This window comes from Streptomyces sp. cmx-4-9, from assembly GCF_046548835.1.
GTDB lineage: Bacteria > Actinomycetota > Actinomycetes > Streptomycetales > Streptomycetaceae > Streptomyces.
Genome location: NZ_JAEBEE010000007.1, coordinates 112844 through 343529 on the forward strand (window position 1 = coordinate 112844; position 230686 = coordinate 343529).

The window sequence follows — 230686 nt, forward strand, 5'->3', positions numbered from 1 at the left end:
GTTGGGCAGCTCCAGGCGGCGGCGCGGCTCGGGGAAGCCGGTGCGGAAGCCGGTGTACCCGAGCACGTGGCGGCGCAGTGCGGGAGCGGCCCGCCGGCGTACCGATCCCATCCGCAGCCTCCCTGGACGCAGCGCGTGCGTACGGCGGCAGATGATGTCAGCGGGCGGGCGGCGGCGGCCAGACCGCTTCCGGCCAGGCCGGAAGCGGTCGGGGGCCGGGTCAAGGTCAGCCGGCGGCGGAGCCCTCCGCCTGGTTCGGGACCGCGCCGCCGAAGCGGCGGTCGCGCTGGGCGTACTCCAGGCAGGCCGCCCACAGGTCGCGGCGGTCGAAGTCGGGCCACAGCACGTCCTGGAAGACCATCTCGGCGTACGCGCTCTGCCAGAGCAGGTAGTTCGAGGTGCGCTGCTCGCCGCTGGGCCGCAGGAAGAGGTCCACGTCCGGCATGTCCGGGTAGTACATGTACTTCGCGAGGGTCTTCTCGTTGACCTTCGACGGGTCGAGCCGGCCGGCCGCCACGTCGCGCGCGATGGCCTGCGCCGCGTCGGCGATCTCCGCGCGGCCGCCGTAGTTCACGCAGAAGTACAGGGTCATGGCGTCGTTGTCGACGGTCTGCTCCTGCGCGACCTGGAGCTCCTGGACGACCGACTTCCACATCTTCGGCATGCGGCCGACCCAGCGGATGCGGATGCCCAGCTCGTTCATCTCGTCGCGGCGGCGCCGGATGACGTCGCGGTTGAAGTTCATGAGGAAGCGGACCTCGTCGGGCGAGCGCTTCCAGTTCTCCGTCGAGAAGGCGTAGAGGGAGAGGTTCTTGACGCCCATCTCCAGGCAGCCCTTGAGCACGTCCAGGACGACGCCCTCGCCGACCTTGTGGCCCTCGGTGCGCGGCAGTCCGCGCTCCTTGGCCCAGCGGCCGTTGCCGTCCATGACCACGGCGACGTGGTTCGGGACAAGCTCGCCGGGGATCCTCGGCGGGCGCTCACCGGACGGGTGCGGCTCGGGAACCTTGTACTCGCGGCGAGAGCGTCCCAGAATCCCGCGTCGTGCCATGTGCCCAGCTCCTATTTCTCGACGTAACGCAGGGAGCGTAGCCCGCGCTCCAGATGCCAGTGCAAATAGGCGGAGACGAGCCCGCTGCCCTCCCGCACGTGACGCGCCTCGCACGCGTCGGCGTGGGTCCAGTCGCCCGTCAGCAGGGCGCTGAGCAGGGCGATGGCCTCCGATGAGGGTACGACGCTGCCGGCGACCCGGCAGTCCCCGCACACCACCCCGCCCGCGGCCACGGAGAAGTGCCGGTTGGGGCCGTGCATGCCGCATTTCGCGCAGTCGTCGAAGCTCGGCGCGTAGCCGTTGACGGCGAGGGAGCGCAGCAGGAAGGCGTCGAGGATCAGGTGCGGCTCGTGCTCGCCGCGGGAGAGCGTCCGCAGGGCCCCGACGAGCAGCAGGTACTGCTGCACGGAGGGCTCGCCCTCGTTCTCGGTGAACCGCTCGGCGGTCTCCAGCATGGCGGTGCCCGCGGTGTAGCGGGCGTAGTCGGTGGCGATGCCGTTGCCGTACGGGGCGATGATCTCGGTCTGGGTGCAGAGCGGGAGGCTGCGGCCGACGAGATCGCTGCCGCGGGAGAAGAACTGCACGTCGGCGTGGGAGAAGGGTTCCAGTCCGGCGCCGAACTTGGACTTCGTACGCCGGACCCCGCGGGCCACGGCCCGTACCCGGCCGTGGCCCCGGGTCAGCAGCGTGATGATGCGGTCCGCCTCACCCAGCTTCTGGGTGCGCAGCACGATGCCGTCGTCGCGGAACAGACTCATGCGCCCATTGTCACCCGCCCGGCGGTGGTGGCGGCGACGGCGTCCGCCCCCGCCCGGACGGGGGTCCGGGCGGGGGCGTGCGTCCCCGGGCGGGGTCAGCGGGCGGAACCTCCCCCTCCGCCCGCGGGCGCTCCACCCGCGGGCCCGCCGTCCTCGACGGGGCCGCCGGCGGCCGCACCACCGGACGCCGGGCCGTCCTCCACCGTGGAGCGCCCCGGTCCGGGGCCCGCCACGGGGGCCGCCGCCTGGGCGGGCACCGCCACCGCGACCGCTGCGGCGGCCTCGGCCGGCAGGGCGGCGCGGCCGTGGGCCTCGTCCTTGGCCAGGCCGTTGAAGACGAGGTTGAGGACGATGGCGCTCGTGGCGCCGAGGGTGACACCGCTGTTGAGCAGCGAGGCCAGGTCCGCGTCCATGTGCGTGGTGAAGAAGGCCGGGACGGTCGCCGGGAGCAGGGCGAAGGCCAGGGAGACGCCCACGATCAGCGCGTTCTTCTCCTCCTTGAGCTCCACCTTGCCCAGGGTCTGGATGCCGGCCAGGGCGACCATGGCGAACATCACGGTCGCGGCGCCGCCGAGCACCCCGTGCGGTACGGCGGCGACGATCGCGGCGGCCTTGGGCAGCAGACCCAGGACGATCATGAACACACCTGCGGCGACGACCACGAACCGGCTCTTGACCTTCGTCATCCGCACCAGGCCGACGTTCTCGGCGAAGGCGACGTAGGGGAAGGAGTTGAGGACGCCGCCGAGGGCGGTCGCGGCGCCGTCGGCGCGCAGGGCGCGGGCCACGGTCTCACTGTCGATGTCCTTCTCGACGATCTCGCCGACGGCGTAGGTGTCGCCGGTCGTCTCGACCATGGTGATCAGCATCACGATGAGCATCAGGACGATGGGGAACCACTCGAACTTCGGGACCCCGAAGTGGAAGGGCGTGGTGACGCCGATCCAGCCCGAGTCACCCACGTCGCCGAACTTCGCGTCGCCCAGGAGGAAGGCCACGAGGGTGCCGCCGACCAGGCCGAGGAGGATCGAGATGCTGGAGAGGAAGGGCTTGCCGATCTTCATCAGGACCAGGATGAAGAGCATCGTGCCGCCAGCGTAGGCGAAGTGCCGCGGGGCGCCGAAGTCGGGGCTGCCGAGGCCGCCGGCCGCGTCGTTGAGGCCGACGGGGATCAGGACGATGCCGAGGACCGTGATGACCGTGCCGGTGACGACCGGCGGGAACAGCCGCATGACGGCCCGGAACGCGCGGGCGGGCAGCCAGGCGAAGGCGAAGGTCGCGAGGCCGGCGGTGATGACCGCCCCGTAGATGACCAGCAGGGCGGCGGTTCCGCCGCCGGCCCCGAGGCCTATCGCGATCATCGGCGAGACGGCGGTGAAGGTGACGCCCTGGATCAGCGGGAGGCGCGCGCCGACCCGGCCGATGCCCCAGGCCTGGATGATCGAGGCGATGCCGCAGGTGAAGAGGTCCGCGTTGATCAGGTAGACCAACTGCTCGGGGCTGAGTTTCAGTGCGTTGCCGACGATGATCGGGACGATCACCGCACCGGCGTAGAAGGCGAGTACGTGCTGGAAGCCGTACAGCGCGAGCTTGGGGAGGGGGAGCACCTCGTCGACCGGGTGGGTGCTCTGCTCTCCGTTGCCGGAGAGCCGGGCGGCGACACGTGCCATCTCTGCCTGGCCCTTCAAAGAGGTAGGTGACTGAGAGGAGATCGGGAGGCCCCCTGGCCGGAGTGGGTCGCGAACCCGTTGATCCGTCAGGGTGGCCGGTTGCCACGGGGGGGGGTCACGTGGAGCGGAGCCCCGCTGTGTGCGGGCGGCGTCTCGTCGTGTGACCGGAATTGAACGCCTGTGGGCGGCCTCACAGATATCGTCGACCTCTACAAACTGTTGACGCTGCGCGATCTTCGATCTGTAGGTTTCTCCCCTGGCCGGGCCCTGCGCGCCGGGGTATGCAGCGGACCCTCCGGGGGACCGCCCTGCGCCCCCGCACTCGCGAACCCCTCCCCCAACTCCCCACGCCCTGCCCCGCCCTGCGCTTCGGATCCGCAAACACGGCGCCCCGGACGTGAGCGTCCGAGGGGCGGGACAGCCAGGGCCCACCACCGCCCCAGACACCGTCCTCAGCCCGTCCGGACGGTACGGATCCGGCCGCACGAGGCCGGATCGTTACGTCCCGCAGGGTGGTTTCGGTCGGCTCGGGGCCCGGCCCACGCAAGGAGACGGGCCCGGCGGAGGGTTCCGCCGGGCCCGTTCGGCCGGAAGGCCGGATCGCTCGGAGTCGCTCAGGGGGCGCGGACCGCCGACAGCAGCCGGTGCACCTCGTCCGTGCCGATCCGCAGCGCCGCGCCCACCGTGGCGAGCACCTCCCGCTCGGCCGGGGTGTACGGGCCGTCCGCGAGCGCGATGCGGGCGCCCTGGAGCAGGATCGACTCCCGGCCGGGGCCGGCCAGGTGCGGGGCCAGCGGTTCCAGGGCCTCGTGCAGCTCTATCGACAGGGCGGCCCCGCAGCACTCCGGGACGTCGTACAGGCCGAGCCGGCCCTCCTCGGTGGACAGCGCCTCCACGAGGGCTTCCAGCTGGCCCTCGGAGCAGTCCTGGAAGCCCACGGCCCGTACGGCGCACACGGCGGCCTCCAGGGCCGTGCGCGAGGCCGTCCCGCCCGCGGCGAGCACGGCCAGGGTCACGGTGTGCACGGCGTCGCGCAGCAGCGCCGTGAAGCGGGTCGTGGTGAGGTGGTCCAGCACCTCGGTGTCGAAGCGCTCCCGGCAGCCCTGGCACTCGACGACCGGCCCGGCCTGTCCGCGCGGCAGCAGCGGCACCCCGAGGACGGTGAAGCGGCGGCGCCCGGTCCGCCTGCGGTAGTTGCGGTCACCACCGCAGTCGGGGCAGAAGAACTCCCCGTCACCCACGGTGCTCCAGGTGGTACGGATGCCCCAGACCGTCAGCTTCCGGCCGTCCCCACCCCGAACTGGCAGCACGTCGCACCTCCGTAACCTTCCGGCAACATCGCCGGGTTGGCGTGATGTTAGCCACATCGGTGAGGATGCGTCAGTCGTGTGACAAGACAACATCCCCCGGGACCCGGACTTGGCCGAACTGCGCCCCCGCCTCCGGCCCCGGAAACGGCGGGGCCCCGCTCCCGCGCACGCCGCGGGAGCGGGGTCCCGTACGGGGTCCCTACGGGTGTCAGCGGCCCGCGCGGTTGACGGCGGAGATGACCGCCTTCAGGGAGGCTCGGGTGGTGTTGGCGTCGATGCCGATGCCCCACAGGACCCGGCCGTCGATCGCGCACTCGATGTACGAGGCGGCCACGGCGGAGGCGCCCTCGCTCATGGTGTGCTCGGTGTAGTCCAGCAGGCGGGCGTCGACGCCGATGCCGGCCAGTGCGTCGAAGAAGGCCGAGATCGGACCGTTGCCGGTGCCGTCCAGCACGGTGTCCACGCCGTCCACGACCGCCTCGACGGTCAGCGTGTCGGTGCCGTCCTTGTCGGTGGTGGTCTGGCCGGAGCGCAGCTGGATGCGGCCCCACGGGTTCTCGGGGTTGGGCAGGTACTCGTCCGCGAAGGCGTCCCAGATGGCCTTCGGCGTGACCTCGCCGCCCTCGGCGTCGGTCTTGGCCTGGATGATCCGGGAGAACTCGATCTGCATGCGGCGCGGCAGGTCCAGCTTGTGGTCGTTCTTCAGGACGTAGGCGATGCCGCCCTTGCCGGACTGCGAGTTGACCCGGATGACCGCCTCGTAGGAGCGGCCCACGTCCTTGGGGTCGATGGGCAGGTAGGGGACCGCCCATTCGATGTCGTCCACGGTCTTGCCGGCGGCGGCCGCGTCGGCCTCCATGGCGTCGAAGCCCTTCTTGATGGCGTCCTGGTGGGAGCCGGAGAAGGCGGTGTAGACCAGGTCGCCCGCGTAGGGGTGGCGCGGGTGGACCTCCATCTGGTTGCAGTACTCGCTGGTGCGGCGGATCTCGTCGATCTGCGAGAAGTCGATCTGCGGGTCGATGCCCTGGGAGAACAGGTTCATGCCCAGGGTGATCAGGTCGACGTTGCCGGTGCGCTCGCCCTGCCCGAACAGGCAGCCCTCGATGCGGTCGGCGCCGGCCATCAGGGCCAGCTCGGCGGCGGCGACGGCGGTGCCGCGGTCATTGTGCGGGTGCACGGAGATGCAGACGTTCGCGCGGCGGGTCAGGTTGCGGGCCATCCACTCGAAGCGGTCCGCGTGGGTGGAGGGGGTCGAGCGCTCCACGGTGGCGGGCAGGTTCAGGATGATCTCCCGGCCCTCGGCCGGCTGCCAGACGTCGCAGACGGCCTCGCAGACCTCCAGGGCGAAGTCCAGCTCGGTGTCGGTGAAGATCTCCGGGCTGTACTGGTAGCCGAAGACGGTCTCGGGGCCCAGCAGCTTGTCGGCGTACTCCATGACCAGGCGGGTGCCGTCCACGGCGATCTGCTTGATCTGCTCCTTCGAGCCGCGGAAGACCACGCGGCGGAAGGTGGGGGCGGTCGCGTTGTACAGGTGGACGGTGGCGCGCCGGGCGCCGACCAGGGACTCCACGGTCCGCTCGATCAGGTCCTCGCGGGCCTGGGTCAGTACGGAGATGGTGACGTCGTCCGGGATGGCGCCCTCTTCGATGATCGAGCGCACGAAGGCGAAGTCGGTCTCGCCGGAGGAGGGGAATCCGACCTCGATCTCCTTGTAGCCCATGCGCACCAGCAGGTCGAACATCTCGCGCTTGCGGGCGGGGGTCATCGGGTCGATCAGCGACTGGTTGCCGTCGCGCAGGTCGGTGGACAGCCAGCGGGGGGCCTTGGTGACACGGGCGTCCGGCCAGGTGCGGTCCGGGATGTCCACCTGCTCGTACCGGCCGTACTTGTGGATCGGCATCCCGGAGGGCTGCTGGGTGTGGGTCGCGTTCGTGATGGGCGTGGGGCGACCGACAAAAGGCTGCTGGCTCATGGCGTTGGGCTCCTCGCGTGTCCGCGTAGTTCGCTGGGACGGCCGACGGCGGTAGTGGAAACCGCAACACCGAACTCCGCGGGGAGGGGGTCGGCCTACGACTACAGACCCTCGCCGCGGCAGCTAAGGAGAAGCAGCCCGAAACGCATGATGGACCGAGCCTAGCCGAGCCGCGCCGTGACGCGAGGACCTGTTTCAGTATGCAAGACCCGCCTGTCTGCTTTGCACCCTATGTGAGCTACGACTCTTTTGACCTTGCCAGGTCGGTTCGATCCGTCAACGCAGGGTCACCTCTTTCAGACAAGTGAATGAATCGTCGTCGCATCTGGTGACAAGGGAGTGACGCACTGCCACATTGCGGGACATGGATGCCTCCTTCACCCACCGCCGCCCGGTCTTCTGCACCGTCGTGCCGCCCCACCTCCTCGACCGGATCGCCCGGTCCTCCGACCCCCGGCGCGCCGACCTCGCCCAGCGCACCCTGGAGCGCGACTCCCTGCTCCGCACGCGCCGCCGCGTCAGCGCGGTCCGGGGACTCCTCCCCGCGCCGGGGGCCCCGGTCTCCGACGAGCCGAACCGGACCATCCACGACGCGGAGCACGGCACCGCGCTGCCCGGCGCGACGGTGCGCACGGAGGGCGGACCCGCCGGCCGGGACGCCACCGTCAACCGCGCCTACGCAGGACTCGGGGCGACCTTCGAGCTGTTCCTGAAGGGCTTCGGCCGGCGCTCGATCGACGATGCCGGACTGGCCCTGGACGCGACCGTGCACTACGGCCGGGAGTACAACAACGCCTTCTGGGACGGCCGGCAGATGGTCTTCGGCGACGGGGACGGGGAGCTCTTCCTCGACTTCACGGTGTCGCTCGACGTCATCGGCCACGAACTGGCCCACGGGGTCACCCAGTACACGGCGAACCTCGACTACTACCAGCAGTCCGGCGCGCTCAACGAATCCATGTCGGACGTCTTCGGCTCGCTGATCAAGCAGTTCTCACTGGGGCAGACGGCGCAGGAGGCGGACTGGCTGATCGGGGCCGGGCTGCTGGGGCCCGCGGTGAGCGGGGTCGCGCTGCGCTCGATGAAGGCCCCGGGGACCGCGTACGACGACGACGAGCTGGGCAAGGACCCGCAGCCCGCGACGATGGACGGGTACGTGCGGACCTCGCGCGACAACGGCGGGGTGCACATCAATTCCGGCATCCCCAACCACGCCTTCTACCTGGCGGCGACCGAACTGGGCGGCAAGGCCTGGGAACGCGCGGGCCAGGTTTGGTACGACGCCCTGACCGGCGGGGAGCTGGCCCCGGACGCCGACTTCGCGGACTTCGCCCGGGTGTCGGCGGCGGCCGCCGCGGCCCGGTACGGGGACGGCGGCGCCGAGCACCAGGCCCTGCAGAAGGCCTGGTCCGCGGTGGGCGTCCCGCTGGCGGGGTAGGACCCTCCCCATGCGCATCCAGGTGGTGAGGACGGGCGGCTTCGCGGGCATCGAGCGCCGGGCCGAGGTGGACACCTCGGACCTGCCCGACCGGGACGAGTGGCGGGCCCTGGCCCTGCGGGCCCTGGAACCGGGTCCGCCGGGCCCCGGGGCGGACGGGGTGCGGGACGGGTTCTCGTACCGGATCACCGTGGACGGGCGGACCGTGTCCTGCCGCGATCCGCACCTCTCGGACGCCCAGCGGGCGCTGGTCTCCCGCGTGCTCAAGGAGGGCGCCTGAGCAGGCTCCCGCCGCGGGTCCCGAAACCAGGTGCCCGGTCCGGCCCGTTTTGCTTGGATGGCCGGATGACCGAGCACTTGATCGACATGACGCTGCCCGCCCTGGAGCGGTACTACGACACGGCGCCCCGGGTGGGCGGGGCGCGGGCCGAGGACTTCGGCCCGCTGACCTTGTTCGTGCAGGAGGGCGAGGGCTGGCCCTACTACGCGCGGCCCGCGCTCGGCGGCTCCGCGGCGACCGCGGAGGACGTGCAGCGGGTCCGGGCCCGGCAGCGGGAACTGGAGGTGCCCGAGGCCTTCGAGTGGGTGGCCGAGACCAGCCCCGGGTTCCGGGCCGCGGCCGAGGCGGCGGGCCTGCACGTGCACGCCCACCCGCTGATGGTCCTGGACCCCTCGGCCGAGGCACTGCCCCCGCACCCGGAGGTCCGCCTGATCGAGGCGGACGACCCGCTGCTCACGGCGGCCGTCACGGTTCCCGCCCTGGCCTTCGCGGACCCCGGTACGGCACTGGGCGAGGCCGGCGCGGCCGAACTGGCCGCGGCGTCCGTCGATCCGCAGGCGCGGGCCCGGGCGGGCCAGGTGTCGGCGATGCTGGCGTCCGGCCGGACCGTGATGGCGGCGGCCGTCCGCGACGGCGTGGTGCTGTGCTCGGGCCAGTACAACCCGGTCGGCGAGGTCGGCGAGGTGGTGGGCGTCGGCACGCTGCCCGCGGCCCGGCGCCGGGGCCTGGCCCTCGCGGTGACGGCGGCCCTGGTCGCGCAGGCCCGCGCACGGGGGGTGCGCACGGTCTTCCTCTCCGCGGGCGACGAGGACGTGGCCCGGGTCTACGCCCGGGCCGGCTTCCGCCGGGTGGCGACGGCGCTGATCGCGGAACCGCCGCAGGGCTGAGGCGGGCGAGGCAGGCCGGGCCGGCCCGCGCGCTTTTGCAGGAACGGCAAAGAAGTTTGCCCGCCCGCGGGACCCGGCGGAGCATCGGCGGCACAGGCACCGACGAGGAAGAGGACGCCGTGACCGAGCACGCGCACACCCCCGGCACGCAGCCCGCCGGCGGCGAGGAGTTCTGGGACGACCGCTACCGCGGGAGCGACCGGGTATGGAGCGGCAACCCGAACGCCGTCCTGGTCCGGGAGGTCGAGGGGACGCCCCCCGGCCGGGCCCTGGACCTGGGCTGCGGCGAGGGGGCCGACGCGGTGTGGCTGGCCCGGCAGGGCTGGCAGGTCACCGGGGCCGACATCTCCGGCGTGGCCCTGCAACGGGCGGCCGGGCACGCCGCCGAGGCGGGGGTCGCCGACCGCGTGGAGTGGCAGCGGCACGACTTCGCCGCATCCTTCCCCACGGGGCGCTTCGACCTGGTCTCGGCCTGCTTCCTGCACACCTACGGGGAGTTCCCGCGTCCCCGGGTGCTGCGCGCGGCCGCCGCGGCCGTGGCCCCGGGCGGGATCCTCCTGGTGGCCGGCCACGCGGGAAGCCCCTCGTGGGACCCGGACGCCCACCCGGGCCTGGTGCTCCCCACCCCCGACGAGGTCCTGGAGCAGCTGCAGCTGGCCGGAGACGACTGGGAGGTCCTCGTGGTGGAGGAGCACGTGCGGCCGGCGCAGGCCCCCGACGGCACCTGCGGCAGCCGCCCCGACAACCTGGTCAAGCTGCGGCGCCTGCGCTAGGCCGTCTCTTCCGGACCTGTCCGCTCCCGGGGCCGGGCGGGAGCCCGGCCCCGGCAGCGGGTCAGAACCCGAGCTTGCGCAGCTGCTTGGGGTCCCGCTGCCAGTCCTTGGCGACCTTCACGTGCAGGTCGAGGAAGACGGGGGTCCCGAGCAGCGCCTCGATGTGCTTGCGCGACTTCATCCCGACCTCCTTCAGGCGGGCGCCCTTCGGGCCGATGATGATGCCCTTCTGGCTCGGCCGCTCGATGTAGACGTTGGCGTGGATGTCGAGCAGCGGCCGGTCGGCGGGCCGGTTCTCGCGCGGGATCATCTCCTCGACGACCACGGCGATGGAGTGCGGGAGCTCGTCCCGTACGCCCTCCAGGGCCGCCTCGCGGATCAGTTCCGCGACCATCACCATCTCGGGCTCGTCGGTGAGGTCGCCCTCCGGGTACAGCGGCGGGCTCTCGGGCAGCATCGGCGCGATCAGGTCGGCCAACAGCTGGACCTGGGTGTCGCCGACCGCGGAGACGGGCACGATCTCGGCCCACTCGAAGCCCAGCTCCTCGGCGAGCTGGTGCACGGCGATGAGCTGCTCGCCCACCGTCTTGGACTCGACCAGGTCGGTCTTGGTGATGATGGCGATCTTGGGGGTCTTCTTGATCCCCGCAAGCTCCTTGGCGATGAACTTGTCGCCGGGGCCGAGCTTCTGGTCGGCGGGCAGGCAGAAGCCGATGACGTCGACTTCCGACCAGGTCGCGCGCACCACGTCGTTGAGGCGCTCGCCGAGCAGGGTGCGCGGCTTGTGCAAGCCGGGCGTGTCGACGAGGACGAGCTGGGCGTCGGGGCGGTGCACGATGCCGCGGACGGTGTGGCGGGTGGTCTGCGGCCGGTTGGAGGTGATCGCGACCTTGGTACCCACGAGTGCGTTGGTGAGGGTCGACTTGCCCGCATTGGGGCGGCCGACGAAGCAGGCGAAGCCCGCGCGGTGCGGGCTGGTGGACTCGGGGGAACGATCGCTCATACGGGCCATTCTCCCCGATGCCGCTCCCAGCGCCGACCAGGCCGCCGCCGCGAGCACCGACAGGCCGGCCGGCCACGCGGCGAGGAAGGGGTGGCGGGCGTAGTCCGCACTGCCCTGGGCCGTGGTTCCCTCGGCCCGGGCGCGGACCGTCACCCGGGCCGTCTCCAGCTCGGGCGCCCCTTCCCAGCGGGTGCTGAGCCGGACCTCCTGGCCCGGCAGCAGTTCGGCGGGCAGCCCGGTGAGCCGGCGGCCGGGCAGCGCGCGGCCGAGGGTTGCGGAGGCGGTGAGCTCCGCGCTCGGCCGCAGGGTGACGTTGCCGAGGTTGTGGAGGGTGTAGGAGACCTCCGCTCCGGTGTCCCGGCGGCTGACCGTGACCCCGCGGACGGCGAGGGCGGGCGCGGTGGGGCCGCTCACCCGCAGGTACAGCCGGGCGGCGACGGCCTGCTGTACGCCGATCCCCCGCTCGGCGGCGGCTGCGGGCCGTTCCTCCAGGGCCACCACGGCGCCGGGGTGGTCCCCGGGTTCGGCCCGGTCGGGGACGGTGACGGTGAAGGGGACGCTGACCGACCCGCCGGCCGGCACGGTGACCCGGTCCCGGGCGAGCCGCGTCCAGGCGCCGACGGTGCGGCGCGGCTCGTCGGGGCCGCGCACGGCGAAGCCGCCGTCGCGGGCGGTGGGGTGGGCATCGGCGGCGTACAGCCGGAAGGTGCGGGCCCGGGCGGTGCGGTTGGCGACGGTCACGGAGTCGGCGACGGCCCGGCCGGGGGCTGCGGCCAGGTGGAAGGAGGGCCGCTGCCGGGCCGCGCCGGCGGCGGGCAGTACGGACCACTGGCCGTTGTCGGCGGCGGCGGCCGTCCCGGCGCAGGCCGGCCCCGCGAGGACGGCCGCCACGGCGAGCAGCAGCGCCGCCGCGGAGCGGACCGGCGCGGTGCGGCCGGCGCCCGCCGCACCGCGCGGCGGCAGCAGCCGGGCCGGCAGCCGGGCCCTCACGACAGGGTCAGGGTGAGCAGCGCCGTGTACCCGCCCGGCGGGGTGTACGGCGGGACCTGGAGGGAGACGTTCGCATCGACCGTGAAGGTGCCGCCGGTCAGCGGGGCGTCCGGGGTTGAGGCCAGGACCGCGCCGTCGGGGCCGACGGCGCCCGCGCTGCCGGGCGTACAGGGGCTGGGGCTGCCCGGGGCCGCGGTGCACGCGGGGGTCCAGGACAGCGACGCGCCGGGGATGCGGACCCCTCCGGGGCCGGTGAAGTCGGTGACCCTGCCGGTCAGGGACCAGCCGGCCGGGCCGCCGCGGGCGTCCTTGACGGTGACGGTGGCGATCCGGCCGGGGGCGGCGCCGCCGTCGCCGTACGGGACGGCGCCCAGGGAGACGTCCTCGCCGGTCTGGGTCATGGCCAGGGCGCCCGGCTCGACGACCGCGCTGAGCTGCTGGGTGCCCGGCTGCGGCGGGGCGGCCTCGACGACCGTGTAGGCGGCCGGGCCCGAGCCCAGGCGGGCCGACCAGGCGGCGCCTTCGTACGCCACCACGGCGGTGGTGCTCCGGTCCGTGACCGGCAGCTGCGCCCGGACCCCGCCGTGCGCGTCGGCGGTGGCGGCTGCCCGGTCGGCGGTCTCCGCGGCCCCGGCCCGGCCGGCGACCGTCACCACCGCACCGGGGGCGAAGCCGGCGCCGGTGACCTCGACGCGGGCGCCCGGCGTCCCCTGGGCGGCGCCGAGGGCGACGCTGCGCAGGTTGGCCGCCGGCAGGGGGGTCGCGGTGAGCCGCGCCGAGACGGGCGGGGCGCCGGCCTCGGCGGGCGTGCAGACCGTGTCCTCTACCGTGGGCCCGCCGGTGTGCAGGGTGTAGCCGCCGGGGGCGAGCGTGGTCTCACCGGGCGCGGTGACGGTGAAGGTGCCCGTCATGGTGACCGCGGGGAGCTGTCCGCCCTCGCCGACCGGTTCGTTGCGCCGGGTCCCGACGACGGTGACCTCGCCGCTCTGCGCCCCGGCCAGCAGGACCCGGCCGGTCGGGGTGAGCACGTCGGCGGGCAGTTCGCCGGCGCGCGGGTTCACGGCGGGGGTGGCGGCGAGCCGGTAGGTCACGGTGACGGTGTCGCCGACGCGGGGTGCGGGGTCGGCCACCGTGATCCGGGCGGTGCTGGTCCCGTCGGCGGGCGGGAGCCCGGCTTCCTGGGGCGGCAGGCACTGCGTGCGGAAGTCCACCGGTCCGGGCGGCCGGCCGGGGGGCTCCGCGCCGTCGGCCGAGGCCGGCGGACTCAGGGCGCCCCCGGTCGCGGCGGCGAGCACGGCCAGGCCCACGGCGGCCTGCCACCTGCGGTTGCGCACCCCTGCTGCCACTGCCCGCCCCCTGGTCACCTCACGCCGACAGGGGGCCATTCACGAGCCGACGGCGGGAGAAGTCAAGGCACGGACCCGGCACCGTCTGATGGGCCATCAGAAGCTGTCAGGGTAGGCGCATCGCCTCCTCGCCGACCCCTCGCCCACCCCTCTCCCGCGCCGACGGCCGCGCCGTCGGCCGCGCCGTCGGCGGAGGCCTCGCGGAAGGTGCGCCGGTAGGCCGTGGGGCTCACCCCCAGGGCCGCCTGCACGTGCTTGCGCAGGGACTGGGCCGTGCCGAAGCCCGCCTCGCGCGCCACCTGTTCCATCGGCAGCTCCGTGCGCTCCAGCAGCCGCCGGGCGCGCTCCACCCGCTGCCCGACGATCCACTGGCCCGGGCTGGTCCCGGACTCCTCGCGGAAGCGCCGGGTGAAGGTCCGTACGGACACGGCTTCCTGGCGCGCCAGGTCGGTCAGGCGCAGCGGCTCGTGCAGCCGGTCCAGTACCCAGGCCCGGGCGGCCGTGGTGCTGGCCAGCTGCGGCTCGGGCACCGGCCGGTCGATGAACTGGGCCTGGCCGCCCTCCCGGTGCGGGGGTACGACGGTCCGCCGGGCCACCTCGTTGGCCACGGCCGCGCCGTGGTCGCGGCGCACGATGTGCAGGCACAGGTCGATGCCCGCGGCGACCCCGGCCGAGGTGAGGACGTCGCCGTCGTCGGTGTAGAGCACGCCGGGGTCCACCCGCACGGCCGGGAAGAGCTGCTGGAAGTGGTCGGCGGACGCCCAGTGCGTGGTGGCCCGACGCCCGTCGAGGTATCCCGCGGCGGCCAGCACGTAGCCGCCGGTGCAGATGGACACGAGCCGGGTGCCGGGCCGGATGTGGGCGAGGGCGGCGGCGAGCTCCGCGCTCAGCCGGCCCTCCTCGTAGGCCGGACCCAGTTCGTACGAGGCCGGCACCACGACCGTGTCGGCGGTGGCCAGCAGTTCCGGTCCGTGCTCGACGTGGACGGCGAAGTCGGCGTCCGTACGCACCGGTCCGGGAGCGAGCCCGCAGGTCAGGATCGTGTACAGCGGCCGCCCGGCCCGGTCCGCGGCCCGGCCGAAGATCCGGTGCGGAATGCCGAGCTCGAAGGGCAGCAGCCCGGCGAGGGCCAGCACGACGACGCGGTGCGGCCGGGCGGGCTCCGCCGCAGGCGGGGACGGGCGCGTGGGCTCCATGGCCCGATCGTAGCGAAGCATGACAGTCAGGCCACTGTCGTCGGGGGCCTTGCGGGCCGGAATCTGACCGCGTGACCCAGACTGCCTCCGGCCCCCTCGCCGCCTCCCCTGCCCCGCAGCCCCCGCGCCGGGGCACACGTGTCCACCGCGCCTGGTCCGTGGCGGTGGTGACGTTCGTGACGATCATCGGCGCCGCGGCCTTCGCCTCCCTGCCGGGCCTGCTCATCGAGCCCCTGCACGAGGAGTTCGACTGGTCGCGCGCCACCATCGGCTTCGCGGTCTCGGTGAATCTGGCGCTGTACGGGCTCACCGCGCCCTTCGCCGCCGCGCTGATGGACCGGTTCGGCATCCGCCGGGTGGTGGCGCTGGCCCTGCTCGTCATCGCCGGGGGCTCGGTGGCCACGGTGTGGATGACCGCGCCCTGGCAGCTGGTGCTGTTCTGGGGCGTCCTGGTGGGTCTGGGCAGTGGCTCGATGGCCCTGGCCTTCGCGGCGACGGTGACCAACCGCTGGTTCACCGCCCGGCGGGGGCTGGTCACCGGCATCCTCACGGCGGCCGGGGCCTCCGGCCAGCTGGTCTTCCTGCCGCTGCTGTCCTGGCTGGTGGAGCACCACGGCTGGCGTCCGGCGGCCGTCACCGTCTCGCTGGCCGCCCTGGCCGTGGCCCCCTTCGTCTGGCTGCTGCTGCGCGACCACCCGGCGGACCTGGGCCTCGCCCCCTACGGCGGCGCGTACGCGCCGAAGCCCGGCCCCGTCCCCGGGGCGGCGCGGCGGGCGGTGGCCGTGCTGGTCAAAGCGGCGCGCACCGGCCCGTTCTGGCTGCTGGCGGGCACCTTCGCCATCTGCGGCGCCTCCACGAACGGGCTGGTCAAGACCCACTTCGTCCCGGCGGCCCACGACCACGGCATGCCGGTGACGGCTGCCGCCGGCCTGCTGGCGGTGATCGGGGTGTTCGACGTGGTGGGCACGATCGCGTCCGGCTGGTTCACGGACCGCTTCGACGCCCGGCGGCTGCTGGCCGTGTACTACGCACTGCGCGGGGTCTCGCTGCTGTTCCTGCCCGTGCTGCTGGCTCCGTCGGTGCATCCGCCGATGGTCTTCTTCATCGTCTTCTACGGCCTGGACTGGGTCGCGACCGTGCCGCCGACCATCGCCCTGTGCCGCGAGCACTACGGCGAGGACAGCGCCATCGTCTTCGGCTGGGTGCTGGCGTCGCACCAGGTGGGCGCGGCGCTGGTGGCCTTCCTGGGCGGCGCGGCCCGGGACGCCTTCGGCTCCTACGACGTGGTCTGGTACGCCTCGGGTGCGCTGTGCGCGATGGCGGCCCTGATGGCGGTGGTCATCCGCCGCCGTCCGGCTCCGGCCGCGGGCCCCCTCCCGGCCGGGGCGTAGGGCGGCGGCCGGCCGTCAGCCCGCCGGGGTCGTGGACTTGAGGGTGCCGTCGGGGCCCGCGAGGAGGACCGGGGTGTCCGGGCCGCCGAGATCGCGCACGGCGGCACGGTCGGCCTCCGCGGGGGCGTCGGCCGCGCTGACGACGGCGGCGGCCTCCAGGGACTGCGCCCCGCTCGCCACGGCCATCGCGACCGCCGTCTGCAAGGCACTGAGCTGCAACGAGTCGAGCGCGACCGTCCCGGCGACGTACGTCCGGCCGGTCTCGTCCCGGACCGCCGCCCCCTCGGGCACGCCGTTGCGGGCCCGGGCGCTGCGCGCCAGCGTGATGATCTTGCTGTCCTCGGGGTCGATCCCGGTGGTGTCGGTCATGGCGAAAGCATAGGGAGCGCTCCGGCGGCGCCGTGCAACGACCCCGCCGGAGCCCGGTTCACGCCCGGTCGAGCCGCAGCCGCTCCGCCTTCGGCAGGCCCGCCACGACCAGGTCGTAGGAGTCCTCCACCAGTTCCCGCACGAGCGCGTCAGGCAGGGCGTCCGGTCCGCCCGCGGTCACGGTGTTCCAGTGCCGCTTGTTCATGTGGTAGCCGGGCACGATCGCCGCGTGCTGCTCGCGCAGCCGTACGGCCTGCTCCGGCTCGCACTTGAGGTTGACCTTCAGCGGTTCGCCGTCCAGCGCGCTGAGCGCGAACACCTTCCCCAGCACCTTGAACACGGAGGTCTGGGGCGTGAAGGGGAACTCCTCGACCGCCGCGTTGAATCCCAGGCACAGGGACCGCAGTGCGTCCGGGGTCATGCGCCCTCCCCGCCCACGGCCTCCGCCGGGGCCACCGGCTCCACGAGGACCGTCACGATCTTGTTCCGCCGGCCCGCGGGCGATTCCGCGGTCAGCCGCAGCGGCCGCCCGTCCGGCAGGTCCACCACGGCCGAGGCGCCGGCGATCGGCACCCGGCCGAGCGCCTTCGCCAGCAGCCCGCCCACCGTCTCCACGTCCTCGTCGTCGAAGGCCTCGACCTTGAACAGCTCGCCGAGGTCGGTGATGTCCAGACGGGCCGTCACCCGGTAGCGGTCCTCGCCGAGCTCCTCGACCGGCGGCAGCTCCCGGTCGTACTCGTCGGTGATCTCGCCGACGATCTCCTCCAGGATGTCCTCGATCGTGACGATGCCGGCCGTGCCGCCGTACTCGTCGATGACGACCGCCACGTGGTTGCGCACCTGCTGCATCTCCCGCAGCAGGTCGCCCGCGTTCTTGGTGTCGGGCACGAAGACCGCCGGCCGCATCACCGTGGAGACCAGGTCGGACTCCGCCTCCCGGCTGACGTGGGTCTTGCGGACCAGGTCCTTCAGGTAGACCATCCCGACGATGTCGTCCTCGTTCTCCCCGGTCACCGGGGTGCGCGAGAAGCCCGACCGCAGGGCGAGGGTGGTCGCCTGGCGGATCGTCTTGTAGCGCTCGATGCAGACAAGGTCGGTGCGGGGCACCATCACCTCGCGCACCAGGGTGTCGCCGAGTTCGAAGACCTGGTGCACCATGCGGCGCTCGTCGTCCTCGATCAGCGACTCCTTCTCCGCCAGGTCCACCATCGCGCGCAGCTCGGCCTCGGAGGCGAACGGCCCCTTGCGGAAGCCCTTTCCGGGCGTGAGTGCGTTGCCGATGAGGATCAGCAGCTGGGGGACGGGCCCCATGACCCGGGCCAGCGGGACCAGGACGTACGCGGCGGCAGTCGCCGTGTTCAGCGGGTGCTGGCGGCCGATGGTGCGGGGGGAGACCCCGACGGCGACGAAGGAGACCAGGACCATGACGGCGATGGCGACCAGGAGCGCCGTCCAGGTGTCGCCGAACTCGTCGAGGCAGACGTAGGTGACCAGCACCCCGGCCGCCATCTCGCAGGTGATCCGCAGGAGCAGGGCCACATTGAGGTAGCGGGTGGGGTCCCCGGCCACCTGGGCGAGCTTCTCGCTGCCGCGGCGGCCCTCCCGTACGGCCTGCTCCGCGCGGAAGGCGGAGATGCGGGCGAGCCCGGACTCGGCGCAGGCCGCGAACCAGGCGACCACCACCAGCAGGACGGCGCCGGTGATCAGCTGCGGGGCGTTCACGAGACGGTCGGGGCCGGGGACGGGCCGGTGATGCCGCGCTCACCGCGCCAGCCGTCGACGATGGCCGCCTGGAGCCCGAACATCTCCGCCTTCTCGTCGGGCTCCTCGTGGTCGTACCCGAGCAGGTGCAGCACCCCGTGGACGGTCAGGAGCTGGAGCTCCTCGTCCATGGAGTGCTGCGTGGGGGCGTCCTCGCCCTGCTTCCTGGCCACCTCGGGGCAGAGCACGATGTCGCCGAGGAGCCCCTGCGGGGGCTCCTCGTCGTCCTTCGTCGGCGGGCGCAGCTCGTCCATCGGGAAGGACATGACGTCGGTGGGTCCGGGCAGGTCCATCCACTGGATGTGGAGCTGCTCCATCGCCCCCTCGTCGATCACGATGACGGAGAGCTCCGAGAGCGGGTGGATCCGCATCCGGGTGAGCGCGTAGCGGGCGATGTCGAGGATCGCCTGCTCGTCGACCTCGGTTCCGGACTCGTTGTTGACGTCGATCGACATGGTGCGCTGGGGTCTACTTCCGCTGGTGGCCTTCGGGGGCCTGCTGGCTGTCGTCGTACTTCTCGTACGCGTCGACGATACGGCCGACCAGCTTGTGGCGGACGACATCCTCGGACGTGAGCCGCGAGAAGTGGATGTCGGGCACCCCTTCCAGGATGCGCTGGACCTCGCGCAGTCCGCTCTTCGCGCCGCCCGGCAGGTCGATTTGCGTGACGTCACCGGTGACGACGATCTTCGAGTCGAAGCCGAGCCGGGTCAGGAACATCTTCATCTGCTCGGCGGTGGTGTTCTGGGCCTCGTCCAGTACGACGAACGCCTCGTTGAGGGTCCGGCCGCGCATGTACGCCAGGGGCGCCACCTCGATGGTCCCGGCGGCCATGAGCCGGGGGATCGAGTCCGGGTCGAGCATGTCGTGCAGGGCGTCGTAGAGCGGGCGCAGGTACGGGTCGATCTTGTCGAAGAGGGTGCCGGGCAGGAACCCGAGCCGTTCCCCCGCTTCGACGGCGGGCCGGGTCAGGATGATCCGGCTGACCTGCTTGGACTGCAGGGCCTGGACCGCCTTGGCCATGGCGAGGTACGTCTTGCCGGTACCGGCGGGGCCGATGCCGAAGACGATCGTGTTCTTGTCGATCGCGTCGACGTACCGCTTCTGGTTGAGGGTCTTGGGCCTGATGGTGCGGCCGCGACTGGAGAGGATGTTTTGCGTGAGCACCTCGGCGGGCGTCTCCTCGACGCCGCCCCCCTTGCCGTTGCCGCTCGCCTTGAGCATGGCGATCGAGCGTTCCACTGCGTCCTCCGTCATCGGCTGCCCGGTGCGGAGCACCAGCATCATCTCGTCGAACAGGCGCTGGATCAGTGCGACTTCCGCCGCCGCACCGATCGCGCTGACCTGATTGCCCCGAACATGGATGTCAGCCTCCGGGAAGGCCTTCTCGATCACGCGCAACAGGGCGTCACCCGAGCCGAGGACCGTCACCATCGGATGGGTGGCGGGGACGGTGAAGTGGGCTCGCGCCTGCCCCGGCGCCGGGGTGTGGGCTGTAGGTGTCTGCGTCATGGGCCGGCACTGTGGCCTGCACATACCTCCCGCTGAGGGGCCGCGCCGATCGACGACCGCCGGACTACCAAGCCTACGTCTCCGTCCCGGCTTCCCCGAGGGGTTTTCCCTCCCGTTCCGTGCCCCGCACCCTACGCGGAGTGGCGGAAGCCGATCGTCGGCACCGCCCGGCGGCGCGCGGCCGGGGTCGAACCCTGCGGGATCAGGGCGTCGAGGAATCCGTAGCGCCCGCGCAGCGCCTCGGGCGCGGCCCGCCACCAGTGGGCCACCTCGGGCCAGCCGGGGGCCGACAGAGAGCCGCCGAACTCCTGGACCGACAGGGCCGCCGTCAGCCCGGCGAAGGCCAGCCGGTCGGCGAGCGGCCATCCGGCGAGCGTGCCGGTGACGAAGCCCGCCACGTACACGTCCCCCGCGCCGGTGGGGTCCAGGGCGTCCACCGCGATCCCGGGGACATGGGCCGTCTCGCCGGTGCGCCCGTCCACCGCGTACGAGCCCTCCGCGCCCATGGTCACCACGGCGACCGGCACCTTCTCGGCCAGCTGCCGGGCCGCGGCCCGCGGGCAGTCCGTCCGGGTGTAGCGCATCGCCTCCCCCGCGTTCGGCAGGAAGGCCTCGCAGTGCTCCAGGTCCGCCAGGCCGTCCAGGTCCCAGCGGCCGCTCTCGTCCCAGCCCACGTCGGCGAAGACCCGCGCCCCGCGCCGCGCCGCCTCCGCCACCCACGGCTCGCCCCGGCCGGGTCCGAGGGAGGCCACGGCCGCCCGGGTGCGCGGCGGGCACTGCGGGAAGGGGCCGGGGCCGGCCGGCGGCGGGGCCTCGTGGCCGTGCGAGACCATGGTGCGCTCGCCCTCGTAGGCCATGGAGACCGTGACGGGGCTGTGCCAGCCGGGGACGGTCCGCGACATGGACAGGTCGATGCCCTCGCCCTGTTCGAGGGCGTCCCAGCAGTACTCGCCGTAGTGGTCGTCCCCGAAGGCGGCGGCGAGCGAGGTGCGCAGGCCGAGCCGGGCGAGGGCGGTGGCCATGTTGGCCACGCCCCCCGGGGAGGAGCCCATGCCGCGCGCCCAGGACTCCGTGCCGCGCACCGGGGCCGAGTCAAGGCCCGTGAAGATGATGTCGAGGAAGACCGTTCCGGTCAGGAAGACGTCGCAGCCCGGTTCCTGGGGGTCGCGCAGCGGACCGAGCGGATCCACTGCTGCGTCGCGGCTGGTGAGGCTGTCCCGACTGGTCACGGTGTACTCCCCGGATTCTTTGCGCGTGCGGCCGATGCCTTGAAGGTTCGTTTCTGCATCAGGGTTTTCCAGGCAAAGCTGGCAGCCTTGCCCGACCCGGACTTGTCCAAAACCTAGTGTGTCGCAGATCACTTCGGGAAGGCTCTTCCGTCAACTCCGCCCGCCTGATGGACCCGGGCCCCGCCCGCTCCGGCGACACCCCACGCACCCTCAGGACCATCCGTGCCCGTCCGCACCCCGGCGGCCCGCCGGATCCGCGGACGGGTCCGCGGGGACGCCCGCTAGCGGCGCTTGGGCAGGGGGATCCGGGCGAGGTCCTCGGCCACGGTGAGCCCGCCCTCGAAGCCCGCCGCGCGCGCCTGGCGCGCGAACTGCGCGGGGTCCGGGTACCGCTGGGAGAAGTGCGTCAGCACCAGGTGCCGTACGCCCGCGTCCCGCGCGACCCGGCCCGCCTGGCCGGCGGTCAGGTGTCCGTGGTCGCGGGCCAGTTGTTCGTCCTCGTCCAGGAACGTGGACTCGATCACCAGCAGGTCGCAGCCCTCGGCGAGCGCGTCCACGCCGGGGCAGAGCCGGGTGTCCATGACGAAGGCGAACCGCTGGCCGCGCCGGACTTCGCTGACCTCGTCGAGGGTGACCCCGCGCAGGACGCCCTCGCGCAGGAGCGCGGCGACGTCCGGCCCCTTGATGCCGTGCTGCGCGAGCAGTTCGGGCAGCATCCTGCGCCCGTCGGGCTCGGTGAGCCGGTAGCCGAAGGACTCCACCGGGTGCGAGAGCAGCCGGGCCTCCAGGGTGTACGGGTCCCCCTGCACGAGGGGCCCGTCCCCGGCCACCGGCTCCTCGCGCAGGGCGACGGTCTCCCGGTAGGCGGTGGCGTGGCGCAGCCGGTCGAAGAACTTCTGCCCGGACGCCGGGTAGTGCGCGGTGACGGGGTGCGGGACCCGGTCGAGGTTGATCCGCTGGATCACCCCGGCGAGGCCGAGGCTGTGGTCACCGTGGAAGTGCGTGATGCAGATCCGGTTGATGTCGTGGGCGGCCACCCCGGCGCGCAGCATCTGCCGCTGGGTGCCCTCGCCGGGGTCGAAGAGGATGCCCTCGCCGTCCCAGCGCAGCAGGTAGCCGTTGTGGTTGCGGTGGCGGGTGGGCACCTGGCTGGCGGTGCCCAGCACCACGAACTCGCGTACGGACACGTGCTATCCCGGGGGCCACTGGAGGCCGCGGCCGCCGAGGACGTGCGCGTGGGCGTGGAAGACGGTCTGGCCGGCGCCGGCCCCGATGTTGAAGACGATCCGGTACCCGTGCTCGGTGATCCCCTCGTCGAGGGCGACCTGGCCGGCCTCGCGCAGCACGTCGGCGGCGATGCCCGGTTCGGCGGCGGCCAGCGAGGCGGCGTCGGGGTGGTGCACCTTGGGGATCACGAGCACGTGTGTGGGTGCCTGCGGGTTGATGTCGCGGAAGGCCACGGTCGTGGCGGACTCGCGGACCACGGCCGCCGGGACCTCCCCCGCGACGATCTTGCAGAACAGGCAGTCGGCCTGCGGTTCCCCGGCCATGGCTTCGCCTCCGTGTCGGTGATCGGTCCGGGCATCGTATCCCCGGGTCCGATCATGCGGGCTCCCCGGCCCGGCCGGGAGGGGCGGTCTAGGACCAGCGTCCGGTGCGGGCCAGCAGGACCGCCACGGCCGCGGTACCCGCCGTGGAGGTGCGCAGGACGGACGGGCCGAGCCGGCAGGGGCGGGCTCCGGCGGCCGCGAAGGCGGCCAGCTCGTCCGGGGAGACCCCGCCCTCGGGGCCGACCACCAGCACGATGGAGCCGGTGGCCGGGAGCTCTGCGGTGGCCAGCGCGCCCGAGGGGGCCTCGCGGTCCTCGTGGAGGACGACCGCCAGGTCGGCTCCGGCCAGCAGCGCCGCCGCCTGCTTGGTGGTGACGGGCTCCGCCACCTCGGGGAAGCGGACGCGGCGGGACTGCTTGCCCGCCTCCCGGGCGGTGGCCCGCCACTTGGCGAGGGACTTCGCCCCGCGCTCGCCGCGCCACTGCGTGATGCACCGCGAGGCCTGCCAGGGCACGATCGCGTCCACGCCCGTCTCGGTCATGGTCTCGACGGCCACCTCGCCCCGGTCCCCCTTGGGCAGGGCCTGGAGCACGGTGATCCGTACCGGCGGCTCGGCCTCCCGCCCGGTCGCGGACACCGTCACCGTCAGCCGGTCCTTGCCCTCGGCCGCCTTCACGACCGCGTCGGCCCAGCCGCCCCGTCCGTCGGTCAGGACCAGTGCCTCGCCCGGTTTCAGCCGCTTCACGGACACCGCGTGCCGGCCCTCGGGGCCCTCCAGGACGCATTCGGGTCCGGTGGGGACCTCTTCGACCACGAACACGGGGGCGGTCATGACGTACTCCTCATCTGCACCATCTGCAACGCACTCTGCGCCTGCGCCAGTTCGGCGGCCAGGACTTCGACGAGCTCCCCCGCCGGCAGCGCCCGCACCAGCCGGTGCCCCTGGCCCGCCCACAGGGCCATGCCCTGCGGGTCCCCGGCCGCGGCGGCCGCCTTGCGCAGCCCGGAGGTCATGTGGTGGATCTGCGGGTAGGCCGCCGGGGCGTACGGCCCGTGCTCCCGCATGAAGCGGTTCACCAGGCCGCGCGCCGGCCGCCCGGAGAAGGCCCGGGTCAGTTCCGTCCGCACGAACAGCGGGTCCGTCAGCGCCTTCTTGTGCAGCGGGTGGGCCCCGGACTCCGGGCAGGGCAGGAAGGCCGTGCCGAGCTGCGCCGCCTCCGCGCCCGCCGCGAGCAGCGCTGCGATCTGCGAGCCCCGCACCAGTCCGCCCGCGGCCACGATCGGCAGGGCGGCCGCCTCGCGGACCTGGGCCACCAGGGCGAGCAGTCCCACCGCTGCCGTGCCGTCGGCCTGCGGGTCGTCGCGGTGGGTGCCTTGGTGGCCGCCCGCCTCCACGCCCTGGACGCAGAGGCAGTCGGCGCCCGCGGCCTGGGCGGCTTGGGCCTCCTCGACGGAGGTCACGGTGACGACGGTGTACGTACCGGCCTTGCGCAGGGCGGCCAGGACCTCGGGCGCGGGGCAGCCGAAGGTGAAGGAGACGACCGGGACCGGGTCTTCGAGAAGGATGGCGAGTTTGGCCTCGTAGCCGTCGTCACCGGTGCCCGTGGTGTCCTCTTCGGCCAGGGAGACGGCGTACCAGCTCGCCTCGCCCGCCAGCTGCCCCCGGTACGCCTCCACGGCGGCCGGGTCCACGTATCCCGTCTGCGGCATGAAGAGGTTGACGCCGAAGGGGCGCCGGGTGAGCGCGCGCAGGTGCGTGATCTCCTGGTACATGCCGTCCGCGGTCTTGTAGCCGCCGGCCAGGAAGCCCAGCCCGCCCGCCTCGCACACGGCGGCGGCGAGCGGCGGGCACGAGGCGCCGCCCGCCATGGGAGCCTGCACGATCGGGTACGGGGAGAGACCGTTCAGTGCGGTGGACATGGTCTGCATCGTGCCATGTCCCGCTCATCGCGCCGAATCACGGCATTCGCCTGGCATAGTCCGCTTCCCCGCCGCCCCGGGACCGGCCGCACCGGCTCCGGGGCCCATGCGCCGAGCCCGGCCCCGGAGCATCCCGGGGCCGGGCTCGTACGTCAGGGGGCGGGCCGGTCAGCGGCCGTTGAAGGCGTCCTTCAGGCGGCTGAACAGACCCTGCTGCCCGGGCGCGAACTGGCCCGTGGGCCGCTCCTCGCCGCGCAGCTTCGCCAGCTGGCGCAGCAGTTCCTCCTGCTGTGCGTCCAGCTTGCTCGGGGTGGTGACCTCGACGTGCACGATGAGGTCGCCGCGTCCCCCGCCGCGCAGGTGGGTGACGCCGCGTCCGTGCAGCGGGATCGCCTGGCCGGACTGGGTGCCGGGCCGGATGTCGATCTCCTCCAGCCCGTCCAGCGTCTCCAGCGGGCACTTGGTGCCCAGCGAGGCGGCCGTCATCGGGATCGTGACCGTGCAGTGCAGGTCGTCCCCGCGCCGCTGGAAGGTCGGGTGCGGCAGTTCGTGGATCTCCACGTACAGGTCGCCGGCGGGGCCGCCGCCGGGGCCGACCTCGCCTTCGCCCGCGAGCTGGATGCGGGTGCCGTTCTCGACACCGGCCGGGATCTTGACCGTGAGGCTGCGGCGGGAGCGGACCCGTCCGTCGCCCGCGCACTCGGGGCACGGGGTCGGGACCACGGTGCCGAAGCCCTGGCACTGCGGGCAGGGGCGCGAGGTCATGACCTGGCCCAGGAAGGACCGGGTGACCTGCGACACCTCACCGCGACCGCGGCACATGTCACATGTCTGCGCGGAGGTACCGGGCGCGGCCCCCTCGCCGGAGCAGGTGGTGCAGATCACGGCCGTGTCGACCTGGATGTCCTTGGTGGTCCCGAAGGCCGCCTCGTCCAGCTCCAGGTCGAGGCGGATCATGGCGTCCTGGCCGCGGCGGGTCCGCGAGCGCGGGCCGCGCTGCTGGCTCTGGCCGAAGAAGGCGTCCATGATGTCGGAGAAGTTGCCGAAGCCGCCCGCTCCGAAGCCGCCGGCCCCGCCACCGCCGCCCGAGGAGGACAGCGGGTCCCCGCCGAGGTCGTAGACCTGCTTCTTCTGCGGGTCCGAGAGCACCTCGTAGGCCGCGTTGATCTCCTTGAAGCGCTCCTGCGTCTTCGGGTCCGGATTGACGTCCGGGTGGAGTTCGCGGGCGAGGCGACGGAAGGCCTTCTTGATCTCGTCCTGCGATGCGTCGCGGCGCACGCCGAGAACGGCGTAGTAGTCCGTGGCCACTTACGACTCCGCCAGGATCTGTCCGACGTAACGTGCCACTGCGCGTACCGCTCCCATCGTTCCGGGGTAGTCCATGCGGGTCGGTCCGACCACGCCGAGTTTGGCGACTGCTTCGCCGCCCGAACCGTAACCGACCGAGACGACCGACGTGGAGTTCAGCCCCTCGTAGGCGTTCTCATGCCCGATCCGTACGGCCATTCCCGACTCGTTGGCCTCGCCCAGCAGCTTGAGGAGCACGACCTGCTCCTCCAGCGCTTCGAGCACCGGCCTGATCGTCAGGGGAAAATCGTGTCCGAAGCGGGTGAGATTGGCGGTTCCGCCGATCATCAGCCGTTCCTCGGCTTCCTCGACCAGGGTTTCGAGGAGCGTGGCGAGCACGGTGGAGACCGTGCCGCGGTCCTCGGCCTCGAAGGACTCGGGCAGGTCCTGGACGAGCGGGGGGACGTCGGTGAAGCGGCGGCCGACCACCCTGCTGTTGAGCCGGGCCCGCAGGTCGGCGAGGGAGGCCTCGCCGAAGGGGCTCGGGCAGTCGATCAGCCGCTGCTCGACGCGTCCCGTGTCCGTGATCAGTACGAGCATCAGGCGGGCGGGAGCGAGCGCGAGCAGCTCCACGTGCCGGACGGTCGAACGGGTCAGGCTCGGGTACTGGACGACGGCGACCTGGCGGGTGAGCTGCGCCAGCAGCCGCACCGTACGGCCGACCACGTCGTCGAGGTCGACGGCGCCGTCCAGGAAGTTCTGGATGGCCCGGCGCTCGGGCGACGACAGGGGCTTGACCCCCGCCAGCCGGTCGACGAAGAGGCGGTAGCCCTTGTCGGTGGGGATGCGGCCGGCGCTGGTGTGGGGCTGGGCGATGTAGCCCTCCTCCTCCAGCACGGCCATGTCGTTGCGCACGGTGGCGGGTGAGACGCCGAGCCGGTGCCGCTCGGTGAGCGCCTTGGAGCCGACCGGCTCCTCCGTCCCGACGTAGTCCTGGACGATGGCGCGCAGCACTTCGAGTCTGCGTTCACTGAGCATCGCGCACACCTCCAGCTGTGGTCCGTTGCCGAGTTCGTAGCCTGCTGTCTGGCACTCTGAGCATTCGAGTGCCAGAGAACCCCCGCTCAGTGTACGGCCGGGTGGCAAGACCCTGGCAAGGGCGGCCCGCCACGGTAGCGTCGCGGCATGGACGTGCGATGGGAAGAGCAGGGCTGGGAAGAGCTGTCCGGGCGGTCCGGCCGCAGGCGGCTCCCGGTGTGGGATTGCACGGCGGGACTGGTGGTGGGGGACGATTCGGTGCTCCTGATCGACCCCGGGTCCTGTGTCCGCGAAGGGGTGGAACTGCGGGAGCAGGCGGAGCGGCTCACCGGCCGCCGGGTGACCCATATCGCATTCACACACGGACATTTCGACCATGTGCTGGGGGCGGCCGCCTTCGCCGGCGCCGAGGTGTTCGGTGCGGTGGGCCTCGACGGGGTGCTCGCCCGGGACGTCGACGAACTGCGGGAGGGCGCGGTGCGGCAGGGGCTGGCCGAGGACGAGGCCGCCGAGGCGGCGGACGCGCTGGTGCTGCCGCGCCATCCGGTCAGCGGCGAGTGGACGCTGGACCTCGGCGGGGTGCAGGTGCTGCTGGCGAACGTGGGGCCCGGCCACACCGGGCACGACCTGGCCGTCTTCGTGCCGGGCGACCGCGAGGTGGTCTTCTGCGGGGACCTGGTGGAGGAGTCCGGTGCGCCCCAGGCGGGCCCGGACGCCGTTCCGGGGCAGTGGCCCGCCGCCCTGGACCGGCTGCTGTCGCTGGGCGGGGAGGACGCGCTGTACGTACCGGGTCACGGAGCGGTGGTCGATGCGGCCTTCGTCCGTGGGCAACGCGCCACACTGGCCGCTCGTTTCGGCGTGTCGCAGGCGTGACGGCGACCGCTCTCCTACTGTCGGCCGGATGCGCGAGTACTCCCCCGACCTGACCCCCCAGTGGAAGCGCCCGAAGGCCGTGCCGGAGGTGGCGGCGGAAGCCGACCTGGTGGTCGAGGTCGCCGGTACGGACTTCTGCGGGGCGGTGGTGTCCTGCGAGGCCGGCACGGTCACCCTGGAGGACCGTTTCGGCAAGCGCCGGGTCTTCCCGATGGAGCCCTGCGGTTTCCTGCTGGACGGGGCCGCGGTCACCCTGGTCCGCCCGTCGCGGGCGCCGGCGGCCCCGGCGCGCACCGCGTCCGGGTCGATCGCCGTCCCGGGAGCGCGGGCGCGGGTGGCCCGCGCGGGCCGCATCTACGTGGAGGGCCGGCACGACGCCGAGCTGGTGGAGCGGGTGTGGGGCGACGACCTGCGGATCGAGGGCGTGGTGGTGGAGTACCTGGAGGGCATCGACGACCTCCCGGCCGTGGTGGCCGAGTTCGGGCCCGCGCCGGACGCCCGCCTGGGGGTGCTGGTGGACCACCTGGTGCCGGGCTCCAAGGAGTCCCGGATCGCCGCGTCGGTGACCTCGCCCGACGTCCTGATCGTGGGGCACCCGTATGTGGACGTCTGGCAGGCGGTGAAGCCCTCCGCGCTGGGCATCGCGGCCTGGCCGGTCGTCCCGCGCGGCCAGGACTGGAAGACGGGCATCTGCCGGGCCCTGGGCTGGCCGGAGAACACCGGGGCCGCCTGGCAGCACATCCTGTCCCGGGTGGGCTCGTACCGGGACCTGGAGCCCACCCTGCTGGGCGCGGTGGAACACCTCATCGACCACGTCACCGCGCCCTAGTGCGGTGACCGGACACGTCCCGTCCGCGGGGCTGCGGCGGCCTCCGGGTCACGATTGCGGCGAAACCCCTCGCGGGGGAATCTCCGTTCATATGATGTGCCTCCTTTGAGTGACTTTCCGGTGGGGGCACCTATGTACGGCAACGACAGCAGCAGCGACGGTTCGAGAAGCCGCAGACGTCCCGGGGACCGGATCCGGCGGGCCCTGACCGCCCTCCTGGTGGCCGGCGCAGCCGTCGCCTGCGGTCCGGGCGCGACCGAGGGGCCCGCGGTGTCCGCCCCGCCTGCGATCACCTCGGCGGCCCCGACGACGGCCCCGCCGGCGCCCACGCCGTCCCCGACCCCGCCGCCCTCGCCGACGCCCACGGCCGCCCCCACGAAGGCCCCGGCCCCGGCCCCGCCGGCCGCCACCACCGCCCCGGCCTCCGGGGCCGGCCAGAAGGCGCCTGCCGCCCCCACGACCCGGGCGGCGGCCAAACCCGCGCCCCAGCCCACGACCAAGGCCCCGGCGCCTTCGGCCCCGCCCGCGGCAGCGGACTGCGAGATCGTCTCGAACGCGGGGAACTGCTACAACGCGGGCCAGTTCTGCCGCAAGGCCGACATCGGCCGCTCCACACACGCCGGGAACGGCCGGATGATCCACTGCCGCCAGGACGGCAGCCAGGCGCGCTGGGGCTACTAGCGCCCAGCCGGCGGCTGCATGCAGCTACGCACGGCTGCCTGTGGCCATGGCTGCGGCCGCCTGCGGTGGTCCGCGACCTAGTCGACCAGGTCGCGGACCACCGCGTCGGCCAGGAGGCGGCCGCGGAGCGTCAGGACGGCGCGGCCCTCCCCGTACGGACCCGGCTCCAGCAGGCCGTCCGCGAGGGCGCGCCCGGCGGCGGCGAGACCGGCCGGGGCGAGCAGCGACAGCGGGCAGCCGTCCACCAGCCGCAGCTCCAGCAGGATCCGCTCGACCCGGCGGTCCTCCGCCGACAGCAGCTCGCGTCCGGCGCCCGGGGAGCGGCCCTCCGCCAGGGCGGCCGCGTACGCACCGGGGTGCTTCACGTTCCACCAGCGCACCCCGCCCACGTGCGAGTGCGCGCCCGGGCCCGCGCCCCACCAGTCGGCCCCGCGCCAGTACAGCTCGTTGTGCAGGCAGCGCCCGGCGTCCGAGGCGGCCCAGTTCGAGACCTCGTACCAGGAGTAGCCGGCCCGCGCCATGACCTCGTCCGCGATCAGGTACCGGTCGGCGTGCACGTCGTCGTCGGTCATCGGGACCTCGCCGCGGCGGATCCGGCGGGCCAGCTGGGTGCCCTCCTCCACGATCAGCGCGTAGGCGGAGACGTGGTCGGGCCCGGCCCCCAGGGCCGCGGCCAGGGAGTCCCGCCAGTCCTGGTCGGTCTCCCCCGGCGTGCCGTAGATCAGGTCCAGGTTGACGTGCTCGAAGCCCGCCGCCCGCGCCTCCGCGACGCAGGCCTCGGGGCGCCCCGGGGTGTGCGTGCGGTCGAGGACCTTCAGGACGTGCTGCTTGGCACTCTGCATGCCGAAGGAGACCCGGTTGAAGCCGCCCGCCCGCAGTTCGGCCAGGTACCGCGGGTCCACCGACTCCGGGTTGGCCTCGGTGGTGATCTCGGCGTCCGCGGCCAGGCCGAACTCGTCCCGGATCACCGCGAGCATCCGTACGAGGTCGCCGGCCGGCAGCAGCGTCGGGGTGCCGCCGCCGACGAAGACGGTGCGGACGGGCCGGGGGTCGTCGCCGAGCACCTTGCGGGCGAGGCGGACCTCGTCGGCCAGGGTGTCGGCGTAGTTCTCCCGCGAGGCGAGCACGCCGCCGCTGCCGCGCAGCTCGGTCGCGGTGTAGGTGTTGAAGTCGCAGTACCCGCAGCGGGTGGCGCAGTACGGAACGTGCAGGTAGAACCCGAGCGGCCGGTCCCCGGCACCCGCCAGGGCGTGCGACGGCAGCGAGCCGTCTTCGGGCATGGGTTCACCGTCGGGCAGTGCGGAAGGCATGCACCCATTGTCCCGCACTGCCCGAAGGTCGTTGACGGCGCGGCGCCGCCGGCCGGCTACGCCTCGCGGGAACCCTCGTACATCTCGTCGATGAGGTGCTTGAACTCGCGCTCGACGGCCGGGCGCTTCAGCTTGAGGCTCGGGGTGAGGTCGCCGTGCTCGACGTCGAGGTCCCGCGGCAGGATCCGGAACTTCTTGACCGTCTGCCAGCGCTGCAGGCCCTCGTTGAGGGTCTGGACGTAGGTCTCGACCATGCGGGCGGTCTCCGGTGCGGCGAGCACCTCCTGGTAGGTCCTGCCCTCCAGGCCGTTCTCCGCCGCCCAGACGAGGAGCGCCTGCTCGTCGAGGGCGATCAGTGCCGAGCAGAAGTTCCGGTCGGCGCCGTGCACCACGATGCTGGAGACGTACGGGCAGATCGCCTTGAACTGGCCCTCGACCTCCGCCGGGGCGACGTACTTGCCGCCCGAGGTCTTGATCAGGTCCTTCTTGCGGTCGGTGATGCGCAGGTAGCCGTCCGCCGAGAGCTCGCCGATGTCGCCGGTGTGCAGCCAGCCGTCGGACTCCAGCACCTCGGAGGTCTTGTCCGGCAGCCTGTGGTAGCCCTGCATGATGCCGGGGCTGCGCAGCATGACCTCGCCGTCGTCGGCGATGCGGACCTCGGTGCCGGGGAGCGGCTTGCCGACGGTGCCGGTGCGGTAGGCCTCGCCCGGGTTGACGAAGGAGGCCGCGCTGGACTCCGTCAGGCCGTAGCCCTCCAGGATGTGGATGCCGGCGCCGGCGAAGAAGTAGCCGATCTCGGGGGCCAGGGCGGCGGAGCCGGAGACGGCGGCGCGGAACCTGCCGCCGAAGGCCTCGCGGATCTTGGCGTAGACGAGCGCGTCGGCGATCTTGTGCTTGGTGGTGAGGCCGAAGGGGGCGGTGGCCTGGCCGGTACGGCGGAAGTTGTCCTGGGTGACCTTGGCGTACTCGCGGGCGACGCCCACCGACCACTGGAAGATCTTGTACTTGGCTCCGCCGCCTGCCTTCGCCTTGGCGGCCACGCCGTTGTAGACCTTCTCGAAGATGCGCGGGACGGCCGCCATGTAGGTCGGCTGCACGATCGGCAGGTTGGTGATGATCTTGTCGATCCGGCCGTCGACGGCGGTGACGTGCCCGACCTCGATCTGTCCGGAGGTCAGCACCTTGCCGAAGACGTGTGCCAGCGGCAGCCACAGGTACTGGACGTCGTCCTTGGTCATCAGGCCGGTGGCGACGGTGGCCTTGGCCATGTACGACCAGTTGTCGTGCGGCAGCCGCACGCCCTTGGGGCGCCCGGTGGTGCCGGAGGTGTAGATGAGGGTGGCGAGCTGGTCGGCGGTGATGGCCGCGATGCGCTCCTTGACCGCCTCGGGGTGCTCGGCCAGGTACGCCTTGCCGCGCTCCTCCAGGTCGGCGAGGGAGAGCACCCAGCCCTCCGGGTCGCCCTCGGCGGCGACGGCGCCGGCCGCGTCGATGACCACCACATGCCGGAGGTTCGGCAGGTCGGCCCGGCGCTCGCGCGCCTTCGCCAGCTGCACGGCGTCCTCGGCGATCAGCAGCCGGCTCTCGGAGTCCGCGAGGATGTACGCCGACTCCTCCGCGTTGGTGCTGGGGTAGATCGTGGTGACCGCGCCGCCCGCGCACATCACACCGAGGTCGGCGAGGATCCACTCGACACGGGTGTTGGAGGCCAGCGCGACCCGGTCCTCGGCCTGGAGGCCGAGGTCGGCGAGTCCGGCGGCGATGGCGAAAACCCGCTCGGCCGCCTGGCCCCAGCTGAGCGACTTCCAGTCGTCGGGGGCGCCCGGACCACCGGCCGAGGGCACCGGGAACCGGTAGGCCTCGCTGTCCGGCGTGGCGGCGACGCGCTCAAGGAAGAGGGCCGCCACGGTGGGCGGACGGTTCTCGATCATGGTCTGTGTGTCGCTCACGACATCCTCCGGACCGGTCCACGCGGCAGGGCGTGGGCGTGGGGCGCTGGGGGCGCTTGGGACTGGCGGGTTTGCAGCCGCCAGTTTTTTAAACTGGCGAGTAACCATCGAGCGTGATCAGACTAAAGGCCGACCGGCCGGTGCGTAAGAGGCCGCGAGCAGCCGGTTCATAACGAAAGAGGCCCCCGCGCTGACGCGTGGGGGCCTGATTCCGTTCCGTGTCCGGACGGGGTCGGTCCGTGGACCGGTCCGGGCGGGCTACTTCTTCTTGCCGCCGGACTCGTCGCTGGACAGGACCGCGATGAAGGCCTCCTGCGGGACCTCGACGGAGCCGACCATCTTCATCCGCTTCTTGCCTTCCTTCTGCTTCTCCAGCAGCTTCCGCTTACGGGAGATGTCACCGCCGTAGCACTTGGCGAGGACGTCCTTGCGGATGGCGCGGATGGTCTCGCGGGCGATGACCCGGGAGCCGATCGCGGCCTGGATCGGCACCTCGAAGGCCTGCCGCGGGATGAGCTCGCGCAGCTTCGCGACGAGGCGCACGCCGTAGGCGTAGGCGGCGTCCTTGTGCGTGACGGCCGAGAAGGCGTCGACCTTGTCGCCGTGCAGCAGGATGTCGACCTTGACGAGGCTGCCGGACTGCTCGCCCGTGGGCTCGTAGTCGAGGGAGGCGTAGCCGCGGGTCTTGGACTTCAGCTGGTCGAAGAAGTCGAAGACGATCTCCGCGAGCGGCAGGGTGTAGCGGATCTCGACGCGGTCCTCGGAGAGGTAGTCCATGCCGAGGAGGGTGCCGCGGCGCTGCTGGCACAGCTCCATGATCGCGCCGATGAACTCGGTGGGCGCGAGCACGGTGGCCCGCACGACCGGCTCGAACACGTCCGAGATCTTGCCCTCGGGGAACTCGCTCGGGTTGGTGACGGTGACTTCCTTGCCGTCCTCCATGACCACCCGGTAGACCACGTTGGGCGCGGTGGCGATCAGGTCGAGGCCGAACTCGCGCTCCAGGCGCTCGCGGACCACGTCCAGGTGCAGCAGGCCGAGGAAGCCCACGCGGAAGCCGAAGCCGAGGGCCGCCGAGGTCTCCGGCTCGTACACCAGCGCGGCGTCGTTGAGCTGGAGCTTGTCCAGGGCCTCACGCAGGTCCGGGTAGTCGGAGCCGTCGAGCGGGTACAGGCCGGAGAAGACCATCGGCCGCGGGTCCTTGTAGCCGCCCAGGGCCTCGGTCGCACCGTTGTGCAGGCTGGTGATGGTGTCACCGACCTTCGACTGCCGGACGTCCTTCACGCCGGTGATGATGTAGCCCACTTCGCCGACGCCGATGCCGTCGGAGGGGGTCATCTCCGGAGAGGAGACACCGATCTCCAGCAGCTCGTGGGTGGCGCCGGTCGACATCATCCGGATGCGCTCGCGCTTGCTCAGCTGCCCGTCGACCACACGGACGTAGGTGACGACGCCGCGGTACGAGTCGTAGACCGAGTCGAAGATCATGGCGCGGGCCGGGGCGTCCTTGACGCCGACCGGGGCCGGGACCGTGGCGACGACCTTGTCCAGCAGGGCCTCGACACCCAGGCCGGTCTTCGCCGAGACGCGCAGCACGTCCTCGGGCTGGCAGCCGATGAGGTTCGCCAGCTCCTCGGCGAACTTCTCCGGCTGGGCGGCCGGCAGGTCGATCTTGTTCAGGACGGGGACGATCGCGAGGTCGTTCTCCATCGCCAGGTACAGGTTGGCGAGGGTCTGCGCCTCGATGCCCTGGGCGGCGTCCACCAGGAGCACGGTGCCTTCGCAGGCCGCGAGGGAACGCGAGACCTCGTAGGTGAAGTCGACGTGCCCGGGGGTGTCGATCATGTTGAGGATGTGGGTGCTGCCCTTGCCCTCGCCCTCCGTGGGCGCCCAGGGCAGACGGACCGCCTGGGACTTGATCGTGATGCCGCGCTCACGCTCGATGTCCATGCGGTCGAGGTACTGGGCGCGCATCTGCCGCTGGTCGACCACACCGGTGATCTGGAGCATCCGGTCGGCAAGGGTCGACTTGCCGTGGTCGATGTGCGCGATGATGCAGAAGTTGCGGATCAGCGCCGAGTCGGTACGGCTCGGCTCGGGCACGTGGCTGGGGATCGCGGGCACGCAGTGTCCTGATTCTCGGGTCGCAGTCGGAAGCGTCTTGCGGAGCGTCGGTCTCAGCGAAAGTCCGGCTCCCGTCGCTTTCGGCGGCGCGATGCGGATCTGTACGCAGACTCCCATGGTCCCATGGACGGGGCAGTGCGCTCGGTTTGGGCCGTCCGGAGCGTGCCTGGTAGCCTGGGCAGCTGTGTCTCGTATGCCCTCTCAGCTGTCGAGGCACGATCCGAAGCAAGAAACTCTGAACCTGAAAAGGCTCTTTCGTGGCGAACATCAAGTCCCAGATCAAGCGGAACAAGACGAACGAGAAGGCGCGCCTGCGCAACAAGGCCGTCAAGTCCTCGCTCAAGACCGCGATCCGCAAGGCCCGTGAGGCCGTCGTCGCCGGTGACGTCGAGAAGGCCACCACGGCTTCGCGTGACGCCGCGCGTGCGCTCGACAAGGCCGTCTCGAAGGGTGTCATCCACAAGAACGCCGCCGCCAACAAGAAGTCGGCGCTGGCCTCCAAGGTTGCCTCCCTTCAGGGCTGAGCTCCCTGATGTGATCGCCGGGCAGGACCCAGCGGGCCCTCTCTCCCGCTCCTGACCGGCACCCCGCGCCGCACACGAAGCGTTCGCCACGCGGGTGCGGCGCACACCGAGCAGTGACCGAAGGCCCCGGGCCTCCGTCCTTCCCCAGGACGAAAGCCCGGGGCCTTCGCGCTGCCCCCGCCCGCCGGGCCGGGCCGGGCCGGGCCGGAACAGCCAGGCCCGCGGCTCGGACCCGGCGCCGGGGCTGCCCGACACGAGCCGCGACAGAGCCGTACGGGCCGAGGCGGTGCGGCCGGACGGGCCGAGGCGGCCCATGCGGCAGGGCCGGGGCCGGGGCGCCGGGCCACGGCCGAGACCGCCGGTACGTCAGGCGGCACGGGCCGAGGCAGCCGAGGCGGTAGGGGCCGGGGCCGAGGTGGCCGGTGCGTCAGGCCGTACGGGCCGAGGCGGCCGAGGTGGCAGGGCCGGGGCGGCAGGCCGTACGGGCCGGGGCGGCCGAGGCGGCAGGCCGTACGGGCCGGGGCGGCAGGCCGTACGGGCGGGGCGGCCGGGCTGCCTGGCCGGCGGGTCGCAGCGTCCGGGCCTGGGGTTCGGTGGGACCGGTGCTGGGCGTGCCGGGTACGGGCCGCGGCGAGGCCGACTGGGCCGAGATCGCCGGTGCGGCAACACCGAACGGGCCGAAGCGCGTACGCCGGACTGGCCTAGGTTGCCGGGGCGGCCGAGCCGGACGGGCCGGAGCAGCCAGGCTGAACGGGCCGGAGCGGCAGGGCCTGACGGGCCGGGCCTGCCGGGCTCAACGGGTCGGAGCAGTCGGGCTGGAGCAGTCGGGCCGAACGGGCCGAAGCAGCCGAGCCGGACGAGCCGAAGCGGCCGGGCTGCCTGGCCGGCGGGCCGGCGGGCCGGCGGGCCGGCGGGTCGGACTGCAGCGGGTGGGGCCACGGCCGGGGGCTGAGGGGGCCGGGAGCGGCAGCAGGCCGGGCCCGGCGGGTCGGGCACACGGCCACGGACCCGCACGCAAGCCGCACCCCAGAGCCCGCCGCGGCTCAACCGGCGAGCGGGCCGGTGGGGGCAGGGGTCAGCGGCCGCCGGGGCGGGCTGCGCGGGCCACGGCCACCACGGCCTTCTCCAGGGCGTACTCGGGGTCGTCCCCGCCGCCCTTGACCCCCGCATCGGCCGCGGCCACGGCGCGCAGGGCGTCCGCGACCCCGTCCGCCGACCAGCCGCGCATCTGCTGGCGCACCCGGTCGATCTTCCACGGCGGCATGCCCAGCTCCCGGGCCAGGTCGCCGGGGCGGGCCCCGCGCGGGGCGGAGGCCAGTTTGCCGATGGCCCGTACCGCCTGGGCCAGCGCGCTGGTGATCAGCACCGGGGCCACTCCGGTGGACAGCGACCAGCGCAGGGCTTCGAGGGCCTCGGCCGCGCGGCCCTCCACGGCCCGGTCGGCGACCGTGAAGCTGGAGGCCTCCGCCCGACCCGTGTAGTAACGGCCCACCACGGCCTCGTCGATGGTGCCCTCGACGTCCGCGCACAACTGCGCCGCCGCACTGGCCAGCTCGCGCAGGTCGCTGCCGATCGCATCCACGAGGGTCTGGCCGGCCTCGGGCGTGGCCGACCGGCCCAGCGCGCGGAACTCCCCCCGCACGAAAGCCAGTCGGTCCGCCGCCTTGGTCATCTTCGGGCAGGCGATCTCCCGCGCGCCTGCCTTGCGGGCCGCGTCCAGCAGGCCCTTCCCCTTGACCCCGCCCGCGTGGAGCAGGACGAGGGAGATCTCCTCGAAGGGTGCCGCGAGGTACGCCTTGACTTCCTTGACCGTATCCGCGGAGAGGTCGTGCGCATTGCGCACGACCAGGACCTTGCGCTCGGAGAAGAGCGAAGGGCTGGTGAGCTCGGCGAGCGTGCCGGGCTGGAGCTGCTCGGAGGCGAGGTCGCGCACGTCGGTGTCGGCATCGGCGGCGCGGGCGGCCGCCACCACTTCCCGTACGACGCGGTCGAGCAGCAGGTCCTCCTGCCCCACCGCGAGGGTGAGCGGGGCGAGCGGATCGTCGGTGGAGTTCTTCCTGGTGGCCATCGCCTCCAGCATCCCATGCCGCACCGACAGTCCCCCGCGCTCCGGTCCTCCCCGCCGGATCCCCCAGAATGGTCCGGTGAACGTGCGACATGTACTCGTCCTGCCCGACCGCGACGCCGCCGAGGAGGTGGCGCAGGAGGCGGTGGACCGCTTCGGGCTCCCTGAGGAACCGCAGTTGGTGCGCGATGCCCTGGCCGGCGAGGACGACGCCGAGGACGCCCAGTGGCTGGTCGTGGTGGAGGACCCGCAGGAGAAGCTCGACGCCGCGGTGCTGGACGGCCTCGCCGCCGCGCACGAGGGCTGGCTCGAAGCCCCGTAGGCCCCGTAGGCCCCGTAGGCCCCGTAGGCCCCGGCGCAGGAACCCGGCCGGGGCCGGGTTCCGAGCCGCGGCCCGGGCCCCCGACCGGATCTGGCCCAGGGCGTCTCTTTCGGATCGTGTCGGCTCCGCTCGGGTCGTCCGGTGCGGTGCCTCGCACGGCGGAGGGGCTCCCGTGTACGGGACGTAATCGGGAGCCCCGACAACGCGGCGAGGTGCCGTGCCGGGCCGGCCGGGCCTCGACACGATCCGGAAGAGGGGGCCTACGCCTTGTGCACGATCTGGACGTCCAGCGCCACTTCCACGCTCGAACCGATCGCCGCGATCCCGTGCGCCAGCACCGACTGCCAGTTCAAGGTGAAGTCCTCGCGCTGCAGTTCGGCGGTCGCCCGGCAGGCCGCCCGGGGCTCGCCCTCCATGCCGGTGCCCAGCCCCAGGTACTCGGTGTCCAGGGTCACCGAGCGGCTGACGCCGTGGAGGGTGAGGGCGCCCGCGACGGCCCAGCGGCTGCCGCTGCGGTGGATGAACCGCTCGCTGTAGAACTCCACCGTCGGATGCCGGGCGGCGTCCAGGAAGTCGGCGGACCGCAGGTGGTCGTCCCGCAGCCGCGAACCGGTGTCGATGCTCGCCGCATCGATGATCACGTGCATGGAGGAGTCCTCCATGCGCTCGGCTATCCGCACCGCCCCGGCGAAGGTGCCGAACCGCCCACGGATCTTCGCGAAGCCGATGTGCCGGGCGGAGAACGCGATGGAGCAGTGGGCCGGGTCGAGCTCCCAGTGGCCCGGCTGGGGCAGCAGCGGCGGCTCCACCGCATCGAGGATGATCTCGCCCGTGCCCGGCTGCGCCGGGTCCCCCACGAGCGTCGCCCCGTGGAACGGCGCGTACCCCTCGGCCGTGACGGTGAGCCGGTACTCGCCCTCCGGTACGGCTGCCGTGAACCCGCCGTACGGGTCGGTCTCCCCGCTGACGATCCGGCGGCCGATCGGATCGGTCACCTCGAACGTCGCCAGCCTGACCGGCTGGTGGACGGTGTCGAGGACCCGGCAGCTGAGCAGCCGCGCCGTCGGCGGCAGCGTCAGGGTCGCGGATGTGTGCGGGCTGGAACTTCCGTTGGAATCCAGCCCCCGTCGGCGACTGAACATGACTGGTGCACCCCCGTGCTGTGTGGTCGTGTGCCGCTGTGGCGACGACGAATTCGATCATGCTGTCGGGTTGCGGGCAAACAGAGTGGTCGCGCCCGGTATGCCCGGGACGGGTCCGTCGCCGCCTGGCTGGAACTGCTCGCAGTCGCGGACCGGTTCCGGTGACGGCGACCGCACCGTCGGTGTCGGTCCTCAGTACGGTCGCTCCCAACGCCCGCAGCTGTGCGAGCGTACCGGGTGCGGGGTGCCCGTAGCGGTTTCCGGCACCGACCGGGACGATCGCGAGGCGTGGCCGGATCCTTTCGTACAGGGTGGGCTCCTGATGGGCGGAGCCGTGGTGGGCGACCTTCACCACGTCCACCGGCTCCCAGTGCGGGTACGCACGCAAGAGGGCTTGCTGCGCGGCGGGTTCGAGGTCGCCGAGGAGCAGCAGGGTCAGGCCCGCGGTGCGCACGAGGAGGGCGACGCTCGCGTCGTTGGGCCCCTCCGGCGGGGGCCCCTCCGGCGGGGGCCACAGCACCTGCCAGTCCACCGGTCCGGCCCGGCGCCGCTCTCCCTGTGCGGCCGCCACGACGGGAACCCCGGCGGCCCGCGCGGTCCGCCGCACGAACGCGGCCTGTGCGGCGGGCTCCTCGAACCCGGTGGTCTGAATCACACCCACGCTCCGGCCGCGCAGCACCCCGGTCAGGCCCGCCACGTGGTCGGCGTGGAAGTGCGTCAGCAGGAGCAGCGGCACCCGGCGTACGCCCAGCGCCCGCAGGCAGGCGTCCACCGGCCCGGGTTCCGGCCCGGTGTCCACCACCACGGCGGTGCCGGGGCCGAGGGCGAGGACGCCTGCGTCCCCCTGGCCCACGGCGCACTGGACGTAGCTCCAGTCGGGCGGGGGCCAGCCGGTGGCCGTACGGGTCAGCTGCGGCGGCCGCAGCACGGCCAGGAGCAGCAGCAGGGCCAGGCAGCAGACCACCCACCGCCGCCGTGCGAGGCGGGTCCCGAGGGCTACGAGGACCAGCGTGGCCGCGGCCAGCAGCGCCCCGCCCACGGCTCCGCCCGGCCAGGGCAGCTCGGCGCCCGGCAGCCGCGCCCCGGCCCGGGCCACGGCGGCGATCCACCCGGCGGGCACCCCCGCACACCAGGCGAGCAGTTTCGCGGCCGGCATCCACAGCGGGGCCGCCGCGAGCGAGGCGAAGCCCAGCACGGTCGCGGGGGCGGCCGCCAGTTCGGCCAGCAGGTTGCAGGGCACCGCCACCAGGCTGATCCGGGACGAGAGCGCGGCGACCACGGGCGCGCACACCGCCTGGGCGGCAGCGGCGGCTCCGAGCGCCTCGGCGAACCGGGGCCGCATCCCGCGTCGGCGCAGGGCCCCGCTCCACCGCGGAGCCAGGGTGAGCAGGGCGCCGGTGGCCAGGACGGAGAGCAGGAAGCCGGGGCTGCGGGCCAGCCACGGGTCGTGGAGCACCAGCAGCAGGACGGCGGCGGCCAGTGCGGGGACCAGGGACCTGCGGCGTCCGGTGGCGAGGGCCAGCAGGGTGACCGCCCCGCAGGCGGCGGCCCGCAGGACGCTGGGCTCGGGCCGGCACACCACCACGAACGCCAGCGTCAGCGCGGCCCCGCACAGGGCGGTCGACCGGAGGGAGAGGCCCAGGCGCGGTGCGAGCCCGCCCCGCTCGGCCTGCTGGGCGCGGGCCGGGGCCCCGATGAGCAGGAAGAGCACCACGGTCAGGTTGGACCCGGACACGGCCAGCAGGTGGAGCAGGTCGGTGGCCCGGAAGGCCTCGTGCAGGTCGGGCGGGACCCTGGAGGTGTCTCCGACGACCAGCCCCGGCAACAGGGCCCCGGCATCCGGTGCGAGGCCCGCGGTGGCCTCCCGCAGCCCGGCCCGCAGCCGCCCGGCCAGGCGCTGCTCCAGGCCGGGGCCCCCGGTCACCCTCGGCGGCGTGTCCGCGGCCGGGCGCAGCAGCGCCACGGCCCGTTCCCCGGCCCGGCCCGGGCTCAGCCGGGCGACGGCGGACACCCGCGTCGAGGGCAGCAGCCGGGCCCAGTCCTGCTGCCCGGCCAGCACCCGCACGGGAGTGGCGACCCGGGTCCGTGTGCCGTCGGGCCCGGTCACGCCGGTGACCAGGGCGTCCAGCGCCACCACGGGCGGCCCGGCCCCCTTCGCGGTGACCCGCGGATCGGAGGCGACGGTGAACTCCGCGAGCACGCGGGCGTGTTCGGCCGCCAGTCCCACGACCGGCCCGGCCCGCGCCTCGGCCCGCTGGAGTCCCGCGACCCCGGCTCCGGCCGCCGCGCACAGCAGGGCGGCCGCGGCGGCGGCCCCGATCCGCCGGTGCAGGCCGGGCCACCGCCACCCGGCCAGGAGCAGCAGCCCCGCCCCGGCCGCCCCGAGGGCCGCCCCGGCGGCGCTCCAGCGGGCCGGCGCGTCCAGGGCGAGGGCGGCCGCCGCCCAGGCGGCCGCGGCGGGCACGGCGAGCCGCAGGTCCACCGGCCCCGGGCGTTCGGGCCCGGTCACGGCCGCACCCGGGTGCGCAGGTCGGCGAAGCGCCGTTCGCCGATGCCGTCGACCTGGCGGAGCTCCTCCACGGAACGGAAACCACCGCGGGCGGTGCGGAAGTCCACGATGTGCTGCGCCAGGACCGGCCCCACCCCCGGCAGCCCGTCCAGTTGCTCGACCGTGGCCGAGCCCAGACTGATCGGGCCCGGCTGCGGGCCGGCGGCGGGGGCCGCCGCACCCGGCGGGGTCTGCGCCGGGACGCCCACCAGCACCTGTTCGCCGTCCGTCAGCACCCGGGCCCGGTTCAGCCCGGTGGTGTCGGTGCCCGGCCGCACTCCCCCGGCGGCGGCCAGCGCGTCCTCCACCCGGGAGCCGGCGGGCAGCCGTCGCACCCCCGGGTCGCGGACCTTGCCGCCGACGTCGACCACGATCCGCGCCGGGGGCCCCTGCGCCGTGCCGGGCAGCGCGGCCGTCCCGTCGGATGCGGGCCCCGGCGGCGGGGCGCCGGCCGGCGCGGGTCCGGGGGCGACCACGGCGGGCGCGGTGACGGCCTCCGGCCGGGCCGTCCAATAGTGCTGCGCGGCGAAGCCGAGGCCGACGAGCAGGACCACCGCCACGGCGCCCACGGCGCGCGCCTCGACGCCGCAGCGGGCCTGGAGCCACAGCGGCAGCCGATCCCGCACGGCGGAAGCCCAGGCACCCGCGGGGACCGGCCCAGGCGCCTCCGCGGTCGCAGCACCGGTCACCCCGACGGGCACCGCCGCCCGCCCCGCAGGCGCCTCCCCCACATCGACAGCCGGCCCTGCCGCCGGGCCGGCGGGCCCCGTCGTCCGGCCGGCCACCTCCCGATCTGCCGGCTCCCGGCCGGCCACCTCCCGACCTGCCGGCTCCCGGCCGGCCACATCCCGGTCTGCCACCTCACGGTCGACCCGCGCCACCCCCGCCGCCGGCCCCAGGGGCCCCACGGGGCCCACGGGCTGCACCGTCCGCGGCGGGCTGCTGCCGCCCAGCAGGGCCTCGGCTCTGCGGCGCAGCGCGGCCGGTTCCGGATGCGCGGTCCTGCGGGCGCCGGCGCGGTGGCGCAGGCGGCGCTCGAAGGGCCGGGGACGGCCGGGGCCGCTGGTGGCTCCCGAGGTGCGGAAGAGGTGCGGGCTGCGTGCGTGAAGAGTCATGCCCCGACGGTAGGGGCACCTCGCGAAATCCGTTCGGAGCCGCCGATTCCGGTGGATGACAGGCCCGTTGTGGACAACCCGGCCACTCGTTCCGGTGACTCTGCGCGTCGGGGATGCGGTGATCGCGGACCGCAGACCTCCGGCCGCCGGTCGCCGCCGCCGATGCCTGATCGCTGTTGCTGATCCGTGATCAGCGCGGTGCCACGACCGCCGCCAGCAGTCCCGGTCCGGTGTGCGCGCCGATCACCGCGCCGACCTCGCTGACGTGCAGCTCGACCAGGCCGGGCAGGCGTTCGCGGAGCCGCTGGGCGAGCTTCTCGGCCCGCTCGGGAGCCGCCAGGTGGTGCACCGCCACGTCCACCGGCCCCGATCCGGCCCGCTCGACCGCCAGCTCTTCGAGGCGGGCGATGGCCTTGGAGGCCGTACGCACCTTCTCCAGCATCTCGATCCGCCCTCCCTCCAGCGTCAGCAGGGGCTTGACGGCCAGTGCCGAGCCGAGGAGGGCCTGCGCGGCGCCGATCCGGCCGCCCCGGCGGAGGTAGTCGAGGGTGTCGACGTAGAAGTAGGCGGACATGTCCACGGCCCGCTTCTCCGCGGCGGCCACGGCCTCGGCGGCGGTACCGCCCGCCTCGGCCGCCTCGGCGGCGGCGAGGGCGCAGAAGCCGAGGGCCATCGCGACCATGCCGGTGTCCACGACGTGCACCGGGACGGTGGCCGTCCTGGCGGCGACGACCGCTGAGTCGTAGGTCCCGGAGAACTCGGCGGACAGGTGCAGGCTGACGATGTCGGTCGCCCCGGCCTCCGCCGCGGCCCGGTAGGCCCGGACGAACTCCTCGGGGCCGGGGCGCGAGGTGGTGACCGAGCGGCGCTTCTGCAGCGCGACGGCGAGGCTGCGCGCCGAGATCTCGGAGCCTTCCACCAGGGCCTCGCCGCCCACCACCACGGTGAGCGGGACGGAGCTGATTCCGTGCCGCGCCAGGGCCGGTTGTGGCAGGTAGGCCGTGGAATCGGTGACGATCGCGACATGGCGGGACATGAGCCGGAGGTTACCGCCAGTGGGGCCCGGACGGCAGCCCGGGGCCTATCACCAGGGCCGATGTCCGCTCCGGCGCCGCGGGCGCCCAGGCCGCGGCCGCCCTCAGGTGGTGCTCTCCGGGCGGCGCGTCTTGTGCCAGGGGTAGGCGGGCGCCGGGGCCGCCGGGTCGAGCGCCGCCTGCCGGGGGCCCGCGGCCCGTGCGTCGGGCGCCTGCGCGGCCGTCGGCCCCTGGCCGGCAGCCGTTCCGGCATGCGCACCGGGCCCGGCCCCCTGTGCGGCGTCCCAGGCTGCGGCCGCAGCCGCCAGGTCGTCCACCGATTCCCGCGACCAGTCCCGCAGCGCACCGGACTCGACTTCGATCTGGGCCGACAGGGAGGCCAGGTCGTCGTCGGCGAAGCGCCGGGCCCGGTCCCGGGCCGCCCACCGCAGCGAGTCCGCGGCCTGCGTGATCCTCGCCGTGCGCTCCCGCAGGTCGGGGAGGCTGTCGGCGATCCGCCGGCGGTCCGGCTCCTGCTCCAGGTGCTTCAGCTCGTCGTCCAGTTCGTGCCCGTGCGCGCTCAGCCGCTCGAAGAGCTGTACGGACTCCTTCAGCGAAGCGTCCGTCCGGACCCCCTGGTGCAGCGCGTGCTGCGTGGTCCTCATGGAGGTCCGCAGGTCGATGCGCAGCTGCGCGAGCGCGCCCGCGACCCCGACCTGGCCGAGGCTCTTGGCCCGCAGGGCGGTGTCCTCCACGGTACGGCGGGCCTGCGTGATCGTGCGGTCCACGCCGCGCTTGGCCGCCCCCACCACCTTGACGGTCGCGTACACGCCCAGCCCCAGGAAGGTGAAAAGCACCATCAGCGCGAAGATGATCAACGCGGCCTCCATGAGTGTCCCTTCCCCGGTCCGCAGACAGCTGTCCTTGTGTTCCCTTCCACCGTAAACGCACCGGGCAGGCCGGGGGTTCCGATCGAACCCCCAACCTGCCCGTACGGGATGTCCCTCATGCCCCGCCCGCCACGGCGGGGAGGGGGCGCCTCAGATGACGATGTTGACCAGCTTCGGTGCGCGCACGATCACCTTGCGGATCTCCGCACCGCCCAGGGCCGCGACCACGCCCGCGTCGGCCGTCGCCAGCTGCTCCAGCTCCGCGTCGGAGATCGTCGGCGGCACCTCCAGGCGCGCCTTGACCTTGCCCTTGACCTGCACCACGCACGTCACGGTCTCGTCGACGACGTACGCCGGGTCAGCCACCGGGAAGTCCTGGTGCACCACCGAGTCCTCGTGCCCCAGCCGGTGCCACAGCTCCTCGGCGATGTGCGGGGCCAGCGGGGCCACCAGCAGCACCAGCCGCTCCGCGACGGAGCGCTCCAGCGGGCGGCCCGCCTTCGTCAGGAAGTTGTTCAGCTCGGTGATCTTGGCGATGGCGGTGTTGAAGCGCAGCCCCGCCAGGTCTCCGCCCGCGCCGTCGATCGCCTTGTGCAGGGCGCGCAGGGTGTCCTCGGCGGGCTCGCCGTCGACGACGGTGACCTTGCCGGTCTCCTCGTCCACGATGTTGCGCCACAGGCGCTGCAGCAGCCGGTACTGGCCGACGACCGCGCGGGTGTCCCAGGGACGGGAGACGTCCAGCGGGCCCATCGCCATCTCGTACAGGCGCAGGGTGTCGGCGCCGTACTCCTCGCAGATCTCGTCCGGCGTGACGGCGTTCTTCAGGGACTTGCCCATCTTGCCGTGCTCGCGCTTGACGGGCTCGCCCTGGTGGAAGTAGCCGCCGTCGCGCTCCTCGACCTCGGCCGCCGGCACGTACACGCCGCGCGCGTCGGTGTAGGCGTACGCCTGGATCATGCCCTGGTTGAAGAGCTTGTGGAACGGCTCGGCGGAGGAGACGTGGCCCAGGTCGAACAGCACCTTGGACCAGAACCGGGCGTACAGCAGGTGCAGCACGGCGTGCTCGGCGCCGCCGACGTACAGGTCCACGCCGCCGTGCGGTGCGTTCTCGCTCGGTCCCATCCAGTACTGCTCGATCGCCGGGTCGACCAGTGCCCGGGAGTTGTGGGGGTCCAGGTAGCGCAGTTCGTACCAGCAGGAACCCGCCCAGTTGGGCATGGTGTTGGTCTCACGGCGGTAGCGCTTGACGCCGTCGCCCAGGTCCAGCTCGACGTTGACCCAGTCCTCGTTGCGCGACAGCGGGGTCTCGGGCTTCGATGCGGCGTCGTCCGGCGCGAAGGTGCGCGGGCTGTAGTCCTCGACCTCCGGCAGCTCCAGCGGCAGCATCGACTCGGGCAGCGGGTGCGCGACGCCGTCCTCGCCGTAGACGATCGGGAAGGGCTCGCCCCAGTAGCGCTGCCGGCTGAACAGCCAGTCGCGCAGACGGAAGTTGACCGTTCCCTCGCCGATGCCGCGGGCGGCCAGCCACTCGGTGACGGCGGCCTTGGCCTCGACGACGCCCAGCCCGTCCAGGGAGATGCCCTCGCCCGCGGAGTCGACCAGCTTCGCGTCGTACGAGACGAACGCGTCGTCCCACTCGGCCGGGTCGGTGCCGCGGCCGTCGGTGGGCTCCACGACGCAGCGCATCGGCAGCTCGAAGGCGCGCGCGAAGGCGAAGTCGCGGCTGTCGTGTGCGGGAACGGCCATGATCGCGCCGGTGCCGTAGCCCATCAGCACGTAGTCGGCGATGAAGACGGGGACCGGCTCACCGCTGACCGGGTTGGTCGCGTACGCGCCGGTGAAGACGCCGGTCTTGTCCTTGGCATCGGCCTGCCGCTCGACGTCCGACTTGGAGGCGGCCTGCTTGCGGTACTCGTTCACGGCCTCGGCCGGGGTGGCGTGGCCGCCGGTCCACACGGGGTGGGTGCCCTCGGGCCACTGCGCGGGGACGATCGAGGAGACCAGCTCGTGCTCGGGCGCCAGCACCATGTAGGTGGCGCCGAACAGGGTGTCCGGGCGGGTGGTGAAGACGGTGATCGCACCGCTGCCGCCGACCGCGAAGTCGACGCGGGCGCCCTCGCTGCGGCCGATCCAGTTGCGCTGCTGCAGCTTGATGGCCTCGGGCCAGTCCAGCGCGTCCAGGTCGTCCAGCAGCCGATCGGCGTACGCGGTGATCCGCATGTTCCACTGGCTCAGCTTGGACTTGAAGACCGGGAAGTTGCCGCGCTCGGAGCGTCCGTCGGCGGTGACCTCCTCGTTGGCCAGGACGGTGCCCAGCCCGGGGCACCAGTTCACGGGCGCGTCGGAGGCGTAGGCCAGCCGGAACCCGTTCAGCACCTCGGCGCGCGCGGCGGGGTCCAGGGCGCCCCAGGCGCGGCCGCCGGGCACCTCACGGGAGCCGTCCTCGAAGGCGGCGACCAGCTCGGCGATCGGGCGGGCCCGGCCGGCCCCGGTGTCGTACCAGGAGTTGTAGATCTGCAGGAAGATCCACTGGGTCCACTTGTAGTACTCGGGGTCGATCGTCGCGAACGACCGGCGCTTGTCGTGGCCGAGGCCCAGGCGGCGCAGCTGGACCTTCATGTTCTCGATGTTCGCCTCGGTGGACACCCGCGGGTGCGTGCCGGTCTGCACGGCGTACTGCTCGGCGGGCAGGCCGAAGGCGTCGAAGCCCAGGGTGTGCAGGACATTGTGACCGGTCATCCGCTGGTGCCGGGCGTACACGTCGGTGGCGATGTACCCGAGCGGGTGGCCGACGTGCAGGCCCGCACCGGAGGGGTACGGGAACATGTCCATGATGAACTTCTTGGGCCGTGCGACCACGGCGGGGTCTCCGGCCAGGTCACCGGCCGGGTTCGGGGCCTCGTAGGTGCCCTGCGCGTCCCATACGTCCTGCCAGCGAGCCTCGATGTCGGCGGCCATGGCAGCCGTGTAGCGGTGCGCCTCGGCCGCCTCGGGGGCCGGGGTGTTCGTCTCGCTCATGATTTCTGAAGCTCCATCGATCGTCTCTGCCGTCTCTGCCTGCCCAAACGAAAAAACCCCTCGCACAGGAGGGGGCGCCGCGCCGATGCCGACCGTCCGGGGTCGGTACTGATCAGCGCGGCTCGGTAAGCAGAAGGCGTACGGCACGCATGGCGTCAGGGTACCGCAGCGGTCCCCGCGGACGCTCGGACGTTCCGACCGGTGGGCACGACGAGAAGCGGGCCACCCGATCCGGGTGGCCCGCTTCCTCACTGTGGAGCTAAGGAGAATTGAACTCCTGACCTCCTGCATGCCATGCAGGCGCTCTACCAACTGAGCTATAGCCCCTTGCCCTGCCTGCCGCTTCGGTTCCCCTGGCCGGTTCCCCTTGGCGACGTCCCAAACATTACACGGTCATGGCCCTGGTCCAAAAATCGGTTTCCGCCGGGCCAGGGCCATGTCCGTTTCGGGTCGTCCTGTCACGCTCTCGCGAACTGGTAGAACCGCTTGAGCGTGCAGTGTTCGTCGAGGAGCCGGCCGTAGATCGGCTCCCCTTCCAGCTCGCGGTACGTCTCGATCGGGTCGCCCTTTATGATCAGCGCCCGTGCGCATTCCTCGCACCAGTACTGGTAGTCGGGGTTGACCGGGTCCATGTCCCGCACGATCGGCGTGCCGTTGTTGCACCAGTTGCACCGCCGCCGGTGTGCACCCATCCGTCAGCGACTCCCTCCCGCGTCGGGCCGTCGACTCCCCCTCCGGCCGTCCGATTCTGCCACGCCGGTGCGGGCTGGGTCAGCAAGCGCAAAGGGTACAAAAACAAGGATCCCGCCCCCTGTTGGGGACGGGATCCTGATTGTGGAGCTAAGGAGAATTGAACTCCTGACCTCCTGCATGCCATGCAGGCGCTCTACCAACTGAGCTATAGCCCCGCTCTCCGCTGCGCTGTCCCGTTTCCGGTGTTCTGCGCTGCGAACAAGAAGAACTCTAGCCTGTGGCCAGCCGGAAAGTGAAATCCGGGTGGCGGCCCCGCCGGGGGCTGCTCAGTCGTCGTCGCCGAGCACCGGTTCCGGCAGCGTGCCGGCGTTGTGCTCCATCAGCCGCCAGCCGCGGGCGCCCTCGCCGAGGACGGACCAGCAGCAGTTGGAGAGCCCGCCCAGGCCCTCCCAGTAGTACGAGTCCAGGCCCAGCAGGCGGCCGATGGTCGTACGGATGGTGCCGCCGTGGCTGACCACCACGAGCGTGCCGCCCGCAGGCAGCCGGTCGGCGTGCGCCAGCACGACCGGGGCGGCCCGGTCGGCGACCTCGGTCTCCAGCTCACCGCCGCCGCGGCGCACCGGTTCGCCGCGCTTCCACGCCCCGTACTGCTCGCCGTACTTCTCGAGGATCTCGTCGTGCGTCAGGCCCTGCCACTCGCCGGCGTACGTCTCGCGCAGCGCCTCGTCGTGCTCCACGTCCAGGCCTGTCACGGCGGCCAGCTCGGCGGCCGTGTCGGAGGCCCGCCGAAGGTCGGACGCGACGATGGCGTCCGGCTTCAGCGAGGCGAGCAGCCGGGCGGCGCGGCGCGCCTGCGCCACCCCGGTCTCGGTCAGCTCGATGTCCGTGGAGCCCTGGAAGCGCCGCTCCAGGTTCCACGCGGTCTGGCCGTGCCGCCAGAGGACGATCTTCCGGGGGGTCCTGCCCGTGTCGGTCGCGCTCAGAACAGATCACCGTCCAGCTCGTCGTCGCCGGCCGCCTCGCGCAGCGCGGCGTGCTCCTCGGCCTTGCCCTTGGTGAGCTTGGCGTCCTGGGGCAGGTCGATCTCGGGGCAGTCCTTCCACAGGCGCTCCAGCGCGTAGAAGACGCGCTCCTCGCTGTGCTGGACGTGGACGACGATGTCGACGTAGTCCAGCAGGATCCAGCGGGCGTCGCGGTCGCCCTCGCGGCGCACCGGCTTGGCGCCGAGCTCCTTGAGGAGGCGCTCCTCGATCTCGTCGACGATCGACTTGACCTGGCGGTCGTTGGGCGCCGAGGCGAGCAGGAAGGCGTCGGTGATCGACAGCACGTCGCTGACGTCGTACGCGATGATGTCGTGCGCGAGCCGGTCGGCCGCGGCCTGGGCGGCGGCGGTGATGAGCTCGATGGAGCGGTCCGTGGCGGTCACTGGCCATGCTTTCGGGTTGGCGGGCAGATCCTTACAAGGGTCTCATGTACCGCCGACCCCGCCCGCGCGGAACGGGCCGCGCGGACGGAAGTGCAGGTCAGGGCCCGGTGGCGCACCCTCTACGGCGGCCTGGACGGCCCTCAGGACCCCTTGTAGTCCTTGCCCAGGACCACCACGACGTCCGCGTTCACCGCGTTCTCGGCCTTCTTCACGGCGGTCTCGGGCAGCCCCAGCGTCTTGGCCACCTCGACGGCCCGGTCCCGCTGCGCGTCGTCCTGGTAGGTGATCTGCGAGGCGGCGGCCGTCTTGTCGGCCCTGCCCCCGTCGACGAAGGTGTAGCCGCCGTTGAGCAGCGCGGCCTTGGCCGCGCCCTGGGTCTTCGCGTCGCCGGTGGCGTCCCGCAGGCCGACCCGCGGTGCGGCGCCCGGCTGGGAGCTCTGGGCCTGGCCGCCCAGGACCTCCTTGACGACCGTCTTGTTGGCCTCGTCGGTGAGGGTGCCGTCCGGCTTCACCGCCAGGACGTCGGTGCGGTAGGCGCCCACCTTGGCGTGTTCGCCGAGGCGGGCCAGCAGGGCGCCGAGCGTCTGCGCGTTCAGTGCGGGGTCGAGGATCTGGCCCATGGTCTCGACGGTCACCGCCGCCGCCTTCGGGTCGGCGGGGACCTTGCGCAGCACGGCGTACAGCACCTTGCCGGTCCGCTCCAGCTGCTTGGCCTCGGGTTCGCCCTGGCCGCGGTGGGTGGCGTACGCGACGGCCATGGGGCCGCTGAGGCTCTGCTTGCGGCCCTGCGCCACGGCCGGGGACTTGGCTGCCTCGTCGGCCGGGACGGCCGTGTCGGTGTCGACCTCGATCCCGCCGACCAGCTCGACCAGGTTCTCCAGGAAGGGGGTGTCGAGCCGCCAGGTGCCGCCGATGCGGGTGCCGAGGACCGCGTCGAGGGACTCGCGGGTGCCGAGGCCGCCGTCCTCGACCGCCTTGCCGAGCCCGGTGGGTGCGCCGTCCGTGCCGGGGACGGCCAGGGTGTTGGGCAGCAGGACGGTGGCGCCCTGCGCGGCGGTGACGTTGTCGACGAGCAGCGCCGTGGAGGTGCCGCCCTTCTTGGTGTGGTGCAGGTGGACGACGATCATGTCCCGCTTCTGGGCGCCGGCCGCGTCGCCCGCCGCGGCCTTCTTCTGCCCGGGGCCGCCCACGAAGGGCAGCTTGTCCGCGTACCAGAGGTAGCCGAGGCCGCCGGCGACGAACAGGGCGAGGACGACGATCAGCGCCACCACCCGGTGACGGCCGCGGCGGCGGGCCTCCTCACGGCGCTCGGTGCGGCTCTCGGTGAACTTGAGCCAGTCGATGACGTCGTCGGAGTCCTCGTCCGGCTGGTCGATGAAGGCGAACATCTCGGTGCGGTAGTCCCGGTCCGCTCCGTCCCCGGCCGCGCCGCCCGCACCGGGCCCGGCGTCGGGCCGGCGCGGCTCGGGGACCTGCGGGGCCTGCGGCGCGGCGGCAGGCGCCTCGGGTTCCGGGGCGGCCTGCTGCGGGATCCACTGGGCCTGCTGCGTGTCGTACCCGTGGGAGGGGGAACCGGGTTCCGCATACCGGTGCTGCCGGTCGTGGTCCTGGGCCGCGGGCTGCGGCGGCTGGTACGGCTGCCGGCCGCCGTAGGCCTGGTCCTCGTAGGTCCGGCCGCCGTAGGCCTGGTCCTCGTGGGTCCGGCCGCCGTAGGCCTGGTCGTCGTAGGCCTGGTTCTCGTACCCCTGGTTCCCGGGGGCGTGGCCGTAGCCGTACTGCTGCTCGTACGGGGTGACGGGCTGCTGCCCGTACTGCTGCGGGACGGGGGGTCCTGGGTGGGCGGGCCGCGCGGGCGCCTGGCCGTACAGCGGGCGTCCGTACGCGTCGTAGCCGATGAGCTGCTGCTCCTGGCCGGCGTACGGGTCGTACGGGTCGTACGGCTCGTACGGCTCCTGTCGGTCGTTCACCGCGGGGCCCCTCTCTCCGGAAGCTCAGGCTCCCCGGTACAGCTCACGCTTGTCGATGTAGCGCACCACGCCGTCCGGCACCAGGTACCAGACGGGATCGCCCTTGCCCACCCGTGCGCGGCAGTCCGTGGACGAGATGGCCAGCGCGGGCACCTCGACCAGCGAGACCCCGCCCTCGGGCAGTCCGTCGTCGGTGAGCACGTGGCCGGGCCGGGTGACGCCGACGAAATGGGCCAGGGAGAACAGCTCGTCGGCGTTGCGCCAGGTCAGGATCTGGGCCAGGGCGTCGGCGCCGGTGATGAAGAACAGGTCGGCGTCGTCGTTCAGCGCCGCCAGGTCCCGCAGGGTGTCGATCGTGTACGTCGGTCCGCCGCGGTCGATGTCGATGCGGCTCACCGAGAACTGGGGGTTCGAAGCGGTGGCGATGACCGTCATCAGGTAGCGGTCCTCGGCGGGCGACACGGCCCGCTGCGACTTCTGCCACGGCTCACCGGTCGGTACGAAGACCACCTCGTCGAGGTGGAAAAGGGCGGCCACCTCGCTGGCGGCCACCAGGTGTCCGTGGTGGATCGGATCGAACGTCCCGCCCATCACGCCGAGCCGGCGCTTGACCGGGCCGGTAGGCACTTCCTGCTCTCCCATGAGCGCAGAGCCTACTGGCCCGGTGGAGCGGTCCGGCTCCGCACGGGGGCGCGGGCCTTCTAGCGGTCGCGGTTCAGGCGCGTGGTCACCCAGAGCATCAGCAGGAGGATGAACAACGCGCCGCCACCGGTCAGGTAGGGGTTCAGGCTGTCGTGGGTGCCGCCGTGCTGCTCGGCCCCCTCCGAGGCGAGGACGACCAGGTTGTGGGCGGTGGAGGAGAGGCTCATCAGGCAGGCACCTATCGAGTCGGGGAGCGGGCGGAGACTTCGCTCACATCGTATGCGGGGGCCCGGGGCACGCTCACGCCGACTCAGGCGTTGGAGAGGATGGACGCAGGGCCGGGCAGTTCCACGAAGGGGGAGAGGCGCCATGACGCAGACGGGCTTCGAGAAGGAACCGGCACGAGACCGCAGGAGGTTCCCCGGCATTTCCTCGCGGGCGTACGAGCACCCGGCCGACCGCTCCGCGCTGGTCGCGCTGCGCAAGCTCAGCGGGTTCGACACCGTGTTCAAGGCCCTGAGCGGCCTGCTGCCCGAGCGCAGCCTGCGGCTGCTGTTCCTGTCGGACTCGGTGCGGGTGGGCGAGACGCAGTTCCCCCACCTGCACGCGATGCTCCGCGACGCCTGCTACATCCTGGACCTGGAGAAGGTCCCCCAGATGTACGTGCAGCAGGACCCGCGGCCGAATGCCCTGTGCATCGGGCTGGACGAGCCGGTCATCGTGGTGACGACGGGCCTCGTGGAACTGCTCGACGAGGAGGAGATGCGGGCGGTCGTGGGCCATGAGGTGGGCCACGCCCTGTCGGGTCACGCCGTCTACCGCACGGTCCTGCTCTTCCTGACGAACCTGGCGGTGAAGGTGGCGTGGATCCCGCTGGGCAATGTGGCGGTCATGGCGATCGTGACGGCGCTGCGGGAGTGGTTCCGCAAGTCGGAGCTGTCCGCCGACCGGGCCGGGCTGCTGGTGGGGCAGGACCTGCAGGCCTCGATGCGGGGTCTGATGAAGCTGGCGGGCGGCAACCACCTGCACGAGATGAACGTGGACGCCTTCCTGGCCCAGGCACAGGAGTACGAGTCGAGCGGCGACCTGCGCGACTCGGTCCTGAAGATCGTGAACATGCTGCCGCGGACGCACCCCTTCACCGCGGTGCGGGCCGCCGAGCTGAAGAAGTGGTCGGAGCACCGCGACCACCAGCGGATCATGGACGGCCACTACCCGCGGCGGGACGAGGACAAGGACGCCTCGGTGACCGACTCCTTCCGCCAGTCCGCCGCGCACTACGCCGATGCGGTGCGCACCAGCAAGGACCCGCTGATGAAGCTGGTGGGCGACATCGCCGGGGGTGCGGGCGACCTCGGCGGCCGGCTGCGCGACCGGTTCACCGGCGCGGCCGGCCCGGGGGCGGGCTCGGGCCCGGCCTCCGGCGGCGGCGCTACGGAGCGGGAGGCCTGACGGCGGGGCTCTCGGCGCCCGGACCGGGCGTCGGGGCGCCGGGCTGCGCCATCACGCCGCACAGCCCGGCCGCGCGCCGCGGATGGCCGCTGTCGTACGGGTCGCTCGCGGGCGGGCCGACGGTGGTGGGGGCCGAGCCGGCCAGCAGCGGGCGGAAGCCCTCCGCCGGGTCGGCGGAGCAGTCCTGCGGCCCGGCCATCACATAGGCCGAGGCCAGCTCCGCGCGCCGGGCCGCGAGGTCGGTGCGGTCGAAGCGCAGCCGCAGCTCGCGGCGGACGGTGAACAGCGAGGCGCCGTCGGCGGCGGCCGGGGATGCGGTGGCGGGGCGGACGGCGTACACGAAGGTGTGGTCGGTGGTCACCTCCAGGACGTCCGGAGCCACCTCCTCGAAGCCGAGGGTGCCGTTGACCCGGATGCCGGAGTCGGCCATGACGGCGGTGCGCGGGTCGAAGCGGACCAGCCAGCCGGTGGCCGCGTGCCTGCCGTCGCCGGAGGGCGAGGCGATGCTGCGGTCGAACTGGGTCAGCTGGTCGGGGTCGAGCAGGACGCGTACCGGCCGGGAGGCGGAGCCGGACAGCACCTCGGGGTCGAGGGAGGACTGCACCAGGTAGTCCTTGGCGAGGGACAGGGCGGCGACGACCTGGGCCTCGGTGAAGTGCTGGGTGCGGCTCACGGCGGGGAGGTTGATCCCGGCGGCCCCGACGCGGTACTCGGCGGCGGGACTGTCCGCATAGAGGTCCGCGGGGGCGCCGCCGGGCACCGTGGATGCGGGCGCGAGCGGGACGACGGTGCTCAGGAGCGGCTGGGCGCGGTCCTCGGCCGGGGTGACGTACGGGTTGCGCAGCCCCAGGTAGACGGCGCAGGCGAACGCCGTGGCGATGAGCAGGACGAGCAGCATGCCCTGCCGGGCGCCGCGGCCGGGCGTGCCGGTGCCGTGCCCGGCGCCGTTCGACCAGAGCGAGCGGGTGCGCACGGCCCGGGCGTGCTCGCCCATGCGTTCCTGTGCGGAGAACTCCTGGAGCCGGGCAGCGCGGACGAAGTCCTCGTCGAAGACCACCGACCGGTACTCGTCCGGGCGGAGCTCGTCCTCGCCACCGGCGCCCTCGGGGGCTCCGTCGGTCGGATCTACGGGTCCTGCCATCGCTTCTCCCCGCTGTCCCCGCTTCAGAGAAGCCCCCGGCTCCGCAGCTTGCGAGAGGGGTCTACCTTCAGGGTTGGCGGCCGGCGGGGTACGTAAACGCACCGACCCCGGTCACTTCCCCCAAGGGAGTACTGGCGGGTGCCGGAGCGGGGTCCGCCTCGCTCGCGGCACTGCGGTAGACGGCGCTGAAGGCGAGCGCGACCATGCCGAGGCCCATCACGAAGGCCAGGACCCAGGCGACGGGCCGCAGCCAGGGCGAGCGGCCGCGGTACGGGCGCAGCCGGCCGCCGTAGGCCCCGTACGGGCCGTAGGGGTGGGAGTGGCCGGGCTCGTGGTCCCAGCCGTGGCTGCCCGGGCCGTGGCCGTCGGGGTGTCCGAGGCCGTGGCCGTCGTGGTCCTCGTCGCCGGTCCAGCCCCCGGCGACCGCTGCCCGGGCGGCTTCGGCCTCCGCGTGGGCGAGGTCGGCGGCCCGCTGGCGCTCGGCGGCGCTCAGTTCATGGATGAGGGCGTTCCGGACGAAGGCCTCGTCGAACACCACGGAGGCGAAGTCGTGATCCGCGCCTCCGCGGTCGTCGTCGGGCTCCCCGTCGTCCGGGAACGGCTTGCCCCCCACGTCGTCCGGCACAGGACCAGCCTAGACCTGGGGGGCTGCTTTGGGCAGGGTGTGCGCCGGATTCCGGCCACGCCGTGTCCACCGACCGGTCACCTTACGTGACCGTCGCCGGTGACGATGTACTTGGTGGAGGTGAGCTCCGGGAGGCCCATGGGGCCGCGGGCGTGCAGCTTCTGGGTGGAGATGCCGATCTCCGCGCCGAAGCCGAACTGGCCACCGTCCGTGAACCGGGTGGACGCGTTCACGGCGACCGTGGTCGAGTCGACCAGCTGGGTGAAGCGGCGGGCGGCGGCCTGCGAGGTGGTGACGATCGCCTCGGTGTGGCCGGAGGTCCAGCGCCGGATGTGGGCGACGGCCGCGTCGAGGGAGTCCACCACGGCGGCGGCGATGTCGTAGGACAGGTACTCGGCGGCCCAGTCCTCGTCGGTGGCGGGCAGTGCGGTGGCCTTGGTCCCCTCGGCGGCGGCGAGGACCGCCGGGTCGCCGTGCACGGTGACCCCGGCGTCGGCGAGGGCGTCGAGGGCACGGGGCAGGAAAGCGGCGGCGATGTCGCGGTGGACGAGCAGGGTCTCGGCGGCGTTGCAGACGGAGGGCCGCTGGGCCTTGGAGTTGACGAGGATGTCCACGGCCGTGTCGAGGTCGGCCTGGGCGTCGACGTAGACGTGGCAGTTGCCGGTGCCGGTCTCGATGACCGGCACGGTGGACTCCTCGACCACGGTCTTGATGAGCGAGGCGCCGCCGCGCGGGATGAGCACGTCGACGAGGCCGCGGGCGCGCATCAGCTCGCGGACGGAGTCGCGGGACTCGCCGGGGACGAGCTGGATCGCGTCGGCGGGCAGCCCGGCGCCCTGCACGGCGTCGCGCAGGATCGCGACGAGGGCGGTGTTGGAGGCGTAGGCGGAGGAGCTGCCGCGCAGCAGGACGGCGTTGCCGGACTTCAGGCAGAGGGCGGCGGCGTCGACGGTGACGTTGGGGCGGGCCTCGTAGATGATGCCGACGACGCCGAGCGGTACGCGGACCTGCCGGAGGTCGATGCCGTTGGGCAGGGTGCTGCCGCGGACGACTTCGCCGACGGGGTCGGGGAGCGCGGCGACGTCGCGGACGTCGGAGGCGATGGCCGCGATCCGCTCGGGGGTGAGGGTGAGGCGGTCGATGACGGTCTCGCTCGTGCCGGCGGCGCGGGCCTTGGCGGTGTCGACGGCGTTGGCCTCGACCACCTCGGCCGTACGGGCCTCCAGTGCGTCCGCGATCGCCAGCAGGGCCGTGTCCTTGGCGGACCGCGGCAGTGGGGCGATCTCGGCGGCGGCGGTGCGGGCGGCGCGCGCCGTGGCGAGGACGGGCGAGGTGGCGGTGGCGTCGTCGAGCGAGGTCATACGGCCAGGGTAGTCCCCGGCGGGGCGGTACCCGCGGGGGGTTTCACCCCGCGAGACACGGCACCCGGCGGATCCCGCGGCGCGCCGCGCCCCGCGGGGCCGCGCCACCCGCGGGCGGCGCCGCGCAGGCCCGCCGGCTGCGCCGCGCAGGCATGCCGGCGGCGCAGGGTCGGCAGGGCTGCGCAGGCCGTCGGCAGGGCTGCGCCAGTCGTCGGCAGGGCTGCGCCAGTCGTCGGCAGGGACGCACCGGCCGGCAGAGCGGGCAGTGCCCGGCAGGGTCCGACGAGGATCGGCGAGGCCCGGCCGGGGCGCCCTAGTACGGGTGGACGCCGACCGGGTGGGCGGGGGGCGGGCCGTAGCCCTCGGCCACGCGCTGGTGGTAGGTGGCGCGGTCGATGACCTCCAGGCCGACGATCTCCCAGGGCGGGAGTTTCGCGGAGGAGCGGTGCTCGCCCCACAGCCGCAGGGCCACGGCCGCGGCGTCGTGGAGGTCCCGTGCCTCTTCCCAGTAGCGGATCTCCGCGTGGTCGTCGGCGTACCGGCTCGTCAGCAGGAAGGGGTGGTCGTGCGCCAGCTGTTCGAGGGCGCGCCGGACCTCGGACAGCGGGGCAGGTTTGCCGGACACGCTCAGGGTCACGTGCCAGAGTCTGGAGGCGCCCGGGTCGGGACCGTCGCCGGGCCGGCCCCCGAGGTCGCCGCCGTCACCGTCCCCCGTACCGACGCTGGTCAGCGCTCGTCTCACCAGCCGCCTCCTGTCTCCGCCCCACGTGTCCGCCCTTCACAGTTGACCAGTCCCCGGCCGACCGCGCGGTGCTTTTCCCCAACCTCAGCCCTGCAGCAGGACCAGATCGTCCCGGTGGACGACCTCCCGCTCGTACGCGGGTCCGAGTTCCCGTGCGAGCTCGCGAGTGGAGCGGCCCAGGAGCTGCGGGAGCTCCTTGGCGTCGAAGTTGACCAGGCCCCGTGCGACCGCCCGTCCGGAGGTGTCGCGCAGCTCCACCGGGTCGCCCGCGGTGAACTCCCCCTCGACCGCGGCGATGCCCGCCGGCAGCAGCGAGCTGCCGCGCTCGGTGACCGCCCGCACCGCCCCGTCGTCCAGGACGAGGTGGCCCTGCGGGGTGGAGGCGTGCTGGAGCCAGAGCAGCCGGTCCGCCGAGCGGCGGCCGGTGGCGTGGAAGTGGGTGCCGGTGGGCCGCCCGGACAGGGCGTCCGCGGCCTGGCTCGCCGAGGTGAGGACCACCGGGATGCCGGCCGCGGCGGCGATCCGCGCCGCCTCGACCTTCGTCACCATGCCTCCGGTGCCCACCCCGGCCTTGCCCGCGCTGCCGATGGAGACGTGCGCGATGTCCGCGGGGCTGCGCACCTCGTCGATGCGGGTGGTGCCGGGCTGCGCGGGGTCCCCGTCGTAGAGGCCGTCGACATCGGAGAGGAGGACGAGGAGGTCCGCGCGGACGAGGTGGGCGACCAGGGCGGCGAGGCGGTCGTTGTCGCCGAAGCGGATCTCGTCGGTGGCGACGGTGTCGTTCTCGTTGACGACGGGCAGGGCCCCCATGGCGAGCAGCTGGTCCAGGGTCCGGTAGGCGTTGCGGTAGTGGGCGCGCCGGCTGGTGTCGTCGGTGGTGAGCAGGACCTGGCCGACGCGGATGCCGTACCGGGCGAAGGAGGCGGTGTAGCGGGCGACGAGCAGTCCCTGGCCGACGCTGGCGGCGGCCTGCTGGCGGGCCAGGTCCTTGGGGCGGCGGCGCAGGCCGAGCGGCGAGAGCCCGGCGGCGATGGCTCCGCTGGAGACCAGGACGATCTCCTTCTCCCCGCCGCTGCGGGCCTTGGCCAGGACGTCGACGAGTGCGTCCACCCGGTCGGCGTCGAGTCCCCCGGCCGCCGTGGTCAAGGAGGACGAGCCGACCTTGACCACGATCCTGCGGGCGTCCACGACGCCTTGCCTAGCCGCTGACACGTCTGTCCCCTTGCCCCGTGCGGAAATGCCTGCCGTCTCAATCTACGGGGTGGGCCGCAGGGGCTGCTCGGGGGTTTCAGTGCCTGGACGGGGCCCGTCCTGCGCCTGCTCCGCCTCCTGGTCCCGGGCGGCGCCCGGGACCAGGATCCTGCGGGAGATCAGGAAGGTGAAGGGGATGGCCGCGACCGCCGCGACGAGCGGGGCGATCCGGGTGTCCAGGCCGGCCCACGCCACCAGGGCGTAGAGGCCGGCCGACTGGACGACGTAGTTCGTCACGTTCGTCAGCGGGAAGAGGAGGAACTTCTTCCAGGTCGGCCGGGTCCGGTAGGTGAAGTAGGTGTTCATGAAGAAGGAGCCGACCATCGCCAGCACGAAGGCGAGCGAGTAGGCGGCGAAGTACGGCATCCACGGGTGCAGGAGCAGGTAGATGCCGAAGAAGGCGGCGGTGTTCACCCCGCCCACGAGGGCGAAGCGGAAGATCTGGCCGAGCTGGTCCCGGCGGCTCACCGGGCGCTCCGGTCGGCGCTGGGGTCGAGGGCGCCGCCGGCCCCCTGGGCCCCCTCGGGGCCGGCCTGTGCGAGGCGGCCGGCGCCGTGCGCCTCCTTCACCAGGAAGTGCGGGCGTCGCTTGGTCTCGTAGTAGATGCGGCCGATGTACTCGCCGATCAGACCCAGCATGATCATCTGGACCCCGCCCAGGCCGGTGATGATGGCCACCAGGGTGACGTAGCCCGGCGAGTCGACCCCGTGCGTCATGGCCATGACCGTGATCCACAGGGCGTAGAGGCCGGTCAGGCCGACCAGCGACACGCCGAGCCAGATCGCCAGCCTCAGCGGCCGGTTGTTGAAGGAGATCAGCCCGTCCATGCCGTAGTTCAGCAGGGCGCCGAACTTCCACTTCGTCTCGCCGGCCTCGCGCTGCGCGTTGCGGTAGTCGAAGTGGACGGTGTCGAAGCCGATCCAGGAGAAGAGGCCCTTGGAGAACCGGTTGCACTCGGGCAGCGCCAGCAGCGCGTCGACGGCCGGCCGCGAGAGCATGCGGAAGTCGCCGACGCCGTCGGTGAGTTCCACGTCGACCCAGCGGTTGACCCCGCGGTAGTAGAGACGGCTGAGGACGGAGCGCAGCCTCTTGTCCCCCTCGCGGGTACGGCGGGCGATGATCTGGTCGTGGCCCTGCTCGTAGTGGCCGAGCATCGTGGCGATGAGCTCGGGCGGGTGCTGGAGGTCGGCGTCCATGATCACCACGGCGTCGCCGGTGGACTCACGCAAGCCCGCGAGCATGCCGGCCTCCTTGCCGAAGTTGCGGCTGAAGGAGACGTACCGGGTCCGCTCGCCGTGCTCGGCGGCGATCTTGCGCAGTTTGCCCAGGGTGGCGTCACGGCTGCCGTCGTCGACGTAGCAGACCTCGTAGTCGACGGGGAGGGAGTCCAGGACCCTGCGGATCTCGACGTCGAAGCTGTCGACGACGGCCTCTTCGTTGTAGCAAGGGACAACTACAGACAGCTTCGTCATGAACACTTCCTGCTGGGTCCGATCGGGTGATTGTGCGCCACCTGACCCCGCCCCCGCCCCTCCCTCGGAAGGGTGCAAGAAGAGGATCGGGCGCCGGTCGGCCTGCCTGAGCCGGGGGCGGCACACGGTAGCGTTGACGAGATAAGCGGAACGAGCTGAACGAAACACAACGAAACGAAGGGATCGAGGTGCACGTGCCCGACGTCTCCGTGGTCGTCATCGTCTACAACGACGCAGAGCGTCTGTCGACAGCAGTCCAGTCGGTTTTGGACCAGACCCTGCACGGGGTCGAGGTCGTGATCGTCGACGACTGCAGCAAGGACGGCTCGTACACGGTCGCCCAGGAACTGCAAGCCGCTCATCCGGGGAGGGTGCGCGCCTTCCGGCTGCCCGAGAACAGCGGGGGCTGCGGCGCGCCGCGCAACCACGGCATCCAGCAGGCCACCGGCAGCTACGTCATGTTCCTGGACAGCGACGACGTACTGGAGCGCAACGCCTGCCGGAACATGCTGGAAGCGGCCGAGCGCACCGGCTCCGACCTGGTGTCGGGCATGTGCGTCCGCGTGCACCTCGACAGCCGGTGGGGCAAGACCACCGAGTGGTACCCCTGGATCTACTCGCGCACCCGCACGCTGGAGTCGATCACCGAGTACCCCGACCTGCTGGTCTACGACACCCTCTCCACGAACAAGTGCTACCGGCGCGCGTTCCTGCTGGAGCAGGGCCTGGAGTTCCCCGTCGGCATCCACTACGAGGACCTGCTGTTCTCCGCGCAGGCCTACGTGGCCGCCCGGCGCATCACGCTGATCCCCAACCAGGTGTACTTCTGGAACGTGGTCGAGAAGGCCGCCGCGAAGTCCATCAGCAACCGGCGCCACGAGATCGCGAACTTCGTCCACCGGATGGAGATCCACAGACGCGTCGACGAGCTGCTGGCCGCCAAGGGGCACACGGACATCAAGTCCGCGAAGGACGCCAAGTTCCTCAAGCACGACCTGGTGCTCCACCTGCGCGACCTGCCGCTGCTCGGTGACGCCTACCGCCAGGAGTTCGCCCGGCTCGCCAACGGCTACCTGGCCGGCATCGACCCGGCGGCCTACGAGAACGTCACGTACCTCCAGGCGATCTGCGCCTACCTGCTCGGCAAGGAGGACTGGGACAACCTGATCCCCGCCGCCGACGCCATGACCAACAAGGGCCGGCTCTCCTCCCCCCTGACCGAGCGCGACGGCCGCATCTACTGGTGCGACCAGCACGTCGACGGGCCCGACGGCGCGGAGGCCCGCCGGATACTGGACGTCACCGAGCAGGGCTTCCACACCGCCCCGCTCACCTCCCTCCAGCTCGGCAACCGCCTCACGTCCTACGCCGACGACGGCCGCGGCACCGTCACCCTCTCCGGCGCCGTGGTCAACCCGCTCGGCCGGATCGCCGAGGACGCGGAACTGAAGGCCTCGCTGGAGTTCCGGGCCCGCCGGCAGATCGGCGTGCGCTCCTTCAGCTTCCCGGTGGCAACGGTGCGCCACGCCGGTGACACGATCGAGTGGAGCGGAACCGCCGACATCGGCGGCACGGTCCGCCCCCTCGGCATCATCGACGCGGTATGGGACGTCCGCCTGAAGCTGACCGCGGGCCGCGACCGGATCACCACCCGCGTCTCGGTCGGCGGCGTCGACCTGGAATCGGCCTCCCGGCTGCGCGTGCGGCCCCGGCTGACCCGGCTGGTCTCGGACCGCTTCACCCCGGAGGTCACCAAGAAGGGCAACCTCTCCTACGTCCTGACCGCCGAAGGCGCCGCCGCCGTCCGCACCTCGGGCCTGATCAACCACGCCATACACGGCAAGACGGCGAACGTGGTCAAGCGCGGCCTGCGCAAGGCCCTGCGGGTCCGGCGCAGCATGGGCTCGGGCGAGCAGAAGGTGAAGCTCTACCACGAGGTCTTCTCGAAGCTGCCGGTCAAAAAGGGCACGGTCGTCTTCGAGAGCCACATGGGCAAGCAGTACAGCGACAGCCCCAAGGCGATCTACGAGGAGATGGTGCGCCAGGGCGTGCCCTTCGAGGCGATCTGGTCGTACGCGGGCAAGCCCGCCGGCTTCCCCAAGGAGGCCACCCTGGTGCGGCGTTGGAGCTGGCCGTACCTGCGGGCGCTGGCGCAGGCCGAGTTCTGGGTCGACAACCAGGGCTTCCCGCTGGCGCTCGCCAAGCGGCCGGGGACGACGTACATCCAGACCTGGCACGGCTCCGCGCTCAAGCGGATGGGCTTCCACGAGCCCCGCACCAAGGCGCAGGGCCGGGTCGGCCAGGCCCGTTTCCAGGCCGCGGTGGACCGCTTCGACCACTTCCTGATCCGCTCCGAGCACGATGCGCGCACCCTCGCCAAGGCCTTCCGGCTGCGCGACGAGGTCCTGCTGCGCACCGGCTACCCGCGCAACGACGCCCTGGTCGAGGCGCAGCGGGAGGAGGCGCAGAGCGGCGAACGGGTCCGCGGCCCCCTGGCGGCCGAGCTCGGTATCGACCCCGGCAAGAAGGTGCTGCTGTACGCGCCCACCTTCCGGGCGGGCGCCGACGGCGCCGTGGAGGGCTTCGCGTTCCCCTTCGACGTGGAGGAGTTCGCCGACCGGCTCGGCGACCGCTTCACGCTGCTGGTGCGGACCCACTACCTGAACAGCGTCTCGCTGCCCCCGTCGGTGGCCGGCCGGGTCGTCGACGTGTCCCGGCACCACGACATCACCCCGCTGCTGGCCCTCGCCGACGGCCTCGTCACGGACTACTCGTCGGTGATGTTCGACTACGCGGTCCTGGACCGGCCGATGGTGTTCTTCGCGTACGACTACGAGAAGTACGCCACCGACATCCGCGGCACGTACTTCGACCTGAAGGAGAAGGCCCCGGGCCCGGTCGTGGCCACCGCGGACGAGCTCTTCCAGGCTCTGGCCGCCTTCGAGGAGGCGGACGCCAAGTACGCCGAGGCGCGCCAGCGCTTCCTCACCGAGTTCGGCGAGTACGACCGCGGGGACGCGGCCCGCCGGATCGTCGAGAAGTTCTTCACCAGGAGCGGCAAGTGAGCCAGCAGACCGCCGCCCCCGGCGGCCGGGACGTCTTCCTCGTTTCCAACAGCGTCGACGAACTCGGCGGTGTGACCACCTGGTCCCACCAGATGGCGCGGCTGTTCACCGACCGCGGGCACCGGGTGCACATCGTGGGCATCGCCCCGGTGGCCGAGGAGATCCGGCAGAAGCTCCCCGCGGACCTGCCGTACGCCACGACCACCCTGTACGAGGCGCACCCGCCGGGCGCGCGGCGGCTGAGCGGCCTCAAGGGCCGGCTGAACGCGCCCGAGCGGCGCCGCCAGGCGGCCCGGCGGGCGAAGATGCGGGCCAAGGCGGAGCAGCTCTCCGAGCTGTTCCGGGCGGCCCGCCCGGGCAGCGTCGTGATCGTCACCCAGGTCTGGGCGATGGAGTGGGTGGCGCTCGCCGACACCAAGGGGCTCAGTGTCATCGGCATGAGCCACGAGTCGTTCGAGGCCAGCCAGAAATCCACCCGCGGGGAGCGCGTCCGGCGCCACTACCGGGAGGTGGACCGGCTGCTGGTGCTGACCGCCGAGGACAGCGACCTGTGGATCCGTTCGGGCATGCAGAACGTGGGGAGCATGCCGAACCCGCTGCCCTTCATGCCCGCCGACCCGGCGCCGCGTACCGGGAAGGTGGTGGCGAGCGTCGGCCGTCTGGCCTTCGAGAAGGGCGTCGACCTGCTGCTCGACGCGTGGGCGGACACCGCCCCGCACCACCCCGACTGGGTCCTGCGGATCTACGGGGCGGGCGTGGAGGAGCCGGCGCTGCGGGCGCACTGCACCTCGCTGGGGCTCGACGACTCCGTGGAGTGGCGGGGCAGCACCGACGACGTACTGGGCGCGCTGCGCGAGGCCTCGGTCTTCGCGCAGGCCTCCCGGGCCGAGGGCTTCCCGATCACGCTGCTGGAAGCGATGGCGGCGGGCGTGCCCGTGGCCGCCTTCGACTGCGCGCCGGGCGTGCGGGAGATCGTCACGCACGGCGAGGACGGGCTGCTGGCCCGGCTGGGCAACACCATGGAGCTGGCCGGGCACCTGCGGCTGCTGATGGCGGACCAGGAGCTGCGCGACCGGCTCGGGGACGCGGCCTTCCGCTCGGTGCAGCGCTACTCCAGCTCCGAGATCACCGACCGCTGGGAGGCGCTCTTCGCCTTCCTGGAGCGCTGAAGGCGCGGCGGGCGCCCTGCAACCGACGAAGCCGCCCGCCCCGGACAGGTCCGGGGCGGGCGGCTTCTTCACGGGCAGACCGGGCAGACCGGGCTGGCCGGGATCAGTCGGCGGCGCCGTCGGGCGCGCCGACGCCGGCGGCACGGCGGTTGGCCTCCCAGCCGGCCCACGCGGAGGTGACCATCTCGCGGACGTCGTGGCGGGCCTTCCAGCCCAGCTCGCTCGCGATGCGGTCGGCCGAGGCCACGACCTTCGCCGGGTCGCCGGGGCGCCGGGGGGTGATCACCGGCGGGTGGGCGTGGCCGGTGTGCGTGTTGAGGAGGTCGACCATCTCGCGGACGGAGACGCCCTCGCCGCGGCCGATGTTGACGGTGAGGTCCTTGTACTCCCCGGCCGCCGCCCACTGCGCAAGCTTGCGCGCCGCGGCCACATGGGCCTCCGCCAGGTCCTCGACGTGGATGTAGTCGCGGATGCAGGTGCCGTCCGGAGTCGGGTAGTCGTCACCGAAGATCTTGGCGCCCTGGCCGGCGTCGTAGCGCTCGAAGACCATCGGGACCAGGTTGAAGACGCCCGTGTCGGCGAGTTCCGGGGTCGCGGCGCCCGCCACGTTGAAGTACCGCAGGCAGGCGGTGGCGATCCCGTGCGCCTTGCCGGCCGCACGGATCAGCCATTCACCGGCCAGCTTGGTCTCGCCGTACGGGCTCAGCGGGGCGCAGGGGGTCTCCTCGGTGACCAGGTCCACGTCCGGCATGCCGTAGACGGAGGCCGAGGAGGAGAAGAGCACGTTGCGCACGCCCGCGGCGGCCACGGCCTGGAGCAGGACCGTCAGGCCCTGCACGTTCTCGTGGTAGTAGTACAGCGGCTTCTCGACGGACTCGCCGACCTGCTTCTTGCCCGCGAGGTGCACCACGCCGGTGATCTTGTGCTGGGTGAGGGTCTCGTCCAGGGTCAGCCGGTCCAGGACCGAGCCGACCACCAGCGGTACGCCCTCCGGTACGCGGTCGGCGTTGCCCGTGGACAGGTCGTCGAGCACAACGACCTTCTCCCCCGCGAGCAGCATCGCGCGGACGACGTGCGCGCCGATGTAACCGGCGCCACCGGTGATCAGAAAGGTCATGCGGGTCTCCCGAGTCGGTCCGAGTCTGTCTGGATTGCGGTCTCAGCCCGCCCCGCGGGCCGCCCGGGCCCGGTGGAGGCGGTTGCGTACGAGGTAAAGCGCCCCCTCGGCGCCCGGCGCCAGCCGCAGGGCCAGCGCGCCCGCGGCCGTGCGGTACGGCTGCGACAGCAGGACACCGTACCGGCTGCTGGGCAGGGCGCGGCGGCGCAGCAGCCCGCCGCGGGGGGTCAGCGAGGTGGCCAGGGAACTTCCGTCGGCGCACGCCACGGCGAGCCGCACGTCCCAGGCCTGCATCCGGCGCAGCCCCTGCCGGCGCCCGGTCACGGCCAGCTCCCCGAGGCGGAACGGCAGTTCGGCGCTCCAACCGCCGTCCGCGCCGGGGCGCAGGGCGACGGGCAGGCCGCGTACGGGCTCGCCGCCGGAGCGGGGCAGGAAGTGCAGCCGGGCGGTGCTCGGCCCGGCGGCGGCCAGACGCCCGTACAGGTCGTGCAGGCGGATGCGCACGATGCCGCCGCCGGCCGGTTCGGCGTCGGCGCTGACGGGCAGTTCGGCGGTGTCCAGCCCGGTCAGTCCCGCCAGCTCGACGGGCAGGTCCCCGCTCCACACGGGCTGTCCGTCGGCGCCGACCGCGTACGGGGGCAGCAGGCGGGGCGGTTCGGCGGCGAGGCGGGTGAGGCGCTGGAGGTCGGCGGGCGGTGTGCCGGTGGCGCGCAGCAGCTCCACGATCCAGCGGACGGGGGCTTTCGCGGCGCGGACGTCCTCCTCGGCGAAGCCGGCGAGGTATTCGCGGGTCAGGGTCCACCAGGCGGCCTGGTACGCGGGGTCGGCGCCGATCTCGCGCAGGTACATGCGCAGGTCGTAGTCCAGGAACTTCACCTGGCAGGCCCGGCCGAGCTCCGGGGAGGCGGCGGCGAGGGTGCGGGAGGCCGTGCGGTGGGCCGCGATCCGCGCACGCCAGTTCCCGACGTCCTTGCGGTCCAGGGAGATCGACACCTGCGCGGCGCCGCGGCGCACGTGCCAGACGTAGACGAGGTCGCCGATGACCGCGATGCGGGGGGCGGCGGCCAGGACCTGCGCCGTGAAAGCGAAGTCCTCGTAGGTGAAGCGGCCGTCGGGGAAGCGGATGGAGTGCGCGTCCAGGAAGGCGCGTTCGTACAGCTTGTTCACGCACAGGGTGTCGCGGACCAGCTCGGGGCGGTCCGCGGGCCGCTCGATCACGTCGCCGGGGGTGTAGAGGCCGGGCACCCAGGGCACGTCGTGGCCCTGGGGCAGTTCGCGGCGCACGCACGCGCCGACGGTGACCGGCGCGCGGTGCTCCTCGGCGGCCCGGACCAGCGCGTCGGCGGCGCCCGGGGGCAGGACGTCGTCGCTGTCCAGGAAGAGGACGTAGCGGGCGGTCGCGGCGGCGATCCCGTCGTTGCGCGGGGTGCCGCACCCCCCGCTGTTCTCCGTGCGGTGCACGACCTTCAGGCGGGGGTGCGCGGCGGCCAGTTCGTCGAGCACCCGCGCGGTGCCGTCCGAGGAGGCGTCGTTCACGGCGATGACCTCGGCGACCACCGGGCCCTGGGCGAAGGCCGAGGAAACGGCCTCGCCCACGAGCCCGGCGTCGTTGTACGCGATCACCACGATGGAGACGGTGGAGGAATTGCTGCTCACTCGGAGGATCCTAAGCGACCTGCGTAAAGGCGACTTCAAGGTCGTCCCGGTCTAGAAGGGACGGAACTCGTCGTACTCCTGCTGAGCTGCGTCTCCGCGCTTGGCGTCCTTCTCCTTGCGGCGCTGGGTGGCCGGGCGCGGGGCCTCCAGGCGGTGGTCCTCGCCACGGCGGCCCAGCATCTCGGCGCCGGCCATCATGGTCGGCTCCCAGTCGAAGACGACCGCGTTGTCGTCGGCGCCGATGGCCACGCCGTCACCGGCGCGGGCGCCGGCCTTGCGCAGCGCGTCCTCGACACCGAGCCGGTTGAGCCGGTCGGCGAGGTAGCCGACGGCCTCGTCGATGTTGAAGTCGGTCTGGCGGACCCAGCGCTCGGGCTTCTCGCCGCGCACCCGGTAGACCTCCTCGGCCTCGTCGTAGGTGACGGTGAAGCCGGCGTCGTCCACGGCCTTCGGGCGGATGACGATGCGGGTCGCCTCCTCCTTGGGCTTGCGCGCGCGGGCCTTGGCGATGACCTCGGCGAGGAAGTAGGAGAGCTCCTTGAGGCCCGTGCGGGCGACCGCGGACACCTCGAAGACCTTGTACCCGCGCGCCTCCAGGTCCGGGCGGACCATGTCGGCGAGCTCCTTGCCGTCCGGGATGTCGACCTTGTTGAGGACGACGAGGCGCGGGCGCTTCTCCAGGCCGCCGCCGTAGAGCCGCAGCTCCTCCTCGATGACGTCGAGGTCGGCGAGGGGGTCGCGGTCGGACTCCAGGGTGGCGGTGTCCAGCACGTGCACCAGCACCGAGCAGCGCTCGACGTGGCGCAGGAACTCCAGGCCGAGTCCGCGGCCCTGGCTGGCGCCGGGGATCAGGCCCGGGACGTCGGCGATGGTGTAGACGGTCGAGCCGGCGGTGACCACGCCCAGGTTCGGGACCAGGGTGGTGAAGGGGTAGTCCGCGATCTTCGGCTTGGCGGAGGAGAGCACCGAGATCAGCGAGGACTTGCCGGCGCTCGGGAAGCCGACCAGCGCCACGTCGGCGACGGTCTTGAGCTCCAGGATGATGTCGCCGCCGGTGCCGGGGACGCCGAGGAGCGCGAAGCCGGGCGCCTTGCGGCGCGCGGAGGAGAGCGCGGCGTTGCCGAGGCCGCCGCGGCCGCCCTCGGCGGCCACGTAGGTGGTGCCCTGGCCGACGAGGTCGGCGAGGACGTTGCCCTCCTTGTCGAGGACGACGGTGCCGTCCGGCACGGGCAGGACCATGTCCTGGCCGTCCTTGCCGGAGCGGTTGCCGCCCTCGCCGGGCTTGCCGTTGGTGGCCTTGCGGTGGGGGCTGTGGTGGTAGTCGAGCAGGGTGGTGACCGCCTGCTCCACGACCAGGATGACGTCGCCGCCACGGCCGCCGTTGCCGCCGTCGGGGCCGCCGAGCGGCTTGAACTTCTCCCGGTGAACGGAGGCGCAGCCGTGGCCCCCGTTACCCGCGGCGACATGCAGCTCGACGCGGTCCACGAAGGTGGTCATGGTTGTTCCTCCAGATACAGCGGGAATAGTCCGGAAATTCCGGTGGCAGGCCTTGCTGCCGATGAAACGTGTCTATGGGACAACGCACCGAGGGCGGACCTCTCTTCCCGGCTTGCGCCGGGAAGAGCTGAGATCCGCCCTCGGGAAGTTACGTACGCGCGATCAGCAGGAGCTGGATCAGGCGGCCGGAACGATGTTGACGACCTTGCGGCCACGGTGCGTGCCGAACTCGACGGCACCCGCCTGCAGCGCGAACAGCGTGTCGTCGCCGCCACGGCCGACGCCCGCGCCGGGGTGGAAGTGCGTGCCGCGCTGGCGGACGAGGATCTCACCAGCGGAAACGACCTGACCGCCGAAGCGCTTCACGCCGAGCCGCTGGGCATTGGAGTCGCGCCCGTTCCGGGTGGACGATGCGCCCTTCTTGTGTGCCATGTCTCAGTCCCTCTTACTTCGCAGCCGCGGGGATACCGGTGACCTTGATCGCCGTGTACTGCTGGCGGTGACCCTGGCGACGGCGGTAGCCGGTCTTGTTCTTGTAGCGCAGGATGTCGATCTTGGCGCCCTTGTGGTGGTCCACAATCTCGGCCGTGACCTTGATGCCGGCCAGGACCCACGGGTCGCTGGTCACGGCTTCGCCGTCGACAACGAGCAGGGTCGAGAGCTCGACCGTGTCGCCAACCTTGGCAGTGGAAATCTTGTCAACCTCAACGATGTCGCCGACAGCAACCTTGTGCTGGCGACCACCGCTGCGCACGATGGCGTACACGCGGATCTCTCTCTCACTCGGGACGGATGCTCCTGAAGCCAGCCGCTCAGTCGGGCCCCCGTCTGACGACGGGACCGCACTGATCCGGATTGGACGAGCGGCCTCTCCCGTACGGCGCTTGCGCGCACGGGGCGGGAGGAAGGTGCTCAGGAGCGCGGCACGCTCTGAACAGATTTGCCCAAGCATGCCGACGGTCTAGGTTACGGGGCCGGTTCCGGGGGGTCAAACCGGGTCCCGCACGGCCGTGGGCCCCGCCACACGGCGGGGCCCACGGCGCTCACGCGGATCAGGCTTCGGTCGGCGCCGAGACCGAGGGCGGGGTCTGCTGCTCCGCCGCCGCGGTCTTCTTCGTCGTCCGCTTCGCCGCGGTCTTCTTGGTGGTGGCCGCCTTCTTGGCCACGGTCTTCTTGGCCGCCGTCGCCTTCTTGGCGGTGGTGGCCTTCTTCGCCGCGGTCGCCTTCTTGGCCGGGGCCTTGCGGGCGGCCTTCTTCGCGGGGGCGGCTTCCTCCGCCGGAGCGGCTTCCTCCGCCACGGGGGCCTCCGGCGCGGTGACCGCGGCCTCGACGACCACCACGGCGGCCTCGGCCGCGCCCGCCGGGGATCCGGCCGGGGCGGTGGCCTTGCGGGTGGCACGCCGGCGCGGACGCGCCGGTGCGGCCTCCTCGACGGCCGGCTCGGGCTCGGCGACGGCCGGCTCGGGCTCGGCGACCGGCTCGGGCTCCGCCGCGACGACCGGCTCCGGGGCCGGCTCGGCCGCGGGGGCCGGGGCGCCCGCCGGGGCGGTGGCCTTGCGGGTCGCCCGGCGGCGGGTACGGCCCTTCGGTGCGGCCTCCTCGGCCACGGCCTCGGCGACGACCTCCGCAACGATCTCGGACGCCTCGACGGCCTCGGCGAGGACCTCGGCGGCCGGCTCCAGGACCGTGTCGGCGGCCTCGGCCACCGGCTCGGCCTCGACCACGGGGGCCGGGGCCGGCGTCCGGTCCTGCACCGGGGCTGCCGTGCCGCGCGGGGCGCCCGCCGGGGCGGTCGCCTTGCGGGTGGCGCGGCGGCGGTTGCGGCGGCCGCTGATGCCCGCCGCTGCCTCCGCCTCGGCCGGGCTTCCGTACAGCTCCTCGTCCGCGACGAACTCCGGCTCGGGCAGCGCCCGCGGCGCGGCGGCCTCGGCGGCCACCTCGTCCTCGGTCTCGGCCTCGAACTCCGCCTCGACCGTCTCGACGTCGTGGTCGTGCTGGTCGAACTCGGACTTGCCGCCGCGGCGCTTGGCGCGCTTGCCGTTGCCGCCGCCGCCGACCGCGGTCGGGGTCTCCATGTGCACGATGACGCCGCGGCCGTTGCAGTGGACGCAGGTCTCGGAGAAGGACTCCAGCAGGCCCTGGCCCACCCGCTTGCGGGTCATCTGGACCAGGCCAAGCGAGGTGACCTCGGCGACCTGGTGCTTCGTACGGTCGCGGCCCAGGCACTCCAGCATGCGCCGCAGGACCAGGTCGCGGTTGGACTCCAGGACCATGTCGATGAAGTCGATCACGACGATGCCGCCGAGGTCGCGCAGCCGCAGCTGGCGGACGATCTCCTCGGCCGCCTCCAGGTTGTTCCTGGTGACGGTCTCCTCGAGGTTGCCGCCCTGACCGGTGAACTTGCCGGTGTTGACGTCGATGACGATCATCGCCTCGGTCTTGTCGATCACCAGGGAGCCGCCCGAGGGCAGCCACACCTTGCGGTCGAGGGCCTTGGCGAGCTGCTCGTCGATCCGGTACGTCGCGAAGACGTCGACCTCGGAGGTCCAGCGCGAGAGCCGGTCGGCCAGGTCCGGGGCCACGTGGTGCACGTAGCCGTGGATGGTCTCCCAGGCGCTGTCGCCGCTGACGATGACCTTCGAGAAGTCCTCGTTGAAGATGTCGCGCACGACGCGGACGGTCATGTCCGGCTCGCCGTACAGCAGGCTCGGCGAAGAGGTCGAGATCTGCTTCGCCTTCTTCTGGATGTCCTCCCACTGGCCCTGCAGGCGCTCGACGTCGCGGCGCAGCTCGTCCTCGCTCGCACCCTCGGCGGCGGTGCGCACGATGACGCCCGCGTCCTCGGGGACGATCTTCTTGAGGATGGTCTTCAGACGGGCGCGCTCGGTGTCGGGAAGCTTGCGGCTGATGCCGGTCATCGAGCCCTCGGGCACGTAGACCAGGTAGCGGCCGGGCAGCGAGACCTGGCTGGTCAGGCGGGCGCCCTTGTGGCCGATCGGGTCCTTGGTGACCTGCACCAGGACCGACTGGCCGGACTTCAGGGCGGACTCGATGCGGCGCGGCCCGTTGGCCATGCCGAGCGCCTCGAAGTTGACCTCGCCGGCGTACAGGACGGCGTTGCGGCCCTTGCCGATGTCGATGAAGGCGGCCTCCATGGACGGCAGCACGTTCTGGACCTTGCCCAGGTAGACGTTGCCGACGTAGGAGGTGGCCTCCTCCTTGTTCACGTAGTGCTCGACGAGGACGTTGTCCTCCAGCACGCCGATCTGGGTGCGCTCGCCGGCCTGGCGGACGACCATGACGCGCTCGACGGCCTCGCGGCGCGCCAGGAACTCGGCCTCGGTGATGATCGGGACGCGGCGGCGGCCCTGCTCGCGGCCTTCGCGGCGGCGCTGCTTCTTCGCCTCCAGGCGGGTCGAGCCCTTGATGGACTGAACCTCGTCGGAGGAGGTGGACTCGCTGCGCTCGCGGGCCGGACGCGGCTCGCGGACCTTGACGACGGTGCGTACGCCGTCCTCCTCGGCCGAATCGGCGGAGTCGGAGCCGGAGTCACCGCTGCGGCGGCGACGGCGACGGCGGCGACGGCTGGAGCTGGACCCCAGGGCGCCCTGCTCGTCGTCCTCGTCCTCGTCGGACTCCTCGGCCTCCTGCTCGGCGGCCGGCACCTCGGTCTCCTCCTCGGCGGCCTCGTCGAGGTCGGCGGAGTCACCGCGGCGACGGCGCCGGCCTCCGCGACGGCGGCGGCGGGACGGGCGCTCGCCCGACTCGTCGCCGTCCTCGTACTCGGCGGACTCGTCCTCCGGCTCGGCTTCGGGCTCCTCCTCGGCGAGCACCTCGGGCAGCGAGACCGGGCCGGTCTCGGCCGGCGCGGGCTCGGCGGCCGGCGCGGGCTCGGCAGCGCCGCGGCCACGGCGACGGCGGCGGCCGGCTGGCTGCGGGGCGGGAGCCTCGACGACCTCGGCCTCGACCTCGGCGTCCTCCTCCTCGACCTCGTCGGCCGGGGCGGCGGCGCGGGCGGCCGCGGCGGCCATGGCGGCCGTCTCGGGGGTCTGGAACATCGGCTCGGCGAAGACCGGGGCCTGGAAGACGGCCACGGCGGGGCGCGCGGCGCGGCGTCCGCCGCGGGCCGGGGCGGCGGGCGCCTCGGTCTCGGCGGCGGGCTGCGCGGCGGCCGGGGAGCCGGAGCGGGTGGCGCGGCGGCGGCCTCCGCGCTTCGGGGAGTCGACGGCGTCGGCGACGGTCACGGCGCGGGTGGCGGCCCGGGGGGCCTCCTCGGCGGCAGCCGGGGCCTCTTCGGCCGGGGCCGGGGCGGCCTCGGCGGACACGGCGGCCGGGGCGGTCACGGCGCGGGTCGCACGGCGCCGGGCACGCGGGGCCGGGGCGGAGGACTCTTCGGCGGCAGCCGGGGCGGCCGCGGGCTCGGCCACGGGCTCGGCGGCGGCCGGAGCCTCGGTCGCGGGGGCCTCGGCGGCCGGGGCGGTCACGGCGCGGGTGGCGCGGCGCCGTGCCCGCGGAGCCGGAGCGGACTCCTCGGCGGCAGCCGGGGCGGCCACGGGCTCGGCAGCCGGGGCCTCGGCCACGGCGGCTTCGGCAGCGGGAGCCTCCGGAGCGGTCACGGCGCGGGTCGCGCGGCGCCGGGCACGCGGGGCCGGAGCGGCCGCAGGGGCCTCCTCGACGGGCGCGGCAGGGGCGGCCTCCGCGGCGGCGGGGGCGGCGGGAGCGTCCGGGGCGGTCACGGCGCGGGTGGCGCGGCGCCGGGCCCGCGGAGCCGGAGCGGACTCCTCGGCGGCAGCCGGGGCGGCCACGGGCTCGGCGGCCGGGGCCTCGGCCACGGCGGCTTCGGCAGCGGGAGCCTCCGGAGCGGTCACGGCGCGGGTCGCGCGGCGCCGGGCACGCGGGGCCGGAGCGGCCGCAGGGGCCTCCTCGGCGGGCGCGGCGGGGGCGGTCTCCGTGACCGCGGCGGCCTCGGCGGCGGTGGCGCCGGGGGGACCGGCGGGCCGGGACGCGGCGCGGCGGCGCCTGCGCGGGGGCAGGTTGTCGCTCGGGCCGGTGCTGTCGGCGTTACCGGGGGTGGTGGTGTCGTTTTCGTTGTTGAGCATTGCGGGCGGTTCTCCCGTCACGCTCCCGGGCGCCGCGGCTGACGTCCGGTCCGGCACGGCTGCCGCGTAATGAGCGCGGAGCCTGCCTCCGGGGCGCGTTCGCCACACGGGAGCTGTAGTCCAATGGCCGCCGGTTCCGTACGTATGGTCCGTACGGCCTGGCGGAAGTCTTCAGGTCAGTGCGCTGCCCGGCCCAGGTGGCTCCCGGAAGCCAGGGCGGCGCGACGGCGACGATCCCTACGCGGCGGGACCTTCCGGCGCCTTCGCGTCGGCAGGTACGGCGGCCGTGGGTGGGGCGGCCGTGACTGCCTCGCGGTCGGGCGCGAGCGGGTCGGTCACCGTGCCGGACTCCTCGTCGAAGAGCCCCTGCGCCAGCCTGGTCACCGCTGCGGGGACCGGCGGCGCCAGGTCGGCCACAGCTCGGAGACCGGACAGGACGTCGTCGGGTCGAACGGCAGGTGTCAGATGCCGAACAACCAGCCGCAGTATCGCACAAGCCTGGTCCAGGGGCCTATCAAGCGGGGCAGGAAGCGCCTCAAGGCTCACTACGGCACCACGCGTGTCGAACGTGCGCATGCCGTTCTTGGTGCGGCGCTGCACTTCCACGGTCTCCGCGGCGAGGAAGGCGGTCACGGCCCGCGCGGCCTCGGCGGGCTCCACGCCTTCCAGGCGCAGTTCCCACACGGAGGCGGTCAGCCGGTCGGCGAGGCCCGAGGTGCGGGCCTCGACCGCGTCGATGATGTCGAGCCCGGCGGGCATGGACTCGTCGAGGAGTTCGCGGAGCTTGTCGGGGTCGCGGGAGCCGGCGAGGGCGATCTCCAGGTACTCGGCCTCGCTGCCCGTCCCGGTGGGGGCGGCGTTCGCGTACGAGACGCGGGGGTGCGGGGTGAAGCCCGCGGAGTACGCCATCGGCACCTCGGCGCGGCGCAGGGCCCGCTCGAAGGCGCGCTGGAAGTCGCGGTGACTGGTGAACCGGAGGCGGCCGCGCTTGGTGTAGCGCAGTCGGATGCGCTGCACCACCGGTGCGGGGGGCGGGCCTTCGGGCTGTCGCTTGCCCAGTGGTTCTTCTCCTTGTGCGGGGCTCCGCGGCTCGCGCGTCGCCCTGAGTGTCCGTGGGGCCGTACGGCCACGCCCTGCCTCCGGCTCACCCCTGCTCGGTGCGCAGGGAGATCTCGGGGGCGGGCGGCTGGCCTACAGCTGTCGTACTACCCAGAGTACGCGCCCGTGACCTCCCCGGTTCCCGGGAAGACGCTCCGAACAGGGCATGCCCCGCGCCACCGGCCCGCCCCGCACACGGCTGCACCCCCTGCCCTCGGGGGCAGGGGGTGCAGGCGCAGGCCGGTCAGTCCGGGCTCGCGCTCACTTCACGACGGACAGCGGGAGCAGCTTCCTGCCGGTCGGGCCGATCTGGATGTCCAGATCGAGCTGCGGGCAGATGGACACAGGGCCACATCCATACATACGCTCCGGCCCATGAAGACGTATGCCGTCGAGACCGAGTGGACCGCCTCAGACCTGGCCCTCTTGGAGGACTTGAAGAAGGCGGAGGCTCTACTCCCTGCGAACGCTCCGCGCGCCCTGCTGTCCATCCGCCTGTCCGTTCTGACAGAGGACACGACGTCGCCGGTACGGCAGGAGCTGGACCTCCGCCTCCTGGCCAGAGAGAAGGGGTGCCGCGTCGTCGGCATCGCCTCTGATCTCAACGTGTCGGCAACGAAGGTTCCGCCGTGGAAGCGGAAGGAGCTGGGCGAGTGGCTCAACAACCGGGTCCCGGAGTTCGATGTCCTGCTCTTCTGGAAGCTCGACAGGTTCATCCACCGCATGTCGGATCTCTCGACCATGATCGAGTGGTGCGAGCGGTACGGGAAGAACCTCGTGTCGAAGAACGACAGCATCGACCTCGAATCGACTGTTGGCCGGATGATGGTGACGCTCATCGGTGGTATCGCCGAGATCGAGGCGGCGAACACGTCGACCCGCGTCGCGTCGCTGTGGGACTACACCCGGACCCAGGACGCGTGGTTCGTCGGCAAGCCTGCGTACGGCTTCGTCACCACGAAGGCGAACGGAAAGCCCTCCCTTGCCATCGAGCCGAACGCACACAAGGCACTGCACTGGGCTCGCCGCATGGCGCTTCGGGGAGTGTCTGCCCGGCGCATGGCTCGGTGCCTCGTCCGCTCCGGGCTCATGTCCCCAGGGCTCACTACCTCGACTCTCCTTCGGCGCCTCCGTAACCCGGCGCTCATGGGCTACCGCGTGGAGGAGAACAAGAACGGCGGCGTACGCCGCTCGAAGCTGATACTCGGACACGACGGCAAGCCGATCAGGGTGGCCGATCCCATCTTCACCAAGGAGGAGTACGACGAACTCCAGGAGGCCATCGATCGGCGCGGTAAGAACCAACCCCAGCGTCAGACGCACGGCGCGACGCAGTTCCTGGGAGTCCTTACCTGTGTCGACTGCACGTCGAACATGACCGTGCACGTCACGACCAACAAGTTCGGCCAGTACCAGTACCTCCGGTGCCAGAAGTGCAAGAGCGGGGGGCTCGGCGCACCCGATCCACAGGGTGTGTACGACGTGCTCGTGAACGACGTGCTGAGAGTCCTCGGCGACTTTCCCGTACAGGTTCGGGAGTACGCGCAGGGGGCGGAGGCTCGGGCCGAGGTGAAGCGACTCGAAGAGGCCATCACCTACTACATGACGGGCCTGGAGCCGGGAGGCCGCTACAGGAAGACGCGGTTCACTCAGGAGCAGGCGGAGAAGACGCTCGACAAGCTGACCAACGAACTGAGCGCGATCGACCCCGAGACCACGCAGGACCGTTGGACGCTCGTCCACAACGGGAAGACGTTCCGCGAAGTGTGGGAGTCGGGAGGCATGGAAGCCATGGCCGAGGATCTGCGCCGCGTCGGCGTCACGTGCGAGGTGACTCGGACCAGGGTCAAGGGCGTGCGCGCTCCGTCCGTGCACCTGCGGCTGAAGATCCCTCGCGATGTGCGCGAGCGTCTCGTCATCAAGGGCGACGAGTTCGCCGCCAAGCTCTGACGGTCCCGCGCCCCTGCCCTGTCTCGCCTACCGCGAGAAGGGCGGGGGCTCCTCCGATCAGGTTGACGACCGAACAACCTGCCGTGTAAGAAGATCCTCCCGCTCCCTCGAGGAGCGGACACCGTAGCTCCCGCCGTGTGACGGCGGTAGAGCTGGCCACTCCGCGAAGGGGCCGCCACCCCAGGGGGCTGGCAGGGGAAGCCAAGGGCACCCCGAAGCGCAGGACGGTACTGCGCGACTTCCACTCACCCGCCGAGGTACAGCTACGCGCTGCCCTCGGCCGCCGCCAGGAGGTCGCCACCCCTTGAACATCACCATCGAAATCGTCTGGACCTGTGAGGTCTGCGCATCACCGCTCGCCGACGGGGAGACGCACAACGACTGCGCCGGCGCCGAGGCGACCGGCCGATGAGTACGAGCAGCATCGACTTCGGACAGGGCCGCACCTGGGGCGGCGTCTCCCAACAGGAGTACCAGCGGATGGCCCGAGACCCCCGGCACCCGCTCGCCTACCGCATCCACTTCGCAGCCCTCGGGTGGGCCGACCGCCAGGGACACGCAAGCTTTGGTCCCGGCAAGCTCGCAGCACTGCTGGGCAAGGAGGGCAAGCCCCTGTCCGATCAGAGCACGAACAACGCTCTGGCCCGCGCCAGGCAACTCGCCCTTGTCTCTCCCCGGTCGGGGGCCGCTTGCCTGCTCCTCCCCTACCACCTCTTCCAGAAGAGGAAGGGCGCACCGGTACCGTGCCGCCTTCACCTCGACCGGTGACTACTACATCCGTCGCGTGTAGCCAGCACACGCCTCACATGTAGCGGGTCGGCACCTCACCTGCGAAAACGTTCGTCTCCTCTCTCTTCTTTTTGTCCTCACAGTTGCGGCCCCGAAGGGGCCGACAGAGGAAGGCATCTTCGACCTACGCAAGCGAAGTGGGGGCGCGGCAGCGCCCCAAGTGGCAGGCACCGGCGAAGCAGTAAGCAGCATGGGCGGCCGGACGGCCGCTACAGTCCGAAGCCTCTACGGCGGAGCGGCCCCGAAGGGGGCCGACAGGAGCAAGCCCAAGGGGGGCGCTGCCGCGCCCCACAGGACGTAAGGCTCCATTCTGTGCACTCCTCCGCCGTCGCCAAGGAGGCAGCGCAAGCCTGTGACCAGGCGCTACGCCGCCGCCGACTGGAGTACAGGCCAGCCAGAGAGACCCTGAAACCGTGGCACGATCTTGGCCGGTATGACATGGCGGTCTGGCAAAGACCCCTCAGGGGGTCATCCCCCACCCCCTTGGCCGTTGCCCTGGTCAGCGTGAGCCCTGCCCTTCCCTTCGCCGTTGGCAGGCTCGCCCATGCCGGACAGCAGGCGAACGGCTGCGCGCTTCGCTGCAAGGTCGACAGGCCGCACGGCTCACGAGGGACGAGAGCGAAGCGGCAGGCCCGCAGGCAGGCGCACAGCCGCTCGACAGGGCAGGCAGTCAGGGCAGAGGCAAGCCGGAGACGGGGCGCACCAGCGCCCCATCGAGCACGAGCACCAGGGCCACGACCATCCCGCGAGAGACCGTCTCGTAAACCTTCGTTTTCGGGACGGACGGACCGGGATCGGGGCGTATCCGTTTCACCCACACTCGCTTGTCTCGTAACCCGTCCCGAAACATCACCCTCACCACTGGCTTTCGGGACACGTTTGTGAGACGGTCTCGTCATGACCACGAACACCCCGGCCGCACAGGTCGAACGTCACGCCTGCCCGAAGTGCGACGCCCCCGCCGGTAGCCCCTGCCGTACGACCACGGGCAAGGTGGCAGCGAACTACCACACGGGCCGCTTCGCCCTGGTGCCCGCGCTCAAGGCGGAACTGACCGTGAAGACTCCGACCGACAGGAACCCGGGGAAGGCATGGACAGAGGGCGCTCCTGTCACACAGGTGCCCGACGCGATTCCGGGCGCAGCGATCCGACTGGGCTACGCCCGTTGCTCAACGGTTGGGCAGGAACTTCAGTCCCAGTTGGACATGCTGGCCCGTGCCGACTGCACCCGCGTGTTCTCGGAGAAGATCAGTACCCGCGTGAAGGAGCGGCCGGAGCTTGAGAAGGCGCTCACGCTGGCACGGGAGATCAAGGCAGCCGCACCGAATCAGCCGGTCATCCTGACCGTGGTCGAGATGAAGCGTCTTGCCCGCAGCGCGTCAGAGCTGATGACGTTGTCTTCCACCCTTCAGGCGGACGGCATCCAACTGGAACTCCTGTCTGGTCCCCTTCAGGGCGTGTACGACCCGAACGGGGCAGGCGCCATCGTGTTCGCCGTGCTCGCCGTCAGTGCAGAGGTGGAGCGGGAAGGCATCCGGGAGAAGACGTTGGAAGGGCTGGAAGCTGCAGCCCGCAAGGGCAACGTCGGTGGGCGTCCGTCCGTCGTGGACGATGACAAGCTCGCCGTAGCGCGTGCCCGGCACGCCAAGGGAGACAGCGTCACAGCCATCGCCAAGGCCCTGGGAATCGGCCGTGCCACGTTGTACCGGCACCTGGGAGAGAGCGCCTGAGACAGGCGCACAGACGTTCACGCAGGCCCCCGGCATCAGTCGGGGGCCTCTGTCATGCACCGTCACACACGGGCCTGCCGGGCAGGACAGGGCAGGTCGGGAGCGGCACGATTCGGCGAGCACGTCACCAGGGCGACGGAGTGGAAGACAGTGCCCTTCAGGTAGTGGCCGAGGGATACGTCTCCTCCCCACGTCAACCGCTCAACTGCGGCCTTCACCAGGAGAACCAGCCTGGTCACTTCCCGATCCTCCTCAGAGGCGAACCGGGGCGCGAACTCTGCGAGCTGGAGGCCCAGCCACTCGCCAGCCTCCTTGGGTTCCTCCCACGTCCCTCGGATCACCGAGGGCGGTTTCATCAGCCAGTGCGCCGTCTGGATCGGAGGCAGGTCGGTAGTCGGGAACACGGCCACGGCTTCTCGGTACCGGTCGTGCACCTCTTGCTCACTGGTCGCCGCCGGGGCCTGGCCGGGCGGTCTGCGGATGCTCTCCCTGTCGAACGTCTTCTTCTCCCCCACCCATGCGTAACCGTGGCTGTGCACCGCTGCTCCGTTCCGAGAGATGACGACGGCCCCGCCCGTCGGCGTGAGGGCAGGGCCGTCAGTTCAGGTGGTGCCGTGGATCAGGCGGACAGGTCGAAGCGCGCGGGGTCGATGCCCGCCGCGCTCAGCTCGGCCGTAGTGAAGCGGAGCGGCTGAGCGTCCGGCCGCTTGCTGTCACCCATGGCCCACGCGTCCGGCCCGATCTTCGCGAGGGTTACGCACGCCTCGCCGTCCGGGTGGGTACTGCCGCCGCACGCCTTCGAGAACTCGGCTCCCTCGATCGGGAGCCCGTACAGGTCGGTCATCGTTGTGCCCTTCCTGATCTGCTTCACGGCCGAGCGAGCGCCGGCCGCGCCCCGCCCTCGATGGAGCGGAAGTCTTGGGTGGGTGCTTCGGTTTCCTTGGGTCCGAAGCGGTTGCCCTCACCGCCCAGGCGGCACCCCAGCCAAGGGGCGGACCGGGCCGGAACCTGGGCACGTCAGCCCAGACGAGACACGTCATGTCTCTGCTCAACGGCTTGTCGATCGGGGGACTACCTGTCTCCCGCAGGGAGGGCGGCGGTGACAGGATTCTGTGATCGACTCAAGGAGCCGAGGGCACCCGCAGCGCCTCTGCGATCTGCTCGACCGCGTCAGCGCGGATCATCCCGAGATGGACGTACGCCTGCCCGGTGTGCGTCACCACGGGTCGGACGCTGCTCCACGCGGACTCGGGAACCCCGAGCGCAGCGAGTGCCGCACGTATGGACTCCGTCGCGTCCGTCGCCTGAGCCCTGGCATCTCTCCACGTCTGCATGTCCATCAGTGGCCGGTCCCGTGCATCCGAAGCAGGATGTTGCAGTCAGCGACCGTTGTGCTGTCGTGCTCCATCCCAGCCGCCTTCCGGAGCTGGCCGAGCCGCGCGCACTCGGGGCAGCCGGGTACTGGACGGGGCGCAGGGCGCTCCTCCCGGAGCGGCAGCTCCACCGGCACTTCCTGCCATCGCGTGGGTTCTGTCCTCGTCACCGTCGCGCCCTCCCTGTCGCTTCCGAGGTCGATGAACAGACCGTAGGGAGCGGGGTCGCAAGGGGTCCACGCTGTTGCACGCGGTTGCACGGATTCACCCGAGGGCGGCGAGAGCCTTCGTGATCAGGGCGCGGGCTTCGGTTCCGCGCACTGCGGATCGGGACAGCTCGGAGAAGGCTCGGAGGTACGTACGGATCTCGCCGGGCGTGGTCAGGTTGATCTCTGCGGTGAGAGTCTCCACCGCCACCTGTTGATCGTCGAAGGCGTAGAAGGCTTCGAGCGGCCAGACGGTACGGCGGGCCCGTGCGGGGATGATGCCGAGGGATACGTTCGGCTGTCCCATCACCGAGAGCACGTGTTCAAGCTGGGCCGCCATCGCGGCATCGTCGCTCACCCGGTAGTAGAGAACCGTCTCTTCGAGCACCAGCGCGAACCGATGATCCCCCTCCCGGATCACGCGGGACCGTTGGGCCCGAGCCCGCACGGCGTCAGCCACATCATCCGGTGTTCCCTGAAAGGCTGTGATGGACCGTAGAAGTCCTGTCGCGTAGCCGGAGGTCTGGAGCATCCCCGGCATGACGTTCGAGGCGTACACGCGAAAGGAGCGGGTCCGCTGGTACAGCGGGACCGTCTGCTCATGGACTCGGCGCATCCCGTCACGGTGGATCTGCCGCCACTCGACGTACATCGACTCTGCGTTGCGGGACGCAGCGATCAGATCGGCCGCGTGATCGTCGGCCCCGCAGGCAGCGCACCAGGCACGGATGTCAGCGTCCGAGGGCGGCGTCTTGCCCCGCGCGATCCGGGATGACTTCGACTTGTGCCAGCCGCACAGAGCGGCCAGCTCATGCCCTGTCAGGCCAGCGTCTTGCATGAGGCCCTGCAAGCGGGCAGCCACAGCGGCTCGTGCCGCTTGGGCGCTGGAGAGTGGAGAGGAAGGCATGAGCTGACCGGTCAGGAATCAGACGGCGTACTTCTCGTGCGGGATGGCTCGCTCCCACACCGCTTCGAACGCCGATGCGCACAGCTCAACCGCGGCAGGGTCTTCTGTCTGGTCAGTGTGGACCCACCGGCCGACGCCGTCGAAGACGTTGAACTGGACAAGGCGGCCGTCGAACAACCAGAAGTCGTTGCCCGGCAGGGCAAGGCCCGAAGCGCTGCGACGGGGCAGCCAACGGATCTGCTCCCCGGCAGCCACGTTCGTGAAGGTGCCCGAGTGCTCGAACGCGATGTAATCGCTGACTGGCTCCGAGACGATGCGGGCACGTCGGATGACCACACCCTTGGCCGTGACCTCCTGAACGAGGTCGAGCCAGGGACGCCACCACGAACCCCGGTCCTGAGGGTCGAGCCGGCACCCTTGCTTCCACGCGGCGAAGCCTTCGATCTCGTTCTCAACGCCGTACGTGTCGCGCATCTCAAGATGCACGGCTGACTCCTGCACTGACCTGATGAGGTCAGAGAAGTCAGTCAGACTCTGCGACACGGAGCGCCTCCCTGAGAAGCGGGATCATCCGCTTCGGAACCCTGATCACCGACTCGTGCCCGGGGATCGGCACATCCCGCGAGCTTTCGCCCGTGGTCCGCTCGTCTGCCGTCCACCCCTGGATCACAAGATCCTTCGACTCCTGGTCCACCCACACAGCGGGTGATCCGTGATCTCCGGACTCGGGATCTTTACCGACGAACCGCAAGGCCATGGTGTCCCTCCCTGTCGAGCGCGTTGCGCCTGGTTGCACGACCTTCACTCTGTCGGAACCTGCGGGTCAAGAGGGCGTGTTCACCCCGATCCGACCCGATGCTGTCCATCGGCGCCACGCAGAAGGCGCCCGGACCCTTACGGCCCGGACGCCTCTCGTCAACTACACCCACTCGACCGCCGAGACGATGCCCGGATCTTGCCGAGGAGCAGGGAGCGGCGTACGCCGCACAGGGCGGGAAGCCTGCTCACGCTCCTTCGTCCCGAGCCCTCGAAGGATCTCGGTACGCTCCGCCTCGCTCATGCCAGCGAGCGTCTCAGCCATCCTCTGGACGGCATCGCCGCTGGTCACGGCTACTTCTTGACCTCAAGCGGGAGCAGCTTCTTACCGGTCGGTCCTACTTGTGGCCATGTGTCGAACTGCGGGCAGACGCCGCAGTCGAAGCAGGGGGTCCAGCGGCAGTCCTCGACCTCGGTCTCGTCGAGGGCGTCCTGCCAGTCCTCCCACAGCCAGTCCTTGTCGAGGCCGGAGTCGAGGTGGTCCCAGGGCAGGACCTCCTCGTAGGTGCGCTCGCGGGTGGTGTACCAGGCGACGTCCACGCCGTACGCGGGCAGCGTCTTCTCGGCGGCCGCCATCCAGCGGTCGTAGGAGAAGTGCTCGCGCCAGCCGTCGAAGCGGCCGCCGGACTCGTACACCGCGCGGATGACGTCGCCGATGCGGCGGTCGCCGCGCGACAGCAGGCCCTCGACGATGCCCGGCTTGCCGTCGTGGTAGCGGAAGCCGATGGAGCGGCCGTACTTCTTGTCGCCGCGGATCTTGTCGCGGAGCTTGCCGAGACGGGCGTCCGTCTCCTCGGCGGACAGCTGCGGCGCCCACTGGAAGGGGGTGTGCGGCTTGGGGACGAACCCGCCGATGGACACCGTGCAGCGGATGTCGTTCTGGCCGGAGACCTCGCGGCCCTTGGCGATGACGTTGACCGCCATGTCGCCGATCTGGAGGACGTCCTCGTCGGTCTCGGTCGGCAGCCCGCACATGAAGTACAGCTTCACCTGGCGCCAGCCGTTGCCGTACGCGGTGGCGACGGTCCGGATCAGGTCCTCTTCGGAGACCATCTTGTTGATGACCTTGCGCATGCGCTCGGAGCCGCCCTCGGGGGCGAAGGTCAGGCCGGAGCGGCGGCCGTTGCGGGTCAGCTCGTTGGCCAGGTCCACGTTGAAGGCGTCCACGCGGGTCGACGGGAGGGACAGGCCCACCTTGTCGTCCGAGTAGCGGTCCGCGAGGCCCTTGGCGATGTCGGCGATCTCGGTGTGGTCCGCCGAGGAGAGGGAGAGGAGGCCGACCTCTTCGAAGCCGGTGGCCTTGAGGCCCTTCTCCACCATGTCGCCGATGCCGGTGATGCTTCGCTCCCGCACGGGGCGCGTGATCATGCCGGCCTGGCAGAAACGGCAGCCGCGGGTGCAGCCGCGGAAGATCTCCACGGACATCCGCTCGTGGACGGTCTCGGCGAGCGGGACCAGGGGCTGCTTGGGGTACGGCCACTCGTCGAGGTCCATGACGGTGTGCTTGGACACGCGCCACGGTACGCCGGAGCGGTTCGGGACGACGCGGCCGATGCGGCCGTCCGGCAGGTACTCCACGTCGTAGAAGCCCGGCACGTAGACGCCGCCGGTCTTCGCCAGGCGCAGCAGGATTTCTTCGCGCCCGCCGGGGCGGCCTTCGGCCTTCCAGGCGCGGATGATCTCGGTCATGTCGAGGACGGCCTGCTCGCCGTCGCCGATGACCGCGCAGTCGATGAACTCCGCGATCGGCTCGGGGTTGAAGGCCGCGTGGCCGCCCGCGAGGACGATCGGGTGGTCGACGGTGCGGTTCCTGGCCTCCAGCGGGATGCCCGCGAGGTCCAGGGCCGTCAGCATGTTGGTGTAGCCCAGCTCCGTGGAGAAGGACAGGCCGAACACGTCGAAGGCGGACACGGGGCGGTGGCTGTCCACGGTGAACTGCGGCACCTTGTGCTCGCGCATCAGTTCCTCGAGGTCGGGCCACACGCTGTAGGTGCGCTCCGCGAGGACTCCCTGCCGCTCGTTCAGCACCTCGTACAGGATCATGACGCCCTGGTTGGGGAGCCCGACCTCGTACGCGTCCGGGTACATGAGCGCCCAGCGGACGTCGCACTCGTCCCACTCCTTGACCGTGGAGTTGAGTTCACCGCCGACGTACTGGATGGGCTTCTGCACATGCGGAAGCAGGGCCTCAAGCTGAGGGAAGACCGATTCGGTCATCACGCGACTTTCGTGAAGCGGGCAGGGGGCAGCTCTCAAGCGTACCCCGAGGCTCGGCGGCCCCCCGCCCGCGGTGATCTACGTGAGGCCGGCCCGCAGCCGGGGGGCCGTGGCGTCGGCCCAGACGCCGGGGAGCTGTTCCTCGTCGAGCCGGGCGCGGGTCTCCTCGCGGGCGTAGAGCACGCCCCAGGTGAAGGCGGACTCGCCCGCGGCGGCCGCCTGGACGGCGAGGCCGCGCAGTGCTTCGCGGGCCACCACGCCGTCCTGGTGGTCGCCGAGCAGGGTCTGTACCGACTTCACGGCCTTGGCCAGGTGCTTGGCCGGCTTCCCGAGGGCGGGTGTCGCCGCTTCGGCGGCGTACCGCGCGCGTTTGGCGGCCTTGCGGGCTTCGTGCAGGGCGAGGTCGCGTGCGCCGCCCGGCTCCAGCTCCAGGGCTGCGGCGATCCGCTCGGCGAGGCGGTCGAAGTCGTGCAGCACGGCCTGGGGCAGGACGGACCGGGCGGGCCGGGCGGCGTGCTTGCGCAGCGGCGGCGCGGCGAGCAGGGCGTCGAGGGAGTCCAGGAGGGCGAGGTGGCGCCCGCTGTCCAGGGCCGCCACGGTACGGCGCCGGGAGTCGGACCTCCGGCTGTTGTTCCAGACCCGCAGCCGGCCGCGGACGGGGCCGATGACCAGGGTGCGGGGCAGTTCGCCGAGGGCGGTGCGGATCCGTTCGAGGAGCACCTCCTGGTCCCGGTCGATGCCGAGTTCGGCGGCAAGCCAGCGCAGTTCCTCGCCGATCGGGTCGGTGACGGCGCGGTCGAGCACCTTGCGGTAGGTCTTGAAGGCGCTGCGCAGCCGGCGGGTGGCGACGCGCATCTGGTGGACGGAGTCCGGCAGGTCCCTTCGGACGGCGGGGTCCTGGGCGATCAGGGCGGCGCGCTGCTCGGCGAGGTACGCCAGGACGTAGGCGCCGGCCGTGCCGTCCTCGGGGGCTGCGTCGGCGGTCGGCGGCGGGGGCGCCGCCCCGGTCTCGTCGAGGGCCCTGGCGAGTTTCGAGGGGGCGTCACTGACGCGCAGGCCGGCTTTGCGGAAAGTCTTCTCGATGGAGTCGAGCAGTGCGGGGTCCACTCCGTCGGCGAGTTCCACCTCGACCTCGGTCCAGGAGGCGGCGGTCCCGCCGCGCTCGGCTCGGACCGCGTCGATGCTGAGTTCGGCGAGCAGGGCGCCGTCGGCGTCGAGGAGGTGGCTGAGGCGGCGCGAGGAGACGAGGCGGACCTGCGGTTCCAGTGCGCCGTCGCGGACGCGGGAGCGGACCAGGGACGCGAGGGCGCGGGGCAGGGTGTCGGCGAGGGGCGCGCTGACCTCGTCCCGGACACCCGGGGAGACGGGCAGCTTCAGGTGCCAGCCCTCGTCCTTGCCGCCGGTCCGGCGGCGCAGGGTCAGGCCGTCGGCGGCGAGTCTGAGGTCGGGGGTGTCGTAGTAGACGGCGTCGAGGTCGACGGTGCCCTGGTCGGAGACGGCCGCGACCGCGGCCGTTCCCGTCAGGTCCGGGACCTCGCGGCGGGCCTTGCCGGCCCGCTTCCCGTCGGCTGGTGTGAACTCGAATTTCCGCTCTGTCTCGCGTTTCGTGTCCGCCATGGATCGAATTTAGTCCTGAACGGATCACAACGAGAGGGTGAACGGCGAATCAGGCCGACAAGGGCCGCTGCACCTTGATCGATTGGAGCAGTCCGATGGCCACCCACACGGCGAACATCGAGGACCCTCCGTACGAGACGAACGGCAGCGGGAGTCCGGCCACCGGCATGATGCCGAGGGTCATGCCGATGTTCTCGAAGGACTGGAACGCGAACCAGGCGATGATCCCGGCGCACACGATCGTCCCGTAGAGCTCGGTGGTGTCCCGGGCGATCATGCAGGCCCGCCACAGGATGATGCCCAGCAGCACCAGGATCAGCCCGGCGCCGACGAAGCCCAGCTCCTCCCCCGCGACCGTGAACACGAAGTCGGTCTGCTGTTCCGGAACGAACTGGCCGGTGGTCTGCGAGCCCTTGAAGAGCCCGGAGCCGGTCAGCCCGCCGGAGCCGATCGCGATGCGCGCCTGGTTGGTGTTGTAGCCGACGCCGGCCGGGTCGAGCGAGGGGTTGGCGAAGGCCGCGAAGCGGTTGATCTGGTACTCGTCCAGGACGCCGAGCTGCCAGATCAGGACGGCTCCGGCCGCGCCCGAGCCGATCAGGCCCACGACCCAGCGGTTGGAGGAGCCGGAGGCCAGCAGCACGCCGAGCACGATGACGACCATGACCATCACCGAGCCGAGGTCGGGCATCAGCATGACGATGCCCATCGGGGCGGCGGCCAGGCACAGGGCCTTGACGACGGTGCGGTGGTCGGGATGGCTGAGGTCGCCGGCATCCACCCGGGCGGCCAGCAGCATCGCCATGCCCAGGATGATCGTGATCTTCACGAACTCGGAGGGCTGCAGGGAGAACCCGCCGCCGATCACGATCCACGCGTGGGCGCCGTTGATCGTGGCGCCCAGCGGGGTGAGCACCGCGATGATCAGCAGCAGCGACAGCCCGTACAGGACCGGCACGGCGCCGCGCAGCGTGCGGTGCCCCAGCCAGACCGTGCCGATCATCAGCACGAGGCCGATACCGGTGTTCAGGGCGTGCCGGAAGAGGAAGTAGTACGGGTCCCCCTGGTTCAGCGTCGTCCGGTTCCGGGTCGCCGACCAGACGAGGAGGCAGCCGATGCCGGACAGTGCGAGCGCCGAGAAGAGTATGGGCCAGTCGAGCCGGCGCACCATCGAGTCGCGGGCGGTCAGCCTGGCGAGCGCGCCCTGCCGGGGCGCGTAGCGGGATACGGAGAACTTGTTCGCGGTCTGCATGTCCTTCAGTCCTGCCGTGCGGCGGGCGGGGCGGGCGGCCCGGCGAGGGCGGGCGGTTCCAGCTCCTCGGGGGACGGCGGCACGTACGGCCTGATCTCGGGCGCTTCGATGGTGCCGTCGGGCAGGATCCTGGGCAGTTTCGCCTCCGGCTTGGGGATCAGGGCCTTCTTCAGGTCCTGCTTGCCGGCCATGTCGAGGCCGTAGATGGCGTTGTAGACGTTGCGCACGGCCGGACCGGAGGCGCCGGAACCGGTACCGCCCTGGGAGATCGTCATGACGATCGTGAAGTCGTCCGTGTACGTGGCGAACCACGAGGTCGTCTGCTTGCCGTAGACCTCGGCGGTGCCGGTCTTCGCGTGCATGGGGATCTGCTTCTGCGGCCAGCCGCCGAAGCGCCAGGCGGCGGTGCCGCGGGTGGCGACGCCCTCCAGGGCGGCGCTCATCTTCCGGCGGGTGGCCTCGGTCATCGGGAGCCGGCCGTGGGACTGCGGCTTGATCTCCTCGACCCGCTTGCCGTCGGCGCTGACGACGGCCTTGCCGATGGTCGGGTTCCACATGGTGCCGCCGTTGGAGATCGCGGCGTAGATGGTGGCCATCTGGATCGGGGTGACCAGGGTGTCGCCCTGCCCGATGGAGTAGTTGACCGCGTCACCGGCGCGCATCAGGTTGCCTTCGAGGCAGTTCTCGTAGGACAGCAGCTCGACGTAGGTGCCGCCCTTCTTGCCGATCTTGCACCACATGTCCTTGTTGGCTTCCCAGAACCGCTGCTTCCAGCGGCGGTCCGGAACCCGGCCCGTCTCCTCGCCCGGCAGGTCCACACGGGTCTCGGCGCCGAGGCCGAACTGGTGGGCCGTCTTGTAGAAGATCTCGGCGGGGTCCTTCTTCGGTTTGAGCCCGCCGTCCTTGAGCCACTGCTGATGGCCGAGGGCGTAGAAAACGGTGTCGCAGGAGACTTCCAGGGCCCGGCCGAGGGTGATCGAACCGTGGCCCTGGGACTCGAAGTTCTTGAAGACCTGGCCGCCGATGGAGTACGAGCTGGGGCACGGGTACTCGCCGTCGAACTCGTAGCCCGCATTGACCGCGGCCGCCGTCGGGATGACCTTGAAGATGGAGCCGGGGGCGGCCTGGCCCTGGATGGCCCGGTTCATCAGCGGGACGTTGGACGACTTGGCGGTGAGCTTGGCGTAGTCCTTGGCGGAGATGCCGCCGACCCACACGTTGGGGTCGAAGCTCGGGTTGGAGGCCATCGCGACGACGCGGCCCGTCCGGGACTCCAGGACCACGATGGCGCCCGCGTCCGCCTTGTAGTTGACGCCGGTGTTGCGGTCGTTCTGCTTGCGCGCCTCGATCATGGCTGCGTTCAGCTCGTACTCGGCGACCGCCTGGACGCGGGCGTCGAGGCTGGTCACCAGGTGGGCGCCGGGGATGGTCGGGTCGTTCATGGCCTCGCCCATGACCCGGCCGAGGTTGTCGACCTCGTAGCGGGTGACGCCCGACTTGCCGCGGAGCTCCTTGTCGTAGGTGCGCTCCAGGCCGAAGCGGCCGACCTGGTCGGAGCGCAGGAACGGCGAGTTGGTGTCCTTCGCCTTGATGATCTCCTCGTCGGTGACCGGGGAGAGGTAGCCGAGGACCTGGCCGGTGTTGGCCCCGCCGGGCGCCGGGTAGCGGCGTACGGCGGTGGGCTCGGCGGTGATCCCGGGGAAGTCCTCGGGGCGCTCGCGGATCTGCAGGGCCTGCTGGGTGGTCGCTTCGAGGGTGACCGGGATGGGCTGGTACGGGGAGCCGTTCCAGCAGGGCTGCGGGGTCTTGGAGTCGCAGAGCCGCACCTTGGCCATGGTGTCCTGCGGCTTCATGTCGAGGACGCCAGCGAGGCGGCTGAGGACGCCCCTGCCCTTGTCCTTCATCTTCATCAGCTCGGTGCGGCTGGCGGAGACGACCAGGCGGGTCTCGTTGTCCGCCAGCGGCACCCCGCGGGCGTCGAGGATCGAGCCGCGCACGGCGGGCTGGACGACCTGCTGCACGTGGTTGCTCTTCGCCTCGTCGTAGTACTCCTGGCCGTTGCGGATCTGGAGGTACCACAGCCGCCCGGCGAGGGTGAGCAGCATCGAGAAGACGAGGACCTGGATCATGACGAGCCTGATGCGCACCCGGGAGGTGCGGCCGGTTTCCGCAGTGTTGGTCACCGCTGCTCCCTCGTCACAGTTTCTTGACGCTCTTCACGCTCTTCACGACCTTGACGCCCTTTATGCGGCCGGCCCGGTTGGCCCGGCCCCGCGCGGTCTTCATCCGCAGGCCGCCGCGCTGGCTGCCGATGCGCAGGCCCGTGCCGCCGGCCAGCCAGCCGGAGGAGACGTCGGTGCCCTGCACCGGTCCGCCGCCCGCCTCGACGGCCATCGGGTCGTTCTCGGCCCGGCGGGCCAGCGCCATGATGAACGGCACGGTGAACGGCGCCAGCAGCAGGTCGTAGAGGGTGGCGGTGAACAGCAGCCCGGTCAGGCCCACGTGCCGGGCGGCGGTGTCCCCGACGAGGGCCCCCACGCCCGCGTACAGCAGGGTGGAGGCGATGGCGGCGCCGACGACGGCCAGCATCGGGCCCCAGGCGGAGCGGAACCGTCCGTTGTCCGGGCGGACCAGGCCGACGAGGTACCCGATGAGGCAGAGCACGAGCGCGTACCGCCCGGCGGCGTGGTCGGCGGGCGGGGCCAGGTCGGTGAGCAGGCCCGCGGCGAAGCCGATGAGGGCGCCGCTGACGTGCCCGTACACCAGCGCGAGGGCCACGACGGTGAGCAGGACCAGGTCGGGCACGGCCCCGGGCAGCTGGAGCCGCCCCAGGACGGTGACCTGGACGACGAGGGCGACCACGATCAGTGTGGCCGACAGCAGGATCCGGTTGAAGCGCATGGGCGGTCAGCTCCTACTCGTCGGCCGGCTTGGCGGGCACGCCGGCGGTTCCGGACGGGGTGACCGTCACGGTGACCGTCGGGGTGGGCTTGGGGGCTTCGGGCTTGGGGGGCAGGACGGCGTCGCGCGGGTCCTCGCGCGGCGGCATCACCACGACGCCGACGATGTCCAGCCGCGAGAACCCGACGAACGGACGCACCCAGACGGTGCGGGTCAGGTCCCCGCGGGAGGGGTCGACCTTGACCACCTCGCCGATCGGCACGCCCGGTACGAAGGGCTTGTTGCCGCGCGAGCCGAAGGTGACGAGCCGGTCGCCGGGGCTGACCTTGGCCTTGCCGTTGAGCATCTGGACCGACAGGGCGCGGTCGCCCTGCCCGGTGGCGAAGCCGAGCTCGCCGGTCTTCTCCAGGCGGGTGCCGACGGTGAAGTCGGGGTCGTTGGCGAGGACGACGGTGGCGGTGTCGGGGCCGACGGTGCTGACCCGTCCGACGAGGCCGTCCCCGTTGAGGACGGTCATGTCGCGCTCGATGCCGTCCTTGCTGCCGGCGTCGATGGTGACCGTCCAGGAGAAGCCCTGGGCCGCTCCTATCGCGATGACCTCGGCGCCCTTGATGCCGTACTGCCCGGCGCCCGCCCGCTTGAGCATCTCGTCGAGCTCGCGGATGCGGCTGCGGGTCTGGTCGTCGCTGCCCAGCTTGGCCTTCAGGGCCGCGTTCTCCCGCTCCAGCGTGGCGATCCGGTTGTGCCGCTCGCCGGAGTCCCGTACCGCCCCTATGGCGTTGGCGACGGGGTCGACGGCGGTCGACACGCCCTTCTCGACGGGGCCGAAGACCGCTGCGGCGGCCTGCCGGGCACCGTCGACCGGCGACTCCTCGCCCGCCCTGATGTCCACCGTGATCAATGCGAACGCGATGGCGATCAGAAGCACCAGGAGCAGCCGGCTTTCTCGTGTGTCCCTCACGTGCGGCGGCCGTGCCTTCCTCGTAGTGACTCGTGCGGCAGAGCCGCCCCGGTGGAACGTCAGACTGCGGATCCACCGGACAGTTGCCTGTATATCAACGATCCGCCGCACGGGCCCGGTAGCACCCGTACGGCGGATCCTTGTGTTCCGCTTGGCCCCCCGGAAGGAGGGGGTGTGTCAGCGACGGGGCTGGGCGTCCAGGACCTGCTGGAGCGCCTCGAACTCCTCCACGCACTTGCCGGAGCCGAGCGCGACCGAGTCGAGCGGGTCCTCGGCGATGTGGATCGGCATGCCGGTCTCCCGGCGCAGCCGCTCGTCGAGGCCGCGCAGCAGGGCTCCGCCGCCGGTCAGGACGATGCCGCGGTCCATGATGTCGCCGGACAGCTCCGGCGGGCACTTGTCGAGGGTGGTCTTGACCGCGTCCACGATGGCGTTGACCGGCTCCTCGATGGCCTTGCGCACCTCCGCGGCCGAGATGACCACGGTCTTGGGCAGGCCGGAGACCAGGTCGCGGCCCCGGATCTCGGTGTGCTCGTCCTTGTCGAGGTCGTACGCCGACCCGATGGTGATCTTGATCTGCTCGGCGGTCCGCTCACCGAGGAGGAGCGAGTACTCCTTCTTGATGTGCTGGATGATCGCGTTGTCGAGCTCGTCGCCGGCCACCCGGATGGACTGTGCCGTGACGATTCCGCCGAGGGAGATGACGGCGACCTCGGTGGTGCCGCCGCCGATGTCCACGACCATGTTGCCGGTGGCTTCGTGGACGGGCAGGCCGGAGCCGATGGCGGCGGCCATGGGCTCCTCGATGATGTGCACCTGGCGGGCGCCGGCCTGCGTGGACGCCTCGATGACCGCGCGGCGCTCCACTCCCGTGATGCCGGAGGGCACGCAGACCACGACGCGCGGACGGGCCAGGTAGCGGCGCTTGTGGATCTTGAGGATGAAGTACCGGAGCATACGCTCGGTGATCTCGAAGTCGGCGATCACGCCGTCCTTGAGGGGCCGTACGGCGACGATGTTCCCGGGCGTGCGCCCGATCATCTTCTTCGCCTCCGAGCCGACCGCCAGGATGCCACCGGTGTTCGTGTTGATGGCGACCACGGACGGCTCGTTCAGGACGATCCCCCGGCCCCTCACGTACACCAGCGTGTTGGCGGTCCCGAGGTCGATCGCCATGTCACGGCCGATGAACGACATGTTGTTCCCCTTGTTCCCCATGAGGAGCGTCTGGCCTTCCAGTTGATAGCGGCTGCTGTCAGGTCGGCGAGGTGGGTGTGTGGGTGGAGGCCCCATCGTAGTGCCGGTGGTCCGGACACCGCGCGACGGGACTCCGGCAATCCCGCCGGAACGGATACCCGCCCCCCTAGTGGTGACGTCGTGTCCTGCTCATGCGTTCCCGGTGGGGCCCCGTCATACCGAAGGGCGACCGAAATTACTTCGGTCGCCCCAGGTCATGAGCGCTGTTTGGCTGATGTCACGTCAGGAAGGAGTGATCACAGCGACGGGAAGAACAGCTTCAGCTCACGCTCGGCGGACTCCTCGGAATCCGAGGCGTGGATCAGGTTCTCCCGGGTGATGGTGCCGAAGTCGCCCCGGATGGAGCCGGGCGCGGCGGCGATCGGGTCGGTGGGTCCGGCCAGCTGGCGGACACCCTCGATCACGCGTTCCCCTTCGACCACCAGGGCCACGACGGGACCGCTGGACATGAAGCCCATCAGCGGCTCGTAGAAGGGCTTGCCCTGGTGCTCGCCGTAGTGCGCCTCCAGGGTTTCCTGGTCCAGCGTGCGCAGCTCCAGCGCGGGCACGGTCCAGCCTGCCTTCCGCTCGATGCGGCCGATGATCTCGCCGATCAGGCCGCGACGGACGGCGTCGGGCTTGAGCAGGACGAGCGTGCGCTGGGTCATGGTGCGGCTCCTTGCGGCATACGGGTGCGGTAGGACGAATCTACGCGACGCGCGGACGCCGCCGCGCCGGGCCTCCCCGCCGCCTCCGGGGCGGGCGGAACCCGCCGCAAGGTCCGTGCATCCGGCCCGTGCGACCGGTCCGCGCGACCGGCCGTGCGATCCGCCCGTGCGACCGGCCCGCGCAGACGCTACGCGGCCGGGGCGGTCTCCTCCTGCGCCGCGGCCCAGTCGGCCCGGATCTTGTCCGTCTTGCGGCCGAAGTGCACCGCGCACCACCACAGGCCCGCGAAGACCACGCCCAGGAAGAACATCGTCGGCAGGACGAAACCGCTCAGGACCAGCCCGATCTGCAGGGCCCAGCCCAGCTCGACCGCCCCGCGCCGCTTGAGCATCCCGCACAGCAGCACCGACAGCAGCATCCCGGCCCCGCACACCGCCCAGACCTGCGCCTGGGACAGGTCCGGGTCCTTCATGGCCACCAGCCCCGCGAAACCGATCAGCAGGAACTCGCCGATCAGCGTGCTCGCACACAGCGTGCGCATCCTCAGCCCCTCTTCAGCAGCAGGCGGGCCTCGCCCACCGTGATCACGGACCCGGTCACCAGGACCCCGGCCCCTCCGTATTCGGCTTCTTCCTCCGCCAGGGTGATGGCCGCCTCCAGCGCATCGTCCAGCCGCGGCTCCACCTGCACCCGGTCCGGGCCGAAGACCTCGACCGCCACGGCCGCGAGCTCGTCCGCGGTCATCGCCCGGTGGCTGGAGTTCTCCGTCACCACGACCTCGGCGAAGATCGGCTCGAAGGCCTCGAACACGCCGCGGACGTCCTTGCCCTCGCTCGCGCCCACGACCCCGATCAGCCGGCTGAAGCCGAAGGACTCGGTGACCGCCGCCGCGGCGGCCGCCGCGCCCGCCGGATTGTGCGCCGCGTCCAGCACCACCGTCGGGCTGCGCCGCACGACCTCCAGGCGGCCCGGCGAGGACACCGAGGCGAAGGCCTTGCGCACGGTGTCCGCGTCCAGGACCCGCGCACCCTCCTGGCCGATGCCGAAGAAGGCCTCGACGGCGGCCAGCGCCACCGCCGCGTTGTTCGCCATGTGCGCGCCGTACAGCGGCAGGAAGACGCCCTCGTACGCGCCGCCCATGCCGCGCAGCGTCAGCATCTGGCCGCCGACCGCCACCTCGCGGGAGACGACGCCGAACTCCATGCCCTCGCGGGCCACCGTCGCGTCGACCTCGACGGCCCTCTTCAGCAGGACCTGCGCCGCGTCCACCGGCTGCTGCGCCAGGATCACGGTGGCGCCCTGCTTGATGACGCCGCCCTTCTCCTCGGCGATCGCGCCGGGCGTGGTGCCGAGCCGGTCGGTGTGGTCCAGGCTGATCGGGGTGATCACCGCGACCGCGCCGTCGATGACGTTCGTCGCGTCCCAGGTGCCGCCCATCCCGACCTCGACCACGGCCGCGTCGACCGGGGCGTCCGCGAAGGCGGCGTAGGCCATGCCGGTGAGGACCTCGAAGAAGGAGAGCCGGTACTCCTCGGCGGCGTCGACCATCTCCACGTACGGCTTGACGTCGTGGTAGGTCTCCACGAAGCGCTCCGCGGAGATCGGCGCCCCGTCCAGGCTGATCCGCTCGGTGACGGACTGCACGTGCGGGCTGGTGTAGCGGCCGGTGCGCAGCTCGAAGGCGTTCAGCAGGGCCTCGATCATGCGGGCCGTGCTGGTCTTGCCGTTGGTGCCCGTGACATGGATCGAGGGGTACGCGCGCTGCGGCTCGCCCAGGACGTCCATCAGTGCGGCGATGCGCGACACGGAGGGGTCCAGCTTGGTCTCGCCCCAGCGGGTGGCGAGCTCCTGCTCCACCTCCAGCAGGGCCTTCGCCACTTCGGGGTCGGCGGGCCGGGCGGGCGCCTGATCCGCCTCGGGCGGTCCGGCATGGGCGCGCAGGGTGCGGCTGCCGGCCTCGATCACCGCCAGGTCGGGGTCGCGGTCGGACTCTTCCGCCACGATCTGGTCGAACTCGTCGAACTTGTCGGGTCCGGCGAATCCGTCGAAGTCGCGGTCGTCGCTCTCGGGCTGCTGCTCACTCACAGGGCCAGTCTACGGACGGGGACCCGCGGGACTTTCGGCCCGGCCGTTTCGGGACCTTCGGCGGCGGGGGCGACCAGATCGTTATGCAAGCCTTGCGGACAGGAGATAGGGGACCAAATGCCGCAGGCCAGCACCAACAAGACAGCTTCCAGCCGCGACATAGGAATGGACCTGGGCACCGCCAACACCCTGGTCTACGCACGGGGGCACGGGATCGTCCTCGATGAGCCGTCCGTGGTGGCGGTCAAGGCGGGCACGACCACCGCGCTGGCCGTGGGGGCGGAGGCCAAGGAGACCATCGGCCGCACCCCGGGGTCCATCACCGCCATCCGCCCGCTGAAGGACGGCGTGATCTGCGACCACGAGGCCGCCGAGGAGATGATCCGGCACTTCGTGCGCAAGGCGGTCCCCGGCCGCCGGCCCCGCACCCGCATGGTCGTCTGCGTCCCCTCGGGCGTGACCCCGGTCGAGCGGCGGGCCATCGTCCAGGCCGCCACCCGGGCCGGCGCCAGGGCGGTGCACCTGATCGAGGAGCCGATGGCGGCCGCCATCGGCGCCGGGCTGCCGGTCGCCGAGCCCCGCGGCTCCATGGTCGTGGACATCGGCGGCGGCACCTCGGAGGTCGCCGTGCTCTCCCTGGGCGGCATCGTCACCTCCCGCTCGCTGCGGGTCGGCGGGGACCGGATGGACGCGGCGGTCATGGACTGGGTGCGCAGGGAGCACGCCCTGCTGATCGGCGAGCGCACCGCCGAGGACGTCAAGACCCACATCGGCTCCGCCTGGCCGGTGCCGGACCGCCCGGAACTGGAGACCCGTACGCACACCGTCCGGGGCCGGGAGAAGGTCGGCGGCATGCCCAAGACCCTGGAACTGAGCCCCCAGGACGTGCGCGCGGCCCTGGACGAGCCGGTGGAGGCGATCATCGCGGCCGTGCGCGCCACCCTGGAGGAGTGCCCGCCGGAGCTGTCCGGCGACGTGATGGAGCACGGCATCGTCCTGACCGGCGGCGGCGCCCTGCTCCCGGGTCTCGACCTGCGGATGGCCTCCGCCACGGGCATCCCGGTGTTCGTCGCGGACAATCCGCTGGAATGCGTTGCCCTGGGCTCCGGCCGGTGCGTTGAGGACCTGGACCGCCTGAACGGCCTGCTGGCCCCGGCCACGGCCTGACCCCCGGTCAGCGCAGCGGGAGGGTCGCCACCACCTCGTACGCGTCCTGCGTGCGCCGCGCCGTCAGGGTGCCGCCCAGGCTGCGCACGCGCTCGGACATGCTCGCCGTGCCGCTCCCCGCCGAGACGGGGGCCCGGCCCGGGACCCGCGCGGGCAGCGGATTGCTGACCGCGATCCGCAGGTGGGGGCCGTCCGCGGCGATGGTCACGTCGACGGTCTCCCCGCCCGCGTGCTTGGCCGCGTTGGTGAGGCACTCCTGCACCACCCGGTAGACGGCCGCCTGCCGCAGTGGCGACAGCGCGTGCGCGTCCGCGTCCATCGCCAGCCGGACGGGGGACCCGGCCTGCCCGCTCTGCCGCGCGAGCGCCGCCAGCCCGTCCACCCCCGGGGTGGAGGTCCGCTCCCCGCGCTGCACGATGATCTCGTTGAGCACCAGGTGCGCCCGCCGCGCCGTGTCGGCCAGCTCCTCGAAGTCCTTCGCGTACGAGGTGGTCCGGGCCCGTACCGACAGCACCTCGGAGCGCACCGTCAGCAGGGTCAGCTCCCTGCCCACGAAATCGTGGACGTCCCGGGCGACGGAGGTGCGCTCCTGCTGGACGGCCTGCAGCACCGCGGACTCGGCCCGCCGTGCGGTGAGCTCCCCCACCAGGTCGTGCCGGTAGGCGGCGATGCCGACGGCCGTGGCGAGCACCCCGATGGGCACGACCAGGCTGAGGAAGCCGCTGAGCGTCTCGGCCCGGGACTCCGGCCAGCCCGGCACCCCGCAGAACAGCACCAGTGCGAACCCCACGAAGCCGACGGTGGCCACGATCCCGGCCCGTCGGCCCCGGTAGCGGCCGACGGAGTACAGCGCGAACTGGATCAGCGTCAGCTCGTGCAGCCATCCGATGAACAGCAGCGCGGCGACGTACGAGAGCCACGGCATCCGGCGGCGCACCAGCAGCGTGGCGCAGCCCGCGGCGAGCACCGCGGCCGCGAGGGGACCGCTCAGCGAGTTGTCGGCGGCGGCCAGCCCCGGCAGGTCCAGGGCCATCAGCCCGAGGCAGCCGAGGGCGGTCAGCACGTCCAGCGCCCTCGGTGAACCGCCCCAGCCCTCGGCGAGCCGGCGGCAGGAGGCCGCGGCCCGGTGGAGTGCCGAGGCGGGGGGCTTGACGTGCATGCCCTCCATCATCCGTGGTCGGTGCCGGCGATCGGATCAGCCGAGCGGGTCTGGGGAGTGACAACACCCACTCCGTCCGGCCCGGCCCGCGGGACCGTCGACCCTGCGTGCCCGTGACCTTCCGCTCTGCCGTGGCCGGCGGCGCGTCCGTAGCGTCGCCGGGGTGAGCACCCACGCGTCCCGCCCCGACCGCCCCCACCGCCCGGCCCGCCCGGCCCGGGGCACGGGCCTGCTGATGCTGGTCGGCGGCCTGGTCGGCATGCTGGCCTCGGGCGTCCTCACCCACGACCGGCTGCGCACGCTGGAGGACCCCCTCTTCACCCCGGGATGCTCCGTCAACCCCGTTCTGAACTGCGGGGGTGTGATGTCCACCTGGCAGGGCAACCTGCTCGGCTTCCCCAACATGCTGATCGGCATCGCCGGCTTCGCAGCCCTGGCGGCCCTGGGCGCGGCCGTGGTGGCCGGGGCGGAGCTGCCGCGCCGGCTGTGGCAGGGCGTCTGGGCGGCGACCGCCGCGGGCTTCGCCTTCACGGTGTGGCTGATCGGCCAGTGCCTGTACGTGATCGGTGCGCTGTGCCCCTGGTGCGCGGTCGTCTGGGCGGTGGTGATCCCGCTGTTCTGGTACGTCACCCGCCAGCTGGCCGGCCCCGGCTCACGGCTGCGGGCCCTCCCCCACTGGCTGGTCCCGCTGACCCTGTACGGGGTGGTGGCCGTGCTCGTCCTGACCCGCTTCGGCAGCGCCCTGCTGTGACCCCGGCCCGCGTACGGGCACGGGCGAAGCAACGGCGTACGGCATACGGCGAAGGCCCCCGCACCGTCGGTCGGTACGGGGGCCTTCGCGGGCCTTGCGGGGCGTCAGCCCTGCGGCAGCGCTGCCAGCTGAGCCTGGAGCCGTGCGATGTCCGCCTCGGCCTTGGCCAGACGGCCCTTGATCTTGTCCACGACGTTGTCGGGGGCCTTGGCGATGAACGCCTCGTTCCCGAGCTTCGCCTCGGCCTGCTGCTTCTCCTTCTCGGCGGCGCCGAGGTCCTTGGTCAGCCGCTTGCGCTCGGCGGGCACGTCGATGGTCCCGGACAGGTCCAGGGCGACGGTGGCACCGGCGACCGGCAGGGTGGCGGTGGCGCTGAACGCCTCGCCCTCCGGCTGGAGGCGCAGCAGCTGGCGGATGGCGCCCTCGTGCGCGGCCAGCGCGGTGCCCGACAGGTCCAGACGGGCCGGGACCTTCTGGCCGTCCTGCAGACCCTGCTCCTTGCGGAAGCGCCGGACCTCGGTGACGACGGACTGGACGCTGCGGACCTCGGCTTCGGCAGCCTCGTCACGGAAGCCGCTGTCCTGCGGCCACTCGGCGATCACGAGGGACTCGCGGCCGGTGAGGGTGGTCCACAGGGTCTCGGTGACGAAGGGGACCACCGGGTGCAGCAGGCGCAGCATGACGTCGAGGACCTCACCCAGCACCCGGCCGGAGACCTTCGCCTGCTCGCCGCCCGCGAAGAAGGTCGTCTTCGACAGCTCGACGTACCAGCTGAAGACCTCGTCCCACGCGAAGTGGTACAGGGAGTCCGACAGCTTCGAGAACTGGTAGTCCTCGTAGAAGGCGTCGACCTCGGCCACGGTCTTGTTGAGCCGCGACAGGATCCACCGGTCGGTCGCCGACATCTGCTCGGCCGGCGGCAGCTCGCCCTCGATCGTGGCGCCGTTCATCAGCGCGAAGCGCGTGGCGTTCCAGATCTTGTTGGCGAAGTTCCGGGAAGCCTGCACCCAGTCCTCGCCGATCGGGACGTCGACACCCGGGTTGGCGCCGCGGGCCAGGGTGAAGCGGACCGCGTCCGATCCGTAGGTGTCCATCCAGTCGAGCGGGTTGACCGCGTTCCCGAAGGACTTCGACATCTTCTTGCCGAACTGGTCGCGGACCATTCCGTGCAGGGCGATGGTGTGGAACGGCGGGGTGCCGTCCATGGCGTACAGGCCGAACATCATCATCCGGGCGACCCAGAAGAACAGGATGTCGTAGCCGGTGACCAGGACGGAGTTCGGGTAGAACTTCGCCAGGCTCTCGGTCTGCCGCGGCCAGCCGAGCGTGGAGAAGGGCCACAGGCCCGACGAGAACCAGGTGTCCAGGACGTCGGTGTCCTGGGTCCAGCCCTCACCCGAGGGCGGCTGCTCGTCCGGTCCGACGCAGACGACCTCGCCGTTCGGGCCGTACCAGACGGGGATGCGGTGGCCCCACCACAGCTGGCGCGAGATGCACCAGTCGTGCAGGTTGTCGACCCAGTCGAAGTACCGCTTCTCCATCTCCTGCGGGTGGATCGTGACGCGCCCGTCCCGGACGGCGTCACCGGCAGCCTGGGCGAGCGGGCCGACCTTCACCCACCACTGCATGGACAGCCGCGGCTCGATGGTGGTCTTGCAGCGGGAGCAGTGGCCGACGGAGTGGGAGTACGGGCGCTTCTCGGCGACGATCCGGCCCTCGGCGCGCAGCGCGGCGACGATGGCGGATCGGGCTTCGAGCCGGTCCAGTCCCTGGAAGGGCCCGTGGACCGTGATGATGGCGTGCTCGTCCATGACGGCGAGGTTCGGCAGGCCGTGGCGCTGGCCGATCTCGAAGTCGTTCGGGTCGTGCGCGGGGGTCACCTTGACCGCGCCGGTGCCGAACGCGGGGTCGACGTGCTCGTCCGCGACGATCGGGATGCGGCGGCCGGTCAGCGGCAGCTCGATCTCGGTGCCGACCATGTGCCGGTAGCGCTCGTCCTCGGGGTGGACGGCCACGGCCGTGTCGCCCAGCATCGTCTCGGCGCGGGTGGTGGCGACGACGATGGAGTCCTCCCCGTCGCCGTACCGGATGGAGACGAGTTCGCCGTCGTCGTCCTGGTACTCGACCTCGATGTCCGAGATCGCCGTGAGGCAGCGCGGGCACCAGTTGATGATGCGCTCGGCGCGGTAGATCAGTTCGTCGTCGTAGAGCTTCTTGAAGATGGTCTGGACGGCCTCGGAGAGGCCCTCGTCCATGGTGAAGCGCTCACGCGACCAGTCGACGCCGTCGCCGAGGCGGCGCATCTGACCGGAGATCTGTCCGCCGGACTCGCCCTTCCACTGCCAGACGCGCTCGACGAAGGCCTCACGGCCCAGGTCGTGGCGGGACTTGCCCTCCTTGGCGAGTTCGCGCTCGACGACGTTCTGGGTCGCGATGCCCGCGTGGTCCATGCCGGGCTGCCACAGGGTCTCGAAGCCCTGCATGCGCTTGCGGCGCGTCAGGGCGTCGATCAGCGTGTGCTCGAAGGCGTGGCCCAGGTGGAGCGAGCCCGTGACGTTCGGCGGCGGGATGACGATGGTGTACGGCGGCTTCTCGCTGGTCGCATCGGCCTCGAAGTAGCCACGCTCCACCCAGCGCTCGTAGAGCTTCGCCTCTACCTCGGCCGGCGCGTACTGGGTCGGCAGTTCGGAGTCGGGGCTGCTGGGTGTCTGCGTGTTCTCGGTCACGAGCCACAGTTTAGAGCGGTAACAGTCCAGTCATGAAACCGGTAATCCAGGGGGCCCGGCACCCCTCCCGGTCCCGGCTTCCGACAGGATGTGAGGAACGTATAAACAACCTCATGGGGGACGCGCGATGAGCTACAACCAGCCGGGGCCGTACGGACAGCAGCCGCAGCAGCCGGGACCGTACGGACAGCAGCCCCAGCAGCCCGGTCCGTACGGACAGCAGCCGCAGCAGCCGGGCCCCTACGGCCAGCCCGCCCCGCAGCCGGGCTACGGCTACCCGCAGCAGCCCGGCGTCCCGCCGCAGGGCTACCCCCAGCAGCCGCCGGCCCCGCCGTACGGCCACCCCCAGCAGGCCCCGTACGGCGGGATGCCCCCGCAGCAGCCGCCGAAGAAGTCGAAGACCGGCGTGATCGTGGTGAGTTCGGTCGTGGCCGTCGCGGTGATCGCGGCCGGCAGCTGGTTCCTCCTGAAGGACGGCGGCTCCGGCTCGGTGTCCGCCGACACCAAGGGCTACAAGCTCGTCGCCCCGGAGACCGTGGACGACTTCAAGAAGAACCCGAAGCACGAGGAGGGCTCCTTCACCGACAAGGAGAAGAAGGAGGCCGAGGCGGCGGGCATCAAGGACCCGACCCAGGTGGGCATGGACTACCAGGCCGGCGACCCGAAGAACCCCCTGACGGCCAAGGGCCTCAACTTCCAGGGCATGTACGGCGAGGTCGCCGACCCCGAGAAGGCGGTGGACGGGTACTTCGCCATGGCCAAGGTGAACATCGCCAAGGAGGGCAAGTCCGAGATCGAGCTCCTCGGGACCCCCAAGTCGATCACCCCGGCCGGGTTCAAGGGCGCGGTGATGAAGTGCCAGAACTTCAAGTTCACCTCCAAGGACACCTCGGAGAAGGGGCCCAAGGAGGCGACCCTGCCGTTCTGCATCTGGGGTGACTACAGCACCCTCAGCATCGTCAGCGCCACGGACATCGCCTCCGTGCTCGCCGGCAAGCCCGGCTACACCCTGGAGCAGACCGCGGAACTCGCCGGGAAGCTCTACAACACGGCCCGCGTGAAGAAGTAGCAGCGCACCGCGGCCGCATGCGAAAGGGGCGCCCCCTCGGGGGCGCCCCTTTGCGTACCGCTTGCCGCATGCCGTGCAGAGGTCAGGCCGACTTCTCGTGCGGGCCCTGGTCCTTGGGGACGATGCGCGGGACCAGCGTCGGGTTGACGTTGGAGCGGACCACGTCCGCGGTGATGACCACGCGGGCCACGTCCTTGCGGGACGGGACCTCGTACATCACCGACATCAGGACCTCTTCCATGATGGCGCGCAGGCCGCGCGCGCCGGTCTGGCGGAGGATCGCCTGGTCCGCGATGGCTTCGAGGGCCTCGCGCTCGAAGTCCAGCTCCACACCGTCGAGTTCGAACAGCCGCTGGTACTGCTTCACCAGGGCGTTGCGCGGCTCGATCAGGATCTGCAGCAGGGCCTCGCGGTCCAGGTTGTGCACCGAGGTGATGACGGGGAGACGGCCGATGAACTCGGGGATCATCCCGAACTTCACCAAGTCCTCCGGCATGACCTCCTGGAACTGGTTGCTGGCCTCGATCTCGCGCTTCGAGCGGATCGTCGCCGCGAAACCGATGCCCTTCGCGCCCGCACGCGACTCGATGATCTTCTCCAGGCCCGCGAAGGCGCCGCCCACGATGAAGAGCACGTTCGTCGTGTCGATCTGGATGAACTCCTGGTGCGGGTGCTTGCGCCCGCCCTGCGGCGGAACGGAGGCCGTCGTGCCCTCCAGGATCTTCAGCAGGGCCTGCTGCACGCCCTCGCCGCTGACGTCGCGCGTGATCGACGGGTTCTCGCTCTTGCGGGCGACCTTGTCGATCTCGTCGATGTAGATGATCCCGGTCTCGGCCTTCTTGACGTCGTAGTCCGCCGCCTGGATCAGCTTCAGCAGGATGTTCTCGACGTCCTCGCCGACGTACCCGGCCTCCGTCAGCGCCGTGGCGTCGGCGATGGCGAACGGGACGTTCAGCATGCGGGCGAGCGTCTGCGCCAGCAGGGTCTTGCCGGAGCCGGTCGGGCCGAGCAGCAGGATGTTGGACTTCGCGAGCTCGATCGCGTCCTCACGGCCCTGTGCGCCGCCGTTCTCACCGGCCTGGACCCGCTTGTAGTGGTTGTACACCGCCACGGAGAGCGCCTTCTTCGCCGGCTCCTGGCCGACGACGTAGCTCTCCAGGAACTCGTAGATCTCACGGGGCTTGGGGAGTTCTTCCCACCGGACCTCGGAGGTCTCCGCGAGCTCCTCTTCGATGATCTCGTTGCAGAGGTCGATGCACTCGTCGCAGATGTACACACCGGGTCCTGCGATGAGCTTCTTCACCTGCTTCTGGCTCTTTCCGCAGAACGAGCACTTGAGCAGGTCGCCGCCGTCACCGATGCGTGCCACGAGGTGCTTCCCCTTCGCCTGGGAGACGCCTGGTTCAGCGCTCCTGGTGCCTCATATCCGACGGTACCTTGCCGGGGGCCCCGTGCGGGGCCCCCTTGACGTGGTTCACATCGCCGAATCCGGCGACGGGCCCACGCCACTTGGCGGCAAGGATCAGGCCGCGTTCATCTTTCGGGTGGACACGACCTGGTCGACCAGGCCGTACGCGAGCGCGTCCTCGGCAGTGAGGATCTTGTCGCGCTCGATGTCCTCGCGGATCTTCTCCAGCGGGGTCGTCGAGTGCTTGGCCAGCATGGACTCCAGCTGGTCGCGCATGCGCAGGATCTCGTTGGCCGCGATCTCCAGGTCGGAGAGCTGCTCGCGGCCGGTGCCGCCGGACGGCTGGTGGATCAGCACGCGGGCGTTCGGCAGGGCCAGTCGCTTGCCGGGGGTGCCGGCGGCGAGCAGGACCGCGGCGGCGGAGGCCGCCTGGCCCATGCAGACCGTGGAGATGTCCGGCTTCACGAACTGCATCGTGTCGTAGATCGCCGTCAGCGCGGTGAAGGAGCCGCCGGGGCTGTTGATGTAGATCGAGATGTCACGGTCCGGGTCCATCGACTCCAGGCACAGCAGCTGCGCCATGACGTCGTTGGCGGAGGCGTCGTCGATCTGCACGCCGAGGAAGATGATGCGCTCCTCGAAGAGCTTCGCGTACGGGTCGTACTCGCGCACGCCCTGCGAAGTGCGCTCCACGAAGCGCGGGATGACGTAGCGGTTGTCCACCTGGGGACCGGTGTGGAGGCCGCTCGCGGGAGAGAGGTTGTTCATGTACATCTGGGTGTTCACCATCCTGGTGGCGTTCTGCGGGCTGTCGGCTGCGGGGTACTGACGGTGGTGCCGGAGGTCAGGCCCCGGTGCCGCCGCCGCCCGGAACGTTGGACGCGGCCGAGATGATCTCGTCGATCAGGCCGTAGTCCTTGGCCTCCTCGGAGGTGAACCAGCGGTCGCGGTCACCGTCGCGGATGATCGCCTCCACCGTCTGGCCCGAGTGGAACGCGGTGATCTCGGCCATCCGCTGCTTGGTGCGCAGCAGGTACTGGGCCTGGATCTTGATGTCCGACGCGGTGCCGCCGATGCCGGCGGAGCCCTGGTGCATCAGGATGTCGGTGTTCGGCAGGGCGAAGCGCTTGCCCTTGGCGCCACCGGTGAGCAGGAACTGGCCCATGGAGGCCGCCATTCCCATGCCGATGGTGACGACGTCGTTGGGGATGTACTGCATGGTGTCGTAGACGGCCATGCCGGCCGTCACCGAGCCACCGGGGCTGTTGATGTACAGGTAGATGTCCTTCTCCGGCTCGGCGGCCAGGAGGAGGAGCTGCGCCGTGATCTTGTTCGCGATGTCGTCGTCTACCTGCTGGCCGAGGAAGATGATGCGCTCGCCGAGCAGCCGGTTGTAGACATGGTCGCCGAGGCCGCCACCGATGGACGGCTCACCCGCGGCGTAAGGCTTCAGATTCGTCACGTATCCACCTGCTCGTCTCCGACGGCCATGTGCCGTCTCAGCGTCTCGTTCTGGGGCGCGGCCCCACCGGTACGGACAAGTCCGCCGGCATCCGGGTACTCCCGTGCCCTCGTATTCATGGACCCTAACGCGCAGGTGGGACAACGCCATCCCGCTTCCCGAACTGTTCGCTCGGAGCGCAAGGTCGCAAACCCTTGCGGGGAGCGTGCGGAAGGGCCCGGACGCAACGGCGTCCGGGCCCTTCGGCACTGCTCAGCGGGCTGCGCCGGCAGTACCGCCCACTGCTGCGGGCGGCCGCGCGGTGCGGCCGGCGGTCCTACTTGGCCTCGTCGGCCTTGTCCTCGGCGTCACCCTCGGCCGCGGCCTCGACCGTCTCGGCGGCCTGCTCCTCGTCCTCGTCGGAGAGGTCGACGACCTCACCCTTGGTGTCGACGACCTTGGCGGCCTCGACGACGACCGCGAGGGCCTTGCCGCGGGCGACCTCGCCGACCAGCATCGGGACCTGGCCGCCCTCGACGACGGCCTGGGCGAACTGGTCGGGGGACATGCCGGAGGAGGCGGCGCGGCGCATGAGGTGCTCGGTGAGCTCCTCCTGGTCGACGCCCAGCTTCTCCTTGTTGACCAGCGCGTCGAGGACGAACTGGGTCTTGATGCCCTTGATCGCCTGCTCGGAGGTCTCGGCGTCGAACTCCTCGACCGTCTTGCCCTGGAACTCCAGGTACTTCTCGATGGTCAGACCCATCTGGCCGAGCTGGTGGTGCTCCAGGTTGTGCTTGCGGGTCTGGACCTCGTCCGCGAGGAGCTTCTCGGGGATCGGGACCTCGACGAGCTCCAGCAGCTTCTCCAGGACGCGCTCCTGGGCCTGCGTGGCCTGGTCGTACTGCTTCATGTCCTCAAGGCGCTTGCGGCTGTCGGCCTTCAGGGCGTCCAGGGTGTCGAACTCGCTCGCCATCTGCGCGAACTCGTCGTCCAGCTCCGGGAGCTCCTTGGCGGAGACCTTGGTGACCTTGACGGTGACCTCGGCGTCCTTGCCCTCGGCGGAACCGCCCTTCAGCTGCGAGGTGAAGGTGGCCTCGCCGCCGGCCTCCAGGCCCTTGACGGCCTCGTCGATGCCTTCGAGCAGCTCGCCCGAGCCGATGGTGTAGGACACGTCGGACGCGACGCCGTCCTCCAGCACCTCGCCGTCGACCTTGGCCTCGAGGTCGATGACGACGACGTCACCCTCCTCGGCGGCGCGCTCGACGTCCTTGGTGGACGCGAAGCGGCCGCGCAGCTGCTCGACGGACTTCTCGACGTCCTCGTCGGAGACCTCGATGGCGTCGACCTCGACCTCGATGCCGGAGTAGTCCGGGATCTCGATCTCGGGGCGCACGTCGACCTCGGCGGTGAAGGCCAGCAGCTCGCCGTCCTTCAGCTCCGTGATGTCGACCTCGGGCTGGCCCAGCGGGTTCAGGTCGGCCTCGTTGACGGCCTCGGTGTAGAACTTCGGGAGGGCGTCGTTGACGGCCTCCTCCAGCACCGCACCGCGGCCGAAGCGCTGGTCGATGACGCGGGCGGGGATCTTGCCCTTGCGGAAGCCCTTCACCGTGACCTGCTGGTTGATCTTCTTGTACGCCGCGTCGAGGCTGTCCTTGAGCTCCTCGAAGGGCACCTCAACAGTGAGCCGAACCCGAGTCGGGTTCAGGGTCTCCACGGCGCTCTTCACGGTTCGGTCTCCTTGTGGCTGACTGCTGGGGATTCTGCCGTCACGCTGAGATGCAGCGGTTCGGCGGACTTCGGCCCGGTACATCAGACACACGGGCACGCAGCTTGCATAGTAACCGCAAGCGGCAATCAGCCCACAACGCGATCTTGTGGAAACCCCCCGCGGAGGACGAAGGGGACCCTGCTGGTGGTCGGGGTGGCCGGATTCGAACCGACGACCTTCCGCTCCCAAAGCGGACGCGCTACCAAGCTGCGCCACACCCCGTCGGTGCGACACGTAGGGTACATGCCCGGAGACCCTCCGATGTGCTGGGTTTCCCGGTTCCGCGGGCTTTTCCGGCGGTTCCGCCCCGCACCGCCCCGCCGGGCGAGCGCCGCGGCCGCGCACGGGGTGTGCGATCCCCCGGCCCGACCCGCTAGGATGCTGTCCGTGCCGCGGTCCCGTACGGCGGCGCACACGCTGCGGGCGTAGCTCAATGGTAGAGCCCTAGTCTTCCAAACTAGCTACGCGGGTTCGATTCCCGTCGCCCGCTCTCCGTACTGAAGGGCCAGGTCAGAGGACATCTCCTCGACCTGGCCCTTGGTCGTTCCCGGAGCCTGCGATCAGCCCGCCGTGTCCCCCGCGTGCCCGCTGAGCGCATCGGCGCCCAGCCCGTCCCGGCCCGCACGGGCGTGCCGGTGGACCAGCGGGGCGCGAGCGGTGCTGTGGCCGACTGCCCCTTGCCCGGCTCGTCGACGGACCGCCGGACGCGCGCCGCGGCGTGGTCCACCACCAGGGCTCCCGCGGTGACCTCCGCACCCCGGGCGGACCTCGACCCCGGAGCTTGGCCCGGGAGCGGCATGATGTCCTGCGTGACGAACAGCGCAGACCTGCATCCTGACCGGATAGCGGGGTACGACGGTGGCCCCCTCACACACGAGACGGGATTCCTGGACGAGCCGCTGTTCTGGCTCGGGCATCTCTCCTCGTGTGCCCGAGCGGAGGGAGCCGAGGAACTCCTCTTCGGCGCGGACTACGACGCGGCAGGCGAGTTCCAAAGGCGGTTGTGGGAGCAGGCGAAGTGGCCGACCTTCACCATCCCGCTCGCCGGCGATCACCGCCTCCACGTCGTCTATCGCACCCTCACGGACGAGGCCGGCACCGACTACCTCCTCCACCACCCCGACTGGGAGAAAGCCGAGCTGCTCGCCCGGGACGACGGGCACTGCATAGGGCCGGGCCTGTCCTGGCCCGAGCTGGTGGCGGCTGCGGACAACGCGCTGCCCGGCGGGAGTACCACCGACCCGCATGCCCGGCTGCTGCTTCTGCTTCCCGCGTTGGGTGACGACGAACTACCAGGGGATGCTGTGGAGCGCCTGGCGGCCGCCTTGTGCGCCTGTACCGGCGTGGAGGACCCCGAAGCCCTCGGAGCCGTTCTCCTGAATACTCAGGGGGCACCTGGCCCCGCGCGCTGGAAAACAGACAGTCGCGGCTCCTCCGTCAACGACGGCGCGTACTCCTCCCGCAACCCCGCCAACCACTTTGCGCTGCCGGCTGATCGGTTGTCCCGGGTGGCCGCCGCGTTCGCCCCCTGACCGGCGTACGGCCTCTACTCGACCCTCATGCGCTCCCGGGGCCGTGATCAGTCGTCAGGGCTGCGGGTCGTCCTTTGTGCGCCGGGGGCCGGGGAGTCGGCCACGTCCTTGCCCGGCTCGGAGAGGTACGCCTTCTGGACCCCGCCCACCCGCAGGGAGCGTCGGGCCACCACGCGGCCGGGCACCGAATCGGGCGGTGCGTCGCTGGCGATCGCCATGAGCCGCGCCGGGAACTCCAGGGTGTCGCCCACGTCGACCGTTTGCGGAGGCAGGTAGGAGAGGACCCCGTCGAAGAGGGACTTGCGGTCTTCGGTGACTTCCTTCCGGAAGATGACCTGGTCACCGTCCCCGTCGGAGCGGGGAGCGGGTTGCAGGGAGACCCGGCCGGCGCCCGGCCCGGTGGAAACCGTGAGCAGGGCGAGCAGACCGATCACCCCGGCGAGCGCCGGCAGGATCCACAGCCAGTTCCGTCGCGTTCCAGACACCGGCCGACCATATCGCCAGCTTACGGTGGAATTCGCCCCCGGAAACCGGCGCGTTTCCCTGTCGCGCCGAGCGGCCGTGCCGGGGGGCGGTGCGGGGCTCGCCCGGCAGGTGCGTGCCGGGGGCTACAGCTTGATGTTGGCGATCATCGTGGCGAGGGAGTTCAGGAAGCGGTTCACGTCGTCCGCGATGGAGCTGGACGCGAGGAAGAAGCCGAACAGGGCGGCGATGATGGCGGGTCCCGCCTTGATGTGGTTGCCGCGGATCAGCACCACCAGGATGACGCCCAACAGAACCACCACTGAGAGCGAAATGGCCACTACTGATCACACCTTCGGTCGTCCTCTGGTCGGCCCGGGGCGCACGGCCACGCACACCCCCACATGGACCATCCTCCCACCAACAGGCCCCGGCTATCCGCTCCGTGACGAATCACCGTCGTTCTGTTTGCGCCGGCCGCGGGTTCAGCGGGCACGTGGAGGCCGTCCGGATCCGGTCACGGGGCGGTGAGGCCGAGCAGGGAGCGGACGTGGGCGTACTTGGCGGACAGCCGTGCGCGGGTGGGTTCGTCCAGTACGGACAGCCGTACGGGATCGGCGTTGTGCGCCAGGTCGGCCTCCTTGACCAGCAGGGCGCCCGGGGTGGCGAGGATGCGGGCCGCGTACTCCTCGACCGGTTCGCCGGGGCGTTTGGTGACCGCGAGGACCATGTCCTTGACCTGCTGCGGGAGGGCTGCCGCGTCGAGCCAGTGGAGGCTGAGCGCCGCGTCCTCCACCGCGTCGTGCAGCCAGGCCGCGGCCTGCTGTTCGGGGCTGCCGCCGCGCAGGCGGACGCCTTCGGCCACGGCCGCGAGGTGTTCCGCGTACGGCCGGCCGGCCTTGTCCGTCTGCCCTTCGTGCGCGGCGCGCGCGACGGCCTCGACCTCCAGGAGGGTCAGGGGGCTGCTCGTCATGCGGTCTCCCTTGCTGCGGCGCCGAGGGCTCGGGCGATCCGGTCCACATCGGCTTGTGTGGTGCGCCAGTTGGAGAACGCGGCGCGCAGGGCGGGGGTTCCCCCGTAGACGGTCGGGGTGACGAACACCTCGGCGGCCGCGGCCTCGCGCAGGGCGGTCAGCCGGGCGGGGGTGGGGTCGGCGGCGAGGGTGAAGCAGACGACGTTGAGGCGGACCGGGGCGAGGAGGGTGAAGGCGGGGTCGCCGCGGAGCCGTTCGCCGAGGGCGCGGGCGCAGGCGATGTCGCGTTCGACGATCTCGCGGTGGCCGCGGCGTCCGTACGCGCGGAGCGTGAACCAGGCGGCGAGCGCGCGCAGCCGGTGGGAGTTCTCGGGGGTGAGGTGGACCAGGTCGGGGTGGTCGCCGAGGGGGCCGAGGTAGGCGGCGGAGTTCTGGAACACGCGGGCTTGGAGGTCTTGGCGGCGGGTGAACTGGACGGCGCTGTCGTAGGGGACGTTGAGCCATTTGTGCAGGTCGACGCAGAGGGAGTCGGAGGCGTCGAGGCCGTCCGCGAGGTGTGCGTGCTCCGGGGAGAGGGCGGCGAAGGCGCCGAAGGCGGCGTCGGTGTGCAGCCAGAAGTCGTGGCGGTCCTTGAGGGCGGCGACGGCCCGCAGGTCGTCGAAGTCGACGGTGTTGACGGTGCCGGCGTTGGCGACGACCACGGCCGGACCGGGGGTGTCGGCGAGGGCGCGGTCCAGGGCGGCGGGGTCGACCGCCTCCCGGCCGGGGAGGGTGGGGATGGGGACGAGGGCGCGGCGGCCCAGGCCGAGGACGGACAGGGCCTTGCCGATGGAGGAGTGCGGGGCGCCGGACAGGACGCGGACGGGGCCGAGGGCGGCGGCGCCGTCCTCGGCCGGGGAGACGCCGAGGCGTTCGCCGAGCCATTCCCGGGCGATGGCGAGCCCGGTGGTGTTGGACATGGTGGCGCCGCTGACGAAGGTGCCGGTGTGGGCGGGTGAGAGGTGGAAGAGCTCGCGGAGCCAGCCGACGGTCTCGCGTTCGAGCTGCTGGCCGGCGCCGTCGAGGGCGGAGTTGGAGTTCTGGTCGTGGGCGGCGGTGAGCCAGTCCCCCGCAAGGGCGGCGGGGGTGGCTCCGCCGGTGACGAAGCCGAGGTAGCGGGGGCCGGCGGACGCCGAGAGCCGCGGGGCCCAGCGCTCCTGGAAGGCGGCGAGGGCCTCTGCGGCGCCGGCGCCGTGTTCCGGCAGGGCCGGGGGTGCGGGGTCGTACGGCGAACCGGCCGGCGGTACGACGGGGCGCGCGTCCAGCGTGGTCAGTGCGGCCGCGGCGGCGCGGAGGGTGGCGTCGAGGAGGTCGGGGAGCCGGGCGAGGTCGGCGGCGAGTGTGCGGTCCATGGGGGCACGGTAGGCCCCGCCGGTCCGCCGGGGACGGGCCAATCCGGCCCGGGTGGCCGGCGCGCCGCCGGTCCCGCTGCGGGGCGGGGCCCGGCGGTCGGGCGGGCCTGGCGGGTGGGTGGGGCCCGGCGGAGCCCGGCGGGCGGGCGGGGCCGGGTGGGCGGGGCCCGGCGGCCGGGTGGGCGGAGCCCGACGTCGCGCGGCGGCCGAGTGGGCAGAGCCCGGCAGCCCGGCGGTCGGGCGGGCGAAGCCCGACGTAGCCCGGCGGCCGGGTGGGGCCCGGCGGTTGGGCGGGCGCAGCCCAGCGGAGTCCGGCGGCCCGACGGAGCCCGGCGTTCGGGTGCGGCCCGGATGGCGGGCCGGGCGGGGCCCGGCGGTCGGGGCCCGGCGGTCGGGGCCCGGCGGCCAGGTGGGCCCGGCGGGCGGGTGGGGTCGGCCCGGCCCGGCGGGGTCCGCCGGGGTAGACCCCGGCGGAGGCTACCCCGGCGGGGTCGCCGGGGTAGCCTCCGCCGCCCGGAGCGGTCGGGGGTCGGTGTGCGGGGCGCGCCGGGCGGTCAGGGCGTACGGGCCGCGTCCGCCGGGCAGGGCGTACGAGGCCAGTCCGGTAAGGCGTACCGGCTGGCGTCCGCCGGGGGGGCGTAGGGGCCCAGTCCGGCCCGGGGGCGTACAGGGTGCCGGTGCAACGCGGTTGCGTTCGTGCCGGGTTGGGGTGGGTGCGTAGGGTCGGGGGATGGTGGACGGGGTGTGGGGGCGGGGCGTGGTCGGGGTGTTCGGCGGGGTCGGGGTGCTGGTGGGGGTGTTGGCGGGGTGCGAGGTGCCGCCGGCTCCGCAGGCCGCGCCCGGGCCGACCGCCGGGGTTGCGGAGCGCAGCGCGCGGCCGTCCGTGGGGCAGCCGCCTGCGCGGCCCTCCGCCGGGGCGTCCGGGCAGGCGTGTCCCGAGGGCGGGGTGCGGCTGGCCGAAGGCGGCGGGGACGCGGCCATGAGCCTGCGGGTGGAGGGGTACGAGCTCCTCAACTGCGGCGCCGTCGACTACGTGCTGGAGGGGTTTCCCGAGGTCCGGCTGCTCGACAAGGCGCGCCGGCCGGTGGAGGTGGCCGTCGGGCACGGTTCGGCCCCGATCACCTCGCAGGTCCCGGCCGTGGACGCGCCGGCGGAGCGCGTGCTGCTGAAGCCCGGCCAGGCCGCTTCCCTGACGACGGTGTGGCGCAACCTGGTCACGGACTCCTCGGTGCCCGCGGTCGAGGGCTGGGCGCTGGAGGTGACGCCGAAGCCGGGTGCCCCGCGGCTGACGCTGGAGCTGACCCGGCCCGTCGACCTCGGCAATACCGGCCGGTTGGGGATCGGGCCGTGGCGGGCGGCCTCCCCCCGGCGCTGACGCCCCCGCCCGACGCGGCCCCGCGCCCGCCCGGCGCCGTCCCGCCCGCGCCGCGGGCGGTGCGTCAGGGTGAGCGGCGGATGAGGAGCAGGGCGCGGTCGTCGTTGACGTCCTTGGCGACCTTCTCGATGAGGTGCCAGGCGGCGCCGTCCCAGCCGGAGGCCACGTAGCGGTCGGCTTCGCCGGTGAGCCGGTCGATGCCCTCGCTGATCTCGCGGTCGGCGGTCTCGACGAGGCCGTCGGTGAAGAGCATGAGGACGTCGCCGCGGCGGAGGTTGCCGCGGGCGGGCAGGAACTCGGCGCCGTCGTAGACCCCGAGCAGCGGGCCCTCGCCGGTCTTCTCCTGCCAGCGGCCCGTGCCGGCGGAGAGCTGGAGCGCGGGGAGGTGCCCGGCGGAGAGGAGTTCGTAGTCGCCGCTCTCCAGGTCCAGGACGAGGTGGATGGAGGTGGCGAAGCCCTCGTCCCAGTCCTGGCGGAGCAGGTAGCCGTTGGCGGCGGGCAGGAAGCCGTGCGGTGGCAGGGCGCCGAGCAGTCCCCCGAAGGCACCGGACAGCAGCAGGGCCCTGGAGCCGGCTTCCATCCCCTTGCCGGAGACGTCGGTCAGGACGATCTCCAGGGTGCGGCCGCCGTTGGTGCGGGCGGCGACGACGAAGTCTCCGGAGAAGGACTGGCCGCCGGCCGGACGCAGGGCCATCTCGCGGTGCCATCCGCGGGGCAGGGCGGGCAGTTTGCTCTGGACGCGGATCCGTTCGCGGAGGTCGAAGAGCATGGTGCCCCCGCGCCGCCAGGGGACGCCGACCCGGCTGCGGAACTGGGCGATGAGCAGCCCGAAGAATCCGCAGGCGGCGACGACCAGCACCACACCGGGGGTGACCCGGGCCGGTCCCTGGGTGTACGGGCCGAGGACGAGGGCTTCGACGATCAGTGCGGCCGCGGAGGCCGCGTACAGGGCGAGGAGGCTGGCGGGGCGCAGCAGCAGCCCTCCGGCCACGATGGGCAGGACGAGCGCGGCGGGCGAGAACCAGACGGGCAGCATGATCGTGCCCCAGGCGATGGCGGGCACGGTGAGGAGGAGCCCGCCGAAGGCGAGCCAGTCGGAGCCGTCGCCCCGGAAGTAGTCGACGGCGGATTTCCGCAGGGCTGTGCGGCCCCGGTGCGACAGCATGCGCATCCGGGCCAGGAGGGGTTCCACTCGTGCTCCGGCCATTGCTTCGGGACCCTATCCATCCTGGCTGTGGATGCGCAGGGGTACCCCGGGACCGTGGGCACATTGCGGCCCGAAAACCCTTCGCCCGCGGCGGAATGCCCTGGTAAGGATGATCGCATGGCTCTTGAGATGCGCGTTTTGGAGCAGGACGAGTGGGATGTCTGGTTCGATCACCTGGAACTGGCGTTCGGTGGTGTGGCGGAGTCCCCGCAGGGGCGTGAACTGTTCCGCTCCCTGACCGAGCCGGCGCGCTCGCTGGGGGTGTGGGACGGCGCGGAGTGCGTGGGTTCCGCCTCGGCGTTCAGCTTCCGTGTCGCGGTGCCGGGCGGGGCGCTGGTGCCCGCCGCGGGGGTCACCATGGTGGGGGTGACGCCGACGCACCGCCGCCGCGGGGTGCTGAGTTCGCTGATGCGGCGCCAGTTGGACGACGTGCGCGTGGCCGGCGAGGCGCTGGCGGTGCTGACGGCTTCGGATCCGGCGATCTACGGGCGCTTCGGCTACGGCACGGCGACGTACTCCGTGGCTCTGGAGGTCGACACCGCGCGGGTGCGGCTGAACGTGCCGCCGGGGACGGACGGGGTGCGGTTGCGGCTGGTCGACCCGGTGCGGGCGCTGCCCGACTGCGAGCGGGTGTACGCGCAACTGGTCGCCCGGCGTCCGGGGATGCTGGCCCGGCAGCCCGGCTGGGAGCGGGCGGCGGTCTCCGATCCGCCCGAGGACCGCGGCGGCGCCTCCCCGCTGAAGTGCGTGGTGGCCGAGCGGGCGGACGGCGGGGTGGCCGGGTACGCTCGCTACCGGGTCAAGGCGGACTGGAGTGCGGCCGGTTCGGAGGGGAAGGTCGAGGTCGCGGACCTGGATGCGCTGGATCCGGCGGCGACGGCGGCGCTGTGGCGCTACCTGTTCTCCATCGACCTGACCTGGACGGTGCGCACCGGCAAGCGGCCGGTGGACGATCCGCTGCTGCATCTGGTCAGCGATGTCCGCTGGTCGCGGCCGACCGTGCGCGACGGGCTCCACGTCCGGCTGGTGGACCTGCCGGCGGCGCTGGAGGCGCGGGCGTACGGGGCGGCGGTGGACGTGGTCCTGGAGGTCGAGGACGCGTTCTGCCCGTGGAACGCGGGGCGCTGGCGGCTGACGGTGGCCGCGAACGGCGCAAAGGCCTCCTGCACCCGGACATCGGACCCGGCGGAGCTGGCGCTGTCGGTGCGGGAGCTGGGCGCGGTGTACCTGGGCGGGGTCGCCCTCGGTGCGCTGGCGGCGGCCGGCCGGGTGCGCGAGCTGCGTCCGGGTGCGCTGACGGAGGCTTCGCGGGCCTTCGCCGGGGACGTCGCGCCCTGGCTCCCGCACGGGTTCTGACCGGGCCCGCCGGGCGGCCGGCCCGCGGTCAGCGGGTCTGGCAGCCGGGGCACCAGAAGAGGTTGCGCGCGGCGAGTCCGGCGGTGCGGACCTCGGTTCCGCAGAGGTGGCAGGGCTGGTGCGCGCGGCGGTAGACGTAGACCTCTCCGCCGTGGTCGTCGACTCTCGGGGGCCGTCCCATGGCCTCGGGGAGGTGTTCGTCGCGGACCGTGTCGATGCGGTTGTTGCGCACGCCCTCGCGCATCAGCAGGACCAGGTCGGCCCACAGGGCGTCCCATTCGGCGCGGGTGAGGTCCTTGCCGAGGCGGTACGGGTCGATGCCGTGCCGGAAGAGGACCTCGGCGCGGTAGACGTTGCCGACGCCCGCGACCACCTTCTGGTCCATGAGCAGGGCGGCGACGGTGGTCCGCGAGCGGGAGATCCGGGCCCAGGCGCGGTCCGGGTCGTCCCCCGGGCGCAGCGGGTCGGGGCCCAGCCGGTCGCCTATCGCGGCCTTCTCGGCGTCCGTGACCCAGGCGCAGACGGTCGGGCCGCGCAGGTCGGAGTACCAGGCGTCGTTGGCCAGGCGCAGCCGGACCGTGTCGCCGGCCGCGGGGGCGGGCGCGGGTCCGAGGGCGTACTTGCCGAAGAGCCCCAGGTGGATGTGGATCCAGCCGCTGTCCCGGAAGCCCAGGAAGAGGTGCTTGCCGTGGGCGTCGACGGCGTCCAGGACCCGGCCGTCGAGGAGGGCCGCGCTGTCGGCGAACCGGCCCTGGGGGCTGCTGACGGCGGTCTCCCGGCCGGCGAACCGTTCGAGGTGGTCCTCGGCCAGGCGGTGGATCGTATGCCCCTCGGGCACGGTGGTGCTCCTCGCGTACGGACGGAAACGGCCGCGCCGTTCCCCGGGAGACGGGGGCGGCGCGGCCGGAAGGGGGATCAGCCCTGCGGGTGGTGGGCGGGGATCGGGGGGAGCTCGCCGGTCTGCTCGTAGGCGGTGAGCATGTCGATACGGCGGGTGTGGCGCTCCTCGCCGGAGTACGGGGTCGCCAGGAAGGCCTCGATGAAGCTGACGGCCTCGTCCTGGGGGTGCATGCGGCCGCCGACGGAGATCACGTTGGCGTTGTTGTGCTCACGGCCCAGCTTCGCGGTCTCCACGCTCCAGGCGAGGATGGCGCGGACGCCCTTGACCTTGTTCGCGGCGATCTGCTCGCCGTTGCCGGAGCCGCCGATCACGATGCCGAGGCTGTCGGCGTCCGCGGCGGTCTTCTCCGCGGCGCGCAGGCAGAACGGGGGGTAGTCGTCCACGGCGTCGTAGATGTGGGGCCCGCAGTCGACGGGCTCGTGGCCGTTGTTCTTGAGCCAGTCCACCAGGTGGTTCTTGAGCTCAAAACCGGCATGGTCGGATCCGAGGTACACGCGCATGGTCCGAGTGTGGCACGTGGGGGCCCGCGGGCCCGCAGCGGGTGTCGCGTAAATCACTTCTAAAGCTCAAGTAAACCCAAAGAACGCAGATGGGACACGGCAGGACCGAGGTCCTGGACGTTCATCCCAAGGCAACGATCCGGATTGAGGTCTTCCGTCCTGCGTTCATCTCAGGTTTGAATGCCGGGGCTCGCAACCCGAGAACCTAAGGATCCGTCCATGAGTTCCACGTCGACCCTTAAGAAGACAGGCGACCCTTCCGGTGAACCCGGGTCCGCCCCGTCCTCAGACGGTCTGAAGGCCGGTCTCAAGAACCGCCACCTGTCCATGATCGCCATTGGCGGTGTCATCGGCGCCGGTCTCTTCGTCGGCTCCGGCGGCGGCATCGCCAAGGCCGGACCGGCCATCCTCGTCTCGTACGCACTCGTCGGCGCCATGGTCGTCTTCGTGATGCGGATGCTGGGCGAGATGGCGGCCGCCAGCCCGAACTCGGGCTCCTTCTCGGCGTACGCCGACCGGGCGCTCGGCCGGTGGGCCGGATTCTCCATCGGCTGGCTCTACTGGTTCTTCTGGGTCGTCGTGCTCGCCGTGGAGGCCACCGCCGGTGCGGTCATCCTCGAAGGATGGGTCCCGGCCGTCCCGCAGTGGGCCTGGGCGCTGATCGTGATGGCGGTCCTGACCGTCACCAACCTCGGCTCGGTCGCCTCGTACGGCGAGTTCGAGTTCTGGTTCGCGGGCATCAAGGTCGTCGCCATCGGCGCGTTCGTGGTCATCGGCATGCTGGCCGTGTTCGGCGTGCTGCCGGGCTCGGACAACCCGGGCGCGGGCTTCGCCCACCTCACCGACACCGGCGGGTTCATGCCCAACGGCTGGGGCTCGATCCTCACCGGTGTGCTGATGGTCGTCTTCTCCTTCATGGGCAGCGAGATCGTCACGCTGGCGGCCGGCGAGTCCGAGGACCCGCGGCGCGCGGTCACCAAGGCCACCAACTCGGTGATCTGGCGCATCGGCATCTTCTACCTGGGCTCGATCTTCATCGTCCTGACCCTGCTGCCGTGGAACGACCAGTCGATCGTCGAGAAGGGCTCCTACGTCGCCGCCCTGGACTCGATCGGCATCGCGCACGCCGGCCAGATCATGAACGTGATCGTCCTGACCGCCGTGCTGTCCTGCCTGAACTCGGGCCTGTACACCGCTTCCCGCATGGCGTTCTCGCTGGGCGAGCGCGGCGATGCGCCGAAGGCCTTCGCCAAGGTCAACAAGAGGGGCGTGCCGACGGCCGCGATCCTGGGCTCCGTGGTGTTCGGCTTCGTCGCCGTCTACTTCAACTACGCCTTCAAGGACACGGTCTTCAGCTTCCTGCTGAACTCCTCGGGTGCCATCGCCCTCTTCGTGTGGCTGGTCATCTGCCTGACCCAGCTGCGGATGCGCCGGATCCTGGAGCGCGAGGCCCCGGAGAAGCTCGCCGTCAAGATGTGGCTCTTCCCGTACCTGACCTGGGCCACCGCCGCGATGATCACCTTCGTGCTGGCCTACATGGTCTACGACAAGGACAACCGCGAGGTCGTCCTGCTGTCCCTGCTGGTGGCGGCCGTGGTGCTCGTCATCGGCGTGGTGCGCGACATGCGCCGCAAGGCCGCGGCCCGCGGCTGACGGCCGCCCGCCCCGCTGCGCACCCGCACGGCAGCCCCGGACCACCGCGCGTGGTCCGGGGCTGCCGTGCGGGTGCGGGAGCCGGGCTCAGCCGCGGCGGCCGGCCAGCTTCCAGGCGGCGGGCAGCGCGCCCATGGCCAGGGCCGCCTTGAGGGCGTCGCCGACGAGGAAGGGGACCAGGCCGGCCGCCACGGCCGCGCCGAGGGACATGCCGGTCGCGGCCATCAGGTACGGCACGCCCACCGCGTAGACCACGGCGGAGCCGAGCACCATCGTGCCCGCCGTCCGCAGCACCGAGCGGTCGGCGCCGCGCCGCGCGAGGGCGCCGACGAGGGTGGCGGCGAGCAGCATGCCCAGCACGTAGCCGAACGAGGCGCCGCCCGCGCCCGAGGTGCCGTCGGCGAACCAGGGCAGCCCCGCCGAGCCGAGGAGCGCGTACAGGGCCAGCGCGAGGAAGCCGCGGCGGGCGCCGAAGGCGGTGCCCACCAGCAGCGCCGCGAAGGTCTGGCCGGTGACGGGGACCGGGGAGCCGGGGACGGGCACGGCGATCTGCGCGGCGAGGCCGGTCAGCGCGGCTCCGCCGGTGACCAGGGCGATGTCGCGGACGCGGCTCGCGGGCAGCAGGTCGGCGAGGACGGCGCCGGGCCGGAAGGAGACGGAAGCGGTGCTCATCGGGGCTCCGGGAGGTGGTGGTGACGGGACGATCACCGACGTTAGTGCGCGGTCCGCCGCGGCCCCACCGCCGCCCGCCACAAAGGCGTACTCCCCGGTTTGGTGGGGACCGGACAAAGACCGCCCCCTCCCCCGCGAGGGCGTGATGCGCATCACGGGGAAGATCCGACAACACGTCCGTTTTGCACGGAAGGCAGCCCCCCGGTGAGACTGTAGGGTCCCGCCAATCCGGCGCGGAGCCCCCCACCACCGCTGGGCCGAACGAGAGTACGAGCGCCCCTGATGCCCGACCGCACGCCAGAAGCTTCTCCGTCCACACCCGACCTGCCCGCAGAGCCGTTGAGCCACAGCCTCAAGCAGCGCCACCTGACCATGCTGGGTCTCGGCGGTGTGATCGGCGCCGGGCTCTTCGTCGGCTCCGGGGCCGGCATCGCCATCGCCGGGCCCGCGATCATCTGCTCCTACCTGCTCGCGGGCGTCCTCGCGATGCTGGTGATGCGGGCCCTCGGCGAGATGTCCGCAGCGATGCCCGCCTCCGGCTCCTTCTCCGTGTACGCGGAGAAGGCCCTGGGCCGGTGGGCGGGCTTCTCGGCGGGCTGGCTGTACTGGTTCCTGCTGGTCGTGGTGCTCGCCGTGGAGGCCACCGCCGCCGCGAAGATCGCCCACGGGTGGCTGCCCGCGGTCGCCCAGTGGGTCTGGGTGCTCCTGTTCATGGTGGTCTTCACCGCCGCCAACCTGGCCGCCGTGCGCAATTTCGGCGAGTTCGAGTTCTGGTTCGCCGCGCTGAAGGTCGGGGCGATCGTGCTCTTCCTGGCCCTCGGCACCCTCGCGGTCTTCGGGCTGCTGCCCGACACCGAGCCGGTGGGCCTGGCCAACCTGACCGGTCAGGGCGGCTTCTTCCCGGCGGGCTTCGGCGGGGTCATCGCGGGGATGCTCGCGGTCGTCTTCGCCTTCGGCGGCCTGGAGGTCGTCACGATCGCGGCCGCCGAGTCGGACGACCCGGCCCGCTCGGTGGCGCGCGCCGTGCGCAGCGCGGTGTGGCGCATCCTCTTCTTCTACGTGGGCTCGATGCTGGTCATCGTCACCCTGCTGCCCTGGGACTCGCTGGAGCCGGGCGAGAGCCCGTACGTGGCCGTCCTGGACTCCCTCGGGATCCGGGGGGCCGGCCAGATCATGAACGTCGTGGTGTTCGTGGCCCTGCTGTCGGCGCTCAACGCGAACCTGTACGGGTCCTCGCGCATCGTCCTCTCGCTGGCCGAGCGCGGCGAGGCTCCCGCGTCCCTGCTGCGGGTCTCGCGCGACGGGGTGCCGCGGCGGGCGGTCTTCGCCTCGGTGGCCTTCGGTTTCGTCTCGGTGGTGCTGAACCTGCTGTGGCCGGACACGATCTTCCTGTACATGCTGAACGCGGTCGGCGCGGTCCTGCTGTTCGTGTGGGCGCTGATCGCCGTCTCCCAGCTGAAGCTGCGCCGGACCATCGAGCGGGACATGCCGGAGCGGCTCACCCTGCCGATGTGGCTCTTCCCGTACCTCACCTGGGCCGCGCTCCTCGGCATGGCGGCGGTCCTGGTCCTGATGCTGTTCGACGAAGCCGCCCGGCCGCAGCTGCTGTGGTCCTCGGGGGCGGCCGCGGCGGTCCTGGCGGTGGCGGGCCTGCGCGAGCTGCGGGACCGGCGCCGGGGGGCCGCGGACCGGGCGGCGTCCTAGCCGGTACCGCCCGTCCGTCCGGGGCGCCGTCGAGCGGGCCGGGCCCTGCGGGGTTCCGGCCCGCTCGACGTCGCGAAGGGGTGCGGTCACGGTCCGTCAAGCATCCGTCCGCATGTCGGACGCAAAACGTCCGACTATCGGACGATGGGGAAACTGAGGCCCATGAGCCACAGCACGATCTCACCCCCCGAGCAGCAGGCGCCGCCGGCCGGCGCCCCCTCCCCCCTGGGCGGCGGACTCAAGCAGCGCCACCTCTCGATGATCGCCCTCGGCGGGGTCATCGGGGCCGGGCTCTTCGTGGGGTCCGGGGCGGGCATCGCCGCCGCCGGCCCCTCGATCGTCCTGGCCTACGCGGCCTCCGGGGTGCTCGTCCTGTTCGTGATGCGGATGCTCGGCGAGATGTCCGCCACGAACCCCGCCTCCGGTTCCTTCTCGGTGCATGCGGAGCGGGCCGTCGGCCCCTGGGCCGGGTTCACGGCCGGCTGGATGTTCTGGACGCTGCTCTGCGTGGGCGTGGCCATCGAGGCCATCGGCGCGGCCCACATCATGACCGGCTGGTTCCCCGGCACCCCGTCCTGGATGTGGGTGGCGCTGTTCATGGCCGTCTTCTGCGGGTCCAACCTGGGCGCCGTCTCCCGCTTCGGCGAGTTCGAGTTCTGGTTCGCCGCCCTCAAGATCTGCGCCATCGGACTCTTCCTGGGCCTGGGCGTGCTGGCCGTCCTGGGGCTGCTGCCCGGCACCTCCTCCCCCGGCACGGCCAACCTGGTGCACGACGGCGGCTTCCTGCCGAAGGGCGTGGACGGGCTGCTGGTCGGACTGCTGGCCTCGGTGGTCGCCTACGGCGGGCTGGAGACGGTGACCATCGCGGCCGCCGAGTCCGAGGACCCGGTCAGGGGGGTGGCCAAGGCCGTGCGGACCACCATGTGGCGGATCGCGATCGTCTACGTCGGCTCCATGCTGGTCATCGTCACCCTGCTGCCGTGGAACGACCCGGCGGTGACGGCCGACGGCCCCTACGCCGCGGCCCTGGACCACCTGGGCATCGCGGGGGCCGGCGAGATCATGAACGTGGTGATCCTGATCGCCCTGCTCTCCGCCATGAACGCCAACATCTACGGCTCCTCGCGGATGGCCTACTCGCTGGTCGCCCGCGGCCAGGGGCCCCGGGCCCTGGGCAGGGTCTCGGGCGGGGTGCCGCGCCGGGCGGTGCTCGCCTCCTCCGGCTTCGGCTTCGTCACCGTGCTGCTCTCGTACTGGTACCCGGACACCCTCTTCGCCTGGCTGCTGAACATGGTCGGCGGGGTCATCCTCGTCGTCTGGGGCTTCATCGCCGTCTCGCAGTTCGTGCTGCGCCGCCGGCTGGAGCGCGAGGCGCCCGGGAAGCTGGTCGTGAAGATGTGGGGCTTCCCCTACCTGACCTGGGTGGCCCTGGCCGGGGTGGCCGGCGTGCTGGTGCTGATGGCGCTGGGCGAGGACACCCGCGTGCAGGTGCTCTTCACCGGCGGCCTGACCGTCGCCCTCGCGGCGACCGGGTACGCGCTGCAGCGCCGGACCGCGGGCCGACGGGCCGACTGACCCCGCCCGGCCCTCCCGCTCCCGAGGCCGGTCCCGTGCGCACGCACGGGACCGGCCTCCGTCGTTCCCGGGACCGCACAGGGCAGGCGACCCTTACATGCAGACCGGACTAGCTACTGCTAGCGTGCAGTTGCGCATTAATTGCAATAGCAGTTGGCACGCCGAGGGGACCGGATACACGCATGGCCATCTACACGCTTCCTGAGCTTCCTTACGACTACGCGGCGCTGGAGCCGGTGATCAATCCGCAGATCATCGAACTGCACCACGACAAGCACCACGCGGCCTACGTCGCGGGCGCCAACACCACGCTGGAGCAGCTGGAGGAGGCGCGCGCCAAGGAGAACTGGGGCGCGCTCAACGGCCTGGAGAAGAACCTCGCGTTCCACCTCTCCGGCCACATCCTGCACAGCATCTACTGGCACAACATGGCGAGCCCCAAGACCGGTGAGGGCGGCGGCATCCCGGACGAGAAGGACGGCCTGGGAGAGCTCCCGGCAGCGATCGCCGAGTCCTTCGGCTCCTTCGCCGCCTTCCGCAAGCAGCTGACCTTCGCGTCCTCCGCGACGCAGGGCTCCGGCTGGGGCGTGCTGGCGTACGAGCCGGTCAGCGGCCGTCTGATCGTCGAGCAGGTCTACGACCACCAGGGCAACGTGGGCCAGGGCTCCGTACCGATCCTGGTCTTCGACGCCTGGGAGCACGCCTTCTACCTGCAGTACAAGAACCAGAAGGTGGACTTCATCGAGGCCATGTGGAATGTCGTCAACTGGCAGGACGTGGCCGCGCGCTACGCCGACGCCAAGGCGCGCACCCCGCTGCTGATCCCCGCCAAGGGCTGACCGGCACCGAAGAGCCGCCCGCCTCGTGATCGTCTTCTCCACCTTCGCGTGCGGGCGTTTCCACCAGCGGACCCCCGTGAGGACGTGACTCACGGGGGTCCGCTGCGTTCCCGGCCGGGCGCCGGCTACTCGGCGGGCTACTCGAAGGACGGGCCCTGGGTCCGGGTGCGCTTGATCTCGTAGAAGCCCGGGGTGGAGGCGACGAGCAGGGTGCCGTCCCACAGGCGGGCGGCGGCCTCGCCGCGCGGGGTGGGGGTGACCACGGGGCCGAAGAAGGCCACGTCGTCGCCGTCGGCTCCGGGAACGGAGATCACCGGCGTGCCGACCTCCTGGCCGACGCGGTCGATGCCGTCGTTGTGGGAGGCGCGCAGCACCTCGTCGTACTCGTCGGAATCGGCGTAGGCGAGCAGCTCGGAGGGCAGGCCGACCTCCTCCAGCGCGGCGGCGATGACCTCGCGGGTGGGGCCCTGGCCCTCGTTGTGGATCCGGGTGCCGAGGGCGGTGTAGAGCTTGCCGGTGACCTCCTCGCCGTGCTTCTGCTGGGCCGCCACGACCACGCGCACCGGGGCCCAGCCCTTGGGGCCGAGCAGCTCGCGGTAGGTCTCGGGCAGCTCGTCGAGCTTGTTCTCGTTGAGCACGGCCAGGCTCATCACGTGCCAGCGGACCTCGACGTCGCGGACCTTCTCGACCTCCAGCACCCAGCGGGACGTCATCCAGGCCCAGGGGCACAGCGGGTCGAACCAGAAGTCGACGGGGGTCTTCTCGCGCACCTGGGTGTCGGTCATGTCTCTCCTCGAACCTCTTGCGGGAAAAAGGGGGGCGTCACTGCGTCACGCTCCCCGTCGCCAACCAGGCCGCGGTCGCACGCATTCCCACCGTGGGAGGATTCGTTCGGAGAACGCGATCACGCACGAAGGAGTGCACGTGCCCGGAGAGAATCTGTCCCGCGACGAGGCCCGCGAACGGGCCGAGCTGCTGTCCGTCGACGGGTACGAGGTGGTCCTCGACCTGAGGTCCGCGGTGGACGGGGCCGAACCGGCCTCGGGCCCCCGCACCTTCCGCTCGGTGACGACCGTCCGCTTCCGGGCGGCGACCCCGGGCGCCACCACGTTCGCGGACCTGATCGCCCCCTCGGTGAACGCCGTGACCCTGAACGGGCGCGCGCTGGACCCGGCGGAGGTCTTCGACGGCGCGCGGGTCGCGCTCGCGGACCTGGCCGCCGAGAACGTCCTGGTGGTGGACGCGAACTGCGCGTACAGCCGGACCGGCGAGGGCATGCACCGCTTCGTGGACCCCGAGGACGGCGAGGTCTACCTCTACACCCAGTACGAACCGGCCGACGCCCGGCGGGTGTACGCCAACTTCGAACAGCCCGACCTGAAGGCGCCCTACCGCTTCGAGGTGAGCGCGCCCGAGGGCTGGCAGGTGTGGAGCAACGGCGCCGAGGAGTCCCGCGAGGGCGGGGTGTGGCGGTTCGCCGAGACCCGGCCGATCTCCACGTACATCACCTGCGTGGTGGCGGGCCCCTACCACTACGTGAGCGACACCTACACGCGCGGGGACCTGACGATCCCGCTGGGCGCGATGTGCCGCAAGGGGCTGGCCAAGCACTTCGACGCGGACGACGTCTTCCTGGTCACCAAGCAGGGCTTCGACCTCTTCCACGAGATCTTCGACTACCCGTACCCCTTCGGGAAGTACGACCAGGCCTTCGTGCCGGAGTACAACCTGGGCGCGATGGAGAACCCGGGGATGGTGACCTTCCGCGAGGAGTACATCTTCCGCGGGAAGGTCACGCAGGCCTCGTACGAGCGGCGTGCGAACGTCATCCTGCACGAGATGGCGCACATGTGGTTCGGCGACCTGGTCACCATGAAGTGGTGGGACGACCTGTGGCTGAAGGAGTCCTTCGCCGACTTCATGGGGTCCTTCGGGCTGGCGGAGGCCACCCGCTTCGACCAGGCCTGGGTGACCTTCGCCAACAACCGCAAGGCCTGGGCGTACCGGGCCGACCAGCTGCCGTCCACCCACCCGATCACGGCCGACATCCGCGACCTGCAGGACGCCAAGCTGAACTTCGACGGAATCACCTACGCCAAGGGTGCGTCCGTCCTCAAGCAGCTGGTCGCGTACGTGGGGCGGGAGGCCTTCCTGGAGGGCGCTCGGCGCTACTTCACGGCGCACGCCTACGGGAACACCACCCTGGACGACCTGCTGTCGGTGCTGGGCGAGGTGTCCGGGCGCGACATGGCGGCATGGTCGCGGGCCTGGCTCCAGACCGCGGGTGTGAACGTGCTGACCCCGGCGGTGACCTGTGACGCCGGCGGGCGCGTGACGGAGCTGGCGGTGCTCCAGGAGGGCGACGAGCTGCGCCCCCACCGGGTCGCGGTCGGCCTGTACCGGGTCGAGGCCGACGGCTCGCTGGTCCGCTACGCGCGGGCCGGGGCGGACGTGGCAGGTCCGCGGACCGTGGTCGCGGAACTGGCCGGCGTGGAGCGGCCCGACCTGGTGCTGGTCAATGACGAGGACCTGACCTACTGCAAGATCCGCTTCGACGAGGTCTCGCTCGCCACGCTGCGGGCGCACCTGGGCGACCTCACGGACCCGCTCGCCCGGGCCCTGGGCTGGTCGGCGCTGTGGAACCTGACCCGGGACGGGCTGATGCCCGCACGCGACTTCGTCGCGCTGCTCCTGGCGCACGGGGGCCGCGAGACGGATGTCGGCGTGCTGCAGATGCTGCACGCCCAGACGCTGACGGCGGTCACCCGCTACGCGGCGCCGCAGTGGCGCGAGCAGGGCGGCCGGGAGCTGGCGGCGGGCGCCCTGCACCAGCTGCGGCTGGCGGAGCCGGGCTCCGAGCACCAGCTGACCTGGGCCCGGTTCTTCGCCGCGTGCGCCGCGACGGAAGGCGACTTCCAGCTGCTGCTCGGCCTGCTGGAAGGCTCCGCGCGCATCGACGGACTGGAGGTGGACCAGGAGCTGCGCTGGGACTTCCTGCTGCCGCTGGCCGCCCACGGAGCGGTCGACGAGGACGCGGTCCACGCCGAACTGGCGCGCGACGACACGGCTTCGGGCAAGCGGCACCAGGTGCGGTGCCTCGCGGCCCGTCCCTCGGCGGCGGTCAAGGACCAGGCCTGGGCGGCGGTCGTGGAGTCGGACAGCCTGTCGAACGCGCTGGTGGAGGCGACCATCTCGGGGATGCAGCAGTCCTCGCAGCGGGCCCTGCTGGCGCCGTACACGGACCGCTACTTCGCAGCCCTCGAACGGCTGTGGCGGGAGCGGTCCATCCAGATCGCCATGGACGTGGTGCGGGGCCTGTACCCCTCGCTCCAGGACGACGCGGCCACGCTGGAAGCGACCGACGCCTGGCTGGCGGCGCACACGGATGCGGCTCCGGCCCTGCGCCGGCTGGTACTGGAGGCCCGTGACGACCTGGCGCGCGCCCTGCGCGCCCAGGGCTGCGACGCGGCGGCTTCCGCCTGATGCCTGCGGCGGGGTCCGGGGTACTCCCGGGCCCCGTGGGGCAGCCTATCGGCAGTCGAACGCCCGTACTTTAGCCCCGGCTTGTCCGGATTTGTCGACGAGCGTGTAACAGGGGTTAGCAAGGCCATGGCCTGAGGGAATCACTGCGTCATGAACCAGAACGCACCCCTCCCCCTGGCCCACCTCACCGGCAGCCGCCCCCGCGTGCTGACGCTGGCCCAGCTGCGCGAGCACGGCGTGAGCGCCTCCGACGCCGCCGGGCGCCCGTGGCGGCAGATCCTGCCCGGGGTGTTCCTCCTCCACTCCGGTCCCGCGACCAGCGAGGAGCGGCTGCACGCGGCGCTGCTGTACGCGGGGCGGCGCGGCGGGGGCGAGGCCATGATCACCGGACTGGCAGCCCTGGCGCTGTACCGCTTCGCCTCCGCGCCCGCGCTGCTCGCCCTCCCGCTCATCGACGTCCTGGTGCCGGGCACCCGCCGCCTGCGGTCCACCGGGGACGTGCGGATCGTGCGCGCCCACACCCCGCCGCGGTCCCAGGAGGTGACCGGGCTCCCGGTGGCGCCCGTCGCCCGGGCCGTCGCCGACGCCGTCGCAGGGCTCGGTGACGCCGCCTCGGTGCGCGCCCTGCTCAGCGAGGCCGTGCGCGCCGGGCACTGCGAACCGGCCGCGGTGGTCCGGGAGCTGACGGTGGCCCGGCTGCTGAACCGGCCGCACGTGGTCGACGCCGTGGAGTCCCTCCTCGCGGAGGGCCGCGCGATGGCCGAGGACCGGCTGTACCACCTCGTACGGGGCCACCAACTCCCCGAGCCCGTCTGGAACGTGGACCTGCGGCTGCCCGGCGGCCCGCACCTGGGCGGGGTGGACGCCTACTGGCCCGAGCAGGCGGTGGCCGTCGAGATCGACACCCGCGCCCCGCGCCAGGGCGAGGACGAGCAGTGGTCGGAGAGCGTCCGCAAGCGCGAGACCCTGGAGCGGCTGGGGATCACCGTCATCCACATCACCCCGCGCAAGCTGCGGGACTGGCCGGAGCAGCAGGCGGCGGTCGTACGGACGGCACTGACGGCCGCCGCCGACCACGAGCCCGCCGCCTACCTGGTGGTGCTGCCCCGGTGAGCAGGCGGCTGCGGCAGCGCAGGGTTCGCCGGCGAGAACTCCGGCGCGCTCCACAGCAGCCGTCCGGGGTGCAGGCTCTCCACCACCGATTCCACCCGGAAGCGGACGGCGCGGCTCCCGTCGGCCCCGAACTCCGTCCGGGCCCGGCCGCTGAGCTGGAGCACGGCGCCGCTCTCCCAGTGGGGGAAGAGCAGCGCGGCCCTCGGGTCGGCCACCAGGTTCCCGAGGGTCAGGAACATGGCGTTGCCGGGGTAGTCCGGCCAGGCCAGGTCGACCGGCGACAGCACCTGCACGAAGCCCGGCAGGCCGCCCCGGTGGCTGGCGTCCGCCCCGTCCCCGTCCTGCGTGGTGGCGATGAAGAAGGTGTCGGCGCCGGTGACGGCCCGCTGCTGGGCGGCGGTCAGCGACCCACCCCGCCGCAGCACGCCGGCTCCCTCGGTCGCGAGCTCCAGCGGGGTGCGCTTCTGCAGGTACTTGGGGCAGTTGGCGAAGACCTGCTCGGCCCGGACGGCGAAGCCCCGCCCGGTCGCCTCCACGGTCCCGTTGAGCCGCATCCGGCGCCGGGTCCGCGGATCGAGCGCGAGGGTGCCCACCCGGGTGCCGTCCGCGGCCAGCGCCCCGGCGAGCGGGTCCCCCTCCGGTAGACCCCCCGTGACCGCGATCCTGTCCGGCCCGGTGGCCCGGACGAAGCCGGGGGCGCCGGTGAGCAGCGAGGCCCACAGCCGGCCCTCCCCGTCGGCGGCGCCGACGACCAGGTGGGGCTGGAGCCCGAGGAAGGCCGCGGCGACGTCCTTGATGCCGGGACCGATGGAGCGGCCCACGTGTTCGGCCAGTTCGCGCACACCCACCCGCTCCTGTACGGCGAGCGATCCCCAGTGGTAGCCGGGCATCAGAAGAACCCGCAGGTCGGAGCGGAGGCGTTGGGGGCGGGAGCCCCTAGGGCGCCGGTCGGGACGGAGATCTCCAGGCGGGTGCCGTCGGGATCGTGGAAGAAGATGCCGCCGGAGGCCGCGCCCTCGCCGTGGGCGACGACGCCCTCGTACGCGAAGGCGACGCCGAGGCCGCGCAGCCGCTCCTCGTACTCCCGCACCTCCTCGATGGATCCGGCCGAGAGCGCCAGGTGGTGCAGTCCGGCCGCAGCCGGGTCGTACCCGTCGGCGGCCTGCTGCCACAGGGTGAGCACGAGCGCGCCGTCCTGGCCGAGGAAGGCGTGGCGGCGCCCGTCCTGCGCGCCCTCGCCCAGCACCTCGAAGCCGAGGGCGTCCCGGTAGAAGACGAGCGCGCGGTGCAGATCGGTGACGTTCAGGCCGACGTGGCCGGTGCGGAGCGGGCTGATGGCGGTGGTCATGGAGATCCCTTCCCCCGGGTCGTGCCACAGCGGGCTGCGGCCGGGATGTCTAACCTTCTATTTCAAGATTAAGGGTTAGCTCTGGGCGCGTCAACCGTTCACGTACCCTTGAGGGGTTAGCGACCCGAGGAGACGGACATGACGGCGGCGGACCCACGACCCCTGACCGGGGAGCCGGTGGCCCTCGACCTGCTCAACACCCGCTGGGTCGCGGACGGCGAGCGGCTCGACCTCTTCGCGGGCGCGGCCGGGCTGAGCCGTCTGGAGGGCCTCGCGATCTGGCTGGAGGCCGTCGGCCTGGCCGACCGCTTCCGTGCCGACGCCCCGACCCTGGTCCACCTGCTGACCGCCCGCGAGGTGCTGGCCCGCGCCGTCGCGGACCCGGCCGACGAGAAGGCCCGCGCGCTGGTCGACGCCGTCCTGGAACACGGCCGCATCCGCGCCACCCTGGGCCCCGAAGGCCCCGGCGAGCGTGCCGAGTTCGCCGATCCGGCGTGGGGTCCCGCCTGGACGGCGGCGCGGGACTACCTGGAGCTGCTGGGCTCCTCCCCCGACCGGATCCGCGCCTGCGCCGCGGAGAGCTGCGTCCTGCACTTCCACGACGTGTCGCGCAACGGCACCCGGCGCTGGTGCTCGATGGCCGCCTGCGGAAACCGCGCGAAAGCCTCGCGCCACTACGCGCGCACGCGCGAGCGCTGAGCGGTCGGAATCTGTCACACCCGCCCCGGAGCCACACCACGCCCCGGGGGCGACGCGAGGCCGCCACGTCGACAAATCTACTCAGCGGAGCCTGAGGTTCACACCGGTCTGCCCAGGTACGGCCCTACTGGCGGGTAGCCTGCGCTGGCGAGAGTCCGCCATGGCAGGTCTCGGTCAATGACAACTCTCCCCAAACAGCTGTCCCTTGCGCAAAGCTGACCGGTCATCCGGCACCGAAATCCGGACCGTTTCTTTCACTTACCAGGGATGCTGATGACCCTCGAATCCCCCAGCTCCATACCCGGGGCCAGACGCGTCGCACGCGTCGCGGCCGCGGCCGGCCTGGTCGCCGCCCTCGCGGCCACCGGCGCCGCGCCCGTTTTCGCCGCGAACGGCACCGACGCACCGGTCACCAACCCGGCCGTCAAGTCGGCGGAGCAGAAGCTCGGTTCGGCCGATGCGGAACTCCTCCAGGAGGCCAAGGCCAAGGGCGACGCGAACGTCACCGTCATGGTCGCGACCGCTCCCGGGCAGACCAAGCAGGTGGCCGACCAGCTCGACGCCGTGCAGGGCGCCTCCGTGGGCCGGACGTACGACAAGCTGGGCTACGTCCGCGCCACCCTGCCCACCGGCAAGGCGGACGACGCCCTGAAGGCGGCAGCCAAGCTCTCCTCCGTGCACGGCATCGACCTGCGGCACGAGATCAAGCTGCCGGAACCGCGCCCCGACGCCGACCGCGAGAGCGGCACGGTGAAGAAGACCGCCGCCGAGACCTACGCGGCGCCGGACAAGAACACCCCGGCGAAGAACCCGTACAACCCGTCCTTCGAGACCGGTGCGGTGGACTTCGTCCAGGACAACCCGCAGGCCGACGGCCGCGGCGTGACCATCGGCATCATGGACTCCGGCGTCGACCTCGGCCACCCGGCCCTGCAGAAGACCACCACCGGCGAGCGCAAGATCGTCGACTGGGTCACGGCCACCGACCCGATCACGGACAACGACGGCACCTGGCGCGCCCAGATCACTCCCGTCACCTCCGCCGGCGGCACCTTCTCCGCGGGCGGCCAGAGCTGGAAGGCCCCCGAGGGCACCTTCCAGTGGAGCCGCTTCAGCGAGTCGATCACGGCCAACGGTGACATGAAGGGCGACGTCAACCGCGACGGCGACACCACCGACCGGTTCGGGCTGCTCTACGACGTGGCGGCCGGCACCGTCCGGGTCGACACCGACCAGGACGGCGACTTCACGAACAACGAGCCGATGAAGCCGTACAAGGACGGCTACCAGATCGGCTACTTCGGCACGGACAACCCGGCGACCGAGGTCGCCGAGCGCATCCCGTTCGTGATCGAGATCCGCAAGGACGTCCCGATGGACCCGCTGGGCGGTGACTGGGTCGGCAAGAAGGCCGACTTCGTCAACGTCGGCATCATCGAGTCCGAGCACGGCACGCACGTCGCCGGCATCACCGCCGCCCACAGCCTCTTCGGCGGCAAGATGAACGGTGAGGCGCCCGGCGCCAAGCTCGTCTCCTCGCGCGCCTGCTCCTGGTCCGGCGGCTGCACCAACATCGCGCTGACCGAAGGCATGATCGACCTCGTCGTCAACCGCGGGGTGGACATCGTCAACATGTCGATCGGCGGCCTCCCGGCGCTGAACGACGGCAACAACGCGCGCTCCGAGCTCTACAAGAACCTCATCGACACCTACGGTGTCCAGCTCGTCATCTCGGCGGGCAACGAGGGCCCCGGAGTCAACACCATCGGCGACCCCGGTCTCGCGGACAAGGTCATCTCCGTGGGCGCGGCGGTCTCCAAGGAGACCTGGGCCGCCAACTACGGGTCCGGCGTGGCCAAGAAGTACAACATGTTCCCCTTCTCCTCGCGCGGTCCGCGTGAGGACGGCGGGTTCACGCCGACCATCACCGCCCCCGGTGCGGCCATCAACACCATCCAGACCTGGCTGCCGGGCGCCCCGGTGGCCGAGGCGGGCTACACCCTCCCGGCCGGCTACGGGATGCTCCAGGGCACCTCGATGTCCTCGCCGCAGGCGGCGGGCGCCAGCGCCCTGCTGATCTCGGCGGCGAAGCAGCAGGGCATCAAGCTGACCCCGGCCTCCCTGCGGGTCGCGCTCACCAGCAGCGCGAAGAAGATCGCCGACGTCCCGGCGCACGCCCAGGGCTCCGGCCTGATCGACGTCATCGGCGCGTGGGAGTCCATCCAGCGCGACGCCAAGGCGAACGAGTTCACCGTCAAGGCGCCGGTCGACACCGCGATCGACCAGTTCCTGAAGACCCCGGGCTTCGGCACCGGCGTCTACGACCGCGAGGGCGGCCTCAAGGTCGGCCAGAAGAAGGTCTACGACGTCGTCGTCACCCGCACCACGGGCGTCAAGTACGGCACCCGGCACAACCTGAGCTGGCGCAACAACGACGGCACCTTCAAGGTCATCGGCGGCTACGACTACGTCACCCTGCCGCTGAACAAGCCCGTCACCATCAAGGTCGAGGCCAAGGCCACGTCGGCCGGCGTGCACAGCGGCATCCTGCAGCTGGACGACGAGACCACCGAGGGCATCGACAAGCAGATCCTGACGACGGTCGTCGCCTCCACCCCGCTGGCGAAGCCCTCGTTCACGCTGTCGGACACCTCCTCGGTGCAGCGCAACAGCCACAAGTCGTACTTCGTGACCGTCCCGCAGGGCGCCAAGACCCTGGAGGTCGCCCTCGGCGGACTCGCGGCCGGCAGCCAGACCCGCTTCATCTCGATCCACCCGTACGGCCTGGGCGTCGAGGACAGCGCGACCACCCAGTGCTACCCGAACTACAACAACCCGGCGAACACCTGCCGCCCCGACCTGCGCTCCTACGCGGACCCGCAGCCGGGCGTGTGGGAGATCGAGGTCGAGTCGCGCCGTACGTCGCCGCTGCTGGACAACCCGTACCGGCTGGACGTCTCCGTGCTCGGCGCGGCCTTCGACCCCGCGGTCAAGGTCCTGCCCGAGGTCAAGCAGGGCACCCCGGCGCCGGTCCAGTGGACCGTCAAGAACGACGCGGCGGCCATCTCCGGCGGCAAGCTCAAGGGCGGCCCGCTCGGTTCCGCGAAGGTCGCCAAGCCGACCATCGCCACCGGCGAGACCCAGACCACCGAGGTCACCATCGGCGCGGGCGTCTCCCGCCTCGACATCGCCATCGGCAAGACGTCCGACACGGGCGCCGACCTCGACCTGGACGTCTACAAGGACGGCGTCAAGGTCGGCACGTCCGCCGACGGCGACTCCGAGGAGGCCGTGAGCCTGGTGAACCCGGCCGCGGGCACCTACACCATCGAGGTGCTGGGCTACGCGATCCCGTCCGGCTCCACCACGTACGACTACCGCGACGTGTTCTTCTCGGCCGCCCTGGGCTCCGTCCAGGTCGACGAGGCCGCCGCGGTGAACCTCGCCTCCGGCGCCTCGGCGTCCGTCTCGGCGAACGTCCTGGTCAACAGCGCGGCCCCCGAGGGCCGTCAGTTCTTCGGCCAGGTCCAGCTGCTCAACGCCCGCGGCACCGCCGCCGGCACCGGCAGCGTGCAGATCGAGAAGGTCCTGCCGTAGCCGCGACCGGCTGACCGGATCACGCATGACGCAGGACGCATGACGGAGGGGCGGGCGCCCGGATCGGGCGCCCGCCCCTTCGGCCGTGTCCGGGGGTCCGGACCCGGCAGAGCGGCCACTCACCAGCTCAGACCAGGCGAAACGGGCATCCGACAGCCCTGTGGCACGCCCGCCGCGCCGGGGTCACGGGGGTGCGCCTCCAGGACACCGTCCGTTCCTCGGACAATGGATTGGACAAGGCTCGTGGGGTCGAACGCATGATGGCTCCACGCGCGCCCGCGTCGTACGTACCAGAGGAGTCACCGTGAGGGTCGGAATCGTCGGAGCCACCGGACAGGTCGGCGCAGTCATGCGCGGCATCCTCGCCGAGCGCAAGTTCCCGGTGGACGAGCTGCGGCTGTTCGCCTCGGCCCGTTCCGCGGGCTCCACCCTGACGTGGGAGGACCGGGACATCACCATCGAGGACGCCTCCACGGCCGACTACACCGGCCTGGACATCGTGCTCTTCTCCGCGGGCGGCGCCACCTCCAAGGCCCTGGCCGAGAAGGTCGCCTCGCAGGGCGCCGTCGTGATCGACAACTCCTCCGCCTGGCGCAAGGACCCCGAGGTCCCGCTGGTCGTCTCCGAGGTCAACCCGCACGCGGTCCGCAACCGCCCCAAGGGCATCATCGCCAACCCGAACTGCACCACCATGGCCGCGATGCCCGTGCTGCGCCCGCTGCACGCCGAGGCCGGACTGTCCGCGCTGGTCGCGACCACCTACCAGGCCGTGTCCGGTTCGGGCCTGGCGGGCGTCGCCGAGCTCAAGGGCCAGGCCTCGGCGGTCTCCGAGCACGCCGACCGGCTGACCTTCGACGGCGGGGCCGTGGACTTCCCCGAGCCGCAGGTCTACCGGCGCCCGATCGCCTACAACGTGGTCCCGCTCGCGGGCAACCTGGTCGACGACGGCTCCTTCGAGACCGACGAGGAGCAGAAGCTGCGCAACGAGTCCCGCAAGATCCTGGAGATCCCCGGCCTCAAGGTGTCCGGCACCTGCGTGCGCGTGCCGGTCTTCTCCGGCCACTCCCTCCAGATCAACGCCCGCTTCGAACGCCCCCTCAGCGTGGAGCGCGCGTACGAGCTGCTCAAGGACGCGCCCGGCGTCGAGCTCTCGGAGATCCCTACGCCCCTGCAGGCCGCGGGCAAGGACGCCTCGTACGTGGGCCGCATCCGCGCCGACGAGACGGCGGACAACGGCCTCGCGCTGTTCCTGTCCAATGACAACCTGCGCAAGGGCGCGGCGCTGAACGCGGTCCAGATCGCGGAGCTGGTGGCCGAGGAACTGCGCGGCTGACCGTCCCGTCGGCCGTGCGGGAGGGGCGGGCGCCCGCGGCGCCCGCCCCTCCCGCACGTCACGGCCTGCGGACCTCGAAGTGGAAGCAGCCGAACTCGGCGGCCCGGACGTGCACGAGGGCCACCGCGGGATCGGCGAAGGCCGCGTCGAGGGCCCGCTCCAGCACCCCGTCGGGGTCCACGGCGAGGTCGAGGACCTGCCCGCCGAGGATGTGCCCGCGGGCGTCGTAGCGCCGGGCGGTACGGACGGCGCCGGCCCGGGCGAAGGGGTACCCGCCGCCGGGGGCGGGCCCCGCGCAGGCCTCGGCGTGTACGAACACCGGACCCTGCTCGTCGTAGGCGCCGGGGTCGGCGCCGGTCCGGGCGGCCCAGCGGCGCAGGGGCGCGTAGGAGACCAGCGCGATGCGCTCGCCGGGCTCGCTGGTCCGCAGGCAGCAGCGCAGTGGCGCCCCGCCCTCCTCGTCGGTGCGGGGGAGGCGCTGCACGCCCGCGTCGTCGTGCGTGCGGAGCTCGTCGAGCGCCGCTTCTTCGATGGGCCTGGCCCGGTACCTGCTGGTCATGTCCTCCAGCGTGCCGCCGCCGCGGCCCGCTGTCCGGCGGGTTCGCGACGTCGCGTTCGCCCCTGGACTACTCCGGCGCGGTGACCCGCACCCCCGTGGAAGGATGGGCCGGAACGTCACCATCGAAGGAGATGACCGCGTGCCAGGCACGAATCTCACCCGTGAAGAGGCTCAGCAGCGGGCAAAGCTGCTCACCGTCGACTCGTACGAGATCGCACTCGATCTCAGCGGCGCGCAGGACGGCGGGACCTACCCCTCCGTGACCACCGTGCGCTTCCAGTCGGCCGAGGCAGGTGCCGAGACCTTCATCGACCTGGTCGCCCCGGCCGTGCACGAGGTCGTCCTGAACGGCAGGGCGCTGGACGTCGCCGCCGTCTTCCGGGACTCGCGGATCACCCTGGCGCACCTGGCGGCCGGGCCCAACGAGCTCCGGGTCGTCGCGGACTGCGCGTACACCAACACCGGTGAAGGCCTGCACCGCTTCGTCGACCCGGTCGACCAGCAGGCTTACCTGTACACCCAGTTCGAGGTGCCGGACGCGCGGCGGGTCTTCGCCAGCTTCGAGCAGCCCGACCTCAAGGCCACGTTCCAGTTCACCGTGACGGCTCCCGAGGGCTGGACGGTCATCTCGAACTCGCCGACTCCCTCGGCGGAGGAGGTCAAGGACAACATCTGGCGCTTCGAGCCGACCCCGCGCATCTCCACGTACATCACCGCGCTGATCGTCGGCCCCTACCACGCCGTGCACAGCTCCTACGAGGGCCCGGACGGGCAGTCCGTCCCGCTCGGCGTCTACTGCCGCCCTTCCCTGGCGGAGTTCCTCGACGCGGACGCGATCTTCGAGGTGACGCGGCAGGGCTTCGACTGGTTCCAGGAGAAGTTCGCCTACGCCTACCCCTTCGCCAAGTACGACCAGCTCTTCGTGCCGGAGTTCAACGCGGGCGCGATGGAGAACGCGGGCGCGGTCACCCTCCGCGACCAGTACGTCTTCCGCTCGAAGGTGACGGACGCCGCGTACGAGATGCGCGCGGAGACGATCCTGCACGAGCTCGCGCACATGTGGTTCGGCGACCTGGTCACCATGGAGTGGTGGAACGACCTGTGGCTGAACGAGTCCTTCGCCACCTACACCTCGATCGCCTGCCAGGCCGACGCCGAGGGCTCCCGGTGGCCGCACGCGTGGACCACCTTCGCCAACTCGATGAAGACCTGGGCGTACCGGCAGGACCAGCTGCCGTCCACGCACCCGATCATGGCGGACATCCGTGACCTGGACGACGTCCTGGTCAACTTCGACGGCATCACGTACGCCAAGGGCGCCTCGGTGCTCAAGCAGCTCGTCGCATATGTGGGCACGGACGCCTTCTTCAAGGGCGTACAGGCCTACTTCGCCGCGCACGCCTTCGGCAACACCCGGCTGTCCGACCTGCTCGGCGCCCTGGAGGAGACCTCCGGCCGCGACCTGGCCGCCTGGTCGAAGGCCTGGCTGGAGACGGCCGGCATCAATGTGCTGCGCCCGCAGGTGGAGACGGACGCCGAGGGGGTCATCACGGCGTTCGCGGTCCGCCAGGAGGCCCCGGCCCTGCCGGCCGGCGCCAAGGGCGAGCCGACGCTGCGGCCGCACCGCATCGCGATCGGCCTGTACGAGCTGCGCGACGGGGCCCTGGTGCGGACCGAGCGGCTCGAACTGGACATCGACGGCAAGCTGACGGCCGTACCGGAGCTGGTGGGCCGTGCCCGCCCGGCCGTGGTCCTGCTCAACGACGACGACCTCTCCTACGCCAAGGTCCGCCTGGACGAGGAGTCCCTGGCCGCGGTCACCGCGCACCTCGGCGACTTCGCCGAGTCGCTGCCGCGGGCGCTGTGCTGGGCCTCGGCCTGGGACATGACGCGCGACGGCGAACTCGCCACTCGCGACTACCTGGCGCTGGTCCTCTCGGGCATCGGCAAGGAGTCCGACATCGGCGTGGTGCAGTCGCTGCACCGGCAGGTGAAGCTGGCCGTCGAGCTGTACGCCGACCCGGCCTGGCGCCAGGAGGGGCTGACGACCTGGACGGAGGCCGCCCTGGAGCACCTGCGCGCCGCCGAGCCGGGCAGCGACCACCAGCTGGCGTGGGCCCGCGCCTTCGCGGCCACGGCCCGCACCGAGGAGCAGCTCGGTCTGCTGTCGGCGCTGCTGGACGGCACGGCGGAGATCGACGGCCTGGCCGTCGACACCGACCTGCGGTGGGCCTTCCTGGAGCGGCTCGCCGCGACGGGAGCCGCCGACGAGCCGGAGATCGCGGCGGAGCTCGGACGGGATGCCACCGCGGCGGGCGAGCGCCACGCCGCGACGGCCCGGGCGGCGCGGCCGACGGCCGAGGCCAAGGCGGAGGCCTGGGCCTCGGTGGTGGACTCGGCCGAGCTGCCGAACGCGGTGCAGGAGGCGGTGATCGGCGGCTTCGTCCAGACCGGTCAGCGCGAGCTGCTGGCCCCGTACACCGCCCGGTTCTTCGAGGCGGTCAAGGGCGTCTGGGAGACCCGCAGCCACGAGATCGCCCAGCAGATCGCGGTGGGGCTCTACCCCTCGCTCCAGGTCTCGCAGGAGACCCTGGACGCGACGGACGCCTGGCTGGCCTCGGCCGAGCCGAACGCGGCCCTGCGCCGCCTGGTCCTGGAGTCCCGCTCGGGTGTGGAGCGCGCCCTGAAGGCCCAGGCGGCCGACGCCGCCGCTGCCCGGCGCTGATCCCGTCAGACGCCACCGCCCCCGCGGAACTCCGCGGGGGCGGTGGTGTACGCGGGTCCGGCGGGGCTACTGCCGGGCGGCGGCCACCTCGCGCAGGGCGCCCAGGACGTGGGACACCGCCGGAGCGGATTCGGCCCCGCGGCGGACCGCGGCGATGACGTGCCGGGTGGGGCGGTCATGGGTGAGGACGCGCACGGCGACCCCGGAGGCGCGCCGGGAGACCATCCGCGGGACCAGGGCCACGCCCATGCCGGCTTCCACCATGGCCAGGATCGCGGTCCAGCCGGAGGCGGAGTGGGCCTGTTCCGGGACGAAGCCGGCCGCCTCGCAGGCACCGCGGGCGATCTCCGACCAGGGGCCGCTGCCCCCGTAGATCCACGGGTCGCCGGAGAGGTCCGCGAGGCGCAGGCCGCGGGCGCCGGCCCGCGGGTGGCCGGGCGGGAGGGCCACGTCCAGCGGGTCCTCCAGCAGCGTGATCCGGGTGAAGCGGGGGTCGCGCGCGGTCGGCGCGTGGGCCGCGAGGGACAGGGCCAGGTCGACGACGCCCGCGGACAGCAGCGCGTAGGCCTCCGCGGCCTCGGTCTCCCGGACCCGGACCTCCACGCCGGGGCGGGTCGACCGCAGCGCCGCCACCGCGGGGACGACCAGGGCGGGCACGGCGGTCGAGAAGGCCCCGATCCGCACCTCGCCCGCGTCCCCGGCCAGGTAGCCGGCCAGGTCCGCGTCGGCCCGCTCCAGTTCCGCGAACACGGCCTCCGCATGGCGCAGGACCAGGTGGGCCGCGTCGGTCAGGCGCACCCGCCGGCCCTGGGCCTCCAGCAGCACCACCCCGAGCTGCCGCGCCAGGTTCGTCAGCTGCTGGGAGACGGCCGAGGGCGTCATGTGCAGCGCCTCGGCCGTCGCGGTGACGGTGCCCTGCTCGGCCAGGGCCCGCAGGATCCGCAGTTTCTTGATGTCCCACTCGGTCACGGGACCGAACCTACCGCCGGGCACTGCCCAGCCCGACCCCGCCGAGGATCAGCGCCATGCACAGCAGCTGCGCCGGGCCGGTGTGCTCTCCGATGAGCAGGAAGCCGAGGCCGGCCACGCAGACGGGCTGGAGGTAGTAGACGACTCCGGCGCGGGCCGCCCCGATGGTGGAGACCGCCTTGTTCCAGGCGAAGAAGGCCACGGCCGAGGAGAACACGCCGACGTACAGCAGCGGTCCGACGGTTCCGGCGGTGGCCTCGAAACCTCCCTGGACTGCGACGGAGACGGCGTAGGCGGGTGCGAGCATCAGGGCGCCGAGCATGAAGGTGGTGATCAGGAAGGCCAGTTGGCCGATCTCCGCGGGCCTGCGCTTGAGCAGGGCGCTGTACGTGGCGAAGGACAGGGCGGCGCCGAACATCCACAGGTCGCCGGCGCCGAAGTCGAAGCCGAGGCGGCCGTCCCCGACGAGCAGCAGCACGCCGAGGGCGGCGACGAGGAGTCCGAGGACGCGCCGGGCGCCGAGCCGCTCCCCGCCGAGGCGGGCGTACAGCGCCATGACGACCGGGGAGGCCGCCATGATCATGCCCATGTTGGAGGCGGATGTGGTCAGGCCGGCCTGGTGCACCAGGGTGTTGTAGAGGGTGACGCCGAAGAGGGTGGCGAGGGCGACGTAGCCGAGGTGCCGGCGGATCAGGGCCCGCTGCTGCCAGGCCTGGCGGGCGGCGAAAGGGGCGACCGCGAGGGTGGCGATGATCCAGCGCCAGAAGACGGCCTGCACGGGCGGGACGTGGTCGGCCATGCCCCGGGTGGCGACGAAGCTGCCGGACCAGACGACCGTCGCGAGCAGGGCGAGGAGGACGCCGAGTCCGGCGCTCCCCTTCTTCCCGGCGGCTGGGGAACTGCCGTGCGCTGCGGTGCGGACGCGGTCCAAGACGGCCACTGTGTGCTCCTCCTGAGGCTGGTGCGATGGGGTCGTGGGTCTACCGTCGCACCGGGCCATCACTCAGGTCCATCGAAATGTTTCGATCGATCTCTTCAGGAGAACTGAACGATTGCGCAGCCTGGGCGGCCTCGGTGGGCCGGGCGGTCAGCAGCTGACCGGCCACGGTGGCTCCGAAGGCGAGGGCCATGCCGGCCAGCTGGACGGGGGACAGCGCCTGCCCCAGCGCCGCCCAGCCGATGGCGGCGGCGGTGAGCGGGGAGAGCGGGCCGAGGAGGGTGACGGAGGTGGCGGTGAGCCGCCCGATGCCGCGGAACCAGAGCCAGTACGCGATACCGGTGTTGATCAGCATCAGGTAGCCGTAGCCGAGGAGGGCCTGCCCGTCGAGCGCGGGCGGCGCCCCCTCGACGAGGAGGGCGAGGGGGGCGATGAGGAGTCCGCCCGCGGTGAGCTGCCACCCGGTGACGGCCAGCGGCCCGACCCCTTCCGGGCGCCCCCAGCGCTTGGCCATGACCGTCCCCGCGGCCATGGAGGCGGAGGAGACCACCCCGGCGAGGACGCCCGGCAGGTCGAGGCGGGCCTCCGCGGTGAGGACGACCATGCCGACGCCGAAGGCCGCCACCACCGCGGCGAGTACGGTGCGCAGGTTCGCCCGCTCCCCCAGCAGCAGGGCGGCGAGCCCGACGACGAACAGCGGTCCGGCGGAGCCGAGCACGGCCGCCACGCCACCGGGCAGCCGGTAGGCGGAGAGGAACAGCAGCGGGAAGAAGGCGCCGATGTTGAGGGTGCCGAGGACGGCGGACTTCCACCACCAGGCGCCCCGGGGCAGGGTGCGGGAGAGCGAGACCAGCAGCAGCCCGGCGGGCAGGGCGCGCATCGCGCCGGTGAACAGGGGCCGGTCGGGCGGCAGGAGCTCGGTGGCGACGGCGTAGGTCGAGCCCCAGGAGACGGGCGCGAGGGCGGTCAGGACCACGGTGGTGGAGCGCTTCATGGTGTCCCCCCGAAATCGATTGCTTGTAAGTAGCTTAGCTCTAAGCTACTTGTCGTCAAGCTTCTTTCTTGCGAACGATCGAGGGGACACCGGATACTGCACCCCATGAGCGACGCCTCCCGGGAAACCCCCGGAACCACCGCGGACACCGAGGGCCCGGAACCCGTCCGTCCGGATGCCGTCGACGCGATCACCGCCCAGTGGTCCGCGGTGCGCCCCGACCTGGAGACCACCCCCATGGCCGTCTTCGGACGGATCTACCGGATCGCCCGGTCCATGGGGGCCGCGACGGAGCTGGCGTACGGGCGCTACGGCATCTCCCGCGGCGAGTTCGACGTCGTCGCCACCCTGCGCCGCTCGGGCGCCCCGTACACGCTCTCCCCCCGTCGGCTGTCGGCCACCCTGATGCTCACCACCGGGGGCATGACGGGGCGTCTGGACAAGCTGGAGAAGGCCGGACTGCTCCGCCGCACCCCCGACCCGCACGATCGGCGCGGACTCCAGGTGACGATCACCGACCGCGGCCTCGCCCTGGTCGACGAGGCCGTCACCGCAGGCGTGGAGGTGCAGCGCGCCGCCCTGACCGGGCTGGACGACGAAGAGGTCCGGATCCTGACCGGCCTGCTGCGCAAACTGCTGGCCGGGATCTGACGGGGGCGGGGGGACCGGTCCGGGCCACCCGGGAAGGGGCGCGGGCAGCACGCGGACATGACGGGGCGCCGAGGGTCAGCGCACCGCCGTGCGAACGGCGGTGCGGACCCCCGGCGCCCCGGAAGCTTCGGGACCGGCCCTCGGGCCGGACCGGATCAGCCCTGGTTCGGCTGCTTGCGCGACTTGTCGAGGACCATCACGAGGCCCGCGATGACCAGGAACAGCACGATCGGCGCGGCCACGTACAGGCCGAGCGTCTGGCCGATGCTCAGGCCCGGACCCGGGTCATCGCCGTCGTCGCGGGTCAGCGCGAGCGCGGGAGACGTCATCAGCAGCATCATCAGCGTCGTTCCGGCCGTAACGGCGCCGGCGCGCAGAGCGTTCTTCTTGTCCACGGTGCAAACGTAGCGAACACCTAAAGGGAGCGCGCGCCCGGGGGTGCCGTACGGGACCGCACTCCGGCGCGCACCGCGCTCAGCAGGGCATTCGCCCGGGGCGAGGCGGCCAGTGCCTCCAGGGTCAGCGGGCGCCCTCCCGCATCGGCGATCGGCAGCCGCCAATTGGGGTACTGGTCCCAGGTGCCGGGGAGGTTCTGCGGCCGCCGGTCCCCGACGGTGTCCGGCAGCCACACGCCGATCAGCCGGGCCGGGGTGCGCAGCAGGAACCCGTACAGGGCGGCGACGGCGGCCTCCTCGCCCTTGGTGTCCAGGCCGAGCCCCTCCAGCACGTCCAGCCACTCGGCGGTGTCGGCGGCGTCCTCGGCCCGCTCCTCGTCCAGCGGGCGCATCAGCAGCCCGAGCCCGTCCCGCAGTTCCACATGGGCGCCGGCCAGCTTGGCGGCGGTGGGGGGCAGGTCGTGGGTGGTCGTGGTGGCCAGGCAGTCCGCCCGCCAGTCCTGCGGCGCGAGCGGCTTCCCGCCGCCGGTCCAGTCCCGTTCGAACCAGAGCACGGAGGTGCCGAGGACCCCCCGCCGGGCGAGCGCCTCCCGGACGCCCGGCTCCACCGTCCCGAGGTCCTCGCCGATCACCAGGGCCCCGGCCCGGTGGGCCTCCAGGACCAGGATCGCCAGCATGGCCTCCCCGTCGTAGCCGACGTACGTGCCCTCCGCGGGCGGGCTGCCCTCCGGGATCCACCAGAGCCGGAACAGGCCCATCACGTGGTCGATGCGGACGGCGCCTGCGTACCGGAACACCCCCTGCAGCAGGGCCCGGAAGGGGGCGTAGCCGGCGTCCGCCAGGCGGTCCGGGCGCCACGGGGGCAGCCCCCAGTCCTGCCCGCGGGCGTTGAAGGCGTCCGGCGGGGCCCCCACGGAGACGTGCCGGGCGTGGTGGGGGCCGGTCAGGGCGTCCGATCCGTCGGGGTGCACCCCGACGGCGAGGTCGTGCACGATGCCCACGGCCATGCCGGCGTCCCGGGCGGCCTGCTGGGCGGCGGTGAGCTGGGTGTCCGTCAGCCAGACCAGCCAGCGGTGGAAGTCCCCGTGCTCGCGCGGTTCCTGCCCGGCCGCGGACGCGCACCAGGCGGCGTGCCGGTCCAGGGCCGGGCCCTGCTCGGCACGGAACCGGGCGTAGGCGGCCGCCCGTTGCGGGGTGCGGGGAACGGCGTACAGCAGTTCCAGGGCCTGCCGCTTGAGGTCCCATACGGCGTCCCGGTCGATCAGGGCGCCCTCCTCGATCACCCGGCGGCGCAGGGCTGCGCCGCGTGCGGCGAGTTCTGCGAGCGCCTCCCGGGCGGGGCAGTCGGCGTACTCGGGGACGTCCTCGACCCGCAGGTGCACCGGGTCCGGGAAGCGGCGCGAGGAGGGCCGGTACGGGGAGGGGTCGCTCGGCGTCCCGGGCACGCCGGCGTGCAGCGGGTTGACCTGGATGAACCCGGCGCCGTGGGTCCGTCCGGCCCAGCGGGCGAGCTCCGCGAGGTCCCCGAGGTCGCCCATGCCCCAGGAGCGCTCCGAGAGCAGGGAGTAGAGCTGGACGAGGAGGCCGTGCGCGCGCTCGGGCGCGGCCGGGGCCCGGTCCGGGGCGGCGATCAGGGTGGCGGCGGCGGTGCGGCCGTCCGGGAGTTCGGCGGTGATCCGGTGCACGCCGAACGGCAGCGCGGCGGGCAGTGCTCCGCCGGGGCCGGCCACCCACACGGCGGCCTCCTGCGCGGGCTGCGGCGGGGCACCCTCGGCCTCCAGGCGGATCCGGGTGCCCGGCGGCAGGGCGGCCAGTGCGGCCGGCGGCGGTCCGCCCTCCCAGTGCACCAGTACGGGGGGCAGCAGCCGGGCCGCCGCCTCCTGTTCGGCCTCCGCCCGGCGCGCCGCCACCTCCTCGGGGGTGGCGGCGGGTACGCCGAGCAGCCCGAGCACCGCGGCGACCGTGGCGCGCGGCACCCGGACGGTGGCGTCCTCGCCGGGCTGGTAGGCGGTGGCGATGCCGTGCAGGGCCGCGAGCCGGTCCAGGTCGTCCATGTGCGGGCACTCCTCCGTGCGTGAGGGCGGGTCAGAAGTCGCGCAGACGCGTGGTGCGGGGGCGGGGCCGGGATCGGCGGGACGCGGTGCGGAACGTGGTGCACCAGGGTGGTGCACAGGAGGGGGACGACACCGGGCAGCACCGCCGGGGGGACACCGCAGCCTTACCCACTCGGACGAACCGCACTCCTGGCACGCCGGGGGTGAGGCGCCCGTCCGCCCTCCCGGGGCAGGCCGGCGGCCGGGCACGCCGCGGCCCCCGCGGGCGGCCCGGGCCGGTGGGCCGCTCGGCGGGGTGCGGATGCGGTCCGCCGCCGGCGCGCGGCGGCGGACCCGCGGCTCAGGAGGCCGCGGCCCCGATCCGCTCCAGGGCGTCGTCGGCCCCGTACGGCTGGAGGTACGGCATCCACCGGGGGTCGCGGTGGCCCGTGCCGATGATCCGCCAGGCCAGACCCGAGGGCGGGGCGGGCTGGTGGCGCAGCCGCCAGCCCAGCTCCAGCAGGTGCCGGTCGGCCTTGACGTGGTTGCAGCGGCGGCATGCCGCGACGACGTTGTCCCAGGCGTGCCGGCCTCCGCGGCTGCGCGGGATCACGTGGTCGACGCTGGTCGCGACGCCGCCGCAGTACATGCAGCGGCCGCCGTCGCGGGCGAAGAGGGCACGGCGGGTGAGCGGAACGGGCCCCCGGTAGGGGACCCGCACGAAGCGCTTGAGCCGGACCACGCTGGGAGCGGGGACGGCTCTGGTCGCGCTGTGCAGAAAGGCGCCGGATTCTTCCAGGGAGACCGCTTTGTTCTCCAGGACGAGGACGAGCGCGCGGCGGAGCGGTACGACGCCGAGCGGCTCGTACGACGCGTTGAGGACCAGGACGTGCGGCACGGACTGCCTCCTTGTACGCCGGCGGCGCGTGGCTCGCGCCGGGACGATCTGCTCTCCAGTCTCTCCTTACGGCTGGTCGAAGCGCCACCACGCGCCCGTAACGGGTCCGGGGTGTTTTCAACCACACCCGCCGCGGCGGGGCGGCGGCTCCGCGCAGGTCGGCGCGCCCCTGTGGCGAACAGGGCACCACGGCGGCTGGACTGCCCCGTTAGTGTGGTTGGCCTGCCCGCACACCGCCCCCGGGCCGCGTCCGGGGAAGGGCCCCCGCGGGCAGGCCGCTACACCTGGAGGTTCCCGCTGTGCCCTGGCCTGCCGCCCTGCTGCCCCTCGCAGCCGCCCACCCGGACGAGTCGACGACCTTCGAGGACACGCACGAGAGCGTCACCAACGCCGCGAGCTTCATCGAGGAGAACTGGGCCGCCTGGCTGGGCGTCGGCCTGCGCATCCTGCTGATCGTGGTGATAGCGGCGGCGCTGCGCTCGGTGGTCCGCAAGGCGCTGACCAAGCTCATACACCGGATGAACACCAGCGCGGAGGCGGTCCAGGGCACGGCGCTCGGGGGGCTGCTGGTCAACGCCGAACGGCGCCGCCAGCGGTCCGAGGCCATCGGCTCGGTGCTGCGTTCGGTGGCCTCCTTCCTCATCCTCGGCACGGCCGCGCTGATGGTCCTGGCCGCCCTGAAGATTGATCTGGCTCCGCTGCTGGCGAGTGCCGGGGTGGCCGGTGTGGCCATCGGCTTCGGCGCGCGGAACCTGGTCACGGACTTCCTGTCCGGCGTGTTCATGATCATGGAGGACCAGTACGGCGTCGGGGACAAGATCGACGCCGGCGTCGCCTCGGGCGAGGTGGTCGAGGTGGGCCTGCGGGTGACCAAGCTGCGCGGGGACAGCGGCGAGATCTGGTACGTGCGCAACGGCGAGATCAAGCGGATCGGCAACCTCAGCCAGGGCTGGGCGACGGCCACGGTGGACGTGCAGGTCAAGCCCACCGAGAGCCTGGCGCGGATCCGCGAGGTGGTCCAGGAGGTGGCCGAGGCCATGGCCAAGGAGTCCCCGTGGGACGAGCGCCTGTGGGGCCCGGTGGAGGTCCTGGGCCTGGACGAGGTGCTGCTCGCCTCGATGACGGTCAAGGTCGCCGCGAAGACGATGCCGGGCCAGCAGTTCGCGGTGGAGCGGGAGCTGCGCTGGAGGATCAAGGAGGCCTTCGACGCGGCGGGCATCCGGATCATCGGCGGCCTGCCCGACGCCGAGGAGGACGAGGCGGCGGCGGACCCCTCGGCGGCTGTCGCGGCGCCTTCGGCGCTGGCGAACCCGGCCTCCCCGCAGTCCCTGGCCACCGCCCCGATCCCGCCGCCGGCCGCGCCCGGCAACCCCCGGATCACCAAATAGCCCGCACCCCCACCGGTCCGGACACCGCTGCCCCCGCAGGTCTTTCTGCGGGGGCAGCGCCATTGACAGGGCGGGAAGCCTGATAGGAAACTTACTTAACAGTTGCGGAAGAGCAGCCGCCCGACGAGGGAGAACCGCCCCATGCCCGGCACCCCGCCCGCCCCCGGCACGCCCAGCCTGCTGCGCGTCATGAACGACCGCGCCGCCCTGGACCTGCTGCTGGAGCACGGCCCGCTCTCCCGGACGACCATCGGCCGGCTCACCGGGCTCAGCAAACCCACCGCCTCCCAGCTGCTGGCCCGCCTGGAGTCCGCCGGCCTCGTCGTGGCCACCGGGACGGCCGCCGGCCGCCCCGGCCCCAGCGCCCAGCTGTACGCGCTCAACCCCCGCGCGGCGTACGTCGGCGGGCTCGACGTCACCCCGCAGGGGATCACCGCGGCCGTTGCCGACGTCACCGGGGAGGTCGTCGGCTGCTTCGCCCTCCCCGCCGCCGCGGGCACCCCGGCCGTGGAACAGGTCGTCGAAGCCCTGGGCGGGGCCGTCAAGGCCGCCGGACTGCACCACGGCGACCTGCACCGCGTCGTGGTCGCCACCCCCGGCGCCTTCGACCCGCGGACCGGCCGGCTGCGCTACGCCGGCCACCTCCCGGGCTGGCACTCCCCCCGCCTCCTCGACGAGCTGGCCGCGGCCCTGACCCTGCCCGTGGAGTACGAGAACGACGTCAACCTGGCCGCCGTCGCCGAGCAGCGCCTCGGCGCCGCCCGCGGGCACCAGGACTTCGTCCTGCTGTGGAACGAGGACGGCCTCGGCGCCGCCCTGGTGCTCGGCGGCCGGCTGCACCGCGGCTGGACCGGCGGCGCGGGCGAGGTGGGCTTCCTGCCCGTGCCCGGCCATCCGCTGGTCCGCCAGGTCGCCCGCGCCAACACCGGCGGCTACCAGGAGCTGGCCGGCGTGCAGGTGCTGCCGCGGCTCGCCGCGGAGCTGGGCATCGAGGCCGGACCGGAACGCGCCGCGCCCCCGCAGCCGCCGGCCGGCGGCCCGCAGGACCCGGCCGGCCGGCCGGCGCCGGGCGCGGCGCAGATGCCGCACGGACCCGAGGTCGCCGCCGCCGTCGCCCTGCTGGAACGGGCCGCCGCCACGCCCGAAGGGCCGTACCTGCGCTTCCTGGAGTCCTACGCCACCGCGCTCGCCACCGGCCTCGCCTCCCTCGTCGCGGTCCTGGACCCCGAGATCGTCGTCCTGTCCGGGGCGGCCATCACCGCCGGCGGCGACCCGCTGCGCGCCCTGCTGGAGGCCGAGATCGGCGAGCTGTCCCCCTCCCGGCCGCGGCTGGTCACCGGCGAGGTCCGCGAACGGCCGGTGCTGCGCGGTGCGCTGGAGAGTGCGCTCGCCACCACCCGCGACGAAGTGTTCGACACCTCGCGCTGACCCCGCCGGTCGTGGGCCGGCCTCCCGCCGGTCTCCCCGGGCCGGGCGCCCCGCGCCCGCCCCCGCACGCCCGTCCCTCCGTACCGCCTTCTGCACCCCTCCCCGTCCAGGAAGCACCCCGCGCAGAGAGTGACACCGCCATGCCCAGACACCGCCGCCTCACCGCCGCAGCCGCCGCCCTCGCCGCGATATCGGTGCTCGCCACCGCCTGTACGGGCCAGAGCGGCGCGGCCGCCGCCGACGATCCGAACAGCGAGGTGACCCTGACCTTCTGGCACGGCTGGTCCGCCCCGAGTGAGACGAAGGCGATCGAGGAGAACATCGCCCGGTTCCGCAAGGCCCACCCGAACATCACGGTGCAGGTCACCGGCAACATGACCGACGACAAGATCAACCAGGCGCTGCGGGCGGGCGGGGACAAGGCCCCCGACGTGGTGTCCTCCTTCACCACCGACAGCGTCGGCAAGTTCTGCAACTCCCGCGCCTTCGCCGACCTGAACCCCTTCCTGCAGAAGTCCGGGATCGACAAGGCCCGGGTCTTCCCCAAGACCCTGCTGGAGTACACGCAGTTCGACGGCAACCAGTGCACCCTGCCGCTGCTCAACGACGCGTACGGCCTCGTCTACAACAAGACGGCCTTCACGGCCGCCGGGATCACCGAACCGCCTCGGACCTGGAGCCAGTTCACCGAGGTCGCGAAGAAGCTGACCAAGCCCAAGGGCGATACGTACGAGCAGGTCGGCCTGATGCCCGTCTTCCACGGGTACGAGACGACCCCGATGCGCCTGGCCGCGCAGTGGAGCCCCACGTACTTCGCCCCCGACGGCAGCTCCAACCTGGCGAAGGACCCGGCCTTCGCGAAGATGCTGACCGCGCAGAAGGACCTGGTCGATGCACTCGGCGGCTACGAGAGGCTGGAGAGGTTCCGCGCCACCTTCGGCGACGAGTGGAGCGCCGAGCACCCCTTCCACACCGGCCGGGTCGCCATGCAGATCGACGGCGAATGGCGGGCCGCGATGGCCGAGGAGGCCGGGGTCGGCTTCGAGGTCGCCACCGCGCCGCTGCCCGTCCCCGACGAGCAGGCCGCCGACTACGGCAAGGGCTACCTGTCCGGCACGGTCATGGGCATCGCCTCGGGCAGCAGGAAGCAGAACGCCGCCTGGGAACTGGTGAAGTACATGACCACCGACACCGAGGCCGTGGTGGCCTTCGCCAACGCCATCCACAACGTGCCGTCCACGCTGGCCGCCCTCGCATCCCCCGGCCTCCAGGTCAGCCCGGCCTTCAAGACCTTCCTCGACATCGCCCGGCACCCGAAGTCCAGCACCACCCCGGCCCGGGCCGACGGCGGCACCTACCAGCTGACCTTCACCGACCTCGCGTACGCCGTCGAGAAGGGCGCCGTCACCGACATCCCGGCCGCCCTCGCCGGAGCCGACCGGCAGATCGACACGGACATCGCGAAGGCGGAGTAAGGGCGATGGACGACACCGGCACCCGCGACAACCCGGCCCTGCGCGCCCGGCACCGACGCTCCGCCCTGCGGACCGCGGCCTTCCTGTCCCCGTGGCTCATCGGGTTCGCGGTCTTCTTCGCCTACCCCCTGCTGTCCACCGTCTTCTTCTCCTTCACCCGCTACGACGGCTTCCGCCCGCCCGCCCCCAACGGCCTGGACAACTGGGCGTACGTCTTCACGGACTATCCGCTGTTCTGGCCCGCGCTGCGCAACACCCTGTGGCTGGTCGTGGTGATGGTCTCCTGCCGGGTCGTCTTCGGCCTGGGCGTGGGGCTGCTCATCACGCGGATCAAGACGGGCGCCGGGATCTTCCGGACCCTGTTCTACCTGCCCTGCCTGGCCCCGCCGGTCGCCGCGACCCTTGGCTTCGTCTTCCTGCTGAACCCCGGCACCGGCCCGGTCAACACCCTGCTGGACGGGGTGGGGCTGCCCACCCCCGGCTGGTTCACCGACGCCGCCTGGTCCAAGCCCGCCCTCACCGTCCTCGCGCTGTGGGGCGTGGGCGACCTGATGGTCATCTTCATGGCCGCGCTGCTCGACGTCCCCAAGGAGCAGTACGAGGCCGCCGAGCTGGACGGGGCCGGGGCCTGGGCCCGGTTCCGGCACATCACCCTGCCGAACATCTCCCCGATCATCCTGTTCGCCGTGGTCACCGGGGTCATCCAGGCCATGCAGTTCTACACCCAGCCGCTGGTCGCCGGGAAGGTCGCGGCCGGGGTGATCGGCGGCTCGGGGCAGCAGTTCGAGCCCGGCTACCCCGACAAGTCCACCCTGACGCTGCCCCAGCTGGTCTACAACCTCGGCTTCCAGCGCTTCGACTACGGCACCGCCTGCGTCGTCGCGCTGGTCCTCTTCGCCCTCTCCATGGCCTTCACCGCGCTCCTGATGCGCCGCCGTGGCGGACTGATCGGAGCAGGTGAATGAGCATGCGCCGCCGCAAGGCCGTACTGCACTGGGTCGGCGTGCACGCGCTCGGTGTGGCCGCCGCCCTCTTCTTCGTCCTCCCCTTCGTCTTCCTGCTGCTGACCTCCCTGATGGGCGACCGGCAGGCACTGACCCGAGACCTGTGGCCGGACACCTGGGCGTGGGAGAACTACGCCACCGTGTGGCACACCCCGGGCTTCCTCACCTGGTGGCGCAACACCCTGCTCTACGCGGGGCTCGGCACCCTGCTGACCGTGGCCTCCTCGCTGCCCGTCGCCTACGCCCTCGCCAGGTTCCGCTTCCGCGGGCGCCGGCTGACGCTGCTCCTGGTCATCGCGATGATGATGCTGCCGCCCCAGGTGGTCGTCATCCCCATGTACCTCTTCTGGGCCAAGCAGCTCGACCTCTCGGGCACGCTGTGGCCGCTGATCGTCCCGATGGCCTTCGGTGACGCCTTCTCCATCTTCCTGCTCCGCCAGTTCCTGCTGACCATCCCCGACGAGTACCTGGACGCAGCCCGCATCGACGGCTGCGGCGAGGTCCGCACCCTGCTGCGCGTGGTGCTGCCGATGGCCAGACCCGGCCTCGCGGCCGTCGCCCTCTTCCAGTTCTTCACCGCCTGGAACGACTACTTCGGCCCGCAGATCTACGCCTCCGACAACCCGGCCGCCTGGACGCTCAGTTACGGGCTGGAGTCCTTCAAGGGGGCGCACCACACCAACTGGAACCTGACCATGGCCGCGACCGTGCTGGTCATGGCGCCGGTGATCGTCCTCTTCTTCTTCGCCCAGAAGGCCTTCGTCGAGGGCGTCACCCTGACCGGAGTGAAAGGCTAGTGCCCATGAAACTCGCAGTGGTGGGCGGCGGTTCCACCTACACGCCCGAACTGATCGACGGCTTCGCCCGGCTGCGCGACACCCTCCCCGTCGGCGAACTGGTGCTGATCGACCCCGCCGCCGACCGGCTGGAACTCATCGGCGCCCTCGCCCGGCGGATCTTCGCCCGGCACGGGCATCCCGCGGTGGTCACCACCACGGGTGACCTCGACGCGGGAGTCGCCGACGCGGACGCCGTCCTGCTCCAGCTGCGCATCGGCGGTCAGGCGGCCCGGCTGCAGGACGAGACCTGGCCGCTGGAGTGCGGCTGCGTCGGCCAGGAGACCACCGGGGCCGGCGGGCTCGCCAAGGCGCTGCGGACCGTCCCGGTGGTCCTCGACATCGCCGAGCGGGTCCGCCGGGCCAATCCGCAGGCCTGGATCATCGATTTCACCAACCCGGTCGGCATCGTGACCCGGGCCCTGCTCCAGGCCGGGCACAAGGCGGTCGGCCTGTGCAACGTGGCCATCGGCTTCCAGCGGAAGTTCGCGGCGCTGCTGGACCTCGCGCCGGCCGAGGTCCACCTGGACCACGTGGGGCTCAACCACCTGACCTGGGAGCTGGGCGTGCGCCGGGGCGGCCCGGACGGCGAGGACCTGCTGCCGGGGCTGCTCGCGGCGCACGGCGACACGATCGCCGGGGACCTGCACCTGCCCAGGGCCGTCCTGGACCGCCTCGGCGCCGTCCCCTCCTACTACCTGCGCTACTTCTACGCGCACGACGAGGTGGTCCGGGAGCTGGGCACCCGTCCTTCGCGGGCCGCCGAGGTCGCCGCGATGGAGCAGGAACTGCTCGGCCTGTACGCCGATCCCGCGCTGGACGAGAAACCGGCGCTGCTGGCCCGGCGCGGCGGCGCCTTCTACTCGGAGGCGGCCGTGGACCTGGCGGCCGCGCTGCTCGGCGGCGGCGGGTCCGCCGTGCAGGTGGTCAACACGTACAACAACGGCACCCTGCCCTTCCTCCCGGACGACGCCGTGATCGAGGTGCAGGCCCGCGTCCGCGGAACCGGGGCCGCCGGGCCGCTGCCGCTGGCGGTACCGCGGCTGGACCCGCTGTATGCCGGACTGGTCGCGCACGTGAGCGCGTACGAGGACCTCGCCCTGGACGCGGCACTGCGCGGCGGCCGCGAGCGGGTCTTCAAGGCCCTGCTCGCGCACCCGCTGGTCGGCCAGTTCGAGCTGGCCGAGGGGCTCACGGACCGTCTGCTGGCGCACAACAAGGAGCACCTGCCATGGGCCTGAGCCGGGCCGTACCCGTCAGCCCGACCGCCCCGTCCGCGGCCGGCGCCCCGGCCGGGCCCCCCGCCGCGGCCGTCCTCGCGGTCGACGCGGGCAACAGCAAGACGGACGTCGCGCTGGTCGCGGCGGACGGCACCGTGCTGGGAACCGGGCGTTCCGGGGGCTTCCAGCCGCCGCTGACCGGGGTCGAGCAGGCCCTGGACGTCGTCGGGCAGGCCGTGGCGGAGGCCGTGGCGGCTGCGGGCCTGCCCGCGCGGGAGCCGGGGGCGCCCTGGGCCGCCCGGGTCTCGGCCTGTCTCGCCAACGCCGACCTGCCCGTGGAGGAGCACCGGCTCGCGCAGGCCCTGGCAGCCCGTGGCTGGGGCGAGGCGACCGCGGTCCGCAACGACACCTTCGCGATCCTGCGGGCCGGGGTGGACGAGCCCCGCGGGGTCGCGGTGGTGTGCGGGGCGGGCATCAACTGCGTGGGCATGCTGCCCGACGGGCGGACGGCCCGCTTCCCCGCACTCGGGAGGGTCTCCGGGGACTGGGGCGGCGGGAGCGGCCTGGCGGCGGAGGCCCTGTGGTGGGCCGCGCGCGCCGAGGACGGCCGCGGCGGGCCCACCGGGCTGGCTGCCGCGCTGCCCGGCCACTTCGGCCTCGGGTCCATGTACGAACTGATCGAGGCGCTGCACCTGGGCGCCCTCGACCAGCGGCGCACCCACGAGCTGGTGCCGGTCCTGTTCGCGGTGGCCGCGGCCGGGGACGCGGTGGCCTCGGCGATCGTGGAGCGGCAGGCCGAGGAGGTGGTGGTGCTGGCCCGGGTCGCGCTGGGCCGGCTCGGCCTGCTGGACGAGGAGGTGCCCGTACTGCTGGGCGGGAGCGTGCTCACGGCCCGGCACCCGCAGCTGAACGGGCGGATCGGGGAACTGCTGGCCGATCGGGCCCCGCTCGCCCGGATGGAGGTGGTCTCGGCCCCGCCGGTGCTCGGCGCGGCCCTGCTCGGTCTGGACGCGCTCGGTTCCCCGCCCGGGGCGCACGGAAGACTCCGTGCCCATTTCGGGTGAACGCGCCCCTCGGAGCCCCGCATCTGGAACCGTGGCGGCCGTACGGACGTATTGACGGTGAAGGGCGGCGGGGGCGCCCGCACGGACGGATCGTCCGTGATCGGGCACCGGGTGCTGTGGCCGGGGGCCGATGCGGCCATACTGCTGCGCAGGGGGTACCTCCCAGGGGTGGCTGGGGGGTGTGAGACCGAGGGGGAGGCCACGGTGGCGATGACAACGCGCGCGCCCGCGCCCGGCGGCGCCGCCGGGCCGCCCGCAGGGCCGCAGGCACCGCCGCCCGGCGGGCTGCCCGGGCGGGGCACCGCCTGGGCCGAGGGCGTGGAGCGGCTGCGGGCCGCGGCGACGACGGAGCCCGGCCGGCTGCGGATCATCGGCGCCGTACTGGCCGCCCTGATCGTCCTGTTCGGCGCGGTGAGCGTCTGGGAGATCGCGGCCCGGGTCACGGCCGCCGACGACGTGGTGGGCCGCAGCCAGCCGCTGAGCGCGGACGCGGCGAGCATCTACCGCTCCCTCGCGGACGCCGACACCGCCTCCTCCAGCGGTTTCCTCGCGGGTGCGCAGGAGTCGCGGGAAGTCCGCCGGCGGTACGAGGCCGACATCGCCAACGCCTCCAAGCTGCTGGTGAACGCGGCCGCCAACACCCGGGCGGATGAGGATTCCCGCCGGCAGATCGCCCTGCTGAGCGAGCAGTTGCCGCGCTACACCGGGCTGGTCGAGCAGGCCCGCGCCACCAACCGGCAGGGGCTTCCGCTGGGCGGCGCCTACCTCCGGTACGCGAACGAGCAGATGACCACGCAGCTGCTCCCGGCGGCGCAGCGGCTGTACGAGGCCGAGACCGGCCGGCTCTACACGGACTACGACGACGCCCGGTCCTGGCCGCTGGCCTCGATCGGTACCGGCCTGCTCGCGCTCGCCGCCCTGGCCTGGGCGCAGCGCCGCAACTACCGGCGCACGAACCGCGTCTTCAACCACGGGCTGGTGGCGGCGACGGCCGCCTCGGTGGTGGTGCTGCTGTGGCTGGCGGTGGGGCACACCGTCGCACGGTCCGGCCTGAGCGAGGCCCGCTCCGACGGCCAGGAGTCCCTGAAGGTGCTCAACGACGCCCGGATCGCCTCGCTGCAGGCGCGGGCCGGGGAGAACCTGACGCTGGTGGCGCGCGGCGCCGTACTGGCGGAGGACGCCAAGTCCGACAAGTACGACGCGGACTTCAGGAGCAACCTGGAACAGCTGGAGTCCGGGCTCTCCACGGCCCTCCGGCTGGCCGACGACCCGGCCGGGAAGACGCCCGTGACGGCAGCCGTGGACGGCGTGGAGCAGTGGAAGCAACGGCACGCGGCGGCCCGGGAGTCCGACCTGAGGGGGGACTACGAGGCCGCGCTGACCCAGGTCATCGGGGACGACCGGCACAAGGACAGCAGCGGGGCGGCCTTCGACACCGTCGACGCCTCCCTGGAGCAGGCGGTGGCCCACGAGCAGCAGGAGTTCACCCGGGCGGCCCGGGGCGGGCTCGGCGCCCTGGGCGGCCTGGCGACCGGCGCGGCGGTCCTCGCGGTCGTGGGCGCTGCGGCGGCACTGCTCGGCATCGGGCGCAGGCTTTCGGAGTACAGGTGACGGCGATGCGGAAACGAGTGAGGGTCTCCGAGGGGTTCGAGGGCCGGTTGCGCGGCGCGGACCGGGACGGCGCCGCGGGCGGGGAGCCCGTGGCCGGCGCCCCGGGCGCACCGGACGCACCCGACGCACCAGTCGTTCAGCGGGAGGCGGTTGCAGCCGGCGGCGGCGGGGCCGGCCGGTCCGGGCTGCGGCGGCTCAAGGGGCGGCTGCGCGGCTGGGGTGGGGTCAGCGCGATGGCCGCCGCCTGCGCCGTGACGGCCCTGGCCGTACTGCTGCCGCTGGCCCAGGCCGCTCCGGAGTCCGGCCGTACGGGCGGGGTCCACGAGCCCGCCCCCCAGGCCGGCGCCCCGGCCGCACCGGCCGACACCTGCCAGGACCCGGAGGCGAGCCTGCGGCCCTCCGATGTCGACGGCGCGACCATCGCCCGGATCAAGGCGGCGGGCAAGCTCGTCGCGGGCGTGGACCAGAACAGCTTCCGCTGGGGCTACCGCAACCAGGCGGCCGAGGGCCGCCTGGACGGCTTCGACATCGACCTGGTCAAGGCCATAGCCAAGGACATCCTGGGCGACGAGAACGCGGTCATCTACCGGGCGATCCCCACCAGCCAGCGCGTCCCGGCGCTCCAGGAGGGCCGGGTCGACGTCGTCGTGCGCACCATGACGATCAACTGCAAGCGCCTGGAGGACGTCGCCTTCTCCACGGCCTACTTCGAGGCCGGCCAGCAGGTGCTGGTCCCCAAGGCCTCCCCGATCACCGGGTACGACGCCTCGTTGAAGGACCGCCGGATCTGCACCGCGACCGGCTCCACGGCGGAGGCGGCGCTCAAGACCCAGTCGTACGGGGCGGTCCCGGTCGGCGTGCCCAACCAGCTGGACTGCCTGGTGCGGCTCCAGCTGGGCGAGGTGGACGGCATCATCACGGACAACGCGCTCGCTGCGGGCCAGGCCGCGCAGGACCCCTCGGTGCGGCTGGTCGGCTCGCCCTTCACCAAGGAGTTCTACGGGGTCGCCATGAACAAGGACGCGGGCGGCCTGGTCCGCAGGGTCAACAAGGTGCTGGAGAACTACCGCGCGGGCGGCGGTGACAGCCCCTGGATGCGGGCGTACCGCAAGCACCTGGAGCCCGTGCTGCCCGGCGTGTCCGCGCCGCCCGCACCCAAGTACCGGGACGGCTGACGCCGGTGGCGGACGGGGACACCGCCCCGGGGGCGGAAGCGGGCGCAGGGGCGGGAACAGGAGCGGGATCGGGCGCGGCGGCGCGGGCGGAGGCGCATTCGTTGGAGGCGTGGTCGGCAGTGATGGACCGGGACGACGTCGACCGGGCCCTGGCCCGGCTGCGCGCCGAGCACGAGGCCGTCGAGACCTCGCTGCTCGCGCTCCAGGACCACGCGGGGCGCCGACTGCTGGAGGGGGCCGCCCTGACCGGGGTCACCGCCGAGCGGTGGGCCGTCGCCGACGCGGCCGTCACCCGGCTGTGGACGTACTTCGACGCCTACAGCGGGGCGCTGACCGCGGCCCGCAAGATCCGCGAGCGGCGCCGCTGGCCGAACCGCGAGGACCTGACCGAGCTGACCGAGCGGCTGCGCGGGCCCGGGGTGCAGATCGCCGGGGCCGGCGCGCAGGGCGCGGCCCTGACCGAGCGGCTCTCCCTCGCCGAACTCGTCACCCGGATGAACAGCCTGTACGCGACCTCGCTGGACGTGGTGGTCGCCGCCGACGCGGTGTGGACGGCGCTGCCCGCCCGGATCGACCTGCTCTCCGCCGAACTGCACCGCACCCGGAACCTGGCCCATTCGGTCGGCGTCCGCCCCGGGGAGCACCCCTCGGGCGACGACCTGGAAGCCATCACGGCCGAACTGGCGCAGCTGCGGGCGCAGGTGATCGCGGACCCGTTGGCGTTCTGGGTGCCGGTGGCGGGCAGCTCGGCGCCCGGCGGAGGCCGTCCGGACACCGGGCGCTACGACCGGGCCGCGCTCGCGCTGGAGGACGTACGCCGGGAGGTCGAGGCGGTGCTCGCCGTACGGCAGGACGCCGAACAGCGGCTGATCAGCCTGCGGGACGTGCTCTCGCGGGCCGACCGGACCCTGGCGGAGGCCCGGACCGCGCGCGGCGAGGTCCTCGCGAAGATCGCGGCATCCGAGGTGCCCGCGGTGAGCGGGCCGCCGACGGTGCTCCAGGAGCAGCTCGCGGCGGCGGCCGAGCACCGGCGCCAGGCGCGCTGGCACCGGCTGTCCCCGCTGCTGGAGTCCCTGGAGGAACGGGCGGAGGAGGAACTGCGCAGGGCCCGTGAGTCGTTGACCGCGGTGACGGCGCCGCTGGCGGTACGGGCCGAGCTGCGCGGGCGGCTCGACGCGTACAAGGCGAAGGTGGCCCGGCACGGGCTGGCGGAGGACCTGCTGCTGGTCGAGCGGTACGACGCGGCCCGCCGGATGCTGTGGAGCGCGCCCTGCGACCTGCGGGCCGCCGAGCAGGCCGTCCTGCGCTACCAGCAGGCGGCACGCGAAGCACTGCAGGGCACGGGGACTCCCGGAAAGGAGGGCGCATGAGCCTGAACGGAACGGCGTGTGTCCGCCCCGGCTGTCCGGGGACGTACGAGGACATGGGCGGCGGCGAGCTGTACTGCGACACCTGCGGCCTGGCCCCGGCCGGCTCGGTCGCCGCGGGGGCGCAGGAGCTGGTGTCGCCCCCGACGGGGATGACGAGCGCGGCGCGCGGGGGCCTTGGCGCCGGCGGGTCCCGGGGGTCCCAGGGCTCGCAGGGTTCGCAGGGCTCCGCGCGGTCCTCGGGCTCGGCGCGGTCCTCGGGCTCGGCGCGGTCCTCGCGGTCGTCCTCGTCGCGGCGCTCGGTCTCGGGACGGCTCTCGCGCGCCCTGTCGGGGGCCGCCTCCACCCGGTCGGTCTCGGTCCGCAGTTCGGGCTCCGCCGCCGCCTCCTCCGGGCGCAGCAGGCTGGGCGCCGGGCTGGTCAACGTGCCGGAGGTGCCGCGCCCCGACCCGTCGGCGGCGGTGCTGGAGAACCCGGAGGTGCCGGAGCGCAAGCGGTTCTGCTCGCGCTCGGACTGCGGGGCTCCGGTGGGCCGCTCCCGCGGGGAGCGGCCGGGCCGTACCGAGGGCTTCTGCACCAAGTGCGGCCACCCGTACTCCTTCGTGCCCAAGCTGCGCTCCGGCGACGTGGTGCACGGCCAGTACGAGGTGGCGGGCTGCCTGGCGCACGGCGGCCTCGGCTGGGTGTACCTGGCGGTGGACCGGGCCGTCTCGGACCGGTGGGTGGTCCTCAAGGGCCTCCTGGACACCGGCGACCAGGACGCCATGGAGGCCGCCATATCGGAGCGGCGCTTCCTCGCGGAGATCGAGCACTCCAACATCGTGCGGATCTACAACTTCGTGGAGCACCTGGACCAGCGGACCGGATCGCTGGACGGGTACATCGTCATGGAGTACGTCGGCGGCAAGTCCCTGAAGGAGATCGCGAACGGGCGGCGCCGGCCCGACGGCCGCCGCGACCCGCTGCCGGTGGAACAGGCCTGCGCGTACGGCATCGAGGCGCTGGAGGCACTCGGCCACCTGCACAGCCGGAACCTGCTGTACTGCGACTTCAAGGTCGACAACGCGATCCAGCAGCAGGACCAGCTGAAGCTGATCGACATGGGCGCGGTACGACGGATGGACGACGAGGAGTCGGCCATCTACGGCACGGTCGGCTACCAGGCCCCGGAGGTCGCGGAGCTGGGGCCGTCGGTCGCCTCCGACCTGTACACGGTGGCGCGCACGCTGGCCGTGCTGACCTTCGACTTCCAGGGCTACACGAACGTCTTCGCGGACTCGCTGCCGGACCCGGAGCACATCGAGGTCTTCGCCCGGTACGAGTCCTTCTACCGGCTGCTGGTCCGCGCCACGGATCCGGACCCGGGGCGGCGTTTCGCGTCCGCGCAGGAGATGGCGGACCAGCTGACGGGTGTCCTGCGGGAAGTGGTGGCCCTGCAGACGGGCCGGCCGAGGCCTCAGCTGTCGACGCTGTTCGGGCCGGAGCTGAGGGTTCCGGACACCCGGCTGTTCACCGAGGCCGAGGGGGCCGGCGGCGGGGGCTCAGCCGTCTCCCGGCTGGGCTACCGGACCGACCCGCGGGGACCGTCCTCCCGGCGGGGCGGCCTCTTCGCGGTACGGGGCCGCGGGCGCTCCGTGCGGGCGGCCACGCGGGGCGGCGGGGGTGACGGAAGCGGAGGCGCCGGTGCGGCGGGTGCGGTCGGTGCCGTAGGTGCCGTCGGTGCCGTCGGTGCCGTCGGTGCCGTCGGTGCGCGTGTGCCCGGGGTCGCCGCCCGGTCCGTCGCTGCGGCCTCCCCGGCCGGCCCGCCGGGGGCCGGCGGCGCGCCGCTGCCCGCGCTGGGGACCACCGCCACGCACGTGGCGGGCGTTCCCGTGCCGGGGCCCCGACCGGCACCCGGAGACCCCGGCGCTCCGGCGGCTCCGGCGGCTCCGGCCCGGTCCGCGGGACCCGTAGCGCCGGTGCCCGTCCTCCTGCCACCACCGCCGGCGGCGACGGCGGCGGCGACGGCGGCGGCGGCGGCGGAGAGCACCCTGGACGCGGCCGACGCCGCGCTGGCCCTGCCCGTACCCCTGGTGGACGCGGGCGACCCCAACGCCGGGTTCCTGACCGGGCTGCTGGCCTCCGCCCCGGCGGACCTGCTCGGCGCGCTGGCCTCCGCCCCGGCGGACTCCGCCGAGCTGCGCCTGCGGGAGCTGCGCGCCCGGCTGGAGCTGGGCGAGCTGCCCGCGGCCGGCGCCTGCCTGGCGGACCTGGAGGCCCGCCACCCCGACGACTGGCGGGTGGTGTGGGCCCGCGGCATCGCCTCGCTGGCCACCGGCGAGAACGAGATCGCGGCCCTGTCCTTCGACGCCATCTACGACGCCTTCCCGGGCGAACCCGCACCGAAGCTGGCGCTCGCCCTGTGCGCGGAGGTGCTGGGGCAGCTGGACAACGCCGCCGAGTACTACCGGCTGGTCTGGATCACCGACCCCGGGTTCGTCAGCGCGGCCTTCGGGCTGGCCCGGGTCCAGCTCGCCGCAGGTGACCGGGCCGGGGCCGTGCGTACCCTGGAATCGGTACCGGAGGCGTCGATCCACTACACCGCCGCACGGGTGGCCTCCGTACGCGCACGTCTGCGCGACCGGTCCGCGCAGGAGCCGCTGCTGTCCGATCTGGCGGCCGCCTCCGACCAGGTGGAGGCGCTGCGGCGGTTCGGGCTGGACCCGGAGCGGCAGGAACGGCTGGCAGCCGAGGTTCTGGGCACGGCCCTGGACTGGGTACTGTCGGGTAGCCGGGGTGCCGACCCCGGCCGGACCACGCTGCTCGGCAGTCAACTGGACGAGCGGGGCCTGCGCTTCGGCCTGGAGCGCTCGTACCGCCTCCTCGCACGGCTGGCACAGCGGGGCGAGGAGAGGATCGAACTGGTGGAGCGGGCAAACCGTTTCCGTCCCCGGACGTGGGTGTGATTGATGTCGATGCATCGGCCGTCGGGCTGCCCCAGCTGTGCGGAACCCCTCGAAGAGGGGGACCGTTTCTGCGGAGTCTGCGGCTACCCCGTCTCCGCTGCCCCTCCGGTACACCCGGCCGCGGCGGGGGCTTCCGCTGCCCCGGCCGCGCCGGAACCCGCACCCGGGTGGGGCAGTGTCAGCGAGGCGGCGCCGACGCTGGTCGGTGACGCGGCGGGCTGGCCCGCCGGCCCGGCGGGGCAGAGCGCGGCCGCGGCCGCGACACCGCCGCAGGGCGGTGCGCCCTGGCCCGTAGGGGCCCCCGTCGCCCGGTACGACCTGCCGCCCGGCGAGGAGCCGGAACCGGCCGGGGAAGCGGGCCCGGGCGAAGCCGATGGCGGTGGCGAAGGCCACGGCCCGGGCGTGAGCGGCTCGCGGCAGGGCGCGGAGGCTTCGGAAACGGACGCGCCGCAGGCTCCGGTGCAGGGCGCTCAGCCGGGAGGCGCTCAGGCACCGGAGGCACCGGAGGCCCCGCATGCTCCGCAGGCTCCGGAGGCCCCCGTGCAGGGCGGTGCGGCCGACGGCGGGAAGACCTGTGTGGCCTGCCGGGCCGGGCGGGTGGACACCGACGGGTACTGCGAGCACTGCGGGCACGCCCAGCCCCGGGAGCGGGACCACCTGGAGGAGGAGCTCGGCAGCGTCGCCGCCGTCAGCGACCGCGGGCTGCGCCACCACCGCAACGAGGACTCGTTCGCCGTGGCGGCCACCGCCCTGCCGGACGGTTCCGCGGCCACCGTGGCCATCGTCTGCGACGGCGTCTCGTCCGCGAGCCGCCCCGACGAGGCCTCGGCCGCCGCCGCGGCCGCCGCCAACGAGGCCCTGCTCGAAGCCCTCCCCCGCGGCGCGCACCCCCAGGAGGCCATGCACGAGGCGATCCTCGCCGCCGCGACCGCCGTCAACGCCCTGGCCCCGGAGGTGGCCGGTGCGCAGAACGCCCCCGCCTGCACCCTGGTCGGCGCCGTGGTCAGCGGCGGCCTGCTGACCATCGGCTGGGTGGGCGACAGCCGGGCCTACTGGGTACCCGACGACCGGGCCGCCCTGCCGCGCCGGCTCACCGAGGACGACTCCTGGGCGGCGCAGATGGTCGCGGCCGGGCTGATGGGCGAGACCGAGGCCTACGCCGACGTCCGCGCGCACGCCATCACGGGCTGGCTGGGGGCCGATGCGTACGACCTCGAACCGCACACGGCCACCTTCAAGCCGGACCACCCCGGTGTGGTCGTGGTGTGCACCGACGGCCTGTGGAACTACGCCGAATCCGCCCGGGAGATGGCCCAGGTGCTGCCCGCCGACGCCGCGGCCCGCCCCCTGCACAGTGCGCAGGTCCTGGTGGGGCACGCCCTCGACGGCGGCGGCCACGACAACGTCACCGTGGCCGTCGTACCGTTCGCGGCGCCGGAACAGGTCCAGGGCGCGCCCCCGGAGCCGCCCGCCGGCCCGGAGGCGCACCCCCGGGCCTGACCACCGGCGGTCCGTCCGCGCCCGGCCCCCCGGGCCCGTCCATCCGTCCGCGTGCCCCCGTCCGTCCGCCTGCCCCGAGCCCCCAGAGCCCCCAGGAGTTCCACCGATGGCGAACTTCGCCAAGCCGAGCGCCCCGCGGTTCAGCGTGGAGGTGTACCAGAACGAGTTCCTGCCGCAGGGCGGGCGGGACGTCCACGCGATCGTCACGGTCACCTCCAGCGGCGGCGCCACCGCCACCCGGGCGGCGGCCCACGGCTCGGCCGCCGTCGTGGTGATGGTGGACTGCTCGGGGTCCATGGAGTACCCGCCCGACAAGATGCGCGGGGCCCGCGAGGCCACCGCCGCGGCCGTCGACACCCTGCGCGACGGCACCTCGTTCGCCGTGGTCGCCGGTACGCACGTGGCCAGGGAGGTCTACCCGGGCCAGGGCCGGCTCGCCGTGGCCGACCCCGCCACCCGGGCGCAGGCCAAGGAGGCCCTGCGCGGGCTCAGCTCCGGCGGCGGCACCGCCATCGGGACGTGGCTGCGCCTCGCCGACGGGCTGCTGCGCCAGACCTCCGCCCCCATCCGGCACGGCATCCTGCTCACCGACGGCCGCAACGAGCACGAGGACCCGGCCGTCCTGCGCGCCACCCTCGACGCCTGCGCGGGCCGCTTCACCTGCGACGCCCGCGGGGTCGGCACCGACTGGGAGGTCAAGGAGGTGACCGGCATCGCGAGCGCACTGCTCGGCTCCGCCGACATCGTGGCCGACCCGGCCCACCTGGCCGAGGACTTCACGCTCATGATGGAGAACGTCATGGGCAAGGAGGTCGCGGACGTGGCGCTGCGGCTGTGGACCCCGGTGGGCGCGGAGATCCAGTACGTGAAGCAGGTCGCACCCGCCGTGCAGGACCTGACCGCGCGGCGGGTGGAGGCGGGCCCGCGCGCGGGCGACTACCCGACGGGGTCCTGGGGCGACGAGTCCCGCGAGTACCACGTGTGCGTACGCGTCCCGGGCGCGGCCGTCGGCCAGGAGATGCTCGCCGCCCGGGCCACGCTGGTCCTGCCGGGGCCGGCGGGCGCGCCGCCGGAGGTCCTCGCCCAGGGGCTGGTGCGCGCGGTGTGGACGGACGATCCGGCGGCTTCCACCGCGATCAACCCGCAGGTCGCGCACTACACCGGGCAGGCGGAGCTCGCGCAGGCTATCCAACAGGGGCTGGAAGCCCGCAAACTGGGCGATGTCGATGGTGCCACCGCCAAACTGGGGCGTGCCGTGCAGCTGGCGACTGCGTCGGGCAACGCCGACACTGCGAAACTGCTGGCGAAGGTGGTGGATGTCGTCGATGCCGCGAACGGTACTGTGCGGCTGAAAGCGAAGGTCGCCGATGCCGACGAGATGACTCTTGAAACGCGTTCGACACAGACCGTCCGAGTCAAGAAGACCTGAGAAGACCTGTCGCGATGACGCAGGGAGAAGAAGGGGGAAGCGCCGCCATGCCGACCTGCCCGAACGGGCACCAGTCCGCCTCCGACGACTGGTGCGAGGTGTGCGGCCACCGCATGGCCTCCGCTTCCGAGGGCGCCCCGCCGGCCCCCTCGTACGGCTACGGCTTCCCCCCGGTCCCCGGTGACGCCACCGCCCAGGCCGAGCTCTGCCCGCAGTGCCGCACCCCGCGCGAGGCCATGGCCCCGTTCTGCGAGGAGTGCCGCTACAACTTCCTGACCCGCTCGGCGACCTCGTACACGCCGGCCCCGTCCGACGCGGGCGCCCAGGGCGCTGCCCCCGCGCCCCCGCCGCCGCCCCCGGCCGTGCCGCCGGCGGCGTACTCCCAGGACCACTTCGAGTACCAGGGTTCGCGGCCGTCCCGGGTGAACCGGCCGGCGGAGCCGCTGCAGCGCGAGGACGACTGGCTGCTGCCGCCGCCCGCGCACGAGCAGTCCCCGTACCAGCAGCAGGCGCCGCAGCCGCAGTACCAGCAGCAGCCGCCGCCGCAGGAGTACCCGCAGGAGCAGCACCAGCAGCAGTACCAGCCGTTCCCGGCGCAGGGCGGCGGCTGGACCGCGACGATCGGCCCGGACCGCTCGTACTTCCTGGCGATGATGCACCGCAGCGGCCCCGAGGCGGCCGGCCTCAACCTGCCCGCGTACGCCCCGGAGCAGCACCTGCCGCTCTCCGGCGGCCAGGTCACCATCGGCCGCCGCCGCGCCTCCACCGGCGAATCCCCGGACATCGACCTGTCGGTGCCGCCGGAGGACCCGGGAGTCTCGCACCAGCACGCGGTCCTGGTCCAGCAGCCGGACCTCAGCTGGGCGGTGGTGGACCAGAACTCCACCAACGGCACGACGATCAACGGCGGCGAGGACCCGATCCAGCCGTACGTCCCGGTCCCCCTCACGGACGGCGACCGCGTCCACGTGGGCGCCTGGACCACCATCACCATCCGCCACACCTGACCCCGACCGATGCCCCGACGCCCGGTCGCCGAGCCCTCCCCGCCGGGGCTCGGTTTCCCGTCCCGCCCCGCGGCCGGCCGGCCCGGACGTGGCGGTCGAGCGGCGCGGGGGCAACGGCTGGCCCTCTTCGACCTCGACGACACGCTCGTCGACCGCCGGGCCGCGCTCGCGGCGACGCTGATGCGTTTTGCCGACCGCCATCACCTGACCGCGGAGCAGCACGGCGCCGTCCTCGCCCGCCTGGGCGAGCGTGCCGCGATCTCCGATTTCCAGGCGATCCGCACGCTTTACGGCCTGGCCGCTCCGGCCGAGGAGCTGTGGACGGCGTACCTGGCGGACATGGCCGCGCTCTCCGTGTGCCCGGCCGAGGTGCTCGACGGGCTGGACGAACTGAGCTCGCGCGGATGGCGGCTCGGCATCGCGACGAACGGCCCGGCGGACATCCAGCACGCCAAGCTGGAGGCCACCGGAATCGGCCGCCGCATCCACGGGGTGGGCGCATCCGGACCTGTGGGGTTCCGCAAACCCGACCCCCGGCTGTTCGCCGCGGCCGCCGTGTCCTGCGGGGCAACCGTGGAGGACGGCGGGTGGATGGTGGGCAACGACCCCGTCAAGGACATCCACGGCGGACGGCTCTCCGGACTTCACACGCTCTGGATCGGCGCCCCGTCCCGATGGCCCGCCCACCTGCAAGCCCCCGACCAGTACAGGTCCACGGCCCTCCTTGCCGTGCGATTGCTGCTGGACGGCACCTCTTGAGGAAGACGACGATGACGGGATCCGCCACCACGGTGGGACTACTCCATCCCGGCAGCATGGGAGCAGCGTTCGGCGCTCAGCTGCGTGCGCGGGGAATCACCGTCCTGTGGTGCCCGCACGGACGGAGCGAGGCCACCCGGCGGCGTGCCGAACAGGCCGGGCTGGAGCCCGCAGCCCTGTCCGAACTCGTGGACCGCGCGGATATGGTCCTGTCCCTCTGCCCGCCGGCCGCGGCGGAGGCCGTCGCTTCCGAGGTTGCCGCGCATGGTTTCGGCGGACGCCCTTTTGTGGAGGCGAATGCGATTTCTCCGGATCGCCTGCGCCGTATCGCTGCTCTCCTCGACGGTGCGCAGACCATCGACGGAGCGGTGGTGGGTTCCCCGCCCGTCGGCGGCAAGACGCCGACGCTCTACCTCGCCGGGGCGCCCGGCCCTACCGGTGCAGTCCAGCGGATCTTCGTCGGTACGGACATCCGTACTCATGATCTGGGGCCCGAGATCGGAGCCGCTTCGGCTCTCAAACTGGCCTACTCCAGTTACCAGAAGGCGTCCCGCGTTCTGGCAGCGCTCGCGTACGGGGCCGCGCAGGTCCATGGTGTCGGGGACGAACTGCTCGCCATCGCGTCGAAGCGGCGCGGCAGCTACCTCACCGAAACGGACTACATCCCCAAAGCGGCTGCACGGGCATGGCGTTGGGCACCCGAGCTCACCGATGCCGCCGCCCTGCTGAGCGACGCCGGACTCCCCGATGAGCTGATGACGGCCGCCGCGCAGACACTCGGCCGCTGGGACGCTGCCCGCGACCTTCCGCTCAGCGTCGAGGAGGCCTTGGCGTTCCTGCGCCGGAACCCGCTGTCGTCGGAATGACGGTGCAGCGGCGGCCACGCGCCGCCCCCGCAGCGAGGCTCCGTCGACTCAGCGCACGAGCTTGCGGATGACGATGCCGACGGTGAGCGTGGTGAACAAGAGACCACCGGCGGTGCAGCACACCGCGAGTGCCGTCCAGGCGTGCGTCTTCAGTTCGGACGGAGCGCCCACCCCCACGTTCAGCCAGAGCGCGCAGGCCAGGGTGAGTGCCCTTCCCGCAGCCACCAGGTCGAGTAGACCTTCGCCTCCCGGTCCGCGGGCGGCTCCCGAGAGGTGCAGCAGAGCGCCCGTCGTCACCATGGCGCCCCCCAGGGTGCGCGCGGGGTTGCGCGCCCGTACGCCCCAGCCGAGGACGCCTCCGAGCAGCCCCCGGCCCGCGAGGCGCCCGAGCAGGGACCGCTCGCCCGCCTCCCGCTGCCGGGTGAAGTAGTACAGCTGGTCGCCCTCTGACATGCGCCGCCGCCGGGTCAGCGTGGACCGTACGGCCTCCAGCGCGCTCGGGCTGACCCGGGTGAACACCCGGGCGAGGAAGCTGGTGACCTGCTCGTCGCTCCGGAAGACCACGTCGCCGAGGTCCACCTCCTGGATGCTGCTCGTACCCGCCAGCCGGAAACGGGCCGGGCCGGTGGGCATGGCCAGCGCCCGGACCGCGGTGTCGGCCAGCTCCACGACGACGGGGGCAGCCTCATCGGCGCTGGCGCTGAGGCTGGAGAGGGTCGAGGACCTGAACACCAGCTGTGCGGTGCCGGTGCTGTCGGGCGTCCCTTCTGCCGGGGCCGGGCCGCGCTGGGCCGGGACGGTCGCCACGTGGCGCAGCCCCCGGACCACGACCGCGCCCCGTACCTCGCTGTCCAGCAGCGCACTGGCCTCGCCGGGCACCACCATTCCGTTGATGCGCAACCCGTCCCGGCAGCGGACGCCCGTGCCCTGGAAGGGGACGTCCACCCGGACCCGTCGCAGGACGAGAGCGGAGACGTCCACCTCCTCGAGGGTGAGGGAAGCCAACCAGAGGTCGTCCAGGGTGATGCTCTCGGTGACGTGCACGCTCTCCAGGGACACCTGCGGTCTGCGCTGCCTGCCGACGGCCGCCTGGCTGCGCAGCGACACCGTCGCGGCCCGTAAGCGCTTCAGCTGGACGGGCCCGCGCATGGCCGCGATCTGCACGGAGTCCGACACCCGCACCCCCTCGAACCGGGTCGGGCCACAGGAGTGGACATCGAGGGCCTCCAAGGTCGATTCGCTGACGTCGACACCGGTGTTGCGCGGGGTGTTGCGGACGACCAGACGGCCGATGCGGGAATTGCTCACGAGCAGGGCGTCCGCGGTGCAGTGGTCCACGACCAGTTCCTCGATGACGCAGGACCGTACGGTGATCGCCCCGGCCACATTCACCCGGTTCATCGCCAGGCGGCCGGCGGTGAGGGAGTCCAACACGAGGGGCTCGTCGATGTCCCGCCGCGTGATCGTCAGGTCCCGGCCACGCCCCTCCGACGCATCCAAGTCCGCTGCCAGCGCCAGTGCACCGAGCGTGCTGATCGTCGCCATCCGCAATCCCCCACTCGATGTCGGTCCGCTCCCTCACACGCGGCCTGCGTTTTCGCCGGCCCGCCGTCAGCCGTCCTCACAGGAACGCGGTCAGGCTTCCCGCCGGAACGTGCTTCCGGCCGCCCCTGCCGTACTCCGAGGCGATACGGGCTGCCACCGCGGCCGGGCCGGCCAGGTCGGTCCGGACCAGGAGCTGGAACAGCTCCTCCTCGGCGGGTACGGCCGCCAGATCGGCCAGCGCCTCGTCCCAGGCTGCGAGGCGCTCTGCCGTGTCCCGGTCACCCCTCCCCCGCGACCGTGCCTCGCACACGTCACGGGGCACCCACAGGAGGACGGACAGCCAGGGCTCACGCACGGCGGAGTTGAAGGTCCGCAGGTGGTCGACACTGCCCAGGTGGACGACGGGGACACGCCCGGCCCGGGTCATGGCGTCGAGGTCGTCGCGGTCGACCGCGTACGTGTTGCCGTACCTCGCCGTCTCCAGCACGACACGACCGGCTGCGCGCAGCGCGTCCAGCTCTACTCGATCCGCCATGCGGTAGCCGGTGGTACGACCGGAACCGACTTTGATCTTGGGTAGCTGCCCGTAGCGGTCGTCGAGGTCCGCCAGAGCGACGCTGACGGTGTCCTTGCCCGCTGTCGGGGGGCCGAGGAGGACGACGCCGCCGTGGACTGTGCCCGACTGCCGGTTCGACGTCATGCCGGTCCTTCGCTGTACCTGCCGACCAAAGCCTCTGCCACCGACTCCACCTGCTCCGCCAGTGGTGTCATCGCAGTGATCCGGTTGTCCACGAGGTGGAACGCGCCGACGGGGCGTCGATCCAGGGACATCGAATCGAGGTACTGGCGCCAGTTCGCGAGCTTCCAGGTGTCCCGTGCCGCGTTGCGCGAGGTGAGCCGTTCCCGCATGGACGACGCGTCGCTGTCCACCCACACCACTTCCAGGCCGGCCCCCAGCCGTGCACAGTGCCTGCGGGTCCGAACGGCCCACTGAGGGTCGACGACCTCGGAGAGGAAGGGGGCGACCGCAACCACCGGCACCCCGCATTCGAGGTTTTCCCAGCACGCCTTCATCAGGGACTCGTACTCCAACGGCCGCACCGTCTCGGCGTACAGACGGCTCTGCCGGTCGTCGGGGTCGCCGTTGAGGTGGGACAGCAGCGACTCCGTCAGCGGCCTCGTCAGGGTGTCCTTGTCCAGCAGGGGCCACCCCGTGGCCTGCGACATCATCTTCCCCGCCTCGGACTTGCCTGACCCCGCATACCCGGCGACCAGCACCAGTGCGATGGCATGCTCGGACGGCTCCGAACCGATGTTCAACGCTGCTCCCCCAAGACCTGACGCACACACCCGTCCTGGGCACCTTAACGGCAACTGATCAACTCCGCCGACGAGTTCTCCATCTCGGCGCTCCCGTGGCCTATGAACCGGTGGGTGCCGTCCCCAGGGGCCAGACGTACGGGCCTCCCGGGTCGTCCAGCCAGGACCACTGGCCGTGCGGGGTGACCGTGACGCCGAAGCGTTCGCGCGCCGGGCGGCCCTCGTGGCGCCACAGGTCGAGCGCCTCGCGGGGGTGCAGGACGCCCGCGGTCAGGACGAGCATGAACTGGAAGCGCTCGTTGTCGACCAGTTCGTACGGGAGCGCCGCGGGGGGCGGTGCGCCTGCCGTGGCCCCGCGCAGCGGGACGAAGTACGCCGAGGTGTGCAGGAAGCGGCCCTCGGCGAAGGCCGGGTCGCGGACCGTGAGGGCGATCAGGCCCGTCGACAGGGGGGCGAGGATCCGCGCTCCGGGCCGGCACTGGCCGAGCCAGGCGGGCGGGATCAGCGGCAGGGTGCAGGTCACCATGATCCGGTCGAAGGGGGCCCGGGAGGGGCAGCCGCGGTCGCCGTCCCCGGTGACCACGGCCGGGTGGTAGCCGAGCCGGGCCAGGTGGGCCCGCGCCGACTCGGTGATCTCCTCGTCCAGGTCCACGGTGGTGACCAGGTCATCGCCGAGCCGGTGGCACAGCAGGGCGGCGTTGTAGCCGGTGCCGGCGCCGATCTCCAGGACGTGGTCGCCGTCGCGCACGTCGAGGGCGGTCAGCATCCTCGCCATGAGGGAGGGCTGGCTGCTGGAGGAGAGCAGTTCGCCGTCGCGCAGCCGGGTCGCGAGGGGGGCGTCGGTGTACACCCCGCGCAGCCAGCGGGCCCGCTGCTCGGGGTCGGGGTCCTCGGCCCAGAGCCGCTCGTGGCCTGCTCCGCGGCCGGTCCAGAAGTACGGGACGAAGACGTGCCGGGGTACGGCCGCGAAGGCGGCCCGCCATGCGGGGTCGTCCAGCGCCCCGGCGGCCGCCAGTTCCCGGACCTGCCCGGCGTGCGCGATCTCCCGCAGGTCGCGGGCCTGCGCGGGTGGGGTGTGCGCGCCCATGCCTCCACTGTCCTGCGCGCGGGCCCGGGGGGCGACCGCGGGGCGGTGCGGGAGGTCGTAGGACCTCGGTACTCCGTCCGGGTGTCTGAGACGATGGACGGGTGAATGAGATTCCGCGCGGCACACTGCAGGAGCAGACCTTCTACGAGCAGGTCGGCGGCGAGGAGACCTTCCGCCGCCTCGTCCGGCGCTTCTACGAGGGGGTCGCCGAGGACCCGCTGCTGCGCCCGATGTACCCGGAAGAGGACCTGGGTCCGGCCGAGGAGCGTTTCACCCTGTTCCTGATGCAGTACTGGGGCGGGCCCACCACCTACAGCCGGCACCGCGGGCACCCGCGGCTGCGGATGCGGCACGCTCCGTTCCAGGTGGACGCCGCGGCGCACGACGCCTGGCTGAAGCACATGCGGGTGGCCCTGGACGAGCTGGGCCTGGCGCCGGAGCACGAGGCGCAGCTGTGGAAGTACCTGACGTACGCGGCCGCGTCGATGATCAACACCGCGGGCTGAGAACCCGCGGCGGCCTCGCCGTCCGGGGGCCCCTACAGCGGGCGGACCGGGAGGGCGCCGAGTCCCGTGGCGCTGCCGGGGCGGCGCAGGGCGACGGAGCCGTACGGGGTCCGCAGGCGCAGCCAGGTCCCCGTCCCGAGCAGGGCGACGGGCGCCGGGGCCGCGGTGGCCGGGTCTGCGGCGGCCGGGCCCGCGGCGGCGACGGCGGAGCGGACCGGCCGCAGGAAGCCCAGGGACTGCGCGGCGTGCACGGCGCGCAGGGGGAGTTCGGTGGCGCCCAGGGTCCGCGACCAGATCTCACGGCCGATGCGGTCGCGTTCGGAGCGGGTCCGGTGCTGGGCCGGCAGGGCCTCGTCACGGGACCGGAACTCGGCGACGGACGCCGCCAGGGCCGCCCGCATCTCCTCGGGGCCGGGCAGGCCCGCCAGCTGCTGCCAGCCGCCGCGCGGCGGGAGCAGGCCGGTCCAGGGGGGTCCGGTGACCGGGCCCGGTACGCCGGCTGCGGCCGCGGCCTCGTCCACGGACTCCAGCAGTTCCCCCGCGGAGACGGTCACGTCGAGCGGGGTGGTGAGGGGGACGGCGAGCCGCACCGTACGGACCGCCAGGACCTCGAAGGAGGGCGGCCGCCCGAACACGGCGAGCGCGCCGCCGCCCTCCCCCGCGGGGGGTGCCCCTTGGAGGCGGACTGCGGCGGCGCGGTCGTAGTGCACCAGCCGGCCGAGGAAGGCGGCGAGGTCCGCCGCCTCCCCGGCGTCGGCGAAGTGCAGGGGGCCGGTCATGCCGCGAGGCGCCCTTCGGCTGCCTCGGGGCGGTCGAGGTACTCCTCCAGGAAGCGCCTCTCCTCGGCCGTGATGCGGCGGGGCCGCCCCTCGGCGAGGTTGTACGGGACCACGACCGTCTCGGCGCGCACGTACACCGTCTCGGGCCGGTCCCCGGTCGCCTCGTCCTTGACCTCGTAGCGGATGGTCAGGGAAGCGGCGCCTATCCGGGTCACCCAGGACTCGATGAGGACGGGCTCGTGGCGGTGGACGAGGGGCAGCTTGTAGTCGATCTCGTGGCGGGCCACGACGGATCCGCCGGTGAAGGACTCGCTGCCCTCCCCGGGCGCGAGGCGGAACATGAAGTCGATCCGCGCCTCCTCCAGGTAACGGAGGAAGACGACGTTGTTGACGTGCCCGAAGGCATCCATGTCCGCCCAGCGCAGGGGGCACCGGTACTGGTGTCTGGCCATTTTTTCCGGCCTCAGCCTCGGGTGAGCTTCTTGTAGGTGGCGCGGTGCGGACGGGTGGCGTCCGGGCCGAGCCGCTCGATCTTGTTCTTCTCGTAGGACTCGAAGTTGCCCTCGAACCAGTACCACTTGGAGTCGCCCTCGTACGCGAGGATGTGCGTGGCGACCCGGTCGAGGAACCAGCGGTCGTGGGAGATGACCACGGCCGCACCGGGGAACTCGAGCAGGGCGTTCTCCAGGGAGGAGAGCGTCTCGACGTCGAGGTCGTTGGTGGGCTCGTCGAGGAGCAGCAGGTTGCCGCCCTCCTTGAGCGTCAGGGCCAGGTTCAGGCGGTTGCGCTCACCGCCGGAGAGGACGCCGGCCGGCTTCTGCTGGTCCGGGCCCTTGAAGCCGAAGGCGCTGACGTACGCGCGGGACGGCATCTCGACCTGGCCCACGTTGATGTAGTCCAGCTCGTCCGACACGACCGCCCAGAGGGTCTTCTTGGGGTCGATGTTGGCGCGGGACTGGTCGACGTAGCTGATCTTGACGGTCTCGCCGACCTTGATGGCGCCGGAGTCCGGCGTCTCCAGGCCCTGGATCATCTTGAAGAGCGTGGTCTTGCCGGCGCCGTTCGGGCCGATGATGCCGACGATGCCGTTGCGCGGCAGCGTGAAGGACAGGTCGTCGATGAGGACCTTGTCGCCGAAGGCCTTCGAGAGGTTGTTGACCTCGACGACGATGGAGCCGAGGCGCGGGCCCGGCGGGATCTGGATCTCCTCGAAGTCCAGCTTCCGCATCTTGTCCGCTTCGGCCGCCATCTCCTCGTACCGGGCGAGACGGGCCTTGGACTTGGTCTGACGCCCCTTGGCGTTGGACCGCACCCACTCCAGCTCTTCCTTGAGGCGCTTCTGGCGCTTCTCGTCCTTGCGGCCCTCGACCTTGAGACGGGTGGCCTTCTTCTCCAGGTAGGTGGAGTAGTTGCCCTCGTACGGGTGCGCGCGGCCGCGGTCGAGCTCGAGGATCCACTCGGCGACGTTGTTCAGGAAGTACCGGTCGTGGGTGACGGCCACGACGGCGCCCTTGTACTGCGAGAGGTGCTGCTCCAGCCAGTTCACCGACTCGGCGTCGAGGTGGTTGGTGGGCTCGTCGAGGAGGAGCAGGTCCGGGGCCTCGATCAGCAGCTTGCACAGCGCGACGCGGCGCTTCTCGCCACCGGAGAGGTTGACGACGGGCCATTCGCCGGGCGGGCAGCCCAGGGCGTCCATGGCCTGCTCCAGCTGGGCGTCCAGGTCCCAGGCGTTGGCGTGGTCCAGGTCCTCCTGGAGCTTGCCCATTTCGTCCATGAGCGCGTCGCTGTAGTCGGTCGCCATCAGCTCGGCGACCTCGTTGAAGCGCTTGAGCTTGCCCATGATCTCGGCGGCGCCGTCCTGGACGTTCTCCAGGACGGTCTTCGACTCGTCGAGCTTGGGCTCCTGCATCAGGATGCCGACGGTGTACCCGGGCGACAGGAAGGCGTCGCCGTTGGACGGCTGCTCCAGGCCCGCCATGATCTTCAGAACGGTGGACTTGCCCGCGCCGTTCGGTCCGACCACACCGATCTTGGCGCCGGGCAGGAAGTTCAAGAAGACGTCGTCGAGGATCACCTTGTCGCCGTGCGCCTTGCGCGTCTTGCGCATGGTGTAGATGAACTCAGCCAAGAGAAACCGTCCGGCAGATCGAGGGTGGGCAGATACACCCCATCTTGCCTGACGTCCATACGCCGGGGGAAACCCGTATGGCTTCGGGGGTCCCCTTCGGGGCGCCCTGACGGTGAGAATGATCTCCGCAGGGTCTGCGCGCGGCCGGTGCCGCGGTCTGCGGGCCGGATGGCGGGACGGCCGGGGGGCACCGTGGGGAACACCTTGCTGGCACTGGCCGTGGCGCTGGTCGGCGTCACGGGGACACTGCTCGCGCCGGTGCTGTCGCAGCGCCTGGTCGCACGGATCCAGTCGCAGCAGTTCGAGCGGGAGGAGCGGCTGGGCGAGCTGCGGTGGCAGCGCGAGCAGCGCGTGGCCGAGCAGGCCGCGCGGCGGGCGTGCTACGTCACGGCGAACGCCGGGTACCGCCGCTACCGGCAGGAGCTGATGCTGTTCCTGTGGCTCGTCCGCAAGGGCGAGGACACCGCCCGGGGGCGCTCGGACCTGGAGGATGCGCGGCGGGGCATGCACGCGGCGTTCGCGGAGGCGCAGATGACCGCGTCGGACGCGGTGCTGGCGGAGCTCGACGGGATGACGAGGGCGCTGGCCGGCACGTACGCCCGGGTGCTGCGCCTGGAGGAAGGCGATCCCTACCAGGACGGGTCCTTCGAGGACATCCACGCGGAACTGCTGGCCCTGCGGGAGCGCTGGGAGCGGATGCGGGACGCCATGCGGGCCGACCTGGGCGTGACCGGCCGGTAGCCCCGGCCCGGACGACCGGCTGGCGAGGCACGGCCCGGGCGCGGCCGGAGTCGGGGCGGGGCGGGGTGGACCCGTGCCGGCCCGTGAGCGGCGGCGTACGGGCCCGGAGGCGCGGCCGGAGTCGGGTGGAGCGGGCGGGGTGGACGCTTGCGGCCGGCCCTGAGCGTACGGGACCGGCGGCGGGGCCGGACTCGGGCGGGAAGGCCTACCGGGGTCGCCGGCCTGAGCATGCCCGCCCGCGGACGGCGGCGTACGGGCCCGGCGGCGCGGCCGGACTCGGGTGGGGCGGAGCGGGGTGGACCCGTGCCGGCCCGTGGGCGGCGGCGTACGGGCCCCGCGGCGCGGCCGGACTAAGGCGGGGCGGGGCGGACCCGTGCCGGCCCGCGGACGCCGGCGCACGGGCCCCGCGGCGCGGCCGGACTCGGGCGGGCAAAGCCTGCCGGGTCGCCGGCCTGAGCATGCCCGCCCGCGAGCGGCGGCGGACGGGCCCCGCGGCGCGGCCGGACTCAGGCGGGGTGGGGCCGTTTCCCGGGGCGTCGGTGGAGGGCGCCCCGGGGTGGGGGTCAGGCTCCCGTGGTCCGGCGGCGGAGGCGGGCCGCGAGGACCAGGCCGGCGCCTGCGACGAGCGCGGCTCCGGCGCCGCCCGCGGCCAGCGCGGTGTCGGATCCGGCGCCGGTGGAGGCCAGCGCGCTGCCGGTGCTGCCGTGGGCGGCCACGCTGCCGTTGCCGGGGGTGACCGTGGTGCCCGTGGTGCCCGTGCCGGTGGTGACGACGGCGGGCTGGACGGTGCCGGTGCCGGTCCCCGTGCCGTTGCCCGTACCCGTGCCCGGGCCCGGCTTGCCCGTGCCCTCCGCGGCCTTGTCCTTCGCGCGGGCCGTGTGCTGCCCGGTCGCGAGGAAGGCGACGCGGTCCTCGGCGGTGCCCTTCAGGGCGGCCTTGCCGGCTGCCTTCACCTCGGCGCCGCCGTCATTGATGATCTTGGAGATGCGCAGCTCGTTGTCCTCGTCCCGCAGCTCGTACTGGGTCACCTCCAGGAAGTGCCGCAGTTCGGCCGGGGTCGGGGAGCCGTTCAGCAGCTTGCCGATGGCCTCGGAGAGGATCGGGCCGTCCTCGGCCTCGTCGATCCCGGCCAGCTCGACGCGGTCGTCGCTGGCCTGGGCCAGGTACCGGCCGGTCTCCATGAAGGCACGCAGCTCGGTGGGCGAGTCCCGGCGCAGGACCTGGAGGGCCTTCTCGCGGAGCACGGATCCGCGAGGGGCCTGGCCGACGATCCGGGAGACGTCGACCCGGTCGTCGTCGTGACGGGCGACGTGCTGGCCCGTCACCAGGAAGGCGTGGACGTCCGCAGCGGAGCCGCGCAGGGCCTGGCGGCCCGCCTCGCGCACCCCGGGGCCCGACTTCGGGTCGGCGAGCATGCGGGCGATCGCGATCCGCTCGTCCTCGGTTCGGGCAGCGAACTGGCCCTTCTCCAGGAAGGCGCGCACCGCGGCCGGGCCGCGGTCGAGAGCCTTGCTGCCCTCCTCGCGGAAGATCGAGCCGGGCGCCGCCGCGTGCATGAGGCGCAGGATCTCCAGGCGGTCGGCCTCGGCCTGCTTGTCGACCTCGGCCGGCTTCTCGCCGGGCTTGTCCGCCGGCTTGTCCGCCGGCTTCTCGACGGGCTTGTCCGCCGGCTTCTCCGCGGCGGTCCCGGCCGGGCTCTGGTCAGGAGCCGTGGGCGAGGAGCCCGTACCGGCCGCCGACGCGTGGTCGTCGGCGGAGGCCGGGGCGGCGAGCAGAACGGCCGGGGCGATGGCGGCAGCGGCCACCACCGCGGCGATCCGGGACAACTTCAAGACAGCACCCCTGGTGTGGTTCTTCACAAGATCCCATGATCTTGCACCGGGTCACTGTAGGCGGTGCGGAGCGGATGATCGAACGAGTTGTACCGGAGGGTTCACGTCCGCGGGCGGTACACGATGAGCGCGTCCGGCAGGTCGTCCAGGGCCAGGGCGGACGGCGCCTTCGCGTACTCGCCGTCGTAGGCGAAGGGCGTGCCCGCCGGGATCTCGGCGATGCGCAGGCTTCGCAGCCGGGTCGCCACATGGACCGGGGAACGCGTCAGCGGGCCCGCGAAGGCGGCGGCCAGCAGGCGGGGTCCGGGACGGCCGCCGCCCCGGACGAGCCGGACGTCCAGCAGGCCCTCGCCCAGGTCGTCGCGGCGTCGGGGGGTGGGGCCGGTGCCCTGGTAGGTGCCGTTGCCCACGAAGAGCAGCCAGGCGCTCAGGGGCCGGCCGGCCAGCTGCAGCCGTACGGGCCGCTCGGCCCGCAGCACCTTCCAGGCGGCCAGCAGCGCGGCCGGACCGCTGCCGATGCGCGGCGCCCAGCGCAGCCGGTGGCGCAGCAGCTCCGGGTAGGCGCCGATGCTGAAGTTGTTCAGGAAGTAGCCCGCCTCGGCGCCGTCGGGGCCGGGGCTGAAGCGGCCGAGGCCGACGTGGACGGCGTGGCCGGCCTCCACCGCGCGGCAGGTGTCCTCGGCCCCGCCCAGGCCGAAGTCGAGGGCGAAGTGGTTGAGGGTGCCGCCGGGGAACACGGCGAGCGGCACTCCGGCGTGCAGCGCGGCGGCGGCAGCCGCGTTGATCGTGCCGTCTCCGCCGCAGACCCCCAGCACGGCGGACCGGTTGGCCGCCGCCAGGAGTTCGGCGGGCAGGTCCCCGTCCTGCCACTCGACCAGCTCGGCCTTGGGCAGCCGGGTGCGCAGGATGTCGAGTCCGGCCGCCGCCGCCGTCCCCGACCGGGTGTTGACCACCACGGTGAGCCCTTCCCCGTCGGGCAGCGCGGGCGCCCCGGCGGCCGTCCGCTCGTCGCCCGGCACGATGCGGGCCTGCTGCGCGCCGTGCGACAGCTTGCGGACGAGGAGGCCCGCGGCCACCCCGAGCGCCGCGCCGGCGGCCACGTCGGAGGGGTAGTGCACCCCGGTGTACACCCGGGAGAAGGCCACGGAGGCGGCCACCGGGGCCAGCGCGGCGCCCCAGCCGGGGGATTCCAGCGCCACGCCCGCGGCGAAGGCGAACGCCGAGGCCGAGTGCCCGGACGGGAAGGACGTGGTCTGCGGCTGCGTGGTCAGCCGGCGCACCGCGGGCACCCCGTACAGCAGCGGCCGGGGCCGCCGTACGGACCACTTGCCCACGGTGTTGATGGTCGCGGAGGCCAGCGCCAGCGAGGCCATCCCGCGCACGGCGGCCTTGCGCGCGCGGGGCGAGCCGAAGAGACCGAGCGCCGTGGCGGTCCCGGCCCACAGGACGCCGTGGTTGGCGGCCCGCCCGAGCATCGGCAACACGCGGTCCGCACCCGGCCAGTGCCGGCGGGCCACCCTGTCGAACAGTTCCCGGTCCCATCGGGCCACGGCGCCTTGCCAGGTCAGTTGCTGATCAGCCATTTCCCGCGCTTACCCCGGGCCGTGGATCCTTAAATCCCCGTGCCCGCCACCCGGCCCAGTCCCCGGCCGCGCCGTGGGGACGCCCCTACGGTGTGGGGTCCTCCTCGTCCAGCGGGCGCTTGCGCAGCAGCAGGACCACCAGCCCGCCGAGGACCACCAGTCCCACCGCCAGCGAGGCGATGACCGGGGTGGCCGCGGAGCTGCCGCTGGACGCCAGCCGCTCCCCCTGCGGGGACTCCTCGGTGACGGCGCCGGCCGCGGCGCCGCCCAGGACGGCCGTCCCCGAGCCGCTGGTCGTGGCCGACGCCGCCTCTGCGTCCGCTCCGTCCGGGGCGGGCGGGGCCGCGGGCCAGAGCGCCGTGGCGGTGGCCGCCGCCGCGGATTCGCTGGAGCCCGCCACGATCTGCGCCCGGGCCGGGACCTCGCTGGTGAAGACCCGGCCGACCGGCACCTTGGTCGCGCCCCGCACGGTGACCGAGGCGATCCCGTCGGGGGTGCCCGCGGGGACCTCGAAGTACAGCGGGGTGCCGTGTGCGGCGGTGGTCAGGGGCCGGCCCTCGGCGTCCACCACGCGGACCCCCATGGCGACGGCCGCGGCGTCCGGGACGACCGAGACGCTCTGCGCTCCGGTCCGCACGGTCACCGGGCCGAGGCGGGTCCCGACGGGCCCCGACACGTCGCCGGGGTCCAGGGCCAGCGAGGCCGGCGGCTCCGGCAGCCGACCCGCCGCCCGCTGGAGGTAGTCGGCCAGCTTCTCCGCCGCCGGGTCCGCGGCCTCCACCTGCGCCCCGTCCGCCAGCCGCCAGATCGCCACCTGGGTGCCGGCGGCCGCGCTCTCCGCGGTGAGGGTCCCTGCTCCAGCCGCCTTGGCGAGCCCGGCCAGGTCGTTCAGCTGGGGGTAGGAGTGCTCCAGGATCCAGCGGATCCGGCCGGCCTCCCCGTTCCCGGCGAGGGGGCTGCCGCTCCAGCCGCTCTCGGTGTACCGGGCCTGGGGCTGGGCGTGGCCTGCCAGGCCGACCCCGTACGTCTGCAGCATGCCGCCGCCGTCGACCCGCATCTCGTAGAGCCCGGCCGGGATCTGCCGGACGGATCCGTCCCCGCCGCGCAGGACCGCCTGTCCGTACGTCTTGAGCCCGTCCAGTACCGCGCTCGCGCCCTCCGGGGTACGGGAGGCCACCGGCCCGGAGTCCGCGGAGGCCCGGGCGCCCGGCACGGCGGAGAACGCCGCCGCGGCCAGCAGGGCGACGGCCAGCGGGCGTCTCGCGGCGGCCCGTACGCCCGCCGATCTGAGCGCGGAGCCGGGCCCGGCGGCAACGGCCGCAGCAGGAACGGCAGGAGCAGTCGCAGCGGGAGCGGTAGCCGCAGCTGGTGCGGCCTCAGGACCCTGAGCCGGGACGGAACATGAAGCGGAACGAGGAGCGGAGGATGCGGGAACGGCAATCGACACAGTCTTCCCCTTCGGGCCAAAGACCCTGGTGCCCGTGAGTACCGGATGATCCTATCCGTCTCGAACACTCAGCCCACCGCCGCCTTCTGAGTGGTCATCAGCGGAGTGTCGCTCTGGACCACCCGCCGGAAGGCTGCCGTCCCGCGGCTGAGGTCGTGGCCCACGGCCGTGGCGTCGATCTCCGCCGACACCCGGCGGGGTGCCTCGCCCTCGGGCGGATCCTCGCGCACCCGCAGCCTGCCGTGCACCACGAGGGGTTCCCCGACCGCCACGGACCCCGCCAGGTTCACGGCGAGCGAGCGCCGCGCCCACACCGTGTAGAAGCTGGTGGCCCCGTCGGTCCACGCCTCTTTGCGCCGGTCGAAGTACCGCGGCGTCACCGCGAAGCGGAATCTCGCGGACGGACCGTGCGCCGTCTCCTTGTAGTCGATCTGCGTCGCCACGTGCCCCACCAGCGTGACCTGGGTGTCGTTCATCCCGGCCGCCTCCCCGCAGTGCGTTCCCGTACGGACCCTCCGTACGGGCTACGACCATGCTGACGCCGGCCGCCGCACCCTGCCCGGGCCTGTGGACTACTGGCGGGTTGTGGACAACTTGCTCCCCCCTGCGGCGCTCCCCCCGGCGGCCACCGCCGCGTACTGCTCCCGCACCTCCCGGTAGCGCAGCAGCTCGGCCGCGACGGGCTCCAGCACCCGGGCCCGGCCGCATCCGGCCGCGGCCTGCCGCAGCTTGCGCTCGGCGTCCTGCCCGTACCGCCGGGCCGGGCCGCGGGCGGCGATCGAGCAGGCCCACTCCACCAGGGGCCCGCCGACGATCCCGGCCACCATGAGCAGGACGGGCGGCATCAGCCTGGGCTCCAGGACGCCGACGATCTGCCCGACCAGCCACAGCCCGCCGTAGATCTGGAGCAGGGTCATGGCCGCCTGTCCCAGGACGGCCGCAGGCCACCAGGTGGGCCGCGGCGGTCGGGCGGTCGGCACGGCGACGGCCGCTCCCAGGGTGACGGCGATCTCGTCCAGGGCCTCGGGGAGCTGTTCGGCGCCGCGCACCGCGGTCTCCCGTACGGCCTGCGCCCAGGGTTCGGGCAGTCCCGCGACCGCCTCGTCGGCGACCACCCGTACGGCCTGCTCGACGCGCTGGCGTGCGGTCACCTCCTCCTCGACCGGCGCCGGCGCCGCCACGGTGCCGCGGCCGCCGATGGACGCGAGGGCGGCCAGCCCGGCGAGGGTGCGCGGGGCGCGCCGGCTCTCGTACCAGCGCCACAGCCGCAGCCACGGCGTCCCGCAGGCCTTGCCGGCGTTGCGCCGCCAGGCCCGTTCGGCGGCGAGGCCGGCCGCGTACGCGCCGACGGCCTCCGCCAGCCGGTCCTCGAACTCGGCGCGCGCGCCCTCGCCGATCTCCGGTCCGGAGTGCCCTTCGGCCACGTACAGGGGCTGGAGGCGCAGCGCGGCGCGGTCCACGTCGGCGGAGATCCGCCGGGTCGCCGCGCCCTTCTCCTGGGTGAACTGGCCGAGGAGTTCGCGCAGCTCCCCGACGCCCTCGCCGGTCAGCGCGGACAGTCCGAGCACGGTGGCGCCGGGTTCGTCGTACTCGCCGAGGGCGATGCCGTCCTCGTCGAGGAGCCGGCGCAGGTCGTCCAGGACGAGGTCGGCGGCTTCCCCGGGCAGCCGGTCGACCTGGTTCAGGACGACGAAGGTGATCTCGGCGTGGCCGGCCAGCGGCCGCAGGTACCGCTCGTGCAGCACCGCGTCCGCGTACTTCTCCGGGTCGACCACCCACACCACGGCGTCGACGAGGGCCAGCACCCGGTCCACGTGGTCGCGGTGCGCGCCGACCGCCGAGTCCAGGTCGGGCAGGTCGACGAGGACCAGCCCGCGCAGTGCCTCGGCCTCGGAGGTCTCCCGGGGGCGGCGGCGCAGCCGTCCGGGGATCTCCAGCCGGTCCAGGAGTCCGGCCGCCCCGTCGGACCAGCTGCACGCGATGGGTGCGGCGGTGGTCGGGCGGCGCAGGCCCGTCTCGGAGATCTGCACCCCGGCGAGCGCGTTGAAGAGGGTGGACTTGCCGCTGCCGGTGGCTCCGGCGATCGCGACGACGGTGTGCTGCGGGGACAGTCCGCGGCGTGCGGCCGCCTCGTCGAGGACCCGGCCGGCCTCGGCGAGGGTCTTGCCGTCGAGCCGGGTCCGGGAGAGCCCCACCAGCTGGCGCAGTGCGTCGAGCCGGGCGCGCAGGGCCTGTCCTTCGGGGCTGAGCGGGGGCGCGGGGACCTTGCCGCCGTCGGCGCCCGCACCGGAGAGCGCCCGGACGAGCGCGTCGTCGCCCCGGTCGCCGTCCTCGGCGCCGTCGTCCGGGTCCTGGCCGGCGTCCGGTTGGCGGGAGCGGGCGATGAGTCCGTCGTCCCAGCGGTCGTCGGTGCGGTCGGTCAGGGCGGTCACCGCGTCACCTCTCCTTCTGTAGTACGGACAGCGCGGCGATCAGCTCAGCCTGTGGTTCGGGACTCACTTCGAGCGCCTCCAGCGGGGCGAGGCGGCGGTCCCGTTCGGCGCGCAGCACCTGGTCGAGGTGGTCGCCGACCAGTTCCGCGCCGCGGTCGCGCAGCCGCAGGGCCGCCTGTGCGCCGATGCGTTCGGCGAGCCTCTCCCCCGCGGGCCGGGCCCGTTTGCCGCCGAGGAGGGCGGTGACGAGCAGGGCGGCGACGCCGTCGGGGTCGGGCGGGGGCTGCCTGTCGAGCCGGGCGACCTCCTCCTCGGCGAGTTCCTCCAGCACGCGCCGCCAGCGTCGTACGGCCATCCCGATGCGTTCGGCGGCCTCCCGGTCGGGGGCGGGCAGCCTGACGGCTCCGGCGGCCGGTTCGCGACGCCAGGCCGCGGCGATCCGCTCGTCGGCGGCGGCGACGGCGCACTGGAGCAGCGCGGTGAGGGATTCGGCCAGGGAGTCCAGCAGTTCGTCGTGGCTCGTGTCGAGGGGGTGGCCGCGCCACCGGGTCAGGGCGTCGCCGGCCAGGACGGCGCCGCGGTCGAGCCGGTTGCGGACCCGCTTGCCCTCCCGCTTGTACGCGTCCTCCACGGCGGAGGTGAGCCGGACGCACGCGGCGTGCTGGGCGGCGACGGCGGAGGCGAGTTCGGGCATCCGGCGGCCGAGGGAGTCCAGTGCACCGAGCGCGGTGCGGCCCACCGCGTGCTGGCGGGCGGCCGGGTCCTGGGCGTGGTGGGCGAGCCAGGCGTACAGCGGGGCGACGGCGCTGGCGGGCAGGAGCCCGCCGCCGCCGGCCGACTCGGGGAGTTCGGGCACCGTGAAGCGGGGTACGTCGCCCAGTCCGGCGCGGGTGAGCAGGGCCCCGTACTGCCGTGAGACCTCGGCCAGCACCTGGTGGGGCACCCGGTCGAGAACGGTGACCAGGGTGGCCTTGTACTGCTTGGCGGTGCGCAGCAGGTGCCAGGGGACGGCGTCGGCGTACCGCGAGGCGGTGGTGACCATCACCCAGACGTCCGCCGCGCAGATGAGTTCGGCGGCGAGGACGCGGTTCTCGACGACGAGCGAGTCGATGTCGGGGGCGTCGAGGAGGGCGAGGCCCCGCGGGAGGCTGGAGACGGTCTCGATCCGCATCTCGCGGGTCGCGTGGCCACCGCCGTGCTGACCGCGGTCGCGGGACCGGGGTCGGGAGCGGGCCGCGCCGACGAGTTCCTCCTCCTCGGGCGGCACCCAGACGCGCATCAGGTCGGGGAGGATCCGCATGCCGGCGAACCAGTGGTGGTCATCCGGATGACAGATGAGCACCGGGGTGCGGGTGGTCGGCCGGAGCACGCCGGCCTCGCTGACCTGCCGGCCGACGAGGGAGTTGACGAGGGTGGACTTCCCGGCTCCCGTCGACCCGCCGACGACGGCGAGCAGCGGCGCCTCGGGCGCCTTGAGCCGGGGTACGAGGTAGTCGTCGAGCTGCGCCAGCAGCTCGGCTCTGGTCTGGCGGGCACGCGGAGCGCCGGGCAGGGGCAGCGGCAGACGCACGGACGCGACCCGGTCGCGCAGGGCGGACAGGGCATCGAGCAGCTGAGGCCGTACATCCAAGGTCACCACATGCGAAGAATGCCCAATTTAGGACCATTTTTGAAGCTTATACGTCCTCTGCGCGCCGACCGCACTCCGGAAGGACATTCCCGATAGTCCGGACGAGTGGGGCGCAGGCATAACGAGTGCACAACACCCAGGGCGCCGCGGCGCAAAACCGGTGCGCGAATCGCACCTGCCTGCGATTATCGGGACCGCTTCACCGAACCTCCACATCGTGGCACGGGGGTGAAGCAACCGGGACAAGGCAACCGGAGCCCTATCCTTGACCCGGCACGGACCCCAGTCCCACCCCCATCCCGGGGCTCCAGGCCACCACGGCCACCTTCCGGCCCCCGTAGCTCAGTGGATAGAGCAGGTGCCTTCTAAGCACTTGGCCGCAGGTTCGAGTCCTGCCGGGGGCACCTTTCCTCTCCCACCCTCAAGCCCTCCCGCGCGGAGGGCTTTCTTGCAGGTCAGCGGCGCCCTGACAGGAGCTTCGCAGCAGCGGCACGCATTCGGTGCGGCAGCCGCGGCGCGAACAGGCGCGGGCAGCGGCGCGCGGGCCGGCGGGCGGCTGCCGGCCGGCCCGGACCCGGTGCGGCGCAGCTGCCCACCGCGGTCCGAACGAGCCCGCGTCCGGGCGCCGTTGGCCCCGCCGGTGCCGGCGGGAGCGGCGCGGCGGACCCCGTCCGCACAGCGGACGCGCCCCGCCGCGCCGGTGCTGCTTCGCCTACCATCGGTGCCGGGAACGGCCCCGGCGACGGGGCCGGAAAGGGGGAACCGTGGGGAACGGCAGGCTGCTCGCCGTCAGCGATCTGCACACCGTGCACAAGGAGAACCGCTCGGTCGTCGAGTCGCTGCGGCCCGGCTCGGACGAGGACTGGCTGATCGTCGCCGGGGATGTCGCCGAGGAGTACGCGACCGTCGCCCGGGCGCTGGAGCTGCTCAGCCGGCGCTTTTCGAAGGTCGTCTGGGCGCCGGGCAACCACGAGCTGTGGACTCCCCCGAACGACCCGGTGGACCTGCGCGGCGAGAAGCGCTACCTGCACCTCGTCGAGCTCTGCCGGTCGCTGGGCATCGCCACGCCGGAGGACCCGTACCCGGTGTGGCAGGGGGACGGCGGGCCCGTCACCGTGGCCCCGCTGTTCGTGCTCTACGACTACTCGTTCCGCGTGCCCGGCGCCGACACCAAGGAGGAGTCGCTGCGCCTGGCGCACGAGGCCGGGATCGTCTGCACCGACGAGTTCTACCTGCACCCCGAGCCGTACGCCTCGGCCGACGCCTGGTGCCGCGCCCGGGTGGCCGAGACCGAGCGGCGGCTGTCCGCGCTCGGACCTGACCAACGGACCGTGCTGGTCAACCACTTCCCCCTCACGCGGGAACCGACGGACATCCTGCGCTATCCGCTCTTCGCCCAGTGGTGCGGCACCGAGCTCACCGCCGACTGGCACGTGCGCTTCCGGGCGCTGTCCGTCGTCTACGGGCACCTGCACATCCCCCGCACCACCTGGCGCGACGGCGTGCGCTTCGAGGAGGTCTCCCTCGGCTACCCGCGGGAATGGCGCCCGAGGCCGCCGCGCGAGCCCCTGCGCCAGATCCTGCCCCTGCCCTCGCAGGCCGAGGGTGACAGCTGGTGATCGGGGCGATCCTGCCCGCCGGCGTCGTGTCGGTGGAGTCGCCGGGCGACCTGACGGGCGACCTGCTGGCACCCGGCGAGGGCCTCTTCCCCGAGGAGGCGCCGCTGGTGGCGAAGGCGGTGCCCGCGCGCCGGCGCGAGTTCACGACCGTACGGATCTGTGCGCGCCGTGCGCTGGGCCGGCTGGGGGTGCCGCCGGTGGCCCTGGTCGCCGACCGGCGCGGCGCCCCGCAGTGGCCGGCCGGGGTGGTCGGCAGCATGACGCACTGCGCCGGTTACCGGGCGGCGGCCGTGGCCCGTCCGGCCGACGCCGCGGCGCTCGGCATCGACGCGGAACCGGACCAGCCGCTGCCGCCGCGCGTCCTGGAGACGATCGCGCTGCCCCGCGAACAGCGTTCGGTGCGGGCGCTGGCGGACCGCTCACCCGGGACGTCCTGGGACCGGATCCTCTTCAGCGCCAAGGAGAGCGTGTTCAAGGCCTGGTATCCGCTGACCGGGCAGGAACTGGGCTTCGACGAGGCCGACATAGAGATCCGGTACGCCGGGGGCGCGCTCACCGGCACGTTCTCCGCGCGGCTGCTGCGCCCCGGACCGGTGGTCGCGGGGCGGCGGGTCGGCGTCTTCAGTGGTCGCTGGCTGGCCCACGGCGGCCTGGTCGCGACGGCGGTGGCCGTCGGCGCCCCGCATGCCGCCGACACCCCGGACGCCGTCGAAGCCCGGGTGGCCGCCGGAGCCGCGCCGGACGCCGGGCCCCGGGCTGGTGCCGGGACCGACCCGCGGCCCGGCCGGCTGCTCCGGTCAGGAGCCGAACTCCCAGGAGTTCATGTAGGTCTCCTGGTCGGCGGTGAGCGTGTCGATCCGGATCCCCATGGTCTCCAGCTTCACCCGCGCCACGTGCTTGTCGATCTCGGTCGGCACGTCGACGACACCGGGCTCCAGCGAGGCGTACGTCTTGGTCAGCCACTCCGCGGTCAGCGCCTGGTCGGCGAAGGACATGTCCATCACCGAGGCCGGGTGGCCCTCCGCCGCGCCGAGGTTGACCAGGCGGCCCTCAGCCACCAGCAGCAGGCGGCGGCCGTCGGCCAGGATGTACTCGTCGGTCTGGTGGCGGATGCGCGAGCGCTTCTCCACCGCCATCTCGCCGAGCCCCGCCACGTCCACCTCGATGTCGAAGTGGCCGGCGTTCGCGAGGATCGCACCGTCCTTCATGACCTCGAAGTGCTCCGGGCGCAGCGCACCGCGGTTGCTGGTGACCGTGATGAACACGTCGCCGACCCGGGCGGCTTCGATCATCGGCATGACCCGGTAGCCCTGCATGGTCGCGTCGAGCGCCTTGGTGGGGTCGATCTCGGTGACGACGACGTGGGCGCCCAGGCCTGCGGCGCGCTCGGCCAGGCCCTTGCCGCAGTAGCCGAAGCCGCCGATGACCACGGTCTTGCCGGCGAACAGCAGGTTGGTGGCGCGCATGATCGCGTCCAGCGAGGACTGGCCGGTGCCGTACCGGTTGTCGAACATGTGCTTGGTGTCGGTGTCGTTGACCGCGACCATCGGGAAGCGCAGCGCGTTGTCGGCGGCCATCTGCCGCAGCCGCACCACGCCGGTGGTGGTCTCCTCGCAGCCCGCCTTGATGCCGTCGAGCAGCTCGGTGCGGGTGGTGTGGAGGGTGTTGACCAGGTCGCAGCCGTCGTCGAAGACGAAGTCGGGCCGGATGTCGAGGGCCGCGTTGATGTGCGCGTAGTACCCGTCGCGGTCCACCCCGTTGCGGGCGAAGACGCTGATGCCGTACTCGTGGACCAGGGCCGCCATGGTGTCGTCCTGCGTGGACAGCGGGTTGCTGGCGCAGGCGGCCAGTTCGGCGCCGCCCGCCTTCAGCGTCCGCAGCAGGACGGCGGTCTCCGTGGTCATGTGCATACACGCCGCGAACCGTTGGCCTTCGAAGGGCTTTTCCTTGGCGAAGCGCTCCCGGATCTGCCGCAGGACGGGCATGGAGCGCTCCGCCCATTCGATGCGGGCGACGCCCTGGGCCTTGAGCGACGGGTCGGCGATGTCGTGCTGGGGAAGATCAGTCATGGTCTCAACTCTAGGCAGAAATATGGCTAGTTGAACAGGTACGTCGTCCGCGGCGCGGACCGTCGGGTTTCAGCCTTTCTGCGGCGGGTCCTCGGCCTGCGCCCCGGCGCGGGGCCGGCCGGGCAGGGCCACGAGGACGAGGAGGGCCGTGGCGAGGGCGACGGCCGCGCCGATGGCGAAGGCGTTGCCGTAGTGGTCGGCGCGCGTCGCGGCGGACACGGCCTCGCCGGCGCCCGATCCGCCTTCGGCCACGGCCATCAGCAGGGCCACGCACAGGGCCGTGCCGAACTGGACCGAGGCGTTCAGCAGGCCTCCGGCGAGGCCCTGCTGCTCCGCCGGCACGTCCATCGTCGCCGTGATGGTGGAGGCGGCGAAGAAGGACGAGAAACCGATCCCGGTCAGGACCAGTCCGGGCAGCAGGACGGACGCGTAGGAGGAGTCCGGGGTGATGCGGCTGAGGGTGAACACACCGGCGGCGACGATCGCGGAACCGCCCGCGCACACCGCCTTGGGCCCGATCCTGGTCACCAGGAGGGCGGCGATCGGACCGGCGAAGACCACGGCGACGCCGAGCGTGAGGAAGACCAGCCCGGTCTCCAGGGCGTCGCGCTGCTGGACCTGCTGCAGGAAGAGTGACAGGGCCAGGGCCACGGCGCCCATCACGCCGGGGACCAGGAGCGCCGCGAGGTTGGCCACGGACACGCTGCGGGTGCGGAAGATGCTCAGCGGGACCAGCGGGTTCGCGGACCTGGCCTCGACCACGACGAAGCAGACCAGCATCACGAGGCCGGCGCCGATGAACGCGAGGCCCCTCGCCTCGTTGCCGCCCAGTGAGGTCAGTCCGTAGATGACGCCGCTGACGCCCAGGGTGGAGAGGACCGCGCCGGGCACGTCGTAGCGGTTCTCGCCTGCGCGGCTGCCGTCGGCCGGGATGAGCCGGTACGCGGCGAGGACGGCCAGGGCCGTCAGAGGCACGTTCACGAAGAACACCCAGCGCCAGCCGGTGAGCTGGGTGAGGACCCCGCCCGCGAGGACACCGATGGCGAAGCCGCTGGCGGAGGCGGCGCTGAACCAGCCGAGTGCCTTGTTCCGCTCCGGGCCGGGGGCGGTCCCGGTGGTGATGAGGGAGAGCACGGCGGGGCCGATGAAGGCGGCGCCGACGCCCTGGAGCGCGCGCATCGCCACGAGCAGCGCCGGACTGGTGGCGAGGCCGCCGACCAGGGAGGCCAGGCCGAAGAGGGCGAGGCCGGGTATCAGCATCCGGCGGCGCCCGAGCTGGTCGCTGAGCCGTCCGCCGAGGAGCAGCAGACCGCCGTAGGTCAGTGCGTAGGCGCTGACGACCCACTGGACGCCGCTGTGGGAGAAGCCGAGGGATCCCTCGATCCGGGGCAGGGCCACGTTGACGATCGAGAAGTCGAGCAGCATGAGCAGCTGGACACCGCAGAGCAGGACCAGGCGCCACGGCCCGGCAGATGCGGGCGGGGCGGCGGTTCCACCGGCGTTCGCGGTCGTCACGCCAGGTCGGGGGTTCACGCGTCGTCACCTCCTCGGTGAATTGATCACACAATTCGGAGAGTGTAGGGGCGGGATTGATGCCATGTGCAGGAGTCCGCTTCCCGAAGGCGCACACCGACGATTTTGAGACAGCCCGCTATGCGCGAGTCGACGTGTGGCCGACCTGGCCGAAACCTCTTGTGCGAGCGGAGTTCGAACGTTAAGTTCTAGCGCCGAAAGGGGGTTTGATTATGAGTGAGGCACGGGGGCGATGTAGGTGCGCCGTTAAGGCGCCCTCCAGCCGTGAGTTACCTGCAAGAAACCTGAAGATCTCCGCATCCGACCCGCGTACGGGTCCCGGAGCCGACCACTCCGGTATGCGGACCCTGTCGCCGGCAAGGCGGGCAGGATGAGGGTCGATGCGATGTCCGTCGCACGGAGTTATGTGGAATTCCGCGCTCCAGGACATCGGCTCCCCACACTCGTCGAACTCGAACTCGACGAAGACCTCTGCCTCACCATTGCCGACTGGTACGAGAGCGCCCCCGACCGTCCGGACGACCCGGAGTCCCGGCGCCAGTACGAGATCCTCAAGTCGGAGACCCGGGAGCAGTTCGAGGCCATGCGCCGCGCCGGGATCGCCGTGCGTCCCTGGCTGGAGGCCGGCCAACCGTACAAAAGTTCGGCACATTTATGGCGTGAAGTGGTCAACTCAGGCACACTCTACGTCTACTTGACCAGTCGGGGTCACGGGGAGGGCGGCTCGACCCCGGGCTCGATGGCACACCCGATGGTCGAACCCTCCGACTACACCATCGACGGCGTCCGATTCGCTCACAACGACGTCTTCCGTGCCGTGCACGACTATTTCGGCCACATTGCGCGGGGCAACCCCTTCACCGCACATGGCGAACACTTGGCAGCCTGGGACCACAGCCACATGTATCCGGCGGACTGCCATCCCGTGCTCCTGTCCGAGACCGTCAGTCAAATCTGCTGGTTCTACTACGGGGCACACCTCAGGGATTCCCGCGGACGGATTCCCCCACCCGGTTCGGAGGGCTACATTCCGCCCCGCGACCGGCCTTACTCGCCACAGAAGACCACGCCACTGCCGCAGGAGCTGGTGGCCGGGTTCTTCTCACTCTTCAAGCAGGTGAACTGATGGCCGACAGCCACTCCTCCATTGACTTCCGCCGGGACGTCCGCGCCGACTTCCCGATCCTGGAAGCCGACCTCGACGGCATTCGACCCGTCTACCTCGACAATGCGGCCACGACGCAGAAGCCACTCCAGGTGCTCGACGCCATGCACCACTTCTACGCGCACGAGAACAGCAATGTCGGCCGCAGCGTCCACACCCTCAGCATGCGGGCCACCAACCGCTACCAGCACTCCCGCGAGCGCGTGGCCCGCTTCCTGAACGCCGGGGACAGCGAGGAGATCGTCTTCACCAAGGGCACCACGGAGTCGGTGAACCTGGTGGCCCAGGGCTTCGGCCCGACCGTCGTGGGTGCCGGGGACGAAGTGCTGATCAGCGGCCTCGAACACCACTCGAACCTGCTCCCCTGGCGGCAGCTGTGCGAGCGGACCGGCGCCACCTTGAAGATCGCCCCGGTCGACGGGCACGGCGAGGTCGGCCTGGACTCCTTCCGGGACCGGCTGACGGACCGCACCAAGCTGGTCTCGGTGGCCCACGTCTCCAACGTCCAGGGCACCGTCACCCCCGTCGCGGAGATCATCTCCCTGTGCCACGAGCGCGGCATCGTCGTGGTCGTCGACGGCGCGCAGGCGGTCGCCCACCGCAGCGTCGACGTGCAGGCCCTGGACGCCGACTTCTACTGCTTCTCCGCCCACAAGATGTACGGGCCCCTCGGCATAGGCGTCCTCTACGGCAAGGCCGCGCACCTGGCCCGCATGGAGCCCCTGCTCCTCGGCGGCGGCATGGTCCGCAACGTCACCTACGACGGCCCGCTGTCGGTCTTCCCCGCCCCGCACCTCTTCGAGTCCGGCACCCCGAACATCGCCGGCGCCGTCGGTCTGGCCGCCGCCATGGACTACCTCGAAGAGCTCGGCCTCGACCGGGTCGCCGCCCACGACGCGGACCTCGCGGGCCGCGCCGCCGCGGGCCTGCGCTCCCTGGACGGGGTCACCGTCTACGGCGCGCAGGCGCCCCAGGGCGGCATCGTCTCCTTCTCGGTGGACGGCCTCCACCCCTACGACGTCGGCAACCACCTCAACACCTTCGGGATCGCCACCCGCACCGGGGTGCACTGCGCGGTGCCCTTCATCGACGGCCTCGGCGTCGTCGGCACGGTCCGCGCCTCCTTCGGCGTCTACAACACCCGCGACGAGGTCGACCTGATGGTCGAGTCGCTGAAGAGCGTCGAGAAGGGCTTCTGGTCGAACGAGCACCCCAACGACCGTTTCCTGACCACCTGACGGTCCGACCACCTGACGGTCCGACCACCGGACGGTCCGACCACCTGACGGTCACCCGGGCCCACGGCCCCACCGGCCTGCCGTGCCCCGCGCGCACACCACCGCGGGCACGGCCGGCCGGCACGCACGGATCACGACAAGAACGAGGGGTGTGGAAGTGACCACCGCAGGATTCGACCCAGTCGCCTTCAAGGCACAGCAGAAGGACAACTGGAACAACCTCAGTTCCGGCTGGGACCGCTGGTACGACCTGTTCGAGTCGGGAGCGGCGCCCGTCACGCACCGGATGCTGGAACAGGCCCGCCTCGTCGAGGGGGCCCGCGTGCTCGACCTCGGCAGCGGCACCGGCCAGCCCGCCCTGGACGCCGCCCTGCTCGTCGGCGCGAAAGGCTCGGTCGTCGGCACCGACCAGGCAGGCGAGATGCTCGGCGCGGCCCGCCGCCGCGCCGTCGAACTCGGTCTGGGCAACACCGAGTTCCTGGAGGTGGACGCCGAACGGCTCGACTTCGAGGACGCCTCCTTCGATGCCGTCACCAGCCGCTTCAGCCTGATGTTCCTGCCCGACGCCGACGCGGTGCTGGCCCGCGCCCACCGCCTGCTGCGCCCCGGCGGGGTGCTGACCGCGGCCGTCTGGTCCACCGCCCCCCGGGTGCCGCTGCTGAGCCTGGCCTTCGGCATCGTCGGGGCCCGGCTGGGCCTGGGCGCCCCGCCCGCCGGAGTACCCGGCCCGTTCTCCCTGTCCGACCCGGCCGCCCTCACCGGGCGGCTGCGCGCCGCGGGCTTCGCGGAGGTCGCGCACGAGGAGTGCCCGCTCATCTTCGCGCCGAAGTCCGCGGAGGAGTTCGCCGAGTTCTCCTGGGACCTGCTGCCCGGCTGGCTGCGCGCGCAGGTCGCCCAGCGCTTCGGTGACGCACGCGACCCGCGGACCTGGAACGCCTTCCTCAGCGCCGCCCGCGAGTTCGAGGCCGAGGACGGCACCCTGCGCGTCCCCGGGCTGAGCCACTGCTTCACCGCCGTCAAGGCCGGCTGACCTCCTCCCATCCCTGCGTACCTCAGGAGCGTTCCACCTCATGGAGTTCGACACCAAGCTCGTCAAGGTCGGCCAGCAGGCAGCCGCGGGCACCGGCGACATCGTGCCGCCGATCCACCTGGCCACCACCTACGAGCAGCGCTCGCAGAGCGACCTGCGCTACTTCTACGGCCGCGGCGAGAACCCCACCCGCGAGGCCCTCGAACAGTGCCTGGCCTCCCTGGAGAACGCCGCGCACGCCCTGGCCTTCTCCTCGGGCCAGGCCGCCGGGGCCACCGCGCTGTCCCTGCTCTCCCCGGGCCAGCGGCTGATCTCCTCCGACGACGTCTACGGCGGCACGTACTCGCTCTTCTCCAGCCTCGGCAAGTACGGGATCACCGTCGAGTACCGCGACCTCTCCGACCCTTCGGCGCTCGAAGACGCCCTCGGTGACGACGTCGGCCTGATCTGGGTGGAGACCCCGACCAACCCCCTGTTGAAGATCGCCGACATCGCCGCGATCAGCGCCCTGGCCCGTCCCGCGGGAATCCCCGTCCTGGTGGACAACACCTTCGCCAGCCCCGCCCTGCAGCAGCCCCTGGAGCTGGGCGCCGACATCTCGCTCTACAGCACCACCAAGTTCATATCCGGCCACTCCGACGTCATCGGCGGGGCGCTCGTCTACCACAGCGACGACCACCACAAGGACTTCTTCTCCTACCGCACCTCCTACGGCAACGTGCCCGGCGCACTGGACTGCTACCTGCTGCACCGCGGGCTCAAGACGATGTCCCTGCGCGTGGAGCGGCAGAACCGTACGGCCGCCGTCCTCGCCGAGGAGCTGCTCGCCTCCCCGAAGACCGGCGCGGTGCACTACCCCGGGCTGGAGAGCCACCCGCACCACGCCGTCGCGCGCCGTCAGATGTCCGGGTTCGGCTCGATCATCTCCTTCGAGTACCTGGGCGACCCGCAGGAACTCCTCAAGCGGGTCGAGCTGTTCGGTGTCGCCGTCAGCCTGGGCAGCGTGCACTCGCTGGTCGAGTGCCCGGCGCTGATGACCCACCGGCCGGTCCCGCCGGAGACCCGCAAGGCCCTCGGGATCTCGGACAACCTGATCCGGCTGGCCGTCGGCATCGAGGACCCCCGGGACCTCGTCGCCGATCTGCGCCAGGCCCTGTGAGCACGGCGGGCCCGGGGGCGCCCGCGGCCACCGTCCTGGAGGGGCCCAAGGGCACGGAGCTCCAGCGGTTCGGCCGCTCCGTGACGCACCCGTGGTGGACCAGCGAGGCGCTGCTCGACGACGTCGGCCGGGAGGTGCTGCGCGGCGTCCACCGCGCCTACCGGCAGGCCGGGGCGGACCTGGTCACCGCGAACACCTTCCGTACCAATCTGCGGGCGCTGCGCACGGCGGGCGCCGACGAGGCGTTCGCCCGGGAACTGGTGCGCCGGGCCGTGTCGGACGCGCGGTCGGCGGCCGGTCCGCGGACGGCCGGCGGCCGGCCGGCCGTGGTCGCCGCCGGGATGACCACGGTCGAGGACTGCTACCGGCCGGACCTGGTCCCCCCGGACGCGGAACTCGCCGCCGAGCACGACTGGCTGGCGGCGCGGCTCGCGGAGCAGGGCGTCGACCTGGTCCTCGCGGAGACCCTGAACACGGTGCGGGAGGCCGTGGCCGTCACCGGCAGCTGCGTCCGGGCGGGCCTGCCGGTCTGGGTCGGCTTCGTGTGCCGGGAGGAGGGGCTGCTGCTGTCCGGCGAGCCACTGGAGGAAGCCGTCCGTGCGGTCGCGGGGGCCGGGGCGCAGGCGGTGCTCGTCAACTGCACGGCCCTCGCCGACCTGGACCGCGCGCTGGAGGTCCTCGCGAAGCACAGCCCGGTGCCGGTGGGCGCGTATCCGAACGTCGAGGACCGCGCCGGGGTGGCGGACTGGACCCCGGTGGACCGGTACGTGCCGGTCGCCTGCGGGCCGGAGGAGTTCGCGGAGGCGATGGTGCAGCGGGTCGGGCGGTACGGGCTGGACCTGGTCGGCGGCTGCTGCGGGACGACGCCCGCGCACATCGCGGCGCTCCGGGCGCGCCTGGACGGCTGAGGCCGGCCGGCGGCCCGGGGGCCCGGCCCGGGAGTCCTGAGCTCAGGGCCGCCGGGCCGCGGGCGCGTCGGCGGGCGCGGCTCCGCCGGGGACCCCGAACATCCTGACGGCCTGGTAGTAGGTCCAGGCCGTGCTCTCGCAGGAGGCGCGCCGGGCGGTCCCGTACGCGGCGCAGACCCGCCGCAGGTCCGCATGGAAGGCGTCGTCCAGGCGGGACTTGGCGGCCGGGAACGTGCCCGCGGCCTGGTGGTTGCGGTAGCCGAAGTCGTGGCGTGCGCAGGCCGCCGCGAAGGGGAAGCCGAAGGGGTTGTCGGGGGACGCGGTGCACAGGTCCGTGGTCCAGTCGAAGGCGTACGCCGCCCAGGCCTGCCGGTTCCCGCGCGCCTCGGCCCACGCCCGGTAGCTGGCGGCGTCGGTCTGCGTCCAGCGGCTCAGGACCTGCGGCTTGTCCGCCGGTACGGCGGCCCGGGCCTCGGCCCCGGTCCCCGTCACGAGCAGGAGCACACCGGCGGCCGCCGATGCGAGTACGGATCCGGTACGGCGGCGCATGGCAGTCCTCGGGGCGCGGGGGCGGTCGGGTCGGGTCGGGTCGGGTCGCTCCCGGCCAACGCCGTACGGGGCCGCCGGGTTACTGGTCCGTGCGGAGGACCGGTGGGTCGCCTGCGGCCCCGGACCCGTACCGGGACGCGTACCGGGCCTCGGGTAGGAGGGCGTGTGCTACCTGCGGACGGCGGGCAGTTCGTCCCGGGGAGGGACGCGGTCGCACCGGTCCGGACCCGAGACTGGGAGGCATGAAACGCCGTCCGCTCGCCGTGGTCGCCGCCACCGCAGGCGCCCTCGCCTGCGCCGCCTTCGCCCTGCCGAACCTCCCGCCCAACCCCGTGACCCGCACACTCGACGCGCAGGTCTTCCACGAGAAGGGCAGACGCTTCGCGACCGCCGCCGAGGCGCCGAAGGGGCCGGGCGCGCCCTTCGCCCTGCCGTCCTGGATACCCGGGGACGCCACCGACGTCCGCATACGGGTGCGCACCGGCGGCGGGGCCCGGCTGATCCGCTTCACCCTCGGGGCCACCCCGCTGGAGGGCCCGCAGTGCACGGCGGGCACGCCCCGGCCGATGAAGGGCCCCAGGCCGACGGCCCGGTGGTGGCCGGACGACACCCGGGCCGAGGAGCGGACCGAATGCCGGGGCGCCCACCAGTACCGGGTCGCGGTGCGCGGCAGGGAGGTCTACGCCTGGACCGACGGCACGGCCCCGCCGGGGCGGGCCGATGGTGCCGGGAGGCCGCCACGGGGCCCGGACAGGCCTTAGGCTCTTCGGGTGATCGATGACGTGTACCAGCTCGACGGAGACGCACCGCGGACCGGGCCCCCGCCCAGGGGTGCGCAGGCCGTGGTGTGGGCGCTGGACGTCACGCGGGACGCGGTCGGCGGGCACGCCCTCGACGGGGCGCTGCAGATGCTGGACGCGGCTGAACGCGACCGGGCGGGGCGGCTGTTGCGCGAGGCGGACCGGCGCCGCTACCTCGCCTCGCACGTGGGCCTGCGGGTGCTGCTCGGCGGCTACCTGGGGCTGGCCCCGGAGAAGGTCGGCCTGGTCCGCGAGGACTGCCCGTGCTGCGGGGGGCCGCACGGGCGGCCGGCCGTGGCCGGAGGCGCGCTGCACTTCTCCTTGTCGCACAGCGAGGACCTGGCCTACTTCGCCTTCGCCGGGGTGCCGGTCGGCGTCGACGTGGAGGGACTTCCCGGGGCGGCCGCGGTGGCCGACATCCTGACGACCCTGCACCCGGCGGAGACGGCCGAGCTGACCGTGCTCGCGGAGCCGGACCGCCGCGCCGCACTGGCCCGGGTGTGGTCCCGCAAGGAGGCCTGCCTCAAGGCCACCGGCACCGGGCTGGCCCTCGGGGTGGCCGAGCCGTACGTGGGCTCCGCCGCCGCCCCGGCCCGCGTCCCGGGCTGGCTCCTGTCGGACCTCCCCGCCCCCGATGGCTACGCGGCGGCCCTCGCCGTCCGCGGCTAGTGCTGTGACCGGGAAGGTTCACCGGGTCGCGGCGCCGGGCACACCTTTCCGGTCACAGCACTGGGCCGTTTCTTGCGGACCCTGCCGGTCGAGCCGCGCGGTCCGGGACCGCGCCGCCGCGGTGAGCGGCGCCCAGAGGCCGGCCAGCCACTCCTCGGCGGAGGATGCGCCGGGCAGCCCCGCCGGGACGGCGTCGTGCAGGGCGGCCGTCTCCGGTTCCGCGCGGCGGTGGTGCGACAGGATCCGCGGCTCGTCCGAACCTTCCCCGTGCGCCACCGCCACGCTGCGCAGGAACATCGTGTTCGCCGCGACCAGCCAGCGGGCGTCCCGCACCGGCTCGGCGCCTGAGGAGCCGGCGGACCCGTCCGACAGGGCCCACGGGTCCGGCGCCAGGTACCGCACCCGGCCCACACCGGTGAACCGCGCCGCGGCGGCGCACATCGCGCACGGCTCCTGGGTGCTCCACAACACCGCGGACCCCAGGTCCCAGCCGGTCCGGGCGGCGCCGAGCGCGTTCAGCTCGGCGTGCGCCAGCGGCGTCCCGCGCAGGGGGCCGCGGCCGGGGCCGTCCTCGTACGCCTCGTTGCGCCCCTCGGCCAGCACCTCGCCCGCCGCGTCGGTGAGCACCGCGCCCGCCGCCAGGCCGCCCGCCGCCAAGGCCTCGTAGGCGAGTGAGAGGGCACGGCGGACCGCCTGCGGGGCCGTCCGCCATGCCGTGCCGACATCGGGTTCCCGGTGTTCCATGCGGCCATTATGGTGACCGCCATGGACATCCGCCGGGCCCGCACGCCTGCTGAGATCGAGGCGGCCGAGGCCCTGTTCGACGGCCCGGCCCGCACCGTGTGGTCACAGCGCTTCCTGGCCGCGCCGGGACACGTGATGCTGCTCGCGTACGTGGACGGCGCCCCCGTGGGCATGGTCTCCGGCGTCGAGATGACCCACCCCGACAAGGGCACCGAGATGTGCCTGTACGAGCTGTCCGTGGACGCGGGGCACCGGCGGCTCGGCATCGGCCGCGCCCTGACCCTCGCGCTCGCCGACGAGGCCCGTGCGCGCGGCTGTTACGGGATGTGGGTGGGGGTGGACACCGACAACGAGGCCGCGCTGGCCACCTACGCCTCGGCGGGCGCCGGCGACGAGGGCGTGTTCGCCATGCGCGGCTGGGACACCGGCCCGCGGTAGCCCCCGGGGCGGCGTGTCGTGGGGCCACTCGGCGCACCCTCCGCGCGCCCGCGCGGCGGCTCACCGAGCATCGGCGGCATGACCGCACTGACCGCGTTGACCACGCTCCTCCCGGCGACCGCCCTGCTGGCGGCGGCCACCGCCCTGCCGCCGCACACCGCAGCGGCCGAAACCCCCACCGCGCCCTACGTCGTGATGCTCGCGGACGGCACCTCCCGGGCGCCCACCCGGGCCCTCGCCGCGGAAGCGGCCCGGGCCGGCGACGAGGTCGGGCCCGTCTACGACACGGTCGTGCACGGCTTCGCCGTCCGCACCACCGCCGCCCGCGCGGCCGCCCTGGCCGCAGATCCGCGGGTGGCCTCCGTGGAGCCCGACGCCGAGTTCCACACCCAGGACACCCAGCCGCAGGCGCCCTGGCCGCTGGACCGCATCGACCAGCGCCGGCTCCCGCTGGATGCGGCGTACACCTACGCCGGCACGGCTGCGGGGGTGACCGCGTACATCGTGGACACGGGCATCAACCTCGGCCACCGGGAGTTCGGGGGCCGGGCCCGCAAGGGGTGGAACGGGGTGTTCCTGAGCCGTTCCGACGACTGCAACGGCCACGGTACGCATGTGGCGGCCACCGTGGGAGGGGCGACCTACGGCGTCGCGAAGGGCGTCTCGCTGGTCTCGGTGAAGGTGGCCGACTGCCGGGGCAACGGGCGGCTTTCGGCCATGGTCGGCGGGCTGGAGTGGCTGGTGAAGGACGCGGCCAGGTCCCCGGCGACCCCGGCGGTCGCCAACATGAGCATGGGCGGCACCCGCAGCGCCGCCCTCGACACGGCGGTGCAGCGGGCCGTCGCCGCCGGGATCACCGTCACGGTGGCGGCCGGGAACGACGGCCGGGACGCCTGCAAGGGCTCCCCGGCGGCCGCTCCGCAGGCCCTGACGGTCGCCGCGACCGACGCCGCGGACCGGCGGGCGCCGTTCTCCAACCACGGGCGCTGCGTGGACCTCTCGGCGCCGGGCGTGGGCGTCACCTCGGCGTGGAAGGGCTCGCCCACCGCCACGGCCCGCTCGTCCGGCACCTCCATGGCGGCCCCGCACGTGGCGGGCGCCGCGGCGCTGGTCCTCGCGGGCGGCAGGGCCCGGACCCCGGCGCAGGTCGCGCAGGCGCTGCTGCACAGCGCCGTACCGGACGTGATCACCGCCCTGCCCGCCGGTACGCCGAACCTGCTGCTGCACACCCCCGTGGAGCGCTGAGGCGGCTGGGGCGCAGCCGCCGGCTTCGGCCCGGCCGGCGGCTTCGGTGCGGCCCCTCCCACCCCGCCCTTCCCAGGCGCAGCACCCGCACGGAGCCCCTGCGCAACCCGCACCGGACCCGACCTGATGGGACATCAATGTGTGGGTGCTTCGGGCGAATCGCATGCATTGACTTCTCATCACGGCGACGCGTCAATATCGGCCACCGCACCGGCTCGGCCTCCCCCACACAGCGGGTGGGGGGAGGGGTTCGTCATGACGAAGGAGTCGCGACCCAGTGAGTACGAGAACGCTCAGACGCAGAGTGCTGGCCGGGGCAGGAGCCCTCTCCCTGGCCCTGACGGGCGGTGTGGTGGGTCTGTCAGGGGCCGCACAGGCCGCGACGAAGACCACCGCCGTCTTCGAGAACTGCGACGCCCCGGCGCCCCAGCCGGACGGGTCGGGCAACCAGAACTTCACGGTCACCCTGCCCGACGGGGCCACAGCGGGCGACGTCGTCCCGATCACCATCGATCCCGGCGCGAGCCCGCTGATCCCGGGCTTCTCCGTGACGACCGTCAACACCTCCAGGATCACCCTGAAGGTCGGGGCTACCACCCAGGTGGTGACCAGCCCGCCGGAGACCGTCACCGTGGTGGCCGGACAGCCCCTGGACCCGGGCGCGTTCTCGGGCACCATCAAGATCCCGGACGGTACGGAGGGCACCACCGTCCAGGTCGCCCTCGACCTGGCGGTGACCGACGCGGACCTCTCCGGTTCGGTGTTCACCACCACCTGCGTCCCCGCACCCCGCCCGAGCACCTCCCTCGGCTCGGTCGCCGTGGAGGCCCTGCCCAAGGACCCGGTCACCACGAGGCTGACGCCCAACAGCGGCAAGGCCGGCACCGCGGTCGTCGTCAGCGGCGCCAACTTCCCGGCCGGGCCCGTCACCTGTTCCGCGCTGCTGGCGGGCGCGCCGACCGGTGACGGCGGCAGCGGCACGGCCACCGCGTCGGGCGCCGCGACCTGCGAGCTGACGGTCACCAGGAAGGCCGACCAGATCAGGATCGACGGCGCGATCACCCCGTACAAGGACTTCGTCTACCTGGAGGACCAGCCGGGCGTGAAGAACCCGGTCGACGTGGAGGTGCTGCCCGGTCCGCTGGCCATCGGCCCGCAGGGCGGCAACCCCGCGGTGGACTTCGGCAAGGTGACCATCAACGGCAAGGCCCAGTCGGTGGTCGGCCAGTTCACCGCGATGTCCGTGCAGGACTTCCGCGGTGGCAGCCTCGGCTGGGACGTCACGGCCACCCGTACTCCGTTCCTGAACGAGAGCACCGGCCATGCGATGGCCAAGGCGCAGCTCGGCATCCAGCCGGCCTGCACGGTGACCAACGCGGACAGTCCGAGCACCTGCTCGGCCGGTGCGCCGGGGGCCCTCTCGGCCGATCCGCTGAAGATCGCCTCCCAGGCTCCGGGCGGGGAGGAGCTGACCGGTGGCGAGTTCGCCGTCGGCGGCGCCGGGATGATCCAGCTCCCGCCGTTCATGTTCGCCGACACCTACCGGTCGGTGGTCACCTTCTCCATCGCCTGACCCGTACGGCCCCGCTCCCTCCAGGGTGGCGCGGCGCTCCGGCGCCGCGCCACCCTCCCCTGTCGGCCCCGACTGGAGACCCGCCCATGCGCACCCGCACCCGTACCCGCCCCGGTACCCGCTCCCGTACGGCCCGCCCCGTGGTCTGCGGGCTGCTCCTGGCCCTGCTCGGCCTGCTCGGCCCGTGGGGGCTGCTGGCCGGTGCGGGGCCCGCCGCCGCCGCGGACAACGGCACCTGGGGGGTCTTCCCCACGCCCCCGCCGGGCGCGGCGATGACCGACCGCGGGTACTTCTTCCACCAGGGCGCGGCCGGTGCCACCGTCAGCGACAGCGTGACCCTCCTGAACTCCTCCGACCAGGAGATGACCTTCCAGGTCTTCGCCACCGACGCCGTCAACACCCGCTCGGGGGGCGCGTTCGCGCTGCTGCCGGTGGAGACCGCGCCCCGGGACGTCGGCACCTGGATATCCCTGCCGCCGGAGGCGTCGGGCACGGTCACCGTCCCCGCGAAGGGCCGCAGGGACATCCCGTTCACCGTGAAGGTCCCCGCGGACGCGACGCCCGGGGACCACACGGGCGGGATCGTCGCGCTGGGCACCTCCGTGGAGGGGACGCAGCAGGAGGGCACGGTCCGGGTCGGGGTGAAGCGTTCGGTGGGGGCCCGGCTGTACTTCCGGGTGCCGGGTCCGCTGACGCCGGGCCTGAGCGTGGAGGACGTACGGGTCAGCCGCTCGGCCCCGCTGCTGCCCTGGTTCCGCGAGGCCTCCGCGAGCATCTCGTACGCCCTGGTCAACCGGGGCAACGTGGTGATCGAGCCGCGGGTGGCGGTCTCGGCGACGGGCCTGTTCGGGCGCCGGGTGCTGGACCGGCCGGCCCGGGAGCTGAAGCTGGTGCTGCTGCCGGGACAGCGCGTCGAGCTGACCGAGCGCTGGCCTGACGCGCCCCAGGCGGACCGGGTCACCGTCCGGGTCGCCGCGGGTGCGAGCGCCCACCCCGGGCTGGCCGCGCATTCCGAGGCGGGCTTCGTGGCGGTGCCGTGGCCCGCCGTGGGCGCGGTCCTGCTGCTGGCGGGCCTCCTGTGGGCCGCGCGGATCCTGCGGCGCAGACGGCGCGCGGCCGGGCACCCCGCCCCGGAACCGGACCTGGCCTCCACCCGCTGACCGCGGCCCCCGGGGACGGCAAAACCCCCGGCCGGTGAGGGTGGGCCGGGGGTCCTGCTGCGGGGTGACGGTCAGGCGCCGGGACTAGCGGGACGTCGGGAAGCCCAGGTCCACGCCGGCCGGGCCGTCCGCCGGGTCGGGCCAGCGGGTCGTGACGACCTTGCCGCGGGTGTAGAAGTGGATGCCGTCGTTCCCGTAGATGTGGTGGTCGCCGAAGAGCGAGTCCTTCCAGCCGCCGAAGGAGTGGTAGCCCACCGGCACCGGGATCGGGACGTTGACGCCGACCATGCCCGCCTCGATCTCCAGTTGGAAGCGGCGGGCGGCGCCGCCGTCCCGGGTGAAGATCGCCGTGCCGTTGCCGAACGGCGAGGCGTTGATGAGGGCCACCCCCTCCTCGTACGTCTCGGCGCGCAGCACGCACAGCACCGGGCCGAAGATCTCGTCGCGGTAGGCGTCGGAGTCGGTCGGGACGCGGTCGAGCAGGGACAGGCCGATCCAGTGGCCGTTCTCGTTGCCCTCGACCGTGTAGCCGGTGCCGTCCAGCACCACCTCGGCGCCCTGCGCGGCCGCGCCGGTGACGTACGAGGCGACCTTGTCCCGGTGGGCGGCCGTGATCAGCGGGCCCATCTCGGAGGTGGGATCGTTGCCGGGGCCGATCTTGATCTTCTCGGCGCGCTCGCGGATCTTCTCGACGAGGGTGTCGCCGATCGCGCCGACGGCCACGACCGCGGAGATCGCCATGCAGCGCTCGCCGGCCGAGCCGTAGGCGGCGGACACGGCCGCGTCGGCGGCGGCGTCCAGGTCCGCGTCGGGGAGCACCAGCATGTGGTTCTTGGCGCCGCCCAGCGCCTGGACGCGCTTGCCGTTGGCCGAGGCGGTGGTGTGGATGTGCCGGGCGATCGGCGTGGAGCCGACGAAGGAGACGGCGGCGATGCCGGGGTGGGCCAGCAGGGCGTCCACCGCCACCTTGTCCCCGTGGACGACGTTGAGGACGCCCGCGGGCAGGCCGGCCTCGCTCATCAGCTCGGCGAGCAGGGTGGACGCCGAGGGGTCCTTCTCACTGGGCTTGAGGATGAAGGTGTTGCCGCAGGCCACCGCGAGCGGGAACATCCACATCGGCACCATCGCCGGGAAGTTGAAGGGGGTGATGCCCGCGACGACGCCCAGCGGCTGGCGGATGGAGGACACGTCGACCCGGTTGGAGACCGAGGTCGACAGCTCGCCCTTGAGCTGCGTGGTGATCCCGCAGGCCAGCTCGACGATCTCCAGGCCGCGGGCGACCTCGCCCAGGGCGTCCGAGTGGACCTTGCCGTGCTCGGCGGTGATCAGCTCGGCGATGGCGTCGCGGTGGGCGTCCAGCAGGGCGCGGTAGGCGAACAGCACCTTGGTGCGGGCGGCCAGCGAGGACTGCCCCCAGCTGAGGAAGGCCTCCTGGGCGACCCGTACGGCCGCGTCGACCTCCTCGGCGGAGGCCAGCGCGACCTGCGTGGTGACCTCGCCGGTCGCCGGGTCCGTGACCGGGCCGTAGTTGCCCGACGCGCCCTCGACGGTCTTGCCACCGATCCAGTGGTTGACGGTCTTCATGCCTTGCTCCTTCACAGATGGCGACGTCGCTGCGCGGCTTGCCGGTCGTACTCTTCGCGGGCCGCCGCCGCGGACGAACGCGTCGCGGTCTCGGCCACAGGAACATCCCACCACGCCTGCGCCGGGGGCGGGCCCGACACAGTGTCGGGTGTTCGGGTCTGTGCGTAGACACATGTGGGACGGTCCGCGCGGCGCGCCACCTCCAGGGCTTTTCGCAGGTCACCGAGGGTGCGGGTGCGAATGACGGCCATCCCGAGGGAGGCCGCGTTCGCCGCGAGGTCCACCGGGAGCGGGTCGCCGCCGTAGCCGCCGTCGGCCGTCCGGAAGCGGTACGCCGTGCCGAAGCCCTCCCCGCCCACCGCTCCCGACAGGCCGCCGATGGAGGCGTAGCCGTGGTTGTCGAGGACGAGCAGCCGGAGCGGGACGCGTTCCTGGACGGCCGTCACGATCTCGGTCGGGTTCATCAGGTACGTGCCGTCTCCGACCAGGGCCCACACCGGGCGGCCGGGCGCGGCCAGGGCCACGCCGATCGCGGCGGGGATCTCGTAGCCCATGCAGGAGTACCCGTACTCGACGTGGTACTGGTCCGCCGAGCGGGAGCGCCACAGCTTGTGCAGGTCGCCGGGGAGCGAGCCGGCGGCGTTGACCAGGATGTCGCTGCCGTCGACGAGGGAGTCGAGCAGTCCGAGCACCTGGGCCTGGGTGGGCGGGGCGTCCTCGTCGGCGGCGGGCACGGCGTAGGCCCGGTCGACGAGGGCTTCCCAGTCCCGCTTCGCTGCCCGGTACCCGTCGGCGTACGCGGGGTCCACCCGGTGGCCGGAAACCGCCTCCCGGAGCGCGTCCAGGCCTTCGCGGGCGTCGGCGACCAGCGGCAGTGCGGCGAGCTTGTGGGCGTCGTACGGGTCGAGGTTGAGGCCGATGAAGCGGACGCCGGGGTCCTGGAACAGGGTCGCGGAGGCGGTGGTGAAGTCGGTCAGCCGGGTCCCGGCGGCGATGACGAGGTCGGCCCGGCGGGCCAGGCCGTTTGCGGCGGCCGTCCCGGTGTGGCCGATCCCGCCGAGGTCGGCGGGGTGGTCGTACGCCAGCGCCCCCTTGCCCGCCTGGGTGGAGGCCACCGGGATGCCCGTGGCCTCCGCGAAGGCGGCGAGGGCGGCCTGGGCGCCGCTGTGCCGGACCCCGCCGCCGGCCACGATCAGGGGGCGCGTGCAGGCCCGTACGGCCCCGGCCGCCGCCGCGAGTTCCGTGCGGTCGGGGCCGGGCCTGCGCACGGCCCAGACCCGTTCGGCGAAGAACTCCTCGGGCCAGTCGTGGGCCTCGGCCTGGACGTCCTGCGGCAGGGCGAGGGTGACGGCGCCGGTCTGCACCGGGTCGGTCAGCACCCGCATCGCCTGGAGTGCGGCCGGGACCAGCGCCTCGGGGCGGGTGATCCGGTCGAAGTACCGGGACACGGGCCGCAGGGTGTCGTTGACGGAGACGTCCCCCGCGTACGGGACCTCCAGCTGCTGGAGCACCGGGTCGGCGGGCCGGGTCGCGAAGGCGTCCCCGGGCAGCAGGAGCACCGGGATCCGGTTGATCGTGGCGAGGGCCGCCCCGGTGACGAGGTTGGTGGCGCCGGGCCCGATCGAGGTGGTCACGGCGTGCGCGGACAGCCGCCCGCTCTGCCGGGCGTAGCCGACGGCGGCATGCGCCATGGCCTGTTCGTTGCGGCCCTGGAGGAAGGGCATGGCCTGCGGGCCGCTCTCCAGCAGGGCCTGCCCGATCCCGGCGACGTTGCCGTGCCCGAAGATCCCCCAGGTCGCGGCGATCAGCCGCTGCCTGCGGCCGTCGCGCTCGGTGTACTGACGGCCCAGGAACCGTACGAGTGCCTGGGCGACGGTGAGCCTCATCGGTCCTCCGCGCGGTAGAGGGGCAGCCGGGGGTCGACGGCCCGGCCGGCCCAGGTGTCCCGGATCCAGCCGTGGTCGGGGTGGTCGCGGATCAGCCACTCCCGGGTGCGGTCCGGTCCGGCCATGACGTTGAGGTAGTACATGGTGTGGCCGGGCGCGGCGATGGACGGCCCGTGCCAGCCGTCCGGGATGAGCACGGCGTCCCCGGTGCGCACCTCGGTGAGCACGTCGGTCGTCCCGGCCGGCGAGGGGCTGACGCGCTGGTAGCCGAAGCCGGGGGTGTCACCGTGCGGGGCGATCTCGAACCAGTAGATCTCCTCCAGCCGGGACTCCTCGCCGGGGTGGTGCTCGTCGTGCTTGTGGGGCGGGTACGAGGACCAGTTGCCGCCGGGCGTGAGCACCTCGACGGCGATCAGCCGGTCGCAGTCGAAGGCGCCGGCCGCGGCGAAGTTGTTGACCTGGCGCGAGCAGCTCCCGGCGCCGCGCAGTTCGACGGGGACGGCGCGGGCGGGCCCGTACCGGGCGGGCAGCCGGCGCTCGCAGCGTGCACCGGCGAGCGCGAACCGGCCGCCGGCGGCGGAGCGGATCGTGGCCCGGCCGTCCCGGGGCAGGTAGGCGAAGTCGGTCACGGCGTCGAAGACCCCGCTGCGCCCGTGCAGCACGAAGTCCTGCGGGTCCGGGGCGGCCGTGTCCCGGCCGGCTCCGCTGCCGGGTTCCGGGTCCGGTCCGGCGTAGCGGACCCCGCAGCCGCCCGACAGCGGGAGCACGATCCACTCCGCGTCCCCGCAGGCGTGCTCGTGGCTCTCCCCCGGCGCCAGCTCCAGCACCCGCAGCCTGGTCCACTCCATCGCGCGCTCACTCGTCAACGGCACGGCCGAGCACCTCCTCCACCTCGTCGGGGTACGGCATGGCCGAGGAGCAGGCGAGCCGGGAGGCGACGATCGCCCCGGCTGCGTTCGCGTACCGCATGGTCCTCGCCAGGTCCCAGCCGGCGAGCAGCCCGTGGCACAGGGCCCCGCCGAAGGCATCGCCCGCCCCCAGCCCGTTGACGACCTCCACCGGGACCGGCGGGACCTCGGCGGTGGCGCCGTCGCGGTGCACGGCCAGGACCCCGGCCGGGCCGCGTTTGACGACGGCGAGCTCCACCCCGGCGTCGATCAGGGCGCGGGCGGCGGCGCGGGGCTCGCCCTCCCCGGTGGCGATCGCGCACTCCTCGGCGTTGCCGACGGCCACCGTCGCATGGGCCAGGGCCCGTTCGTAGGAGGGGCCGGGCCCCTCCCGCCACAGTGTCGGCCGCCAGTCCAGGTCGAACACCGTGATCCCGGAAGCGGCGGCCAGGCCCTCGGCACGGCCCTCGGTACGGGCTTCGACACGGGCTTCGACACGGGCTTCGGTACGGGCTTCCAGCGCGGCCAGGGTGGCGGCGCGGCTCGGTTCCTCGCTGAGGCCGGTCCCCGTCATCCAGAACACCCGGGCTCCGCGGACGGCGTCCAGGTCCAGCTCCTCCGGGCGGATCTCGAGATCGGGGGCCTTGGGCGCGCGGTAGAAGTACAGCGGGAAGTCGTCGGGCGGGAAGATCTCGCAGAACGTCAGCGGCGTGGCCAGGCCCGGCACTTCACCGGCCCACCGGGCGTCCACCCCGAAGGCGCCCAGTTGCGCCCGCAGATAGGCCCCGAAGGGGTCCGCCCCGGTCCGGGTGACCATCGCGACCCGCCGCCCCAGCCGGGCGGCGGCGACGGCGACGTTCGCGGGGGACCCGCCCAGGAACCTGCCGAAGGAATCCACCTCGGCCAGGGGCACGCCGGTCCGCAACGGGTAGAGATCCACCCCGATCCGTCCCATCGTGATCAGGTCGAACGCGAGCGGTCCACCGGTCACGACCAGTCCTGCCTTTCCTCGTCCATCCCGTCCCCCCTGCCTTCGAGCCTCGCACCCTAAGGTGGCGCCATGACGTCCTCCCCCTCCGCGTTGACCCGTATTCGCATCGGTTCGGCCCCGGACTCCTGGGGTGTCTGGTTCCCCGACGATCCCCGGCAGACTCCTTGGGAACGCTTCCTCGACGAGGTGGCCGACGCCGGGTACGAGTGGATCGAGCTCGGCCCCTACGGGTACCTCCCCACCGATCCCGTCCGGCTCGGCGAGGAGACCGCGAAGCGGGGCCTGCGCGTGTCCGCGGGCACCGTCTTCACCGGACTCCATCACGGGCCCGCCGTGTGGGAGGACACCTGGGCCCACGTGTCGCGGATCGCGGCGCTCACGCAGGCGATGGGCGCCGCCCACCTGGTCGTCATCCCGTCGTTCTGGCGCGACGACAAGACCGGGGAGGTCCTGGAGGACCGCGTCCTGAGCGCGGGACAGTGGCGCGAACTGGCCTCCCAGACCGAGCGGCTGGGCCGCGAGGTCATGGACCGGTACGGGCTGCGGATCGTCGTCCACCCGCACGCCGACACCCACATCGACACCCCGCAGAACGTGGCCCGCTTCCTGGACGCCACCGACCCCGGCCTGGTCTCCCTGTGCCTGGACACCGGGCACTACGCGTACTGCGGCGGCGACAGCGTCGAGGCGATCGAGGCCTTCGCGGAGCGGATCGGCTACCTCCACCTCAAGCAGGTGGATCCGCGGGTCCTCGCCGAAGTCGTGGCGCAGCAGCTGCCGTTCGGTCCGGCGGTGGGCCGCGGGGTGATGTGCGAGCCGCCGTCGGGGGTACCCGCGCTGGAGCCGGTCCTGGCGGCGGCCCAGGGGCTGGGGGTGGACCTGTTCGCCATCGTCGAGCAGGACATGTACCCGTGCCCGCCCGACCGGCCGCTGCCGATCGCCCGCCGTACCCGTGGCTACCTGCGCTCCTGTGGCGCCTGAAGGAGGAACCGAGATGACCGCAACCGGCGCGAGCGCCCCCCTCGGCATCGCCGTCGTCGGCACCGGGAGGATGGGCTGCGACCACCTGGGCCGGATCGGCCGGAGCGTGGGCGGGGCCCGGGTGGTGGCGGTGGCCGACCCGGACGGGGACCGGGTCAAGGAGGTCGCGGGCGGGCTGCCCGGCGTGAGCGCGCACACCGACCCGGCGGCGGCGGTGGCGGCGCCCGGGGTCCAGGCCGTGCTGATCGCCTCGCCGGGGCCCGCTCACGAGGAGGCGATCCTGCACGCTCTGCGGCGGGGGCTCCCGGTGCTGTGCGAGAAGCCGCTGACCCCGGATCCGGAGGGTGCGCTGCGGGTGATGGAGGCCGAGCAGCGGCTGGGGCGCCGCCTGGTGCAGGTGGGGTTCATGCGGCGGTACGACGCCGAGTACGCGCGGCTCAAGGAGCTCCTGGACGCGGGGGGCATCGGCCGGCCGCTCTTCCTGCACTGCCGCCACCGCAACGCCTCGTCGCCCTCGTTTTTCACCAGCGACATGCTGATCAGCGATTCGGTGGTGCACGAGGTGGATGCGGCCCGCTGGCTCCTGGGACAGGAGGTCACGGCGGTGACGGTGCTCTCCCCGCGGCCGTCCTCGGCGGCGCCGGAGGGGCTGGCCGATCCCCGGCTGGTGCTGCTGGAGACCTCCGGCGGGGCCGTGGTCGACGTGGAGATCTTCGTCAACTGCGGCTTCGGCTACCAGGTCCGGTGCGAGGCCGTCGGCGAGACGGGCACCGCGCGGATCGGGGACGGCCACGCGATGGTGGTGGAATCGGGGGGCCGGTGGGGCGGGGAGATCGACCAGGACTACACGGTGCGCTTCGCCGACGCCTACGACCGGCAGCTGAGGAGCTGGGTGGCCGCGGCCGCCCGGGGGCGGGTGGCGGGGCCGGACGCCTGGGACGGGTACGCGGCGGCGGCCGTCTCGCAGGCCGGCCTGACGGCCGCGCGCAGCGGCGCACGGACCCCGGTGCACCTGGCCGACCGCCCGCCGTTGTACGCCTGAACCCGGCGCGGCAGGCCATGCGCGACGGGCCCGGCGGGCCCGGCGCGGCAGGCCATGCGCGGCAGGCCCGGCGGGGCAGGCCCTGGGCGTACGGGGCCCGGCCGGGCAGGCCCGGCGCGGCAGGCCATGCGCGGCGGGGCAGGCCATGCGCGGCAGGCCCGGGGCGACGGGGCCCGGCCGACCGCCCGCCGTTGTACGCCTGAACCCGGCGCGGCTGGCCAGGCGCGGCAGGCCCGGGGCGTACGGGGCCTGGCCGGGCAGGCCCGGCGCGGCTGGCCCGGTGCAGCAGGCCCGGCGGGGCAGGCCCGGCCGGCGTCCGCCCGCGCGGCCGCGCTCCGGGCCGCCGCGCGCTCCGGGCCGCCGCTCGGGATCGGTGAGGGCGGGGCGGGGCGGGGAGGGCGGGAACACCCGGGCGGGTTCTGTCGTTCGACCTCCGTCAGACCGCCCGGGGCGGGCCGTCGCCCGGCCCCGGCGCACCGCCCGACACCGTGAACCGGGGGAAGACCTTGCCCGACGCCTCGCCTGCCGCCACCGCCACCGCCTCCCCGCTCCCGCCGCTCGTCGCCCAGGCGGAACGCCTGATCGCGCTGGGGGTGCACACGCTCGCCGGGATGTCCGCCGACGAACTGCTCGCCTTCGCCGCGAGCGCCGGCCGCGGGGACGGCGACGCCCTGCTCGCCGTCCATCCGGACCGCGCCCCCGCCTCGGCCCTGGCCCCGCTGCTCCGCCGCGACGGCAAGCCCGGCTTCGTCGTCACCGACATGCAGGACATCGACCTGTTCGCCCCCTGCGGCGTCGATCTGCCGGACGCCCCGCTGTACCTCGTCACCGGCCTCGACCGCGGTGACCACCTGGCCAATTGGAGCCCGGAGGAGGCACTGCCCGAGCTGACCGGGCAGGACCGCAGCCCGCTCGTGCTCACGGAGGGCATCCACTGGCTGCTCCAGCAGCCGGCGGTCCTCGAACGCAACCGCTGCTTCATGACCATCGGTTCCCGGCTGCGCAAGGCGAACGGCACGCTGGACGCCCGCACCCCGGCCCTGTGGATCAGCAACGGCACGGGGCGCGACGGCCTTGAGCGGCGCAACGCCCCCAAGGTCGGCTGGTGCTGGTGGGGCAACCGGCACACCTGGCTGGGCTTCGCCTCCGCCTCGGGCCGCGAGGACCGGTAGGACCCGTAGGGCCGGTAGGACAGGCAGGACCGGCTCAACGGCGGCCCCGTGCCTGCCCTGTGGCACCGGCACGTCACAGGAGTCACCCCCGTGTCACACATATCCGCATTACGCGGGTTTTCCGTCACAGGCGCTCGACAGGCCCTCCCCTGACCTCACCCGGGGTCGTTCCCTGGGCACAACCCGAGTGATCGTCAGTGTCCACGCGCCGGCTCCCCCGACGGCCTCCCGGCCGGCCCCGCGGCGTGGACCAGGAGGTGTCGTGCATGAGCGACCGTCAGCTGTGGTCCTACAAGGAGATCGCCGCCCACATCCGCGTCCAGCCGGACACCGTGCGCTCGTACCGCAAGCACGGCCTGCTCCCCCCGCCCGACCACGTGGAGGGCGGCAAGCCCTACTGGTACGCCGACACCGTCCGCGCCTGGGTGGCCCGCCGTCCCGGCAACCGGGGCCGCCGCGAGGACTGACCGTCCGCGCGGCGGCGCCGGGTCCGGCGGGCCCTGACCGCGGCCCGGCCGGTCCCCCGGCCGGCCGGGCCGCCCCCTCACCAGGTCTCCTCCTCGCCGGCCGCCGCCCGGGTGCCGGTCCGCATCCGGGCCCCGTCCGCGCCCCTCCCCCGGGCCCGCAGACGCAGCCCCAGGAGCGGGAACGCCAGGATCGACAGCATGCCCGCGCCGACCAGCGCGGCCGCCTCCCCCGGTTCCAGCTTCCCGTCCTGAAGCCCCAGGGTGGTGATCGCCACCACCAGGGGCAGGGCCGTGGAGCCGAACAGCACCAGCGCGGACCGGTCCCGCCGGCTCAGGTCCCGCGGGGCCAGCAGCCACATGGGCAGCCCGCGCACCAGCAGGAACAGCGCGAGGAACACGGGCAGCAGCAGGAGCGCCGATCCGCCCGCGAGCAGCGCGTCCAGGTCGAACTCGATTCCGGTGACCACGAAGAACAGCGGCACCAGGAAGCCGAACCCCAGGGCCTCCACCTTCGACAGCACGGTCGCGCTGCTCTCCGGAGCGGCCCCCTGGAGCACCAGCCGGGTGAGCAGCCCGGCCGCGAAGGCTCCGAGCAGGATGTCGAGTCCGAGCACCTGGGAGAGCGCCAGCATCCCCACGAGCAGCAGCATCACCAGCCGTACGGCGAACTGGGCGCTGCTGTGCAGGGTCTTGGCGATGACCTCCCGGAACCAGGGCGGCTTGGGCCGCGCGGCCCACAGGACCCCGAGGACCGTCAGGACGGCGAAGGCGGCCAGGACCGCCATGGAACGGGCCGGGGAGCGTCCGCTGAGCAGCAGCGCCATGGCGATGATCGGACCGAACTCGCCGACCGAGCCCATGGCCATCATCACGGAGCCGAAGCTGCTCTCCAGGTCGCCGGCGTCCCGCAGCACGGGAAGGATCGTGCCGAGCGCGGTGCTGGTGAGGGCGGTGCCGAGGTAGACGCCCTTGTCGAAGCCGTCCCCGAGCAGGATCCCGACGCCGAGGCCGAGGGCCAGCGCGGCCGCCCAGGCCCACAGCGACCGGGTGAGGGTGTCCCCCCGGACCTGGTCGAACCGGATCTCGTAGCCGGCGAGGAAGATCAGCATGGCGAGGCCGAGATTGCTCAGCACATCGATGACCTCCCCGCTGCCGGCCCAGCCGAGCACGTCGGGACCGAGCACGATGCCGAGCAGGATCTCGAAGATCACCAGAGGGACCGCCGCCCAGCGCGCGACCGCATGGGCGAGCAGCGGGGCGAGGACGGCGGCGGCCATGATCAGGACGAGCGTTCCCGAGTGATCCATACCGTCATTTACCTACAGACCGGACGATCCGGCCCTCCGTGAACCGCCGGGCCGGATACTCGCCTCCATACCCCCTAGGGGTATAGTCTGGTGACATCGGGAGGACGGTGGAGGCATCCGTCGCCCTCCCGGCGACCGGACACCCCCCGAAGAGGAGAACGACATGAGCGCCGAGACGGACACCGAGACCACCACCGTCTACCGGGTGACCGGCATGACCTGCGGGCACTGCGAGGGCGCGGTGACCTCCGAGCTCTCCGCCCTGCCGGGGGTCAGCTCGGTCAAGGCCGTGGCAGCGACCGGCGAGGTCACCGTGGTCAGCGCCGCCGCGCTCGCCGACGAGGACGTACGGGCCGCCGTGGACGAGGCCGGCTACGCGTTCGCCGGCCGGGCCTGAACCCTCCCCGGGACGAGCCCGCAGGACCGCGTCATCCGCAGTACCCGCAGCACCCCGCAGTACCCCGCCGGGTCGTACCGGCCAGCTCATACTGGTTCCGTACGACCCGGCCATCCCCCTGGAGCCGGAACATGACCAGCACAGTGCACGACGGGCCCCTCGAAGCGGTCGAGCTCACGATCGGCGGAATGACCTGCGCCTCCTGCGCGGCCCGCATCGAGAAGAAGCTCAACCGGATGGACGGCGTCCAGGCCACGGTGAACTACGCCACCGAGAAGGCCCGCGTCTCCTACAGCGGTGACGTCCAGGTCGCCGACCTCATCGCGACCGTCGTCCGGACGGGCTACACCGCCGAGGAGCCCCCGCCTCCGCAACCGGAACCGCAACCGGAAGCCGCCGACGGGGCTCCGGCCGCGTCCGCGCCCGACCCCGAGCTCGCCGCCCTGCGCCGCCGGCTGCTGGTCTGCGCCGCCCTCGCCCTGCCCGTCGTCCTGCTGTCGATGGTTGCGGCCCTCCAGTTCGACAACTGGCAGTGGCTCGCCTTGACCCTGGCCGCCCCCGTGGCCGTCTGGGGCGCCCTGCCCTTCCACCGGGCCGCCTGGACCAACGCCCGGCACGGCGCCGCCACCATGGACACCCTGGTCTCGGTCGGCACCCTGGCCGCCTTCGCCTGGTCCCTGTGGGCACTGTTCCTCGGCAACGCGGGCATGCCGGGAATGCGCCACGGCTTCGACCTGACGATCTCCCGTACGGACGGCTCCTCGGCCCTCTACCTGGAGGTGGCGGCCGGCGTCGTCACCTTCATCCTCCTCGGCCGGTACCTGGAGGCCCGCTCCAAGCGGAAGGCCGGCGCGGCCCTCAAGGCCCTGATGGAACTGGGCGCCAAGGACGTCGCCGTGCTGCGCGGCGGCCGGGAGGTCCGCATCCCGGTGGGCTCGCTCGCCGTCGGCGACCGCTTCGTGGTGCGCCCCGGCGAGAAGATCGCCACCGACGGCACGGTCGTGGAGGGCAGCTCCGCGGTGGACGCCGCCCTGCTGACCGGCGAGTCGGTCCCCGTGGAGGTGTCCGTCGGCGACACGGTCACCGGCGCCACCGTCAACACCTCCGGCCGGCTCGTCGTCGAGGCCGCCCGCGTCGGAGCCGACACCCGGCTCGCCCGGATGGCCAGGCTCGTCGAGGACGCCCAGAACGGCAAAGCAGAGGTCCAGCGCCTGGCCGACCGGATCTCCGGGGTCTTCGTCCCGGTGGTCCTGCTGCTCGCGCTCGGCACCTGGGTCACCTGGATGCTGGTCAGCGACGACCCCGCCGCCGCCTTCACCGCCGCCGTGGCCGTCCTGATCATCGCCTGCCCGTGCGCCCTGGGCCTGGCCACCCCGACCGCCCTGATGGTCGGCACCGGCCGCGGCGCCCAGCTCGGGATCCTGATCAAGGGACCCGAGGTGCTGGAGTCCACCCGCCGCGTCGACACCGTCGTCCTGGACAAGACCGGCACCGTCACCACCGGCCGGATGGCCCTGACCGGCGTGCACCCCGCCCCGGGCGTCGACGCCGGGGAGCTGCTGCGCCTCGCCGGGGCCCTGGAGGACGCCTCCGAGCACCCGGTCGCCCGCGCCGTCGCGGCGGAGGCGGCCCGGCAGGCCGGTGCGCTCCCGGTCCCCGAGGGCTTCGCGAACCTGGCCGGGCTGGGCGTGCAGGGCGTGGTCGAGGGCCGGGCGGTCCTGGTGGGCCGGGAACGGCTGCTGGCCGACTGGTCGATCACCCTCCCGCCCGGTCTCGCCGAAGCCAAGGCGGCGGCCGAGGCGCAGGGCGCCACCGCCGTCCTGGTGGCCTGGGACGGCGCGGCGCGGGGCGTGCTGACGGTGGCCGACGCGGTCAAGGAGACGAGCGCCGAGGCGGTCGCCCGGCTCCGGGCCCTCGGCCTGACCCCGGTGCTGCTGACCGGCGACAACAAGGCCGTGGCCGAGGCGGTGGCCCGCGAGGTGGGCATCGACGAGGTGATCGCCGAGGTGCTCCCGCAGGACAAGGCGGAGGTCGTCCGCGGACTCCAGGAGCGGGGCCGTACGGTGGCCATGGTCGGCGACGGCGTCAACGACGCGGCGGCGCTGGCCCAGGCGGACCTGGGCCTGGCCATGGGCACCGGGACCGACGCCGCCATCGAGGCGGCCGACCTGACCCTGGTGCGTGGCGACCTCAGGGTGGCGGCGGATGCGATCCGGCTGTCCCGGCGGACCCTGGGCATCATCAAGGGCAACCTGTTCTGGGCCTTCGGCTACAACGTGGCCGCCCTGCCGCTGGCCGCCGCGGGCCTGCTCAACCCCATGATCGCGGGGGCTGCGATGGCCTTCTCCTCGGTCTTCGTGGTGACGAACAGCCTCCGGTTGCGCTCCTTCCGCTGACGGAGCACCTCCCCGGGCCGCACACATTTCCTTCACAGGAGACGCAGATCACAGTGATCGCGACGTAACCATCCGGGGTCGGCACGGGTCTAATGGGGCGATGCCAGGAACGTCTTGGGGGATGTTCCACGGAGGTCTTGGGGGACGTCCGCGGCATCAGCCGGCCGGGACGCGTGCCCGCGGGAAGCTTTGAGCGGCCCTCCCGACCCGATACGGGTCCCGGCAGACACCGACGCCCTGGTCCGGGTCCCGTGGGGGGAATCCGTTCCGGGGAATGGAAAGCGCCCCGACCGTCGACCCGTGGGGGGATCGGCGGCGGGGCGCTTTTCGCATGCCATGCGCGGTGTGCGGCCTGGGGGCCGCGGTGGGGCAGGACCTCGGGTCAGCGGGCCTCGACCGGGACGAAGTCGCGCAGGACCTCGCCGGTGTAGATCTGGCGCGGGCGGCCGATGCGGGAACCCGGCTCCTTGATCATCTCGTGCCACTGGGCGATCCAGCCGGGGAGGCGGCCGATCGCGAAGAGCACGGTGAACATCTCGGTGGGGAAGCCCATGGCCCGGTAGATCAGGCCGGTGTAGAAGTCCACGTTCGGGTAGAGGTTGCGCGAGACGAAGTACTCGTCGGCCAGCGCGTGCTCTTCCAGCTTCAGGGCGATGTCCAGCAGTTCGTCGCTCTTGCCGAGCGCCGAGAGGACGTCGTGCGCCGCCGCCTTGATGATCTTCGCCCGGGGGTCGAAGCTCTTGTAGACGCGGTGCCCGAAGCCCATCAGGCGGACGCCGTCCTCCTTGTTCTTCACCTTGCGGATGAAGGCGTCGACGTCGCCGCCGTCGTTCTTGATGCCTTCCAGCATCTCCAGGACGGACTGGTTGGCGCCGCCGTGCAGCGGGCCCCACAGGGCGGAGATGCCGGCGGAGATCGAGGCGAACATGTTCGCCTGCGAGGAGCCGACCAGGCGCACGGTGGAGGTCGAGCAGTTCTGCTCGTGGTCCGCGTGCAGGATCAGCAGCTTGTCCAGCGCCGAGACCACGACCGGGTCCAGGTCGTACTCCTGGGCCGGCACCGAGAAGGTCATGCGCAGGAAGTTCTCGACATAGCCGAGGTCGTTGCGCGGGTAGACCACCGGGTGGCCGACCGACTTCTTGTACGCGTAGGCCGCGATGGTGGGGAGCTTGGCGAGCAGCCGGATCGTCGAGAGGTGGCGCTGCTTCTCGTCGAAGGGGTTGTGGCTGTCCTGGTAGAACGTCGACAGCGCGCTGACCACGGAGGACAGCATCGCCATCGGGTGCGCGTCCCGCGGGAAGCCGTCGTAGAAGCGCTTCACGTCCTCGTGCAGCAGTGTGTGCTGGGTGATCTCGTTGCGGAACGACGCGAGCTGGTCGACGGTCGGCAGCTCACCGTTGATGAGCAGGTAGGCGACCTCGATGAAGGTCGACCGCTCGGCCAGCTGCTCGATCGGGTAACCGCGGTAGCGCAGGATGCCCTGCTCACCGTCGAGGTACGTGATCGCGGACTTGTACGCCGCGGTGTTGCCGTAACCGCTGTCCAGAGTGACGAGCCCGGTCTGGGCCCTCAGCTTCGAGATGTCGAAGCCCTGGTCGCCGACGGTGCTCTCGACCACCGGGTAGGTGTATTCACCGTCCGCGTACCGGAGTACTACAGAGTTGTCGCTCACGTCATCCCTCACCGACGTAGTGCCTCTTCTTCGAGGTGCCCTGACTGCCTCTACCTTCCCCCATTTGGCGCAGGAGAGTGCACTCGGGGTCGGCCTTTGGTGCTTCTGACGGCACTGAGTGCCGTCAAGCTGCTCATCCTGCCCCCTCCGCACCGGTGGTGGAACCCCAAATGATCGATCATTTAGGTGATGTTTCCCACCGGTATCCGGCCGGACAGCCTGGGCGCGACCGCCGTGTACCTCCTGCCTGCGGAAACCGTACGCACCGCCTGCCCGAGGGCCTTGCGGGACCCGACGAGGACCACGAGTTTCTTCGCCCTGGTCACCGCCGTGTACAGGAGGTTCCGCTGGAGCATCATCCAAGCCCCGGTGGTGACCGGGATCACCACGGCCGGATATTCACTCCCCTGGGAGCGGTGGATGGTGACGGCGTAGGCGTGGGCCAGCTCGTCGAGTTCCGCGAACTCGTAGCCGATCTCCTCGTCCTCCTCGGTCCGTACCGTCAGGCGCTGTTCGTCCGCGTCGAGGGCGGTGACCACGCCGACCGTCCCGTTGAACACGCCGTTGGCGCCCTTCTCGTAGTTGTTGCGGATCTGGGTCACCTTGTCGCCGACCCGGAAGACCCGGCCGCCGAAGCGCTTCTCCGGCAGGTCCGGGCGGGCCGGGGTCATCGCCTGTTGGAGGAGCCCGTTGAGGTGCCCGGCGCCGGCCGGCCCGCGGTGCATGGGCGCCAGCACCTGGACGTCGCGCCGGGGGTCGAGGCCGAATCGGGCCGGGATCCGGCGGGCGGCGACGTCGACGGCGAGCCGCCCGGCCTCCTCGGTGTCCTCCTCGGGGAAGAGGAAGAAGTCCGGCAGCCCGTCGGTGAGCGGCGGCAGGCCGGTGTTGATGCGGTGGGCGTTGGTGACCACACCCGACTGCCGGGCCTGGCGGAAGATCCGGGTCAGCCGGACCGCGGGCACCGGACCGCCCTCGGCGAGCAGGTCCCGCAACACCTCCCCGGCGCCGACGGACGGCAGTTGGTCCACATCCCCCACCAGCAGCAGGTGCGCACCCGGGGCCACCGCCTTGACCAGCTTGTTGGCCAGCAGCAGGTCCAGCATCGAGGCCTCGTCGACGACGACCAGGTCCGCGTCCAGCGGCCGGTCCCGGTCGTACGCGGCGTCCCCGCCCGGCTTCAGCTCCAGCAACCGGTGCACCGTGGAGGCCTCGGCCCCGGTCAGCTCGGCCAGCCGCTTCGCCGCCCGCCCGGTCGGCGCGGCCAGCACCACCTTGGCCTTCTTGGCCCGGGCCAGCTCGACGATCGAGCGGACGGTGAAGGACTTGCCGCAGCCCGGGCCGCCGGTCAGGACCGCGACGCGGCGGGTGAGCGCGAGCCGCACCGCGTCCTGCTGCTCGGGGGCCAGCTCGGCTCCGGTCCGGCCCGCGAGCCAGCCCAGCGCCTTCTCCCAGTCCACGTCCTGGAAGGAGGGCATCCGGTCGTCTTCGGCGTGCAGGAGCCTGCGCACCTGCCCCACCAGGGACAGTTCGGCGCGGTGGAAGGGGACCAGGTACACGGCGGTCAGCGGGTCAGGGCCGCCCTGCGGGTCCGGTACCCGCTCGCGGACCACCCCCTCCGGGTCGGCGGCGAGTTCCGCCAGGCAGTCGATGACCAGCCCGGTGTCGACCTGGAGCAGCTTCACCCCGTCGGCGATGAGCCGCTCCTCGGGCAGGAAGCAGTGGCCCTGGTCGGTGGACTGGGACAGGGCGTACTGGAGCCCGGCCTTGACCCGCTCGGGGCTGTCGTGCGGGATCCCGACGGCCTGGGCGATCCGGTCGGCGGTGAGGAAGCCGATGCCCCAGACGTCGGCGGCGAGCCGGTAGGGCTGGTTCCGCACCACCGAGATGGAGGCGTCGGCGTACTTCTTGTAGATGCGCACCGCGATGGAGGTGGAGACGCCCACCCCTTGGAGGAAGACCATGACCTCCTTGATCGCCTTCTGCTCCTCCCAGGCGGCGCCGATCATCTTCGTCCGCTTGGGGCCGAGTCCGGGGACCTCGATCAGCCGCTTGGGCTCGCCCTCGATGACGTCGAGGGTGTCGGTGCCGAAGTGCTCCACGATCCGGTCGGCGATCTTCGGGCCGATCCCCTTGATCAGGCCGGAGCCGAGGTAGCGCCGGATGCCCTGGATGGTCGCGGGCAGCACCGTGCGGTAGTTCTCCACCGTGAACTGCTTGCCGTACTGCGGGTGGGATCCCCAACGGCCCTCCATGCGCAGCGATTCACCGGGCTGCGCGCCCAACAGGGCGCCGACGACGGTGAGGAGGTCGCCGCTGCCGCGGCCGGTGTCGACCCGCGCGACGGTGTAGCCGCTCTCCTCGTTGGCGTAGGTGATGCGCTCCAGCACCCCCTCCACCACGGCCGGCTGCACCACCCCATTGGTCACCATGGCACGAAGCTACCGTGCGGCGCCGACAGCATGGCGGTCCTGTGGACGAAGCGGAGGGCGGGGAGCGAGGGGGGCGGAGTACACCAAGGGGGTCCGGCCCTGCGGCCGGACCCCCTCACGGTTACCCCTCCCGTGCCGGTCTTCCCGATCCCCCCAGATCCCCTCCCGGAAGTCCCGACGCACCATACGACCCGCGTCGCGGCCGCAGGGTTGCACCCCGGTCCACAGATTTACCTTTCCGTTACCAAACGCCTACCCAAGGTGCCGGTGAATCACCACAGAAGTAGCGTTTCCGGCATGAGCGAATCTTCATTCCAGGACGACGTGCTCCACGAGCTCGGCGACGACAAGCTGACCGAGATCGCCGGACTGCTCGGCACCGACACCGCCGGCGCCCGTTCGACCGTGACGGAGACCGTCGGCGCCATGACCGGCGACCTCCGGCAGAAGGCCGACGCCGATGACGACGACGGGGCGGAGGTGCGCCAGGCCTTCGCGGAGGTCTCCGAACCCCCGCTGCAGGGCGTGGCCACCCTCGGCGGCGTCGGCGGGATGCTGGGCGGCGGCATGATGGCCGGGGTGCTCGCCAAGGTGGCCAAGCCCGTGGCCAACGCGGTGGCGAAGAAGACGGGCCTGCCCGCCCCGACCGTCAGCCGGGTGATCGAGATGCTGATCCCGGTGATCCTGGCGGTCTTCGCCAAGCGCGCCGCGGCCGGCAAGGGCGGCGCGGGCGCTCCCGCCCCCGGTGCACCCGCCTCCGGTACGCCCGCCCCCGGAGCGGCCCCGGCCGGCGGGGGCCTCGGCGACCTGCTCGGGCAGATCCTGGGCGGCGGCAGGAAGTAGCGGACTATCCTCGGGCGCCATGGACACGCCCGAGGCACCGGCGGTGCGGCTGCGCGATCCCGAACCCGGCGAGCTGGGCTGGATCGTGCAGCGGCACGGAGCGCTCTACGCCGCCGAGTACGGCTGGAACGCCGCGTTCGAGGGCCTGGTGGCCCGGGTCGTCGCGGACTTCGCCGAGGACCACGACCCGTATCTGGAGCGGGTCTGGATCGCGGAGCTGGACGGCTCGCCGGCCGGCTCGGTGATGTGCGTACGGGAGGACGGCGCCCCCGGCACGGCCCGGCTGCGGCTGCTCCTGGTGGACCCGGCGGGCCGGGGCCGCGGGATCGGCAGCCGCCTGGTCGCCGCGGCCGTCGGCTTCGCCCGCTCGGTCGGCTACCGCGAGCTGGTGCTGCGGACCCACGGCGTCCCGCACGAGACCCGCTCCCTGTACCTGCGCGCGGGCTTCACCCTGGTGCGCGAACGCCCGCAGCGCGCGTACGGGGCCGTCCTCACGGGGCAGGACTGGCGGCTGCCGCTGCAGGAGGGCGCGCCGCACTGACGCCCGAACCGACCCCAGTGCGGTTCCGGGCCGCCGACGCGCCCCCCAGCGAGGTCAGCGCCACTCCGCCGACCAGGAGGGCGGCCGCGAGCCAGCGGAGCCCCGAGACGGACTCCCCCAGCACCAGGGCCGCCGAGGACATCCCGAAGACCGGGACGAGCAGGGAGAACGGCGCCACCGACGAGGCCGGGTAGCGGCGCAGCAGGTACCCCCAGGCGCCGAAGCCGAAGACCGTGGACACCCAGGCGACGTACCCGATGACCGCGGCCCCCGACCAGTCCAGGGCGCGCAGTGCGGCCAGGTCCCGCTCGGGGCCCTCCACCAGCAGCGAGAGCGCGAACAGCGGGAGCACGGGGACGGTGCACACCCACACCATGAAGTTCAACGCGTCGGGCGGGGCGGCCCGGCGGGTCAGGACGTTGGAGACGCCCCAGCAGGCCGCGGCCGCGACGACCAGCGCGAAGCCGAGGACCGGCCCCGAGGTCCCCCCGTCGGCGGCTGCCACGGCGATCCCCCCGAGCGCGACGGCCATGCCCAGCAGCCGCAGGGGGCCGGGCCGTTCGCGCAGTACGAGCGCGGCGAGGCCCGCGGTGAAGACGGCCTGGACCTGGAGCACGAGGGAGGACAGTCCGGCCGGCATCCCGGCGGCCATCCCGGTGAACAGCAGCCCGAACTTGGCGATGCCGAGGACCGCCCCGACCGCGAGGATCCACTTCCAGGCGACCGTGGGCCGCCCGACGAGGAACACGGCGGGCAGGGCGGCGGCGAGGAAGCGCAGGGCGGACAGCAGCAGCGGCGGGAAGTGGCCGAGCCCGATCTCGATGACGACGAAGTTGAATCCCCAGACGGCGGCGACGAGCACGGCGAGTGCGGTGTGTACGGGACGCATGCTCCGAGCATCGACCCTCGGACCATGTAGCACCAGCGCAGATCTCTTCCGCTCGGGATGAAGCATTGCTTACGCATGGCGCGGGTGCCACGATGGATCCGTGCTCGATCTCTCCCGGCTGCGCGCCCTGCACGCCGTCTCCGTCCACGGTTCGGTCGCGGGCGCGGCGGCCGCCCTCGGCTACACCCCCTCCGCGGTCTCGCAGCAGATCGCCAAACTGGAGCGGGAGACCCGCACCACGCTGCTGGAGCGCCGGGGCCGCGGGGTGGCCCTCACCGATGAGGCGCGCCATCTGGCGGGCACCGCACAGGAGTTGCTCGCCATCGTGGAACGCGCCGAGACCACCCTGGAGGAGCGCCGCGGGCAGCCGAGCGGGCTTCTGACGGTGGCGGCCTTCGCCTCGGCCGCCCGCGGGCTGCTGCCGGGGGTCCTCGCCGAACTGGCGGACCGCCATCCGGCGCTGGACGTACGGCTCACGGAGGTGGACCCGCACCTGTCCGTGGACCTGGTGGCCCGGGGCGTCACCGACCTCGCGGTGGCGCACGACTGGGACATCGCCCCGCTGCCCGCGCCCGAGGGGGTGGAGCAGGCCGTGATCGGGGAGGACCTGTGCGACCTGGTGGTGCCGGCCGGGCACCCCTTCACCGCCCGGCGGGTGGTGCGCCGCACCGACCTGGCGGGGCAGCGGTGGGTGTGCCAGCCGCCCGGCCGGGTCTGCCACGACTGGCTGGTGCGGACCCTGCGCACGGCCGGCCTCGAACCCGACATCGCCCACGTCGCCGAGGAGAACCACACCATCGTGGCCCTGGTGGCCGCCGGCCTCGGCGTGGCGGTGGTGCCCCGGCTGGGTACCGGCGCGCTGCCGGCGGGGGCGGTCGCCGTCCGTCTGGAGCCGGGGCCGGTGCGGCGGCTGTACGCCCTGTGGCGCACCGGGGCCGCCCGCCGCCCCGCGATCACCGAGGCGGTACGGGTCCTGCAGGCGCGCTGGGCCGCCTCGGCGCCGCCGGGGCGGGGAGCCCCGTCCGGGGGACCTCCCGAGTGTCCCTGAGGCCCGGGGCCCGGGGCGGCAGTAGGGTCCGGCGCGTGCCGAACCACGCCTCCCGCCGGACCCTGTTCACCGCGGCCGCCCTGGCCGCCGTATCGGCCGCCGGGGCCGCCTCCGCCGCCGTGGGGGGCCACCGCGCCCCTGTCGACGACCCGTCGGGCGCCGGCCGGGACCCCGCCGCCGGCGGTCCGGGCCGGCGCGTCGACCGGGCCCGGCTGCGCCGGCTGGTGGACGGGATGAGCCCGGCCGAGCAGGTCGGGCAGCTCTTCGTCTCCCGTCTGTACGGCCACTCGGCGACCGACCCCGATCCGGCCGAAGCCGAGAAGAACCTGGCGGCGTTCGGCGTGCGCACCGGCGCCGAACTGGTCTCCCGCTACCACCTCGGCGGGGTCATCTACTTCGCCTGGGCGGCCAACACCCGTGACCCGCACCAGATCGCCGGGCTCTCGGCCGGCCTGCAGCAGGCCGCCCTGGCCGCCGGACCGCGCGTCCCGCTGCTGGTCTCCACCGACCAGGAGCACGGCATCATCGCCCGGATCGGCAAGCCCGCCACCCTGTTCCCGGGGGCGATGGCGCTGGGCGCCGGGCACCGCGGGAGCGGTTCCACCGCCGAGGCCCGCCGGGCCGCGCGCATCGCCGGGGCCGAGTTGGCCGCCATGGGGATCCGGCAGGACTACGCACCGGTGGCCGACGTCAACGTCGACCCGGCCAACCCGGTCATCGGCGTGCGCTCCTTCGGCTCGGACCCGCGTGCGGTGGCGGAACTGGTGGCCGCGCAGGTCCGCGGCTACCAGGGCGCGGGGGTGGCCGCCACCGCCAAGCACTTCCCCGGCCACGGGGACACCGCGACCGACAGCCACGTCGGCCTGCCGGTGATGCGGCACAGCCGTGCGCTGTGGGAGGAATGGGACGAGCCGCCCTTCCGGGCAGCCGTGGAGGCGGGCGTGGACGCCGTCATGACGGCGCACATCGTCTTCCCGGCCCTGGACCCCTCGGGGGACCCGGCGACGCTCTCCCGGCCGATCGTGACGGGCATCCTGCGCGAACGCCTGGGCTTCCGGGGGGTGGTGGTCACCGACGCCCTCGACATGGCCGGAGTCCGGCAGAAGTACGGGGACGAGCGGGTGCCGGTGCTGGCGCTGAAGGCGGGCTGCGACCAGCTGCTGAACCCGCCGGACCTGCCGCTGGCGCACCGCAGCGTGCTGGCCGCGCTCGCATCGGGCGAGCTGACGCAGGAGCGGATCGCGGAGTCGGTGCTGCGGATTCTCGAACTGAAGGCCCGGCGCGGCCTGTTCGACGCCGGTCCGTCCACCGCGCAGGGGGTGGACGGGGCGGTCGGGATTCCGGAGCACCTGGCGGCGGCCCAGGAGATCGCGGCGGGCACGACGACCCTGCTGGCCAATCCGGTGGGGCTGCTCCCGCTGGACGCGGCGGCCCGTCCCCGGCTGCTGGTCACCGGGACCGACCCGGTCTCCCCCAGTGGCACCACGGGCCCCCCGACGGCCGTCCTGGCCCGCGAGCTGACCTCCCTGGGCTGCCGGGCCTCGGCGGCCCCGCCCGAGCGCGCGGTGGCCGCGGCGGCCGGCCACGCGGCGGTGCTGGTGTGCACGTACAACGTCCCCGAGGGGGAGAGTCCGCAGCGCACGCTGGTCACGGAGCTGCTCGCCACCGGGGTTCCGGTGGTCGTGGTCGCGGTCCGCAACCCGTACGACCCGGCCCGGCTGCCGCCGTGCGCGGCGGAGCTGGCGACGTACTCCTGGACGGATGTGGAGATGCGGGCGGCGGCCCGGGTGCTGACCGGGGAGCGGCGGCCTTCCGGACGCCTCCCGGTGCCCGTCCCGGGCCGCTACCCGCTGGGCCACGGGCTGGCGTACTAGGCCCTGCCCGGCTGCGGGCCCGGCTGCGGGTCCGGCTGCGCGTCCGGCTGCGGGTCCGGCTGCGGGCCGGGCCGGATCCCCGGAGGGACGGCCCGGCCCGCGGCCGCGCGGGGCTACGGCCGCAGCTGCGGCTCGCGCTCCAGGACGGGCTGGTCGAGCACCGCGTCCGGCGCCGCCAGCGGCGCGGCCCGGCCGGCGTCGGCGAGCGCGGCGGCCGGGGCGACCCCGGCCCACTGGAGGATCTTCGCGGTGGCGAGGGCCTTCTCGCCGTCGAGGAGCTGGGCGACGTTGGCCCCGTGGTTGGCGCCCGGGGCGATCATCACGTAGCTGTCGCGGACCCCGTAGCCGAGGCGGAACGGCTCGGCGCCCCACGGGTCGTTCTGCCCGTACACGAACAGCATCTGGTGCGCATTGCCGCGCACCCAGCTGTCGACGTCCTTCATGGCTCCCGGCTGGAAGGCCATGGGGATGTCACGCGGCACGAAGTTGCGCGGCGGCTGGTAGCCGTAGCGGCTCAGGCCCTTCAGGTGGGGCTGCTTGATGTCCGGGGAGCCCAGCTGGGTGCCCGCCTGGTAGTAGTACGGGGTGTACGTCGACAGGCCCTGGTCGGCGTAGGCGGAGAAGCCGGAGATCGCGTCGACCGTGTCCCAGATCTCCTGGTCGCTGGCGGTGGCGGCGGTCGGGACGGCGGCGCAATCGGCGACCAGGCTGTACTGCCAGAAGGCCCACGCGTAGTCGAGCACGACGGCCTCGTAGGCCTTGTCCAGATTGCCGACGGTGGTGAAGGTCCAGCCGTTCTCCGCGGCGGCGAGGGCGTACTTGGCCTCCAGCGGCTCGCGGCGCACGAGCGCCTCGCGCTGGACCGCGTTCAGCTTGTCGCGGCACTCCTTGGTGCCGACCTTGGCGAAGAAGCGGTCGTAGGCCGAGTCCTCGTTGTTGACGACGTCGTTGGGCGCGACGTACGCGACGACGCCGTCCATGTCGCGCGGGTAGAAGCGCTCGTAGTACGTGGCGGTCATGCCGCCCTTGCTGCCGCCCGTCGCCAGCCAGTTCTTGGTGTAGATCTTCTTCAGGGCGGTGAAGATGCGGTGCTGGTCGCTGGCGGCCTGCCAGATGTCCAGGTTCGCCCAGTTGGCCGGGTCGGGCCGGGAGGGCGTGAAGAATCGATACTCCATGGACACCTGGTTGCCGTCGACGATGGTCGTCGGCTCACTGCGGCGCGGACTGGTGTTGACGTTGTAGCCGGAGGTGAAGAACACCGTGGGCCGCGAGACGTCCTTGTGCAGCAGGGTCAGGCGCTGCTTGAAGGTGCCCTTGGCGGGCTGCCGGTGGTCGACCGGCTGCTCGTAGTTCAGTACGAAGAAGCGGTAGCCGGGGTACGGCTTCTCCTCGATCAGGCTCATTCCGGGAATGCCGAGGATCTGGTCCTTGATGTCCGCGGCGGCCGCCGGCCCTGCGGCGGTGGCCGCTTGTGCAGTGGCACCCGCCGCGCCCATGGTGCCGATCAGCACCATGAGCGACAGCAGCCATCCGAGCGTCTTGCGCATGCACCCTCCCCTTGAGTTCACTTCGGTCGCGGTGAACCTAGCCGGGCCAATGCACCGCTGGAAAGACCCCGTTGGGCCGGTCCGTCAGCACAGGATCCAGCCGGAATCAGCCGATCCGCCGCCCACGCCGCCCTTTACATACACACATCGGTTGATCGCACCGACGACGACAGGCCCGGCATAACGGGTGAACCGCCCGGCATCCCGAACGGGCACCCCGCCCCGCGGTTGCACGCTCACGGCCATCGGCCGCCGCGCCCCGGGCACCCGGGCCACCGTCACCGCGCAGACCTGGGTGCGGCTCTTGTACACCCGCACCTCGCCCTCGTCCGGCACCAGCCGCAGGGCTTTGACCAGCCGTCCTGCACACCCCCCGGTCGCGGCCTGCGCGGGCGGCGCCGCCAGCAGGCCGCCGGCCACCAGCCACAGCGCCGCGGCGAACACCCCCAGGACCGCGAACCGCCGGCCGCGCCCCGCCCACCCCTGCATCACCCTGTCCCCCGATCAGCCGCCCGTACGACAGGCGTACGTCCGTACGACGCCTGTGCCCGCCCGAAGGTTGCGGCGGGGCCGCCTCCCCCGTACGAGTGCATCCGCAACTCGGCAGCGGCGGAACGGGAGTTCACGTTCCCGGCGGACATTACTCTAGGTGACGGACCCCGGTCTCACCGTAGCCGTGGCCATAGCCGCATGCACAGCCGTAGCCGTGAAAGGCCTGCCATGACGAACGACCTGCTCGACCGCAAGCTGGAGCGCTCCTTCCGCCGTTTCGACGCCGACGGAAGCGGTGTGATCGACGCCGACGACATCTTCGCGCTCGGCTCCCGGCTGCTGACCGCCCTGGCCGAGCCCGCCGACTCGCCCAGGGCGGACGCGGTGATGAGCGGGATCGCGAACTACTGGCAGGACCTGTTCACCGAGCTGGACATCGACCGGGACGGCAAGGTGACGCCCGAGGAGTACAAGCTCGGCATGACCCGCCTGTACGCGCAGGGCGGGCCGGCCTACGACCGCTCGTTCCGGCCGATGATGAAGGCGCTGCTGACGGTCGTCGACACCGACGGCGACGGGGTGGTCAGCCCGGAGGAGTTCCACAAGGCGCAGGAGGCCTTCGACACGAGCCTGAGCCCCGCCGACGCCGAAGCGCTGTTCCGGCGCATCGACGCCGACGGGGACGGCACCCTGACCCTGGACGAACTGCTGGTCGCGGTGCGGGAGTACTACACGGGCACCGACGAGGACGCCCCGGGCAACCTGCTGTTCGGCGAGCTCTGAGGCACCCCGCGGGCCGCGCCCCTCAGGCGGCGGCCCGCTCGTCCTCCCCGGCGAAGGTGCGCCACAGCTCGGCGTACCGGCCGCCGCGGGCCAGGAGTTCGGCGTGCGTGCCGTCCTCCACGACCCGGCCGCGGTCCATGACCACGACCCGGTCCGCGCGGGCGGCGGTGGTCAGCCGGTGGGCGACCACCAGGGTGGTCCGCTTCCCCGCGAGCCGGTCGGTGGCCTGGTTGACCTGCGCTTCGGTGGCGAGGTCGAGGGCGGCGGTGGCCTCGTCGAGGAGCAGCACGTCCGGGTCGACGAGTTCGGCCCGGGCCAGGGCTATCAGCTGGCGCTGCCCGGCGGAGAGGTTGCGGCCGCGCTCGGTGACGGCGTGCAGGTATCCCCCGTCGAGGGTGGCGACCATGTCGTGGGCGCCGACCGCGCGGGCGGCGGCCTCCACTTCGGCGTCGCTCGCCCCGGGCCGCCCGTAGGCGATGGCGTCGCGGACGGTCCCGGGGAAGAGGTACGGCTCCTGGGGGACCACGCCGAGCCGGTGCCGGTACCCCGTCAGGTCGAGTTCCCGCAGGTCGGCGCCGTCGGCCGTGACCCGGCCGGAGGTCGGGTCGTAGAACCGGGCCACCATCTTGACGAGCGTGGACTTGCCCGCCCCGGTCTCCCCGACGAAGGCGACGGTCTGTCCGGCGGGTATCCGCAGGCTGATGCCCGCCAGCGCCTCCCCCTTCTCACCCCGCTCCTCGGCGGTCCCGTACTGGAAGCGGACGTCCTCGAAGGCGATCTCACCGCGCAGCCGCGCCACCGCGCGGGGGTCGGCGGCCTGCGGAGTGGTGGTGGGTTCGCGCAGCAGGTCCTGGATCCGGCCGAGGGAGACGGTGGCCTGCTGGTATCCGTCGAAGACCTGCGAGAGCTGCTGCACCGGGGCGAAGAAGAGGTCGATGTAGAGCAGGTACGCGACCAGCGCACCGGTGGTGAGGGTGGCGGCCTCCACCCGGCCCGCACCGACGATCAGCACGGCGGCGGCCGCCGCCGAGGAGAGCAGCTGGACGAAGGGGAAGTAGACCGATATCAGCCACTGGCCCCGGACGCGGGCCTGCCGGTAGGAGTCGCTGCGCTGCGCGAAGCGCGCGGCGCCGGCGTTCTCGCGGCGGAAGGCCTGGACGAGGCGCAGTCCGGCCACGGACTCCTGGAGGTCGGCGTTGACCAGGCTGACCCGGTCGCGGGCCAGTTCGTACGCGGCGACCGACCTGCGGCGGAAGACGATCGTGCCCACGACGAGCACGGGCAGGGTCGCAAAGACGAGCAGGGCCAGTTCCACGTCGAGGACCAGCAGGGCGACGAGGATCCCGAAGAAGGTCAGGACCGAGACGACGGCCGTGACCAGGCCGGTCTGCAGGAAGCTGGACAGCGAGTCCACGTCGGTGGTCATCCGGGTCATGATCTTGCCGGTGAGCTCGCGCTCGTAGTAGTCCAGGCCCAGCCGCTGGAGCTGGGCGAAGATCTTGACGCGCAGGGCGTACAGCACGCGCTCGCCGGTGCGCCCGGTCATCCGGGTCTCCGCGAACTGCGCGGCCCACTGGGCGAGGACCACCGCGAGGGCGAGCCCGGCGGCCACCCACACGGCGCCGAGGGCGGCCTGCTGCACGCCCTGGTCGATGCCGTGCCGGATCAGGATCGGCAGCAGCAGTCCGGAGCCCGCGTCGAGGGCGACCAGGCCGAGGCTGACCGCCAGCGGGGCCCAGAAGCCCTTCAGCAGACGGCGCAGGTTGTAGCTCTCCTCGGCGGCCGCGGCCCGCTCCTCGTCCACCTCCGGCTCGTCGTCGGCGGGCGGCAGCGCGGCCACCTGGGCCAGGAGCTGGGGCGTCGCGGGCATCCCGGCGACTGCTCCGGCCAACGAGTGGCCCGCTCCGGGCGGACCGCCGGCGGCGGAGGCGGAAGCCGCGGCCGCGGCGGGGGCGGGGTCCTCCTCGCGGCGGCGCCACAGCTCGGGGGTGACTCCGTCGGCCACGCGCCGCCTGGCGTTGACGGTCTCGCTGTCGATCTCCGCCTCAAGCTCGATGTCCCGCTCGATGTCCCGGTCGGCGTCCCCCTCCAGGTCCCGCTCGAACTCCGTCATCGCGGCGGCGTCGGGGGTGCGCGGGGAGCCCGCGCCGAGCGCGTCGGGGTCGGTGAGCAGCCTGCGGTACAGGGCGGAGCGGCGCTGCAGCTCCTCGTGCGTACCGAGGTCGGCGAGCCGGCCGTGTTCGAGTACGGCGATCCGGTCGGCGAGGGCCAGGGTGGAGCGGCGGTGGGCGATGAGCAGAGTGGTGCGGCCGGCCATGACGGCCCGCAGCGCCTCGTGGATCTCGTGCTCGACGCGGGCGTCGACGGCGGAGGTGGCGTCGTCGAGGAGCAGCAGGCGGGGGTCGGTGAGGATGGCGCGGGCGAGGGCGATGCGCTGCCGCTGGCCCCCGGAGAGGGTCAGGCCCTGCTCGCCGACCTTGGTGTCGTACCCGGCGGGCAGGGCCTCGACGAAGCCTTCGGCCTGTGCGGCGCGGGCGGCGGCCCGGACCTCGTCCTCGGTGGCCTCGGGGCGCCCGTACGCGATGTTCGCGCGGATGGTGTCCGAGAACAGGAAGGAGTCCTCGGGCACCAGCCCGATCGCGGCGCGCAGGGAGTCGTAGGTCAGCTCGCGGACGTCGTGGCCGCCTACGCGCACGGTGCCGTGGTCGGCGTCGTAGAACCGGGGCAGGAGGAGCGAGAGGGTGGACTTCCCGCTCCCGGAGGCGCCGACGACGGCGACGGTCTCGCCCTCGGCGATGCGCAGCGAGAACCCGTCGAGGACGGGGCGCGCCGGGTCGTACCCGAAGCGGACGTCGTCGAACTCGACGGTGGCGGGCGCGTCGGCCGGCAGCTCCGCGGCGCCCTCCCGGATGGCGGGCTCGGTGTCGATCAGCTCGAAGACGCGCTCGGCGCCGGCGCGGGCCTGCTGCCCGACGGTGAGGACCATGGCGAGCATGCGGACGGGGCCGACGAGCTGGGCGAGGTAGGTGGAGAAGGCCACGAAGGTGCCGAGGGTCACCTGTCCCCGGGTGGCCATCCAGCCGCCGAGGCCCAGCATGGCGACCTGCCCGAGGGCGGGGACGGCCTGCAGGGCGGGGGTGTAGCGGGAGTTCAGCCGGATGGTGCGCATCCGGCCGCCGAACAGCCTGCGGCCGGCCGCGCGGAGCTTGCCGGTCTCCTGCTCCTCCTGGCCGAAGCCCTTGACCACGCGGACGCCGGTCACGGCCCCGTCGACGACGCCGGCGACGGCGGCGGCCTGGCCCTGGGCGTACCAGGTGGCGGGGAAGAGCTTGCGGCGGCTGCGCTTGGCGATGAACCACAGCGCGGGGGCCATCAGCAGGGCGACGAGGGTGAGCAGCGGGGACAGCCACAGCATGATGCCGAGGGATATCCCGAAGAGGAGGAAGTTCCCGATGGTCATCGGGAGCATGAACAGCAGGCCCTGGATGAGCTGCAGGTCGCTGGTGGCCCGCCCGATGACCTGGCCGGTGGACAGCTCGTCCTGGCGCCGCCCGTCGAGGCGGGCGATCGTGTCGTACATGTCGGTGCGCAGGTCGTGCTGGACGTCGAGGGCGAGCCGTCCGCCGTAGTACCTGCGGATGTAGGTGAGGACGTACACGAGTACGGCGGCGCCGATGAACATCCCCGCCCAGGGGGCCATCTCCCGGGTCTTGTCGCCGACGACGTCGTCGATGATGACCTTGGTGACCAGCGGCACGAGGGCCATGACGGCCATGCCGCCCAGCGAGGAGCCGAGTGCCAGCAGCACGTTGGCCTTGTACCGCCAGGTGTAGGCGGTGAGCCTGCGGCCCCAGCCCTGTTTCTCCCCGGTCGCCGTCTCTGCCGCCGCCACGTGGTGCCTCCCCGTTCGTCCTGGTCCTGCCGCCTCCCCCAACGCGCCGACCGGCGGATTTCATCCCGCCGCAACAATCGAACGGTGTTCCGCCCCGGTCCGCGAGCCTGCCGGGGCCGTACGGGGAGGGGGCCGCGGAGCTCCGTACGGCGGCCGGTGATACTCAGGCCATGACGATCAAGGAACCCGGAACCGCCCCGCCGGCCGCTGCGACACCCCTGCTGCCGGGTCCGGCGGGGGAGGCGTGGCCGGAACCGGAACCGGAGGCCGAGGACGACCTGCTCCTGTCGGGCTGGTTCACCCCGGGCCAGGCGGTCTGAGGGGGTCCACGTCGGTCTACGGGGCGTCGAACTCGTACTCCAGCACGTAGGCGGCGGAGTCGAGCACCATCTCGTTGACCTCGACCGGCTTCCCCTCGGCGGTGCAGGCCGTACGGCAGACCAGCACCACCGGGGTCCCGGCAGCCAGCCCCAGCCGGGCCGCCTCGTCGGCGCTGGGCATCCGGGACCGGATCTCCTCGCGGAAGCGGGCCGGCCGGTGGCCCAGCTCGGCAAGGCGGGCGTAGACACCGCCGGGGCCGGTGTCGGGCTCGGTGACCGGGGTCCCGGCCACGAGGGCGGCATCGAGATAGGACGTGGCGAGCATGACGGGCTTCCCGTCGAGCAGGAACCTACGGCGGCGCACGCAGGCGGGTGCACCGGCCTCCAGCCCGAGCTGGGCGGCAAGGCCCGCCGGAAGGGCCTCCTCGGTGATGCCGAGCACCTCGACTTCGGGGTCGTGGCCCTTGCCGTCGGCAGCCCAGATGGACCCTCCGGCGCCCCACACCTCGACGGCCAGCCGCTGGATGCCGCGCCGCCGGATGCCGACCTTGAACTCCCGCACGAAG

General features: G+C 72.8%; 191 protein-coding genes, 5 tRNA genes and 3 pseudogenes (2 of these 199 cut by a window edge). 78 read left to right on the forward strand and 121 right to left on the reverse strand.

Translation table 11 applies throughout. The features are described 5' to 3' along the window. The 6 genes from ACLJTM_RS22175 to leuA all read right to left on the reverse strand — a co-directional run. Window positions 1-111 carry the 5' portion of a helix-turn-helix domain-containing protein gene (locus tag ACLJTM_RS22175; protein ID WP_411105419.1) on the reverse strand. The gene continues 813 nt to the left of window position 1, outside the view, so 111 of the gene's 924 nt are visible here — the first part of the coding sequence; the start codon lies at window positions 109-111; its stop codon lies beyond the left edge, outside the window. 115 nt (window positions 112-226) lie between these two features. Next, a complete protein-coding gene (locus ACLJTM_RS22180) occupies window positions 227-1051 on the reverse strand; it encodes an isoprenyl transferase (protein ID WP_411105420.1) in 825 nt (274 codons plus the stop codon). Between the two features lie 11 nt (window positions 1052-1062). Next, entirely contained in the window at window positions 1063-1809 is a 747-nt protein-coding gene (gene recO / locus ACLJTM_RS22185; protein WP_411105421.1) for a DNA repair protein RecO, read from the reverse strand. Window positions 1810-1904: 95 nt separating this feature from the next. Continuing rightward, entirely contained in the window at window positions 1905-3479 is a 1575-nt protein-coding gene (locus tag ACLJTM_RS22190; RefSeq protein ID WP_411105422.1) for a nucleobase:cation symporter-2 family protein, read from the reverse strand. A gap of 614 nt (window positions 3480-4093) precedes the next feature. Further along, complete coding sequence (locus ACLJTM_RS22195; RefSeq protein ID WP_411105423.1) at window positions 4094-4789, reverse strand: TerB family tellurite resistance protein; 696 nt, start codon at window positions 4787-4789, stop codon at window positions 4094-4096. 208 nt (window positions 4790-4997) lie between these two features. Next, the gene (gene leuA / locus ACLJTM_RS22200; protein ID WP_411105424.1) at window positions 4998-6761 is read right to left on the reverse strand and encodes a 2-isopropylmalate synthase; all 1764 of its coding nucleotides are present in this window, start codon (window positions 6759-6761) and stop codon (window positions 4998-5000) included. A 364-nt stretch (window positions 6762-7125) separates the two neighbouring features. On the opposite strand from leuA, the gene ACLJTM_RS22205 reads away from it, so the two are divergent. The 4 genes from ACLJTM_RS22205 (at window position 7126) to ACLJTM_RS22220 (ending at window position 10139) form a co-directional block, all read left to right on the forward strand. Next, window positions 7126-8199: a M4 family metallopeptidase gene (locus tag ACLJTM_RS22205; RefSeq protein WP_411105425.1), complete on the forward strand. Its 1074-nt coding sequence runs from the start codon at window positions 7126-7128 to the stop codon at window positions 8197-8199. 10 nt (window positions 8200-8209) lie between these two features. Continuing rightward, window positions 8210-8479, forward strand: a complete 270-nt coding sequence (locus tag ACLJTM_RS22210; protein ID WP_411105426.1) for a protealysin inhibitor emfourin — start codon at window positions 8210-8212, stop codon at window positions 8477-8479. Between the two features lie 65 nt (window positions 8480-8544). After that, window positions 8545-9366, forward strand: coding sequence for a GNAT family N-acetyltransferase (locus ACLJTM_RS22215; protein WP_411105427.1), 822 nt, complete (start codon window positions 8545-8547; stop codon window positions 9364-9366). Window positions 9367-9485: 119 nt separating this feature from the next. Further along, a complete protein-coding gene (locus tag ACLJTM_RS22220; protein WP_411105428.1) occupies window positions 9486-10139 on the forward strand; it encodes an SAM-dependent methyltransferase in 654 nt (217 codons plus the stop codon). Between the two features lie 61 nt (window positions 10140-10200). On the opposite strand, the gene era is transcribed toward ACLJTM_RS22220, so the two are convergent. The 3 genes from era to ACLJTM_RS22235 form a co-directional block, all read right to left on the reverse strand. Further along, window positions 10201-11151, reverse strand: coding sequence for a GTPase Era (gene era, locus ACLJTM_RS22225; protein ID WP_411105787.1), 951 nt, complete (start codon window positions 11149-11151; stop codon window positions 10201-10203). 977 nt (window positions 11152-12128) lie between these two features. Beyond that, the gene (locus ACLJTM_RS22230; RefSeq protein WP_411105429.1) at window positions 12129-13517 is read right to left on the reverse strand and encodes a beta-xylosidase; all 1389 of its coding nucleotides are present in this window, start codon (window positions 13515-13517) and stop codon (window positions 12129-12131) included. 23 nt (window positions 13518-13540) lie between these two features. Further along, on the reverse strand, window positions 13541-14674 hold the full coding sequence (locus ACLJTM_RS22235; RefSeq protein ID WP_411105430.1) for a GlxA family transcriptional regulator: 1134 nt from the start codon (window positions 14672-14674) through the stop codon (window positions 13541-13543). A gap of 71 nt (window positions 14675-14745) precedes the next feature. Here ACLJTM_RS22235 and ACLJTM_RS22240 point away from each other — a divergent pair, with 71 nt between their 5' ends. Beyond that, window positions 14746-16065, forward strand: a complete 1320-nt coding sequence (locus tag ACLJTM_RS22240) for an MFS transporter (RefSeq protein WP_411105431.1) — start codon at window positions 14746-14748, stop codon at window positions 16063-16065. Window positions 16066-16080: 15 nt separating this feature from the next. Here ACLJTM_RS22240 and ACLJTM_RS22245 read toward each other — a convergent pair whose 3' ends face one another. The 12 genes from ACLJTM_RS22245 to hrcA form a co-directional block, all read right to left on the reverse strand. Further along, window positions 16081-16434, reverse strand: a complete 354-nt coding sequence (locus ACLJTM_RS22245) for a cytidine deaminase (RefSeq protein ID WP_411105432.1) — start codon at window positions 16432-16434, stop codon at window positions 16081-16083. A 58-nt stretch (window positions 16435-16492) separates the two neighbouring features. Further along, window positions 16493-16855, reverse strand: a complete 363-nt coding sequence (locus ACLJTM_RS22250) for an MmcQ/YjbR family DNA-binding protein (protein ID WP_411105433.1) — start codon at window positions 16853-16855, stop codon at window positions 16493-16495. Then, entirely contained in the window at window positions 16852-18156 is a 1305-nt protein-coding gene (locus ACLJTM_RS22255) for a hemolysin family protein (protein ID WP_411105434.1), read from the reverse strand. Before ACLJTM_RS22255 ends, ACLJTM_RS22250 begins: the two co-directional genes overlap by 4 nt. Further along, complete coding sequence (ybeY, locus tag ACLJTM_RS22260; protein WP_411105435.1) at window positions 18153-18650, reverse strand: rRNA maturation RNase YbeY; 498 nt, start codon at window positions 18648-18650, stop codon at window positions 18153-18155. Before ybeY ends, ACLJTM_RS22255 begins: the two co-directional genes overlap by 4 nt. Window positions 18651-18663: 13 nt before the next feature. After that, on the reverse strand, window positions 18664-19707 hold the full coding sequence (locus ACLJTM_RS22265) for a PhoH family protein (RefSeq protein WP_411105437.1): 1044 nt from the start codon (window positions 19705-19707) through the stop codon (window positions 18664-18666). A 131-nt stretch (window positions 19708-19838) separates the two neighbouring features. Continuing rightward, a complete protein-coding gene (locus ACLJTM_RS22270) occupies window positions 19839-20936 on the reverse strand; it encodes a carbohydrate kinase family protein (RefSeq protein ID WP_411105438.1) in 1098 nt (365 codons plus the stop codon). Between the two features lie 281 nt (window positions 20937-21217). After that, entirely contained in the window at window positions 21218-22123 is a 906-nt protein-coding gene (locus ACLJTM_RS22275) for a ribonuclease Z (protein ID WP_411105439.1), read from the reverse strand. A 3-nt stretch (window positions 22124-22126) separates the two neighbouring features. After that, on the reverse strand, window positions 22127-22486 hold the full coding sequence (locus tag ACLJTM_RS22280) for a histidine triad nucleotide-binding protein (RefSeq protein WP_411105441.1): 360 nt from the start codon (window positions 22484-22486) through the stop codon (window positions 22127-22129). An 88-nt stretch (window positions 22487-22574) separates the two neighbouring features. Further along, window positions 22575-23318 carry a 16S rRNA (uracil(1498)-N(3))-methyltransferase gene (locus ACLJTM_RS22285; RefSeq protein ID WP_411105442.1) on the reverse strand — a complete coding sequence of 248 codons (744 nt, stop codon included), beginning with the start codon at window positions 23316-23318 and terminating at the stop codon, window positions 22575-22577. Further along, window positions 23315-24406, reverse strand: coding sequence for a nitronate monooxygenase (locus ACLJTM_RS22290; RefSeq protein WP_411105443.1), 1092 nt, complete (start codon window positions 24404-24406; stop codon window positions 23315-23317). Before ACLJTM_RS22290 ends, ACLJTM_RS22285 begins: the two co-directional genes overlap by 4 nt. A gap of 168 nt (window positions 24407-24574) precedes the next feature. Then, window positions 24575-25714, reverse strand: coding sequence for a molecular chaperone DnaJ (gene dnaJ / locus ACLJTM_RS22295; RefSeq protein WP_411105444.1), 1140 nt, complete (start codon window positions 25712-25714; stop codon window positions 24575-24577). Next, window positions 25715-26731: a heat-inducible transcriptional repressor HrcA gene (gene hrcA / locus ACLJTM_RS22300; RefSeq protein WP_411105445.1), complete on the reverse strand. Its 1017-nt coding sequence runs from the start codon at window positions 26729-26731 to the stop codon at window positions 25715-25717. Between the two features lie 147 nt (window positions 26732-26878). On the opposite strand from hrcA, the gene ACLJTM_RS22305 reads away from it, so the two are divergent. The 3 genes from ACLJTM_RS22305 (at window position 26879) to ACLJTM_RS22315 (ending at window position 29114) form a co-directional block, all read left to right on the forward strand. Beyond that, window positions 26879-27604 carry an MBL fold metallo-hydrolase gene (locus tag ACLJTM_RS22305; RefSeq protein ID WP_411105446.1) on the forward strand — a complete coding sequence of 242 codons (726 nt, stop codon included), beginning with the start codon at window positions 26879-26881 and terminating at the stop codon, window positions 27602-27604. Window positions 27605-27632: 28 nt separating this feature from the next. Next, entirely contained in the window at window positions 27633-28433 is an 801-nt protein-coding gene (locus ACLJTM_RS22310) for a DUF3097 domain-containing protein (protein WP_411105447.1), read from the forward strand. A 132-nt stretch (window positions 28434-28565) separates the two neighbouring features. Continuing rightward, complete coding sequence (locus tag ACLJTM_RS22315; RefSeq protein ID WP_411105449.1) at window positions 28566-29114, forward strand: hypothetical protein; 549 nt, start codon at window positions 28566-28568, stop codon at window positions 29112-29114. 77 nt (window positions 29115-29191) lie between these two features. On the opposite strand, the gene hemW is transcribed toward ACLJTM_RS22315, so the two are convergent. From hemW to lepA, 3 genes are all read right to left on the reverse strand, one after another. Beyond that, window positions 29192-30424 (reverse strand): radical SAM family heme chaperone HemW, encoded by a 1233-nt coding sequence (gene hemW / locus ACLJTM_RS22320; RefSeq protein WP_411105450.1) that lies wholly within the window; start codon window positions 30422-30424, stop codon window positions 29192-29194. Window positions 30425-30480: 56 nt separating this feature from the next. After that, on the reverse strand, window positions 30481-32373 hold the full coding sequence (locus ACLJTM_RS22325; protein WP_411105451.1) for an AMP-dependent synthetase/ligase: 1893 nt from the start codon (window positions 32371-32373) through the stop codon (window positions 30481-30483). A gap of 258 nt (window positions 32374-32631) precedes the next feature. Beyond that, entirely contained in the window at window positions 32632-34497 is a 1866-nt protein-coding gene (lepA, locus tag ACLJTM_RS22330) for a translation elongation factor 4 (protein WP_411105452.1), read from the reverse strand. Between the two features lie 257 nt (window positions 34498-34754). Here lepA and rpsT point away from each other — a divergent pair, with 257 nt between their 5' ends. After that, window positions 34755-35021, forward strand: coding sequence for a 30S ribosomal protein S20 (rpsT, locus tag ACLJTM_RS22335; RefSeq protein ID WP_411105453.1), 267 nt, complete (start codon window positions 34755-34757; stop codon window positions 35019-35021). Between the two features lie 1075 nt (window positions 35022-36096). Here the strand turns inward: rpsT and holA are convergent. Next, window positions 36097-37089 carry a DNA polymerase III subunit delta gene (gene holA, locus ACLJTM_RS22340; protein ID WP_411105454.1) on the reverse strand — a complete coding sequence of 331 codons (993 nt, stop codon included), beginning with the start codon at window positions 37087-37089 and terminating at the stop codon, window positions 36097-36099. 76 nt (window positions 37090-37165) lie between these two features. Between holA and ACLJTM_RS22345 the strand changes: the two genes are divergently transcribed. After that, window positions 37166-37408, forward strand: coding sequence for a hypothetical protein (locus tag ACLJTM_RS22345; RefSeq protein WP_411105455.1), 243 nt, complete (start codon window positions 37166-37168; stop codon window positions 37406-37408). Between the two features lie 260 nt (window positions 37409-37668). Here the strand turns inward: ACLJTM_RS22345 and ACLJTM_RS22350 are convergent, their stop codons facing one another. From ACLJTM_RS22350 to ACLJTM_RS22415, 14 genes and pseudogenes are all read right to left on the reverse strand, one after another. Beyond that, window positions 37669-38550: a YceI family protein gene (locus ACLJTM_RS22350; protein WP_411105456.1), complete on the reverse strand. Its 882-nt coding sequence runs from the start codon at window positions 38548-38550 to the stop codon at window positions 37669-37671. Between the two features lie 133 nt (window positions 38551-38683). Then, window positions 38684-41059: pseudogene (locus ACLJTM_RS22355) on the reverse strand (ComEC/Rec2 family competence protein); the annotation flags it as partial. Next, window positions 41056-42213 carry a helix-hairpin-helix domain-containing protein gene (locus tag ACLJTM_RS22360; protein ID WP_411105457.1) on the reverse strand — a complete coding sequence of 386 codons (1158 nt, stop codon included), beginning with the start codon at window positions 42211-42213 and terminating at the stop codon, window positions 41056-41058. The gene ACLJTM_RS22360 and the pseudogene ACLJTM_RS22355, both read right to left, overlap by 4 nt. Window positions 42214-42403: 190 nt before the next feature. After that, the gene (locus ACLJTM_RS22365; RefSeq protein ID WP_411105458.1) at window positions 42404-43249 is read right to left on the reverse strand and encodes a DegV family protein; all 846 of its coding nucleotides are present in this window, start codon (window positions 43247-43249) and stop codon (window positions 42404-42406) included. 102 nt (window positions 43250-43351) lie between these two features. Next, window positions 43352-44116, reverse strand: a complete 765-nt coding sequence (locus ACLJTM_RS22370) for a hypothetical protein (protein WP_411105459.1) — start codon at window positions 44114-44116, stop codon at window positions 43352-43354. A 150-nt stretch (window positions 44117-44266) separates the two neighbouring features. Beyond that, a complete protein-coding gene (gene leuS / locus ACLJTM_RS22375) occupies window positions 44267-47134 on the reverse strand; it encodes a leucine--tRNA ligase (protein WP_411105460.1) in 2868 nt (955 codons plus the stop codon). A 254-nt stretch (window positions 47135-47388) separates the two neighbouring features. Further along, window positions 47389-47461, reverse strand: a tRNA-Ala gene (locus tag ACLJTM_RS22380). 131 nt (window positions 47462-47592) lie between these two features. Further along, the gene (locus ACLJTM_RS22385) at window positions 47593-47826 is read right to left on the reverse strand and encodes a hypothetical protein (protein ID WP_411105461.1); all 234 of its coding nucleotides are present in this window, start codon (window positions 47824-47826) and stop codon (window positions 47593-47595) included. Window positions 47827-47969: 143 nt separating this feature from the next. Continuing rightward, window positions 47970-48042: transfer RNA gene (locus ACLJTM_RS22390), tRNA-Ala, on the reverse strand. A 111-nt stretch (window positions 48043-48153) separates the two neighbouring features. Next, window positions 48154-48810 (reverse strand): histidine phosphatase family protein, encoded by a 657-nt coding sequence (locus ACLJTM_RS22395; RefSeq protein WP_411105788.1) that lies wholly within the window; start codon window positions 48808-48810, stop codon window positions 48154-48156. Next, entirely contained in the window at window positions 48807-49253 is a 447-nt protein-coding gene (rsfS, locus tag ACLJTM_RS22400; RefSeq protein WP_411105462.1) for a ribosome silencing factor, read from the reverse strand. The genes ACLJTM_RS22395 and rsfS overlap by 4 nt, the downstream gene beginning before the upstream one ends. Before the next feature lie 140 nt (window positions 49254-49393). Then, window positions 49394-51220, reverse strand: a complete 1827-nt coding sequence (locus ACLJTM_RS22405; protein ID WP_411105463.1) for a LytR C-terminal domain-containing protein — start codon at window positions 51218-51220, stop codon at window positions 49394-49396. 24 nt (window positions 51221-51244) lie between these two features. Beyond that, entirely contained in the window at window positions 51245-51862 is a 618-nt protein-coding gene (gene nadD, locus ACLJTM_RS22410) for a nicotinate-nucleotide adenylyltransferase (protein WP_411105464.1), read from the reverse strand. A 59-nt stretch (window positions 51863-51921) separates the two neighbouring features. After that, the gene (locus ACLJTM_RS22415; protein WP_411105465.1) at window positions 51922-52089 is read right to left on the reverse strand and encodes a hypothetical protein; all 168 of its coding nucleotides are present in this window, start codon (window positions 52087-52089) and stop codon (window positions 51922-51924) included. A gap of 142 nt (window positions 52090-52231) precedes the next feature. Between ACLJTM_RS22415 and ACLJTM_RS22420 the strand changes: the two genes are divergently transcribed. Beyond that, window positions 52232-53314: a M48 family metallopeptidase gene (locus ACLJTM_RS22420; RefSeq protein ID WP_411105466.1), complete on the forward strand. Its 1083-nt coding sequence runs from the start codon at window positions 52232-52234 to the stop codon at window positions 53312-53314. On the opposite strand, the gene ACLJTM_RS22425 is transcribed toward ACLJTM_RS22420, so the two are convergent. From ACLJTM_RS22425 to ACLJTM_RS22455, 7 genes are all read right to left on the reverse strand, one after another. Further along, the gene (locus ACLJTM_RS22425; protein WP_411105467.1) at window positions 53295-54455 is read right to left on the reverse strand and encodes a hypothetical protein; all 1161 of its coding nucleotides are present in this window, start codon (window positions 54453-54455) and stop codon (window positions 53295-53297) included. The two genes, ACLJTM_RS22420 and ACLJTM_RS22425, sit on opposite strands and share 20 nt — an antisense overlap. A gap of 67 nt (window positions 54456-54522) precedes the next feature. Beyond that, a complete protein-coding gene (locus ACLJTM_RS22430) occupies window positions 54523-55080 on the reverse strand; it encodes a hypothetical protein (RefSeq protein WP_411105468.1) in 558 nt (185 codons plus the stop codon). A 77-nt stretch (window positions 55081-55157) separates the two neighbouring features. Then, entirely contained in the window at window positions 55158-56441 is a 1284-nt protein-coding gene (locus tag ACLJTM_RS22435; protein ID WP_411105469.1) for a glutamate-5-semialdehyde dehydrogenase, read from the reverse strand. A gap of 313 nt (window positions 56442-56754) precedes the next feature. Next, a complete protein-coding gene (locus ACLJTM_RS22440; protein WP_411105470.1) occupies window positions 56755-57183 on the reverse strand; it encodes a hypothetical protein in 429 nt (142 codons plus the stop codon). Window positions 57184-57267: 84 nt separating this feature from the next. Next, the gene (proB, locus tag ACLJTM_RS22445; protein WP_411105471.1) at window positions 57268-58395 is read right to left on the reverse strand and encodes a glutamate 5-kinase; all 1128 of its coding nucleotides are present in this window, start codon (window positions 58393-58395) and stop codon (window positions 57268-57270) included. Between the two features lie 42 nt (window positions 58396-58437). After that, entirely contained in the window at window positions 58438-58902 is a 465-nt protein-coding gene (locus ACLJTM_RS22450; protein WP_411105472.1) for a GtrA family protein, read from the reverse strand. After that, the gene (locus ACLJTM_RS22455) at window positions 58899-59906 is read right to left on the reverse strand and encodes a glycosyltransferase family 2 protein (RefSeq protein WP_411105473.1); all 1008 of its coding nucleotides are present in this window, start codon (window positions 59904-59906) and stop codon (window positions 58899-58901) included. The genes ACLJTM_RS22450 and ACLJTM_RS22455 overlap by 4 nt, the downstream gene beginning before the upstream one ends. A 188-nt stretch (window positions 59907-60094) precedes the next feature. Between ACLJTM_RS22455 and ACLJTM_RS22460 the strand changes: the two genes are divergently transcribed. Both ACLJTM_RS22460 and ACLJTM_RS22465 read left to right on the forward strand, forming a co-directional pair. Further along, complete coding sequence (locus tag ACLJTM_RS22460) at window positions 60095-62971, forward strand: CDP-glycerol glycerophosphotransferase family protein (protein WP_411105474.1); 2877 nt, start codon at window positions 60095-60097, stop codon at window positions 62969-62971. Beyond that, window positions 62968-64140, forward strand: coding sequence for a glycosyltransferase (locus ACLJTM_RS22465; protein WP_411105475.1), 1173 nt, complete (start codon window positions 62968-62970; stop codon window positions 64138-64140). Before ACLJTM_RS22460 ends, ACLJTM_RS22465 begins: the two co-directional genes overlap by 4 nt. A 103-nt stretch (window positions 64141-64243) precedes the next feature. Here ACLJTM_RS22465 and galE read toward each other — a convergent pair whose 3' ends face one another. The 7 genes from galE to ACLJTM_RS22500 all read right to left on the reverse strand — a co-directional run bounded on the left by galE (window position 64244) and on the right by ACLJTM_RS22500 (window position 74526). Next, the gene (gene galE, locus ACLJTM_RS22470) at window positions 64244-65257 is read right to left on the reverse strand and encodes a UDP-glucose 4-epimerase GalE (RefSeq protein WP_411105476.1); all 1014 of its coding nucleotides are present in this window, start codon (window positions 65255-65257) and stop codon (window positions 64244-64246) included. Window positions 65258-65299: 42 nt separating this feature from the next. Continuing rightward, window positions 65300-66913 (reverse strand): glycosyltransferase family 2 protein, encoded by a 1614-nt coding sequence (locus tag ACLJTM_RS22475; protein WP_411105477.1) that lies wholly within the window; start codon window positions 66911-66913, stop codon window positions 65300-65302. A 51-nt stretch (window positions 66914-66964) separates the two neighbouring features. After that, window positions 66965-68410, reverse strand: a complete 1446-nt coding sequence (gene obgE / locus ACLJTM_RS22480) for a GTPase ObgE (protein ID WP_411105478.1) — start codon at window positions 68408-68410, stop codon at window positions 66965-66967. Window positions 68411-68587: 177 nt separating this feature from the next. Then, window positions 68588-68842 carry a 50S ribosomal protein L27 gene (rpmA, locus tag ACLJTM_RS22485; RefSeq protein ID WP_069920265.1) on the reverse strand — a complete coding sequence of 85 codons (255 nt, stop codon included), beginning with the start codon at window positions 68840-68842 and terminating at the stop codon, window positions 68588-68590. Window positions 68843-68855: 13 nt separating this feature from the next. Further along, on the reverse strand, window positions 68856-69176 hold the full coding sequence (gene rplU, locus ACLJTM_RS22490) for a 50S ribosomal protein L21 (RefSeq protein ID WP_030384677.1): 321 nt from the start codon (window positions 69174-69176) through the stop codon (window positions 68856-68858). Between the two features lie 286 nt (window positions 69177-69462). Continuing rightward, the gene (locus tag ACLJTM_RS22495; protein WP_411105479.1) at window positions 69463-73509 is read right to left on the reverse strand and encodes an Rne/Rng family ribonuclease; all 4047 of its coding nucleotides are present in this window, start codon (window positions 73507-73509) and stop codon (window positions 69463-69465) included. A gap of 237 nt (window positions 73510-73746) precedes the next feature. Next, complete coding sequence (locus ACLJTM_RS22500; protein WP_411105480.1) at window positions 73747-74526, reverse strand: TIGR03936 family radical SAM-associated protein; 780 nt, start codon at window positions 74524-74526, stop codon at window positions 73747-73749. Between the two features lie 456 nt (window positions 74527-74982). Between ACLJTM_RS22500 and ACLJTM_RS22505 the strand changes: the two genes are divergently transcribed. The 3 genes from ACLJTM_RS22505 (at window position 74983) to ACLJTM_RS22515 (ending at window position 79077) form a co-directional block, all read left to right on the forward strand. Continuing rightward, window positions 74983-76557 carry a recombinase family protein gene (locus ACLJTM_RS22505; RefSeq protein WP_411105481.1) on the forward strand — a complete coding sequence of 525 codons (1575 nt, stop codon included), beginning with the start codon at window positions 74983-74985 and terminating at the stop codon, window positions 76555-76557. 408 nt (window positions 76558-76965) lie between these two features. Further along, the gene (locus ACLJTM_RS22510) at window positions 76966-77325 is read left to right on the forward strand and encodes a hypothetical protein (protein WP_198939605.1); all 360 of its coding nucleotides are present in this window, start codon (window positions 76966-76968) and stop codon (window positions 77323-77325) included. A 918-nt stretch (window positions 77326-78243) separates the two neighbouring features. Continuing rightward, window positions 78244-79077 (forward strand): recombinase family protein, encoded by an 834-nt coding sequence (locus ACLJTM_RS22515; RefSeq protein ID WP_411105482.1) that lies wholly within the window; start codon window positions 78244-78246, stop codon window positions 79075-79077. Window positions 79078-79139: 62 nt separating this feature from the next. Here ACLJTM_RS22515 and ACLJTM_RS22520 read toward each other — a convergent pair whose 3' ends face one another. The 14 genes from ACLJTM_RS22520 to folC all read right to left on the reverse strand — a co-directional run bounded on the left by ACLJTM_RS22520 (window position 79140) and on the right by folC (window position 95314). Continuing rightward, a complete protein-coding gene (locus tag ACLJTM_RS22520; protein ID WP_411105483.1) occupies window positions 79140-79616 on the reverse strand; it encodes a hypothetical protein in 477 nt (158 codons plus the stop codon). 80 nt (window positions 79617-79696) lie between these two features. Beyond that, on the reverse strand, window positions 79697-79921 hold the full coding sequence (locus ACLJTM_RS22525) for a DUF397 domain-containing protein (protein WP_073773495.1): 225 nt from the start codon (window positions 79919-79921) through the stop codon (window positions 79697-79699). A gap of 793 nt (window positions 79922-80714) precedes the next feature. Further along, complete coding sequence (locus ACLJTM_RS22530) at window positions 80715-81563, reverse strand: helix-turn-helix domain-containing protein (protein ID WP_411105484.1); 849 nt, start codon at window positions 81561-81563, stop codon at window positions 80715-80717. Window positions 81564-81581: 18 nt separating this feature from the next. Next, window positions 81582-82106, reverse strand: a complete 525-nt coding sequence (locus ACLJTM_RS22535; protein WP_411105485.1) for a DUF6879 family protein — start codon at window positions 82104-82106, stop codon at window positions 81582-81584. 567 nt (window positions 82107-82673) lie between these two features. Beyond that, window positions 82674-84599 (reverse strand): TIGR03960 family B12-binding radical SAM protein, encoded by a 1926-nt coding sequence (locus tag ACLJTM_RS22540; RefSeq protein WP_411105486.1) that lies wholly within the window; start codon window positions 84597-84599, stop codon window positions 82674-82676. A gap of 75 nt (window positions 84600-84674) precedes the next feature. Continuing rightward, window positions 84675-86213: a CHAD domain-containing protein gene (locus ACLJTM_RS22545; protein ID WP_411105487.1), complete on the reverse strand. Its 1539-nt coding sequence runs from the start codon at window positions 86211-86213 to the stop codon at window positions 84675-84677. 49 nt (window positions 86214-86262) lie between these two features. After that, on the reverse strand, window positions 86263-87462 hold the full coding sequence (rodA, locus tag ACLJTM_RS22550; RefSeq protein WP_411105488.1) for a rod shape-determining protein RodA: 1200 nt from the start codon (window positions 87460-87462) through the stop codon (window positions 86263-86265). A 5-nt stretch (window positions 87463-87467) separates the two neighbouring features. Next, window positions 87468-89645, reverse strand: a complete 2178-nt coding sequence (gene mrdA, locus ACLJTM_RS22555) for a penicillin-binding protein 2 (protein ID WP_411105489.1) — start codon at window positions 89643-89645, stop codon at window positions 87468-87470. Between the two features lie 13 nt (window positions 89646-89658). Beyond that, window positions 89659-90363, reverse strand: coding sequence for a rod shape-determining protein MreD (mreD, locus tag ACLJTM_RS22560; RefSeq protein WP_411105490.1), 705 nt, complete (start codon window positions 90361-90363; stop codon window positions 89659-89661). 13 nt (window positions 90364-90376) lie between these two features. Beyond that, window positions 90377-91324 (reverse strand): rod shape-determining protein MreC, encoded by a 948-nt coding sequence (gene mreC, locus ACLJTM_RS22565; RefSeq protein WP_411105491.1) that lies wholly within the window; start codon window positions 91322-91324, stop codon window positions 90377-90379. Between the two features lie 177 nt (window positions 91325-91501). Beyond that, the gene (locus ACLJTM_RS22570; RefSeq protein ID WP_008738981.1) at window positions 91502-92521 is read right to left on the reverse strand and encodes a rod shape-determining protein; all 1020 of its coding nucleotides are present in this window, start codon (window positions 92519-92521) and stop codon (window positions 91502-91504) included. A gap of 296 nt (window positions 92522-92817) precedes the next feature. Next, on the reverse strand, window positions 92818-93228 hold the full coding sequence (gene ndk, locus ACLJTM_RS22575) for a nucleoside-diphosphate kinase (RefSeq protein WP_411105492.1): 411 nt from the start codon (window positions 93226-93228) through the stop codon (window positions 92818-92820). Between the two features lie 188 nt (window positions 93229-93416). Beyond that, the gene (locus ACLJTM_RS22580) at window positions 93417-93770 is read right to left on the reverse strand and encodes a DUF4233 domain-containing protein (RefSeq protein WP_411105493.1); all 354 of its coding nucleotides are present in this window, start codon (window positions 93768-93770) and stop codon (window positions 93417-93419) included. A gap of 2 nt (window positions 93771-93772) precedes the next feature. Next, window positions 93773-95314, reverse strand: a complete 1542-nt coding sequence (gene folC, locus ACLJTM_RS22585; protein WP_411105494.1) for a bifunctional tetrahydrofolate synthase/dihydrofolate synthase — start codon at window positions 95312-95314, stop codon at window positions 93773-93775. 117 nt (window positions 95315-95431) lie between these two features. On the opposite strand from folC, the gene ACLJTM_RS22590 reads away from it, so the two are divergent. Continuing rightward, the gene (locus tag ACLJTM_RS22590) at window positions 95432-96481 is read left to right on the forward strand and encodes a rod shape-determining protein (protein ID WP_411105495.1); all 1050 of its coding nucleotides are present in this window, start codon (window positions 95432-95434) and stop codon (window positions 96479-96481) included. Between the two features lie 7 nt (window positions 96482-96488). Here the strand turns inward: ACLJTM_RS22590 and ACLJTM_RS22595 are convergent, their stop codons facing one another. Beyond that, entirely contained in the window at window positions 96489-97640 is a 1152-nt protein-coding gene (locus ACLJTM_RS22595) for a sensor histidine kinase (RefSeq protein ID WP_411105496.1), read from the reverse strand. A 163-nt stretch (window positions 97641-97803) separates the two neighbouring features. On the opposite strand from ACLJTM_RS22595, the gene ACLJTM_RS22600 reads away from it, so the two are divergent. Further along, window positions 97804-98391 carry a vitamin K epoxide reductase family protein gene (locus ACLJTM_RS22600; RefSeq protein ID WP_411105497.1) on the forward strand — a complete coding sequence of 196 codons (588 nt, stop codon included), beginning with the start codon at window positions 97804-97806 and terminating at the stop codon, window positions 98389-98391. 104 nt (window positions 98392-98495) lie between these two features. On the opposite strand, the gene ACLJTM_RS22605 is transcribed toward ACLJTM_RS22600, so the two are convergent. After that, window positions 98496-101117, reverse strand: coding sequence for a valine--tRNA ligase (locus ACLJTM_RS22605; RefSeq protein ID WP_411105498.1), 2622 nt, complete (start codon window positions 101115-101117; stop codon window positions 98496-98498). 127 nt (window positions 101118-101244) lie between these two features. Here ACLJTM_RS22605 and ACLJTM_RS22610 point away from each other — a divergent pair, with 127 nt between their 5' ends. Beyond that, on the forward strand, window positions 101245-102186 hold the full coding sequence (locus ACLJTM_RS22610; RefSeq protein ID WP_411105499.1) for a hypothetical protein: 942 nt from the start codon (window positions 101245-101247) through the stop codon (window positions 102184-102186). Window positions 102187-102268: 82 nt separating this feature from the next. On the opposite strand, the gene clpX is transcribed toward ACLJTM_RS22610, so the two are convergent. The 5 genes from clpX to ACLJTM_RS22635 all read right to left on the reverse strand — a co-directional run bounded on the left by clpX (window position 102269) and on the right by ACLJTM_RS22635 (window position 107025). Then, window positions 102269-103555, reverse strand: a complete 1287-nt coding sequence (clpX, locus tag ACLJTM_RS22615) for an ATP-dependent Clp protease ATP-binding subunit ClpX (RefSeq protein ID WP_411105500.1) — start codon at window positions 103553-103555, stop codon at window positions 102269-102271. A 153-nt stretch (window positions 103556-103708) separates the two neighbouring features. Continuing rightward, a complete protein-coding gene (locus tag ACLJTM_RS22620) occupies window positions 103709-104383 on the reverse strand; it encodes an ATP-dependent Clp protease proteolytic subunit (protein ID WP_411105501.1) in 675 nt (224 codons plus the stop codon). Between the two features lie 55 nt (window positions 104384-104438). Continuing rightward, window positions 104439-105056, reverse strand: a complete 618-nt coding sequence (locus ACLJTM_RS22625) for an ATP-dependent Clp protease proteolytic subunit (RefSeq protein ID WP_030026957.1) — start codon at window positions 105054-105056, stop codon at window positions 104439-104441. A gap of 316 nt (window positions 105057-105372) precedes the next feature. Beyond that, on the reverse strand, window positions 105373-106761 hold the full coding sequence (gene tig, locus ACLJTM_RS22630) for a trigger factor (RefSeq protein WP_411105502.1): 1389 nt from the start codon (window positions 106759-106761) through the stop codon (window positions 105373-105375). Window positions 106762-106948: 187 nt separating this feature from the next. Further along, window positions 106949-107025 (reverse strand) — tRNA-Pro (locus tag ACLJTM_RS22635). Window positions 107026-107222: 197 nt separating this feature from the next. Between ACLJTM_RS22635 and ACLJTM_RS22640 the strand changes: the two genes are divergently transcribed. After that, window positions 107223-107293, forward strand: a tRNA-Gly gene (locus ACLJTM_RS22640). Between the two features lie 319 nt (window positions 107294-107612). Then, complete coding sequence (locus tag ACLJTM_RS22645; RefSeq protein ID WP_411105503.1) at window positions 107613-108335, forward strand: hypothetical protein; 723 nt, start codon at window positions 107613-107615, stop codon at window positions 108333-108335. Window positions 108336-108382: 47 nt separating this feature from the next. On the opposite strand, the gene ACLJTM_RS22650 is transcribed toward ACLJTM_RS22645, so the two are convergent. From ACLJTM_RS22650 to ACLJTM_RS22665, 4 genes are all read right to left on the reverse strand, one after another. After that, window positions 108383-108820, reverse strand: a complete 438-nt coding sequence (locus ACLJTM_RS22650) for a hypothetical protein (RefSeq protein WP_411105504.1) — start codon at window positions 108818-108820, stop codon at window positions 108383-108385. Between the two features lie 123 nt (window positions 108821-108943). After that, window positions 108944-109138, reverse strand: a complete 195-nt coding sequence (locus ACLJTM_RS22655; protein ID WP_266936682.1) for a hypothetical protein — start codon at window positions 109136-109138, stop codon at window positions 108944-108946. Between the two features lie 176 nt (window positions 109139-109314). Then, window positions 109315-109770, reverse strand: coding sequence for an HD domain-containing protein (locus ACLJTM_RS22660; protein WP_411105505.1), 456 nt, complete (start codon window positions 109768-109770; stop codon window positions 109315-109317). Next, window positions 109767-111161 (reverse strand): pyridoxal phosphate-dependent decarboxylase family protein, encoded by a 1395-nt coding sequence (locus tag ACLJTM_RS22665; RefSeq protein ID WP_411105506.1) that lies wholly within the window; start codon window positions 111159-111161, stop codon window positions 109767-109769. Before ACLJTM_RS22665 ends, ACLJTM_RS22660 begins: the two co-directional genes overlap by 4 nt. A gap of 730 nt (window positions 111162-111891) precedes the next feature. On the opposite strand from ACLJTM_RS22665, the gene ACLJTM_RS22670 reads away from it, so the two are divergent. Then, window positions 111892-112536, forward strand: coding sequence for a DUF4232 domain-containing protein (locus ACLJTM_RS22670; RefSeq protein ID WP_411105507.1), 645 nt, complete (start codon window positions 111892-111894; stop codon window positions 112534-112536). A gap of 64 nt (window positions 112537-112600) precedes the next feature. Here ACLJTM_RS22670 and ACLJTM_RS22675 read toward each other — a convergent pair whose 3' ends face one another. After that, window positions 112601-113743, reverse strand: coding sequence for a PP2C family protein-serine/threonine phosphatase (locus tag ACLJTM_RS22675; protein WP_411105508.1), 1143 nt, complete (start codon window positions 113741-113743; stop codon window positions 112601-112603). Window positions 113744-113860: 117 nt separating this feature from the next. On the opposite strand from ACLJTM_RS22675, the gene ACLJTM_RS22680 reads away from it, so the two are divergent. Next, entirely contained in the window at window positions 113861-115099 is a 1239-nt protein-coding gene (locus tag ACLJTM_RS22680) for a GNAT family N-acetyltransferase (RefSeq protein WP_411105509.1), read from the forward strand. 28 nt (window positions 115100-115127) lie between these two features. Here ACLJTM_RS22680 and ACLJTM_RS22685 read toward each other — a convergent pair whose 3' ends face one another. Both ACLJTM_RS22685 and ACLJTM_RS22690 read right to left on the reverse strand, forming a co-directional pair. Beyond that, the gene (locus ACLJTM_RS22685; protein ID WP_411105510.1) at window positions 115128-115937 is read right to left on the reverse strand and encodes an Fpg/Nei family DNA glycosylase; all 810 of its coding nucleotides are present in this window, start codon (window positions 115935-115937) and stop codon (window positions 115128-115130) included. Between the two features lie 77 nt (window positions 115938-116014). After that, entirely contained in the window at window positions 116015-116500 is a 486-nt protein-coding gene (locus ACLJTM_RS22690; protein ID WP_411105511.1) for a ribose-5-phosphate isomerase, read from the reverse strand. 219 nt (window positions 116501-116719) lie between these two features. On the opposite strand from ACLJTM_RS22690, the gene ACLJTM_RS22695 reads away from it, so the two are divergent. Further along, entirely contained in the window at window positions 116720-118153 is a 1434-nt protein-coding gene (locus tag ACLJTM_RS22695; protein WP_411105512.1) for an amino acid permease, read from the forward strand. An 87-nt stretch (window positions 118154-118240) separates the two neighbouring features. Here the strand turns inward: ACLJTM_RS22695 and ACLJTM_RS22700 are convergent, their stop codons facing one another. After that, a complete protein-coding gene (locus ACLJTM_RS22700) occupies window positions 118241-118825 on the reverse strand; it encodes a biotin transporter BioY (protein ID WP_411105513.1) in 585 nt (194 codons plus the stop codon). A gap of 282 nt (window positions 118826-119107) precedes the next feature. Here ACLJTM_RS22700 and ACLJTM_RS22705 point away from each other — a divergent pair, with 282 nt between their 5' ends. The 3 genes from ACLJTM_RS22705 (at window position 119108) to ACLJTM_RS22715 (ending at window position 122943) form a co-directional block, all read left to right on the forward strand. Next, complete coding sequence (locus ACLJTM_RS22705; RefSeq protein WP_411105514.1) at window positions 119108-120529, forward strand: amino acid permease; 1422 nt, start codon at window positions 119108-119110, stop codon at window positions 120527-120529. Window positions 120530-120691: 162 nt separating this feature from the next. Beyond that, window positions 120692-122104, forward strand: a complete 1413-nt coding sequence (locus ACLJTM_RS22710; RefSeq protein ID WP_411105515.1) for an amino acid permease — start codon at window positions 120692-120694, stop codon at window positions 122102-122104. 182 nt (window positions 122105-122286) lie between these two features. After that, window positions 122287-122943 (forward strand): superoxide dismutase, encoded by a 657-nt coding sequence (locus ACLJTM_RS22715; protein ID WP_411105516.1) that lies wholly within the window; start codon window positions 122287-122289, stop codon window positions 122941-122943. A 137-nt stretch (window positions 122944-123080) separates the two neighbouring features. Here ACLJTM_RS22715 and ACLJTM_RS22720 read toward each other — a convergent pair whose 3' ends face one another. Next, on the reverse strand, window positions 123081-123728 hold the full coding sequence (locus tag ACLJTM_RS22720) for a DsbA family protein (protein WP_411105517.1): 648 nt from the start codon (window positions 123726-123728) through the stop codon (window positions 123081-123083). Between the two features lie 139 nt (window positions 123729-123867). On the opposite strand from ACLJTM_RS22720, the gene pepN (ACLJTM_RS22725) reads away from it, so the two are divergent. Both pepN (ACLJTM_RS22725) and ACLJTM_RS22730 read left to right on the forward strand, forming a co-directional pair. Beyond that, entirely contained in the window at window positions 123868-126426 is a 2559-nt protein-coding gene (pepN, locus tag ACLJTM_RS22725; RefSeq protein ID WP_411105518.1) for an aminopeptidase N, read from the forward strand. A 150-nt stretch (window positions 126427-126576) separates the two neighbouring features. Then, the gene (locus ACLJTM_RS22730; protein ID WP_411105519.1) at window positions 126577-127539 is read left to right on the forward strand and encodes a hypothetical protein; all 963 of its coding nucleotides are present in this window, start codon (window positions 126577-126579) and stop codon (window positions 127537-127539) included. Here the strand turns inward: ACLJTM_RS22730 and ACLJTM_RS22735 are convergent. Both ACLJTM_RS22735 and ACLJTM_RS22740 read right to left on the reverse strand, forming a co-directional pair. Then, entirely contained in the window at window positions 127515-128429 is a 915-nt protein-coding gene (locus ACLJTM_RS22735; RefSeq protein ID WP_411105520.1) for a pyridoxamine 5'-phosphate oxidase family protein, read from the reverse strand. The genes ACLJTM_RS22730 and ACLJTM_RS22735 overlap by 25 nt on opposite strands. Further along, on the reverse strand, window positions 128429-128887 hold the full coding sequence (locus ACLJTM_RS22740) for a VOC family protein (RefSeq protein ID WP_411105521.1): 459 nt from the start codon (window positions 128885-128887) through the stop codon (window positions 128429-128431). Before ACLJTM_RS22740 ends, ACLJTM_RS22735 begins: the two co-directional genes overlap by 1 nt. Window positions 128888-129025: 138 nt before the next feature. Between ACLJTM_RS22740 and ACLJTM_RS22745 the strand changes: the two genes are divergently transcribed. From ACLJTM_RS22745 to ACLJTM_RS22755, 3 genes are all read left to right on the forward strand, one after another. Next, window positions 129026-129586 (forward strand): CGNR zinc finger domain-containing protein, encoded by a 561-nt coding sequence (locus tag ACLJTM_RS22745; RefSeq protein ID WP_411105522.1) that lies wholly within the window; start codon window positions 129026-129028, stop codon window positions 129584-129586. Between the two features lie 273 nt (window positions 129587-129859). Further along, window positions 129860-133183: a S8 family serine peptidase gene (locus ACLJTM_RS22750; protein WP_411105523.1), complete on the forward strand. Its 3324-nt coding sequence runs from the start codon at window positions 129860-129862 to the stop codon at window positions 133181-133183. Between the two features lie 304 nt (window positions 133184-133487). After that, window positions 133488-134516 (forward strand): aspartate-semialdehyde dehydrogenase, encoded by a 1029-nt coding sequence (locus ACLJTM_RS22755; protein WP_411105524.1) that lies wholly within the window; start codon window positions 133488-133490, stop codon window positions 134514-134516. A gap of 58 nt (window positions 134517-134574) precedes the next feature. Here the strand turns inward: ACLJTM_RS22755 and ACLJTM_RS22760 are convergent, their stop codons facing one another. Then, window positions 134575-135075, reverse strand: coding sequence for a DUF1203 domain-containing protein (locus ACLJTM_RS22760; protein ID WP_411105526.1), 501 nt, complete (start codon window positions 135073-135075; stop codon window positions 134575-134577). Between the two features lie 139 nt (window positions 135076-135214). On the opposite strand from ACLJTM_RS22760, the gene pepN (ACLJTM_RS22765) reads away from it, so the two are divergent. Continuing rightward, window positions 135215-137800 (forward strand): aminopeptidase N, encoded by a 2586-nt coding sequence (gene pepN, locus ACLJTM_RS22765; protein ID WP_411105527.1) that lies wholly within the window; start codon window positions 135215-135217, stop codon window positions 137798-137800. Between the two features lie 66 nt (window positions 137801-137866). On the opposite strand, the gene ACLJTM_RS22770 is transcribed toward pepN (ACLJTM_RS22765), so the two are convergent. The 3 genes from ACLJTM_RS22770 to ACLJTM_RS22780 are packed head-to-tail and all read right to left on the reverse strand — an operon-like array spanning window position 137867 to window position 140700. After that, window positions 137867-138769, reverse strand: coding sequence for a LysR family transcriptional regulator (locus ACLJTM_RS22770; RefSeq protein WP_411105528.1), 903 nt, complete (start codon window positions 138767-138769; stop codon window positions 137867-137869). A gap of 10 nt (window positions 138770-138779) precedes the next feature. Continuing rightward, the gene (locus ACLJTM_RS22775; protein ID WP_411105529.1) at window positions 138780-139709 is read right to left on the reverse strand and encodes a DMT family transporter; all 930 of its coding nucleotides are present in this window, start codon (window positions 139707-139709) and stop codon (window positions 138780-138782) included. A gap of 40 nt (window positions 139710-139749) precedes the next feature. Further along, the gene (locus ACLJTM_RS22780; RefSeq protein ID WP_411105530.1) at window positions 139750-140700 is read right to left on the reverse strand and encodes an EamA family transporter; all 951 of its coding nucleotides are present in this window, start codon (window positions 140698-140700) and stop codon (window positions 139750-139752) included. 105 nt (window positions 140701-140805) lie between these two features. Between ACLJTM_RS22780 and ACLJTM_RS22785 the strand changes: the two genes are divergently transcribed. Next, entirely contained in the window at window positions 140806-141351 is a 546-nt protein-coding gene (locus ACLJTM_RS22785; RefSeq protein ID WP_411105531.1) for a MarR family winged helix-turn-helix transcriptional regulator, read from the forward strand. A 155-nt stretch (window positions 141352-141506) separates the two neighbouring features. Here the strand turns inward: ACLJTM_RS22785 and ACLJTM_RS22790 are convergent, their stop codons facing one another. The 3 genes from ACLJTM_RS22790 to ACLJTM_RS22800 form a co-directional block, all read right to left on the reverse strand. Then, window positions 141507-141746, reverse strand: a complete 240-nt coding sequence (locus ACLJTM_RS22790) for a hypothetical protein (protein ID WP_411105532.1) — start codon at window positions 141744-141746, stop codon at window positions 141507-141509. Between the two features lie 20 nt (window positions 141747-141766). Continuing rightward, on the reverse strand, window positions 141767-143800 hold the full coding sequence (locus ACLJTM_RS22795; protein ID WP_411105533.1) for a 4-alpha-glucanotransferase: 2034 nt from the start codon (window positions 143798-143800) through the stop codon (window positions 141767-141769). A 340-nt stretch (window positions 143801-144140) separates the two neighbouring features. Further along, complete coding sequence (locus ACLJTM_RS22800; protein WP_411105534.1) at window positions 144141-144677, reverse strand: HNH endonuclease; 537 nt, start codon at window positions 144675-144677, stop codon at window positions 144141-144143. Between the two features lie 299 nt (window positions 144678-144976). Between ACLJTM_RS22800 and ACLJTM_RS22805 the strand changes: the two genes are divergently transcribed. The 16 genes from ACLJTM_RS22805 (at window position 144977) to ACLJTM_RS22880 (ending at window position 165751) form a co-directional block, all read left to right on the forward strand. Beyond that, entirely contained in the window at window positions 144977-146065 is a 1089-nt protein-coding gene (locus ACLJTM_RS22805; protein WP_411105535.1) for a mechanosensitive ion channel family protein, read from the forward strand. A 141-nt stretch (window positions 146066-146206) separates the two neighbouring features. After that, window positions 146207-147493: an ROK family protein gene (locus ACLJTM_RS22810; protein WP_411105536.1), complete on the forward strand. Its 1287-nt coding sequence runs from the start codon at window positions 146207-146209 to the stop codon at window positions 147491-147493. Between the two features lie 140 nt (window positions 147494-147633). Further along, complete coding sequence (locus tag ACLJTM_RS22815) at window positions 147634-148968, forward strand: ABC transporter substrate-binding protein (protein WP_411105537.1); 1335 nt, start codon at window positions 147634-147636, stop codon at window positions 148966-148968. Window positions 148969-148973: 5 nt separating this feature from the next. Then, a complete protein-coding gene (locus tag ACLJTM_RS22820; protein ID WP_411105538.1) occupies window positions 148974-149933 on the forward strand; it encodes a carbohydrate ABC transporter permease in 960 nt (319 codons plus the stop codon). Continuing rightward, complete coding sequence (locus tag ACLJTM_RS22825) at window positions 149930-150769, forward strand: carbohydrate ABC transporter permease (protein WP_411105539.1); 840 nt, start codon at window positions 149930-149932, stop codon at window positions 150767-150769. Before ACLJTM_RS22820 ends, ACLJTM_RS22825 begins: the two co-directional genes overlap by 4 nt. A 5-nt stretch (window positions 150770-150774) precedes the next feature. Then, the gene (locus ACLJTM_RS22830; protein WP_411105540.1) at window positions 150775-152049 is read left to right on the forward strand and encodes a 6-phospho-beta-glucosidase; all 1275 of its coding nucleotides are present in this window, start codon (window positions 150775-150777) and stop codon (window positions 152047-152049) included. After that, window positions 152040-153092, forward strand: a complete 1053-nt coding sequence (locus ACLJTM_RS22835; RefSeq protein ID WP_411105541.1) for an N-acetylglucosamine kinase — start codon at window positions 152040-152042, stop codon at window positions 153090-153092. The genes ACLJTM_RS22830 and ACLJTM_RS22835 overlap by 10 nt, the downstream gene beginning before the upstream one ends. Window positions 153093-153302: 210 nt before the next feature. Next, window positions 153303-154703, forward strand: a complete 1401-nt coding sequence (locus ACLJTM_RS22840; protein ID WP_411105789.1) for a hypothetical protein — start codon at window positions 153303-153305, stop codon at window positions 154701-154703. A 233-nt stretch (window positions 154704-154936) separates the two neighbouring features. Next, a complete protein-coding gene (locus tag ACLJTM_RS22845) occupies window positions 154937-155878 on the forward strand; it encodes a glutamate ABC transporter substrate-binding protein (RefSeq protein ID WP_411105790.1) in 942 nt (313 codons plus the stop codon). A 122-nt stretch (window positions 155879-156000) separates the two neighbouring features. Continuing rightward, window positions 156001-157248, forward strand: a complete 1248-nt coding sequence (locus ACLJTM_RS22850) for a hypothetical protein (protein ID WP_411105542.1) — start codon at window positions 156001-156003, stop codon at window positions 157246-157248. Beyond that, entirely contained in the window at window positions 157245-160190 is a 2946-nt protein-coding gene (locus ACLJTM_RS22855; protein ID WP_411105543.1) for a tetratricopeptide repeat protein, read from the forward strand. The genes ACLJTM_RS22850 and ACLJTM_RS22855 overlap by 4 nt, the downstream gene beginning before the upstream one ends. Window positions 160191-160730: 540 nt before the next feature. Continuing rightward, entirely contained in the window at window positions 160731-161690 is a 960-nt protein-coding gene (locus ACLJTM_RS22860; protein ID WP_411105544.1) for a PP2C family protein-serine/threonine phosphatase, read from the forward strand. A gap of 106 nt (window positions 161691-161796) precedes the next feature. Next, entirely contained in the window at window positions 161797-163119 is a 1323-nt protein-coding gene (locus ACLJTM_RS22865; RefSeq protein WP_411105545.1) for a vWA domain-containing protein, read from the forward strand. Window positions 163120-163166: 47 nt separating this feature from the next. Beyond that, window positions 163167-164126, forward strand: coding sequence for an FHA domain-containing protein (locus ACLJTM_RS22870; protein ID WP_411105791.1), 960 nt, complete (start codon window positions 163167-163169; stop codon window positions 164124-164126). Between the two features lie 9 nt (window positions 164127-164135). After that, window positions 164136-164885 (forward strand): HAD family hydrolase, encoded by a 750-nt coding sequence (locus ACLJTM_RS22875; RefSeq protein WP_411105546.1) that lies wholly within the window; start codon window positions 164136-164138, stop codon window positions 164883-164885. 11 nt (window positions 164886-164896) lie between these two features. After that, complete coding sequence (locus ACLJTM_RS22880) at window positions 164897-165751, forward strand: DUF1932 domain-containing protein (RefSeq protein ID WP_411105547.1); 855 nt, start codon at window positions 164897-164899, stop codon at window positions 165749-165751. 48 nt (window positions 165752-165799) lie between these two features. Here ACLJTM_RS22880 and ACLJTM_RS22885 read toward each other — a convergent pair whose 3' ends face one another. From ACLJTM_RS22885 to ACLJTM_RS22900, 4 genes are all read right to left on the reverse strand, one after another. Next, window positions 165800-167296, reverse strand: a complete 1497-nt coding sequence (locus ACLJTM_RS22885; RefSeq protein ID WP_411105548.1) for a hypothetical protein — start codon at window positions 167294-167296, stop codon at window positions 165800-165802. Window positions 167297-167372: 76 nt separating this feature from the next. Next, window positions 167373-167996: a guanylate kinase gene (locus tag ACLJTM_RS22890; protein WP_411105550.1), complete on the reverse strand. Its 624-nt coding sequence runs from the start codon at window positions 167994-167996 to the stop codon at window positions 167373-167375. Further along, complete coding sequence (locus ACLJTM_RS22895; RefSeq protein WP_411105551.1) at window positions 167993-168616, reverse strand: AAA family ATPase; 624 nt, start codon at window positions 168614-168616, stop codon at window positions 167993-167995. The genes ACLJTM_RS22890 and ACLJTM_RS22895 overlap by 4 nt, the downstream gene beginning before the upstream one ends. Window positions 168617-168716: 100 nt before the next feature. After that, window positions 168717-169703, reverse strand: a complete 987-nt coding sequence (locus ACLJTM_RS22900; RefSeq protein WP_411105552.1) for a methyltransferase domain-containing protein — start codon at window positions 169701-169703, stop codon at window positions 168717-168719. Between the two features lie 101 nt (window positions 169704-169804). Between ACLJTM_RS22900 and ACLJTM_RS22905 the strand changes: the two genes are divergently transcribed. Continuing rightward, complete coding sequence (locus ACLJTM_RS22905; RefSeq protein ID WP_411105553.1) at window positions 169805-170209, forward strand: globin; 405 nt, start codon at window positions 169805-169807, stop codon at window positions 170207-170209. 32 nt (window positions 170210-170241) lie between these two features. On the opposite strand, the gene ACLJTM_RS22910 is transcribed toward ACLJTM_RS22905, so the two are convergent. Genes ACLJTM_RS22910 through ettA form a run of 3 tightly spaced genes read right to left on the reverse strand, consistent with a single transcriptional unit; the run spans window position 170242 to window position 173116 of the window. After that, the gene (locus tag ACLJTM_RS22910) at window positions 170242-170988 is read right to left on the reverse strand and encodes a hypothetical protein (RefSeq protein ID WP_411105554.1); all 747 of its coding nucleotides are present in this window, start codon (window positions 170986-170988) and stop codon (window positions 170242-170244) included. Continuing rightward, window positions 170985-171440: an acyl-CoA thioesterase gene (locus ACLJTM_RS22915; protein WP_411105555.1), complete on the reverse strand. Its 456-nt coding sequence runs from the start codon at window positions 171438-171440 to the stop codon at window positions 170985-170987. Before ACLJTM_RS22915 ends, ACLJTM_RS22910 begins: the two co-directional genes overlap by 4 nt. A gap of 11 nt (window positions 171441-171451) precedes the next feature. Beyond that, window positions 171452-173116, reverse strand: a complete 1665-nt coding sequence (gene ettA / locus ACLJTM_RS22920) for an energy-dependent translational throttle protein EttA (protein ID WP_411105556.1) — start codon at window positions 173114-173116, stop codon at window positions 171452-171454. 192 nt (window positions 173117-173308) lie between these two features. Between ettA and ACLJTM_RS22925 the strand changes: the two genes are divergently transcribed. Next, the gene (locus ACLJTM_RS22925) at window positions 173309-173857 is read left to right on the forward strand and encodes a hypothetical protein (protein WP_411105557.1); all 549 of its coding nucleotides are present in this window, start codon (window positions 173309-173311) and stop codon (window positions 173855-173857) included. A gap of 563 nt (window positions 173858-174420) precedes the next feature. Here the strand turns inward: ACLJTM_RS22925 and ACLJTM_RS22930 are convergent. The 6 genes from ACLJTM_RS22930 to ACLJTM_RS22955 form a co-directional block, all read right to left on the reverse strand. Beyond that, window positions 174421-175689 carry an ALF repeat-containing protein gene (locus ACLJTM_RS22930; RefSeq protein WP_411105558.1) on the reverse strand — a complete coding sequence of 423 codons (1269 nt, stop codon included), beginning with the start codon at window positions 175687-175689 and terminating at the stop codon, window positions 174421-174423. Between the two features lie 101 nt (window positions 175690-175790). After that, the gene (locus ACLJTM_RS22935; RefSeq protein ID WP_411105559.1) at window positions 175791-177272 is read right to left on the reverse strand and encodes a bifunctional phosphatase PAP2/diacylglycerol kinase family protein; all 1482 of its coding nucleotides are present in this window, start codon (window positions 177270-177272) and stop codon (window positions 175791-175793) included. 85 nt (window positions 177273-177357) lie between these two features. Then, the gene (locus ACLJTM_RS22940; RefSeq protein ID WP_411105560.1) at window positions 177358-178449 is read right to left on the reverse strand and encodes a thioester domain-containing protein; all 1092 of its coding nucleotides are present in this window, start codon (window positions 178447-178449) and stop codon (window positions 177358-177360) included. A 338-nt stretch (window positions 178450-178787) separates the two neighbouring features. Further along, window positions 178788-179195, reverse strand: a complete 408-nt coding sequence (locus tag ACLJTM_RS22945; RefSeq protein ID WP_411105561.1) for a single-stranded DNA-binding protein — start codon at window positions 179193-179195, stop codon at window positions 178788-178790. Window positions 179196-179291: 96 nt separating this feature from the next. Then, a complete protein-coding gene (locus ACLJTM_RS22950) occupies window positions 179292-181151 on the reverse strand; it encodes a GTPase (protein ID WP_411105562.1) in 1860 nt (619 codons plus the stop codon). Window positions 181152-181155: 4 nt separating this feature from the next. Further along, window positions 181156-182781, reverse strand: a complete 1626-nt coding sequence (locus ACLJTM_RS22955; protein WP_411105792.1) for a dynamin family protein — start codon at window positions 182779-182781, stop codon at window positions 181156-181158. Window positions 182782-183112: 331 nt separating this feature from the next. Between ACLJTM_RS22955 and ACLJTM_RS22960 the strand changes: the two genes are divergently transcribed. From ACLJTM_RS22960 to ACLJTM_RS22970, 3 genes and pseudogenes are all read left to right on the forward strand, one after another. Continuing rightward, window positions 183113-183185: transfer RNA gene (locus tag ACLJTM_RS22960), tRNA-Arg, on the forward strand. Window positions 183186-183545: 360 nt separating this feature from the next. Continuing rightward, on the forward strand, window positions 183546-184400 hold the full coding sequence (locus ACLJTM_RS22965; RefSeq protein ID WP_411105563.1) for a metallophosphoesterase family protein: 855 nt from the start codon (window positions 183546-183548) through the stop codon (window positions 184398-184400). Then, window positions 184397-185089 (forward strand): annotated as a pseudogene (locus ACLJTM_RS22970) (4'-phosphopantetheinyl transferase family protein); the annotation flags it as partial. The gene ACLJTM_RS22965 and the pseudogene ACLJTM_RS22970, both read left to right, overlap by 4 nt. A gap of 108 nt (window positions 185090-185197) precedes the next feature. Here ACLJTM_RS22970 and ACLJTM_RS22975 read toward each other — a convergent pair. Both ACLJTM_RS22975 and ACLJTM_RS22980 read right to left on the reverse strand, forming a co-directional pair. Then, on the reverse strand, window positions 185198-186469 hold the full coding sequence (locus ACLJTM_RS22975; RefSeq protein ID WP_411105564.1) for an adenosylhomocysteinase: 1272 nt from the start codon (window positions 186467-186469) through the stop codon (window positions 185198-185200). 69 nt (window positions 186470-186538) lie between these two features. After that, complete coding sequence (locus tag ACLJTM_RS22980; protein ID WP_411105565.1) at window positions 186539-188002, reverse strand: MFS transporter; 1464 nt, start codon at window positions 188000-188002, stop codon at window positions 186539-186541. Between the two features lie 370 nt (window positions 188003-188372). On the opposite strand from ACLJTM_RS22980, the gene ACLJTM_RS22985 reads away from it, so the two are divergent. The 5 genes from ACLJTM_RS22985 to ACLJTM_RS23005 all read left to right on the forward strand — a co-directional run bounded on the left by ACLJTM_RS22985 (window position 188373) and on the right by ACLJTM_RS23005 (window position 193502). Further along, window positions 188373-189128 (forward strand): crotonobetainyl-CoA--carnitine CoA-transferase, encoded by a 756-nt coding sequence (locus tag ACLJTM_RS22985; protein WP_411105566.1) that lies wholly within the window; start codon window positions 188373-188375, stop codon window positions 189126-189128. Next, a complete protein-coding gene (locus ACLJTM_RS22990; RefSeq protein WP_411105567.1) occupies window positions 189128-190405 on the forward strand; it encodes an aminotransferase class V-fold PLP-dependent enzyme in 1278 nt (425 codons plus the stop codon). Before ACLJTM_RS22985 ends, ACLJTM_RS22990 begins: the two co-directional genes overlap by 1 nt. Before the next feature lie 157 nt (window positions 190406-190562). Beyond that, window positions 190563-191435: a class I SAM-dependent methyltransferase gene (locus ACLJTM_RS22995; RefSeq protein WP_411105568.1), complete on the forward strand. Its 873-nt coding sequence runs from the start codon at window positions 190563-190565 to the stop codon at window positions 191433-191435. Window positions 191436-191475: 40 nt separating this feature from the next. Beyond that, window positions 191476-192594, forward strand: a complete 1119-nt coding sequence (locus ACLJTM_RS23000; RefSeq protein WP_411105569.1) for a trans-sulfuration enzyme family protein — start codon at window positions 191476-191478, stop codon at window positions 192592-192594. Continuing rightward, on the forward strand, window positions 192591-193502 hold the full coding sequence (locus ACLJTM_RS23005) for a homocysteine S-methyltransferase family protein (protein ID WP_411105570.1): 912 nt from the start codon (window positions 192591-192593) through the stop codon (window positions 193500-193502). Before ACLJTM_RS23000 ends, ACLJTM_RS23005 begins: the two co-directional genes overlap by 4 nt. A gap of 42 nt (window positions 193503-193544) precedes the next feature. Here ACLJTM_RS23005 and ACLJTM_RS23010 read toward each other — a convergent pair whose 3' ends face one another. Further along, window positions 193545-194051, reverse strand: a complete 507-nt coding sequence (locus ACLJTM_RS23010; protein WP_411105571.1) for a phospholipase — start codon at window positions 194049-194051, stop codon at window positions 193545-193547. A gap of 242 nt (window positions 194052-194293) precedes the next feature. Here ACLJTM_RS23010 and ACLJTM_RS23015 point away from each other — a divergent pair, with 242 nt between their 5' ends. Next, entirely contained in the window at window positions 194294-194812 is a 519-nt protein-coding gene (locus ACLJTM_RS23015; RefSeq protein WP_411105572.1) for a hypothetical protein, read from the forward strand. A 9-nt stretch (window positions 194813-194821) separates the two neighbouring features. Beyond that, the gene (locus tag ACLJTM_RS23020) at window positions 194822-195520 is read left to right on the forward strand and encodes a 4'-phosphopantetheinyl transferase family protein (RefSeq protein WP_411105573.1); all 699 of its coding nucleotides are present in this window, start codon (window positions 194822-194824) and stop codon (window positions 195518-195520) included. A gap of 18 nt (window positions 195521-195538) precedes the next feature. On the opposite strand, the gene ACLJTM_RS23025 is transcribed toward ACLJTM_RS23020, so the two are convergent. Beyond that, complete coding sequence (locus ACLJTM_RS23025; RefSeq protein WP_411105574.1) at window positions 195539-196264, reverse strand: nucleoside deaminase; 726 nt, start codon at window positions 196262-196264, stop codon at window positions 195539-195541. 21 nt (window positions 196265-196285) lie between these two features. Here ACLJTM_RS23025 and ACLJTM_RS23030 point away from each other — a divergent pair, with 21 nt between their 5' ends. The 4 genes from ACLJTM_RS23030 (at window position 196286) to ACLJTM_RS23045 (ending at window position 200680) form a co-directional block, all read left to right on the forward strand. Next, complete coding sequence (locus tag ACLJTM_RS23030) at window positions 196286-196702, forward strand: GNAT family N-acetyltransferase (RefSeq protein WP_411105575.1); 417 nt, start codon at window positions 196286-196288, stop codon at window positions 196700-196702. A gap of 78 nt (window positions 196703-196780) precedes the next feature. Continuing rightward, window positions 196781-197947: a S8 family peptidase gene (locus ACLJTM_RS23035; protein ID WP_411105576.1), complete on the forward strand. Its 1167-nt coding sequence runs from the start codon at window positions 196781-196783 to the stop codon at window positions 197945-197947. 277 nt (window positions 197948-198224) lie between these two features. Continuing rightward, entirely contained in the window at window positions 198225-199520 is a 1296-nt protein-coding gene (locus ACLJTM_RS23040) for a hypothetical protein (protein ID WP_411105577.1), read from the forward strand. A gap of 86 nt (window positions 199521-199606) precedes the next feature. Then, window positions 199607-200680, forward strand: coding sequence for a WxL protein peptidoglycan domain-containing protein (locus ACLJTM_RS23045; RefSeq protein WP_411105578.1), 1074 nt, complete (start codon window positions 199607-199609; stop codon window positions 200678-200680). Window positions 200681-200764: 84 nt separating this feature from the next. Here the strand turns inward: ACLJTM_RS23045 and ACLJTM_RS23050 are convergent, their stop codons facing one another. Genes ACLJTM_RS23050 through ACLJTM_RS23065 form a run of 4 tightly spaced genes read right to left on the reverse strand, consistent with a single transcriptional unit; the run spans window position 200765 to window position 205992 of the window. Next, complete coding sequence (locus ACLJTM_RS23050; protein WP_411105579.1) at window positions 200765-202264, reverse strand: CoA-acylating methylmalonate-semialdehyde dehydrogenase; 1500 nt, start codon at window positions 202262-202264, stop codon at window positions 200765-200767. Window positions 202265-202275: 11 nt separating this feature from the next. After that, a complete protein-coding gene (iolD, locus tag ACLJTM_RS23055) occupies window positions 202276-204150 on the reverse strand; it encodes a 3D-(3,5/4)-trihydroxycyclohexane-1,2-dione acylhydrolase (decyclizing) (RefSeq protein ID WP_411105580.1) in 1875 nt (624 codons plus the stop codon). Continuing rightward, window positions 204147-204998 (reverse strand): 5-deoxy-glucuronate isomerase, encoded by an 852-nt coding sequence (iolB, locus tag ACLJTM_RS23060; RefSeq protein WP_411105793.1) that lies wholly within the window; start codon window positions 204996-204998, stop codon window positions 204147-204149. Before iolB ends, iolD begins: the two co-directional genes overlap by 4 nt. A 7-nt stretch (window positions 204999-205005) precedes the next feature. Further along, window positions 205006-205992, reverse strand: coding sequence for a 5-dehydro-2-deoxygluconokinase (locus tag ACLJTM_RS23065; RefSeq protein WP_411105794.1), 987 nt, complete (start codon window positions 205990-205992; stop codon window positions 205006-205008). 105 nt (window positions 205993-206097) lie between these two features. Between ACLJTM_RS23065 and ACLJTM_RS23070 the strand changes: the two genes are divergently transcribed. The 4 genes from ACLJTM_RS23070 (at window position 206098) to ACLJTM_RS23085 (ending at window position 209690) form a co-directional block, all read left to right on the forward strand. Then, entirely contained in the window at window positions 206098-207009 is a 912-nt protein-coding gene (locus ACLJTM_RS23070) for a sugar phosphate isomerase/epimerase family protein (protein WP_411105581.1), read from the forward strand. Window positions 207010-207022: 13 nt separating this feature from the next. Beyond that, window positions 207023-208051: a Gfo/Idh/MocA family protein gene (locus ACLJTM_RS23075; RefSeq protein WP_411105582.1), complete on the forward strand. Its 1029-nt coding sequence runs from the start codon at window positions 207023-207025 to the stop codon at window positions 208049-208051. 506 nt (window positions 208052-208557) lie between these two features. Continuing rightward, a complete protein-coding gene (locus ACLJTM_RS23080) occupies window positions 208558-209223 on the forward strand; it encodes a DUF5701 family protein (protein ID WP_411105583.1) in 666 nt (221 codons plus the stop codon). Window positions 209224-209489: 266 nt separating this feature from the next. Then, window positions 209490-209690, forward strand: coding sequence for a helix-turn-helix transcriptional regulator (locus ACLJTM_RS23085; RefSeq protein WP_030710687.1), 201 nt, complete (start codon window positions 209490-209492; stop codon window positions 209688-209690). Between the two features lie 77 nt (window positions 209691-209767). Here ACLJTM_RS23085 and ACLJTM_RS23090 read toward each other — a convergent pair whose 3' ends face one another. Continuing rightward, on the reverse strand, window positions 209768-210997 hold the full coding sequence (locus tag ACLJTM_RS23090; protein WP_411105584.1) for a cation:proton antiporter: 1230 nt from the start codon (window positions 210995-210997) through the stop codon (window positions 209768-209770). 163 nt (window positions 210998-211160) lie between these two features. Between ACLJTM_RS23090 and ACLJTM_RS23095 the strand changes: the two genes are divergently transcribed. Both ACLJTM_RS23095 and ACLJTM_RS23100 read left to right on the forward strand, forming a co-directional pair. Further along, window positions 211161-211394, forward strand: a complete 234-nt coding sequence (locus tag ACLJTM_RS23095) for a heavy-metal-associated domain-containing protein (RefSeq protein WP_411105585.1) — start codon at window positions 211161-211163, stop codon at window positions 211392-211394. Window positions 211395-211525: 131 nt separating this feature from the next. Beyond that, complete coding sequence (locus ACLJTM_RS23100) at window positions 211526-213790, forward strand: heavy metal translocating P-type ATPase (protein ID WP_411105586.1); 2265 nt, start codon at window positions 211526-211528, stop codon at window positions 213788-213790. A 382-nt stretch (window positions 213791-214172) separates the two neighbouring features. Here the strand turns inward: ACLJTM_RS23100 and ACLJTM_RS23105 are convergent, their stop codons facing one another. Together ACLJTM_RS23105 and ACLJTM_RS23110 are read right to left on the reverse strand one after the other, a co-directional pair. Next, the gene (locus ACLJTM_RS23105) at window positions 214173-215462 is read right to left on the reverse strand and encodes a citrate synthase (RefSeq protein ID WP_411105587.1); all 1290 of its coding nucleotides are present in this window, start codon (window positions 215460-215462) and stop codon (window positions 214173-214175) included. Between the two features lie 182 nt (window positions 215463-215644). Continuing rightward, window positions 215645-217891: an ATP-dependent RecD-like DNA helicase gene (locus tag ACLJTM_RS23110; protein ID WP_411105588.1), complete on the reverse strand. Its 2247-nt coding sequence runs from the start codon at window positions 217889-217891 to the stop codon at window positions 215645-215647. 297 nt (window positions 217892-218188) lie between these two features. Here ACLJTM_RS23110 and ACLJTM_RS23115 point away from each other — a divergent pair, with 297 nt between their 5' ends. Both ACLJTM_RS23115 and ACLJTM_RS23120 read left to right on the forward strand, forming a co-directional pair. After that, window positions 218189-218734 (forward strand): DUF937 domain-containing protein, encoded by a 546-nt coding sequence (locus ACLJTM_RS23115; protein ID WP_411105589.1) that lies wholly within the window; start codon window positions 218189-218191, stop codon window positions 218732-218734. A 43-nt stretch (window positions 218735-218777) separates the two neighbouring features. Then, window positions 218778-219275 (forward strand): annotated as a pseudogene (locus tag ACLJTM_RS23120) (GNAT family N-acetyltransferase); the annotation flags it as partial. Here the strand turns inward: ACLJTM_RS23120 and ACLJTM_RS23125 are convergent. After that, window positions 219226-220164, reverse strand: coding sequence for an EamA family transporter (locus ACLJTM_RS23125; protein WP_411105590.1), 939 nt, complete (start codon window positions 220162-220164; stop codon window positions 219226-219228). The pseudogene ACLJTM_RS23120 and the gene ACLJTM_RS23125 sit on opposite strands and share 50 nt — an antisense overlap. Before the next feature lie 100 nt (window positions 220165-220264). On the opposite strand from ACLJTM_RS23125, the gene ACLJTM_RS23130 reads away from it, so the two are divergent. Continuing rightward, on the forward strand, window positions 220265-221212 hold the full coding sequence (locus tag ACLJTM_RS23130; RefSeq protein ID WP_411105591.1) for a LysR family transcriptional regulator: 948 nt from the start codon (window positions 220265-220267) through the stop codon (window positions 221210-221212). A 35-nt stretch (window positions 221213-221247) separates the two neighbouring features. Further along, window positions 221248-223086, forward strand: a complete 1839-nt coding sequence (locus ACLJTM_RS23135; RefSeq protein ID WP_411105592.1) for a glycoside hydrolase family 3 protein — start codon at window positions 221248-221250, stop codon at window positions 223084-223086. 113 nt (window positions 223087-223199) lie between these two features. Here ACLJTM_RS23135 and ACLJTM_RS23140 read toward each other — a convergent pair whose 3' ends face one another. Next, entirely contained in the window at window positions 223200-224633 is a 1434-nt protein-coding gene (locus ACLJTM_RS23140; protein WP_411105593.1) for an aminopeptidase, read from the reverse strand. 84 nt (window positions 224634-224717) lie between these two features. Next, window positions 224718-225077, reverse strand: coding sequence for a hypothetical protein (locus ACLJTM_RS23145; RefSeq protein ID WP_411105594.1), 360 nt, complete (start codon window positions 225075-225077; stop codon window positions 224718-224720). A 276-nt stretch (window positions 225078-225353) separates the two neighbouring features. Between ACLJTM_RS23145 and ACLJTM_RS23150 the strand changes: the two genes are divergently transcribed. Beyond that, on the forward strand, window positions 225354-225908 hold the full coding sequence (locus ACLJTM_RS23150; RefSeq protein ID WP_411105595.1) for an EF-hand domain-containing protein: 555 nt from the start codon (window positions 225354-225356) through the stop codon (window positions 225906-225908). 22 nt (window positions 225909-225930) lie between these two features. Here ACLJTM_RS23150 and ACLJTM_RS23155 read toward each other — a convergent pair whose 3' ends face one another. Continuing rightward, the gene (locus ACLJTM_RS23155; RefSeq protein ID WP_411105596.1) at window positions 225931-229800 is read right to left on the reverse strand and encodes an ABC transporter ATP-binding protein; all 3870 of its coding nucleotides are present in this window, start codon (window positions 229798-229800) and stop codon (window positions 225931-225933) included. A gap of 170 nt (window positions 229801-229970) precedes the next feature. On the opposite strand from ACLJTM_RS23155, the gene ACLJTM_RS23160 reads away from it, so the two are divergent. Next, entirely contained in the window at window positions 229971-230120 is a 150-nt protein-coding gene (locus ACLJTM_RS23160; RefSeq protein ID WP_411105597.1) for a hypothetical protein, read from the forward strand. 16 nt (window positions 230121-230136) lie between these two features. Here the strand turns inward: ACLJTM_RS23160 and ACLJTM_RS23165 are convergent, their stop codons facing one another. After that, window positions 230137-230686, reverse strand: partial view of a GntR family transcriptional regulator gene (locus ACLJTM_RS23165; RefSeq protein ID WP_411105598.1) — the 3' portion only. Its footprint extends 215 nt past the window's final position; only the last 550 of its 765 coding nucleotides appear in the window; its start codon lies off the right edge, out of view; its stop codon occupies window positions 230137-230139.

Excerpts from the sequence above, each read along its gene's own strand:
- obgE (WP_411105478.1), bottom strand. The coding sequence starts at position 68,410 with ATGACCACCTTCGTGGACCGCGTCGAGCTGCATGTCGCCGCGGGTAAC.
- galE (WP_411105476.1), bottom strand. The coding sequence starts at position 65,257 with ATGACCTTTCTGATCACCGGTGGCGCCGGTTACATCGGCGCGCACGTC.
- iolB (WP_411105793.1), bottom strand. The coding sequence starts at position 204,998 with ATGGAGTGGACCAGGCTGCGGGTGCTGGAGCTGGCGCCGGGGGAGAGC.
- ACLJTM_RS22815 (WP_411105537.1), top strand. The coding sequence starts at position 147,634 with ATGCCCAGACACCGCCGCCTCACCGCCGCAGCCGCCGCCCTCGCCGCG.
- ACLJTM_RS23095 (WP_411105585.1), top strand. The coding sequence starts at position 211,161 with ATGAGCGCCGAGACGGACACCGAGACCACCACCGTCTACCGGGTGACC.
- ACLJTM_RS22510 (WP_198939605.1), top strand. The coding sequence starts at position 76,966 with ATGAGTACGAGCAGCATCGACTTCGGACAGGGCCGCACCTGGGGCGGC.
- rpmA (WP_069920265.1), bottom strand. The coding sequence starts at position 68,842 with ATGGCACACAAGAAGGGCGCATCGTCCACCCGGAACGGGCGCGACTCC.
- ACLJTM_RS22290 (WP_411105443.1), bottom strand. The coding sequence starts at position 24,406 with ATGTCCACCGCACTGAACGGTCTCTCCCCGTACCCGATCGTGCAGGCT.
- ACLJTM_RS23125 (WP_411105590.1), bottom strand. The coding sequence starts at position 220,164 with ATGCGTCCCGTACACACCGCACTCGCCGTGCTCGTCGCCGCCGTCTGG.
- ACLJTM_RS22305 (WP_411105446.1), top strand. The coding sequence starts at position 26,879 with ATGGACGTGCGATGGGAAGAGCAGGGCTGGGAAGAGCTGTCCGGGCGG.
- ACLJTM_RS22910 (WP_411105554.1), bottom strand. The coding sequence starts at position 170,988 with ATGACCGGCCCCCTGCACTTCGCCGACGCCGGGGAGGCGGCGGACCTC.
- ACLJTM_RS23160 (WP_411105597.1), top strand. The coding sequence starts at position 229,971 with ATGACGATCAAGGAACCCGGAACCGCCCCGCCGGCCGCTGCGACACCC.
- ACLJTM_RS22735 (WP_411105520.1), bottom strand. The coding sequence starts at position 128,429 with ATGCCCGGCTACCACTGGGGATCGCTCGCCGTACAGGAGCGGGTGGGT.
- ACLJTM_RS23045 (WP_411105578.1), top strand. The coding sequence starts at position 199,607 with ATGCGCACCCGCACCCGTACCCGCCCCGGTACCCGCTCCCGTACGGCC.
- ACLJTM_RS22850 (WP_411105542.1), top strand. The coding sequence starts at position 156,001 with ATGGACCGGGACGACGTCGACCGGGCCCTGGCCCGGCTGCGCGCCGAG.
- recO (WP_411105421.1), bottom strand. The coding sequence starts at position 1,809 with ATGAGTCTGTTCCGCGACGACGGCATCGTGCTGCGCACCCAGAAGCTG.
- ACLJTM_RS22620 (WP_411105501.1), bottom strand. The coding sequence starts at position 104,383 with ATGGTGAACACCCAGATGTACATGAACAACCTCTCTCCCGCGAGCGGC.
- ACLJTM_RS22720 (WP_411105517.1), bottom strand. The coding sequence starts at position 123,728 with ATGACCGACACCCAGGTGCGCGAGAAGACCCCCGTCGACTTCTGGTTC.
- ACLJTM_RS22680 (WP_411105509.1), top strand. The coding sequence starts at position 113,861 with ATGGCTCTTGAGATGCGCGTTTTGGAGCAGGACGAGTGGGATGTCTGG.
- ACLJTM_RS22495 (WP_411105479.1), bottom strand. The coding sequence starts at position 73,509 with ATGCTCAACAACGAAAACGACACCACCACCCCCGGTAACGCCGACAGC.
- leuA (WP_411105424.1), bottom strand. The coding sequence starts at position 6,761 with ATGAGCCAGCAGCCTTTTGTCGGTCGCCCCACGCCCATCACGAACGCG.
- ACLJTM_RS22985 (WP_411105566.1), top strand. The coding sequence starts at position 188,373 with ATGAGGGTCGATGCGATGTCCGTCGCACGGAGTTATGTGGAATTCCGC.
- ACLJTM_RS22935 (WP_411105559.1), bottom strand. The coding sequence starts at position 177,272 with ATGGCTGATCAGCAACTGACCTGGCAAGGCGCCGTGGCCCGATGGGAC.
- ACLJTM_RS22945 (WP_411105561.1), bottom strand. The coding sequence starts at position 179,195 with ATGAACGACACCCAGGTCACGCTGGTGGGGCACGTGGCGACGCAGATC.
- ACLJTM_RS22705 (WP_411105514.1), top strand. The coding sequence starts at position 119,108 with ATGCCCGACCGCACGCCAGAAGCTTCTCCGTCCACACCCGACCTGCCC.
- ACLJTM_RS23150 (WP_411105595.1), top strand. The coding sequence starts at position 225,354 with ATGACGAACGACCTGCTCGACCGCAAGCTGGAGCGCTCCTTCCGCCGT.
- ACLJTM_RS22975 (WP_411105564.1), bottom strand. The coding sequence starts at position 186,469 with ATGACTGATCTTCCCCAGCACGACATCGCCGACCCGTCGCTCAAGGCC.
- ACLJTM_RS22280 (WP_411105441.1), bottom strand. The coding sequence starts at position 22,486 with ATGGCCGGGGAACCGCAGGCCGACTGCCTGTTCTGCAAGATCGTCGCG.
- ACLJTM_RS22360 (WP_411105457.1), bottom strand. The coding sequence starts at position 42,213 with ATGACTCTTCACGCACGCAGCCCGCACCTCTTCCGCACCTCGGGAGCC.
- ACLJTM_RS22915 (WP_411105555.1), bottom strand. The coding sequence starts at position 171,440 with ATGGCCAGACACCAGTACCGGTGCCCCCTGCGCTGGGCGGACATGGAT.
- hemW (WP_411105450.1), bottom strand. The coding sequence starts at position 30,424 with ATGCCTTCCGCACTGCCCGACGGTGAACCCATGCCCGAAGACGGCTCG.
- ACLJTM_RS22900 (WP_411105552.1), bottom strand. The coding sequence starts at position 169,703 with ATGGGCGCGCACACCCCACCCGCGCAGGCCCGCGACCTGCGGGAGATC.
- ACLJTM_RS23035 (WP_411105576.1), top strand. The coding sequence starts at position 196,781 with ATGACCGCACTGACCGCGTTGACCACGCTCCTCCCGGCGACCGCCCTG.
- ACLJTM_RS22865 (WP_411105545.1), top strand. The coding sequence starts at position 161,797 with ATGGCGAACTTCGCCAAGCCGAGCGCCCCGCGGTTCAGCGTGGAGGTG.
- ACLJTM_RS23100 (WP_411105586.1), top strand. The coding sequence starts at position 211,526 with ATGACCAGCACAGTGCACGACGGGCCCCTCGAAGCGGTCGAGCTCACG.
- ACLJTM_RS22530 (WP_411105484.1), bottom strand. The coding sequence starts at position 81,563 with ATGCCTTCCTCTCCACTCTCCAGCGCCCAAGCGGCACGAGCCGCTGTG.
- ACLJTM_RS22820 (WP_411105538.1), top strand. The coding sequence starts at position 148,974 with ATGGACGACACCGGCACCCGCGACAACCCGGCCCTGCGCGCCCGGCAC.
- ACLJTM_RS22230 (WP_411105429.1), bottom strand. The coding sequence starts at position 13,517 with ATGGCCCCCTGTCGGCGTGAGGTGACCAGGGGGCGGGCAGTGGCAGCA.
- ACLJTM_RS22870 (WP_411105791.1), top strand. The coding sequence starts at position 163,167 with ATGCCGACCTGCCCGAACGGGCACCAGTCCGCCTCCGACGACTGGTGC.
- iolD (WP_411105580.1), bottom strand. The coding sequence starts at position 204,150 with ATGAGGCTCACCGTCGCCCAGGCACTCGTACGGTTCCTGGGCCGTCAG.
- ACLJTM_RS22715 (WP_411105516.1), top strand. The coding sequence starts at position 122,287 with ATGGCCATCTACACGCTTCCTGAGCTTCCTTACGACTACGCGGCGCTG.
- ACLJTM_RS22610 (WP_411105499.1), top strand. The coding sequence starts at position 101,245 with ATGAGCTACAACCAGCCGGGGCCGTACGGACAGCAGCCGCAGCAGCCG.
- mreD (WP_411105490.1), bottom strand. The coding sequence starts at position 90,363 with ATGCGCTTCAACCGGATCCTGCTGTCGGCCACACTGATCGTGGTCGCC.
- ACLJTM_RS22370 (WP_411105459.1), bottom strand. The coding sequence starts at position 44,116 with ATGGAGGCCGCGTTGATCATCTTCGCGCTGATGGTGCTTTTCACCTTC.
- ACLJTM_RS23110 (WP_411105588.1), bottom strand. The coding sequence starts at position 217,891 with ATGGTGACCAATGGGGTGGTGCAGCCGGCCGTGGTGGAGGGGGTGCTG.
- ACLJTM_RS22505 (WP_411105481.1), top strand. The coding sequence starts at position 74,983 with ATGAAGACGTATGCCGTCGAGACCGAGTGGACCGCCTCAGACCTGGCC.
- ACLJTM_RS23090 (WP_411105584.1), bottom strand. The coding sequence starts at position 210,997 with ATGGATCACTCGGGAACGCTCGTCCTGATCATGGCCGCCGCCGTCCTC.
- ndk (WP_411105492.1), bottom strand. The coding sequence starts at position 93,228 with ATGACCCAGCGCACGCTCGTCCTGCTCAAGCCCGACGCCGTCCGTCGC.
- ACLJTM_RS22310 (WP_411105447.1), top strand. The coding sequence starts at position 27,633 with ATGCGCGAGTACTCCCCCGACCTGACCCCCCAGTGGAAGCGCCCGAAG.
- ACLJTM_RS22265 (WP_411105437.1), bottom strand. The coding sequence starts at position 19,707 with ATGACGCAGACACCTACAGCCCACACCCCGGCGCCGGGGCAGGCGCGA.
- era (WP_411105787.1), bottom strand. The coding sequence starts at position 11,151 with ATGGCCCGTATGAGCGATCGTTCCCCCGAGTCCACCAGCCCGCACCGC.
- leuS (WP_411105460.1), bottom strand. The coding sequence starts at position 47,134 with ATGAGCGAGACGAACACCCCGGCCCCCGAGGCGGCCGAGGCGCACCGC.
- ACLJTM_RS22570 (WP_008738981.1), bottom strand. The coding sequence starts at position 92,521 with ATGTCGTTCATCGGCCGTGACATGGCGATCGACCTCGGGACCGCCAAC.
- ACLJTM_RS23030 (WP_411105575.1), top strand. The coding sequence starts at position 196,286 with ATGGACATCCGCCGGGCCCGCACGCCTGCTGAGATCGAGGCGGCCGAG.
- ACLJTM_RS23000 (WP_411105569.1), top strand. The coding sequence starts at position 191,476 with ATGGAGTTCGACACCAAGCTCGTCAAGGTCGGCCAGCAGGCAGCCGCG.
- ACLJTM_RS23085 (WP_030710687.1), top strand. The coding sequence starts at position 209,490 with ATGAGCGACCGTCAGCTGTGGTCCTACAAGGAGATCGCCGCCCACATC.
- ACLJTM_RS22695 (WP_411105512.1), top strand. The coding sequence starts at position 116,720 with ATGAGTTCCACGTCGACCCTTAAGAAGACAGGCGACCCTTCCGGTGAA.
- ACLJTM_RS22830 (WP_411105540.1), top strand. The coding sequence starts at position 150,775 with ATGAAACTCGCAGTGGTGGGCGGCGGTTCCACCTACACGCCCGAACTG.
- ACLJTM_RS22730 (WP_411105519.1), top strand. The coding sequence starts at position 126,577 with ATGAACCAGAACGCACCCCTCCCCCTGGCCCACCTCACCGGCAGCCGC.
- ACLJTM_RS22890 (WP_411105550.1), bottom strand. The coding sequence starts at position 167,996 with ATGACGTCGAACCGGCAGTCGGGCACAGTCCACGGCGGCGTCGTCCTC.
- ACLJTM_RS22425 (WP_411105467.1), bottom strand. The coding sequence starts at position 54,455 with ATGGCAGGACCCGTAGATCCGACCGACGGAGCCCCCGAGGGCGCCGGT.
- ACLJTM_RS22515 (WP_411105482.1), top strand. The coding sequence starts at position 78,244 with ATGACCACGAACACCCCGGCCGCACAGGTCGAACGTCACGCCTGCCCG.
- ACLJTM_RS22580 (WP_411105493.1), bottom strand. The coding sequence starts at position 93,770 with ATGCGCACGCTGTGTGCGAGCACGCTGATCGGCGAGTTCCTGCTGATC.
- ACLJTM_RS22825 (WP_411105539.1), top strand. The coding sequence starts at position 149,930 with ATGAGCATGCGCCGCCGCAAGGCCGTACTGCACTGGGTCGGCGTGCAC.
- ACLJTM_RS22785 (WP_411105531.1), top strand. The coding sequence starts at position 140,806 with ATGAGCGACGCCTCCCGGGAAACCCCCGGAACCACCGCGGACACCGAG.
- ACLJTM_RS22205 (WP_411105425.1), top strand. The coding sequence starts at position 7,126 with ATGGATGCCTCCTTCACCCACCGCCGCCCGGTCTTCTGCACCGTCGTG.
- holA (WP_411105454.1), bottom strand. The coding sequence starts at position 37,089 with ATGGCCACCAGGAAGAACTCCACCGACGATCCGCTCGCCCCGCTCACC.
- ACLJTM_RS22845 (WP_411105790.1), top strand. The coding sequence starts at position 154,937 with ATGGCCGCCGCCTGCGCCGTGACGGCCCTGGCCGTACTGCTGCCGCTG.
- ACLJTM_RS22285 (WP_411105442.1), bottom strand. The coding sequence starts at position 23,318 with ATGACCGCCCCCGTGTTCGTGGTCGAAGAGGTCCCCACCGGACCCGAA.
- ACLJTM_RS22840 (WP_411105789.1), top strand. The coding sequence starts at position 153,303 with ATGACAACGCGCGCGCCCGCGCCCGGCGGCGCCGCCGGGCCGCCCGCA.
- ACLJTM_RS22215 (WP_411105427.1), top strand. The coding sequence starts at position 8,545 with ATGACCGAGCACTTGATCGACATGACGCTGCCCGCCCTGGAGCGGTAC.
- ACLJTM_RS22250 (WP_411105433.1), bottom strand. The coding sequence starts at position 16,855 with ATGACCCCGGACGCACTGCGGTCCCTGTGCCTGGGATTCAACGCGGCG.
- ACLJTM_RS23050 (WP_411105579.1), bottom strand. The coding sequence starts at position 202,264 with ATGAAGACCGTCAACCACTGGATCGGTGGCAAGACCGTCGAGGGCGCG.
- ACLJTM_RS22810 (WP_411105536.1), top strand. The coding sequence starts at position 146,207 with ATGCCCGGCACCCCGCCCGCCCCCGGCACGCCCAGCCTGCTGCGCGTC.
- ACLJTM_RS22990 (WP_411105567.1), top strand. The coding sequence starts at position 189,128 with ATGGCCGACAGCCACTCCTCCATTGACTTCCGCCGGGACGTCCGCGCC.
- hrcA (WP_411105445.1), bottom strand. The coding sequence starts at position 26,731 with ATGCTCAGTGAACGCAGACTCGAAGTGCTGCGCGCCATCGTCCAGGAC.
- ACLJTM_RS22210 (WP_411105426.1), top strand. The coding sequence starts at position 8,210 with ATGCGCATCCAGGTGGTGAGGACGGGCGGCTTCGCGGGCATCGAGCGC.
- ACLJTM_RS22690 (WP_411105511.1), bottom strand. The coding sequence starts at position 116,500 with ATGCGCGTGTACCTCGGATCCGACCATGCCGGTTTTGAGCTCAAGAAC.
- ACLJTM_RS22750 (WP_411105523.1), top strand. The coding sequence starts at position 129,860 with ATGACCCTCGAATCCCCCAGCTCCATACCCGGGGCCAGACGCGTCGCA.
- ACLJTM_RS22665 (WP_411105506.1), bottom strand. The coding sequence starts at position 111,161 with ATGGACCGCACACTCGCCGCCGACCTCGCCCGGCTCCCCGACCTCCTC.
- ACLJTM_RS22670 (WP_411105507.1), top strand. The coding sequence starts at position 111,892 with ATGGTGGACGGGGTGTGGGGGCGGGGCGTGGTCGGGGTGTTCGGCGGG.
- ACLJTM_RS22740 (WP_411105521.1), bottom strand. The coding sequence starts at position 128,887 with ATGACCACCGCCATCAGCCCGCTCCGCACCGGCCACGTCGGCCTGAAC.
- ACLJTM_RS22875 (WP_411105546.1), top strand. The coding sequence starts at position 164,136 with ATGCCCCGACGCCCGGTCGCCGAGCCCTCCCCGCCGGGGCTCGGTTTC.
- ACLJTM_RS22235 (WP_411105430.1), bottom strand. The coding sequence starts at position 14,674 with ATGGAGCCCACGCGCCCGTCCCCGCCTGCGGCGGAGCCCGCCCGGCCG.
- ACLJTM_RS22885 (WP_411105548.1), bottom strand. The coding sequence starts at position 167,296 with ATGGCGACGATCAGCACGCTCGGTGCACTGGCGCTGGCAGCGGACTTG.
- ACLJTM_RS22385 (WP_411105461.1), bottom strand. The coding sequence starts at position 47,826 with ATGGGTGCACACCGGCGGCGGTGCAACTGGTGCAACAACGGCACGCCG.
- ACLJTM_RS23075 (WP_411105582.1), top strand. The coding sequence starts at position 207,023 with ATGACCGCAACCGGCGCGAGCGCCCCCCTCGGCATCGCCGTCGTCGGC.
- ACLJTM_RS22315 (WP_411105449.1), top strand. The coding sequence starts at position 28,566 with ATGTACGGCAACGACAGCAGCAGCGACGGTTCGAGAAGCCGCAGACGT.
- ACLJTM_RS22835 (WP_411105541.1), top strand. The coding sequence starts at position 152,040 with ATGGGCCTGAGCCGGGCCGTACCCGTCAGCCCGACCGCCCCGTCCGCG.
- ACLJTM_RS22700 (WP_411105513.1), bottom strand. The coding sequence starts at position 118,825 with ATGAGCACCGCTTCCGTCTCCTTCCGGCCCGGCGCCGTCCTCGCCGAC.
- ACLJTM_RS23025 (WP_411105574.1), bottom strand. The coding sequence starts at position 196,264 with ATGGAACACCGGGAACCCGATGTCGGCACGGCATGGCGGACGGCCCCG.
- nadD (WP_411105464.1), bottom strand. The coding sequence starts at position 51,862 with ATGGGAGAGCAGGAAGTGCCTACCGGCCCGGTCAAGCGCCGGCTCGGC.
- ACLJTM_RS22855 (WP_411105543.1), top strand. The coding sequence starts at position 157,245 with ATGAGCCTGAACGGAACGGCGTGTGTCCGCCCCGGCTGTCCGGGGACG.
- ACLJTM_RS22525 (WP_073773495.1), bottom strand. The coding sequence starts at position 79,921 with ATGACCGACCTGTACGGGCTCCCGATCGAGGGAGCCGAGTTCTCGAAG.
- ACLJTM_RS22710 (WP_411105515.1), top strand. The coding sequence starts at position 120,692 with ATGAGCCACAGCACGATCTCACCCCCCGAGCAGCAGGCGCCGCCGGCC.
- ACLJTM_RS22880 (WP_411105547.1), top strand. The coding sequence starts at position 164,897 with ATGACGGGATCCGCCACCACGGTGGGACTACTCCATCCCGGCAGCATG.
- ACLJTM_RS23010 (WP_411105571.1), bottom strand. The coding sequence starts at position 194,051 with ATGCGCCGCCGTACCGGATCCGTACTCGCATCGGCGGCCGCCGGTGTG.
- ACLJTM_RS22435 (WP_411105469.1), bottom strand. The coding sequence starts at position 56,441 with ATGACCTCGCTCGACGACGCCACCGCCACCTCGCCCGTCCTCGCCACG.
- ACLJTM_RS22660 (WP_411105505.1), bottom strand. The coding sequence starts at position 109,770 with ATGACGAGCAGCCCCCTGACCCTCCTGGAGGTCGAGGCCGTCGCGCGC.
- ACLJTM_RS22675 (WP_411105508.1), bottom strand. The coding sequence starts at position 113,743 with ATGGCCGGAGCACGAGTGGAACCCCTCCTGGCCCGGATGCGCATGCTG.
- ACLJTM_RS22595 (WP_411105496.1), bottom strand. The coding sequence starts at position 97,640 with ATGCACGTCAAGCCCCCCGCCTCGGCACTCCACCGGGCCGCGGCCTCC.
- ACLJTM_RS23065 (WP_411105794.1), bottom strand. The coding sequence starts at position 205,992 with ATGGGACGGATCGGGGTGGATCTCTACCCGTTGCGGACCGGCGTGCCC.
- ACLJTM_RS22780 (WP_411105530.1), bottom strand. The coding sequence starts at position 140,700 with ATGAAGCGCTCCACCACCGTGGTCCTGACCGCCCTCGCGCCCGTCTCC.
- ACLJTM_RS22590 (WP_411105495.1), top strand. The coding sequence starts at position 95,432 with ATGCCGCAGGCCAGCACCAACAAGACAGCTTCCAGCCGCGACATAGGA.
- rodA (WP_411105488.1), bottom strand. The coding sequence starts at position 87,462 with ATGCAGACCGCGAACAAGTTCTCCGTATCCCGCTACGCGCCCCGGCAG.
- ACLJTM_RS23070 (WP_411105581.1), top strand. The coding sequence starts at position 206,098 with ATGACGTCCTCCCCCTCCGCGTTGACCCGTATTCGCATCGGTTCGGCC.
- ACLJTM_RS22420 (WP_411105466.1), top strand. The coding sequence starts at position 52,232 with ATGACGCAGACGGGCTTCGAGAAGGAACCGGCACGAGACCGCAGGAGG.
- ACLJTM_RS22245 (WP_411105432.1), bottom strand. The coding sequence starts at position 16,434 with ATGACCGACACCACCGGGATCGACCCCGAGGACAGCAAGATCATCACG.
- ACLJTM_RS22760 (WP_411105526.1), bottom strand. The coding sequence starts at position 135,075 with ATGACCAGCAGGTACCGGGCCAGGCCCATCGAAGAAGCGGCGCTCGAC.
- ACLJTM_RS23115 (WP_411105589.1), top strand. The coding sequence starts at position 218,189 with ATGAGCGAATCTTCATTCCAGGACGACGTGCTCCACGAGCTCGGCGAC.
- ACLJTM_RS22545 (WP_411105487.1), bottom strand. The coding sequence starts at position 86,213 with ATGGCGGACACGAAACGCGAGACAGAGCGGAAATTCGAGTTCACACCA.
- ACLJTM_RS22795 (WP_411105533.1), bottom strand. The coding sequence starts at position 143,800 with ATGGACGACCTGGACCGGCTCGCGGCCCTGCACGGCATCGCCACCGCC.
- ACLJTM_RS22455 (WP_411105473.1), bottom strand. The coding sequence starts at position 59,906 with ATGACGAAGCTGTCTGTAGTTGTCCCTTGCTACAACGAAGAGGCCGTC.
- ACLJTM_RS22365 (WP_411105458.1), bottom strand. The coding sequence starts at position 43,249 with ATGTCCCGCCATGTCGCGATCGTCACCGATTCCACGGCCTACCTGCCA.
- ybeY (WP_411105435.1), bottom strand. The coding sequence starts at position 18,650 with ATGTCGATCGACGTCAACAACGAGTCCGGAACCGAGGTCGACGAGCAG.
- ACLJTM_RS22415 (WP_411105465.1), bottom strand. The coding sequence starts at position 52,089 with ATGAGCCTCTCCTCCACCGCCCACAACCTGGTCGTCCTCGCCTCGGAG.
- ACLJTM_RS22190 (WP_411105422.1), bottom strand. The coding sequence starts at position 3,479 with ATGGCACGTGTCGCCGCCCGGCTCTCCGGCAACGGAGAGCAGAGCACC.
- ACLJTM_RS22745 (WP_411105522.1), top strand. The coding sequence starts at position 129,026 with ATGACGGCGGCGGACCCACGACCCCTGACCGGGGAGCCGGTGGCCCTC.
- ACLJTM_RS22350 (WP_411105456.1), bottom strand. The coding sequence starts at position 38,550 with ATGTTCAGTCGCCGACGGGGGCTGGATTCCAACGGAAGTTCCAGCCCG.
- ACLJTM_RS22180 (WP_411105420.1), bottom strand. The coding sequence starts at position 1,051 with ATGGCACGACGCGGGATTCTGGGACGCTCTCGCCGCGAGTACAAGGTT.
- ACLJTM_RS23015 (WP_411105572.1), top strand. The coding sequence starts at position 194,294 with ATGAAACGCCGTCCGCTCGCCGTGGTCGCCGCCACCGCAGGCGCCCTC.
- ACLJTM_RS23140 (WP_411105593.1), bottom strand. The coding sequence starts at position 224,633 with ATGCGCAAGACGCTCGGATGGCTGCTGTCGCTCATGGTGCTGATCGGC.